At 62.6% G+C, this 203520-nt stretch carries 183 protein-coding genes and 5 tRNA genes; 77 read left to right on the top strand and 111 right to left on the bottom strand.

The features are described 5' to 3' along the window. The 21 genes from ACVDHI_RS12615 to ACVDHI_RS12515 all read right to left on the bottom strand — a co-directional run. Positions 1–749 (bottom strand): elongation factor Tu (locus ACVDHI_RS12615; protein ID WP_447212145.1); only part of this gene is annotated, 749 nt, incomplete at its 3' end. A gap of 54 nt (positions 750–803) precedes the next feature. Further along, positions 804–2909 (bottom strand): elongation factor G, encoded by a 2106-nt coding sequence (fusA, locus tag ACVDHI_RS12610; RefSeq protein WP_010675948.1) that lies wholly within the window; start codon positions 2907–2909, stop codon positions 804–806. A 75-nt stretch (positions 2910–2984) separates the two neighbouring features. Beyond that, entirely contained in the window at positions 2985–3455 is a 471-nt protein-coding gene (gene rpsG / locus ACVDHI_RS12605; RefSeq protein ID WP_010675949.1) for a 30S ribosomal protein S7, read from the bottom strand. Between the two features lie 93 nt (positions 3456–3548). Further along, the gene (rpsL, locus tag ACVDHI_RS12600) at positions 3549–3923 is read right to left on the bottom strand and encodes a 30S ribosomal protein S12 (protein ID WP_005306278.1); all 375 of its coding nucleotides are present in this window, start codon (positions 3921–3923) and stop codon (positions 3549–3551) included. A 181-nt stretch (positions 3924–4104) separates the two neighbouring features. Then, complete coding sequence (tusB, locus tag ACVDHI_RS12595) at positions 4105–4383, bottom strand: sulfurtransferase complex subunit TusB (protein ID WP_128273695.1); 279 nt, start codon at positions 4381–4383, stop codon at positions 4105–4107. A 7-nt stretch (positions 4384–4390) separates the two neighbouring features. Beyond that, complete coding sequence (gene tusC / locus ACVDHI_RS12590) at positions 4391–4747, bottom strand: sulfurtransferase complex subunit TusC (RefSeq protein ID WP_029314860.1); 357 nt, start codon at positions 4745–4747, stop codon at positions 4391–4393. A gap of 9 nt (positions 4748–4756) precedes the next feature. Next, on the bottom strand, positions 4757–5149 hold the full coding sequence (tusD, locus tag ACVDHI_RS12585) for a sulfurtransferase complex subunit TusD (protein WP_010675952.1): 393 nt from the start codon (positions 5147–5149) through the stop codon (positions 4757–4759). A gap of 86 nt (positions 5150–5235) precedes the next feature. Next, positions 5236–5616, bottom strand: a complete 381-nt coding sequence (locus ACVDHI_RS12580; protein WP_010675953.1) for a RidA family protein — start codon at positions 5614–5616, stop codon at positions 5236–5238. A gap of 26 nt (positions 5617–5642) precedes the next feature. Next, positions 5643–6359: a helix-turn-helix transcriptional regulator gene (locus ACVDHI_RS12575; RefSeq protein WP_010675954.1), complete on the bottom strand. Its 717-nt coding sequence runs from the start codon at positions 6357–6359 to the stop codon at positions 5643–5645. Positions 6360–6556: 197 nt separating this feature from the next. Further along, positions 6557–10861 (bottom strand): DNA-directed RNA polymerase subunit beta', encoded by a 4305-nt coding sequence (rpoC, locus tag ACVDHI_RS12570; protein ID WP_324051872.1) that lies wholly within the window; start codon positions 10859–10861, stop codon positions 6557–6559. Between the two features lie 91 nt (positions 10862–10952). After that, positions 10953–14981 carry a DNA-directed RNA polymerase subunit beta gene (gene rpoB / locus ACVDHI_RS12565; protein WP_010675956.1) on the bottom strand — a complete coding sequence of 1343 codons (4029 nt, stop codon included), beginning with the start codon at positions 14979–14981 and terminating at the stop codon, positions 10953–10955. Positions 14982–15204: 223 nt separating this feature from the next. Next, a complete protein-coding gene (rplL, locus tag ACVDHI_RS12560) occupies positions 15205–15570 on the bottom strand; it encodes a 50S ribosomal protein L7/L12 (protein WP_010675957.1) in 366 nt (121 codons plus the stop codon). 51 nt (positions 15571–15621) lie between these two features. Then, the gene (gene rplJ / locus ACVDHI_RS12555; RefSeq protein WP_005339895.1) at positions 15622–16122 is read right to left on the bottom strand and encodes a 50S ribosomal protein L10; all 501 of its coding nucleotides are present in this window, start codon (positions 16120–16122) and stop codon (positions 15622–15624) included. Between the two features lie 256 nt (positions 16123–16378). Continuing rightward, a complete protein-coding gene (gene rplA, locus ACVDHI_RS12550) occupies positions 16379–17080 on the bottom strand; it encodes a 50S ribosomal protein L1 (protein WP_010675958.1) in 702 nt (233 codons plus the stop codon). A 4-nt stretch (positions 17081–17084) separates the two neighbouring features. Next, positions 17085–17513: a 50S ribosomal protein L11 gene (gene rplK, locus ACVDHI_RS12545; protein ID WP_005306313.1), complete on the bottom strand. Its 429-nt coding sequence runs from the start codon at positions 17511–17513 to the stop codon at positions 17085–17087. Positions 17514–17647: 134 nt separating this feature from the next. Further along, positions 17648–18199: a transcription termination/antitermination protein NusG gene (nusG, locus tag ACVDHI_RS12540; protein WP_010675959.1), complete on the bottom strand. Its 552-nt coding sequence runs from the start codon at positions 18197–18199 to the stop codon at positions 17648–17650. Positions 18200–18208: 9 nt separating this feature from the next. Next, positions 18209–18580: a preprotein translocase subunit SecE gene (gene secE, locus ACVDHI_RS12535; protein ID WP_010675960.1), complete on the bottom strand. Its 372-nt coding sequence runs from the start codon at positions 18578–18580 to the stop codon at positions 18209–18211. Between the two features lie 60 nt (positions 18581–18640). After that, positions 18641–18717, bottom strand: a tRNA-Trp gene (locus tag ACVDHI_RS12530). Between the two features lie 52 nt (positions 18718–18769). Further along, a complete protein-coding gene (gene tuf, locus ACVDHI_RS12525) occupies positions 18770–19954 on the bottom strand; it encodes an elongation factor Tu (RefSeq protein ID WP_005306325.1) in 1185 nt (394 codons plus the stop codon). A 172-nt stretch (positions 19955–20126) separates the two neighbouring features. Beyond that, positions 20127–20201 (bottom strand) — tRNA-Gly (locus ACVDHI_RS12520). Between the two features lie 38 nt (positions 20202–20239). Next, positions 20240–20324: transfer RNA gene (locus ACVDHI_RS12515), tRNA-Tyr, on the bottom strand. Between the two features lie 263 nt (positions 20325–20587). On the opposite strand from ACVDHI_RS12515, the gene coaA reads away from it, so the two are divergent. After that, positions 20588–21526, top strand: coding sequence for a type I pantothenate kinase (coaA, locus tag ACVDHI_RS12510; protein WP_029314861.1), 939 nt, complete (start codon positions 20588–20590; stop codon positions 21524–21526). A 75-nt stretch (positions 21527–21601) separates the two neighbouring features. Here the strand turns inward: coaA and birA are convergent, their stop codons facing one another. Both birA and murB read right to left on the bottom strand, forming a co-directional pair. Beyond that, positions 21602–22567 carry a bifunctional biotin--[acetyl-CoA-carboxylase] ligase/biotin operon repressor BirA gene (gene birA, locus ACVDHI_RS12505; protein ID WP_069784983.1) on the bottom strand — a complete coding sequence of 322 codons (966 nt, stop codon included), beginning with the start codon at positions 22565–22567 and terminating at the stop codon, positions 21602–21604. After that, the gene (gene murB / locus ACVDHI_RS12500; RefSeq protein WP_143236953.1) at positions 22564–23601 is read right to left on the bottom strand and encodes a UDP-N-acetylmuramate dehydrogenase; all 1038 of its coding nucleotides are present in this window, start codon (positions 23599–23601) and stop codon (positions 22564–22566) included. The genes birA and murB overlap by 4 nt, the downstream gene beginning before the upstream one ends. Positions 23602–23726: 125 nt before the next feature. Here murB and ACVDHI_RS12495 point away from each other — a divergent pair, with 125 nt between their 5' ends. Both ACVDHI_RS12495 and ACVDHI_RS12490 read left to right on the top strand, forming a co-directional pair. Further along, positions 23727–24380, top strand: a complete 654-nt coding sequence (locus ACVDHI_RS12495) for a potassium channel family protein (RefSeq protein ID WP_010675965.1) — start codon at positions 23727–23729, stop codon at positions 24378–24380. After that, positions 24377–25732: a TrkH family potassium uptake protein gene (locus ACVDHI_RS12490; protein ID WP_447212144.1), complete on the top strand. Its 1356-nt coding sequence runs from the start codon at positions 24377–24379 to the stop codon at positions 25730–25732. Before ACVDHI_RS12495 ends, ACVDHI_RS12490 begins: the two co-directional genes overlap by 4 nt. Before the next feature lie 73 nt (positions 25733–25805). On the opposite strand, the gene ACVDHI_RS12485 is transcribed toward ACVDHI_RS12490, so the two are convergent. Further along, the gene (locus tag ACVDHI_RS12485; protein ID WP_447212143.1) at positions 25806–27815 is read right to left on the bottom strand and encodes a DNA topoisomerase III; all 2010 of its coding nucleotides are present in this window, start codon (positions 27813–27815) and stop codon (positions 25806–25808) included. Positions 27816–28113: 298 nt separating this feature from the next. On the opposite strand from ACVDHI_RS12485, the gene ACVDHI_RS12480 reads away from it, so the two are divergent. After that, a complete protein-coding gene (locus ACVDHI_RS12480) occupies positions 28114–29244 on the top strand; it encodes a NapC/NirT family cytochrome c (protein ID WP_010675968.1) in 1131 nt (376 codons plus the stop codon). Positions 29245–29266: 22 nt separating this feature from the next. Then, positions 29267–31747, top strand: a complete 2481-nt coding sequence (gene torA, locus ACVDHI_RS12475) for a trimethylamine-N-oxide reductase TorA (protein WP_447212142.1) — start codon at positions 29267–29269, stop codon at positions 31745–31747. A gap of 148 nt (positions 31748–31895) precedes the next feature. Here torA and ACVDHI_RS12470 read toward each other — a convergent pair whose 3' ends face one another. The 4 genes from ACVDHI_RS12470 to ACVDHI_RS12455 all read right to left on the bottom strand — a co-directional run bounded on the left by ACVDHI_RS12470 (position 31896) and on the right by ACVDHI_RS12455 (position 34901). After that, positions 31896–32357, bottom strand: coding sequence for a hypothetical protein (locus ACVDHI_RS12470; protein ID WP_010675970.1), 462 nt, complete (start codon positions 32355–32357; stop codon positions 31896–31898). A gap of 89 nt (positions 32358–32446) precedes the next feature. After that, complete coding sequence (locus ACVDHI_RS12465) at positions 32447–33793, bottom strand: sensor histidine kinase (protein WP_010675971.1); 1347 nt, start codon at positions 33791–33793, stop codon at positions 32447–32449. A 31-nt stretch (positions 33794–33824) separates the two neighbouring features. Next, positions 33825–34481: a response regulator transcription factor gene (locus tag ACVDHI_RS12460; protein ID WP_005332666.1), complete on the bottom strand. Its 657-nt coding sequence runs from the start codon at positions 34479–34481 to the stop codon at positions 33825–33827. A gap of 87 nt (positions 34482–34568) precedes the next feature. Further along, the gene (locus tag ACVDHI_RS12455) at positions 34569–34901 is read right to left on the bottom strand and encodes a PepSY domain-containing protein (RefSeq protein ID WP_010675972.1); all 333 of its coding nucleotides are present in this window, start codon (positions 34899–34901) and stop codon (positions 34569–34571) included. Between the two features lie 63 nt (positions 34902–34964). On the opposite strand from ACVDHI_RS12455, the gene ACVDHI_RS12450 reads away from it, so the two are divergent. Beyond that, a complete protein-coding gene (locus ACVDHI_RS12450; protein WP_010675973.1) occupies positions 34965–35213 on the top strand; it encodes a PepSY domain-containing protein in 249 nt (82 codons plus the stop codon). 10 nt (positions 35214–35223) lie between these two features. Here the strand turns inward: ACVDHI_RS12450 and ACVDHI_RS12445 are convergent, their stop codons facing one another. Continuing rightward, positions 35224–35877 carry a protein-methionine-sulfoxide reductase heme-binding subunit MsrQ gene (locus ACVDHI_RS12445; protein ID WP_324062713.1) on the bottom strand — a complete coding sequence of 218 codons (654 nt, stop codon included), beginning with the start codon at positions 35875–35877 and terminating at the stop codon, positions 35224–35226. A gap of 91 nt (positions 35878–35968) precedes the next feature. After that, a complete protein-coding gene (msrP, locus tag ACVDHI_RS12440) occupies positions 35969–36979 on the bottom strand; it encodes a protein-methionine-sulfoxide reductase catalytic subunit MsrP (RefSeq protein WP_183149037.1) in 1011 nt (336 codons plus the stop codon). A gap of 371 nt (positions 36980–37350) precedes the next feature. On the opposite strand from msrP, the gene ACVDHI_RS12435 reads away from it, so the two are divergent. Then, entirely contained in the window at positions 37351–37824 is a 474-nt protein-coding gene (locus ACVDHI_RS12435; RefSeq protein WP_042014355.1) for a DUF1097 domain-containing protein, read from the top strand. A gap of 84 nt (positions 37825–37908) precedes the next feature. Here ACVDHI_RS12435 and ACVDHI_RS12430 read toward each other — a convergent pair whose 3' ends face one another. From ACVDHI_RS12430 to cydH, 4 genes are all read right to left on the bottom strand, one after another. Continuing rightward, positions 37909–39189 (bottom strand): sigma 54-interacting transcriptional regulator, encoded by a 1281-nt coding sequence (locus ACVDHI_RS12430; protein WP_447212141.1) that lies wholly within the window; start codon positions 39187–39189, stop codon positions 37909–37911. 54 nt (positions 39190–39243) lie between these two features. Beyond that, a complete protein-coding gene (locus ACVDHI_RS12425) occupies positions 39244–39753 on the bottom strand; it encodes a hypothetical protein (protein ID WP_039039694.1) in 510 nt (169 codons plus the stop codon). 105 nt (positions 39754–39858) lie between these two features. Beyond that, positions 39859–41271, bottom strand: a complete 1413-nt coding sequence (locus ACVDHI_RS12420) for a sensor histidine kinase (RefSeq protein WP_042014357.1) — start codon at positions 41269–41271, stop codon at positions 39859–39861. A 102-nt stretch (positions 41272–41373) separates the two neighbouring features. Further along, positions 41374–41466, bottom strand: coding sequence for a cytochrome bd-I oxidase subunit CydH (cydH, locus tag ACVDHI_RS12415; protein WP_010675981.1), 93 nt, complete (start codon positions 41464–41466; stop codon positions 41374–41376). Between the two features lie 125 nt (positions 41467–41591). Between cydH and folK the strand changes: the two genes are divergently transcribed. Beyond that, positions 41592–42137: a 2-amino-4-hydroxy-6-hydroxymethyldihydropteridine diphosphokinase gene (folK, locus tag ACVDHI_RS12410; protein WP_042014359.1), complete on the top strand. Its 546-nt coding sequence runs from the start codon at positions 41592–41594 to the stop codon at positions 42135–42137. Positions 42138–42195: 58 nt separating this feature from the next. Here folK and ACVDHI_RS12405 read toward each other — a convergent pair whose 3' ends face one another. Next, positions 42196–42900 (bottom strand): SDR family oxidoreductase, encoded by a 705-nt coding sequence (locus ACVDHI_RS12405; RefSeq protein ID WP_039039618.1) that lies wholly within the window; start codon positions 42898–42900, stop codon positions 42196–42198. A gap of 159 nt (positions 42901–43059) precedes the next feature. Here ACVDHI_RS12405 and ACVDHI_RS12400 point away from each other — a divergent pair, with 159 nt between their 5' ends. Together ACVDHI_RS12400 and ACVDHI_RS12395 are read left to right on the top strand one after the other, a co-directional pair. Then, positions 43060–43464: a CBS domain-containing protein gene (locus tag ACVDHI_RS12400; protein WP_042014362.1), complete on the top strand. Its 405-nt coding sequence runs from the start codon at positions 43060–43062 to the stop codon at positions 43462–43464. A 257-nt stretch (positions 43465–43721) separates the two neighbouring features. Further along, the gene (locus ACVDHI_RS12395) at positions 43722–44477 is read left to right on the top strand and encodes a substrate-binding periplasmic protein (RefSeq protein ID WP_447212146.1); all 756 of its coding nucleotides are present in this window, start codon (positions 43722–43724) and stop codon (positions 44475–44477) included. A gap of 100 nt (positions 44478–44577) precedes the next feature. On the opposite strand, the gene asnC is transcribed toward ACVDHI_RS12395, so the two are convergent. Further along, positions 44578–45039, bottom strand: coding sequence for a transcriptional regulator AsnC (gene asnC, locus ACVDHI_RS12390; protein WP_041214272.1), 462 nt, complete (start codon positions 45037–45039; stop codon positions 44578–44580). A 154-nt stretch (positions 45040–45193) separates the two neighbouring features. Between asnC and asnA the strand changes: the two genes are divergently transcribed. Then, positions 45194–46186 carry an aspartate--ammonia ligase gene (gene asnA / locus ACVDHI_RS12385; RefSeq protein WP_324062711.1) on the top strand — a complete coding sequence of 331 codons (993 nt, stop codon included), beginning with the start codon at positions 45194–45196 and terminating at the stop codon, positions 46184–46186. Positions 46187–46402: 216 nt separating this feature from the next. Here the strand turns inward: asnA and ACVDHI_RS12380 are convergent, their stop codons facing one another. The 4 genes from ACVDHI_RS12380 to rluD form a co-directional block, all read right to left on the bottom strand. After that, the gene (locus ACVDHI_RS12380) at positions 46403–47227 is read right to left on the bottom strand and encodes an MBL fold metallo-hydrolase (protein WP_324062709.1); all 825 of its coding nucleotides are present in this window, start codon (positions 47225–47227) and stop codon (positions 46403–46405) included. A gap of 60 nt (positions 47228–47287) precedes the next feature. Continuing rightward, positions 47288–49861 (bottom strand): ATP-dependent chaperone ClpB, encoded by a 2574-nt coding sequence (gene clpB / locus ACVDHI_RS12375; RefSeq protein WP_447212140.1) that lies wholly within the window; start codon positions 49859–49861, stop codon positions 47288–47290. Positions 49862–50111: 250 nt separating this feature from the next. Continuing rightward, positions 50112–50849: a peptidoglycan editing factor PgeF gene (gene pgeF / locus ACVDHI_RS12370; RefSeq protein ID WP_447212139.1), complete on the bottom strand. Its 738-nt coding sequence runs from the start codon at positions 50847–50849 to the stop codon at positions 50112–50114. A 119-nt stretch (positions 50850–50968) separates the two neighbouring features. Further along, complete coding sequence (rluD, locus tag ACVDHI_RS12365) at positions 50969–51949, bottom strand: 23S rRNA pseudouridine(1911/1915/1917) synthase RluD (protein ID WP_447212138.1); 981 nt, start codon at positions 51947–51949, stop codon at positions 50969–50971. A 116-nt stretch (positions 51950–52065) separates the two neighbouring features. Here rluD and ACVDHI_RS12360 point away from each other — a divergent pair, with 116 nt between their 5' ends. After that, entirely contained in the window at positions 52066–52821 is a 756-nt protein-coding gene (locus ACVDHI_RS12360; protein ID WP_029314864.1) for an outer membrane protein assembly factor BamD, read from the top strand. Positions 52822–52893: 72 nt separating this feature from the next. On the opposite strand, the gene ACVDHI_RS12355 is transcribed toward ACVDHI_RS12360, so the two are convergent. The 5 genes from ACVDHI_RS12355 to yqhD all read right to left on the bottom strand — a co-directional run bounded on the left by ACVDHI_RS12355 (position 52894) and on the right by yqhD (position 59916). Next, positions 52894–54201 carry an L-cysteine desulfidase family protein gene (locus tag ACVDHI_RS12355; RefSeq protein ID WP_447212137.1) on the bottom strand — a complete coding sequence of 436 codons (1308 nt, stop codon included), beginning with the start codon at positions 54199–54201 and terminating at the stop codon, positions 52894–52896. Between the two features lie 26 nt (positions 54202–54227). Further along, the gene (locus ACVDHI_RS12350; protein ID WP_043153940.1) at positions 54228–54899 is read right to left on the bottom strand and encodes a helix-turn-helix transcriptional regulator; all 672 of its coding nucleotides are present in this window, start codon (positions 54897–54899) and stop codon (positions 54228–54230) included. Between the two features lie 327 nt (positions 54900–55226). Further along, on the bottom strand, positions 55227–56711 hold the full coding sequence (pntB, locus tag ACVDHI_RS12345) for a Re/Si-specific NAD(P)(+) transhydrogenase subunit beta (protein ID WP_010675995.1): 1485 nt from the start codon (positions 56709–56711) through the stop codon (positions 55227–55229). 11 nt (positions 56712–56722) lie between these two features. Beyond that, positions 56723–58249 (bottom strand): Re/Si-specific NAD(P)(+) transhydrogenase subunit alpha, encoded by a 1527-nt coding sequence (locus ACVDHI_RS12340; protein WP_010675996.1) that lies wholly within the window; start codon positions 58247–58249, stop codon positions 56723–56725. A gap of 506 nt (positions 58250–58755) precedes the next feature. Then, the gene (yqhD, locus tag ACVDHI_RS12335) at positions 58756–59916 is read right to left on the bottom strand and encodes an alcohol dehydrogenase (RefSeq protein ID WP_010675997.1); all 1161 of its coding nucleotides are present in this window, start codon (positions 59914–59916) and stop codon (positions 58756–58758) included. A 118-nt stretch (positions 59917–60034) separates the two neighbouring features. Between yqhD and ACVDHI_RS12330 the strand changes: the two genes are divergently transcribed. From ACVDHI_RS12330 to ACVDHI_RS12320, 3 genes are read left to right on the top strand one after another with little or no spacing between them, the layout of a single operon-like run. Next, on the top strand, positions 60035–60958 hold the full coding sequence (locus tag ACVDHI_RS12330) for an AraC family transcriptional regulator (RefSeq protein ID WP_244053399.1): 924 nt from the start codon (positions 60035–60037) through the stop codon (positions 60956–60958). Between the two features lies 1 nt (position 60959). After that, on the top strand, positions 60960–61481 hold the full coding sequence (locus ACVDHI_RS12325; protein ID WP_041211937.1) for a lipocalin family protein: 522 nt from the start codon (positions 60960–60962) through the stop codon (positions 61479–61481). Next, a complete protein-coding gene (locus ACVDHI_RS12320) occupies positions 61478–61921 on the top strand; it encodes a GNAT family N-acetyltransferase (protein WP_103857757.1) in 444 nt (147 codons plus the stop codon). The genes ACVDHI_RS12325 and ACVDHI_RS12320 overlap by 4 nt, the downstream gene beginning before the upstream one ends. A 128-nt stretch (positions 61922–62049) precedes the next feature. On the opposite strand, the gene ACVDHI_RS12315 is transcribed toward ACVDHI_RS12320, so the two are convergent. Both ACVDHI_RS12315 and ACVDHI_RS12310 read right to left on the bottom strand, forming a co-directional pair. Then, positions 62050–63939, bottom strand: coding sequence for a methyl-accepting chemotaxis protein (locus ACVDHI_RS12315; RefSeq protein ID WP_103260927.1), 1890 nt, complete (start codon positions 63937–63939; stop codon positions 62050–62052). 200 nt (positions 63940–64139) lie between these two features. After that, a complete protein-coding gene (locus tag ACVDHI_RS12310) occupies positions 64140–64637 on the bottom strand; it encodes a lactoylglutathione lyase family protein (RefSeq protein ID WP_041209527.1) in 498 nt (165 codons plus the stop codon). Between the two features lie 100 nt (positions 64638–64737). On the opposite strand from ACVDHI_RS12310, the gene ACVDHI_RS12305 reads away from it, so the two are divergent. Then, complete coding sequence (locus ACVDHI_RS12305; protein ID WP_113069150.1) at positions 64738–65610, top strand: LysR family transcriptional regulator; 873 nt, start codon at positions 64738–64740, stop codon at positions 65608–65610. A 54-nt stretch (positions 65611–65664) separates the two neighbouring features. On the opposite strand, the gene ACVDHI_RS12300 is transcribed toward ACVDHI_RS12305, so the two are convergent. Next, positions 65665–67035: a phophatidylserine decarboxylase associated domain-containing protein gene (locus tag ACVDHI_RS12300; protein WP_447212136.1), complete on the bottom strand. Its 1371-nt coding sequence runs from the start codon at positions 67033–67035 to the stop codon at positions 65665–65667. 209 nt (positions 67036–67244) lie between these two features. Further along, positions 67245–67321: transfer RNA gene (locus ACVDHI_RS12295), tRNA-Trp, on the bottom strand. Between the two features lie 202 nt (positions 67322–67523). Here ACVDHI_RS12295 and ACVDHI_RS12290 point away from each other — a divergent pair. From ACVDHI_RS12290 to ACVDHI_RS12275, 4 genes are all read left to right on the top strand, one after another. Beyond that, positions 67524–68066: a hypothetical protein gene (locus tag ACVDHI_RS12290; protein ID WP_039039632.1), complete on the top strand. Its 543-nt coding sequence runs from the start codon at positions 67524–67526 to the stop codon at positions 68064–68066. A 274-nt stretch (positions 68067–68340) separates the two neighbouring features. Further along, positions 68341–69261, top strand: a complete 921-nt coding sequence (pyrB, locus tag ACVDHI_RS12285; RefSeq protein WP_182935095.1) for an aspartate carbamoyltransferase — start codon at positions 68341–68343, stop codon at positions 69259–69261. Positions 69262–69277: 16 nt separating this feature from the next. Beyond that, on the top strand, positions 69278–69742 hold the full coding sequence (pyrI, locus tag ACVDHI_RS12280; protein ID WP_010676006.1) for an aspartate carbamoyltransferase regulatory subunit: 465 nt from the start codon (positions 69278–69280) through the stop codon (positions 69740–69742). 218 nt (positions 69743–69960) lie between these two features. Next, positions 69961–70452, top strand: coding sequence for an arginine repressor (locus ACVDHI_RS12275; RefSeq protein ID WP_039039633.1), 492 nt, complete (start codon positions 69961–69963; stop codon positions 70450–70452). A 154-nt stretch (positions 70453–70606) separates the two neighbouring features. Here the strand turns inward: ACVDHI_RS12275 and ACVDHI_RS12270 are convergent, their stop codons facing one another. The 4 genes from ACVDHI_RS12270 to arcA all read right to left on the bottom strand — a co-directional run bounded on the left by ACVDHI_RS12270 (position 70607) and on the right by arcA (position 75450). Beyond that, a complete protein-coding gene (locus ACVDHI_RS12270; RefSeq protein WP_010676008.1) occupies positions 70607–72013 on the bottom strand; it encodes a YfcC family protein in 1407 nt (468 codons plus the stop codon). A 121-nt stretch (positions 72014–72134) separates the two neighbouring features. Next, on the bottom strand, positions 72135–73139 hold the full coding sequence (argF, locus tag ACVDHI_RS12265) for an ornithine carbamoyltransferase (protein WP_041211943.1): 1005 nt from the start codon (positions 73137–73139) through the stop codon (positions 72135–72137). Positions 73140–73240: 101 nt separating this feature from the next. Next, entirely contained in the window at positions 73241–74167 is a 927-nt protein-coding gene (arcC, locus tag ACVDHI_RS12260) for a carbamate kinase (protein WP_288213086.1), read from the bottom strand. Between the two features lie 62 nt (positions 74168–74229). After that, a complete protein-coding gene (gene arcA / locus ACVDHI_RS12255; RefSeq protein WP_010676011.1) occupies positions 74230–75450 on the bottom strand; it encodes an arginine deiminase in 1221 nt (406 codons plus the stop codon). Positions 75451–76196: 746 nt separating this feature from the next. Between arcA and ACVDHI_RS12250 the strand changes: the two genes are divergently transcribed. Then, positions 76197–76373, top strand: a complete 177-nt coding sequence (locus tag ACVDHI_RS12250; protein WP_010676012.1) for a hypothetical protein — start codon at positions 76197–76199, stop codon at positions 76371–76373. 742 nt (positions 76374–77115) lie between these two features. Here the strand turns inward: ACVDHI_RS12250 and ACVDHI_RS12245 are convergent. From ACVDHI_RS12245 to ACVDHI_RS12220, 6 genes are all read right to left on the bottom strand, one after another. Next, positions 77116–78849, bottom strand: a complete 1734-nt coding sequence (locus ACVDHI_RS12245) for a methyl-accepting chemotaxis protein (protein WP_010676013.1) — start codon at positions 78847–78849, stop codon at positions 77116–77118. Between the two features lie 57 nt (positions 78850–78906). After that, a complete protein-coding gene (gene mglC, locus ACVDHI_RS12240) occupies positions 78907–79917 on the bottom strand; it encodes a galactose/methyl galactoside ABC transporter permease MglC (RefSeq protein WP_010676014.1) in 1011 nt (336 codons plus the stop codon). Between the two features lie 15 nt (positions 79918–79932). Then, positions 79933–81453 (bottom strand): galactose/methyl galactoside ABC transporter ATP-binding protein MglA, encoded by a 1521-nt coding sequence (mglA, locus tag ACVDHI_RS12235; RefSeq protein WP_010676015.1) that lies wholly within the window; start codon positions 81451–81453, stop codon positions 79933–79935. Between the two features lie 53 nt (positions 81454–81506). Next, a complete protein-coding gene (gene mglB, locus ACVDHI_RS12230; RefSeq protein ID WP_010676016.1) occupies positions 81507–82493 on the bottom strand; it encodes a galactose/glucose ABC transporter substrate-binding protein MglB in 987 nt (328 codons plus the stop codon). 219 nt (positions 82494–82712) lie between these two features. Further along, positions 82713–85787, bottom strand: coding sequence for a beta-galactosidase (locus ACVDHI_RS12225; RefSeq protein ID WP_447212135.1), 3075 nt, complete (start codon positions 85785–85787; stop codon positions 82713–82715). 622 nt (positions 85788–86409) lie between these two features. Continuing rightward, the gene (locus ACVDHI_RS12220) at positions 86410–87414 is read right to left on the bottom strand and encodes a substrate-binding domain-containing protein (RefSeq protein WP_010676018.1); all 1005 of its coding nucleotides are present in this window, start codon (positions 87412–87414) and stop codon (positions 86410–86412) included. Between the two features lie 216 nt (positions 87415–87630). Between ACVDHI_RS12220 and galE the strand changes: the two genes are divergently transcribed. From galE to bacA, 6 genes are all read left to right on the top strand, one after another. Beyond that, positions 87631–88644, top strand: a complete 1014-nt coding sequence (galE, locus tag ACVDHI_RS12215) for a UDP-glucose 4-epimerase GalE (RefSeq protein ID WP_069784959.1) — start codon at positions 87631–87633, stop codon at positions 88642–88644. A 49-nt stretch (positions 88645–88693) separates the two neighbouring features. After that, complete coding sequence (locus ACVDHI_RS12210; RefSeq protein WP_210557835.1) at positions 88694–89752, top strand: UDP-glucose--hexose-1-phosphate uridylyltransferase; 1059 nt, start codon at positions 88694–88696, stop codon at positions 89750–89752. Then, positions 89749–90897 (top strand): galactokinase, encoded by a 1149-nt coding sequence (galK, locus tag ACVDHI_RS12205; protein WP_447212134.1) that lies wholly within the window; start codon positions 89749–89751, stop codon positions 90895–90897. Before ACVDHI_RS12210 ends, galK begins: the two co-directional genes overlap by 4 nt. Positions 90898–90924: 27 nt before the next feature. Further along, positions 90925–91992 carry a galactose-1-epimerase gene (locus tag ACVDHI_RS12200; RefSeq protein ID WP_438380647.1) on the top strand — a complete coding sequence of 356 codons (1068 nt, stop codon included), beginning with the start codon at positions 90925–90927 and terminating at the stop codon, positions 91990–91992. A gap of 149 nt (positions 91993–92141) precedes the next feature. Then, positions 92142–93137 carry an aldo/keto reductase gene (locus ACVDHI_RS12195; protein WP_447212133.1) on the top strand — a complete coding sequence of 332 codons (996 nt, stop codon included), beginning with the start codon at positions 92142–92144 and terminating at the stop codon, positions 93135–93137. Between the two features lie 254 nt (positions 93138–93391). After that, positions 93392–94207: an undecaprenyl-diphosphate phosphatase gene (bacA, locus tag ACVDHI_RS12190; RefSeq protein ID WP_010676024.1), complete on the top strand. Its 816-nt coding sequence runs from the start codon at positions 93392–93394 to the stop codon at positions 94205–94207. A 112-nt stretch (positions 94208–94319) separates the two neighbouring features. On the opposite strand, the gene ACVDHI_RS12185 is transcribed toward bacA, so the two are convergent. The 3 genes from ACVDHI_RS12185 to ACVDHI_RS12175 all read right to left on the bottom strand — a co-directional run bounded on the left by ACVDHI_RS12185 (position 94320) and on the right by ACVDHI_RS12175 (position 96238). Then, the gene (locus ACVDHI_RS12185; protein ID WP_447212132.1) at positions 94320–94985 is read right to left on the bottom strand and encodes a ChrR family anti-sigma-E factor; all 666 of its coding nucleotides are present in this window, start codon (positions 94983–94985) and stop codon (positions 94320–94322) included. Continuing rightward, positions 94978–95547, bottom strand: a complete 570-nt coding sequence (locus tag ACVDHI_RS12180; RefSeq protein WP_447212131.1) for a sigma-70 family RNA polymerase sigma factor — start codon at positions 95545–95547, stop codon at positions 94978–94980. The genes ACVDHI_RS12185 and ACVDHI_RS12180 overlap by 8 nt, the downstream gene beginning before the upstream one ends. 124 nt (positions 95548–95671) lie before the next feature. Beyond that, positions 95672–96238 (bottom strand): LON peptidase substrate-binding domain-containing protein, encoded by a 567-nt coding sequence (locus tag ACVDHI_RS12175; RefSeq protein WP_041211950.1) that lies wholly within the window; start codon positions 96236–96238, stop codon positions 95672–95674. 314 nt (positions 96239–96552) lie between these two features. On the opposite strand from ACVDHI_RS12175, the gene argS reads away from it, so the two are divergent. From argS to hslU, 4 genes are all read left to right on the top strand, one after another. Beyond that, on the top strand, positions 96553–98298 hold the full coding sequence (gene argS, locus ACVDHI_RS12170) for an arginine--tRNA ligase (protein WP_010676028.1): 1746 nt from the start codon (positions 96553–96555) through the stop codon (positions 98296–98298). 3 nt (positions 98299–98301) lie between these two features. After that, complete coding sequence (locus ACVDHI_RS12165; RefSeq protein ID WP_201902005.1) at positions 98302–99150, top strand: SPOR domain-containing protein; 849 nt, start codon at positions 98302–98304, stop codon at positions 99148–99150. 186 nt (positions 99151–99336) lie between these two features. Next, complete coding sequence (hslV, locus tag ACVDHI_RS12160; RefSeq protein WP_005340772.1) at positions 99337–99870, top strand: ATP-dependent protease subunit HslV; 534 nt, start codon at positions 99337–99339, stop codon at positions 99868–99870. 95 nt (positions 99871–99965) lie between these two features. Beyond that, on the top strand, positions 99966–101294 hold the full coding sequence (gene hslU / locus ACVDHI_RS12155) for an HslU--HslV peptidase ATPase subunit (RefSeq protein ID WP_010676031.1): 1329 nt from the start codon (positions 99966–99968) through the stop codon (positions 101292–101294). A gap of 88 nt (positions 101295–101382) precedes the next feature. Here hslU and ACVDHI_RS12150 read toward each other — a convergent pair whose 3' ends face one another. Next, positions 101383–102807, bottom strand: coding sequence for an MFS transporter (locus tag ACVDHI_RS12150; RefSeq protein WP_447212130.1), 1425 nt, complete (start codon positions 102805–102807; stop codon positions 101383–101385). 168 nt (positions 102808–102975) lie between these two features. Between ACVDHI_RS12150 and ACVDHI_RS12145 the strand changes: the two genes are divergently transcribed. The 12 genes from ACVDHI_RS12145 to rraA all read left to right on the top strand — a co-directional run bounded on the left by ACVDHI_RS12145 (position 102976) and on the right by rraA (position 117744). Further along, positions 102976–103896 carry a LysR family transcriptional regulator gene (locus ACVDHI_RS12145; RefSeq protein ID WP_073352141.1) on the top strand — a complete coding sequence of 307 codons (921 nt, stop codon included), beginning with the start codon at positions 102976–102978 and terminating at the stop codon, positions 103894–103896. Positions 103897–104168: 272 nt separating this feature from the next. After that, positions 104169–104810, top strand: coding sequence for a TetR/AcrR family transcriptional regulator (locus tag ACVDHI_RS12140; protein WP_447212129.1), 642 nt, complete (start codon positions 104169–104171; stop codon positions 104808–104810). A gap of 85 nt (positions 104811–104895) precedes the next feature. Continuing rightward, positions 104896–105864, top strand: coding sequence for a secretion protein HlyD (hlyD, locus tag ACVDHI_RS12135; protein WP_324035720.1), 969 nt, complete (start codon positions 104896–104898; stop codon positions 105862–105864). Then, positions 105861–107630, top strand: a complete 1770-nt coding sequence (locus tag ACVDHI_RS12130; RefSeq protein ID WP_447212128.1) for an ATP-binding cassette domain-containing protein — start codon at positions 105861–105863, stop codon at positions 107628–107630. The genes hlyD and ACVDHI_RS12130 overlap by 4 nt, the downstream gene beginning before the upstream one ends. Then, positions 107627–108736 carry an ABC transporter permease gene (locus tag ACVDHI_RS12125; protein ID WP_447212127.1) on the top strand — a complete coding sequence of 370 codons (1110 nt, stop codon included), beginning with the start codon at positions 107627–107629 and terminating at the stop codon, positions 108734–108736. Before ACVDHI_RS12130 ends, ACVDHI_RS12125 begins: the two co-directional genes overlap by 4 nt. 3 nt (positions 108737–108739) lie before the next feature. Continuing rightward, entirely contained in the window at positions 108740–109828 is a 1089-nt protein-coding gene (locus ACVDHI_RS12120) for an ABC transporter permease (protein ID WP_447212126.1), read from the top strand. A gap of 305 nt (positions 109829–110133) precedes the next feature. After that, positions 110134–112680, top strand: coding sequence for a nitrite reductase large subunit NirB (nirB, locus tag ACVDHI_RS12115; protein ID WP_447212125.1), 2547 nt, complete (start codon positions 110134–110136; stop codon positions 112678–112680). Positions 112681–112780: 100 nt separating this feature from the next. Continuing rightward, positions 112781–113098, top strand: a complete 318-nt coding sequence (gene nirD / locus ACVDHI_RS12110; RefSeq protein ID WP_041202829.1) for a nitrite reductase small subunit NirD — start codon at positions 112781–112783, stop codon at positions 113096–113098. 217 nt (positions 113099–113315) lie between these two features. Next, positions 113316–114128, top strand: coding sequence for a nitrite transporter NirC (gene nirC / locus ACVDHI_RS12105; protein ID WP_447212124.1), 813 nt, complete (start codon positions 113316–113318; stop codon positions 114126–114128). 12 nt (positions 114129–114140) lie between these two features. Next, positions 114141–115547: a siroheme synthase CysG gene (gene cysG / locus ACVDHI_RS12100; protein WP_447212123.1), complete on the top strand. Its 1407-nt coding sequence runs from the start codon at positions 114141–114143 to the stop codon at positions 115545–115547. Positions 115548–115679: 132 nt separating this feature from the next. Further along, entirely contained in the window at positions 115680–117104 is a 1425-nt protein-coding gene (gene mgtE, locus ACVDHI_RS12095) for a magnesium transporter (RefSeq protein ID WP_324062674.1), read from the top strand. A gap of 154 nt (positions 117105–117258) precedes the next feature. After that, complete coding sequence (gene rraA, locus ACVDHI_RS12090; protein WP_010676045.1) at positions 117259–117744, top strand: ribonuclease E activity regulator RraA; 486 nt, start codon at positions 117259–117261, stop codon at positions 117742–117744. A gap of 270 nt (positions 117745–118014) precedes the next feature. On the opposite strand, the gene ACVDHI_RS12085 is transcribed toward rraA, so the two are convergent. The 3 genes from ACVDHI_RS12085 to ACVDHI_RS12075 all read right to left on the bottom strand — a co-directional run bounded on the left by ACVDHI_RS12085 (position 118015) and on the right by ACVDHI_RS12075 (position 120559). Beyond that, positions 118015–118689, bottom strand: coding sequence for a 7-cyano-7-deazaguanine/7-aminomethyl-7-deazaguanine transporter (locus ACVDHI_RS12085; protein ID WP_010676046.1), 675 nt, complete (start codon positions 118687–118689; stop codon positions 118015–118017). Positions 118690–118833: 144 nt separating this feature from the next. Further along, on the bottom strand, positions 118834–119121 hold the full coding sequence (locus ACVDHI_RS12080) for a DUF3630 family protein (protein ID WP_447212122.1): 288 nt from the start codon (positions 119119–119121) through the stop codon (positions 118834–118836). Positions 119122–119131: 10 nt separating this feature from the next. Next, entirely contained in the window at positions 119132–120559 is a 1428-nt protein-coding gene (locus tag ACVDHI_RS12075) for a protein adenylyltransferase SelO (protein WP_447212121.1), read from the bottom strand. 104 nt (positions 120560–120663) lie between these two features. On the opposite strand from ACVDHI_RS12075, the gene ACVDHI_RS12070 reads away from it, so the two are divergent. After that, positions 120664–120966 carry a c-type cytochrome gene (locus ACVDHI_RS12070; protein ID WP_103260955.1) on the top strand — a complete coding sequence of 101 codons (303 nt, stop codon included), beginning with the start codon at positions 120664–120666 and terminating at the stop codon, positions 120964–120966. Positions 120967–121014: 48 nt separating this feature from the next. Here the strand turns inward: ACVDHI_RS12070 and recQ are convergent, their stop codons facing one another. Then, positions 121015–122850 (bottom strand): ATP-dependent DNA helicase RecQ, encoded by a 1836-nt coding sequence (recQ, locus tag ACVDHI_RS12065; RefSeq protein ID WP_039039660.1) that lies wholly within the window; start codon positions 122848–122850, stop codon positions 121015–121017. 131 nt (positions 122851–122981) lie between these two features. Here recQ and ACVDHI_RS12060 point away from each other — a divergent pair, with 131 nt between their 5' ends. Continuing rightward, complete coding sequence (locus tag ACVDHI_RS12060; protein ID WP_042864757.1) at positions 122982–123446, top strand: thioesterase family protein; 465 nt, start codon at positions 122982–122984, stop codon at positions 123444–123446. A gap of 123 nt (positions 123447–123569) precedes the next feature. Continuing rightward, entirely contained in the window at positions 123570–124097 is a 528-nt protein-coding gene (locus ACVDHI_RS12055; protein WP_010676052.1) for an AbiTii domain-containing protein, read from the top strand. Positions 124098–124332: 235 nt separating this feature from the next. On the opposite strand, the gene ACVDHI_RS12050 is transcribed toward ACVDHI_RS12055, so the two are convergent. From ACVDHI_RS12050 to ACVDHI_RS12010, 9 genes are all read right to left on the bottom strand, one after another. After that, positions 124333–124409: transfer RNA gene (locus tag ACVDHI_RS12050), tRNA-Pro, on the bottom strand. A 140-nt stretch (positions 124410–124549) separates the two neighbouring features. Continuing rightward, positions 124550–125275 (bottom strand): MOSC domain-containing protein, encoded by a 726-nt coding sequence (locus ACVDHI_RS12045; protein WP_104452120.1) that lies wholly within the window; start codon positions 125273–125275, stop codon positions 124550–124552. Between the two features lie 48 nt (positions 125276–125323). Further along, on the bottom strand, positions 125324–126166 hold the full coding sequence (locus ACVDHI_RS12040) for an ABC transporter permease subunit (protein WP_010676054.1): 843 nt from the start codon (positions 126164–126166) through the stop codon (positions 125324–125326). Then, positions 126163–127068 carry an ABC transporter permease subunit gene (locus ACVDHI_RS12035; RefSeq protein WP_010676055.1) on the bottom strand — a complete coding sequence of 302 codons (906 nt, stop codon included), beginning with the start codon at positions 127066–127068 and terminating at the stop codon, positions 126163–126165. The genes ACVDHI_RS12040 and ACVDHI_RS12035 overlap by 4 nt, the downstream gene beginning before the upstream one ends. Then, positions 127065–128219, bottom strand: coding sequence for a polyamine ABC transporter ATP-binding protein (gene potA / locus ACVDHI_RS12030; RefSeq protein ID WP_010676056.1), 1155 nt, complete (start codon positions 128217–128219; stop codon positions 127065–127067). The genes ACVDHI_RS12035 and potA overlap by 4 nt, the downstream gene beginning before the upstream one ends. Positions 128220–128295: 76 nt before the next feature. Beyond that, entirely contained in the window at positions 128296–129375 is a 1080-nt protein-coding gene (locus ACVDHI_RS12025) for a polyamine ABC transporter substrate-binding protein (protein WP_205760354.1), read from the bottom strand. A 123-nt stretch (positions 129376–129498) separates the two neighbouring features. Continuing rightward, positions 129499–130596, bottom strand: coding sequence for a polyamine ABC transporter substrate-binding protein (locus ACVDHI_RS12020; protein ID WP_041214238.1), 1098 nt, complete (start codon positions 130594–130596; stop codon positions 129499–129501). A 54-nt stretch (positions 130597–130650) separates the two neighbouring features. Beyond that, the gene (locus ACVDHI_RS12015; protein ID WP_447212120.1) at positions 130651–132012 is read right to left on the bottom strand and encodes an aspartate aminotransferase family protein; all 1362 of its coding nucleotides are present in this window, start codon (positions 132010–132012) and stop codon (positions 130651–130653) included. 291 nt (positions 132013–132303) lie between these two features. Beyond that, positions 132304–133635, bottom strand: a complete 1332-nt coding sequence (locus ACVDHI_RS12010) for a glutamine synthetase family protein (RefSeq protein WP_010676060.1) — start codon at positions 133633–133635, stop codon at positions 132304–132306. Positions 133636–134097: 462 nt separating this feature from the next. Between ACVDHI_RS12010 and ACVDHI_RS12005 the strand changes: the two genes are divergently transcribed. From ACVDHI_RS12005 to malZ, 9 genes are all read left to right on the top strand, one after another. Beyond that, positions 134098–134484: a TraR/DksA family transcriptional regulator gene (locus ACVDHI_RS12005; protein ID WP_010676061.1), complete on the top strand. Its 387-nt coding sequence runs from the start codon at positions 134098–134100 to the stop codon at positions 134482–134484. Between the two features lie 156 nt (positions 134485–134640). Further along, positions 134641–135501: a hypothetical protein gene (locus ACVDHI_RS12000; protein ID WP_010676062.1), complete on the top strand. Its 861-nt coding sequence runs from the start codon at positions 134641–134643 to the stop codon at positions 135499–135501. Between the two features lie 190 nt (positions 135502–135691). Next, a complete protein-coding gene (locus tag ACVDHI_RS11995; RefSeq protein ID WP_041214237.1) occupies positions 135692–136138 on the top strand; it encodes an Mpo1 family 2-hydroxy fatty acid dioxygenase in 447 nt (148 codons plus the stop codon). A 21-nt stretch (positions 136139–136159) separates the two neighbouring features. After that, positions 136160–136639 (top strand): CreA family protein, encoded by a 480-nt coding sequence (locus ACVDHI_RS11990; RefSeq protein ID WP_041214236.1) that lies wholly within the window; start codon positions 136160–136162, stop codon positions 136637–136639. Between the two features lie 77 nt (positions 136640–136716). Beyond that, on the top strand, positions 136717–137706 hold the full coding sequence (locus tag ACVDHI_RS11985) for a 2-hydroxyacid dehydrogenase (RefSeq protein WP_042864752.1): 990 nt from the start codon (positions 136717–136719) through the stop codon (positions 137704–137706). Between the two features lie 104 nt (positions 137707–137810). Further along, the gene (yegD, locus tag ACVDHI_RS11980; RefSeq protein WP_048209589.1) at positions 137811–139172 is read left to right on the top strand and encodes a molecular chaperone; all 1362 of its coding nucleotides are present in this window, start codon (positions 137811–137813) and stop codon (positions 139170–139172) included. A 178-nt stretch (positions 139173–139350) separates the two neighbouring features. Further along, positions 139351–139770: an META domain-containing protein gene (locus ACVDHI_RS11975; protein ID WP_010676067.1), complete on the top strand. Its 420-nt coding sequence runs from the start codon at positions 139351–139353 to the stop codon at positions 139768–139770. A 69-nt stretch (positions 139771–139839) separates the two neighbouring features. Next, positions 139840–140688 carry an HDOD domain-containing protein gene (locus tag ACVDHI_RS11970; RefSeq protein WP_039039670.1) on the top strand — a complete coding sequence of 283 codons (849 nt, stop codon included), beginning with the start codon at positions 139840–139842 and terminating at the stop codon, positions 140686–140688. Between the two features lie 245 nt (positions 140689–140933). Next, the gene (malZ, locus tag ACVDHI_RS11965) at positions 140934–142763 is read left to right on the top strand and encodes a maltodextrin glucosidase (protein ID WP_029314873.1); all 1830 of its coding nucleotides are present in this window, start codon (positions 140934–140936) and stop codon (positions 142761–142763) included. Between the two features lie 154 nt (positions 142764–142917). Here the strand turns inward: malZ and ACVDHI_RS11960 are convergent, their stop codons facing one another. Beyond that, the gene (locus tag ACVDHI_RS11960; protein ID WP_042016441.1) at positions 142918–143451 is read right to left on the bottom strand and encodes an ATP--cob(I)alamin adenosyltransferase; all 534 of its coding nucleotides are present in this window, start codon (positions 143449–143451) and stop codon (positions 142918–142920) included. A 94-nt stretch (positions 143452–143545) separates the two neighbouring features. Further along, positions 143546–144667, bottom strand: coding sequence for a DUF5610 domain-containing protein (locus ACVDHI_RS11955; RefSeq protein ID WP_041215803.1), 1122 nt, complete (start codon positions 144665–144667; stop codon positions 143546–143548). A gap of 169 nt (positions 144668–144836) precedes the next feature. Here ACVDHI_RS11955 and trmA point away from each other — a divergent pair, with 169 nt between their 5' ends. The 4 genes from trmA (at position 144837) to ACVDHI_RS11935 (ending at position 148736) form a co-directional block, all read left to right on the top strand. Continuing rightward, positions 144837–145970 (top strand): tRNA (uridine(54)-C5)-methyltransferase TrmA, encoded by a 1134-nt coding sequence (gene trmA / locus ACVDHI_RS11950; protein ID WP_041214233.1) that lies wholly within the window; start codon positions 144837–144839, stop codon positions 145968–145970. A 265-nt stretch (positions 145971–146235) separates the two neighbouring features. After that, positions 146236–146943: a two-component system response regulator RstA gene (rstA, locus tag ACVDHI_RS11945; RefSeq protein ID WP_010676073.1), complete on the top strand. Its 708-nt coding sequence runs from the start codon at positions 146236–146238 to the stop codon at positions 146941–146943. Positions 146944–147173: 230 nt separating this feature from the next. Beyond that, positions 147174–148499: a two-component system sensor histidine kinase RstB gene (rstB, locus tag ACVDHI_RS11940; RefSeq protein ID WP_447212119.1), complete on the top strand. Its 1326-nt coding sequence runs from the start codon at positions 147174–147176 to the stop codon at positions 148497–148499. Between the two features lie 54 nt (positions 148500–148553). After that, the gene (locus tag ACVDHI_RS11935; protein WP_301479738.1) at positions 148554–148736 is read left to right on the top strand and encodes a hypothetical protein; all 183 of its coding nucleotides are present in this window, start codon (positions 148554–148556) and stop codon (positions 148734–148736) included. A gap of 72 nt (positions 148737–148808) precedes the next feature. Here ACVDHI_RS11935 and ACVDHI_RS11930 read toward each other — a convergent pair whose 3' ends face one another. From ACVDHI_RS11930 to rpmE, 3 genes are all read right to left on the bottom strand, one after another. Then, complete coding sequence (locus ACVDHI_RS11930; RefSeq protein ID WP_103260964.1) at positions 148809–150065, bottom strand: malic enzyme-like NAD(P)-binding protein; 1257 nt, start codon at positions 150063–150065, stop codon at positions 148809–148811. Between the two features lie 179 nt (positions 150066–150244). Then, positions 150245–151678 (bottom strand): DUF2867 domain-containing protein, encoded by a 1434-nt coding sequence (locus tag ACVDHI_RS11925; RefSeq protein ID WP_447212118.1) that lies wholly within the window; start codon positions 151676–151678, stop codon positions 150245–150247. 116 nt (positions 151679–151794) lie between these two features. After that, positions 151795–152010, bottom strand: a complete 216-nt coding sequence (rpmE, locus tag ACVDHI_RS11920) for a 50S ribosomal protein L31 (RefSeq protein WP_010676078.1) — start codon at positions 152008–152010, stop codon at positions 151795–151797. Between the two features lie 147 nt (positions 152011–152157). Here rpmE and priA point away from each other — a divergent pair, with 147 nt between their 5' ends. Next, the gene (priA, locus tag ACVDHI_RS11915; protein ID WP_447212117.1) at positions 152158–154365 is read left to right on the top strand and encodes a primosomal protein N'; all 2208 of its coding nucleotides are present in this window, start codon (positions 152158–152160) and stop codon (positions 154363–154365) included. Here priA and ACVDHI_RS11910 read toward each other — a convergent pair. Beyond that, positions 154362–154901 (bottom strand): TetR/AcrR family transcriptional regulator, encoded by a 540-nt coding sequence (locus ACVDHI_RS11910; protein WP_042016434.1) that lies wholly within the window; start codon positions 154899–154901, stop codon positions 154362–154364. The genes priA and ACVDHI_RS11910 overlap by 4 nt on opposite strands. Before the next feature lie 87 nt (positions 154902–154988). Between ACVDHI_RS11910 and ACVDHI_RS11905 the strand changes: the two genes are divergently transcribed. After that, entirely contained in the window at positions 154989–155447 is a 459-nt protein-coding gene (locus ACVDHI_RS11905) for an HPP family protein (protein ID WP_419188813.1), read from the top strand. A gap of 52 nt (positions 155448–155499) precedes the next feature. Here the strand turns inward: ACVDHI_RS11905 and ompA are convergent, their stop codons facing one another. The 6 genes from ompA to ilvG all read right to left on the bottom strand — a co-directional run bounded on the left by ompA (position 155500) and on the right by ilvG (position 163321). Further along, complete coding sequence (gene ompA / locus ACVDHI_RS11900; protein WP_324021799.1) at positions 155500–156630, bottom strand: porin OmpA; 1131 nt, start codon at positions 156628–156630, stop codon at positions 155500–155502. A gap of 248 nt (positions 156631–156878) precedes the next feature. Next, entirely contained in the window at positions 156879–158411 is a 1533-nt protein-coding gene (gene ilvA, locus ACVDHI_RS11895; protein WP_041211987.1) for a threonine ammonia-lyase, biosynthetic, read from the bottom strand. A 64-nt stretch (positions 158412–158475) separates the two neighbouring features. Then, positions 158476–160317, bottom strand: coding sequence for a dihydroxy-acid dehydratase (gene ilvD, locus ACVDHI_RS11890; RefSeq protein WP_041214229.1), 1842 nt, complete (start codon positions 160315–160317; stop codon positions 158476–158478). A 146-nt stretch (positions 160318–160463) separates the two neighbouring features. After that, positions 160464–161408: a branched-chain amino acid transaminase gene (locus ACVDHI_RS11885; protein WP_039039680.1), complete on the bottom strand. Its 945-nt coding sequence runs from the start codon at positions 161406–161408 to the stop codon at positions 160464–160466. A 12-nt stretch (positions 161409–161420) separates the two neighbouring features. Beyond that, positions 161421–161678, bottom strand: coding sequence for an acetolactate synthase 2 small subunit (gene ilvM / locus ACVDHI_RS11880; protein WP_010676086.1), 258 nt, complete (start codon positions 161676–161678; stop codon positions 161421–161423). Next, on the bottom strand, positions 161675–163321 hold the full coding sequence (ilvG, locus tag ACVDHI_RS11875) for an acetolactate synthase 2 catalytic subunit (RefSeq protein WP_447212116.1): 1647 nt from the start codon (positions 163319–163321) through the stop codon (positions 161675–161677). Before ilvG ends, ilvM begins: the two co-directional genes overlap by 4 nt. 384 nt (positions 163322–163705) lie before the next feature. Here ilvG and ACVDHI_RS11870 point away from each other — a divergent pair, with 384 nt between their 5' ends. From ACVDHI_RS11870 to ACVDHI_RS11860, 3 genes are all read left to right on the top strand, one after another. Continuing rightward, entirely contained in the window at positions 163706–165223 is a 1518-nt protein-coding gene (locus tag ACVDHI_RS11870) for a YifB family Mg chelatase-like AAA ATPase (RefSeq protein ID WP_052815775.1), read from the top strand. Positions 165224–165355: 132 nt separating this feature from the next. Beyond that, positions 165356–166255, top strand: a complete 900-nt coding sequence (locus tag ACVDHI_RS11865) for an acyltransferase (RefSeq protein WP_039039683.1) — start codon at positions 165356–165358, stop codon at positions 166253–166255. A gap of 7 nt (positions 166256–166262) precedes the next feature. Further along, positions 166263–167219, top strand: a complete 957-nt coding sequence (locus ACVDHI_RS11860; protein ID WP_202043281.1) for an acyltransferase — start codon at positions 166263–166265, stop codon at positions 167217–167219. On the opposite strand, the gene ACVDHI_RS11855 is transcribed toward ACVDHI_RS11860, so the two are convergent. Beyond that, positions 167165–167650, bottom strand: a complete 486-nt coding sequence (locus ACVDHI_RS11855; protein ID WP_029314879.1) for a DUF523 domain-containing protein — start codon at positions 167648–167650, stop codon at positions 167165–167167. The genes ACVDHI_RS11860 and ACVDHI_RS11855 overlap by 55 nt on opposite strands. Positions 167651–167726: 76 nt before the next feature. Further along, positions 167727–168377 carry an NUDIX hydrolase gene (locus tag ACVDHI_RS11850; protein ID WP_029314880.1) on the bottom strand — a complete coding sequence of 217 codons (651 nt, stop codon included), beginning with the start codon at positions 168375–168377 and terminating at the stop codon, positions 167727–167729. A 74-nt stretch (positions 168378–168451) separates the two neighbouring features. Here ACVDHI_RS11850 and ACVDHI_RS11845 point away from each other — a divergent pair, with 74 nt between their 5' ends. Both ACVDHI_RS11845 and pncB read left to right on the top strand, forming a co-directional pair. Further along, entirely contained in the window at positions 168452–169087 is a 636-nt protein-coding gene (locus tag ACVDHI_RS11845) for a nicotinamidase (RefSeq protein ID WP_323891929.1), read from the top strand. A gap of 101 nt (positions 169088–169188) precedes the next feature. Further along, the gene (gene pncB, locus ACVDHI_RS11840; RefSeq protein WP_010676094.1) at positions 169189–170367 is read left to right on the top strand and encodes a nicotinate phosphoribosyltransferase; all 1179 of its coding nucleotides are present in this window, start codon (positions 169189–169191) and stop codon (positions 170365–170367) included. A 74-nt stretch (positions 170368–170441) separates the two neighbouring features. Here pncB and ACVDHI_RS11835 read toward each other — a convergent pair whose 3' ends face one another. The 9 genes from ACVDHI_RS11835 to rph form a co-directional block, all read right to left on the bottom strand. Continuing rightward, on the bottom strand, positions 170442–171050 hold the full coding sequence (locus ACVDHI_RS11835; protein ID WP_010676095.1) for a thiol:disulfide interchange protein DsbA/DsbL: 609 nt from the start codon (positions 171048–171050) through the stop codon (positions 170442–170444). 209 nt (positions 171051–171259) lie between these two features. Next, positions 171260–172249 carry a serine/threonine protein kinase gene (locus ACVDHI_RS11830; RefSeq protein ID WP_039039688.1) on the bottom strand — a complete coding sequence of 330 codons (990 nt, stop codon included), beginning with the start codon at positions 172247–172249 and terminating at the stop codon, positions 171260–171262. A gap of 74 nt (positions 172250–172323) precedes the next feature. Beyond that, on the bottom strand, positions 172324–173772 hold the full coding sequence (gene ccoG / locus ACVDHI_RS11825) for a cytochrome c oxidase accessory protein CcoG (protein ID WP_323907238.1): 1449 nt from the start codon (positions 173770–173772) through the stop codon (positions 172324–172326). 197 nt (positions 173773–173969) lie between these two features. Continuing rightward, on the bottom strand, positions 173970–174233 hold the full coding sequence (locus ACVDHI_RS11820) for a YihD family protein (RefSeq protein WP_201927158.1): 264 nt from the start codon (positions 174231–174233) through the stop codon (positions 173970–173972). A 30-nt stretch (positions 174234–174263) separates the two neighbouring features. Next, positions 174264–175418 carry a GGDEF domain-containing protein gene (locus ACVDHI_RS11815; RefSeq protein WP_039039690.1) on the bottom strand — a complete coding sequence of 385 codons (1155 nt, stop codon included), beginning with the start codon at positions 175416–175418 and terminating at the stop codon, positions 174264–174266. 153 nt (positions 175419–175571) lie between these two features. After that, complete coding sequence (gene cueR, locus ACVDHI_RS11810; protein WP_010676100.1) at positions 175572–175961, bottom strand: Cu(I)-responsive transcriptional regulator; 390 nt, start codon at positions 175959–175961, stop codon at positions 175572–175574. After that, a complete protein-coding gene (locus ACVDHI_RS11805) occupies positions 175958–178387 on the bottom strand; it encodes a heavy metal translocating P-type ATPase (protein WP_447212115.1) in 2430 nt (809 codons plus the stop codon). The genes cueR and ACVDHI_RS11805 overlap by 4 nt, the downstream gene beginning before the upstream one ends. A gap of 179 nt (positions 178388–178566) precedes the next feature. Next, entirely contained in the window at positions 178567–179220 is a 654-nt protein-coding gene (gene pyrE / locus ACVDHI_RS11800) for an orotate phosphoribosyltransferase (protein ID WP_010676102.1), read from the bottom strand. An 83-nt stretch (positions 179221–179303) separates the two neighbouring features. Next, positions 179304–180020, bottom strand: coding sequence for a ribonuclease PH (gene rph / locus ACVDHI_RS11795; RefSeq protein WP_447212114.1), 717 nt, complete (start codon positions 180018–180020; stop codon positions 179304–179306). Positions 180021–180166: 146 nt separating this feature from the next. On the opposite strand from rph, the gene ACVDHI_RS11790 reads away from it, so the two are divergent. Continuing rightward, entirely contained in the window at positions 180167–181030 is an 864-nt protein-coding gene (locus ACVDHI_RS11790) for a YicC/YloC family endoribonuclease (protein ID WP_010676104.1), read from the top strand. 183 nt (positions 181031–181213) lie between these two features. Here the strand turns inward: ACVDHI_RS11790 and ACVDHI_RS11785 are convergent, their stop codons facing one another. From ACVDHI_RS11785 to waaF, 3 genes are all read right to left on the bottom strand, one after another. Beyond that, positions 181214–182092 carry a DMT family transporter gene (locus ACVDHI_RS11785; protein ID WP_226044851.1) on the bottom strand — a complete coding sequence of 293 codons (879 nt, stop codon included), beginning with the start codon at positions 182090–182092 and terminating at the stop codon, positions 181214–181216. Between the two features lie 111 nt (positions 182093–182203). Continuing rightward, on the bottom strand, positions 182204–183472 hold the full coding sequence (gene waaA, locus ACVDHI_RS11780) for a lipid IV(A) 3-deoxy-D-manno-octulosonic acid transferase (protein ID WP_139736541.1): 1269 nt from the start codon (positions 183470–183472) through the stop codon (positions 182204–182206). 1 nt (position 183473) lies between these two features. Beyond that, positions 183474–184571 (bottom strand): lipopolysaccharide heptosyltransferase II, encoded by a 1098-nt coding sequence (waaF, locus tag ACVDHI_RS11775; protein WP_039040986.1) that lies wholly within the window; start codon positions 184569–184571, stop codon positions 183474–183476. Positions 184572–184909: 338 nt separating this feature from the next. Between waaF and ACVDHI_RS11770 the strand changes: the two genes are divergently transcribed. Then, positions 184910–185686: a glycosyltransferase family 2 protein gene (locus tag ACVDHI_RS11770; RefSeq protein WP_010676108.1), complete on the top strand. Its 777-nt coding sequence runs from the start codon at positions 184910–184912 to the stop codon at positions 185684–185686. A 341-nt stretch (positions 185687–186027) separates the two neighbouring features. On the opposite strand, the gene ACVDHI_RS11765 is transcribed toward ACVDHI_RS11770, so the two are convergent. Then, entirely contained in the window at positions 186028–187071 is a 1044-nt protein-coding gene (locus ACVDHI_RS11765; protein ID WP_041214218.1) for a glycosyltransferase family 9 protein, read from the bottom strand. Positions 187072–187292: 221 nt separating this feature from the next. Here ACVDHI_RS11765 and coaD point away from each other — a divergent pair, with 221 nt between their 5' ends. Then, the gene (gene coaD / locus ACVDHI_RS11760; RefSeq protein WP_010676110.1) at positions 187293–187775 is read left to right on the top strand and encodes a pantetheine-phosphate adenylyltransferase; all 483 of its coding nucleotides are present in this window, start codon (positions 187293–187295) and stop codon (positions 187773–187775) included. Positions 187776–187849: 74 nt separating this feature from the next. Here the strand turns inward: coaD and ACVDHI_RS11755 are convergent, their stop codons facing one another. From ACVDHI_RS11755 to radC, 6 genes are all read right to left on the bottom strand, one after another. Then, on the bottom strand, positions 187850–188722 hold the full coding sequence (locus tag ACVDHI_RS11755; protein WP_042879078.1) for a VirK/YbjX family protein: 873 nt from the start codon (positions 188720–188722) through the stop codon (positions 187850–187852). 176 nt (positions 188723–188898) lie between these two features. Further along, entirely contained in the window at positions 188899–189711 is an 813-nt protein-coding gene (gene mutM / locus ACVDHI_RS11750) for a bifunctional DNA-formamidopyrimidine glycosylase/DNA-(apurinic or apyrimidinic site) lyase (protein WP_010676112.1), read from the bottom strand. A gap of 20 nt (positions 189712–189731) precedes the next feature. Next, entirely contained in the window at positions 189732–190187 is a 456-nt protein-coding gene (locus ACVDHI_RS11745; protein WP_042016396.1) for a hypothetical protein, read from the bottom strand. Between the two features lie 90 nt (positions 190188–190277). Further along, positions 190278–190445, bottom strand: coding sequence for a 50S ribosomal protein L33 (gene rpmG / locus ACVDHI_RS11740; RefSeq protein ID WP_005323752.1), 168 nt, complete (start codon positions 190443–190445; stop codon positions 190278–190280). An 11-nt stretch (positions 190446–190456) separates the two neighbouring features. After that, a complete protein-coding gene (gene rpmB, locus ACVDHI_RS11735) occupies positions 190457–190693 on the bottom strand; it encodes a 50S ribosomal protein L28 (protein ID WP_005307492.1) in 237 nt (78 codons plus the stop codon). A 136-nt stretch (positions 190694–190829) separates the two neighbouring features. Next, the gene (radC, locus tag ACVDHI_RS11730) at positions 190830–191504 is read right to left on the bottom strand and encodes a RadC family protein (protein WP_039040991.1); all 675 of its coding nucleotides are present in this window, start codon (positions 191502–191504) and stop codon (positions 190830–190832) included. 147 nt (positions 191505–191651) lie between these two features. Between radC and coaBC the strand changes: the two genes are divergently transcribed. The 4 genes from coaBC to ACVDHI_RS11710 all read left to right on the top strand — a co-directional run bounded on the left by coaBC (position 191652) and on the right by ACVDHI_RS11710 (position 195288). Then, the gene (gene coaBC / locus ACVDHI_RS11725; protein ID WP_324062649.1) at positions 191652–192854 is read left to right on the top strand and encodes a bifunctional phosphopantothenoylcysteine decarboxylase/phosphopantothenate--cysteine ligase CoaBC; all 1203 of its coding nucleotides are present in this window, start codon (positions 191652–191654) and stop codon (positions 192852–192854) included. Positions 192855–192930: 76 nt separating this feature from the next. Then, on the top strand, positions 192931–193389 hold the full coding sequence (gene dut, locus ACVDHI_RS11720; protein WP_010676116.1) for a dUTP diphosphatase: 459 nt from the start codon (positions 192931–192933) through the stop codon (positions 193387–193389). Between the two features lie 70 nt (positions 193390–193459). Next, positions 193460–194056: a nucleoid occlusion factor SlmA gene (gene slmA / locus ACVDHI_RS11715; protein ID WP_010676117.1), complete on the top strand. Its 597-nt coding sequence runs from the start codon at positions 193460–193462 to the stop codon at positions 194054–194056. Between the two features lie 395 nt (positions 194057–194451). Then, on the top strand, positions 194452–195288 hold the full coding sequence (locus ACVDHI_RS11710; RefSeq protein WP_039040993.1) for a mechanosensitive ion channel domain-containing protein: 837 nt from the start codon (positions 194452–194454) through the stop codon (positions 195286–195288). A gap of 106 nt (positions 195289–195394) precedes the next feature. Here ACVDHI_RS11710 and ACVDHI_RS11705 read toward each other — a convergent pair whose 3' ends face one another. Beyond that, complete coding sequence (locus ACVDHI_RS11705) at positions 195395–195583, bottom strand: holin (RefSeq protein WP_447212113.1); 189 nt, start codon at positions 195581–195583, stop codon at positions 195395–195397. Positions 195584–196004: 421 nt separating this feature from the next. Between ACVDHI_RS11705 and pgi the strand changes: the two genes are divergently transcribed. After that, on the top strand, positions 196005–197654 hold the full coding sequence (pgi, locus tag ACVDHI_RS11700) for a glucose-6-phosphate isomerase (RefSeq protein ID WP_039040994.1): 1650 nt from the start codon (positions 196005–196007) through the stop codon (positions 197652–197654). Positions 197655–197817: 163 nt separating this feature from the next. Here pgi and ilvC read toward each other — a convergent pair whose 3' ends face one another. Next, the gene (ilvC, locus tag ACVDHI_RS11695) at positions 197818–199299 is read right to left on the bottom strand and encodes a ketol-acid reductoisomerase (RefSeq protein WP_039041087.1); all 1482 of its coding nucleotides are present in this window, start codon (positions 199297–199299) and stop codon (positions 197818–197820) included. Positions 199300–199492: 193 nt separating this feature from the next. Between ilvC and ilvY the strand changes: the two genes are divergently transcribed. The 3 genes from ilvY to ACVDHI_RS11680 all read left to right on the top strand — a co-directional run bounded on the left by ilvY (position 199493) and on the right by ACVDHI_RS11680 (position 203349). After that, positions 199493–200386, top strand: coding sequence for an HTH-type transcriptional activator IlvY (gene ilvY / locus ACVDHI_RS11690; protein ID WP_010676123.1), 894 nt, complete (start codon positions 199493–199495; stop codon positions 200384–200386). A gap of 107 nt (positions 200387–200493) precedes the next feature. Continuing rightward, complete coding sequence (locus ACVDHI_RS11685) at positions 200494–200685, top strand: hypothetical protein (RefSeq protein WP_010676124.1); 192 nt, start codon at positions 200494–200496, stop codon at positions 200683–200685. A gap of 90 nt (positions 200686–200775) precedes the next feature. Beyond that, positions 200776–203349 carry a bifunctional acetate--CoA ligase family protein/GNAT family N-acetyltransferase gene (locus tag ACVDHI_RS11680; RefSeq protein ID WP_324063691.1) on the top strand — a complete coding sequence of 858 codons (2574 nt, stop codon included), beginning with the start codon at positions 200776–200778 and terminating at the stop codon, positions 203347–203349. Positions 203350–203520: the final 171 nt, after the last annotated feature.

The raw sequence follows: 203520 nt of genomic DNA, 5'->3' as shown, positions 1-203520 counted from the left end.
TCTTTGATACCAACGATTTCCACTTCTTCACCAACCTTGACGATACCGCGCTCTACACGACCGGTAACTACGGTACCACGGCCTGCGATGGAGAAGACGTCTTCGATAGGCATCAGGAACGGCTGGTCAATGGCACGCTCCGGCTCCGGAATGTAGGTGTCCAGGTGGCCAGCCAGTTCCAGGATCTTCTCTTCCCACTGAGCTTCGCCTTCCAGCGCTTTCAGTGCGGAACCACGTACTACCGGCAGGTCATCACCCGGGAAGTCGTACTCAGACAGCAGTTCGCGAACTTCCATCTCGACCAGTTCCAGCAGCTCTTCGTCATCTACCATGTCGCACTTGTTCATGAACACGATGATGTACGGAACGCCTACCTGACGACCCAGCAGGATGTGCTCACGAGTCTGCGGCATCGGGCCGTCAGTCGCTGCTACTACCAGGATTGCGCCGTCCATCTGGGCAGCACCGGTGATCATGTTTTTAACGTAGTCGGCGTGACCCGGGCAATCTACGTGAGCGTAGTGGCGGGTAGCAGTGTCGTATTCTACGTGGGAGGTGTTGATGGTGATACCACGCTCACGCTCTTCCGGTGCCTTGTCGATCTGGTCGAAGGCGAAAGCTTTACCACCGAAGTGCTTGGCCAGCACGTTGGTGATGGCGGCGGTCAGGGTGGTTTTACCGTGGTCAACGTGGCCGATGGTGCCGACGTTTACGTGCGGTTTATTACGCTCAAATTTTTCTTTAGACACGACGTAGTCCTTCTAGGTTAAACCCGCCTACCGTCGTAGGCGGGGAATCTTAAATTACTTGGATTTGCGCTCTTCGATCACGGCCTGGGCGACGTTGGTCGGGGCATCGTGATACTTGGCGAATTCCATGGCGTAGGAAGCACGACCCTGGGTAGCAGAACGCAGGGAGGTGGCGTAACCGAACATTTCGGCCAGCGGCACCAGCGCACGTACGATCTTGCCGGACGGGCCATCTTCCATGCCTTCGATCAGGCCGCGACGACGGTTCAGGTCACCGATCACGTCGCCCATGTAGTCTTCCGGAGTCTCGACTTCGACCTTCATGATCGGTTCGAGCAGTACCGGGTTGGCCTTCATGAAGCCAGCCTTGAACGCCAGAGAAGCAGCGATCTTGAACGCCAGTTCGGAAGAGTCGACATCGTGGTAGGAACCGAAGTGCAGACGCACACCCAGATCCATTACCGGATAGCCTGCCAGCGGGCCGGACTTCAGCTGCTCGCGGATACCCTTGTCAACACCCGGGATGAATTCGCCCGGAATCACGCCACCCTTGATGTCGTTGACGAATTCGTAGGCTTTGCCTTCTTCCAGCGGGTACATGTCGATAACGACGTGACCGTACTGACCACGACCACCGGACTGCTTGGCATGCTTGCCTTCGATGTCCTTGACGGTGTTGCGGATGGTTTCACGGTAGGCAACCTGCGGCTTACCTACGTTGGCTTCTACCTTGAACTCGCGACGCATACGGTCAACGATGATGTCCAGGTGCAGCTCACCCATACCGGCGATGATGGTTTGACCAGATTCTTCGTCGGTCCATACGCGGAAGGACGGATCTTCCTGAGCCAGACGGCCCAGAGCCAGACCCATCTTCTCCTGGTCAGCCTTGGATTTCGGCTCAACGGCGATGGAGATTACCGGCTCCGGGAATTCCATACGCTCCAGGATGATCGGTGCGCTTTCGTCACACAGGGTATCACCGGTGGTGACGTCCTTCAGGCCGATGGCAGCAGCGATGTCGCCTGCGCGAACTTCTTTGATCTCTTCACGCTTGTTGGCATGCATCTGAACGATACGGCCGAAACGCTCGCGCTTCTCTTTAACGGAGTTCAGCACGGAGTCACCGGAGTTGACCACACCGGAGTAAACACGGAAGAAGGTCAGGTTGCCCACGAACGGGTCGGTAGCAATCTTGAATGCCAGAGCAGAGAACGGCTCGTCATCGGAAGCGTGACGCTCGTCCTTGGTCTCGCCATCCAGCTTCAGACCGTCGATAGCAGCAACGTCGGTCGGAGCCGGCAGGTACTCGACCACGGCATCCAGCATGGCCTGTACACCCTTGTTCTTGAACGCGGAGCCACAGGTAACCAGGATGATTTCGTTGTTCAGAACACGCTGACGCAGAGCTTTCTTGATCTCTTCTTCAGTCAGTTCTTCACCACCCAGGTATTTTTCCATCAGGTCTTCAGACGCTTCAGCAGCGGCTTCAACCAGGTTCATGCGCATTTCTTGCGCTTGTTCCAGCAGCTCAGCCGGGACGTCTTCGTAGTCGAAGGATACGCCCTGGTCAGCTTCGCTCCAGTTGATGGCTTTCATCTTGACCAGGTCGATAACGCCCTTGAAGTTCTCTTCGGAACCGATGTTCAGTTGCAGAGGAACCGGGTTACCTTTCAGACGGGTCTTGATGTGCTCAACGCAGCGCAGGAAGTTGGCACCGGTACGGTCCATCTTGTTGACGAACGCGATACGGGGAACCTTGTACTTGTTAGCCTGACGCCATACGGTTTCAGACTGGGGCTGTACGCCACCTACGGCACAGTACACCATCACGGCGCCATCCAGAACACGCATGGAACGCTCTACTTCGATAGTAAAGTCAACGTGGCCCGGGGTATCGATGATGTTGATACGGTGCGGTTGGAACTGTTTACCCATACCGGACCAGAAAGCGGTGGTCGCGGCGGAGGTGATGGTGATACCACGCTCTTGTTCCTGTTCCATCCAGTCCATGGTGGCGGCGCCATCGTGAACTTCACCGATCTTGTGACTTACACCGGTGTAAAACAGAACGCGCTCGGTAGTAGTAGTCTTACCGGCGTCGATGTGAGCGGAGATACCGATATTACGATAACGCTCAATGGGGGTTGTACGAGCCATTGTCATCCTCTTACTAGGGCGCTTGTCCCCAGATAATTAAAGGTGCGCAGAGTCATAAGACCCTGCGCAAGCGGATTACCAGCGGAAGTGAGCGAAGGCCTTGTTCGCTTCAGCCATACGGTGAACGTCTTCACGTTTCTTGACAGACGAACCCTTATTGTCAGCGGCATCCAGCAGCTCGCCAGCCAAACGCTGAGCCATTGATTTTTCACCACGTTTACGAGCGGCATCAACCAACCAGCGCATTGCCAGAGCATTGCGACGTACCGGACGAACTTCTACCGGCACCTGATAGGTTGCACCACCGACGCGACGAGATTTAACCTCGACCGCCGGACGAATGTTGTCCAGAGCGACTTCGAACAGGGCCAGGTGCTCTTTGCCAGATTTGGTGGCAATGATGTCCAGGGCGCCATAAACGATGGCTTCTGCAACAGATTTCTTACCGTCAACCATTACTACGTTGACAAATTTAGCCAGCAGCTCAGATCCGAACTTGGGATCCGGCAGGATTTTACGCTGACCAACAACACGACGTCTTGGCATTTCAAATTCTCCGTAACTTCAGGGGTTACCCAAAACTAGAAAGTTATCTAACTAGAAACGAATTAACGTTTGGCCTTACTTAACGGAGAACCATTAAGCTTTCGGACGCTTCACGCCGTACTTGGAGCGAGCCTGCTTACGGTCTTTAACACCGGCACAGTCCAACGCACCACGAACGGTGTGATAACGAACACCTGGCAAGTCTTTTACACGACCGCCACGGATCAGAACAACAGAGTGCTCTTGCAGGTTGTGACCTTCACCACCGATGTAGGAGGTGACTTCGAAGCCGTTGGTCAGACGTACACGGCATACTTTACGCAGTGCAGAGTTAGGCTTCTTCGGGGTGGTGGTGTATACACGGGTGCATACGCCACGCTTCTGAGGGCACGCTTCCAGCGCCGGCACGTTGCTTTTCACAACGAGCTTGATGCGTGGCTTGCGAACCAACTGGTTAATAGTTGCCATCAAAAGGCTCCTGATAATGACTTCATAAACGTGTGAAAAATCCTCCCCGCAGATACGGGGACGCGAAATTTTATGCCCTGTTGTCTGGGGAGTCAAGATTTATACAATTTGCACACCGAAATGGCAAATGACAGTCGAATGACATTATGCTAAGCAACTGAGATAAAAAGGAAAACCAAGTCTAACCGCCCCAGGTCTGCGGTGATCCGTGCTCGGCGATCAACCTGATCAAACCCGGCATATCGAGTTCCATCCCGATCCCGGATGACAAGCCTCTCGCTTGCAAGTCTTCCTTCATGACGTACAGGGGGACCTCTGCCAAGCGCTCGCACCACCCGGGGGCAGCCGCCGCCATCACGGCATCCTGCATCAACACCACCAGATCCCCTTCCATGCGGTAACGCAACGCCAACTCGAGATCCTGGCTCATGAAGGGAGAGTTCAATATCAGCTGTATCACGGACACCTCAGAAGCAGATGTGGGTGGTGAAACCCGCCCAGCTACGGCGAATTTCCGCAGGAGAGAGCGGAATCACTGGGATTAGCAGATCCGCCGCCGTCAGTCCTCGCTCAGCCAGTGACACCGCACAGACATAGATCTCTTCGATGTCATACAGTTCCAGCATCTTGAAGGTCGGGGCGTAGTGACGCTGCAATATAGCGTGTGGTGATTGCTCCCTCACCAGTTGCATCACGCCATCACCCACCAGAAAGAGTGCCAGGGACTCCGTCAATGCAGAGGTGGCCAGCAGAGCATCCAGCCCCTCCCGACCACTCGCCGAACCATGGGGACCACGCCGTGAGATAAACGCTATTCTGGTCATTTTGTCCCCCTAGAACTGAACGAAGCGATCAGCGGTCAGTGCGGCTTCCGCCAACTGACCGAGCCCGCTCAGGCAGAATGGCGCTTCCAGATTGAAATGCTCCCGTCCCATTCCCTTGGCCTCCTGCTCATCCAGCACGCCACGGCGCATGGCCGCAGCCACACACACATCGATGCGGATACCCTGCTGGATGGCCAACTCGCGCCACAATGCCACCAGGTCGGTCTCATCGCTGGCTGGCGCATGGAGGCCATTGGCATTGCACACCCCCTCCTGATAGAAGAAGAGGTGGGACAAGCGGTGTCCCTGCTCGACCAGACTCAGGGCAAAACGATAGGCCGTGCTGGCCGTCTGGGTGCCATAGGCGGGCCCGGTGACCAGCAGAGCAAAATTCAGACTCATGATCGCACTCCTGCACAGCGGTGTATCCATTCTACCTCACAGACGCAAAAGCCCCTCCTGGGAGGGGCTTTTCCAATGAAACAGGCTCAGACGTAAGCGATGGCTTCGACTTCGACCAGTACATCCTTGGGCAGACGAGCAACTTCCACGCAGGAACGTGCCGGGGCGGACTCGCCAAAGTAGCGGGCATACACCTGGTTGAAGGCCACAAAGTTGTTCATGTCACTCAGGAAGCAAGTGGTCTTCAGCACCTTGCTGGTATCGGCCCCTGCGGCTTTCAAGACGGCAACCAGATTCTTCATCACCTGCTCTGCCTGAGCCTCGATGCCACCGGCAACGATGTCCATGGTGGCCGGATCGAGCGGGATCTGCCCGGAGGTAAAGACCAGCTCACCCAGCTTGGTAGCCTGGACATAAGGGCCAATTGCGGCAGGCGCCTTGTCGGTTGCAATCACTTCTTTAGCCATTGTTATCTATCCCCTATCTATGGCGCTTACTCGCTCTCTTCTTCACCCTGCTTGCGCTGTCGGATGTAGAGATACACGGTATGTTTGGAAATATTCAGCTTGTCGGCGACCAGGTTGATCGAGTCCTTGATATCAAATATGCCCTTCTCGAACAACTGGGTCACGATAAAACGGTTCTTGGCATTGTTGGCCACGGAGGGATCACGATTGATCTCGTCGATGGTGTTGTCCACCGTCTGGGCAACCAGCTCTTCGACGCTGTTGGCGAAGGTCTCCGGCGATTGCCGCTCCACCTGCTGTGGTGTCGGGAAGAATTCGGCCACGAACTCGTGGAAAGGCGCATTGATGTGCAAATTGATGCAGATAAGGCCGATCACCTGCTTGTCGCGGTTACGGATGGCGATGGTGCTCGACTTCATCAAGGCACCGGTCCGACTGCGGGCAAAATAACTCTGGGTGTGATCCTGACCCGTGCTCTCGATGTCCTTGAGCATCCGCAGGGCGAGATCGGTGATCGGCGCCCCCAGAGTTCGACCCGTATTGAAACCATTCGCGATTTGGATCACGGACTCATGCAGATTTTCCAGGGAGTGGAGCACCACCTCGCAGTGCTTACCGAACAGATCGGCCAGGCCTTCGATAAGGCCCCCATATGAACGCAACAGCTCCCTGTCTTCGTCTGTAAAAGCGCGACCGCTCAGTTGCTCTTCGGGAAGCAGTACTTCCTCGATACCGACAGCCATGTTCTACCCCTGTAATACCCATTCAACTTTCCCGAGTTTTCAGTTGCGACGGGGCAATGTCAACTTTTTTTGATTTTTTGCTCTATAACCTTGCACTGGATCATCCCCCTGCCCCAGCCCAGTGCATGCTGGGCGCCGGATGGGAAATAAAAAAAGGGCCCCTAGAAGGGGCCCTTTTCGATCACTGCAGCGGAAGATTACTCTTCGTCAAAACTGCCGGCTGCGTTGAGCAGATCCGCCAGGTTTTGCTGAGCTTCATCGGCAGTCACCTGCGGCACACCGACAGCACGGGCTGCGGCGGCACGCTGGTTGATGCGGCTGTGGTGGTAGGCAAAGCCGGTACCAGCCGGGATCAGACGACCCACGATCACGTTCTCTTTCAGGCCGCGCAGTTCATCACGCTTGCCACCAACGGCTGCTTCGGTCAGCACGCGGGTGGTCTCCTGGAAGGAAGCCGCGGAGATGAAGGACTCGGTGCTCAGAGATGCCTTGGTAATACCCATCAGGATATGACGGTAGGTAGCCGGGGTCTTCCCTTCGGCAACCAGTTTACGGTTGGCAATCTTCACACGGGCCACTTCAACCTGTTCACCTTCGATCAGGTCGGTGTCGCCAGCGCTCAGGATCTCGCACTTGCGAAGCATCTGACGCACGATGACTTCGATGTGCTTGTCGTTGATCTTAACGCCTTGCAGACGGTAAACGTCCTGCACTTCGTTGGCGATGTAGTTGGCGACCGGGCTGATACCGCGCAGACGCAGGATGTCATGAGCAGATTCGGGACCGTCCGCCAGCACTTCACCCTTCTCAACTTTTTCACCTTCGAACACGTTGAGGTGACGCCATTTCGGAATCATCTCTTCATAGATCTCGCCACCATCGGTCGGGGTGATGACCAGACGACGTTTGCCCTTGGTCTCTTTCCCGAAGGAGATGGTACCGGAGATCTCGGCCAGGATGGCCGGCTCTTTCGGCTGACGTGCTTCGAACAGGTCCGCAACGCGCGGCAGACCACCGGTGATGTCCTTGGTACCACTGGACTCTTGCGGGATACGCGCAACCGCGTCACCCACGCCCACGTTGGCACCATCTTCCAGGTTCACGATCGCCTTGCCCGGCAGGAAGTACTGGGCGGGAACGTCGGTGCCCGGGATCATCACATCCTTGCCATTCAGATCGACCAGTTTCACGGTCGGACGCATCTCTTTACCGGCGCTCGGACGCTCGTTGACATCCAGTACGACGATGGAAGAGAGGCCGGTCAGCTCGTCAGTCTGACGAGTAATGGTCACACCGTCGATCATGTGTTCGAAGTGCAGACGACCCGCCACTTCGGTGATGATCGGGTGGGTGTGCGGGTCCCAGTTCGCGACGGTATCACCGGCGTTCACCGCTTCGCCATCCTTCACTTCCAGCACGGAACCGTAAGGCAGCTTGTGGCTTTCCTTGGTACGGCCCATCTCGTCCATGATGGTCAGCTCGGTAGAACGGGAGGTGATAACCAGCTTGTCAGAGCTGTTCAGAACGAACTTGGCGTTCTGCAACTTGATGCTACCGGTGTTCTTCACCTGGATGCTGCTCTCGGCAGCCGCTCGGGATGCGGCACCACCGATGTGGAAGGTACGCATCGTCAGCTGGGTGCCCGGTTCACCGATGGACTGAGCGGCGATAACACCGACAGCCTCACCCTTGTTAACCAGGTGACCACGGGCCAGATCACGGCCGTAGCAGTGAGCACAGTTACCGAAGTCGGTCTCACAGGTGATGGCAGAACGTACCTTCACGCGGTCGACGGAGTTGCGCTCCAGCAGGTCACACAGCTGCTCGTCGAGCAGGGTGTTGCGCGCTACCAGCACTTCATCCTCGGTACCCGGCTTGATCACGTCTTCGGCCACCACACGACCCAACACGCGCTCACGCAGCGGCTCGACCACGTCGCCACCCTCGATCAGCGGAGTCATCCACAGACCGTCGGTAGTGCCGCAATCGTCCTCGGTGATCACCATGTCCTGGGCCACGTCAACCAGACGACGGGTCAGGTAACCGGAGTTCGCTGTCTTCAGTGCGGTATCCGCCAGACCTTTACGAGCACCGTGAGTGGAGATGAAGTACTGCAGTACGTTCAGACCTTCACGGAAGTTCGCCACGATCGGCGTTTCGATGATGGAGCCATCCGGCTTCGCCATCAGGCCACGCATACCGGCCAGCTGACGGATCTGGGCGGCGGAGCCCCGCGCACCAGAGTCGGCCATCATGAAGATGCTGTTGAAGGAGGCTTGCTCTTCCTCATCGCCCAGGGAGTTGACGTTACGCTCCTTGGAAAGGTTGTCCATCATGGCCTTGGAGACGCGATCGTTCGCGCTGGCCCAGATATCGATAACCTTGTTGTAACGTTCGCCCGCGGTCACCAGACCGGACAAGAACTGGTCCTGGATCTCGGCAACTTCGGCTTCTGCAGCAGCGATGATGTCTTTCTTGGCATCCGGGATGACCATGTCATCGATACCAACAGAGGCACCGGACAGGGCCGCGTAGTGGAAACCGGTATACATCAGCTGGTCAGCGAAGATGACGGTATCCTTCAGGCCCTGCTTGCGATAGCAGGTGTTCAGCAGACGGGAGATGAGCTTTTTGCCCAGCGCCTTGTTGGAGACGCACTTGATCCAGTTCTGCGGGTTGGCGTCCAGGTCAGCCTGCTCTGCAGCAGTCAGTACCTTGGGCTCGTCAATCAGCGCGTACTCCATGCCTTTGGGCAGGATCAGGCTCAGGATCGCACGACCAACGGTAGTGTTCTTCATCTCGGTCTTGGCAACCAGCTCACCGGCTTCGTTCTTCACGTACTCGGTGATGCGGCACTTGACGCGAGCATGCAGGTCGGCCAGACCGGCACGGTACACCTTCTCGGCCTCTTTAGGACCGGACAGCACCATACCTTCGCCTTTGGCGTTGATACGGGCACGGGTCATGTAGTACAGACCCAAGACCACGTCCTGAGAAGGAACGATGATCGGCTCACCGGAGGCAGGCGACAGGATGTTGTTGGTGGACATCATCAGGGCGCGCGCTTCCAGCTGGGCTTCCAGGGTCAGCGGTACGTGGACCGCCATCTGGTCACCGTCGAAGTCCGCGTTATACGCAGCACAAACGAGCGGGTGCAGCTGGATGGCCTTCCCTTCGATCAGGGTCGGTTCAAACGCCTGAATACCCAGACGGTGCAGGGTCGGTGCACGGTTCAGCAGAACCGGGTGTTCGCGGATCACTTCGTCCAAGATGTCCCAAACGACGGCTTCTTCGCGCTCCACCATCTTCTTGGCGGCCTTGATCGTGGTCGCCAGACCGCGGGATTCCAGCTTGCCGTAGATGAAGGGCTTGAACAGCTCAAGTGCCATCTTCTTCGGCAGACCGCACTGATGCAGACGCAGGGTCGGACCTACGGTGATAACGGAACGACCTGAGTAGTCGACACGCTTACCCAGCAGGTTCTGACGGAAACGACCTTGCTTACCCTTGATCATGTCGGCCAGGGATTTCAGCGGGCGCTTGTTGGAACCGGTGATGGCACGACCACGACGGCCGTTGTCCAGCAGGGCATCCACGGACTCTTGCAGCATGCGCTTTTCGTTGCGCACGATGATGTCCGGCGCAGCCAGGTCCAGCAGGCGCTTCAAGCGGTTGTTACGGTTGATCACGCGACGGTACAGATCGTTCAGATCGGAGGTCGCGAAACGACCGCCGTCCAGCGGTACCAGCGGACGCAGGTCCGGCGGCAGCACGGGCAGCACTGTCATGATCATCCACTCCGGCTTGTTGCCGGATTGCAGGAAGGCTTCCATCAGCTTCAGACGCTTGGTGGTCTTCTTGCGCTTGGTCTCGGAGTTGGTCTGATCCAGCTCCTCACGCATGGCTTTGACTTCGCCTTCCAGATCGATGGCGCGCAGCAGAGCCAGAATGGCCTCGGCCCCCATCTTGGCGTCGAATTCGTCGCCCCACTCTTCCAATGCGTCCAGATAGTTCTCTTCGGAGAGCATCTGGCTGCGCTCGAGGTTGGTCATGCCGGGTTCGATCACTACATAGGATTCGAAATACAGCACGCGCTCGATGTCACGCAGGGTCATGTCCAGCAGCAGACCGATACGGGACGGCAGGGACTTCAGGAACCAGATGTGGGCAGTCGGGCTGGCCAGCTCGATGTGGCCCATGCGCTCACGACGGACCTTGGTCTGGGTCACTTCTACACCGCACTTCTCGCAGATCACACCACGGTGTTTCAGGCGCTTGTACTTGCCGCACAGACACTCGTAGTCCTTCACCGGTCCGAAGATACGGGCGCAGAACAGACCATCACGCTCCGGCTTGAAAGTCCGGTAGTTGATGGTCTCAGGCTTTTTGACCTCACCGAATGACCAGGAGCGGATCATGTCAGGAGAGGCCAGACCGATCTTGATACTGTCAAACTCTTCGGTCTTGGTCTGAGCCTTCAAAAACTTGAGTAAGTCTTTCACGTGTTTCCCCTGTCAGGAGTCTAACCTCGGCGCCCCGGCTGCCGAAACAGCGGGGCGCCCACGTCAATTCTCGAACAATAAGAGCGAGCTCTTACTCTTCGTCCAGCTCGATGTTGATACCCAGAGAGCGGATTTCCTTCAGCAATACGTTGAAGGATTCGGGCATGCCCGGCTCCATACGGTGGTCGCCATCCACGATGTTCTTGTACATCTTGGTACGGCCGTTCACATCGTCAGACTTGACGGTCAGCATTTCCTGCAGGGTATATGCCGCACCGTAAGCCTCCAGGGCCCACACTTCCATCTCACCGAACCGCTGACCACCGAACTGCGCCTTACCACCCAGCGGCTGCTGGGTAACCAGGCTGTAGGAACCGGTAGAACGCGCGTGCATCTTGTCGTCTACCAGGTGGTTCAGCTTCAGCATGTACATGTAACCCACGGTGACCTTGCGCTCGAAGGCGTTACCGGTACGACCGTCGAACAGGGAGATCTGACCGGATTCCGGCAGATCGGCCAGCTTCAGCAAGGCTTTGATTTCGCGCTCTTTGGCACCATCAAAGACAGGTGTAGCCACCGGCAGACCCTTACGCAGGTTACCCACCAGGGTACGCACGTCGTCGTCAGACAGCTCGGCAATGTTCACTTGCTGGGAGTCCTTCTCGCCCAGGTCATAGACCTGTTGCAGGAACTCGCGCATCTCGTGCAGCTCGCGCTGTTCTTTGATCATGCGGTCGATCTTCTCGCCGATGCCCTTGGCCGCGAGGCCCAGGTGCACTTCGAGGATCTGACCGATGTTCATACGAGACGGTACACCCAGCGGGTTCAGTACGATGTCGACCGGACGGCCGTACTCGTCATGGGGCATATCCTCGACCGGACAGATCTTGGAGATAACACCCTTGTTACCGTGACGGCCCGCCATCTTGTCACCCGGCTGGATGCGACGCTTGACGGCCAGATAGACCTTGACGATCTTCAGTACGCCCGGCGCCAGGTCATCGCCCTGGATGATCTTGCGACGCTTGTTCTCGAATTTCTTGTCGAACTCGGCCTTCAGCTCAACGTGCTGTTCAGCGATCTGCTCCAGCTCGATTTGCTTGGCTTCATCTTCGATGGCCAGCTCAAACCACTTGGAACGATCGAGCTTGTTCAGACGATCTTCGCTGTAACCGGCGGCCAGCAGCAGATTGCGGGAACGGCCGAAAATGCCGTCTTCCAGGATCTTGAACTCTTCGGTCAAGTCCTTCTTCGCTTCCTTCAACTGCATCTCTTCGATTTCTTTGGCGCGCTTGTCTTTTTCCACGCCATCGCGGGTAAAGACCTGCACGTCAACCACGGTACCGTACACACCGTTCGGTACACGCAGGGAGGAGTCCTTCACGTCGGACGCCTTCTCACCGAAGATGGCGCGCAGCAGCTTCTCTTCCGGGGTCAGCTGGGTTTCACCTTTCGGAGTCACCTTGCCGACCAGGATATCGCCGCCCTTCACTTCGGCACCCACGTAGACGATGCCGGACTCGTCCAGCTTGGACAGAGCGGCTTCACCCACGTTCGGGATGTCAGCAGTGATCTCTTCCGGACCCAGCTTGGTGTCACGGGAGATACAGGCCAGTTCCTGGATGTGAATGGTGGTCAGGCGATCTTCCTGAACAACACGTTCGTTCACCAGGATCGAGTCTTCGAAGTTGTAACCGTTCCACGGCATGAACGCGACGCGCAGGTTCTGACCCAGCGCCAGTTCGCCGAGATCGGTGGACGGGCCGTCAGCCAGCACGTCGCCCGCCATCACCGGCTCGCCCAACATCACGCACGGACGCTGGTTGATACAGGTGTTCTGGTTGGAACGGGTGTATTTGGTCAGGCTGTAGATGTCGATGCCGGCTTCGCCAGGCAGCAGCTCATCTTCATTGACCTTGATAACGATACGGGAGGCATCGACATAGTCGATCATGCCGCCACGCTTGGCCACTACGGTCACACCGGAGTCAACGGCCACTGCGCGTTCCATACCGGTACCTACCAACGGCTTGTCAGCGCGCAGGGTCGGTACAGCCTGACGTTGCATGTTTGAACCCATCAATGCGCGGTTCGCGTCATCGTGTTCCAGGAACGGGATCAGGGCCGCTGCCACAGAGACGATCTGTTGCGGGCTCACGTCCATGTACTGGATCTGGTCGGCGTTCATAAAGGTGGATTCACCTTTGTGACGGCACGGGATCAATTCATCTTTCAGACGGCCATCTTCGGTGGTCGCGGCGTTGGCCTGTGCGATCACGTACTTACCTTCTTCAATCGCAGACAAGTAATCCACTTCGTCGGTGATCACACCGTCGATCACCTTGCGGTACGGGGTCTCGAGGAAACCGTACTCGTTGGTGCGGGAATACACGGACAGCGAGTTGATCAGACCGATGTTCGGACCTTCCGGCGTTTCGATGGGGCACAGACGACCGTAGTGGGTCGGGTGTACGTCTCGAACTTCGAAACCGGCACGCTCACGGGTCAGACCGCCCGGGCCCAGCGCGGAGATACGGCGCTTGTGGGTCACTTCGGACAGCGGGTTGTTCTGGTCCATGAACTGGGACAGCTGGCTGGAACCAAAGAACTCTTTGACCGCGGCGGAGATCGGCTTGGCGTTGATCAGATCCTGCGGCATCAAGGTGTCCAGATCGCCCAGAGACAGGCGCTCCTTCACCGCACGCTCGACACGGACCAGACCGACACGGAACTGGTTCTCGGCCATTTCACCGACGGAACGAATACGACGGTTACCAAGGTGGTCGATATCGTCCACTTCGTCGTTACCGTTACGGATGTCGATCAGGCGCTTCATGACCTCGACGATATCGTCCTTGGTCAGCACGCCAACGCCAGTCTCGTCTTCACGACCCAAACGGCGGTTGAACTTCATCCGACCTACGGTAGACAGGTCGTAACGCTCGGAAGAGAAGAACAGGTTCTCGAACAGCTGCTCGGCCGCTTCGCGAGTGGGCGGCTCGCCCGGACGCATCATGCGATAGATCTCGACCAGGGCTTCCAGGCGGCTGGAGCTGGAGTCGATACGCAGGGTCTCGGACATGTAGGCACCGTGATCCAGTTCGTTGGTGAACAGAACCTCGAAGTGCTTGAAGCCGGCTTGGGACAGGTTGGCAACCGCTTCCAGGCTCAGCGCCTGGTTGGCAGTGACAACCATCTCACCAGTCTGCGGGTGCGCGTAGTTCTTGGCTGCAACTTTGCCAACAACATACTCTACCGGCACCTCGATCTGGGTGATGCCGTCTTTTTCCAGCTGACGGATGTGACGGGCAGTGACACGACGACCGGTTTCAACCACCACGGCGCCATTGGCAATGATGTCGAAGGTCGCGGTCTCGCCACGCAGGCGCTCGGGCACCAGATCCATCATCAACTTGCCATCCTTGACCTCGAAACCGATGGTCTCGAAGAAGGTGGCCAGGATTTCTTCGGAACTGAAGTCCAGGGCGCGCAGAATAATGGAGGCCGGCAGTTTGCGACGACGGTCGATACGGACAAACAGGTTGTCTTTCGCATCGAACTCGAAGTCCAGCCAGGAGCCACGGTAGGGGATAACGCGGGCGTTATAAAGCACCTTACCGGATGAATGTGTTTTGCCTTTATCGTGGTCGAAGAAGACGCCCGGGCTGCGGTGCAGCTGGGAGACGATGACCCGTTCGGTACCATTGATGACAAAGGTGCCGTTCTCGGTCATGAGCGGAATTTCGCCCATGTATACTTCTTGTTCCTTGATATCTTTGACGGTGCCGGCAGCTGCTTCACGGTCGTACAGAACCATACGAAGCTTGACACGCAGCGGCGCGGAGTAGGTCACTCCACGGATCTGGCATTCTTTTACGTCAAATACCGGCTCACCCAGGCGATAGCTGACATACTGAAGCTCAGCACTACCGGAGTAACTGGTGATCGGGAAAACGCTACGGAAGGCGGCTTCTAGGCCGTACTCACCTTCCGGGTCAGCCTCGATGAACTGCTTGAAGGAGTCCAGCTGAATGGACAACAGATAAGGCGTGTCCAGTACCTGGTCTCGCTTACCGAAGTCCTTACGTATGCGTTTTTTTTCGGTATAAGAGTAAACCATAGGGTTCCTCAGCTCGCTGATAAGTGACCCACTCTGTCCCCACGGGACAGCTCTGTCTCAACACCGTTTTGTGTTGGCCCGGACGATGAGGCGGTCCGGATTGCTGGTGCACCGAGAGTCGTGAACGGTGTGAAATACTCTCAGTCTACAGCGCAAAAAGGCTGGTGAATAAAGATTCACCAGCCTTAGCCTGTTTTATCAGGCTAATCTACATAAATGCAGATTATTTGATCTCAACAGAAGCACCGGCAGCTTCCAGCTCTTTCTTCAGAGCTTCAGCTTCGTCCTTGGACACGGCTTCTTTCAGATTGGTCGGAGCAGCTTCTACCAGGTCCTTGGCTTCTTTCAGGCCCAGACCGGTAGCGCCACGAACGGCCTTGATGACGGCAACTTTGTTGGCGCCAGCAGCAGTCAGAACTACGTCGAACTCGGTCTTCTCTTCTACTGCTTCAGCAGCAGCCGGGCCAGCCATGACGGCAGCAGCGGCAGAAACACCGAACTTCTCTTCCATAGCTTCGATCAGCTCAACAACTTCCATTACGGACATGGAAGCAACGGCTTCGATGATTTGGTCTTTAGTGATAGACATGACAAAAATTCCTGATGTTGAATAAACTCAAACAGCCTAGATAGGCGAGAATCAAGCAGCAGCTTGTTTCTGGTCGCGAACAGCAGCGATAGTACGAACCAGCTTGCCAGCAGAGGCTTCCTTCATGGTAGCCATCAACTTCGCAATTGCTTCTTCGTAAGTCGGCAGCGTGGCCAGACGATCAATTTGTGCTGCGGCGATAAACTCACCGTTAAAAGCGCCAGCCTTGATTTCGAACTTTTGGTTCGCTTTGGCAAACTCTTTGAACAGACGAGCGGCAGCGCCCGGGTGTTCGTTAGAGAAAGCAATCAAGGTAGGACCGGTAAATGCGTCGTTCAGGCACTCGTATTCGGTACCTTCTACCGCGCGACGCAGCAGGGTGTTACGCACAACGCGCATGTACACACCAGCTTCACGAGCGGTCTTACGCAGGACGGTCATCTTGTCTACAGTGACGCCGCGAGAATCGGCTACAACTGCAGAAAGAGCGCCTTTGGCAGCTTCGTTGACTTCAGCAACAATTGCCTTTTTGTCTTCGAGTCCCAATGCCATTGGCTTAACTCCTGGATTGAATCCGGGTCTGTTGACCCAGTACTGACACATCCCCCCTACCTTTACAACAGAGGGGAACGATGCGGTAGCAGGATTCCAGAAGAGAAAGAATCTTTCTCGCTGGGTTTCCGGCACCGTCTACGCAGGAAAAATTAAGGCTTTGCGGCCTCCTGCGGTCTTGGACGGAGGTCGAAACCCCCAACCAATCAAGGCGCAAAATTATAGATTAAATTTTGCGCCTTGTAAAACCCATCAATTAGGCCTGAGCTTCCAGGGAAGCTTGGTCTACGGCAACACCGGCACCCATGGTGGTGGAGATGCTGACTTTCTTGATGAATACACCCTTGGCGGAGGACGGCTTGGCCTTCTTCAAGGCAACCAGCAGAGCTTCCAGGTTTTCTTTCAGCTGAACTTCGTTGAAAGAGACCTTGCCCAGAGTGGTATGAATGATACCGTTCTTATCGTTACGGTAACGAACCTGACCAGCCTTGGCGTTCTTGACGGCTTCGGCTACGTTCGGAGTGACGGTACCCACTTTCGGGTTCGGCATCAGACCGCGCGGGCCCAGGATTTGACCCAGTTGACCAACAACACGCATGGCATCCGGGGATGCGATGACGACGTCGAAGTTCATCTCGCCTTTCTTGACCAGCTCGGCCAGGTCGTCCATACCAACCAGTTCAGCACCGGCAGCCTTAGCGGCTTCGGCGTTGGCACCCTGGGTGAACACGGCGACACGGATGTCACGACCGGTACCGTGCGGCAGTACAGTTGCACCACGTACGTTCTGGTCGGATTTACGAGCATCGATACCCAGGTTAACGGCAACGTCAACGCTTTCAACGAACTTGGCAGTAGCCAGTTCTTTCAGCAGGGCAATGGCTTCGTTGATGGAGTACTCTTTGGTACCGTCAACTTTTTCGCGAATAACGCGCATACGCTTGGACAGTTTAGCCATTGTCTTACTCCTCCACTACCAGGCCCATGGAACGAGCGGAACCGGCGATGCAACGTACTTTTGCATCCAGATCGGCACCAGTCATATCCGGCTCTTTGGTCTTGGCGATTTCTTGCAGCTGAGCCACAGTCACCTTACCAACCTTGTCTTTGTTCGGCTTGGCGGAACCAGACTGGATACCAGCGGCTTTCTTCAGCAGGAAGGAAGCGGGCGGAGTCTTGGTTTCGAAGGTGAAGGAACGGTCGCTGTAAACGGTGATCACGACCGGTGTCGGAGAACCTTTTTCCAGCTTTTCTGTACGGGCGTTGAATGCCTTACAGAATTCCATGATGTTCACACCGTGCTGACCCAGAGCAGGACCAACGGGAGGGCTGGGGTTAGCACTGCCAGCCTTAACTTGCAGCTTGATATAAGCTGTGACTTTCTTAGCCATTACAAAAATACCTCAAAAATGGGTTCTAACGCCTCGGAGACATGCTCCTGCAAACGGCTCCCCAACAAATAAAGGGGCAGCGAATTATAGAGATAATCGCTGCCCCTGACAACCGTTAAACGTACAGAGATTAATCAGCCTTTTTCGACCTGACCAAAATCCAGTTCTACCGGCGTTGAGCGGCCGAAGATCAGTACGGAGACCTTCACGCGGCTCTTTTCGTAGTCCACCTCTTCAACGGTACCGTTGAAGTCGGCGAACGGACCATCGGCAACCCGGACCATCTCACCCGGTTCAAACAGGGTTTTCGGACGCGGTTTGTCGTGGGCATCTTGCAGACGGTTGAGGATGGCATCCGCTTCTTTATCGGAGATCGGAGCCGGACGGTCGGAAGTACCGCCGATGAAGCCCATGACGCGCGGTACATTGCGTACCAGGTGCCATGTGGTCTCATCCATCACCATCTGGACCAGGACGTATCCCGGAAAAAATTTGCGCTCACTCTTGCGCTTCTGGCCAGCACGCATCTCGACCACTTCTTCGGTCGGGACCAGCACTTCACCAAACAGCTCTTCCATGCCATGCATCTTGATATGTTCACGCAGGGATTTGGCAACACGGCCTTCGTAGCCGGAAAATGCCTGCACGACATACCATCTCATACGCTGTTCACGTTGTTCAGTCATGGCTTATCCTTACACACCGGTAATCAGGTTGACCAACCAGACCAAGGCGCCGTCCAACACGAACAGCAGCAGCCCCATCACGGCAGTCACCGCCAGCACAATCAGGGTTGTCTGAATGGCTTCCTGACGGGTCGGCCATACGACCTTGCGGACTTCCAGGCGAGACTCACGGGCAAACGCCAGCGTTGCCTTGCCCTTGGTGGTTTGCAGGGCCACTGCACCGGCAGCAGCGATGACAACGACCACACCCAGGGCGCGGACGGCAGCAATAACGTCGCTCAGCAGGTAATTGCCCACTACAGCGGCCGCCAGGATGATGAAAACCAGGCCCCAAAGCAGGGTATCCTTGCTTCCGCCCTGACCCTCAGAACTAACACTCATACAACCCACCTGTATCTGACGTAACCAAAGACACAAAAGCCCCGTACGAGACGAGGTATATGGCAGGGGCGGCAGGACTCGAACCCGCAACCATCGGTTTTGGAGACCGCTGTTCTACCAATTCGAACTACGCCCCTGCATAAGAAAGCCCCTATTATAGGGGCTTTGCTTTATTTATGTAAGCCAAGATTAAGCGATAACTTTGGCTACAACACCAGCACCTACGGTACGGCCACCTTCACGGATGGCGAAACGCAGGCCGTCGTCCATCGCGATCGGCGCAATCAGGGTAACAACCATCTTGATGTTGTCGCCCGGCATGACCATCTCTACGCCTTCCGGCAGTTCGATGGTACCGGTCACGTCGGTAGTACGGAAGTAGAACTGCGGACGGTAGCCCTTGAAGAACGGAGTGTGACGACCACCTTCTTCTTTGGACAGCACGTACACTTCGGATTCGAACTTGGTGTGCGGCTTGATGGTGCCCGGCTTGGCCAGTACCTGACCACGCTCTACGTCTTCACGCTTCACGCCACGCAGCAGCGCGCCAACGTTCTCACCTGCACGACCTTCGTCCAGCAGTTTGCGGAACATTTCAACGCCGGTACAGGTGGTCTTGGTGGTATCTTTGATACCAACGATTTCCACTTCTTCACCAACCTTGACGATACCGCGCTCTACACGACCGGTAACTACGGTACCGCGGCCTGCGATGGAGAAGACGTCTTCGATAGGCATCAGGAACGGCTGGTCGATGGCACGCTCCGGCTCCGGAATGTAGGTGTCCAGGTGGCCAGCCAGTTCCAGGATCTTCTCTTCCCACTGAGCTTCGCCTTCCAGCGCTTTCAGTGCGGAACCACGGACTACCGGCAGGTCATCACCCGGGAAGTCGTACTCGGACAGCAGTTCGCGAACTTCCATCTCGACCAGTTCCAGCAGCTCTTCGTCATCTACCATGTCGCACTTGTTCATGAACACGATGATGTACGGAACGCCTACCTGACGACCCAGCAGGATGTGCTCACGAGTCTGCGGCATCGGGCCGTCAGTCGCTGCTACTACCAGGATTGCGCCGTCCATCTGGGCAGCACCGGTGATCATGTTTTTAACGTAGTCGGCGTGACCCGGGCAATCTACGTGAGCGTAGTGGCGGGTAGCAGTGTCGTATTCTACGTGGGAGGTGTTGATGGTGATACCACGCTCACGCTCTTCCGGTGCCTTGTCGATCTGGTCGAAGGCGAAAGCTTTACCACCGAAGTGCTTGGCCAGCACGTTGGTGATGGCGGCGGTCAGGGTGGTTTTACCGTGGTCAACGTGGCCGATGGTACCCACGTTAACGTGCGGTTTATTACGCTCAAATTTTTCTTTAGACATGATCGTCCCTCTAAACTAACGCTGAGTACGCGGTGGCAAGCTAACCACAGAACAGTTTATATGATGGATTTGAATCAAGGGGAGTAGAGAGGTTGGTGCTGACAGGCTGGTTCGATTGCCGAACTCACCCTAAGGTGTGGCTCTCAGAATTACCTGAGCCATATCAGCATCTTGGAGCGGGCAGCGGGAATCGAACCCGCATCATCAGCTTGGAAGGCTGAGGTAATAGCCATTATACGATGCCCGCATTTCTCTAACCCAAAGAACTCAAACCGCAGAGAAATATGGTGGAGGGAGAAGGATTCGAACCTTCGAAGGCAGAGCCGTCAGATTTACAGTCTGATCCCTTTGGCCGCTCGGGAACCCCTCCAGTTGCATAAATGCCACAACGGTAATTCTGCTTGCACCCGTTGTTTTTGTCGCTTTTGCTGGGCAAATAGACGACAGACATCCAAGCGTCGCGCATTTTATGGTAAGGATTTTGGGGATGCAACCATTGCACCTTGCAAAATGTGCATTTATGCCGGGATCCAGGCAAAAAAACGCTCCTTCTCCGTCCCGACCGGACGCGTCCCTTGTCGCTCCCGATCCCTTGGTGTATGGTCGCCCTGCCCAAGAAACAGTGATGACACCATGACGACAGAGCATAACCCCTATTTGCAATTCACCCGCGAACAATGGGCGTTATTGCGCGATGCGGTCCCCCTGACCCTGACCGAGCACGATCTGCAGACCCTGCGCGGGATCAACGAGAAGGTGTCATTGCGGGAAGTGGAAGAGATCTATCTGCCCCTCTCCCGTCTCCTCAATCTCTACGTCAAGGCCAAGCAGCGCCGCAGCCGGGTGCTGGAGCAGTTTCTCGGTCAGTCCCGCGGCAAGGGCACCTATATCATCAGCATCGCCGGCAGCGTGGCGGGGGGAAAGAGCACCACGGCCCGTATCCTTCAGGCATTGCTGGAGCGCTGGCCGGAGCACCCCAGGGTGGAGCTGGTCACCACCGACGGCTTCCTGTTTCCCAACAAGGAGCTGGAAGCCCGTGGCCTGATGCGTCGCAAGGGGTTCCCCGAGTCTTATGACATCCGCCATCTGGTGGAGTTTGTCGCCAATATCCGCGCCGGCCACGAGAAGGTCGAGGCCCCCGTCTACTCCCACCTCATCTATGACATCCTGCCCGACGAGAAGAAGGTGGTGGAGCAGCCGGACATCCTGATCCTGGAGGGGCTCAATGTGCTGCAAAGCGGCATGGACTATCCCCAGGACCCTCATCGCGTGTTCGTGTCGGACTTCGTCGACTTCTCCATCTATGTGGATGCCGACGCCGAGCTGCTGCGCACCTGGTACATCGATCGTTTTCTCAAATTCCGCAGCGGCGCCTTCTCGGATCCCGACTCCTATTTCCACCACTACGCCAAGCTGGCCGAGAGCGAGGCGACCGAGATCGCCAACAACATCTGGCAGGATATCAACTACCTGAATCTGCAAGAGAACATCTTGCCGACCCGGGAGCGGGCCAACCTCATCCTCACCAAGGGCAACGAGCACGCCATCGAGCAGATCAAGCTGCGCAAGTGACCACTGTCGCAGTGCATACATGAAAGAGGGGCCCGCAGGCCCCCTCTTTCATTCAGTCCTCATGAGCGTACGAGGTCAGTCACCCCGCCGCAGGGAGAGTTCCCCTCCCAGATAGAGCTTGAGCCCCTCTTCCGTCTCCAGACGCAGGGCTCCGCGTTCGTCGATCCCCCGGGCAATCCCGCGGATCACCTGCTCTCCCATCAGCAGCTTCACCGGCTGGCCGGCGAAGTGGTCGAGCCGGTTCCAGCTCTCGACAAAACTCGCCAGCCCCGTCTGTTCGAAGGTCTGCATGGCCTGCTGCAGGTGCAGCAGCACACAGGCTGCCAGCTCGTTGCGATCCACCAGCTCGGGCTGGATATGGCGCAGCTCGGACCAGGCCTGATCGATCTTCTCCCCCTCCCGACTCGGCATCGCCAGATTGAGGCCGACCCCGATCACCAGATGGCAGCTGGCACCCGCACTGCCGCTCATCTCCACCAGGATGCCCGCCAGCTTGCGGCCCTGGTAATAGAGGTCGTTCGGCCACTTGAGCTCCACCCCGGGATAACCGAGGGACTCCAGCGCCTCGACCACCGCCACGCCGACCGCAAGACTCAGTCCCATGGCGGCCGCCATGCCCTGCTCAAGCCGCCAGTACATGCTCAGGATCAGCTGGCAACCGAAGGGAGAAACCCAGGGTTTGCCACGACGTCCCCGCCCGGCTGTCTGGCACTCGGCCAGACAGCTTTCGCCGGAGCTCAGGGTGTTGACCCGCTCCAGCAGGTACTGGTTGGTGGAGTCGATGACAGGGAAGCAGTGCACCGGTGCCATCGGTGCCTCTGCCTGCAGCCGCCCCTCGTCATAGAGGGCCATGGGCACCGCCAGCCGATAGCCCTTGCCGGTCAGGCTGAAGAGATCCAGCCCCAGATCCTTGAGCGCGGCCATGTGCTTGCTCACCGCCGCTCGGCTGATGCCAAGGCGCTCGCCCAGCTGCTCGCCGGAATGGAACTGGCCGTCGCTGAGCAGGGTGATCAGGGTCTGTCTGATGGGGGTCAGGGTCATGCCAGTACCTCGTCGAGCCAGGTTTCACCGCTGCGCCCCATGAAGCGCACCTCATGTTCCAGCACCACACCGAACTGGTGTTCCACGCTGTCGCGGACATGGGCCGCCAGCGCGATGAGCTCCATGGCGCTGGCGCCCCCCAGATTGACCAGCACCAGCGCCTGCTCCTGATGGACGGCGGCACGACCGATGGCAAACCCCTTGAGACCGCACTGATCGATGAGCCAGCCAGCCGCCAGCTTGGCCTGCCCTTCTGCCGCAGGGTAGCAGGGCATCTGCGGGTATTGCTGTTTCAGGGTCTCGGCCAGGGCGGCGGGCACCACAGGGTTTTTGAAGAAACTGCCCGCGTTGCCCAGCACCGCCGGATCCGGCAGCTTGGCCATGCGGGTGGCACAGACGGTGTCGAAAATGGCCTGTGGCGAAGGGGCATCCCCCAGCGCCGCCAGCGGGCCATAACCGGCGACCGGGCGCCATGCCTTGGGCAGGCGCAGACCGACGGCGATGATGAAGTGGGAGTCCTGATAGTCGTGCTTGAAGATGCTGTCACGGTAACCGAACCGGCAGTCGGCCGCCGCGATGCGCTCAACCTCGCCACTCTGCCAGTTGAACGCCTCCACGTAGGCACAGACGCTGGCCAGCTCGACCCCGTAGGCACCGATGTTCTGTACCGGGGCCGCCCCGACCGTCCCGGGAATGAGTGCCAGGTTCTCCAGCCCGTGCCAGCCCTGTTGCAGGGCGTGGCATACCAGCTCGTGCCAGTTTTCACCTGCCGCCACGTGTAGCAGCCAATGCTCGGACTCCTCGTGCAGCGTGATCCCTTTCAGGCCGTTGTGGACCACCAGACCGGCAAAGTCATCGCAGAACAGGATGTTGCTTCCTCCTCCCAGCACCAGGCGCGGCAAGGTGGCCAACTCCGGGTTGGTCCGCAGTTGCGCGAGATCATCCGGCCGGGTCACATCGGCCAGCCAGAGGCAGTGTGCGTCCAGGCCCAGAGTATTGAGGGTCGACAGGGAGGCGTGGGGGGTGAGTTTCATCTGTGTGTTCCGACAAGGACAAGGGCGCAGTTTACCCCAGATCCCCCGGGACAAAAAACCCGGACACTTTTCGGACTCAGGGCTCTGGAGTAGAGTAACCCCTTCATCCCGCTGAGGAAGCATGCATGAACAATCAATTCGCCGTCATCGGCCTGGGCCTGTTTGGCAGCGCCTTGTGCGAAGAGTTGCAGCGCCAGAATGCCGAGGTACTGGCCATCGACATCGACGAGAGCAAGACCCGCCAGATAGCCACCCTCTGCAACCACGTCATCGTTGCCGATGCCACCGACGAGGCCACGGTCGCCGAACTGGGCCTGGCGAATTTCGACATCGTCTTTGTCGCCATCGGCGACAACCTGGAGACCAGCATCCTGACCACGCTGGTGCTGAAAGAGGCGGGCGTGAAGAAGGTCTGGGTCAAGGCCCGCGACAAGTTCCACGCCAAGATCTTGCAGAAGGTGGGCGCGGACAAGGTGATCAACCCGGAGTGGGACATGGGCCGCCGGGTAGCCCAGAGCATGCTGGACAACCGGCTGTTCGACTACCTGGAGCTGGGTCACGACATGGTGCTGACCGAGTTCGTGATCGGCCTGCAGCAAAACACCCGCACCCTGGCCGACTTGCGCCTGCTGCAGCAAAGCGATTTCCAGCTGCTGGCCATCAAGCGTGGCGAGGTGCTCCACAACGTCCTGACCGGCAAGATGGAGCTGCAACTCGGTGACATCCTGATCCTGGCCGGCAACAAGCACGCCATTGATCACTGGCTCGACACCCTATGATCAACTGGCGCAGCAACTACGCCTTCACCCTGCATCGGGAAGACAACTCCCGCTGGAGCGAGGCCAAGCTCATCCTGGGCAGTTTCCTCATCATACTGCTGGTTGGCACCCTGTTTCTGGTCCAGCCCTCCAGCCACAAGGGTGAGGTCACCGTCATCAACGCCTTGTTCACCGCCACCTCCGCCATCAGCGTGACCGGCCTCGGGGTGGTGGATACCGGCACCGCCTTCACCCTGCAGGGGCAGATCATCCTGTTGATATTGATGGAGATTGGTGGTCTCGGCCAGATGACCATGACACTGCTGCTCATCGCCATGTTCAGCAAGCGGGTCGGGCTGCGCCAGCAGGTGCTGGCCAAGGAGGCGCTGGGCCAGGAGGGATCCGTCAACATCGTCCAGCTGGTGAAGCGCATCGTCCTGTTCGCCCTGATTGCCCAGCTGATCGGCACCGCCATCATGGCCATTCGCTGGGTGCCCGACATGGGCTGGGGCCACGGCCTCTACGTCAGCTTCTTCCACGCGGTGTCAGCTTTCAACAACGCCGGCTTCTCGCTGTTTGCCAACAACCTCATGGACTACCGGGATGACCCCATCATCAGCCTGACCATACCGGCCCTGCTGATCCTGGGGGGGGTAGGCTTCACCGTCATCGTCGACCTGGTGCGCAACCGCCGCTGGCGCAAGCTGAAACTGCACAGCAAGCTGATGCTGCTGATGACCCCTGCCCTGCTGCTGCTGGGGACCCTGATGTTCTGGCTGCTGGAGCACAACAACCCGGGCACCCTGGGCAACGCCTCCTTCGGGAGCCAGTGGCTGGCAGCCTTCTTCCAGTCGGCCACCGCGCGCACGGCGGGCTTCAACACGGTGGATATCGGCCAGATGGTGCCGGCCTCCTTGCTGTTCATGATGATGCTGATGTTCATCGGTGCCGGGGCAACCTCGACCGGGGGCGGTATCAAGGTCACCACCTTTGCCGTCGTCCTGCTGGCGACCCGGGCGTTTCTGACCAAGCGCCCCCATGTCACCGCCTTCGGCCGCACCCTGTCACCCCAGATAGTGACCCGCTCCCTGGCCATCATCATCGTCAGTACCATGGTGCTGATGATGGCGATGTTCCTGCTGATGCTCACGGAGTCGCAATCATTCGACAAGATCATGTTCGAGACCATCTCGGCCTTTGCCACCGTGGGACTGTCCACCGGCATCACCGCTTCTCTGAGCGAACCGGGCAAACTGATCCTGGTGCTGGTGATGATCTGCGGCCGTCTGGGGCCCCTCACCCTGGCGATCATGCTGGCCCGCCCGGTGGAGACCCGCATCCGTTATCCGGAAGAAAGCGTCTACACGGGGTAAGCCGCTCCATCCATGTAAAGAGGGGCCACTGGCCCCTCTTCTTATTTTTATGTGATCACAGCGCTCGCCGGCCTCAGGCCGCCTTGCCCCTGGTCGTCCCCTTGCCAGTGCTCTTTCCAGGGCTCTTCCCCGCACGAGCACTCTTGCCCGTGCTCGTACGGGGGCGTGCGGCGGTGGACGCAGTCCGCTTGCGGCGGGCAAATCGCTGCTTGCTGTCACCGGGCGCCGCCTTGGGCAGTGCGCTGAAGCTGGCGCCGGAATCCTGCCGGGCCCCCTCGATCAGGCCGTTGAGCTGCTCGGTGAGCGGCCCCATGAACTGCTGGTAGCTACCGTGACGTTCGGCGATCTGACCCAGACTCTGCTCCCACAGTGCCGTCATATCCGGCGTGGTGGCGGTCGCGGGCAGCGCCTGGACCAGGGCTCGCCCGGTCGGGGTGGCCTTGATGCTCTTGCCCTGGCGCACCAGGAAGCGGCGCTTGAACAGCAGATCGATGATCCCGGCCCGGGTCGCCTCGGTGCCGAGGCCATCGGTCTCCCGCAGGGTCTTGCGGATCTCGGGATCCTGCACATAACGGGCGATGCCGGTCATGGCGGCCAGCAGGGTGGCATCGGTAAACGGCTTGGGGGGCTGGGTCATCTTCTCCAGCAGCGCCCCCCGCTCGCACAGCAGTTCCTCCCCCTCTTTCAGGGCAGGCAGGGTTCCCGCCTCCTCCTCGTCATCCTCTTCCACTCCGAGCAGCGCCTTCCAGCCCGCCTTGAGGATGCGGCGCGCCTTGGCCTGGAACAGCCCTCCGGCGATGCGCAGCAACACCTTGCTGTCGTTGTACTCGAACGGCGGGTAGAACTGCAGCAGATACTGGCGGGCAATCAGGCCGTACAGCTTCGCCTCGTCGGCCCCCAAGCTCCCCTCGTTCCCCCTCTTCTCGGTGGGAATGATGGCGTGGTGGGCATCCACCTTGCTGTCGTTCCACGCCTTGCTGCGGATCCTGCCATCCGCTTCGGCGACCGCCCTGGCCAGCGCAGGGGCCGTGCTGGCGATGGCCTCCCGCACTTGGCCGGCCCGGTTGAAGTGCTCGCTCGGCAGATGGCGGCTGTCGGATCTGGGATAGGTGATGAGCTTGTGCCGCTCGTAGAGGCTCTGGCAGATATCCAGCACCCGCTTGGCATCCATGCCAAAGCGCTTGGCCGCGTCGATCTGCAGGCAGGAGAGGTTGTAGGGGAGCGGCGCCGCCTGCCTGCGCGCCTGCTCCTCCACCGCCTCCACCTGGGCGGGTTGCCCCTGGATCCGCTCCACCACCTTGGCGGCCAGCGCCCGGTTGAGCACCCGGCCCTCCTCATCCTGCCAGGGCAGGCAGGCCTCCGATGGCAGCCACCTGGCGGTGAAACGTTCGTTGCCCTGGGTCAGCAGATGGGCCATCACCTCGTAGAACGGCTTGGGAACGAAGGCCTCGATCTCGAGATCCCGGCGCACCACCAGACCGAGCAAGGGGGTCTGTACCCGGCCGACCGACAGCAGTTCGCTGCAGCCCCCCTTGCGGCCAAGCAGGGTATAGGCCCGGGTCATGTTGATGCCATAGAGCCAGTCGGCACGGCTACGGGCCAGCGCCGACACAGCCAGCGGCACGAACTCCTTGTTGTCCCTGAGCTTGTCGAGGGCGCGGCGCACGGCGGGGGGATTGAGATCGCTGATGAGGCAGCGCTGAACCGGTTTGGTCTTGGGATAGCCGAGAAAGTCGATCACCTCGTCCACCAGCAGTTGCCCTTCCCTGTCCGGGTCACCGGCGTTGACCACGCAGTCCGCCTGCTTGATGAGCCCCTTGATGACGGCCAGCTGGGCCTTGGTCTTGGGTTTGGCCACCAGCTGCCACTGGGTCGGGACAATGGGAAGGGATTCCATGCGCCACTGCTTGTAGGCGGCATCGTAGGCATCGGGCTCGGCCTGCTCCAGCAGGTGGCCGATGCACCAGGTCACCACGTCTCCCTGCGCCGTCTCGATGAAACCCTCCCCCTTCTTGTGAGGTTTGGGGAGGACATCGGCGATGGCGCGGCCAAGGCTGGGTTTCTCGGCGATAAAGAGTCGCATGATGGATACACCTGAATACTGTATATGTGAACAGTATACAATCCTCCCGCCACAAACCCCAAGCCCCGGGGTGGTGCGCGGCCTCCCCGCCCCGGCTTGGGCATCGCCCCCATCACAGGACATCCCGCTCCCGTTGAAGGGTAAAAGTGCGATTAAAATTCAAAAAAGCATGTCCAAACAAAAAACAAAACCAAAAACCTCTCATATGTCGAAATAAAAATCATGACCGAGGTCAAGCCATCGAATCTTGGGACTACTACTATATTGGTAATACCCGAATTCGAAGGACACCGTCACCATGCTTGGAAAACTGTTGAGAAAGACCTGGTTCTGGCTTCTGCTGCTCGGGGCCCTGCTGGGGGTCGCTGCACTGGGCGTCACCGTCACCGTGCTGCACAAGACCAGCTCCACCGAGTTCTGCGTCTCCTGCCACTCCATGCAGACCCCCCTCGCCGAATATCAGGGCAGTGTCCACTTCCAGAACGTGAAGGGGATCCGCGCCGAGTGCGCCGACTGCCACATCCCCAGTGAACCCGCCGCCTATCTCTGGACCAAGATCCGCGCCGTGAAAGACATCTATCACGAGGCGATCGGCACCCTCGACACCCCGGAAAAATACGAGGCCCACAAGCTGCGCATGGCCCAGACCGTGTGGGATCAGCTCAAGGCCAATGACTCCGCCACCTGTCGCAGCTGCCACAGCTACGCCGCCATGGACATCCTGGCCCAGCGCCCCAATGCCCGCGCCGAGCACCCGGTCGCCATCAAGGAGGGTCAGACCTGCATCGACTGCCACCGCGGCGTTGCCCACATCATGCCGGACATGAGCGGCCTGGCTGCCGCCGGTGCCAGCGAGCTGGCGCAAGCCGCCGCCCAGACCCCGGCCACCGTCACCACCCGCTATGCCATCGCCACCACCCCGCTCTATCTGGATGCCGGCGCCAAGACTGATGAAGGCACCCTGATGCCCTCCACCCAGGTGGAAGTGCTGGCCAACGACAACGGCCGCGCCCAGGTGCGCATCGACGGCTGGCAGCAGGACGGGGTGAGCGAGGTGTTCTACGCCGCCCCCGGCAAACGGATCCTGAGCGTGCTGGTCGGCGAAGCCGCCAGAAAAGCCCTCGTGACCGGCAAGAGCGAGACCGACAGCGCCACCAACCTCACCTGGCATCAGGTCAGCCTGACCGCCTGGGTCGACCAGAGCCAGCTCATCGGCGACCAGGGCAAGCTGTGGCAATACGCCTCCACCCTGATGTCCAACAACTGCACCGGCTGTCACGGCCTCACCGCGCTGGATCACTTCAACGCCAACCAGTGGATCGGCGTCATCAAGGGGATGGAGTCCCGTACCTCCCTCACCCCGGAGCAGGCGCGCATGCTCACCCAATACGTGCAGAAACACGCCAGCGACATGAGCGCGGCCCATTAAGGCAGGAACAGAGGACTCTCCCATGACTTTTTTCAATGACCAACAGACCAACCTCTCCCGCCGTACTCTGCTCAAGGGGCTGGGGGCCTGTGCCGCCCTGCCCCTGCTGGCTGGTCTCTTCCCGAAAAGCGCCCTGGCCAAGGCCGTCAGCACGGCCCTTGAGCAGTTCCCCACCCTGGTGCCCGCCCAGAAAGGCATCCTGACCGGCGCCCACTGGGGGGCCTTCGAGGCCATCGTCTCCGAGGGCCGCATGGTGCGGGTCCAGCCGGTGGCCGATGACCCAGCGCCGAATGACCTCATCGACATGGCGCCGTTCCAGGTACACGCCAAGAACCGCATCAAGTACCCCATGGTGCGCAAGAGCTGGCTGGAGCACGGCCCGGGTGCCAGACCGGAGCTGCGCGGAGCCGACGAGTGGGTACGGGTGAGCTGGGAGAAGGCCACCGAACTGGTGGCCGGCGAGATCCAGCGCGTCCAGTCTGATTTCGGCCCGCAGGCGATCCACGCCGGATCCTACGGCTGGAAGAGCGTGGGCATGTTCCACAACAGCCGCACCCTGCTGCACCGCCTGATGAACCTCTCGGGCGGCTTCACCGGTTATGCCGGTGACTACTCCACCGGCGCGGCCCAGGTGATCATGTCCCACGTGATGGGCTCCATCGAGGTGTACGAGCAGCAGACCGCCTGGCCCAACGTGGTGGAGCACGCCGAACTGGTGGTGCTCTGGGGGGTCAACGCCCAGGTGACCCTGAAGAACAGCTGGAACATGCCGGATCACGAGGGGCAGGCCGGCTTCAAGGCGCTGAAAGAGAAAGGCACCCGGGTCATCAGCATCGACCCCGTCTACAACGAGACCGCCAAGCAGGCCAATGCCGAGTGGATTGCCCCGAACGCCTATACCGACGTGGCCATGATGTTGGGTGTCGCTCACACCCTCTACAGCGAGAAGAAGCACGATCAGGCCTTCCTCGATCGCTACACCGTCGGCTTCGACACCTTCCTCGCCTACCTGCTCGGCAAGGATGACGGTCAGCCCAAGAGCGCCGAGTGGGCGAGCGCCATCTGCGGCGTCGAGGCCAAGGTGATTCGCCAGCTGGCCCTCGACATGGCCGCCAAGCGCACCATGATCATGGCGGGCTGGGGCATGCAGCGTCAGCACCACGGGGAGCAGCCCAACTGGATGCTGGTCACTCTGGCCTCCATGCTGGGCCAGATCGGCCTGCCGGGGGGCGGCTACGGCTTCAGTTACCACTACTCCTCCGGTGGCAGCCCCACCGCCAAGGGCGGCATTCTGGCGGGCATCTCCGCTGGCAGCGCACCGAAGAACAGCCCGGCCCCCATCCCGGTGGCCCGCATCGCCGACTGCCTCGCCAACCCGGGCAAGACCATCGACTTCAACGGCCGCAAGGTGACCTATCCGGACATCAAGCTGGTCTACGTGGCGGGCGGCAACCCCTTCCACCACCATCAGGACACCAACAACCTGCTGCAGGCCTGGCGCAAACCCCAGACCGTGATCGTCAACGAGCCCTACTGGACGGCGACTGCCAAGCACGCCGACATCGTCCTGCCGGCCACCACCAGCTACGAGCGCAACGACCTGGAGATGGGGGGCGACTACTCCCAGCGCTATGTCTTCCCCATGCACCAGTGCGTCCCCCCCCAGCATGAGTCCCGCAACGACTTCGACATCTTCAGCGCCATCGCCGCCAAGCTGGGCGTGCAGGAGCAGTACACCGAAGGGAAGGACGAGATGCTTTGGCTCAAGCAGATGTACGACGGCATGGCGGCCCAGGCTCGCGGTGCCCGGGTGGCGCTGCCGCCGTTCAACATGTTCTGGGAGGCCAACAACTACATCCGCTTCCCGATCCCGGAGGCCAGCCGCCAGTGGATCCGTCACGCCGACTTTCGCGAGAACCCGCTGCTCAACCCGCTCGGTACTCCGTCCGGCAAGATCGAGATCTTCTCCAACACGGTGGCGGGGATGGGTTATGCCGACTGCGCCGGTCATCCCAAGTGGTATGAGCCCAAGGAGTGGGTGAAGAGCGAGACGGCAGCGCGCTATCCGCTGTCGCTCAACACCTCCCACCCGACCCAGCGGCTGCACTCCCAGCTCGACAACACCCCGCTGCGGGACAAGTTCGCCATCGCCGACCGCGAAGCGATCCTGATCCATCCGGACGACGCCAAGGCCCGTGGCATCCAGGATGGCGATCTGGTGCGGGCCTTCAACGAGCGCGGCCAGATCCTGGTGGGGGCCCTGATCTCCGCCGATATCCGGCCCGGGGTAGTGCGGGTGTGTGAAGGGGCCTGGTATGACCCGGCCAAGCCGGGCGAAGCGGGCAGCATCTGCAAGAACGGCAACGTCAACTGCCTCACCTTCGACGAGGGCTCGTCCAGTCTGGCCCAGGGCAACTGCGGCCACATGGCCCAATTGCAGATAGAGAAGTATATCGGGCCAGTGCTCGCCAACACGGCGCACGAGGTACCGGCCAACGGCTGAGTAGAGGACTGAGCAACAAAAACGGCGCCATCAAGGCGCCGTTTTCTTATCGCAGTTTGTGGTGTGGCTCAGAATCACAAGTCACCCTCAACCATATACTCTTCCGCATACTCCACCCGCCTTGCAGCCAGAGTGGGGACAAGGTGGCTCAGAAGTCTCCTTCCACCATGTACTCTTCGGCACACTCCACCAGCTGGGGCCAGAGATCTTCCGGCACCCAGGCCTCGGGGTCATCCTCGTCACCGTCATACTGGCTCCAGAAGAAGGCACGCAGCCCGCTTGCGAAGTCGTCGCTCAACTCCGCCAGTTCGGAGAGGGGCCCCAGCCAGGCAATGCGGCGCAGGCCGGAGGCGAGATCGTTGATGGCATCCATCAGGGTGCGATCATCCAGGCTCTGCTCCACCAGCAGGGTGAAGCGCTCGCGGGCGCTCTCGGTCTGATCCTCGTCCAGCTCGCCCACGTCGGCCAGCAGGTCGACAAAGTCCTCCAGCAGGAACTGGATCAGGGCATCCCTGTCCTCGAACCACTGGATCTGGGCCCCCTTGGTGCCCAGCACCGAGGCATCGAACGAATCATCGAGATGGCACAAAGCCCAAGGATCGTCAGTCATTGCTACCCTTCCTACACCTGAAACAAGAGACGTATCTTATGCCGGGTGCCGCACCCTTGCCAGCACGGCGGCACAAAAGGGGCGCCCCGTCACTCGACCCTGGCCACCTTGGGCAGGGAGAGGGAAGCGGCGAGCCCCCCCAGCTCGGCCCGTCCCATGATGAGGCTGCCGCGATAGGCTTCCGCGAGATCCGAAACGATGTTGAGGCCAAGGCCCGAGCCCGGCACCTTCTCGTCGAGGCGCACCCCCCGCAGCACCGCCTTGGCGATCTGATCTTCACTCATGCCGGGACCGTCGTCCTCGATGCGCAGGGTGATCCAGCCCCCCAGCTCGGCGCTGGAGATGCGCAGCTCGCTGGCGGACCACTTGAAGGCGTTCTCCAGCAGGTTGCCCACCATCTCGTCGAAGTCCTGCTCCTCCACCCCGACCGCCAGATTGACCGGCACCTGCAAGTCCACCGTCTTGCCGGGATAGAGGCGGGAGAAGGCGCGGCAGATGTACTCCACCCGGGCCCGCACCGGGGTCGACACCCCGAGGATCTTGGCGGCGCCGGTCACCCGCGCCTTGCCGAGGTGGTAGTCGATGTGGCGCTGGATCTGGTCGAGCTGCTCGCCGAGGGCGGCCTGATCCTCAGGCGGCAACTGGGTCACCTGGTTGCGCATGATGCTGAGCGGCGTCTTGAGGGCGTGGGCCAGGTTGCCGGTGTGGGAACGGGCTCGTTGCAGCAGCTCGCCATAGTGGTGCAGCAGGCGGTTGATGTCCTCCACCAGCGGCTGGATCTCCAGGGGGTAGCGCAGCCGGAACCCCTCCTGATGACCCTGATGGACGCGGCTCAGCTCGCGACGCAGCAGGTGCAGCGGGCGCAGGCCGTAGAGGATCTGGAACATGAAGCCGAGCACCAGGCCGGTGGCGGCGAAGCCGAGGCCGAGGAACAGGCTGATGCGGGTCTTCTTCAGGGTCTGGGTCAGGGCGCTGCTGTCCTTGGCCATCACCAGGGTGAAGACCCGATCAGACCCCGGCAGCAGCACGGTACGGGTCATGATGAGCAGAGGCTCCTTGTTGGGCCCCTTGCCGACGAAGAGATCCGGATCGCCGAAGGCCGACTTCAGGCCGTGGGCGCTCAGATGGGCATCCCACAGGGAGCGGGAGCGACTGACCACCGTCTCCCCCAGCTCCAGCTGCCAGTAGTAGCCGGAGTAAGGCTGGCGATAACGGGGGTCGGCCATGGGCTCGGTGACCACCGGCATGCCGTCCGGCTGGATCTCGAGGCGGGAGAGCAGATCGTAGAGCTGCAGGCGCAAGCCATCGGCCTCCGCCTCCTGCCAGTAGTTGCGCATCATGGTCTGCAGGCTGAAGCCGGTGGCGAACAGGAAGAGACCGCACCAGACCATGGCGATCACCACCAGCCGACCTCGCAGGGTGCGAACCAGCCTCATTCAACCCACCCCGCCATCGGTTGCGGTCGCGTCATTCGTTGATCCGGTAGCCGAGGCCGCGCACCGTCTCGATGAGATCGGCGTGGGTTTTCTTGCGAATGCGGCCGATGAACACCTCCACGGTGTTGGAGTCGCGATCGAAATCCTGGGCATAGATGTGGTCGATCAGCTCGCTGCGGGACACCACCTTGCCCCTGTGCTGCATCAGGTAGCCCAGCACCCGGAACTCGTGGGCGGTGAGCTTGATGGGGGTTCCTTCGTACCATACCTGGGAAGCCGCCATGTCGAGACGCACGCCACCGATCTCGAGGATGGAGCTGGCGTTCCCCGCCGCCCGGCGCACCAGCGCCTGCACCCTCGCCACCAGCTCCGCCACCTGGAAGGGCTTGGTGAGGTAGTCGTCCGCCCCGGCGTTGAGCCCTTCAATCTTCTCGTGCAACTGGCCACGGGCGGTCAGCACCAGCACCGGGGTGTCCATCCCCTTGCTGCGCCACTCCTTCAGTACGCTCAGGCCGTCGCGACCGGGCAGGCCGAGATCCAAGATGATGGCGTCATAGGGTTCGGTCTCGCCGAGAAAGCCCGCCTCGTTGCCATCGTGGCAGAGATCGGTGACGAAACCGGACAAACGCAGCTGTTCCGCCAGCTGGCCCGCGAGGATCTTTTCATCTTCAACTATCAGAATGCGCATACATGGGTATCCAAAACAGGGTTGTGCCGGCACCGGCAACGGTTGGGGGGACGAACCGGATGACGGTAGGTTCGCGGACTCACGCCGTTACTCCTCTTCCGGGGGCGGGCGCGGAGCGAACAGGCGCTCCAGATGGTGACCCTTGAGCCACACCATCTCCAGATTGTCAGCCCGATAGCCCACCTTGATGACGCTGTTCTCCTCGTCGATGAGCCTGAGCTCGTAGAGCCAGACGCCATCCTCCTCACCCAGATCGACGCGCAGCACGCGCACCGGCAGGCGGGAGGCCACCTCCATCAACTCATGAAAAGGGCGGACCCGCCCCTCGCTGACCGCCTGTTGCAGCAAGGCCTCGTTCGGCTGGGCCGCCTGAACCAGCATCGGCAGCAGCAATCCAAGCAGGGGCAGCGCGCTATTCATGGGTGATTCATCTCTCAAAACCTAACATAATGCCGTTTATAGTGTGCCAGCCATGAATCCGGAATGAATATGATCCCACGCAGTATCCTGCTGATCTTGTGCCTCTTTTCCACCTTTGGCTGGGCGGCGCAGACACGTCTCGACATGGCCGGACTGGTCAAGTTGTTGCTGGCACAAGGGTATCACGACATTCGGGAAGTGGAGCTGGAAGGGGACAAATTCGAGGTCGATACCCTGAATGCCGACGATCAGCGCGTCCAGTTGCAGGTCGATGCCAACACCGGCGAGATCACCAAAAAAGAGGCCGAATAGGCCTCTTTTGCTATGGGCGTGACGGCTGTTGCGCCGCCCCCCTCCCGGCCACTTGTGCTCGCCTGCGCCAGGGGCGCAGCAGCTTTTCCTGACGGGGCCACAGCAGGGCGCAGGCCAGCACCAGATAGATGAGGGGCTCCTGCCACCCGCTCTTGACCGACCACCAGTAGTGTACCGGCACCAGCAGAGCCACCCCGTAGATCCAGTTGTGCAGCTTCTGCCAGGCAGGCCCCATGCGCCGCAACAGGGCCGGGATCGAGGTGATACTCAGCGCCAGCAGCAGCAGCAGCGCCACCATGCCCACCACTATGTAGCTGCGCTTCACCAGCTCGCCGCCAATCAGTCCCCAGTCGAACTGCAGATCCAGCCCCAGCCAGACCATGAAGTGCAGGGACGCCCAGGCGGCGCACCAGAGCCCGAGGGGGCGGCGCAACTTGATGAGCTGCCCCTGGCGCCAGCGCTTGGCGAGCGGCGACACCAGCAGGGTCAGCAACAGCAGGTGAAGGGCCCCCTTGCCAAGGTAATGGGTCAGCCCCTGGACCGGATCCCCCCCCAGCAGCCCGGCTGGCACGGCATAGCCCAGCCAGAGTAGAAAGCCGAGCGAACCAAGGTGCACCAGCGCCCGCAAGCCGTTGACATGGGCTGTTTTCAGTCTCGGCATCATATTGCAGTTCCCGTCATGTTTTTCCCGCTTCTCATCCCCTCTCCCACCAGGGGAGAAGGGGGCAAGAGATCAGTCGGGCAGAGCGTCAGTCTCAATACCATTTACGCAGATCCATCCCCTGATAGAGGGACGCCACCTCGTCGCCGTAGCCATTGAACATCAGGGTCGGCTGGCGCTTGGCCCCGAAGATGCCCCCCTCGCCGATGAAACGCTCGCTCGCCTGGCTCCAGCGCGGGTGATCCACGCTCGGGTTGACGTTGGCGTAGAAGCCATATTCGTTGGGGGCCAGCAGGTTCCAGGTGGTGGGGGGCATCTCCTCCACCAGGCGGATGGAGACGATGCTCTTGATGCTCTTGAAGCCGTACTTCCAGGGCACCACCAGCCGGATGGGAGCCCCGTTCTGGGCGGGCAGGGTTTTGCCATAGAGCCCCATGGCAAGGAAGGAGAGGGGGTGCATGGCCTCGTCGAGGCGCAAGCCCTCCACATAGGGATAATCGATGCCGCCCCCCAGAGCACGGGAGGCCTGCCCCGGCAACTGTTCCGGATCATAGAGCGTCTCGAAGGCCACAAACTTGGCGCGACTGGTGGGCTCGGCACGGCGGATCAGATCCGCCAGCGCAATGCCGCTCCAGGGCAGCACCATGGACCAGGCCTCCACGCAGCGCAGCCGATAGATGCGCTCCTCCAGCGTGCTCTTGTTGATGAGATCCCACACATCCAGGGTGAAGGGTTTGGCTACCTCCCCTTCCACCTTCAGGGTCCAGGGCTCAGGCTTGAGGTAATGGCCGTTGCGGGCCGGATCCCCCTTGTCGGTCCCCAGCTCGTAGAAATTGTTGTGGGTGGTGGCCTTCTCCTCCGGGGTGAGGATCAATCCCTCTGGCCGGGTCGCGGCACGGATGTCGAGGGGTCTGGTGGGGACCACGGGGGCCGGCTTGTCCGATGCGAAGAGATCCAGCAGGCTGGCCTTCACCGGAAACGCCAGGGTGGCGGCACCGACGCCCAGGCCCAGCCCTTTCAGGATGCGGCGACGATCCTGATAGACGGTTTCCGGCGTGACATCCTGCTCGGTGGGGTGATGAGAAGTACGGCGCTTGATCAACATGAAAAAACTCCCGGGACGATGAGGTTGACAACCATAAGACCCGCCCCGGCCGAGTTTTATTTCACACAGAATTACATGAGTTGGTTAAGGGGCAGTGCCTTGGCCATGGTACCAGCCAGGAAGAGCACTACGAACACCAGCAAAGGAACGATCACGTTTGGCACCATCAGACTCACTCCATGAGCAGGACAGGGCCTCTAACTATGGAACAAGGTCTGCGGCGCCTCCAATGAATTTTTTTCGCGAGCGCAAGCGTATTCCAGAGTTGCAAAAAGTGATCGGGATCACACACAATCCGGCCCCCGCTTGCTGCCGCTCTACCGCGGAGTAGGCTGCCTCCTTTTCCGGATTCAACCACTGAGAGTCACGCCATGAGCCCACTGTTCGCCATCGCCATCACGACCGGGATCCTCTCCGCCGTCTGGGGTGGACTGGCCGCCGCACTCGGTCTCATCTCCTGGGTCGGCTTCCTCGGCTGCACCAGCTACTTCGCCTCGAGTGGCGGTTACAAGGCGCTGTTGCAGACCCTGCTGTGCAACACCACCGGCATGCTGTGGGCACTCCTGCTGATCCACGGGGAGACCTGGTGGGGGGCCGGCATGGCGGGTTATCTGATGACAGGGGTGGTGGCCACCCTGATGTGCGTGCAGGCCAGGCAGCAGTGGCTCGCCTACATTCCCGGCACCTTCGCCGGGTGCTGTGCCACCTTCGGCGCCGCAGGCGAGTGGCGGCTCATTCTGCCCTCCCTCATCATCGGCGCCCTGTTTGGCTATCTGATGAAGGCGAGCGGCCTCTGGCTCTCCCAGAAGACCCTCTCCACCGGCGGCGTCAGCGACCCGGCATAAGCCTGAGCCTGAGCCTGGCAAGGTAACCGATTCGGTCGGAAACCAGAGGGGCGGCCCGTCATCGACGGGCCGCCCCTCTGTCATTTATCCCTTCGACTTGAAATTTGCCGCCTCGATGCCGTGCCGATTCAATAGCTTGTAGAAGTCGGTGCGGTTTCTCCCCGCCATGTTGGCCGCCAGGGTCACGTTCCCCTCCGTGGTGCGCAGCAGCCGGATCAGATACTCCTTCTCGAACTCGGCCCGCGCCTCGTTGAACGAGGGAATGCCGCCACCGCCGCCACTCAGGGCCGACTCCACCATCGCCGCGCCTATCACCGGGCTGCAGCAGAGGCTGGCGAGCTGCTCCACCACCCCGCAGAGCTGGCGCACGTTGCCCGGCCAGGCCGCGGCGGCCAGCAGGGCCAGCGCCTCCGGCGAGAAGCCGAGGGCGGCGCAATCGGGGTGACGGTTGCGGTAATCGTCCAGCGCCTGACGGGCCAGCAGGGGGATGTCCTCGCTGCGGGCGCTCAGAGGCGGCAGAGTGATGTTGGCCACGTTGAGGCGGTAGAAGAGATCCTCGCGAAAACGCCCCTTTTCCATGGCGGTCACCAGATCCTGATGGCTGGAGCTGATGACCCGCACCTCGGGGGTGCCCTGACCATACTCCGCCAGCACCTGGAGCAACTTGGCTTGGAGTGACTCCGACAGATCCCCTATCTCGTCGAGGAAGAGGGTGCCGCCTTTGGCCTCGGCAAACAGGCCGGACTGGCCATCCTCGCCAAACAGCTGCAAGTCCAGCGCGGGCCAGGGCAGAGCCGCACAGTTGATGGTATGCAGCGGCTTGTCACGGCGGTGGCTGGCCTGGTGCAGCGCCTGGGTCATCACCCCCTTGCCGGCGCCGGAGGGGCCCAGGATCAGCACGGGCACGTCCATGGTGGCGATGCTGCTCGCCTGGATCAGCAACTGCTCCATCTGCGGGTTGCGGGTCTGGATGAGGGACTGCCACTCCTGCTGCTGTTTCGGACGGGTCAGGCTGAGAGCATGTTCTATGGTGACCAGCAGCTCGTCCTTGTCGATGGGCTTGGTGAGGAAGCTGAATACCCCGGAGCGGGTCGCCTGGATGGCGTCGGGAATGGTGCCGTGGGCGGTCATGATGATCACCGGCATGCCGAGCCACTGGGACTGGATCCGCTCGAACAGCGCCAGCCCATCCATGCCCCCCATGCGCAGATCGCTCAGCACCAGGTCGGCCCGCTGCTGGCGCAGCCTGTCCAGCGCTCCTTCGGCGCTGTCGGCGGTATCCACCTCGTAACCCTGGCTGCGCAGGCGCATGCTCATCAGCTTGAGCAGGCTGGCATCATCGTCCACCAGCAGAATACGGCTCATGCTCTCACCTCCTCTTGGCGAAAAACGCGATCATTGCGGCGCTGTCCGGAGCTGTCATGGCTGACCTCCCCCATTGAGCTTACGCTGGTTGAGCTGCTCGTCGATGGCGGAGAGCTGCTCTATCTGCTGGCGCAGACGCTTCACCTCCTGACTCTGATCGTCGCGGCGGCTGTCTCGCACCAGCAGCTCCTCCCCGAGGGCGATCCAGCTGCGCAGGAAGGCCTGGGCATCGAGACCGAGCTCCGGCAACAGAGCCTTCAGCTGATCCAGCCCGGCCCGGCGGCTGGCCACCGATTCGGACGGGTGGGTGTTGACCATGGCCAGGCTGACCCGGCTCTCGAGGTCGGTGGCGCCGGCCAGTCGCTGGCGCTCCTGCATCCGCTGCTGGGGATGGCTGGCCAGCAGCCAGTCCGAGTATTGCAGGCGCACCTGCATCTCCTTGTTGGCAAACTCCATCCGCCTGGCGATCGCCTCCTGGGAAGGCTCGGTGAGGCTGGTAGAAGGCAGCAGGGAACAGCCAGCGAGCAGGCCTATCATCAATACGGGAATCACAAATCGTTTCATCTTGAATGTCACTTCAGATCCTGGTGGGGAACAGGCACCTGCCCGCTCCTCTCAATATTCGGTGTCAAGGCGCCACCCGCACCTGCGGGGTCGCCGCCACGCCCGTCAGCTCGGGCGCACGTTCAAATCCAGCCGGAAACAGACATCCGCCTGGGCATCCTCGATCAGCCTGAGCTCGCCGCCCAGGCTCATGGCAGACTCACGGGCAATGGAGAGGCCCATGCCGGAGCCTTTCAGCAATCCCTGGCGCACTATGCTGCCCTGTTCAAAGGGCTCGAAGATGCGCTCCCGCTCGTCTGGCGGGATGACAGGCCCTTCGTTAGCCACCTCCAGCCAGCCGCCGCCCGCTCCCGCCCCGGCGCGGATCCAGATCTGTCCGCCCCTGGCGCCATAGCTGACCGCGTTGGAAAAGAGATTGTCGAGGATGAGTCGCAGGCGGTAGGGCTCTGCCCGCAGGCTGATGGGCTCGGGCGGCAAGTGTACACTGATTTGCTTGGATTCCAGCGCGAGCCGGTACTCTTCGGACAAGTCTGACAACAAGGGCGCCAGGGGCACCTCGGACAGGGTGAACACCTCCTGCTGGCTGAGGCGATTGAAGTCGAGCAGCCGCTCGATCAGGGTCTGCAGACGGCGGCTGTTCTCCTCCAGCATCTGGCAGATCTCCTGCTGATCCCCGTTGAGGGGCCCCACCAGCTGCTCCGAGAGCAGATCAGCCCCCTCCCGCAGCACGGCAAGGGGGGTTTTCAGCTCGTGGGATACGTGGCGCAGGAACTGGTATTTCTGCTGTTCCAGCTCCTTGAGCTTGTCGTGCAGCCAGCTGATTCGCTCCCCCAGCAGCACCAGTTCGGCCGGGCCATCCACCGGGCGCTGATCCGGCTCGACACCTGCGCCCAGACTCAGGATCCGCGACTCAATCTGACGTACCGGGTGGATGATGAGGTAGGTAAAGAGCAACACCAGCAGCAGGCTGAGCCCGACCACGAAGCCGCTGACCCACCAGATCTGCTGTTTCAGCTCCACGATGGCGCCCCGCATGCGGGTCACGTGATCATCCACCTGGCTGCGGGTGACCACTTCCAGTTGCTGGTTCAGTTCGTTGAAGTCGGTGAAACGGGGGCTGGTCGCCTCCTGCCTGGCCTTGCGCAGATCCTGCAGGCCGTCGAGCCAGACCAGCGTCGCCTCGAGATCTCCGTAGACCTCGGCATCCGGAATGGAGTCCTGATGGGTCGCGAGCAGTTCCCGGTAGCGCACCAGCTGCTGCCGATAACTGGCCAGGATGCGGTCATCACCCAGGACCGCATAGCGGCGCAGGGCGCGCTCCAGATCGATGGCCTGGGTGGATAGCAGCGTCGCCCGGCGAGTGTCCCGCACCGCACGTTCCATCTCGTCGCTGGTGAGCTGGCCCAGGTGGGAGAGAGCCTGACTGTCGTGCCAGATCATGCCCCCCAGGGGCATCAGCACCAGCACGAAGCCCATCAGTACTACCTGGAGCAGGGAGCGGGGCCGAACCTTGGTCATCTTCTGCGGTCTCGATTCGTCATGGGGGAGCCAGCATATCCGCACTGCCCCAAAAAGCAAAACCGGCCATAAAGCCGGTTTGATTGCTCACCGAGGCCGGATTCACGCCAGGCCGACGGACGCCACACAGATGACAATGATCATGGCAAGGGCCCCTGACGCGGCCAACAGTGCCCATTTCATTTCTACGCTCATGCAAACCTCCTTTCTGCCAATCAGCGTTGGATCACAACAGATAACGACATGTTAATTCATAGTGAATCCCATAACCGTGAGCTGCGTATATATTTCAGACGAGCCCAACCCAAGGAATGGAAAGCATGTTTTACCTCTGTAGCATTGGATCCAATCTCGACCCCTCCCTGCACGTCAGTCAGGCCGTCGCCGAATTGCTGGCCCGCTTTGGTCGCCTTCACCTGAGTTCCGTCATCCAGACCAAGCCCGTGGGCATGCATTCACGCCACGACTTCCTCAACTGCCTGTTCGTCGTCCAGAGCGACCTCTCCCCCGTCCAGCTCAAGGCCGAGTTTGTCACCATGGAGCTGGCTCATGGCCGGGATCGCAGCCACCCCCTGTGCAAGGTGGCGGACAGGCCACTGGACATCGACATACTGGCCTGCGGCGAACGGGATGACTTCGCCGAGGCCGGGGTGGATGCCTACCTGGGGGATCTGCTGGCGGAGATGTATCAGGGCGGCAGTGTGGACTCCGGCAAGGTGACCCTCGGCCTGCCGGGCAGCAAGGTGTTTGCGAAGCAGCGCATCGGCCAGGCCCCCATCCATCTCTGCCAGCAAGACGAGGCCCTGCTTCCCGGCAACGGCCACCCCGGCCCCCCTTCCCGGCACGCCGCCATCCGGCACCCTTGAGCCGTTCACACACATGAGGCACCCAAAGGCGCCTCATGTCATGGCGGCCCGCCTTGCCCTAGATGACGGCGAGGGCGCGCCCCCCGTCCACCCGGATGCTGGCCCCGGTCATGTAGTCGTTCTTCATCAGCATCTGTACCGCCTGCCAGATGGGCTCCAGACCCCCTTCCCGCGCCAGCGGCGTCTTCGCCAGCACCTGCTGGCGCCAGTCATCCCCGTGCTCGTCGAGAAACAGGATGGGGCCAGGCTCTATGGTGTTGACCCGCACGGCGGGTGCCAGTTCGCGGGCAAAGCTCATGGCCAGGGAATGGGCTCCCGCCTTGGTGGCCACGTAGGCGGCAAACTGGGGCGCCGGGGCATGGATGTAGATATCGGTGATGTGGATGATGCCCCCGTTGGGCTGGCGGGCAAGGGCGGGGGCCAGCGCCCGGTTGAGCTGGAAGGGAGCCGCCATGTGTACCCGGTAGAACTGATCAAACTGGGCCAGCTGCACCGCAGGATCCGCCGCCTGGGGCTCGAAGGCGGAGGCATTGTGGATGATCAGGGCAAGATCCTCATGGGCCGCCAGCGCCGTCACCACGGCGCCCACCTCCTCTTCCCGGGTGAAGTCCGCCTGTACCAGCTCGACGCCCACGTCTCGCAGACGATCCAGCTCGGGCCGTTCGCTGCGATAGCTGCCCGTCACCTGCCAGCCAGCGGCCACCAGCTGCTCGCACAGATAGAATCCCAGGCGACGGCCACAGCCCGTTACCAATGCACGCATACCCTCTCCTTGTGGTTGTCGCCCTCCCCGATCCATGCAGGATCGCACGGAGGGCCCATTCATCGGCCATGACCTATCGATGTCCGAGGCAAAACCCATTGGCCCCCTGTCACGGTCACCGGGCATAGTGGCCCCATCGACCCCCATGGAGCCACCATCATGCTACAAATTCGCGATCATATGCAGCCATTGACCCACTCACTGCACCCCGGCCTCGGTCTGGCCGAGGCGCTGGACAGACTCCATCGGGCAAACCTGGGGGGCCTGCCGGTACTGGATGACCATCAGCACCTCGTCGGATTTCTCTCCGAGCAGGATTGCATTCCCGCCCTGCTCACGGGCAGCTATCACTGCGACACCCGTACTCTGGTCGAAGATATGATGAGCCGGGCCCCGCTGTTCGTCTCTCCCGATGACAACATCGTGGATCTCGCCCGCCAGATGGCCGGGGCCAGACCCAAGGTCTATCCAGTGATGGAGGGAGGCAAGGTGACGGGCATCATCAGCCGTCGTCAGGTGATGCAGGCCCTCAACACCCAGATGAAACAGTGTCAGGCAACCTGAGGCAGGCCACCTCGCACACGTGTCATGCCGACCCCCCTCCCGTCCACAGCCGGCGAGTGGCTGGTCCACCCCACCCGACTCTGCCACGGGGCGGCCTGTCGAGGCAGCCCGCCCCCCTCCCACCGGCACCGTTCGTTTGTCCCCTCCCCATTTCAGGGTTTGCCATCCGTGGTCGTCTCTAGTTAGATAGGTGCCGGTCACAGTCCCTGCCGGATGCGACCCCGTCCCGAGTGCTCAGGAGATGTAACGTGCGACGCTTGCTCGTATTCTGCTTGCTGCTGCCCTGCTGGCTGTCAGCCAGGGAGCTGGTCATTGGTGGCATCCTGGAGCCCCCTCTCAAGTGGCTGGATGCACAGGGACACCCTCGCGGGCTGGACGTTGATCTCGTCACCGCCATCTTCGGCACGCTCCATACCCCCATCAGGATTGAGCTCATCGATTCGGGGGCCAGGCTCACCCGCAATGCCGAAAGCGGCTTCTATGACCTGCTGCTGACCCACTCCTACAAACCGGAGCGGGAGGCCTATCTGCTCTACCCCAAACAGGCCCATATGCTCCATAGCTGGCACTTCTTCATACGCAAGGAGTCCGCGGGCCGGATCCATTATGACCATCTGACGAATCTCAAACCCTGGCGTATCGGTGTCACCCGGGACTTCTCCTATACCCCCGAGCTCGCGGCAGCCATGACAGACCCGAGCTATCACTTCCAGGAGATCCCCATCAACCAGCTGCAACTGCGCAAACTCATCGCCGGTCGCATCGACGTGGTGCCCATGTCCCTGGTCACCGCCTTCACCCAAATAAGAGAAGAGGGACTGGAAGGCAAGCTCGACTACCTGCCAAAACCCCTCAAGACCAGCCCCTACTTCAATGTCTGGACCCGTTCCCGGGCCGATGCCGACACCCCGGCCCTGATGGCCGCCTATGATGCCGAACTGCTGCACATGAAGCGGGACGGCCGGCTCAAAGCCCTCTACGACAAATACGGCATCCCCTATATCGAACCCTGATCCACCGTTCAGGGTGTCATCTCCCGCAGGGTCGAATTCTGCTGCGCGAACAGGGTCTATCACGGGAGAGGGGTCTCTACGCCCCCTCAGACCACCCGACTCAAGGCTTCACATCCCGCAGGATCGGGTTTTGCAGCGAAATCAGCGTCTCGGTGGACTGGATCTCGTCGATGGTCTGGATCTTGTGGATCAGTACCGTCTGCAACTCGTCGATGGAGCGGGTCATCACCTTCATGAAGATGCTGTAGTGGCCGGTGGTGTAGTAGGCCTCCACCACCTCGTCCAGCGCCTGCAGCTTGGCCAGGGCCGACGGGTAATCCTTGGCGCTCTTGAGGTTGATCCCGATGAAGCAGCAGACGTCGTAGCCCAGCTTCTTGGGGTTCACCTGCACCCGCGTTCCCTCGATGATGCCCGCCTGCTTCATCTTCTCTACCCGCACGTGGATGGTGCCCGGGCTCACCAGCAGTTGTTTGGCCAGCTCGGCGTAAGGCAGGCGCGCATTCTCCATCAGGGCGGAGAGGATGGCCTGATCGAGATTATCGATCCGATAATTTTCTGACACTTTTTTGCTCTCCTTTTAATGATTCATCATTAATTGATGGCTTATTTTGAAGAAAAAAATACACAAAGCCTATTTCAATTATCGAATATTGAATTTAGTTGGCATTCTATTGAAGAATCACCGCATTCAACGGATTCACGACAGGTAATTCAGCATGAAACAGCACTACATCCGCAGCCAACAGCAGATCAGCTTCGTCAAAGAGATGTTCTCCCGCCAACTCGCACTGCAACTCGGCCTGATGGAGGTACAAGCCCCCATTCTGAGCCGGGTCGGTGACGGCACCCAGGACAACCTCTCCGGCTGCGAGCATGCAGTGCAGGTCAAGGTGAAAACCCTGCCGGAGCACAGCTATGAAGTGGTCCACTCCCTGGCCAAGTGGAAGCGCCAGACTCTGGGTCGCTTCGGTTTCGGCCCGGGTGAAGGCATCTACACCCACATGAAGGCACTGCGTCCGGACGAGGAACGTCTCAGCCCCATTCACTCCGTCTACGTCGACCAGTGGGACTGGGAGAAGGTGATGCCGGGCGAGCGCCGGGATCTGGCCTATCTGCAGGAGACGGTGCGCGGCATCTGGGCCGCCATCAAGGCCACCGAGCGCGCGGTCTGTGCCGAGCACGACCTGACCCCCTTCCTGCCGGCGGATATTCAGTTCCTGCACAGTGAAGAGCTGCTGACCCGCTACCCGGACCTTGATGCCAAGGGACGCGAGCGCGCCATCGCCAAAGAGCTGGGGGCGGTCTTCCTCATCGGCATCGGTGGCGCCCTCTCCCACGGCGAACGCCACGACGTCCGTGCTCCGGACTACGACGACTGGAGCAGCGAGAGCGAGCTCGGGCTGGCGGGTCTGAACGGTGACATCCTGGTGTGGAACCCGGTGCTGGAAGACAGCTTCGAGATCTCCTCCATGGGGATCCGGGTGGACGCAGAAGCCCTGCGCCGCCAGCTCGCCACCACGGGGGACGAGGATCGCCTGCAATGTGACTGGCACCAGGCGCTGCTGGCGGGCGAGATGCCCCAGACCATCGGTGGCGGCATCGGCCAATCCCGCCTCGCCATGCTGCTGCTGCAAAAAGAGCACATCGGTCAGGTCCAGGTCGGCGTCTGGCCGGCGGAGATGAAAGCCAGCATCCCAGGTATGCTGTAAGAGATTGATTTGATTGCATCTGGTCTCGCGGCGCGAGAGTAGATGCAAGAGAGAAGCTGGTCAGCCGGGGTGGAGAGCGTATCCCGACTGACTGTAAGGCGGGCATGGTCGCTGACTGTGCCTGCCGACCCTGGGGCTTACCCCTGCGATCCGCTCAACCCACGTCAGATCGCATCGAATACATTCCTCCCGGCAATCTTCGGATTGCCGTTTTTTTTACGCCGAAAAACTGTGCTCAAAACCCGCCCCGATCTGGTGCTGGCGCGGCAACCCCGCCTTTCTGCTGCCGGTGCAGTGGCAGGCAAACAACCGATCCACCGCCTCTTCCTGCAGATAGGCTCCGAGCGCCACCGCCCGCTCTGTGCCGGAAAACTTCAGGTGCAGGCCGCCGATGACGGCGTGGATCCGCTCGTCGCCACACACCTCCTTGGCCCACTCGATGATGTTCTCGACCCCGGCGTGACCGCAGCCGATAAAGACGATGAGCCCCTGCTCGCTCTTGTAGGCCAGCGCCGAGTCGTCGCTGATGAGGTCTTTCTCCACCCGCCCACCCCGCACTATGTAGCCGAGCAGCGAAGGCGCAGCCCGGTCGCGCCGCACAATGCTGCCGAGGAACACCAGACGATCCGAGAGCCACATCGGCTCGGACGAGCAGTGGGGAAGCAAGCCTCTGGCCGGCAGCGACTCCCAAGCCAGCGCCCCCGACAGGCGATAGAGGTTGCGCCGCCAGAAGGGCAGCGACAAGAAGTAGCCCCGCTCGCAGAACACGTCCGGACAGGCGATGAGCGGGATGGGTCTTGGATAGGCGGGCAGCGAGCCGACCCCGCCCACATGGTCGTAATGACCGTGAGAGAGCACCACATGGGTGAGAGAGGCGAGATCGATCCCCATCACGGCGGCGTTGTGGCACAACGCCCGGCCACGGCCGCTGTCGAACAGCACCCTGAGGCCGTCACACTCCAGCAGCAGCGCCAACCCTCGCTCGGGCACACAAGCCGGGCGATGAACGTCGTCATCCACCAGCACGGAAAACTTCAGCATCTCAATCCCTCAGAAAACAAAACGCAGGCACGAGGCCTGCGTTTTTCATCGACAATCCCATTACTGGGTCATGGTGAGGCCGTTGCTGTCGGCCCCCAGCCGCAGTGTCTTGCCCGGGATGACCCGACCGCTGAGCAGGGCCTGGGCCAGCGGGTTCTCCACCTTCTGCTGGATCGCCCGCTTGAGGGGGCGCGCCCCGTAGACGGGATCGAACCCGGCATGAACCAGCTTGGTCAGCAGCTCCTCGCTCACCTCCACCTCGAAGCCCTGGGACTCCAGACGGCTCATCAGGCTCTTGAGCTGGATGCGGGCGATGGACTTGATGTGCTCCTCACCGAGCGGGTGGAACACCACGGTCTCGTCGATCCGGTTGATGAACTCCGGCCGGAAGCTACGGGTCAGCACCTCCATCAGCAGGGACTTCATCTCCTCATAGTCCTTCTCGGCATAGTGCTCCTGGATGAGATCCGAACCGAGGTTGGAGGTCATGATGACGACCGTATTGCGGAAGTCCACGGTACGCCCCTGACCGTCGGTCAGGCGGCCATCGTCCAGCACCTGCAACAGGATGTTGAACACGTCCGGGTGGGCCTTCTCCACCTCGTCCAGCAGGATCACCGAGTAGGGGCGACGGCGCACCGCCTCGGTGAGATACCCCCCTTCCTCGTAACCCACGTATCCCGGAGGCGCCCCCACCAGACGGGCCACGCTGTGTTTCTCCATGAACTCGGACATGTCGATCCGCACCATGGCGTCCTGGGTATCGAACAGGAACTCCGCCAGCGCCTTGCACAGCTCGGTCTTGCCCACCCCGGTGGGGCCGAGGAAGAGGAAGGAGCCGATGGGGCGGTTCGGGTCGGACAGCCCGGCACGAGAGCGGCGAATGGCGTTGGAGACGGCGTCCACCGCCTCTTCCTGGCCGATCACCCGGCTGTGCAGCTGATCCTCCATCCGCAGCAACTTCTCCCGTTCCCCTTCCAGCATGCGGGCCACCGGAATGCCGGTCCAGCGGGCCAGGACGTCGGCGATCTCCACGTCGGTGACCCGGTTGCGCAGCAGGCTGGTCTCCTGCATCTCGGCCTGGGTGGCGAGATCCAGCTGTTTCTCCAGCTCGGGGATGCGGCCGTACTGCAACTCGGACATGCGGCCCAAGTCCCCTGCGCGGCGCGCCACCTCGAGATCCTGACGGGCCTGCTCCAGTGCTGCCTTGATGTGCTGGGTCCCGGCGAGGGCAGCCTTCTCGGCCTTCCACACCTCTTCCAGCTCGTTGTATTCCCGCTCTTTTTCCGTCAGCTCCTGATTGAGCAGATCGAGGCGCTTGCGGCTGGCGTCATCGTCCTCCTTCATCAGCGCCTGCTGCTCCAGCTTGAGCTGGATGATGCGCCGCTCGAGCCGGTCCAGGGATTCCGGCTTGGAGTCGATCTGGAGCCGGATGCTGGCCGCCGCCTCGTCGATAAGGTCGATGGCCTTGTCAGGCAGCTGGCGATCCGCGATGTAGCGGTGGGAGAGCTGGGCCGCCGCGACGATGGCGGGGTCGGTGATCTGCACATGGTGGTGCAGCTCGTAGCGCTCCTTCAGGCCACGCAGGATGGCGATGGTGTCCTCCACCGAGGGCTCCTCCACCAGCACCTTCTGGAAACGGCGCTCCAGCGCGGCATCCTTCTCCACGTACTGCCTGTACTCATCGAGGGTGGTGGCCCCGACGCAGTGCAGCTCGCCGCGGGCCAGGGCGGGCTTGAGCATGTTGCCCGCATCCATGGCACCCTCGCCCTTGCCGGCACCGACCATGGTGTGCAGCTCGTCCACGAAGAGGATGACGCTGCCCTCCTCCTTGGCCAGATCGTTCAGAACCGCCTTGAGCCGCTCCTCGAACTCGCCGCGATACTTGGCTCCGGCCACCAGGGCCCCCATGTCGAGCGACAGCACCCGCTTGTTCTTGAGCCCTTCCGGCACTTCGCCATTGATGATGCGCTGGGCCAACCCCTCGACGATGGCGGTCTTGCCGACGCCGGGTGCGCCGATCAGCACCGGGTTGTTCTTGGTGCGGCGTTGCAGCACCTGGATGGTGCGGCGAATCTCGTCATCCCGGCCGATCACCGGGTCGAGCTTGCCGAGTTCGGCCCGCTCGGTGAGATCGATGGTGTACTTCTCCAGCGCCTGGCGATTCTCCTCGGCGTTGGCATCCTCCACCTTCTTGCCGCCACGGACCTTGTCGATGGCTGCCTCGAGTTTTTCCTTGGTCAGCCCCTGGGCACGCAGCAGCTCGCCCAGCGTCCCCTTTTCATCCAGGGCCGCCAGCACGAACAGCTCGGACGAGATGAACTGATCCTTGCGCTGCTGGGCCAGCTTGTCGCAGACGTTGAGCAGGCGGCCGAGGCCGTTGGAGAGCTGTACGTCCCCTTCCACCCCGCTGACGCGGGGCAGGCGATCCAGCTCCTCGCCGAGGCGCGAGCGCAGGGTATTGATGTCGAGCCCGGTCAAGGTGAGCAGCGGACGAATGGATCCGCCGTCCTGATTGAGCAAGGCGCTCATCAGATGGACGGGTTCGATGAATTGGTGGTCACGACCCAGTGCAAGAGACTGGGCATCGGAAATGGCAATCTGGAATTTGCTGGTCAGGCGATCGAGGCGCATTGCACTCCCCCTTCAAGACAGACGCCGCATGCGCGGCAACAACATCGCTTTCTGACAAGGAAGATGTGGTCTTGAAGGGCAATTTCAAGGGGTGGCTGTTTATTTTTTCCTCAATAGCGGTGACCGAGGGAAAACGACCTCGCAATGGCAGCCTGCACCCTGAGCCTGCTCGGCAGCAAGACATGGTCACCGGAGGGCCATCACCAGAGAGTGAAGAGGCGCTTGCGGCCACTCGCGAGCGCCTCTTCGGCTATTTTTCCAGCCACACAAGGGAGGCCATGCGACCCGTCTGTCCATCGCGGCGATAGGAGTAGAAGCGCTCGCTGTCGCTGAAAGTGCAGTATTCGCCGCCATAGATGGCGGTGACGCCGGCGCGGGCGAGGCGCAGTCGGGCCAGCTGGTAGATATCCGCCAGCCATTTCCCTTCGTTGAGGGATGGCACGAATGCAGTCGCCGCTTCCGCCTGCTCCGCCATAAAGGCCTCACGCACTTCGCCACCCACTTCGAACGCGGCGGGACCGATGGCCGGGCCCAGCCAGGCCAGGATCTCGCCAGGCTCGCAGCCCATGGCGGCGATGCTTGCCTCCAATACCCCCCCCTGCAGTCCGCGCCAACCGGCATGGGCCGCCGCCACTACGGTGCCTGCCCGATCGCAGAACAGCACCGGCAGGCAGTCGGCAGTCATCACGATGCAGGCCTGCCCCGCCTCATGAGCACAGGCGGCATCGGCATCCGGTACGCGCTCATAACGGTCGCTCACCGGATGGACGGCGATGCCATGTACCTGGTTGAGCCAGTTGAGAGTGCCGGGGATCCCCGCCACCTGCTGCAGTCGGGCGCGGTTGGCCTCGACCCTGGCCGGTGCATCGCCCACATGGGCCCCGAGGTTCAGACCGGCAAAGACCCCTTCGCTGATGCCGCCGTCCCGGGTGGTCGAGAGAGCCCTGACATTGCCCGGTGCGGGCCAGTCGGGTGCGATCCAGTTCATCTGTGGCTCCTTTCGTTCATATGAAAACGGGGCCCCTTGGCTGCAACCAGTCAAGGGGCCCCGCATCAGATCATGGAGGGCAGGTTACGGCAGGAATCGTCGCAAGGCCGCCCCCGGGATCAGTTCCAGACCAGATCGTCCGGATTGGCCAGGGTATCCGCCCGCAGCACTTCCATCAGCGCCACCATGTCCTGCGGCGTGGGGGAGTGCCACTCCATCACTTCACCCGTGATGGGGTGCGCCAGCTTCAGCATGGTGGCGTGCAGCGCCTGACGGTGGAAAGCGCGCAGGGCCTCGGTCAGTTCGGGGGTGGCGTTGCGCAGCAGACGCAGACGACCGCCGTAGGCGGGATCCCCCACCAGCGGATGCTTGATGTGGGCCATGTGGACACGGATCTGGTGGGTACGGCCGGTTTCCAGGCGCAACCGCAGACGGGTGTGACCACGGAACTTCTCGTGCACCCGGTAGTGGGTGACGGACTCGCGCCCGTTGGGCACTACGGCCATGTGGGTACGCTGGGTCGGGTGACGACCGATGGGGGCATCGACGGTGCCGCCGGCGGTCATGTGACCGATGGCAATCGCCTCGTACTCACGGGTGATCTGGCGTGCCTGCAGGGCTTCCACCAGGTGGGTCTGGGTGGGAATGGTCTTGGCCACCACCATCAACCCCGTGGTGTCTTTGTCCAGACGGTGCACGATACCGGCACGGGGGACCTCGGCGATGCCGGGGTAGCGGTGCAGCAGGGCGTTGAGCACGGTGCCGTCCGGCGTACCGGCGCCCGGGTGAACCACCAGGCCGGCCGGCTTGTCGATCACCAGGATGTGTTCATCTTCATAAACGATGTTCAGCTCGATGTTCTGGGCATCCCAGCGGGTGTCGTCTGCCAGTTCCACATTCACATGTACCTGCTGCCCGGCCACCACTTTCTCGCGCGGGGTATTGGCAACCTGACCGTCCAGGGTCACTCTGTCCTGTAAAATCCACTCCTTGATGCGGGTCCGGGAGTAGTCGGGAAACAATTCGGCCAGGGCCTGGTCGAGTCGTTGCCCGAATTGGTGATCCTGAAATTCGCCTGTCAGTTCAATATGCTGGCTCATGTATGGTCTCTTGAGCGGGGGTATCAATTCGAAATAATCCGGGTATTCTAGCTTTTCTTTTAGCCAAGCATAACGGATACTTTGCCAATTTCGTGGAAATGGACCGGATGTTGTTGATGGGAAAGAAGTCTCACCTGCTGATGTCGCTCGCCTTGGTCGCTACACTGATCACTGGCTGTTCCAGCACCAAACCCAAGGTTCCCGACGAACCGCCGGAAGTTCTGTATCAGAAAGCCCGCATCAAACTGGATACCGGCAACTACCTCAATGCCATCGAACTGCTGGAAGCGCTGGACTCTCGTTACCCGTTCGGTGCCTACTCCAACCAGGTTCAGCTCGATCTCATCTATGCCTACTACAAGCAGGATGATACCGCCCAGGCGATCGCCAACATCGACCGTTTTATCCGCCTGAACCCGGCGCACAAGAACATCGATTACGTCTTCTACATGCGCGGCCTGACCAACATGGCGGCGGATTACAACTTCTTCCAGGATTTCCTCGGCATCAATCGGGATGACAAGGACCCCTCCTACGCCCGTCAGGCCTTCCAAGACTTCAAGACCCTGCTGCAGAACTACCCCAACAGCAGCTATGCAGCCGATGCCCGTGCCCGCATGATCGGCCTGAAGAACCGTCTTGCCCGCTATGACCTGGGGGTAGCCGAGTACTACGTCAAGCGTGACGCCCTGATCGCCGCAGCCAACCGCGCCAAGCTGATCGTCGAGACCTATCCCGACACAATGGAAACCGAGAAGGCACTGGAAATCATGGTCAACGCCTATGACACCCTGAAGATGCCGACCCTGGCCCAGCATGCCCGCGAAGTGCTGGCCAAGAACTACCCGGACAACCGTCTCGGTCGCGGCTGAGTAGCGAACGGACAATGAAAAACCGGAGCCACTGGCTCCGGTTTTTTTATGGCCGACGGCGGCACTCCGGGGTCACTGGTGCTTACCCTGCTGCTTGGCCCGCATGATGTTGATGATCTCGATGTCGGTATCCAGCATCCCCTCCCTGGAGAGGCGACCCAGGTTGGCGATGGTCTGGTCCACATCGTCCGAGACGATCCCCTCGCTCTGGGGCACGCGCAGGTTGTTGATGGCCATCAGCGAGGATTTCACCGCCGCCGAGGTGGAGGTGGAGACCTTCATGGAGCAGGCGCTGCCGGCGCCGTCGCAGATGATGCCGGAAACATCCCCAATCATGTTGTTGATGCAGTGGCTGATCTGCTCGAACTGGCCTCCCAGCAGCCAGGTGATGGCGGCCCCCGATCCCATGGCGGCGGTACTGGCGGCACACAGGGCGGAGAGCTTGTTCTGGTAGGCCTTGATGTAGATGGCCACCAGGTGGCTCATCACCAGGGCACGGGCCAGCTGCTCGTCATCGGCCTTGAGGAAGCGGGCCGCGGCGACCACCGGCATGGTGGCGGCAATGCCCTGGTTGCCGGAACCGGAGTTGGACATGGCGGGCAGCATGGCGCCATCCATCCGCGCATCGGAGGCGGCAGACGACAAACGCATGGCCAGGGTCATCAGGTCGTCGGAGAGCAGCTTGCGCTCCACCTGATCGGTGAGGATCTTGCCGATGCGCAGGCCATAGCCCTGCAGCCCTTCGTCCGCCAGCGCCTGGTTCATGGTGGCCGCCTCGCGGATGAAGTCGATCTCGACCAGCGGCACCTCCAGGGCGAAGGCCACGATCTCCTTCAGGGTCATGGCGGGCTTGTCGGCCTTGGCTGGCTGGATCTGCACCCCGGGGGCGCTGTCCTGCACCATCAGCACCTCGCCATCCTTCTCCATCAGCACGATGCGGGTATGGTCGGTACAGATCACCACCCGGGCGCTGTGCCCCTCCACTTCGGCCAGCACCTCGGCGTAGAGCACGTCGGGCACATCCTTCACATCCGCCTCTATGGTGGGCAGCAGCCCCTTGGCCGCCTCGACCTGATCCGGCGTGAGGCTCTTGAGCACCTCCAACCCGGCATCCGGGTTGCCACCGGTGATGCCGACGGCGGCGGCCACCGGCAGGCCGATCATGCCGGTGCCGGGCACACCGACCCCCATGCCGTTCTTGAACAGATTGCCGCTGACCCAGACGCGGGTGCGGGTCGGTACCTGCCCCAGCAGCTTGCGGCAGTTGGCCGCCGCCAGGGCGACCGACATGGGCTCGGTGCAGCCGAGGGCCGGCACCACTTCACGCTTGAGCAGGGTAATAAAGTCGGTCCATTGTGCGTTCATTGCGATGTGTCTCATGTTCATGGCGCCCGCGTGCGGGCTCGTCATTGTTGTTCGGCCAGTTCCGCCTTGTGATTGCGGATATGCAGGTAAACGGTATGGCGGGAGATGCCGAGCAGCTCGGCCACCAGTTGGGCGGCATCCTTGATCTCGAAGATCCCCATGTCGTAGAGCCGGTGCACGATCGCCTTGTTGCGCACGTTGCTGCCCAGCCCGGGATCCCTGTCCACCTTGGCGATCACCTGCGCCACCAGATCATCCACCGAGCTGGCGAAGGTCTCGGTGCCGTGGGCAGGGGGCACTGCGGGCGGGGCAAAGGTGTCGAGCAGGCTGCCAAGGGGCGTGTCCAGGCTGAAATTCACGCACAGCATGCCGATGGGTTTGCCCTCGCGGTTGCTGATGGTGATGGACGAGGATTTCAGCAGGGAGCCCTCCCGGGTGCGGGAGAAATAGCTGCTCCACTGGCTGCCGGCGGCACTGTGCAACTTGTCGAGCGCAAAATCGGTGACCGGCGCTCCCTCCTGGCGGCCGGTGATGTGGCCGTTCGCAATCTTGATGACGGAGGCGTGCAGGCTGTCAAAGGCGTGCAGCACCACCTCGCAACCCGGGCCAAACAGGGCGGACAGCGCCGCCACCGCAGGCTCGAAGCTGGCGATCAGATGGCGCTCTTCATCGGTCAGTGTGCTGGCGTCGCGCAAGGGGGCTACCTCGGTCATGGGGTCATCCGGTCAACGTTGGGTAAGGATATTCGAAGCGGACTCAAATAAAATTGAGCAAATCCGCTTTTTGCGCGGGCATTATGCCCGACTGGTGAGACAACACCACAAAATGTGAGCAAAATCACGACTGAAATGACAAAAAGGCCCCATGAGAGGCCTTCAAGGTGGTTTTTTGGTGCTTTTGCTCAACTTTAATTGAGCCAGGGCTCGCCAGTCAGTCCGGACAGGCAGGCACCACCGCCTGTCTGTTCCCTGCCACGGTCACCCACTCTGGTCATAAAAAAAGGAGGCCGAAGCCCCCTTTTTGTCTCATCCGGTCAACGCTTACAGCGCCTTCAGGATGGCCTCGACGCTGGCCTTGGCATCGCCAAACAGCATCTGGGTGTTCTCCTTGAAGAACAGCGGGTTCTGGACACCGGCGTAGCCAGTGTTCATGGAGCGCTTGAAGCCGATGACGTTCTGCGCCTTCCACACTTCCAGCACCGGCATGCCGGCGATGGGGCTGCCCGGATCTTCCATGGCGGCCGGGTTGACGGTGTCGTTGGCACCGATCACCAGCACCACGTCGGTGTCGGCGAAGTCATCGTTGATCTCGTCCATTTCCAGCACGATGTCATAGGGGACTTTCGCTTCCGCCAGCAGCACGTTCATGTGACCAGGCAGACGACCGGCCACCGGGTGGATGCCGAAGCGCACCTTGACGCCGCGATCACGCAGCTTCTGGGTGATCTCGGCCACCGGGTACTGGGCCTGCGCCACCGCCATGCCGTAGCCCGGGGTGATGATGACGGAGCTGGCGTTCTTCAGCATGTCGGCCACGTCTTCGGCGTTGGTCTCGCGGTATTCGCCCAGCTCCTGCTCGGCGGTGGAGGCCACGCCGTCGGAGCCAAAGCCTCCTGCGATCACGGAGATGAAGGAGCGGTTCATCGCCTTGCACATGATGTAGGAGAGGATGGCACCGGAGGAACCCACCAGGGCACCGGTGACGATCAGCAGGTCATTGGAGAGCATGAAGCCCGCCGCCGCCGCTGCCCAACCGGAGTAGGAGTTCAGCATGGAGACCACCACCGGCATGTCCGCACCACCGATGGAGGCGACCAGGTGCCAGCCGAAGGCGAAGGCGATCAGGGTCATCACCAGCAGGGCGAAGGTGGAGCCACCGGCGTTGACGAAGTGGATCATCAGTGCGATGGAGACCACCACGGCCAGCAGGTTCAGCTTGTGGCGGTGCGGCAGCATCAGCGGCTTGGAAGAGATGAGGCCACGCAGCTTGCCGAACGCCACCACGGAACCGGTGAAGGTCACGGCACCGATGAAGACGCCCAGGAACACTTCCACCAGGTGGATGTTCAGCATGGCGCCGGAGAGGTGCTCGACCTGGGCGACGCTTGCCGCCTGCTCGAACGCCGCCCGGGCGGCTGCCAGGGTCGCATCCAGGTTGGAACCGACGGAGACCACCACTTCAGCGGGGGCGGAGGGGTGCAGATCGATGAAGCTGTTGAAGCCCACCAGCACCGCTGCCATGCCCACGAAGCTGTGCAGCACGGCCACCAGTTCGGGCATCTCGGTCATCTCGACCTTGAGGGCCAGACGCACGCCGATGGCGCCACCGATGGCCATGGCCAGGATGATCCAGTGGACGCCACTGGTTTCCGGGTTGAAGACGGTGGCGAGCAGGGCGATAGCCATCCCCGCGATACCGAACAGGTTGCCATGCTTGGCCGTTTCTTGCTTCGACAGTCCCGCGAGACTGAGGATGAAGAGCACGGCGGCAACGATATAGGATGCTGTTACCAGTCCTTGAGACACGTTAAACCCCCTTAATCCTTACGGAACATCTTCAGCATGCGCTGAGTGACGGTGAAGCCACCGAAGATGTTGATACTGGCAATCAGCACGGCGACAAAGGCCAGCACGGTGACCAGGGTCGACCCTTGTCCAATCTGCAACAGCGCACCGACCACGATGATGCCGGAGATGGCATTGGTGACCGACATCAGCGGCGTGTGCAGGGCGTGAGAGACGTTCCACACCACGTAGTAACCGACCACGCAGGCCAGGATGAAGACGGTGAAGTGGGAGAGGAAGGCGGCAGGCGCCACAGCGGCCACCCAACCGAAGGCGGCGATGCCGAGGGCACCGAACACGAACTTCTTGTTGGAGGGCTTGGCCTCTTCCTTCTTGGCGGCCGGTTTGGCGGCAGCGGGTTTCTGCGGGGCGGCAGAGACGGAGATGGCGGGGGGCGGGAAGGTCACTTCACCGGCCTGGACCACCGTCATGTTGCGCTGCACCACGTCTTCGAAGTCGATGGCGACGTTGCCGTCCTTCTCCTTGCACATCAGCTTCATCAGGTTCACCAGGTTGGTGCCGTAGAGCTGGGAGGATTGGGCAGGCAGGCGGCCCGGCAGATCGGTGTAACCGATCACCTTGACGCCGTTGTCGGTGACATGCAGTTCACCCGGTACCGTGTATTCGCAGTTGCCGCCGGCCTGGGCCGCCATGTCCACGATGACGGAGCCCGGCTTCATGCTGTCCACCATTTCCTTGGTGATGAGCTTGGGTGCCGGCTTGCCCGGGATCAGGGCGGTAGTGATGATGATGTCCACTTCCTTGGCCTGCTGGGCGAACAGCTCCATCTCGGCCTTGATGAACTCTTCGCTCATCACCTTGGCGTAACCGTCGCTGGAAGCGCCATCTTCGCCGCCGAAGTCCAGCTTGAGGAATTCCCCCCCCATGGACTCGATCTGCTCGGCCACTTCCAGACGGGTATCGAAGGCACGCACGATGGCACCGAGGGAACCGGCGGTCCCGATGGCGGCCAGACCGGCCACACCGGCACCGATGACCAGCACCTTGGCGGGCGGAACTTTACCGGCGGCGGTGATCTGGCCGGTGAAGAAGCGACCGAACTGGTGCGCGGCTTCCACGACGGCGCGATAGCCACCGATGTTGGCCATGGAAGAGAGGGCGTCGAGGGACTGGGCACGGGAGATCCGCGGCACCATGTCCATCGCCATCACATTGATGTTGCGCTCGGAAAGCTTCTTGACCAGCTCGGGGTTCTGGGCGGGCCAGATGAAGCTCACCAGGGTGGCACCATCCTTAATTTGTGCGATTTCGGCCTCGGTCGGCGCGTTGACCTTGAAGACAAGGTCGGCTTGCCAGACGTTCGGTACCACGCTGGCACCGGCAGCCTCGAAGGCGGCATCATCGAAGCTGGCTCGCAGGCCGGCACCGGCCTCGATGGCAACCTCGAAGCCGAGCTTTTTCAGCTGCTCGACAGTGGCCGGGGTCGCTGCGACCCGGGTCTCACCGGCGAGACTCTCTCTCGGTATTCCAATCTGCATGACTATTCCCTGATGGTTAATAAACAATCATCGCCAAGTCTCTCATGTCTGAGGGGACAAGGCATGATCAAAGTGCAGGTCACGGGCCCTTTGTTATGAAAATCAGCAGGCTTCACCTCGACCTCCTGTCACGGTCAGGCCCCCGCTTTTCAGGCGCGAGGGTGATTAGTATCAAATTTTGGAGTTTTATTACAACCACGGCCCCGGGCGGGCGGGTACAGAATTCAGCCCATCCCGGACCATGATTAAAAAAAACAAACCAAATTAGGGGCTTATACCAGCAAAAAGCGCTAAAAAAAGTGATCCAACCAGTCAAAAAAAATGTTTAACCCGGCCTCTACCTTAGCGTTTTTTGTTCTTACGAAATCTGCCGTTGGCTCATCTGATGAGATGAAAAGGGAAAAAGTAACCATTTTGCAACGATCAGGGGGCCGCGTCCCCGCCTGCTGGCGGGTTCGGGCCCCCTGGTGCAACCGGGCCTGCGGCCCGGTTCAGGCGCGCTCTGCTTACCAGGCCGCCTCATAAATATGCCGGCTCTGGGCCAGGTCGATGTCGCCGTGCTCACCCAGGGCGGTCATGCCGTGCTCTTCGAGCTTGGCCAGCAGGGCGTCGATCCGGGCGTCGGCCACGTAATCCCGCAGCCGGGTCTTGATCCCCATCCGCTCGAAGAAATCGCGGGTGGCGGCGATGGCACCGTCGATACGCGCCTCGTCACTTCCGCTGCGCAGATCCCAGACCCGCTCGGCGTATTGCAGCAGCTTGGCGCGCTTCTGCTCGCGCTTGGCCTGCAGCAAGGCGGGCAGCACCACCGCCAGGGTCTGGGCGTGGTCCAGACCGTGCAGGGCGGTGATCTCGTGGCCCAGCATGTGGGTGGCCCAGTCCTGGGGCACGCCGGCTCCGATCAGGCCGTTCAACGCCAGGGTGGCGCTCCACATGATGTTGGCACGCACGTCGTAGTTTTCCGGCTCCACCAGCGCCTTGGGCCCCTCTTCCGCCAGGGTCAGCAGCAGCCCTTCTGCGAAGCGATCCTGCACCTTGGCATCCACCGGGTAGGTGAGGTACTGCTCCAGGGTGTGGATGAAGGCATCCACTACCCCATTGGCCACCTGACGGGCGGGCAGGGTGTAGGTGAGCACGGGGTCGAGCACGGCGAAGCGCGGCATCACGAAGGGCGAGAAGAAGTGCTGCTTGTCCCCAGTGCTCTTGCGGGTGATGACGGCGCCCATGTTCATCTCGGAACCGGTGGCCGGCAGGGTCAGCACGCTGCCCAGAGGAATGGCGGAGGCCACCTCGCCCCCGACGGTCTCGAGGATGTGCCAGGGATCCCTGGCCGGATCGTAGTGAGCGGCCGCGGCGATGAACTTGGAGCCGTCCAGCACGGAGCCGCCACCCACTGCCAGCAGGAAGTCGATCTTCTCGGCGCGGGCCAGTTCGACGGCACCCATCAGGGTCTCGTAGGTGGGGTTGGGCTCGATGCCGCCAAATTCAAACAGGGTCAGGCCGGCCAGCTCGCTGCGGATCTGGTCCAGCAGGCCGCTGCGCACCACGCTGCCACCGCCGTAGGTGACGAGGATGCGGGCGTCGCTGGGGATCTGGCCGCGCAGCTGGGCCACCTGGCCCTTGCCGAACAGCACCTTGGTGGGGGTGTGCAGGATGAAGTTGTTCATGGGATCTCCCGGGGTGGTCGTAGTCGGTAAGGTATGGGTTGCATTTTTCTCTTATAACCCCCTACCATCAAGGGAGCTTTCTGCCGATTTCTTGCCTATTTCTACTGAGCCTGGATAAATGAGTACAAAGCAGCCCATCGCGGCGACCCACCAGTCCGCCCTCGCCAGCCGACTCGCCGCCCTGGCACCCCACCCGGGGATCACCGCCGCCCCCGTGCCCGGCGTGCACCTCATCTACACCACGGAGCATCACGACCGCATCCCGGTGCTCTACCGCCCGCGCATGATCATCATCCTGCAGGGGCACAAGGTGGGCTATCTCTCGGACTTCACCTTCCGCTACGACCCCGAGCACTACCTGATGATGACCCTGCCGCTGCCCTGCGAGTGCGAGTGCTTCGCCTCCCCCGAATCCCCCCTGGTGGGGCTCTCGGTGGAGATCGACGTGGCGGCGCTGCAGGCCCTGCTGCTGGAGATGGGGGACGCGGCCCCCGCCCCGGCGGAACCGGGTCGCGGCGTGGTCTCCGTGCCCCTCTCCGAGACCATGCTCTGCGCGGTGGAGCGCCTCATCGACGTGATGGACAAGCCGCTCCACGCCCGGGTGCTGGGGCCCCAGATAGTGCGCGAGATCCTGTTCCACGCCCTGCACGAAGGGGGAGCCCCCGCCCTGCTGGCCATGGCCAGCCGTCACAGCCAGGTGAGCCAGATAGCCCGGGTGCTGCGTATCATGGAGCAGCGCTTTACCGAGAACCTGACGGTGGAGGAGCTGGCCCGGGAGGCGAACATGAGCGTCTCGGCCTTCCACCACCATTTCAAGGCGGCCACCGCCACCTCGCCCCTGCAGTACATCAAGACCCTGCGCCTGCACCGGGCGCGGCTGATGATGCTGCACGACGGCCTCAAGGCCGGGGTGGCGGCGGACAAGGTAGGCTACGAGAGCGGCTCCCAGTTCAGTCGCGAATACAAACGCTTCTTTGGCAACACCCCGAGCGAACACGCGGCACGCTTCCGCTCGGGACAACTGCGTATCGTGGAGGGATGACATGCGCACACTGATCCTGCTCGTTCTGACCCTGCTGGCCACCGCCTGCACCGGCATTCCACCGGGGCACCAGGTGGTCAAGCCCTTCCAGCTCGACCGCTACCTGGGCACCTGGTACGAGGTGGCCCGCCTCGATCACGGTTTCGAGCGCGGCCTGAACCGGGTCACCGCCACCTACAGCCTGCGGGATGACGGCGGTGTCAGGGTGATCAACCGGGGGCAGGACGAACAGGGGGAATGGCGCGAGGCCGAGGGGCGCGCCTACTTCGTGGGCGACAGCGACGAGGGGCGCCTCAAGGTGAGCTTCTTCGGCCCCTTCTACGGCAGCTACAACGTGCTGGCGACGGACTATGAGCTCTCCCTGGTGAGCAGTTACAACCTCCAGTACCTCTGGATCCTCTCCCGCACGCCCCATCCCCCCAAAGAGAAGGTAGAGGCCCTGGTCGAGCGGGCCCGGGGGCTCGGCTTTGCCACCGACCGGCTGATCTGGGTCAGCCAGGATCCGGCGGGGAACGCCCCATGAGGATCTTCCAGGCCACCCCCGGGGACATTCCCCGGGTCACCCCCCTGTTCGTGCAATACCGGGCGTTCTACCGGCTGCCTGCCCGGCCCGAGGCCGCCGAAGCCTTCCTGCTGGAGCGCTGCACCGCCGGGGAGTCGGTGCTCTTCGTGGCCCAGAGCGAGACGGGAGAGGTGCTGGGATTTGCCCACCTCTACCCCTTGTTCTGCTCCCTCGCCCTGAAGCCCATCTGGCTGCTGTACGATCTGTTCGTGGCGCCAGCGGCCCGCCAGCAGGGGGTGGCCCAGGCGCTGCTGGCGCGGGCCGATCGCCACGGCCAGGAGACGGGCGCCGCCTTCCTGATGCTGAGCACCGCCACCGACAACCGGCAGGCTCAGGCCCTCTACGAAGGGCACGGCTACCAGCGGGACAACGAATTCTACAGCTACATCAAGCCTCTCTGAGCCTCTGCCTGCGCCCGTTGCAGGGCCAGGACCCGGCATTATTCAGCGGGTGCATGGTGAAATAATATCCATACACAGGATGAATAAAGGCGACCCCGGGGTCGCCTTTGTCACATCCGGGTCGCAGCCTAGAGCCGGAAGCGCCCGATCTCCTGCTCCAGCCGCTCGGTGAGAGACTTGAGCTGGGCCGCCTGGGCGGCCTCTTCGCCGGCCTGGGCCGCCAGCGCCTGGGAGACGTGGCGGATATTCTCGGTGTTGCGGCTGATCTCGCCGGTCACCGAGGTCTGCTCCTCGGCCGCCGCCGCTATCTGGGTCGCCATGTCGCTGATGGCGCCGATGGCTTCGTTGATCCTGCCCAGGCTGAGATTCGCCGCTTCGGCGTCCTCCACGCTGGTGCCCGCCAGCTGGCGACTGGTCTCCATGCCGCCCACCGCCTTGCGGGTGGTCTGCTGCAGCGCCTCGATCATCTGCTGGATCTCGGCGGTGGAGTCGTGGGTGCGGCGCGACAGCACCCGCACCTCGTCCGCCACCACGGCAAAGCCGCGCCCCTGCTCCCCGGCCCGGGCCGCCTCGATGGCGGCGTTCAGGGCCAGCAGGTTGGTCTGCTCGGCGATGCCGCTGATGGTGGCCAGAATGCCGCTGATCTGCTGGGCGTGGCCATCCAGCTCGTGGATGGTCTGGCTGGCGTCGGAGACCTCCCCCGCCAGCCCCGTGATGCTGCGCTGGCTCTGGCCGACCTGGGACTGGCCGGCCACCGCGAGGCGCACCGCATCGCCGGCGGTGTTGGCGGCAAACTCGGCGTTGCCGGCGATCTCCTGGGTGGCGGAGGCCATCTCGGTCACCGCGGTCGCCACCATGACGATCTCGTCCTGCTGCTGGCGCACCCGCTGGCTGCGGGCCTCGGCCCCCGCCGCCTGGGTGCGGGACTGGGCCGCCAGCTCGACGGTGACGTCCCGCAACCGGCTGACGATGCCGTGCAGTCGCGCCACGAACTGGTTGAAGTTCTGGGCCAGCTGCCCCACCTCATCCTGGCTGCGGGTGGCGATCTGCACCGTGAGATCCCCCTCCCCGTGGGCGATGTCGGCGAGCGCCCTGGAGACCCGTCCCAGATCCGCGAACAGGTAGTTGAACATGGCGATGAGCAGGGCACCGAACACCAGCAGCAGCACCAGGGTCAGCCCCACCAGTTGCCACAGCAGGGAGGCGAGCGGCGCCTCCAGCACCTCCTTGTACATCACCATGGCGAGCAGCCAGTCGGTGCCGGGCACGCCTTGCACCGAGAGCAGCACCTCGCGCCCGTTCAGATTGGCGCCGTGCAGTTCGCCGTCGCGGCTCCACGCATCCAGCGCCGCCCCGGTGAGACCGGGATCCAGCTCCGCCACCTGCTTGAGCGCCAGCTCCTTGTTCGGGTGGCCGACGATGAGGCCGGTGCGGTCGAGCAGCATGGCGTAGCCCTCCCCCTGCACCTTCATGGCCAGCACCTCGTCGATGAGGGCGTCGAGGGAGAGATCCGCCCCGGCCACCCCGATCACCCGGCCCTGATGGCTCACCGGCTCGGCCAGGGTCACCACCATCTGCTGCATGGTCACGCTGACATAGGGCGGCGTGACGATGAGCTTGCCCGCCTTGTCGGCGTTCTGGTACCAGGGGCGGGCCCTGGGGTCATAGTTGGCGGTGTTGAGGGCGGGATCGTGGCGGGTCATCTCCCCCTGCGCCGAACCAAAATAGGTGAGGCCGAAACCGCCGGAGGTGCGGGTCTGCAACAGGTGGGGCACCAGGGCCGTGTCGGGGTCGCGCGCAATGACGGCGGCCAGGGCGTCGACCGCGTGCTTGCGATCCGCCAGCCAGTTGCCGATGGCCACCGAGTGGGCGTGGCCGTAGTTGACCGCCTCGCTCTGGATGGCGTCAAGGGTGCGGGATTTGAGGGTGTGGAAGGCGACAATACCGAGCAGGGCTGCCATCAGCAGCACTACCCCCAGGCTGGCTGCGAGCAGCTTGCCGCGCAACGAGAGAGTCATGACAACGAATCCTTGTGGTAGCCGGGGGCCAGGAATACCCCCATCTTGGTAGTTCTATCGGCACAATGATGAACGGTCTTTAGTGAATCCTGATATTTTTTCATCTATCAACAACAGAACGCACTACCAGCAACAGACTGCTCACTATTCCATGCTGACACCCGCAGGCACCACAAGGCCGCCCGAAGGCGGCCTGTCACTTACCCCTGATAGGCACCGGCGGAGTAGGTCAGCTCATAGCTGTGGCTGTAGATCTCGATGATGTTGCCGAAGGGATCTTCCATGTAGACCATGCGGTAGGGCTTCTCGCCCGGATAGTACTCGCGCACCGGCATCCGCTGCTTGCCACCCGCTGCGACGATGCGCGCCGCCAGCCCCTCGACATCCGGATCCTGCACGCTGAAGTGGAACACCCCGGTCTTCCAGAATTCGAAGTTGTTTTCGCGCTGCTCGCTGTTGGGGAACTCGAACAGCTCGATGCCGATCTTGTCGCCGGTGGAGAGATGAGCGATGCGGAAAGAGCCCCAGCCCGGGCCAAATACGTCGTTGCACATCACGCCGATGGCGGAGTCATCCTCGGTGATGGTGGTCGCCGGCATGATGAGATACCAGCCCATCACCTTGGTATAGAACTCGACTGCCTTGTCGAGGTCAGTCACCGTGATGCCGATGTGGGAGAAGTTGCGCGGGTAAGTCATAAGTCACCTTGAAATTGTGTGTGGGAAACAGGTGACATGATAGGAAGAGACGCCATAATGAAAAATAAGGTCAAACTAATGGAATACATAAATTAAATTTATGGTTAATCCACTCTGGCTCCACACCCTGGTGGTGGTGCATGAAACCGGCAGTTTTACCCGTGCCGCCGATCGGCTGGATCTCACTCAGGCCGCCGTCAGTCAGCATATCTCGCGCCTCGAGGCCGAATTCGGCCCCCTGTTGCTGCGCAAGCCCCGTCAGCTGGAGCTCACCCCGCGCGGGCTGGTGCTGCTCGACTTCGCCCGCCAGCAGGCGCAGGCCGCCGAACAGCTGCGAGCCCGTCTCTCTGATGACGACCCTCACCGCGGCGCCATCACCCTCACCACCCCCGGCAGCATTGGCCTGCTGCTCTATCCCCTGCTGCTCGATCAGCAACAGGAGCATCCCGGACTCACCATCCAGCACCGCTTTGCCCCCACCCCCGACATAGTGCAGGCGGTGCTGGCGGGGCGCAGCGATCTGGGTCTGGTGGATCAGCCGCCGGAGCACCCCAGCCTCGCCGCCGAACCCTTCGTCCGCGAGCCCCTCTGCCTGGTGGTGCCCGACGAGGACGCGGATCTGACCTGGCAGCGGCTCTGCGAGCTTGGCTTCATCGACCACCCGGATGGCCGCAGCATGGCTCAGCGCCTGCTGGGACGACGCTATCCCGGCCAGCGCTTCGGCGAGATCCCGCTGCGCGGCTTTACCAACCAGATCGGCCTGATCCTGGAGCCAGTCGCCCGCGGCCTCGGCTTTACCGTGCTGCCCCGCTTCGCCGTCACCGCCTTTGCCCAACAGGAGCAGATCCGGGTGATCCAGAGCAGCATTGAGGTGATCGACACCCTCTGGCTGATCTACCGCGCCGAGTGGCCGCTCCCCGCACGCCACCAGCGGCTGGTGGAAACCCTCAAGACGCAGGTCGGCGCCATCTGATGGACAAACAACAAGGCCGCCTCAAGGGCGGCCTTTTACTGTCCGGCGGCTGGGTTATTTGACCCGTGCCAGCGCCGTGTTGATCCTCAGGTTGGTCGCCTCCAGCCCCGGCTGCTGGCCGTAGAAGTCGAACGCCAGCTCGACCCCGGGGCGAAACAGCAGGCAGTGGGTGGAGCCGCCGAAGTGGAACATGCCGAGCTGCTCCCCCTTCGCGATCCGCTGCCCCGGCTGCACCGTCACCTCGCAGCTCGACACCTCCGCCATGCCCACCGGCACCACGCACATCAGGCCGATTTTGGGGTTGTCCGCCTCGATGAAGATGAGTGCCCGGGTCGCCACCGCGGTGAGGAAGGGCTGGGACTGGTCCGGGGCGCTGGGGTCGGGCCCCGCCGGGCTGTCGAAACCCTGGTGGCGGTTGGCCAGGTAGTAGCTGCCGTTGACCACCTTGACCGAGCGCACCGTGCCGCTCACCGGGCTGTGCCAGCGGTGATAGCTGAGGGCGCTGAGGAAGGCCTGATAGAGGGTGCCCCCCTCGAACGCGGCGGCGCGCGGGTCGAAGTCCAGCAGGTTGTCCAGGGAATAGGGCTGCCCCTTGAGCCAGAAGGCGTCCTGCCGCCTTACCCCGGTCACCACCTGCAGCGGGGCCGACTCGCAGGCGTTGGCGATCACGCTGTCATCGTCCGGGGCCGTCACCGGCCGCACGCCGGGGCAGAAGCGGCGGGTGAAGAAGTCGTCCCAGCTGGCGAAGCCCTCGTATTCCTCTCCCGGCGCGGTGTGGAAGATCCCCTCGAAGCGCTCTGGGGTGGGGTTGTCGCCGGCCCCGAGCGCCCCCTGCGCCACCTTGACCATCTCCCGTTTCGCCACGTCACCCAGCCAGGGGACGATCAGGGTCTGGCGATCCAGGGGGCTCACCGACTCGGTCAGCACATAACGGGACGCGGGACTTTGCAGGAAGTCGGCCCAGTAACCGAGGATCTTGCGTAATTGCTGGTTCACCAGCGCATTGGCGAAGAAGTCGTACCCGGCGGCCGTCGCCATGGGCCAGTTGAGCAGGGCATTGATGGGGAATCCGATCAGCCCGGCGGGCTCCTGGGTCTGCACATCCTGATAGGCTTCCGGGGCCGTGGTCATGATGCCGTTGAGCAGCTGCAGGAACTCATCGAAGCTGCGCACCTGGACCTGACCGAGCGGCGTGCTGTGCTCGTGCTGCCACGCCTCGTCAAACATCCCCTGGGCCTGCTGATGCAGGAGAGGATCCTGCTCCACCAGCGCCTTCAATCCGGCGATCGGGGCCACCAGCGGGCGAGGCTGGCGGGTGACCGCCTGACGCAGCCGCTGCACCCAGCGCGCCACATGGGCCTGATCCCGGGGGACCCAGCCACCGGCATGGGCATGGGGGGGACGCGTATCCACTGCCTTGTTCATCGCTCTCTCCTTGTTGAAGCGCCTTGGGCCCGCCGGATGCGATGCGCCTGAGGGCGCCATCTGGCAGGAAGCAAGGTGTAGCACAGGGGAAAAGCGGCCTCCATTGGCAGAAATGGCAGCGGCGAAGCGGGGAAAAAGAGGCTAACGGAGGCGGTGGCAAACGCCGGAAATGCGAAAGGCCAGCTCAATGAGCTGGCCTTTCTGAAAAATGGCAGGGGCGGCAGGACTCGAACCCGCAACCATCGGTTTTGGAGACCGCTGTTCTACCAATTGGAACTACGCCCCTGCAACAAACGAGGCGTAGTATACAAAGCGGAGGTCAAAGGTAAAGGCTTTTTTTCTCACTTTCGATGCGATCGAACAAATGACGAGCAGATCCCCGCAATTCCAACAAGGAGCGGGGGTAAGCTGCTGTATTTGCAGCCCCGACGGGGTAGGAATGGGACACAAATGGGGGTAGGGTGAAACCAGGCTCAGGGAGGCTGCCCATGCTCAATTACCGACTGCTGCAACAGCTTGCGCCCCTCAACTTCCGGGATGAGCGCAAGACGGAGACCCTGGCCGACTATCTGGACAGAGTCTCTCCCCTGGTGCCCTCCATTCCCTCCAATGTGCTCGCCCAGTGGATTTACCGTCATTGGCGCGGTTTTGAATCCAACTGGAGCTTTATCGATCTCGCCAGCCACCAGTTCGAGTGCGAGCACTGGCCCACCGCGCAGATTATCGAGCAGATAGACTCCCGCCACATGGAGGTGATCGATCGCTGGGGCGAGATGCTGCGCAGCAACCGCTACGTGCGCCGCTCCTGGCTCGGCGATGACATGCTGCGCCGAGGCACCTGGTCCGAGCCTGTCATCGTCCTCGCCACCGCCCCGGGAACCTGCTACCCGGACGGTCACCCCCTGCCCCATCCCTACTGCCTGCTGGAGGGGCACCACAGGCTCGGCTACCTGCGCAGCATGGCCGCCGATGGCGCCCCCTTGCAGGCGCAACACGCACTCTGGATTTGTCGACCCGTTCGCGACACTTAAACGTTTTTCCGGCCAAATCCTGCCTCTGAAATAAATTTTTGACAATTCAAAAACCAGCCCTATAATCGGTGCGGTTTTGAAAAAGGTCGGGACAGGACGATGCCGTTTTTGATGAAAAAAGCAGCCTTGCAGACGGGTGGAGCGCACCAGAGCGGCCCCGTTGTTTCCGGTTCCCGTCCCACAGATCCCCCGTTTTTTTTGAAAAGAGCCCCTGTTTCAGGGGCTTTTTTTTGTGCCGGAAAAACCTTCATTGATGCCAAAGGGAATGCAGACGATGACCAATCCACTCTATAACAAACACGTCATCTCCATCTCGGATCTGACCCGGTCCGACATGGAACTGGTGGTCGCCACCGCACAGCGGTTGAAGGCCGAACCCGACAGCCGCCTGCTGAAAGACAAGCTGGTCGCCAGTTGCTTCTTCGAAGCCTCCACCCGCACCCGTCTCTCCTTCGAGACCGCGGTCCAGCGCCTGGGCGGCAACGTCATCGGCTTCGCCGACGGCGGCAACACCAGCGCCAAGAAGGGTGAGACTCTGGCTGACTCCATCAAGATCATCAGCTCCTACACCGATGCGGTGGTGATGCGCCACCCGAAGGAAGGGGCAGCCCGTCTGGCCTCCGAGTTCTCCCGGGTGCCGGTCATCAACGGCGGTGACGGCTCCAACCAGCATCCCACCCAGACCCTGCTCGACCTCTTCTCCATCCACGAGACCCAAGGCAAGCTGGACGGCCTCAACGTCGCCTTCGTCGGTGACCTGAAGTACGGCCGCACCGTCCACTCCCTGGCCCAGGCCCTGAGCCTGTTCAACTGCCGCTTCTTCTTCATCTCGCCGGAGGCGCTGGCCATGCCGGACTACCTCTGCGAGGAGCTGGAAGAGAAGGGCATCCGCTTCAGCGTGCACGAGACCATGGAAGAGGTGATGCCGGAGCTCGACATCCTCTACATGACCCGCGTCCAGAAGGAGCGCTTCGACGAGACCGAGTACAAGCACATGGCCGCCAAATTCGTGCTGGAGCTGGCGACTCTGGAAGGGGCCAAGCCCACCATGAAGATCCTCCATCCCCTGCCCCGGGTTGACGAGATCGAGGTCGCCGTCGACAAGACCCCCCACGCCTACTACTTCCAGCAGGCGGAGAACGGGGTCTATGCCCGCCAGGCACTGCTGGCACTGGTACTGAACGAAACCGTCTAAGGGAAAGGGGAACATCATGTCCGAGAAGAACCAACTGCAAGTCGAAGCCATCCGTCACGGCTCCGTCATCGACCACGTCCCCGCCGGCCAGGGCATCAAGATCCTCAAGCTGTTCCAGCTGATCGAGACCCAGGAGCGGATCACCGTCGGCTTCAACCTCAAATCCGGCGCCCTCGGCAAGAAGGATCTCATCAAGATCGAGAACACCCGTCTGACCGAGCAGCAGGCCAACCAGCTCGCCCTGTTCGCCCCCAAGGCCACCGTCAACATCATCGAAGACTTCGTGGTGGTGAAGAAGCACCAGCTGGCGCTGCCGGAGTTCATCGAAGGGGTCTTCCACTGCCCCAACTCCAACTGCATCTCCCACAACGAACCGGTGGAGAGCTACTTCCGGGTGCGCGAGGTGAAAGGGGCGGTGCGGATGAAGTGCAAATACTGCGAGAAGTCCTTCACCCAGGACATCGTCAGCGAACGCTACTGATTTCCTGCCGACAAAGGATATCCATGTGGGCCCCATCGGGCCCATTTTTGAACCCTGTCACATCACTTATTCCCCCTTTGGTTATAATTTGCCATCCCGTAATGGATATACCTCGCTCATCCCCTGCTTGAGTGCTCCTCATTAGTGTTTTTCGCTATGAAAAGCCGGAACGACAGACTGGGCGAGACCGCCATCGCTCATCGCCAAAGGAAGTCGCCATGGTCAACACCCTCAGCCGCCCAGCAGAACCAGAGTCCGACCTGGCCCAGCTCGACGCCTGCCGCCAGATCATCGGCCAGCACTGTTACAGCACCCAGGAGGAGATCCGCCGCGAGCTCTCCGCCCGCGGTTTTGCGGACATCAGCCAGTCCACCATCTCCCGCCTGCTGCGCCGTCTCGGGGTCGCCAAGGCCCAGAACGCCAACGGCAAGAAGGTCTACACCCTGGTGGACGAGCAGCTGGAGCCCGCCGGCAGCACCCGCTCCATCCACGACATGGTGCGCGCCGTGGTCCACAACCAGCAGATGGTGCTGGTGCATACCACCCCGGGGGCCGCTACCGTGGTGGCTCGCCTGCTGGATCGCAACGCCAATCCCGAGATCCTGGGGGCCGTGGCCGGCAACGACGTGGTACTGATCGCCCCGCGCCACATCAGCCGCACCCGCCAGGCTCACGCCGCCGTGGTGCGCACCCTGGAAAACGCCCGCTGACCCCTGCTGGATGCCAGAAGGCGACCCCGGGGTCGCCTTTTTGTTGCCCGCGCGGCAAGGAGTCAGACCACGGGAGAGCCCGGGCGCCCCGCCTTGCCAGCCATAAAAAACGGGAGCCCCAGGCTCCCGTTGTTGTCCCTATGTCTGTCGGCATTCATGCCAGCACGGCACCCAGGCTCAGGCAGAGCACGATCAGCACAGTCAGCATGCCGAGCAGCGGGGCCACCCACTTCAGCCAGCGCACATAGGGCACCTTGGCGATGGCCAGCCCCCCCATGACCACGGCGGAGGTCGGGGTCACCAGGTTCACCAGGCCGGAGGCGGACTGGTAGGCGGTGACCACCAGCTCGCGGCCCACGTTGGCGAAGTCGGCAAGCGGCGCCATGATCGGCATGGTCAGCACCGCCAGACCGGAGGAGGACGGCACCAGGAAGGAGAGCACCACTTCCAGCACGAACATCACGTTGATGAAGACGATGGTGGAGAGGCCGGTCACTATCCCCTCTGCACTGTGCAAAATGGTGTGGGTGATCATGCCGTTGTCCATCACCACCACGATACCGCGGGCGATACCGATGATGAGGGCCACGCCGAGCAGATCACGAGCACCGTCGATGAAGTTGGAGGTCAGCTCCTCCTCGCTCATGCGTGAGATGACGCCGACGATGATGGCGGCAGCCAGGAAGACGCCGGAGATCTGCGCCATCCACCAGCCCAGCACGGCCACCCCGTAGATCATCACGGCGAAGGCGGCGACGAAGATGCCCAGCACGATCTTGCGGGTGGTGGTGAACTCCAGCATCTGGTCGCTCTTGTTGCCGAGGAAGTGGGCTCGGTTCTCTTCCCACTTGTCGGCCACCAGGGACTTGCTGGGATCGCTTCGCACCATCTTGGCGTAACGCATCACATAGGCCACGCAGATCAGCCAGCCGGCCACCAGCATGGCGACCCGCAACCAGATGCCGTCGGTGAAGGAGATGCCGGCCGCGTTGGCGGCGATCACGGTGGCGAACGGGTTGATGGTGGAGCCCAGGGTACCGATACCGGCCCCCAGCAGCACGGTCGCGGCAGCGACCACGGGGTCGAAGCGGGCGGCCATCATCACCGGCACCAGCAGGGTGTAGAACGGCAGGGACTCTTCCGCCATGCCGTAGATGGTGCCCCCTGCGGCGAACAGCGCCATCAGGATGGGGATCATCCACTCTTCACGGCCACGCAGGCGATCGGTGACGCGCTCGATACCGGCATCGATGGCACCTGTCTTGGTCACGATGCCAAGGAAGCCACCGATGATCAGGATGAAGAGGGAGACGTCGATGGCGCCAGCCTCGTAGGTGTCGTGGTTGTAGAGACCGTCGATGGGTGCCAGCAGCACGTCGACGATCCCCTGGGGATTGGCATCCACCAGTTTGTAGGTACCGGCCACCGGCACTTCCTTGCCGAGGGCCTCGTTCATGGTCATCTCGTATTTGCCGGCCGGCACTATCCAGCTCAGGGCGGCCACCAGGGCTATCAGCACAAACAGTATCGTGTAGGCTGACGGGAACTTGAATTTGGTCATGGTCCAGCTTCCTTCTGTGGGTGTGGTATCCATGCAGGCTGCGGGTCGTAGGGTTGGAGGTATTATGCCGCTGTCACATGGTTGAAAAGCCGGGGGTCACCCCCCGGCACCACTGACGACGTCAGTCGCCCAGCGTAGCCACCATCACTGCCTTGATGGTGTGCATCCGGTTTTCCGCCTCGTCGAACACGATGCTGTGCTCGGATTCGAACACGTCCTCGGTCACTTCCAGGCCCTTCATGCCATATTTGTCGGCCACTTCCTTGCCCATGGTGGTCTCGTCGTTGTGGAACGCCGGCAGGCAGTGCATGAACTTCACATCCGGGTTCTTGGTCGCGTTGATGACGTCCATGTTGACCTGATACGGGGTCATCAGTTTTACCCGTTGATCCCAGGCTTCCTTCGCTTCACCCATGGAGACCCAGACGTCGGTGTAGAGGAAGTCGGCACCCAGCACACCCTCTTTCACGTCTTCGGTCAGGTGGATGCGCGCACCGGTCTCTTCGGCGATGAGGCGGCAGGTGGCAACCAGCTCCTCTTCCGGCCAGAAGGCTTTCGGCGCGACCAGACGGATGTCCATGCCCATCTTGGCGGCACCCACCATCAGGGAGTTGCCCATGTTGTTGCGGGCGTCACCCAGGTAGGCGAACTTGATCTGATCCAGACGTTTGCCCTTGCCGTGCTCCAGCATGGTCATGAAGTCCGCCAGGATCTGGGTCGGGTGGAATTCGTTGGTCAGGCCGTTCCAGACCGGCACACCGGCGTGGGCCCCCAGCTCTTCGACGATCTCCTGGCCGTAGCCGCGGTATTCGATGCCGTCATACATGCGGCCCAGCACCCGGGCGGTGTCCTTCATGGACTCCTTGTGACCGATTTGGGAACCGCTCGGGCCGAGGTAGGAGACCTGGGCGCCCTGGTCGAAGGCCGCCACTTCGAAGGCACAGCGGGTGCGGGTGGAAGTCTTCTCGAAGATCAGGGCAATGTTTTTGCCGGTCAGGTGTTTGCGCTCATAGCCACCGTATTTGGCTTTCTTCAGGTCGATGGCCAGATCGATCATGTATTGGATTTCGCGAGGGGTGAAGTCCAGCAGTTTCAGGAAGTTACGGTTACGCAGATTAAAAGCCATGATGAGTTCTCTCTATATTTGTTCAGACCAATTTAGGCAGTAGTGTTGACTACGCATTCTTCAGTACAGATTTGTGCAGACCCCGGAGGGCCGAGTTTCAATTACGCATTCACGGTACGGGTGGCGACGATATTGGTGCCGGCTTCCCCCTTGAGGATGGCGAGGCCATCTTCCAGGGAGCCGATGCCGACCATGCCGCCGGTCGCCTTGACGAATTCGCAGGAGGCTTCGACCTTGGGCCCCATGGAGCCGGCATCGAACTTGACGCCAGCCAGCTCGTCCGGGCTGGTGACCCGCAGCGGACGCTGGGTCGGCTTGCCCCAATCCAGATAGACGGCATCGGCGTCGGTCAGGATCAGCAGGGCGTCGGCCTTGATCTGCTTGGCCAGGTAGGCGGCAGACATGTCCTTGTCGATGACGGCCTCGATGCCGGTCAGGCTCTGGCCATCCCAGGTCACCGGGATGCCACCACCACCGGTACAGATGATGAGGTGACCCTGGGCAATCAGGGTTTCGATGGCGTCGCCTTCGACGATGCGCTGGGGCAGCGGGGACGGCACCACGCGGCGGAAGAACTTGCCGTCTGCCTTGACCACCCAGTGCTTCTCGGCAGCCAGGGTGCGGGCTTCCGCCTCTTCGTAGACGGGGCCGATGAACTTGGTCGGATTGGCAAACGCCGGATCCTGGGGATCGACCTGCACCTGGGTCAGCAGCGCGGTGACGTTGCGGCTCGGCATCAGGTTCTTCAACTCCTGGATCAGCATGTAGCCGATCATGCCCTGGGACTCGGCACCCAGCACATCCAGGGGATAGGGGGAGACCTTGGTGTAGGCGCTGTTCTGCAGGGCCAGCAGGCCGACTTGCGGGCCGTTGCCGTGCACCAGCACCACGTTGTAATCCTCGGCGATGCGGGCGATGGTCTTGGCGGCGGTGGCGATGTTCTTGCGCTGGATGTCGGCTTCCAGAGGTTCACCGCGGCGGAGCAGGGCATTGCCCCCCAGGGCGACGACGACAGTTGGTTTTTTCATGGGTGTTACTCTCGAATTCGGGTGTGTGTGGCGCCAGCCTCTGCCGGCGCCACGCCGTCTTGTCAGATGCCGTCACGTTCCATCGGGCAGCTCATGCAGCGGGCGCCGCCGCGGCCACGTCCCAGCTCTTCACCCGGGATGGGCAGCACAGTGATGCCGGCCTTGTCGTACTTCTCGTTGGTGTAGGTGTTGCGCTCGTAACCCACCACCACGCCGGGGCGCACGGTCAGCACGTTGTTGGCGTCGTTCCACTGCTCCCGCTCGGCCTCGAAGCTGTCGCCGCCGGTGGTGATGAGCCTGAGCTGATCCACCCCCAGCGCCTTCTCGATGGCGGTCACGAAGTAACCCTCTTCCTTGATGTTCATCCCGGTGGCACCGCCCGGGGTCAGGCTCCAGCAGTTCACATCCTTGCGGATGACTTCCGGATAGACGGAGAAGGTGTCGACATCCATGTGGGTCATGACGGTGTCGAGGTGCATGCAGCTACGGTGCTTCGGCAGCTCCATGGCGATGACCTGCTTGGCCTGACCGTGCTTGAACAGGCTGCGGGCCAGATGCTCCACCCCTTGCGGCGTGGTGCGCTCGGACATGCCGATGAGCACGGCGCCACGGCCGATGACCAGGACGTCGCCCCCTTCGATGGTGGAGTTGTCGTAGTCGCGCTCCTCGTCACCGAAGTACTTGATGAACTCCTGACCGGCAAACTGCGGGTGCCAGCGGTAGATGGCCTTCACGTGGTTGGTCTCGCGACGACGGGCGGCCTTGGCCATGGGGTTGATGGAGACGCCGCCATAGACCCAGCAGGAGGTGTCGCGGGTGAAGAGGTGGTTGGGCAGCGGTTCGATGATGAAATCGGTCGGGGCATGCATGCCGACCACCATGTTGACGCCGCTGTAGGGCATCTCGGAGTAGGTGAGGCCGCCGGAGAGGATGCGGGCCAGCTCGCGGTGAGGCATGTCCGCCAGGAAACAGCGCACGTCGTTGGCCAGGGCAGTGCCGAGGCGATAGTCGGAGACCTGGTGTTGCAGCAGCCAGGCTTTGGCTTCCGGCACGTCCAGGGTTTCCGCCAGCAGATTGGTCAGGAGGAAGACTTCGACATTCTGATCGCGCAGTACCTGAGCGAATTTGTCGTGCTCCTGACCGGCACGTTCCACGGACAGGACGTCGTCAAACAGCAGATCCTGGCAGTTGGAAGGGGTCAGACGCTTCAGACTGAGGTTGGGGCGGTGCAACATGACACGGCGCAACTGGCCAACTTCAGAACCTACATAAAATTTGCTCATGATGATATTCCGTCTAGCAGTGGTCCCTGCGAGTGATTGAATAGATTCCTTCTATTCAGGCTCGTGGCTAAGGCGGGATATTCTTTATGTAGGGTACTCGGCTTGTGTTCTATCCTGCCCTTGCCTTTCGACGCAGAGATTAGGTCTGGCAACTCCACCAAACTTGGACATTGATCACATTCACCCGAGACTGCATAAATTCAGAAGTTAATTTATGATGGAGTTTACATATCTGACATTTCCCTCACCCTCCATCCGGCATAAATACGCAATAAAGCCCCAATATATTCCACAATGAGCGCAATTTCATTCATCTATGGTATCCAAAAATGGATGGCCACCAATAAAAAACATTAAATAAATCATTGCATTAAAATCAAAATGCTCATTTTTTGAATAAAACTCACCCAACTTTGAATTTATCCTCGCTTATCATCCCGTTTGCTCTCACATAAATAATCACCTGCTCCTTTATCGCTGAATAATCCATCTCTTGTCCCAGATCATGGCGGCCCAACCGGGCCAGATGGCGAGCCTCATCGCCAAGTCGTGTGCACTATCTCTTTTATATGGATATGCATTTTGCACGCATCCTGATGGCGCCTTTTTCATCGACCGGTGTGCAACCGGGATTCAAAGTTTTTTCATTAGTTGAATTTTTTCAGTCACCTTGCGCCGATTTCGGGTTCGCCTTAACTCAAAAAGTGATGCTTGTCACATTCGTTCCCGTCACCAAGGAGATAACCATGAAGATCCCGTCGCTGTTTCTGCTCGTCGCCCTGGTCCTGCCCATGACACCGGCCTTGGTGCATGCCCAGGGAGCCCCCGCCATGCCGCTGGTGGTCTGTCACGTTGACCAGGCACCCCAGATGCTGGTACCCGCCTACCTATGCCAATGGTACGGTGGCAGCCAGCACCCCTGACCCTCTCGCCCAAGGGGAGGCGATCTCCTCTTGGGTCACCCCCGCTTTCCCTCCTTTATCTCCTGAATGGGATCCGGATCACGCCACCTGCATCATGCCCGTTGCCCTCCTCCACCCTCATCTGCGATCGACACTGACCGGCCTCCCCGGATTCTGAACCGCAGTTAAACGCCTTGTGAGACATTCGCCATAGACTGAGTAAGCAAAGTGCCAACAAAATTCTCGCCATAGTCGGAAGATGCGCGTGAAAAAACAGCACAATAGATCATTAAAGCCATGATTTTAAAAAAGATAACTTCATTATCCTTTCGCGGGAAACCAGTTTGAAAAAAACGTTTTTCAGCATGTCATTGTCGCCCTGCGCGAAATCCTTATAGTTACTCCTGCACGGACGCAATGAAGTCGGTCAGGAAGACTGGCTGCCAGGGTTGGGCAAATGGACTCACCACAGGATGTGGTAAAGGACACCTCCCAGGACGGAGAAAGTGCGACGGGAACGGATGACTCGTCAGGCCATGATGGCTAAAGGACACCCCAAAGGATTGGGAAGGGGAAACCTAAAGGAAGAGGTATAGTCAGGGATTGCAGGGAGCAACTTCGTTCAAGGATATGAGCGATAAGACTATCGGGGGCGACGCAAGTCGCCCCCATCTTTTTTGGGTATTTTTCACGTCAGCCCGCTGAGGGGTTACCCCGGCCACGATGTTGCTGGCCAGGATGCCCCGGACTCGCCCAGCCTGCGCTATTCCAGCCGGAAGTGCCCCACTATCTCCCGCAGCCTGTCATAGGTGCGCTGCATGGCATTCGAGCTGTCCACGGTGCGCTCGCCATTCCCCTTGAGCTGGGTGATCACCTCGGCGATGGCACTCATGTTGCGATTGATCTCCTCGGCAACGGCACTCTGCTCCTCCGCGGCCGTGGCGATATGGCTGATGAGATCGTTGATCTCCACCACTTCTCCCGCCATCAGATCCAGCGACGCATTCACCTTGCTGGTGTTTTCCGCCGCATCCTGGCAGCTCTGCCGGGTGTTGCCCATGGCGGCCACCACGGTCTGGGTGCCCCGTTGCAGCCGGGTCAGCATGGTCTGGATCTCGGCAGTGCTCTTCTGGGTGCGTCCCGCCAGAGAGCGCACTTCGTCCGCCACCACCGCAAACCCCCGTCCCTGCTCCCCGGCCCGGGCCGCCTCGATGGCGGCGTTGAGGGCCAGCAGGTTGGTCTGCTCTGCGATGCCACCGATGACCCCGAGAATCGAGCCTATCTGCTGCACATCCTGCTGCATGGCTTCGATGGAGTGTGCCGTGGTCTCCACCTCCGTCACCAGCGCAGTGACGCTGGCCATGGCCTGATCCACCACCTGACGCGACTGGTTGGCCAGTTGCTGGCTCTGGCCGGTCAGCTGGGCAGTATTGGCCGCGCTCTCCGATACCGAGACGGCAGTACGGCTCATCTCGTTGATGGCGGTGACCACCTGTTCGGTCTCCCGCACATGCTCCGCCAGCAGGCCCTGGGCTGACCCCGTCTGCCTCGCCAATGCCGATATCCCTTCATTGAGCTGGCCACTCGCTTGTCTCACCTCCCCCATCATGCCCTGCAACTGCTCGATGAAACGGTTGATGCCCGCCGAGATCTGGCCGAGATCATCCTTGCTGGTTACCGTGAGCCGGCGGGTCAGATCCCCATTGCCCTGGGAGAGCTCCTGCACCAGGTCGCGCAGGGAGAGGATGGGTCTATAGGCCAGGTTGAGGGCCACCATGGAGAGGGCCAGTACCAGCGCCGCCACCCCGAGCAGGGCCAGGGTGATCTTGCCGTTGAGCGCCTGGGTCATGGCCCGGATATAGTCGAGATCCACATAACCGGTCAGGGTCCACTCGCTGCCGCGAATATCCAGCTTGTTGGGGCGGCTCTCGCTCTCTCCCTGGGGCTTGCTGCTGTAGAGCACCTGTCCCTGACTGTCGGTGAGGGAGAAGTAACGCCCTTCCCCGCTTACCTTGGTCAGCAGCGTCTTGAACTCGCTCATGTCGAGGTAGTAGAGGTAGGCGGAGTCGGCACCGCGCGGCACCAGGATGGAGATGACGGGTTTGCCGTCCAGCTGCTCCAGCGGGCTGACGGTGATCTGGTTGTTGGCGGCGGGGATCAGCTTGCGCAGGGCGTCAACCCTGGCCTTGTCGTCGATGACCCCGTTCGCGTCGAATGCCATGTCGCCAATGAGCTTGACGATGTTGTGAAAGCCGGTCTCCTGCAGCGCCTTCTTGACGCTGGTCACCCCGAGGTTGAGGTTGGCGGCCAGCAGCACCTTCTGGTTGATGTCACCCGCCAGCTTCTCCCTGACCAGGGTGATCTGCTCGTTGATGTTCTGGGTGGCCTGGGTGCGGATGTAGCCGCTGATGAAGTGGTTGACGCTGAACCAGGCGGTACCGATGGTGACCAGAATGGCGAGCAGCAACAGCACGTTGATTTTGACTTTGAATGCCATGGTATGGGTCCCTCCAAATAGAAAGGGCCGGGATGACCCGGCCCTCCCTGCCAATGCTTACTTCTTCTTGGCGTACTTCATGGAGTCCAGGGCTACCGCCAGGATGATGATGCCGCCCTTGATGATGAACTGCCAGTAAGGGCTGACACCGATGTAGGTCAAACCATAGTTGATCAGCGTGAAGATAAGTACGCCGGTGATCACACCCGCGACAGTTCCCACACCGCCGGCAAACGAAACGCCCCCCACCACGCAGGCCGCGATGGCATCCAGCTCGTACATGAAGCCGAGGTTGTTGGTGGCACTGCCGATCCGCCCCGCTTCCAGCATGCCGCCGAAGGCGTAGAAGACACCGGCCAGGGCATAGATGACCACCAGGTTGACGGCGACGTTGACGCCGGACACCTTGGCCGCTTCCGGGTTGCCACCGATGGCGAAGATGTTCTTGCCAAAGCGGGTCTTGTTCCACAGCACCCAGACGAAGACGCTGGCGATGGCCGCATAGAAGGTCAGGTACGAGAGCTTGAACCCGCCAATCCGGATGAAGCCCTGCGCAAAGTTGGAGAAGCGAGGGTCAAACCCGGCCACCGGGGAGGCCCCCACGGAGTCAAAATAGAGGGAGTTGATGCCGTAGACGATGATCATGGTGCCCAGGGTGGTGATGAAGGGCGTCACGTTCAGGTAGGCGACAATCAGGCCGTTGACCAGACCAATCAGGGCCCCCACCACGCACACCAGCAGGATCACCGCCGGAATGGGCACCTCCCCCAGGGTGGGGAAGACCTTGTTGACGTTGGTCAGGGCCTGCAACATGGTGGCCGCGATCAGCGCTGCCAGACCGACCTGACGACCGGCGGACAGGTCAGTACCCTGGGTGATGATGATGCCCGCCACCCCGAGGGCGATGATGACCCGTACCGAGGACTGGGTCAGGATGTTGCTGAGGTTGGTGAGGCTGAGGAAGGAGGGCTCCTTGATCACGATGATCATGAGCAACACCAGCAACACCACATAGATGCCGTTCTCTTTGAGCGCCTGCATCAGATTGAAATTTTTAGCCGACTCCATAATGTCTTCCTGTCTTTATAGGTACAGAGATGCCAGGCGCAGGATCTCGCTCTGGTCAGTTTCTTTGGTGTTGACGATCCCCGCGACCCGGCCATTGCTCATGACCATGATGCGGTCCGTGATGCCGAGCAGTTCCGGCATTTCGGAGGAGATGATGACGATGCCCTTGTCCTTCTTCGCCAGCTCCAGGATGAGCTGGTAGATCTCGAACTTGGCGCCGACGTCGATACCCCGGGTCGGTTCATCCAGCATCAGGATCTCGGGCTGGGTCAGCAGCCAGCGACCGATGATCACCTTCTGCTGGTTGCCACCGGAGAGGGAGCCGATCTGGGTCTGCTGGGTCGGTGTCTTGACCCGCATGGAGTCGATGACCCACTGGGTATCACTCTTCATCTTGTTGTCGCTGAGCAGCCCCATGGATCCCTTGTAGTTGTCCATGTTGGCGATCAGGGAGTTGAAGGCGATGTCGAGGCGTGAATAGATCCCGGTGGAGCGGCGCTCCTCGGTCACCAGGGCGAAGCCGTTCTGGATCGCCTCGTGGGCGTTGTGGTTCGCCACCTCTTTGCCGTGCAGCTTGATGGTCCCTTCGCTGCGATCGCGGATGCCGAACAGGGTCTCCACGATGTCGGTGCGCTTGGCCCCCACCAGACCGGCGATGCCGAGGATCTCCCCCTTGTGCAGGTTGAAGGTCACGTCCTTGATGGAAGGCTGGTTCTTGGCCGTCAGGTGCTCGACCTCGAGGATCACCTCTTTGGGCTGGTTGGTTTTTTCCGGGAAGCGCTGGGTGAGCTCGCGGCCGACCATCATGCCGATGATCTGATCCATGGTCATGCCCTTGAGGGGCTGGGTCGCCACCCACTGGCCATCCCGCAATATGGTGATCTCGTCACAGAGCTGGAAGATCTCTTCCATCTTGTGGGAGATGTAGACGATGCCGCACCCCTTCTCCTTGAGCTTGTTGATGATCTTGAAGAGGTGGTTGACCTCTTTCTCGGTCAGGGAGGAGGTGGGTTCATCCATGATGACGATCTTGGCGTCATAGGAGAATGCCTTGGCAATCTCGATCATCTGCATCTGGGAAACCGACAGGGTGCCGACCTTGACCCTGGGGTCGATGTCGATGTCCAGCTCCTCGAAGATATGCTTGGTGTCCTGATACATCTTGCCGTGGTCGACAAACAGTCCCTTGGTGGGATAGCGGCCGAGCCACATGTTGTCCATCACGGTGCGTTGCAGTACCAGGTTCAGCTCCTGGTGCACCATGGAAACGCCATTCTCCAGCGCCTCTTTGGACGAGGTGAAGTTGATCTCCTGTCCCTTGAAGAAGATCTTGCCCTGATCCTTCTCGTAGATGCCGAACAGGCACTTGAGCAGCGTGGACTTCCCTGCGCCATTCTCGCCCATCAACGCATGCACAGAATGAGGACGGACCCGTAAATTGACATTATCGAGTGCCTTGACGCCAGGAAAGCTCTTACTGACGTCAATCATCTCCAACAGCCATTCTGATTGTTGCCGTGTTGTCATATCAGCCATCACATCTGGTTGAAAAGAGGGCAAGGGGATCTCCCTTGCCCTGAGGGGAGGAATTACTCGAATTGGGACAGGTTGTCTTTGTCTACGCCCACGTAGGCAACGCGGACGACCTTGTTGTCGATCTTCCAGTTGGTGCCTTCACCTGCCGGCTTGCCTTCGGCCAGGTTCTTGGTCAGCTCGAAGGTGGCCTTGGCCTGGTTGGCCGCATCGTTCAGCACGGTACCGGCCATGGCACCGCTCTTGACCATGGCCAGGGCTTCCGGCAGGGCGTCAACACCGAACACCGGGATGGCGGTCTTGCCCTGGGCCTTCAGGGATTCCACGGCGCCCATCGCCATGCCGTCGTTGTTGGCGATGACCACTTCGATCTTGTTGGCGTTCGGACCGGAGATCCAGGCGTCCATCTTGTCCTTGGCCATGGCGGTATCCCACATACCGGTATCCATGTGCAGCTGCTCGGTCTTGATGCCGCCATCGTTCAAGGTCTTGACGACGTAGGTGGTGCGGGCTTCCGCATCCGGGTGGCCAGGCTCACCCTTGAGCAGCACGAACTGGATGACGCCATCCTTGTTCAGATCCCACTCGGGGTGCGCTTTCCAGTGCTTGGCGATCAGCTGGCCCTGGATGATGCCGGACTCCTTGGAGTCGGTGCCAACGTAGTAGGCCTTGTCATAGCTGGCCAGGTCGGCCGCGCTCGGTTCCTTGTTGTAGAAGACCACGGGGATCTCGTCCGCACGGGCTTTCTCAATCACGACAGGGGCCGCCGCCGGGTCAACCAGGTTGATGGCCAGGGCCTTCACGCCCTTGGCCAGCAGTACGTCGATCTGGTCGTTCTGCTTGGACTGGTCGTTCTGGGAGTCGTTCATCAGCAGTTCCACACCCGGGGTGGCCGCCGCTTCTTTCTCGATGGCCTTGCGCACCACGGCCATAAAGTTGTCGTCGTACTTGTAGACGGTGACCCCGATACGGGTATCGGCCTGGGCTTGGGCTCCCGCCATCAGTCCCATCAGCAAGGTGGCAACTGTCGTGAGTTTTTTCATTGTTATGCTCCGATCTCTATCTGTTTTTTGTAGGGAATGCTGTACACCGTTTGAGCTGGCGCCAGCCTAATGTAATCAGTTTGTTGTGAGGCGGTCTGTGATCCTGGCAACAAAATGAAAACGTTTACACTCTGTTACATAGCCGTAATATTGTTAAAAATTAAATAGTTACGTGAGAAACTGCCTTTGGGTCTCGCCATCTCGCGACGGCGGGTCCGGCTAGCCCAGACGGCAGTGCCACTGATAACGCCCCGGCAACAGCCAGAACTCGGGCCGCACGCTCTGGCTCCAGGAGTCGTCGCCTCCCACCCCCATGTGGAAGCCATCGAGGCACAGGTGCGTGCCCCCCAGAGCCACCAGATCGGTCTGGTGACGGGCTTCGGCCAGCTGCTGCTGACTGTAGCGGCTGACGCTGAAGTGGAAGCGCCCCTCCACCGCCAGATCCCCCAGTTGCAGTGCGCGGGTATCGCAGCGCAGTCCGTTGTCGGTGGGGAAGACATAAGGGGTGTGCAACGCCTCGATGGGCAATTGCCAGCGACCGAGATCGGCGGCGAGCCGGCGATCCGGGTAATTCTCGTGGGGGCCAAGCCCCAGCCAGCTCACCGGGGCACCTTCGGCCGGTTCATCAGCCAGCCAGAGCCGGGCACCGATGCGCGGCAGGGAGGGCATGTCGGCGGCCACCTCCACCTCGATGGCGAGGTGCATGGCGCCCTCCCCGTCCATCCTGTGATGCCAGCGGGTCAGGATCTTCGGCTCGTCACCCACGAAGTAGCCGTGGTGCGCAGTGATAAGACCCAGCTCCGGACTCGCCTCCAGGCCGAGACAGCGGTGCTGCAGATCATTGAGTCCGGCCTCCTGCCAGCGGGCAATCCAGGCGTTGGGATCGGCGTGATCCGCCTCGCTGGTGCCGATATCGTTGTCGAGCGGCGCCCGATAGAAATGATCGGCGATGGCGTCGCGCAGCCGCTCGCGGCCCTGCTTCTGCCAGCTGACGATGCGACCACTGGCCTTGTCGAGCTGCCACAGGGAATCTGCGGCGCCAAGCACCCAGTGATCGCGCTGCTCGGTCAGGCTGACCGCCGGGCAGGCCGACGGCAGCGCCAGGGGCGCGGGCAACAGGCATTGCTGGCGAGCCACCTCGTGACCCGCTCCGGCCCAGGCCGTGGCGGTGGGCTGCACGATGGCGAGATCCAGCCAGGCGAGCGCCCCCGGCGCAAAGGCCGGCAGTTGCTCCAGCAGGGTCAGCGTCACGCTCCCCCGGGGGGCCAGCTCGAGCGGGCATTCACCTTGGCTCACCACCACGCCGTCTTCACACAGACGCCACTGCAGGCGTTCGTTGTCCGTCTCGCGGAACAGGTATTCGCTGCGGATCTCCACCGTCAGCGGCTGGCGACCCTGCAGGGTCAGAACAAAGGGCTGCTGGGCACGCCGGGCTTCAAACAGGGAGGGATGGGGGGTGCGATCGGGGAACAGCAGGCCGTTGCAGCAGAACTGGCGATCGTTGGGAGTGTCGCCGAAATCGCCACCATAGGCCCAGAAATGGCGGCCATCGTCGGTCTGCTTGTCCAGCCCCTGATCGACCCAATCCCAGACAAACCCACCCTGCAGCCGCGGATGATCGCGAAATGCCTGCCAGTAATGGGCATAGCCCCCCAGGCTGTTGCCCATGGCGTGGGCGTATTCGCACAGGATCAGCGGCCGGGTCTCTTCCGGCAGGCCGATCCACTTGGCCAGCGCCCACTTGGGCACCGCCGGGAAGGGTTGATCCTGGTGGGTACGGGCATACATGGGGCAGATGATGTCGGTGGCCGGGGTGTCGGCCCCGCCCCCTTCGTACTGCACCGGGCGGCTGGGATCCGCCCCCTTCACCCAGCGATACATGGCGTCGTGGGCCGGACCATAACCGGATTCGTTCCCCAGGGACCAGATGATGATGCAGGGGTGGTTGAAGTCCCTGGCCACCATGCGGGTGACCCGCTCCAGGAAGGCGTTGCTCCAGGCGGGATCCCGCGCCAGCCGCCCCATGGGGGTCATGCCGTGGGTCTCCAGGTTCGCCTCGTCCACCACATAGAGGCCGAGCCGGTCGCACAGGCGATAGAGCTCGGGGTGATTGGGATAGTGGGAGCAGCGCACCGCGTTGAAGTTGTGCCGCTTCATCAGCAGCAGATCCTGCTCCATGTCGGCCGGGGTCACCACGTGACCCGTGGCGGGATGGTGTTCATGGCGATTGGCACCACGAATGAGCAGGGGTTGGCCGTTGACCCGCAGCAGGCCGCCACGGATCTCCACCGCCCGAAAGCCCACGTCATGGGCCTCGCTCTCGAGGACGCTTCCCTGCTCGTCCAGCAGGGTCAGGGTGAGGCGATAGAGGTGCGGGGTCTCGGCGCTCCACTTGTGTGGGGCCGTTACCGTCAGCCACAACTCGGCGCGATCGTCATACACCCCTTTCTCGTCGATGGCCTGGGTGCCAATCTGCTGGCGCAGGGTCGCAACCCGCTCGTCGCCATCATAGAGGTTGGCCTCCACCGACAGACCGGCTCCGTTGGCCGCCTGCAATTCAACCTTGAGGCGGGCATCCCGGTAGCAGGCGTCGAGCTCGGGCGTCACCCGGATATCCATCAGATGACGGGCCGGTTTGTGCAGCAGGCTGACGGAGCGGAAGATGCCGCTCATGCGCCACATGTCCTGATCTTCCAGATAGGAGCCGTCAGACCAGCGCAGCACCAGGACGGCGAGGCGGTTGGCCCCGGCCTGAAGGAAGGGGGTCAGATCGAATTCCGCCGGCAGCCGGCTGTCCTGGGAGTAACCGACCCAGCGGCCGTTGCAGAAGAGGTGAAACGCGCTGTCCACTCCGTCGAAGATGATCCGGGTCTGCCCCTCGGCCAGCCAGTCCGCAGCAACGGTGAACTCGCGGGAGTAGCAACCGGTGGGATTCTCGGCAGGCACCCGGGGCGGGTCGCAGGGAAAGGGGTACTTGATGTTGGTGTAGATGGGCACATCCGTGACGGGTCGCGCCCCCGGATAGGCCGCAGCCAGTTGCCAGTTGCCCGGCACCTTGATGGGGCAGGCATCCGGCAGATCCTCCACCAGCCACTGCTCCGGCACCCGCTCCGGGGCCTCGAACCAGGAGAACTGCCACTCGCCGTCCAGCAGCAGGCGGGAAGGTGACAACCCCCCTATCCTGGCTTCCCCTTCACTGCGCCAACTGGACAAGGGGGTATGGGCTGGCAACCGGTTCACGGCGGTGATCCCCTGGGTCTGCCAATCCTGACGGGCCACTATCTCCCTGAGCATGCTTCACTTCTCCCTGCATTCACGCTGAAAACCACTGCAGTGTAGGAGAGTTTTGCCCGGTGATCGGCGATCCCGCTCACACAGATGTAAACGATTACACTCATTTTGTTAAGTAAAACGGAGTAAAAATCGGATAAATCCGGGTAAATGACCCCATGGGGGAAAAAGCGGACCTTCGGAAGGGCAGAAGATGCCCGGGAGTGTGAAACCGGGAGGCAATGGCCGAACCAGCGGAGCAAGCCATGGCAAAGACCCGACATCGCGCCCCCTCGCCTCAACCCGGTTCCGGGCACACAGCCCGGCCTCTCGAAGGAGTGTGCAGAGACCACGATCGCCCCTGCCCGGCGCAGAGAAAGCCATGGCAGGCGTCTGGCAGGATCTGGCCGGAAGTGAGGCTCGGCAGACCGGGGGAGAGGGGCTCGTGACAGACGAGCGGGAAGAACTGGCGAGTTCGGCAGGCAGGGAGCGTGAGGGGACGGTTCTCACTCCTCAGACAGTCCTTTATGGTCTGCGCTAGCCATGCTCTGAGCTACCTATCGTCTGAGCTATGGGGGCGCTTTATATGCTGCAGTACGGGTTCGCCAGGTGCAGCGCTTGCGCCGACGGGGCGCAAGCGCTGCGATCAGGACCTGACGGGAGCGACCGAATGGCGGTTGATCAGGGTGGGGGTATAGATGCGGCTCTGCACCGATTCGCTCTCCCCTGCGGCGAGTTGCAGCGCCAGCTTGGCCGCCTGGGCCGCCATCAGCTCGATGGGATAGCGCATGGTGGAGAGCTTGGGCCTCAGGTATCTGGCGTAGATGATGTCATCGAAGCCCACCACAGACACCTCTTCCGGCACCTTGAGGCCGTTGTCCGCCAGCACAGAGATGGCCCCTGCCGCCATGGCGTCGTTGTAGGCCACCACCGCCGTGATGGGCAACCCCTTGGCCAGCAGGTTGAGCATGGCGCGCTCGCCCCCCTCTTCATTGGGCATGCCGCTCTCCACCAGCTCGGGATCGGCGAAGACCTCCGCCTCCGCCAGGGCATCCTGATAGCCCTGGTGGCGCAACAGCGCATCCTCGATGGCGTGATCCGAGCTCAGGAAGGCGATATGGCGGTGGCCGAGATCCAGCAGATGACGGGTGGCGGTCGCCGCACCCTGGCGGTTGTTGAGGGCGATGCAGCGCCCCCTCAGACTCGGAATGTCGCGGTTGATCAGCACCATGCCGGGGGCGCGCAGGGCGTAGTCGACCAGCTCCTCGTCGCCGAGCGCCTTGCTGTGCACCACCAGTGCCTCGCAGCGTTTACCGATGAGCAGCTCGATGGCCTCCCGCTCCTGCTGGGCGCGGTGAAAACCATTACCCATCAACAGATGCAAGCCCTGCTCCACCGCCACCGCCGCGACCCCTTTGACCAGGGCGCCGAAGAAAGGATCCGCCACGTCCCCCACCACCACTCCCATGGTGTCACAGGTCTGGCTGACCAGGGCCCGCGCGTTGGCGTTGGGGGTATAGCCCAGCTCGGCCATGGCCTTCAGCACCACCTCGCGGGAGGCGGCACTGGCCTTGGGTGAGTTGTTCATCACCCGTGAAACCGTTGCCACTGACACATTGGCCAAACGGGCGACATCCTTGATGGTGCTCATTCTGTTTTCACTTATTTCACGCTGCAACTGGCCGCATTATACCGTTCAATGTCACTGATAACAGGGGGAAAAATCAGAACTTGCCACATTGGTCGATGAAAACAAGTGTAATCGTTTACACATATTTGTTAAGCAGCTCACAGTTTGCCCGTCAGCCCCTCGGCTAGACTCCTGCTCAGGCTTTCCTGATGCGAGGAGTTGAGGGTGGAACAACGGATGAAAGTACTGGTCACCGGCGGTTGCGGCTACATCGGCAGCCACACCTGTCTGGCCTTGCAGGCCGCAGGCATGGAGCCCGTGGTGGTGGACAACCTCTGCAACAGCAAGGCGGGCGTCCTGACCCGTGTCGCCGCCATCAGCGGGCGCGAGCCCCGCTTCTACGAAGGGGACATCCGTGACCCGGCCCTGCTGGATCGCATCTTCAGGGAGCAGCACATCGACGCCGTGATCCACTTCGCCGCCCTCAAGGCGGTCGGCGAGTCGACCCGCATCCCGCTGGACTACTACGAGAACAACCTGAGCGGCACCCTGGTATTGCTGCAGGCGATGAAACGGGCCGGGGTACGCAATCTGGTGTTCAGCTCGTCGGCCACCGTCTACGGCGATCCCGCCAGCACCCCGATCCGGGAGGATTTCCCCCGCAGCGCCACCAACCCATACGGCCGATCCAAGCTGATCATCGAGGAGATCCTCGAGGATCTGCAGCGGGCCGAGCCCCACTGGAGCATGACCCTGCTGCGCTATTTCAATCCCGTCGGCGCCCACGAGTCCGGCACCCTGGGGGAGGATCCCCAGGGCATCCCCAACAATCTGATGCCGTTTTTGACCCAGGTCGCCATCGGCCGGCGCGACTGCCTCTCGGTCTTTGGTAACGATTACCCAACCATCGACGGCACCGGGGTGCGCGACTACATCCATGTGATGGATCTCGCCGAAGGGCACGTCAAGGCTCTGGAACACTGCGCCGGACGGGGCGGTGTCCACGCCTACAACCTGGGCACGGGCCAGGGCCAGAGCGTGTTGCAGATGGTCGCGGCGTTCGAGGCCGCCTGCGGCCGGCCCCTTCCCTACCGGATCGAGCCACGGCGCCCCGGCGACATCGCCGAGTGCTGGGCCGATCCCGCCAAGGCCGCTCGGGAACTGGACTGGCACGCCAGCCGGGATCTCGCCGCCATGTGCGCCGACAGCTGGCGCTGGCAGTCCGCCAACCCCAATGGTTACGAGGCGTAGGCCCTGGCCTGCGCCTTCGGATGTATTCAACTCACAGACTGGAGTGATGATGTTCAACCCCGTTGATCACCCCCACCGCCGCTTCAACCCGCTCACCGGCCAGTACGTGCTGGTCTCCCCTCACAGGGCCAAGCGCCCCTGGCAAGGCCAGGTCGAGAAGGTGAGCCAGGCGCCGAGCCAGGCCCATGATCCCGACTGCTTCCTCTGTGCGGGCAACACCCGGGTGACCGGCGATATCAACCCCGACTATCAGGGCACCTTCGTCTTTACCAACGACTTCGCCGCCCTGATGCAGGACACCCCGGCCGCTGACGCGGCGCCGGATCCCCTGCTGAAGCTGGAAGCCGCCCGGGGCACCAGCCGGGTCATCTGCTTCTCGCCGGATCACGGCAAGACCCTGCCCGAGCTGCCCCTGCCTGCCATCGAGCAGGTGATCACCACCTGGATGGACCAGGTGGCCGAGCTCTCTGACCAGTGGGAATGGGTGCAAGTCTTTGAAAACAAGGGCGCCGTCATGGGCTGCTCCAACCCGCACCCTCACGGCCAGCTCTGGGGCAGCGACTTCCTGCCCAACGAGATTGCCCGGGAAGAGGCGCACCAGCGCGCCTGGCTGGCCGAACACGGCCGCCCCCTGCTGCTGGACTATGTGGAGCGGGAGCTGGCGGATCGCTCCCGCATCGTGGTGGAGACCGCCCACTGGCTGGCGGTGGTGCCCTTCTGGGCGGCCTGGCCGTTCGAGACCCTGCTGCTGCCCAAGGCCCATGTCCCCTCCATGCTGGATCTCACCGGGGAGCAGCAACAGGATCTGGCCATCGCGCTCAAGGAGCTCACCAGCCGCTACGACAACCTGTTCCAGTGCAGCTTCCCCTACTCCATGGGCTGGCACTTCGCCCCGCCCCGTTCCGACTGCCCCGAGGCGTGGCAACTGCACGCCCACTTCTATCCGCCCCTGCTGCGCTCCGCCACGGTGCGCAAATTCATGGTGGGCTTCGAGATGCTGGCCGAAACCCAGCGCGATCTCACCCCGGAACAGGCGGCGGAACGGCTGCGCGCCCTCAGTCCCATCCACTACAACGACCAGAACCAGTCCAACGAGGAGGCCCTATGACCCCGAGCCAGCGCGTCAGCGCCGTGTTTGCCGAGCAGTTTGAGCAACAACCCGACCTGCTGGTACGGGCTCCAGGCCGCGTCAACCTCATCGGCGAGCACACCGACTACAACGACGGCTTCGTGCTGCCCTGCGCCATCGACTACGAGACCTGCGTCGCCATCGGCCTGCGCGGCGACAACCTGGTCGAAGTGATCGCCGCCGACTACGACAACCAGCGCGACCGGTTCAGTCTCGATCAACCCATCGAGCACCACCCCAGCCAGCGCTGGAGCGACTACATCCGCGGCGTGGTGAAACACCTGCAGGCACGGGGCCACGCCCTGCGCGGCCTCAATCTGGTGGTCTCCGGCAACGTGCCCCAGGGGACGGGTCTCTCCTCCTCCGCTTCCCTGGAGGTGGCCATCGGCCAGGCCTTCAAGGAGGCCCAGGGGCTGGCCATCAGCCAGGCGGAAATCGCCCTCAACGGCCAGCAGGCAGAGAACCAGTTCGTCGGCTGCAACTGCGGCATCATGGATCAGATGATCTCCGCGAGCGGCAGGCAGGATCACGCCCTGCTGCTCGATTGCCGTTCCCTGGAGACCCGGCTCATCCCCATGCCCACCGATCTAGCGGTGCTCATCGTCAACTCCAACGTGCGCCGCGGCCTGGTGGACAGCGAATACAACACCCGTCGCCAGCAGTGCGAAACCGCCGCCCGTCACTACGGGGTCAAGGCCCTGCGGGATCTTGACCTGGCCACGCTGGAAGCGGGCAAGGCCGGGCTGGACGAGGCCTGCTATCGCCGTGCCCGCCACGTGGTCGGCGAGAACGCCCGCACTCTGGCGGCGGCCGATGCGCTGGCACAGGGCGATCTGGTGCGCCTCGGCGAGCTGATGGGCCAGTCCCACGCCGCCATGCGCGATGACTTCGAGATCACCGTGCCTCCCATCGACGGCCTGGTGGAGATCATCAAGGCCCGGATCGGCAGCGAAGGCGGTGTGCGCATGACCGGCGGCGGTTTTGGCGGCTGCGTGGTCGCCCTGCTGCGCCCCGAGAAGGTGGCCAAGGTGATCGCCGTGGTGGAGGCGGAATACCCGGCCCGTTTCGGCCTCAAGGCGGACTGCTACGTCTGCCGTGCCAGCGCAGGGGCCGGCAGACTGTAACGCACGCCTGACAACGGGTGACGCCCCCTGCCCGGCACTCGCGACGCCGGCAGGGGGCGACGGGATCACGACGGGGAACCGCAAACCATGATGAGATTCGAGCTGGAAAACGAGGAGGGACTGCGGCTGCGCGGTCTCGCATACGGGGCCACCCTCACCTCCCTCACCCTGCCGGTGGCGGGAGAGCGGCGGGAGGTGCTGCTGGGCTGCGCCGACGAGGCCTACCTCACCCAGCAGGTATGGCTGGGTGCCGTGGCGGGGCGCTTTGCCAACCGCATCGGCGGCGCCCGCCTTGAGCGGGAAGGCCAGTGCTGGACGCTGGACGCCAACCAGGGGGCCAACTGCCTGCACGGCGGGCGCGACGGGTTCCATCGCCGCACCTGGCAGATCAAGGAGCAGGAGGCGGACAGGGTCAAGCTGGCGCTCCTCTCCCGGGCGGGGGATCAGGGCTTTCCCGGCAATCTGAGGGTGAGCCTGGAGTATCGGCTGGAGCAGTGCGATCTGGTGGTCGACTTCTGCGCCAGCACGGACGCCCCCAGCCCGGTCAGCCTCACCAGCCACGCCTACTTCAACCTGGATGGCGGTGGCGACATCCGCCACCACACCATCAGCCTCGACGCCGACCGCTACCTGCCCACGGATGACCAGAGCCTGCCGCTGGCCATCGCCCCGGTGGAAGGCCCCTTCGATCTGCGCGCCCCCCGCCCCATCGGCCAGGCGTGGCTGGACCACCCCCAGCAGCAGTTGGCCAAGGGGTACGATCACGCATTTCTGCTCAACAACAGCGATTTTGAGCCTGCTGATGAGCCGTTTGGTGGGTCCAATCAGCCATGGGCCGCCCGGGTGATCTCGGGGGATGGCAAGCTGGCGATGGCGGTCTACACCAACCAGCCCTCCCTGCAGTTCTACAGCGGCAACTGGCTGACCGGCACACCGGATCGTCAGGGCCGACCCTACCGGGATTACGACGGCTTCTGCCTGGAGGCCCAGCAATTGCCCGACAGCCCGAACCGGCCCGCCCTCGGCGATCCCTGGTTGCTACCGGGGCAGCGTTATCGCCACCAGACCCGCTATCGCTTTATTCCTGCCCCCTGACAGCCCTGCTCGGGCAGACGAAGGGGCCCGGGCGCGCCACCACGTCATGGCGGCCCCGGCCCCGATGGCAACGCCGAATCAGCCGGAGTGAGGCCCGCCGCAGGGCCCGTCGCTCCTCATTGCACACCAGCCCAAGGAACCGCACCGTGATGGATGACAACTACCTCGCCGCCCCCGACCGCTACCAGCGCCAGCCCTACCGACCGGCGGGCCGCCACGGCCTGCGCCTGCCCGGCATCGGTCTGGGCCTTTGGCACAACTTCGGCACCGGGAGCGATCCCGCCACCGCGAAGGCCATGGTGCACCAGGCGTTCGATCTGGGGATCACCCACTTCGATCTCGCCAACAACTACGGGCCGCCGCCGGGATCTGCCGAACTGACCTTCGGCACGCTGCTCAAGAGGAGTCTGGCTCCCTATCGGGACGAGCTCATCATCGCCAGCAAGGCGGGCTACGTGATGTGGGACGGACCCTACGGCGATGGCGGCAGCGCCAAGTACCTCTTCGCCAGCCTGCACCAGAGCCTGCGCCGTCTGGGCCTCGACTACGTGGACATCTTCTATCACCACAGGCCGGATCCCCGCACCCCGCTCGAGGAGACCTGCCAGGCCCTGGCACTGATGGTGCGACAGGGCAAGGCGCTCTACATCGGCCTCTCCAACTACCCGGCCCCGCTCGCGGCCAAGGCTGCCGCCCGGCTGGCAGAGCTCGGCACCCCCTGCCTGGTCAACCAGCTCAAATACTCCCTGTTCCAGCGCGATGTTGAGCCCGACACCCTGCCGGCCTGCCGGGAGCACGGCATGGGGGTGGTCGCCTTCTCGCCCCTGGCGGGGGGGCTGCTGAGCGATCGCTACCTGGCGGGCATTCCCGCGGATTCCCGCGCCGCCAGTGCCAGCCCCTTCCTCACGGCGGACCAGATCACCGAGGAGAAGCTCGCCACCGTCCGCGCCCTGCATGCACTGGCCCTGCAACGGGGTCAGTCCCTGTCGCAACTCGCACTGCAATGGGTGCTGCGCGACCCCGTGGTGAGCTGCGCCCTGATCGGCGCCAGCCATCCCCAACAGATAACGAGCGCCGTCGACGCCCTGGGGCAGCCCCCCCTGGACGATGATCTTCAACAGAAAATCCTGTCCATACTGGCCTGACAGCACAAATAGATCATAAAACAGAGGTCAACAGGCGTGACTGGTCTGTCAGAACGTGACGGGGCAGTCATGGCTTCTGACAGCATGCGGCAAGCCGCGCCCTGCATGGTCCGCCAGCGCCCTTTCCCGGCCGGAACAGGGCGCTGAAATCCCCAATATTCACTGGTTGCCCGCGCGATTTTCCGCCATCATTGGCCGCCCCGACCCGTTCGGGGTTGATTTTATCCAGACCCCATAACCAAGAGATCTGCACCATGACCGAATCCTACGCCCTGTTCGTCGCCTTTGTGCTGGGCATAGTGGAAGGCCTGACCGAGTTCCTCCCCGTCTCCTCCACCGGCCACATGATCATCGTCGGCCACCTCCTCGGGTTTGAAGGACCCAAGGCCGCCACCTTCGAGGTGGTGATCCAGCTCGGCTCCATCCTGGCAGTGGTCGTCATGTTCTGGCGCCGCCTGTTCGGACTCATCGGCATTCACTTCGGTCAGAAACCGACCCCGGGCCACGCGACCCTCTCCCTGGTGCACGTCATCCTCGGCATGCTGCCCGCCGTGGTCGTCGGGCTGGCTATCCACAGCTGGATCAAGGCCAATCTGTTCGGGCCGGAAACCGTGATGTATGCCCTGGTGGCCGGTGGCATCCTGCTCATCATCGCCGAAAAGTTCCGCCCCGCCGTGACCGCGGAGACCCTGGACGACATCAGCTACAAGCAGGCCTTCGGCATCGGCCTGTTCCAGTGCCTGGCACTCTGGCCCGGTTTCTCCCGCTCCGGCGCCACCATCAGCGGCGGCATGCTGATGGGCATCAGCCGCCACGCGGCAGCGGAATTCTCCTTCATCATGGCGGTACCCATGATGATCGCGGCCAGCGGCCTGGATCTCTACAAGAGCCGCGATTTCCTCTCCATGGCGGACTTCCCCATGTTTGCGGTGGGCTTCGTCACCGCCTTCGTGGTGGCCATGGTCGCCATCAAGACCTTCCTGGCGCTGATCCGTCGTCTCGACTTCATCCCGTTCGCCATCTACCGCTTCCTGCTGGCCTTCGTCGTCTACCTGGTCTTCGTGGCCTGATGGGCTTCGCCGCCAAGCAACAAAAAAGGGACCCGAGGGTCCCTTTTTTCATGCCGTGATACCGCCTCAGTCGCGCGGCAGCCCGCGATCACCGGGCAGCCGTGAGCCCAACTCAATAGAGGTGCTGACTGATGCCGTTGAGCAGTCGTGACAGCCCCTTGGTGAACTGCACGGGGGCATCCTGCACCGTGTAGCAGAGGCAGCCGTCCGGGGTACGGGGGCTGTGGGCGTGGCTGGCGTCGCGCCAGATGAAATCCCCCGCCTGATAGCGGGTGTCGCCATCTTCGATGGTGCCCGCCAGCAGCAGGGTCAGCTCATATCCCTTGTGGGTGTGCTCGGGGATCCGCCCCCCCGCCTCGATGTGGAGCAGGTTGGCCCGCGCCCCCATCTCGTCCAGGGGCAGGCTGACCTGACGGATGGCCCCGAGATGACGCCACCTGGGGGCATGATGCCGAGCCAATGCCCGCGGCAGCCGGTAACTGTGACCCGCCACCCTGAGCTCTGGCCTCGGGCTCTCGGGAAGGGCGAGCGCCGCCTCCGTCGCCACCGGCTGTTGCAGTATGCCCGCCAGCATGGCATCGAATCCGGCGGACAGCGCCTCGTCCGGCGCGTCAGGGGCGAGATGCTGGCACGCCAGCGCCTCTTCAAATTCCTTCACCCGGGCGGCGCACTCGGGGCAGAACTCGCAATGGGCGGAGACACCGACGGCCAGCGGCAGGGGCAGCTCGTCGGCGGCGAAGGCGCGCAGCATGGGTTCAGTCGGATGGGTCTTAATCATGGCCTTGCTCCACTTGTTCCTTCAGTTTCTGTAGTGCCAGCCGCAGCCGGGACTTGATGGTGCCAAGGGGCACGCCGAGCCGGTCGGCCAGCTCCTGCTGGGAGAGCTCCTGCAGGTAGATGCCGCGCACCACCTGCTGCTGCGGCTCCGGCAGCGTGGCGACATAGTGGGCCATCTGGCGGGTCAGCACCGCGTCTTCACCGCCGCTCAGGTGCTCCTCTTCGGCCCGGAACTCCAGCAGCGGCCAGATCTCCTCGGCGCAGAGCTCCTCCTTGCTGGCGCGGCGGCGGCGCAGCATGTCAAAGCTCTGGTTGCGCATCACTGTGTAGATCCAGGTGGGGGCGGCGCCCTTGTCGGGGTGATAGAGCCGTGCCTTCTGCCAGACCAGCAGCATGGTCTCCTGCACCAGTTCCATGGCGTTGGCTTCACTGCCGAGGTGGCGCAGCCCGTAGCTGCGGATGCGCGGCGCGAAGTGGTGGAACAGGGTGGCGAAGGCAGCCTTGTCGGCACGCTCGGCCACCCGGACCAGCAAAGATGTGAGGTCGCCGTCTGGGTTGTCCATGGGGGGCGATGTCCTGCGTGGAGCCGATTGTGGTTGGCCAGTATATGCCATTGCGCCATCCCTCGCGTGTGGTGTTCACCCCCAATACGGTGAGCGAGGAAAAAGGATCACCGGGAAGGGGAATTCAATGGCTCGCGACCAGCAGACCGCTCAGCAGGGAGAGGGTGGGCTGGTTGTCCTTGGCCGCCACCAGCCACTGTTTTTGCTCCACCGGGATGGGCAGCACCTCCAGCCAGCGCTGGGCGACCCAGCTCGCATCCTCCCAGTCCGGCTCCGGATAGAGGGCCGCGTACTCCGGATAGTCGTTGAACACATCCTGCAACGCCTTGGCCAGGGAGTGCTGATCCGCCTGGAGCCTGCCGCTCTGCCAGGGGGGCAGGGGATCCACCTCGCCGACCCGCAGACCGTCCTCTTCCTGCCAGAGATCCGTGATGCGCACCCGCTCCACCCCGAGCACCGTGATGCCGAGCAGACCATCGGGCAGCAGATCGAAATCGATGATGCGCACCCGAGTGGCGATGGGGTACATGTTGCGCAGCGCGTCGGGCTGGCGGGGGTCCAGCATGCAGAGCGCGAACTCCCGCTCCCGGGACTCGGCGATCATGCGCTGGTATCTGGGCTCGAAGATGCGCAGCGGCATGATGCCGCCCGGCAGCAGGTGAGCGGAGAGTGGAAACAGTACCAGTGTCATGGGAATCATCCTCCAACGGCGTCCTCAAAGGATACGACCGCCACGGGAAGCGGGATCATTCAGATCGAATCGGTATAAATAACCCTGTCATAATCAGGGGAAAATAGCCTGGACAAGCCGTTTCGTTATGCAGTAGAAATGGATAACCACCACTTATCCAAATCAATATCCTGCAATGTGGTGGAAAACGCAGTGAAATATCCGCCACACCCACGGGTGCGGGCCGTTCCTATAGTTTTCTCGGCCCGATGCGGGTAAAATTCACGCCCTTATCCAGTCAGTCACTTTTCGACGCGCAACCTCGGTGGTCAGTTATGAAAGAGCATATTCATCATCTACTTGAACAAACGGTAGCCAATCTCAAGTCCGCAGGCGTCCTGCCCGCCGACCTGGAAGCCCGGGTGCAAGTAGACCGATGCAAGGAGAAGGCTCACGGCGACCTGGCCACCAACCTGGCCATGCTGCTGGCCAAACCGGCCCGCAAGAATCCCCGCGAGCTGGCCGCTGCCATCATCGAGCACCTGCCCGCCTCCGATCTGATCGCCAAGGTCGAGATCGCCGGCCCCGGCTTCATCAACTTCTTCTTCGACCCGAGCTGGCTGGCCGGTCAGGTGGAAGCCATGGTGACCTCCGACAACGCCAACGTGAAACTGCCGGCGCCGCAGACCGTGGTGGTGGACTACTCCGCCCCCAACGTGGCCAAGGAGATGGCGGTGCACCACATCCGCTCCACCGTGCTCGGTGACGTGGCCGCCCGCGCCCTCGAATTCCTGGGCCACAAGGTGGTGCGTGCCAACCACATCGGCGACTGGGGCACCCAGTTCGGCATGCTGATCGCCTATCTGGAGAAGATGGCCAACGAGCACGCCTCCGACATGGAGCTCAAGGACCTGGAAGCCTTCTACACCCAGGCCAAGCGTCACTACGACGAAGACGAAGCCTTCGCCGAGCGCGCCCGCAACTACGTGGTGAAACTGCAAGGTGGCGATGAGTACTGCCGCACCATGTGGAAGAAGCTGGTCGACATGACCATGGAGCAGAACCAGCGCAACTACGACCGTCTGAACATCTCCCTGTCCAACAAGGACATCATGGGCGAGTCCATGTACAACGACATGCTGCCGCAAATCGTTGCCGACCTGAAAGCCAAGGGGCTGGCAGTCGAGAGCGAAGGGGCCACCGTGGTCTTCCTGGACGAGTTCAAGAACAAGGATGGCGAGCCCATGGGCGTCATCATCCAGAAGAGCGACGGCGGTTTCCTCTACACCACCACCGACATCGCCTGCGCCAAATACCGTTACGAGAACCTGGGCGCCGACCGGGTCATGTACTTCATCGACTCCCGTCAGCACCAGCACCTGATGCAGGCCTGGACTATCACCCGCAAGGCGGGCTATGTGCCGGAATCCGTGCCCCTCGAGCACCACGCCTTCGGCATGATGCTGGGCAAGGACGGCCGTCCCTACAAGACCCGCTCCGGCGGCACCGTCAAGCTGGTCGACCTGCTGAACGAAGCGGAAGAGCGCGCCAGCGCCCTGCTGGAGAGCCGCAACAGCGACCTCTCTGCCGAAGAGAAGGCCCAGGTGGTGCACGCCATCGCCATGGGCGCGGTCAAGTATGCGGATCTCTCCAAGAACCGCACCACCGACTACATCTTCGACTGGGATCTGATGCTGTCGTTTGAAGGCAACACCGCCCCCTACCTGCAATACGCCTACACCCGTATCCAGTCCATCTTCCGCAAGGCCGGCGTCGATGCCGATACCCTGAGCGGCAAGGTGGTCCTGAGCGAAGATGCCGAAGAGACCCTGGCCCAGAAGCTGATCCAGTTCTCCGACGCGGTCAACGGCGTGGCGGACAAGGGGATGCCGCACCTGCTCTGTACCTATCTGTACGAGCTCTCCGGCAACTTCATGACCTTCTACGAAGCCTGCCCGATCAACAAGGACGGCGTGGACGAGGCGACCCGCCAGAGCCGTCTGCTGCTGTGCGCCGCCACCGCCAAGGTGCTCAAGCTGGGCCTGGGCGTGCTGGGCATCCACACCCTGGAGCGCATGTAATAGATGGCGACCCGGGATTACGTCGGCAACAGCCCGAGACGACGGGCGGGTGGCCGTAACATCAAGAAAGCGGCCCCTCGCCGCTTTCCTGTTATCCCGGCACTGCTGGCCGGGGCCCTGGTCGTCGGTTTTGGCGCCTTCCTCTACCTCATCAACGGCAAGGGCGCCGATGCCCCCACCATCGAAGAGCAGGTGAAGGCCAACAAACCCAAGGCACAGGGCAATACCCTGCCCCAGGAGAAGTGGAGCTACATCGAGCGGCTGGAGAACAAGCAGGTGGACATCATAGAGCCGCCGCCCCAGCCGGGCGTGCTGCCGCCCCCGCCCGCCGAGACCATGACCCTGCAACCGGAGAAGCTGCCCAAGCCGGTCGCGACCGATATTCCCCAGCCGGGGACCCCCATCGGTCAGGTGAAGCCCTATCAGCCGCAACCGGTGCAGCCGACCAAGCCGGCCACCGGCGCCCCGGTCGCCAGCGCCCGGGAGCAGGTGATCGACCAGAAGGCCGAGCGTGAGCGGATGGAGCGGGAGATCCGCGCCGAACTGGAGCGGGAGCGTGCCGAGGCCGCCAGGGCCAAGGCGGCGACCCAGACTACCCAGACCGCAGCCGCCGACGGCGGTCGCTACATGATGCAGTGTGCCGCCCTGCGCTCCCAGGATTCCGCAGAATCCCTCAAGGCGCGCATCGCCTTCACCGCCGGGCTCTCTTCCAGCCTGCAGGTGGTGAACGGGGCCGGTGGCGCCGTCTACAAGGTGATGGTGGGCCCCTTCAACGGCAAGGCGGCGGCCGACGCGGCCAACCGCAAGCTGCAGGGCTCGGGCATCAGCGGCTGCATCCCCAAGAAGGGGTGATCGCTGCGTCCATGCACAGGGCCGGGTGGCAACATCCGGCCCTGTTTCTTTTGGCGCCATCCCGCGCCCACCCGATCCCTCCTCCGCGATCCGTGCTCGGCACAGGCTTGAAAAGCCGTTTTGCCATCCCCATCTTTTCCTCCATGCACAGTCAGGCCGTCATTCGGCTCAAGCGAGGTAAGTAAAGTGACTACCATAGTTTCAGTTCGCCGCAACGGTCAGGTCGTCATCGGTGGCGATGGCCAGGTTTCTCTTGGCAACACCGTCATGAAGGGCAACGCCCGCAAGGTTCATCGCCTCTACAACGGCAAGGTACTGGCTGGTTTCGCCGGCGGCACCGCCGACGCCTTCACCCTGCTCGAGCGCTTCGAAGCCAAACTGCAGGCCCATCAGGGTAACCTGGAGCGCGCCGCCGTGGCGCTGGCCAAGGACTGGCGCACCGATCGCGCCCTGCGCCGCCTCGAAGCACTGCTGGCCGTCGCCGACGAGCACAAATCCTTCATCATCACCGGCAACGGTGACGTGGTGCAGCCGGAGCACGATCTCATCGCCATCGGCAGCGGCGGCAACTTCGCCCAGTCCGCCGCCATCGCCCTGCTGGAGAACACCGAGCTGGATGCCAGGACCATCGTCGAGAAGTCCCTCAAGATTGCGGGCGACATCTGCGTCTTCACCAACGGCAACCACACCATCGAAGTGCTGGATTATTCAGCTAAATAAGTCGGCGAAATAGGGCCGCCAAATAAGGCCGCCTTGCCAGACGCCACATTTTCCAAGGGGTGGGCCCTGCCCGCCCCGGATACAGGAACGCCATCATGTCCGAGATGACCCCGAGAGAAATCGTCCACGAGCTGGACAGACACATCATTGGTCAGGCCGACGCCAAGCGCGCGGTCGCCGTCGCCCTGCGCAACCGCTGGCGCCGGATGCAGCTCTCCGAGGAGATGCGCCACGAGGTGACCCCGAAGAACATTCTGATGATCGGCCCGACCGGCGTCGGCAAGACCGAGATCGCCCGTCGCCTGGCCAAGCTGGCCAACGCCCCCTTCATCAAGGTGGAAGCGACCAAGTTCACCGAAGTGGGCTATGTGGGCAAGGAAGTGGACAGCATCATCCGCGATCTGACCGATGTCGCCATCAAGCTGGTGCGCGAGACCGAGATGGAGAAGATGAAATACCGCGCCGAGGAAGCCGCCGAAGAGCGCATCCTCGACGCCCTGCTGCCCAACCCGCGCAACAGCTGGGGTGAGGAAGAGAAAGCCGACAACTCCAACACCCGCCAGATCTTCCGCAAGAAACTGCGGGAAGGTCAGCTGGATGACAAGGAGATCGAGCTGGATCTGGCCGCCTCCCCCATGGGTGTCGAAATCATGACCCCGCCGGGCATGGAAGAGATGGCCAACCAGTTGCAGGGGCTGTTCCAGAACCTGGGCCAGAACCAGAAGAAGAAGCGCAAGATCAAGGTCAAGGAGGCCATGAAGGCGCTGATCGAAGAGGAAGCGGCCCGCCTGGTCAACCCGGAAGAGCTGAAGCAGAAGGCCATCGCCTCCGTCGAGAACAATGGCATCGTCTTCCTCGACGAGATCGACAAGATCTGCAAGCGCGGCGAGAGCTCAGGCCCGGACGTTTCCCGTGAAGGGGTTCAGCGCGACCTGCTGCCGCTGGTCGAGGGCTGCACCGTCAACACCAAGCACGGCATGGTCAAGACCGATCACATCCTGTTTGTCGCCTCCGGTGCCTTCCAGATCGCCAAGCCGTCCGACCTCATCCCCGAGCTGCAGGGCCGTCTGCCGATCCGGGTCGAGCTGACCGCCCTGACCACCGAAGACTTCGAGCGCATCCTGACCGAGCCGAACGCCTCCCTGACCGATCAGTACAAGGCGCTGATGGCCACCGAAGGGGTCAACATCGAGTTCACCCAGGATGGCATCCGCCGTCTGGCCGAAGCGGCCTGGCAGGTCAACGAGCGCACCGAGAACATCGGCGCCCGCCGTCTGCACACCGTGATGGAACGCCTGATGGAAGACATCTCCTACGACGCCTCCGAGAAGTCAGGCGAGACCTTCGTCATCAACACCGACTACGTCAACGCCCACCTCGGCAAGCTGATTGAAGACGAGGATCTGAGCCGCTTCATTCTGTAACAGGTTGATCGATAACGAGGAGCTGAGCGGTTTACTATCCTGCTCAATCCCATAGCAAGACGCCTCCCCTGTGGAGGCGTCTTCGTTTTCAGCGTTCTCCCGACTCGCAGCCGTCCCGGGCCACATCACCCTGCACGGCACGCTCCTCCCTTCCCGCCAGCCAGAGCGCACTCATCAGCAGCAAGGCCGTCAGGGCGAAGGTGACCCGGGTGGCAAACGCCAGCTCGTCCGCCGTCGCGAGGGCGAGATCGGGCCGCCCCGCCAGGGCGGCGAACAGGCCCCCCAGCCCCGCCGCCCCCGTCAGCTGGCCCAGGTTGCGCGACAGGGTCAGCAGCCCGGCCACGGCGCCATGGCTCGCCCCCTCCGCCTCCCCTACCACGGCGCTGTTGTTGGCGGTCTGGAACAGGGCATAACCGGCGGTGAGCAGCAGGATGGGCAGCAGGTAGCCGAGGGGCCCGAGCGCCCTGTCCAGGAGGGCCAGCAAGACGGCGGCCACCACCATGAGTCCCAGGCCGAGGCGCACCACAGGGGTCGCCCCCACCCTGTCCACCAGCCAGCCGGCGGGCATGCCGGACAGCGCCGCCAGCAGGGGGCCCATGGAGATCATCAGCCCCACCGTCCCCATGTCGAGGGCAAAGGCACCGTGCAGGTAGAAAGGACCGATCAGCAGCGTCGCCACCATGACGCTGGCCACCAGCGCACTGGCGATGATCCCGCCTCTTCGCCTGGACGCTCCCAGCAGCGCCAGGGGCAGCAGGGGGCGACGGGCGCCCGAGTCGGCACGCACGAAGAGCACCATGGCGACGAGCGCCCCTATCCCCGGCCAGACCCCGAGTGGGCTGCCCCGGGTCAGTGCCAGCCCGTAGCAGAGCAGCGCCGTCACCAGCAGCAACAGACTGGTGAGCGGGAGGCCTCCCTCGGCAGAGCCCGCCTCATCCCGGGGCAGATCCCGCCAGGCACACCCCAGCGCCAGCAACGCCAGGGGGAGCAGCAGCAGGAAGGGTGCCTGCCAGCCAAATCCGCCGATCAACAGGCCGCCGAAGGAGGGGCCGAGCGCCGTGCCGCAGGCCGACAGGGTGCCGAGCAATCCCATGCTCCAGCCCCGTCGGGCTGGCGGCACCAGCTCTCCTACCATGGCCAGCGAGAGCACCAGCATGCAGGCCGCACCCGCCCCTTGCAGGGTGCGAGCGGCAATGAGCCAGCCGATGGAAGGGGCCAGGGCGCACAGCAGGGAAGCCAGCGCAAAGACCCCGGTCCCCCAGAGCAGCAGGCGACGCCGCCCCAGACGATCGCCGAGCCGACCCGCCACCACCGTCAGACTGGTGATCCCAAGCAGGTAGGCCACCAGCACCCATTGCAGGCTGGCGAAGGGCACGCCGAAGTCCTGCCCCAGGGCAGGCAGCACCAGGTTGGCCATGCTGCCCGCCAGCATGGGCAGCAGGGTGGCGAGCCCGAGCCCCGCGAGACCGAGACGGCGCGTCACGGGAGGGGAAACAAGAAGTGGTGTGGACATGGCAGTCTCTCCGGCAAGTGATGATGCACTCAGGCTAGCGGGGGGGATGACAAGGCGGAAGACGCACGGATTGCAGCTTATAGTTGCATCAGACGCCATATGAAGAGACGGCAACTCGCGTATCATGAAGGGGTCGGCCCGTCAGGCGCCGCCTGCGAGGAGACGACCATGACCCCGGATTTCAACCTGCTGATCACCCTGGATGCCCTGCTGGAAGAGGGCAGTGTGGCGGGCGCCGCCAGACGGCTAGGCCTGAGTGCTTCCGCCATGAGCCGGGCCCTGGCAAGGCTGCGGGAGACCACGGGGGATCCGCTGCTGGTGCGGGCGGGACGCGGCCTGATCCCCACCCCCCGGGCGCAGATCCTGCGGGATGAGGTTGCCCGCCTGGTTCAGGAGACCCGGGCCGTGCTGCGCCCCCAGCAGGAAGTAGACCCGGCGAGCCTGGAGCGCACCTTCCGCCTGCGATCCAGTGACGGCTTCGTGGAGGCGGTGGGCCCCGCCCTGCTGGCGCGCCTCGCCGTCGAGGCCCCCGGGGTGCGGCTGCACTTTCTGGCCAAACCCGACAAGGAGAGCGGCCCCCTGCGCCGTGGCGAGCTGGACTTCGAGACCGGGGTGATCGGCACCACCACGGCCCCCGAGCTGCGCACCCAGGCCCTGTTCCAGGACCACTTCGTCGCCGTGGTGCACCCGGACCACCCCCTCTGCGACGGCACCCTGACCGTGGCGCGCTATGCCGCCGCCCGCCACGTACTGGTCTCCCGCCGGGGCCAGCCTCACAGCCCCATCGATGAGATCCTCGCAGGCCAGGGGAGGCGGCGCACCATCACCACCCTGGTTCCCGGGTTTGCGACGGCGCTGGCCCTGGTCAGGGAGAGCAATCTGGTGGCGACGGTGCCGCACCTGCACTGCGCCAGCCTGCTCGGCGATCTGGTCACCCTGCCCCTGCCCTTCGCTCTGCCAGGGATCCGGGTCGCCCTGCTCTGGCACCCCAGTCAGGATGCCGATCCGGGCCACCGCTGGCTGCGCGCCCTGATACGGGACACCTGTGCCCGGCCCCCCTATCACACCGAGGCCACCGACACCCCCTGATCCGGGTCAGGCAGCTCCCGGCTCCATCACCAGCCTCTTGTGGCCCGGGCACCCGCACCCGGGGCCTGAAGCGCCTGTCACCACCCCGTCACACCGACATGCCTGTGGCTTGGGCACAAGTGGTGGATCCTTCCCCCTGCCGGACGGGGATCACGGCCCCTCAGAGCGGGGCGGATCACATTGCGGGCAAAAAGATCCTGCCGCCCGCTTCCGCATTTTTTATACGGTCGTATAATTGCGTACAAAATGCATACACCAGGAGCGCCAGCCAGATGCACCCCACCCGTCAGAAACTGCTCGATACCGGCCTCGCCATCGCCACCGACAAGGGGCTGCGCGGCCTGACGGTGCGCGAGCTGGCGGCGGCGGCCGAGGTGAACCTCGGCTCCTTCGTCTACCACTTCGGCAACCGCGACGCTTTTATCGACGAGCTGGTGGAGCTCTGGTACGCCCCCCTCTATGAGGAGCTCAAGGCGGTGGCAGCCAAAGGCTCCTACTCCTCTGCCATCGCCATGTTCGAGGCGACCATGGAGGCGCTGATCGGGCTGGTGGCGCGCCAGCGCGGCTTCATCAACCACCTGTTTGGCGATGCCCTGGCGGGGGAAGGGGCGGCCCAGCGCTTTCTGCTCAGTCTGCCGCGCCGTCACCCCCTGCTGCTGATCGAACAGGTACGGATGGCACAGGCGGAAGGGTCGCTGGTCGCGGGTCACCCGCTCCAGCTGATGATCTTCATCATGGGATCGGTCGGCCTGCCGCTGGTGATCGCCGGCAGCGGTCGCCAGCTCGGCTGGCTGCCCGAACAGGCCGCCCCCTTTCTCGCCCAGATAGACAACCCCGAGGCCGCCAGACAGCGGCTGGTATGGGCACTGCGCGGCCTGCGCCCCACCGACATGAAAGAAGGAGAAGCGGCATGAAACAACGCATCGCGATGGTAGCTCTGCTGCTGGCCGTTCTCGGTGGTGACCTCTGGCTGCAGAGCCATCCTCAAGGAGAAGCAGCATGAAACAACGCATTGCAATCGTGGCCCTGCTGCTAACCGTTATCGGCGGCTACCTCTGGTGGCAGGGGCGCCCAGCCGACGGCTCCATCCTCTACGGCAATGTCGACATTCGCGACGTCAATCTGGCCTTTCGGGTCGGCGGCCGCGTCGATCAGGTGCTGGTCGATGAGGGGGATAGGGTAAAAGCCGGTCAACTGCTGGCACGCCTCGATCCGGTTCCCCTCACCCACAGCCGCGACAGCGCCTTGGCCAATCTGGCTGCGCTCACTGCCGCCAACGCCTTGATCCACAAAGGCTATCGCAGCGAAGAGACCGACCGCGCCCGGGCCGCACTGGCCGCCGCCGAAGCCGCTGCACTGGAGGCCAACCAGCAGTGGCGCCGCCAGAGCGCATTGGCCGCCACCGGCGCTATCTCCCGCGGTCAGCTCGATACTGCCCGCTCCCAGCGGGATCAGACCCAGGCGCAGGTGCGCTCGGCCCGCGAACAGCTCGCCCAGCTCGAAACCGGCTACCGCCCGGAGGAAATCGCCCAGTCCGATGCCCAGCTGGAAGGGGCCAAAGCGGCGCTCGCCAGTGCCGAACTGGCGCTGGCAGATGCCAGCCTGACCGCCCCCAGCGATGGCATCATCATCAGCCGCGCCGTCGAGAACGGCAGCATGGTGCAGAGCGGAGCGACCGCCTTCAACCTCTCCCTGACTGCGCCAGTCTGGGTGCGCGCCTATGTGGAGGAGCCCTGGCTCGGCCACTTCCCGAGCGGCGCCAAGGTAACCCTCACCACCGACTCGCGGCCGGATCAGCCCTATCACGGAGTAGTGGGATTTGTCTCGCCCACCGCCGAGTTCACTCCGAAATCGGTGGAAACGCCGGATCTTCGCACCCACCTCGTCTACCGGCTGCGCATCGTGGTGCAGGATCCCGACCCGGCCCTGCGCCAAGGGATGCCGGTCACTGTCAGGCTGGCGCCATGAACAGCGCTATCTCCCTTGAAGGGCTCACCAAACGCTTTGGCGAGCGGGTCGCCCTCAACGCCATCTCGGCCACCATTCCGGCTGGCGGCATCACCGGGCTGGTGGGCCCCGACGGCGCGGGCAAGAGCACTTTGCTGCGCCTGCTGGCCGGTCTGCTGATCCCCGAAGCGGGCACCATCCGGGTGCTGGGGCTGGACCCGGTGAGCGAGGGGGATCTGCTGCGTCAGCGCCTCGGCTACATGCCCCAGCAGTTCGGCCTCTACGAGGATCTCAGCGTGCTGGAGAACCTCACCCTCTACGCTGACTTGCGCGGCGTACTGGAGCCCGAACGCACGCCCACCTTCGCGCGGCTGCTCGCTTTCACCGATCTCGCCCGCTTCACCGCAAGGCCGGCGGGCAAGCTCTCTGGCGGGATGAAGCAGAAACTCGGGCTGGCCTGCGCGCTGCTCGGCACCCCGGATGTGCTGCTGCTCGACGAACCGGGGGTCGGAGTCGATCCCATCTCCCGCCGCGCCCTCTGGCAGATGGTGCGCGAGCTGGCAAAAGGGGGGATGACGGTGCTCTGGAGTACCGCCTATCTCGATGAGGCGGAGCTGTGCGACCACGTGCTGCTGATGGCGGATGGCGAGGTGCGCACCAGCGGCACGCCAGCCGATCTGATGGGGGCCATGGCCAGCCGCTGCTGGCTGCTGGAGGCGGGGCAACTGGATGGCCGCGAGCGGCGCGCCCTGCTACGCCGGGCACTGGCTCACCCGGCGGTGATGGATGGCGCGGTGGCGGGGGAGCGGGTTCGCCTGCTGCTGCACCCGGGCATGACGCCCCCGCCGCTCCCGGAGCTGCAGCTCGCCAATGGCGCCTTTCGACCGGCCCAGCCCCGGCTGGAGGATGCCTTTATCGACCTGCTCGGCGGCGGCCCCGGCGGGGAGTCGAGTCTGGCGGCGGGGATGCGGGAAGCCGAACTGCCGCAGGGGGTCTCCCCCGAGGCGGTGATCGAGGCGCGCCACCTCACCAAACGCTTCGGCGATTTTGCCGCCACCGATGATGTCAGCTTTGCGGTGCGCCGCGGCGAGATCTTCGGCCTGCTCGGCCCCAACGGGGCGGGCAAGTCCACCACCTTCAAGATGGAGTGCGGCCTGCTGCGTCCGAGCGAGGGGCAGGCGCTGGTGACCGGCATCGATCTGGCTCACAGCCCCTCGGCGGCACGCCAGCGCCTCGGCTACATGGCGCAGAAGTTCTCCCTCTACAAGCAGCTCACCGTGGCGCAGAACCTCTCCTTCTTCGCCGGTATCTACGGCCTGTTCGGCCGCCACCAGCAGACGCGGATCGACGCCATGGTGACTGCCTTTGCACTCGCCCCCTGGCTCGATCAGAAGGCGGAATCCCTGCCGCTCGGCCTGCGCCAGCGCTTATCGCTGGCCTGCGCCCTGCTGCACGAGCCGCCGCTGCTGTTTCTCGACGAGCCCACCTCCGGGGTCGATCCGGTGACCCGGCGCGAGTTCTGGTCGCACATCAACGCGCTGGCCGACCACGGCGTCACCGTGCTGGTCACCACCCACTTTATGGATGAGGCGGAGTATTGCGACCGCATTGCCCTCATCTATCGCGGCAAGCTGCTGGCGCTCGGCACTCCGGACGATCTCAAGGGGCTGGCCGCCAAAGAGGCGGCGACCTCTTTGCCAACCGGCTCCTTGCCGACCTGTTCTTTGCCAACAATGGAAGAGGCCTTTATCACCCTGGTCGAGCGGGCCAGCGAGGAGGACGCATGAGCATCAACCGTCGGCGACTGCTGGCCCTCTGCCGCAAGGAGACGCTGCAAATCGTCCGTGACCCGAGCAGCATCCTCATCGCCTTCATCATGCCGGTGGTGCTGCTGGTGGTGATGGGTTACGCCATCAATCTGGATGTGGACCACCTGCGCCTCGGCATCTGGCGTACCGACAGCGGCGCCCCGGCGGTGCGGCTGGAGCAGGCCCTGCGCGGCTCTACCGCGCTGGAGATCCACAGCGGCCCGAGCAAGGAGTCCCTGCTCGCCAGTCTGGCCCGTGGCGAGATCCGCGGCCTGCTGGTGATCGATGACGGCTTCTCCCGCGCCATGGCCGGTCAGGGCAATGGCACGCCGCAGGCGCTGCTGCTGACCGACGGCTCCGAGCCCAACACGGCGAATTTCGTCACCAACTATGTGCAGGGGATCTGGCAGGGGTGGCTCGCTGGCGAGGGGGTCGCCATGCCGGTGTCGATAGAGAGCCGCGCCTGGTTCAACCCGGCGCTGGTGAGCCGCAACTTTCTGGTGCCGGGCTCCATTGCGGTGGTGATGACCATCATAGGCGCCCTGCTCACCTCGCTGGTGGTGGCGCGGGAGTGGGAGCGCGGCACCATGGAGGCGCTGCTCGCCACCCCGGTCACCAAGGGAGAGCTGCTGCTCTCCAAGCTGCTGCCCTACTATGGCCTCGGCATCATCGCCATGCTGCTCTGCCTGCTCTTCTCGGTGGCGGTGATGGACGTGCCGTGGCGTGGCTCCCTGCTGCTGCTCTTTCTGGTCACCAGCGTCTTTCTCGGCAGCGCCCTCGGGCTCGGGCTGTTCCTCTCCACCGTGATGCGCAGCCAGTTCAACGCCGCGCAGGCGGCGCTGATCGCCGCCTTTCTGCCCGCGGTGATGCTGTCGGGCTTCGTGTTCGAGATCGCCAGCATGCCGCCTTGGCTTCGGGCCATCACCCACCTCATTCCGGCCCGCTACTTCGCGAGCTCCCTGCAGACCCTCTATCAGGCGGGCAGCGTCTTCTCGATCCTGCTGGTCAACGGTTTCTGTCTGCTGCTGCTGGCCGGTTTCTGGCTGGCCCTGACCGCCCGCAAGACGCGGCGCACTCTGGAGTAACCCATGCTGACCCGACTCTGGTGGCTGATCCGAAAAGAGCTGCAGGCCCTGATGGGCAATACCCAGGGGCGCTTTCTGCTCATCATGCCGGTGCTGCTGCAAACCGCCCTCTTCCCGTTCGCCGCCACTCTGGAGGTGACCGGCAACACGCTGGCCATCTACAACCAGGATGGCGGTGCCCAGAGCCGCGAGCTGCTGGAGCGCCTCACCCATATGCCCGCCTTCACCACCATCATCCCGGTGCAAGGGGAAGCGGGCATGACCGAGGCCATCACCGGGCAGCGGGCGCTGCTCGGGCTGATTATTCCGGGGGATTTTTCGCGCCGGCTGGCGCGGGGCGAACCGGCCAGGGTGCAGCTGATCATCGACGGACGCCGCTCCAACGGCGGTCAGGTGGCGGCGGGCTACATCAGTCAGGTGATCGCCCGCTGGCAAAGTGAGGGCAAGGGGCAACCCGAGCTGGCGGTACGCAACCTCTACAACCCCAACGTCGAGTTCCACTGGCATATCCTGCCGGCGCTGGTAGCTATCATCACCACCACCGGCTGCCTGATCGTCACCGCCCTCTCGGTCGCGCGGGAGCGGGAAGAGGGCACCTTCGATCAGCTGCTGGTCTCCCCCCTCACCGCGGGCTGGATCATGGCGGGCAAGGCGGTGCCCGGCATCATGGTGGCGGTGGGACAAGGGTGCATAGTCGCGCTGGCCGCCCGTTTTGTCTTTCACCTTCCCTTTGCCGGCAGCCTCAGCCTGCTGATGGCGGGAATGGTCTGCTACGGGCTGGCACTGGCCGGGATCGGGCTCTTCATCTCGTCGTTCTGCTCGACCCAGCAGCAGGCGTTTCTCGGGGTCTTCTCCTTCACCGTCCCGGCGGTAATCCTCTCGGGCTACATCTCGCCGGTGGAGAATATGCCGCAGGTGTTCCAGTGGCTGGCGGCCATCGACCCCCTCACCCACTTCATCGTGCTGCTCAAGGGGGTCTTTTTGAAGGGGCTCGGCTGGTCGGCGGCCTGGCCCCTGATCTGGCCCCTGCTCGCCATCGCCGGCGTCACCCTGTCGCTGGCGCTCGCCATGTTCCGCCGCCATATCGTCTGACGTGCCACCTTGCTCAGCTGATGCCCATTGATACCGGTCTCGCCAGTGCGAGACCGGTCTTTTTCCGACAGAAGTTTTCACTCCCCGGCAGTGGGTAAACCGGGCTTTCCCTCCACCATTCCTCACCCCGAGCCAGCCCAGAAATCGTCAACTGGTATACCTATTTTTGTATAGTATTGAATTTTCTCGAATTACCCCTGAGGAGATATATAAATAGACACTTGATTTGCATCAATCGCCCACCCCTGCCGACTGGGTAGCCTAGCCCCAGAATGATGTTTTATTACTCCAAACTTGAGGCAACTATGAGCAAAGTCAGACTGGTCGTTGTGGGCAACGGCATGGTGGGGCACCGCTTCATCGAAGAGCTGATCGAGCGGGCCGATCCGGGCCGCTACGAGATCACCGTCTTCGGTGCAGAACCCCGTCCCGCCTACGATCGCGTCCATCTCTCCTCCTACTTCTCCCATCACACCAGCGAAGATCTCTCCCTCGTCAAACCCGGCTTCTACGACAAGCACGGCATCCGCCTGCTGCTCGGCGAAGCGGTGAAAAAAATCGACAGGGCCAACCGCGAAGTGCACTCCAACAAGGGCACTGTGGTCGAGTACGACAAGCTGGTGCTGGCCACCGGTTCCTACCCCTGGGTGCCGCCCATCCAGGGCAGCCAGCACCACGAGTGCTTCGTCTATCGCACCATCGAGGATCTGAAAGCCATCCGCAGCGCCGCCAGGAGCGGCAAGAGCGGAGTGGTGATCGGGGGCGGTCTGCTTGGCCTCGAAGCCGCCGGCGCCCTCAAGGCGCTGGGTCTCGAGACCCACGTGGTGGAGTTTGCTCCTGTGCTGATGGCCGAGCAGCTCGATGGTCAGGGCGGCCAGCTGCTGCGCCGCAAGATTGAATCCATGGGCGTGCAGGTGCACACCAGCAAGAGCACCAGCGAGATCCTGATGCATGGCGGTGAACAGGCGAAACACCGCCTCGCCTTCGCCGACGGCAGCCAGCTTGAAGTGGACGTGGTGGTCTTCTCCACCGGCATTCGCCCGCAAGATACCCTCGGCCGCTACGGCGATCTGGCCATCGCCGAGCGTGGCGGCATCGTCATCGACGATCACTGCCTCACCTCCGACCCCGATATCTACGCCATCGGCGAGTGCGCCGCCTGGCAGGGCCGCTTCTTCGGGCTGGTGGCGCCGGGCTACAAGATGGCCCAGATCACCGTCGACCATCTGCTCGGTGGCGACAGCCGCTTCGAAGGGGCGGACATGAGCGCCAAGCTCAAGCTGCTCGGCGTCTCCGTCGGCTCCATCGGTGATGCCCACGGCCGCACCCCGGGCAGCCACAGCTATGTGTTTCAGGACGATCAGGCCGGCGTCTACAAGAAGATCGTGGTGAGCGAGGACAACAGCCGATTGCTCGGCGCCGTGCTGGTGGGTGACGTGGAAGATTACGGCAACCTGCTGCAGATGATGCTCAATGCCCTGCCGCTGCCGAGCCACCCGGACACCCTGATCCTGCCTGCCTACGCCGGTGCCAAGCCGACGCTGGGGGTGGATGCCCTGCCGGAAAGCGCCCAGATCTGTTCCTGCTTCGACGTCTCCAAGGGCGACATCGCCAAGGCGGTGGCCGAGGGTCACACCACCCTTGCCGCCATCAAGCAGCACACCAAGGCCGGTACCGGCTGCGGCGGCTGTGTGCCGCTCATCAGTCAGGTGCTCAACGCCGAACTGGTGAAGCAGGGCATCGAGGTCAACAACCACCTCTGCGCCCACTTCCCCCACTCCCGTCAGGAGCTGTTCCATCTGGTCAAGGTGGAGGGGATCAAGAGCTTCGACGAGCTGCTGGCCAAGCACGGTCAGGGCTATGGCTGCGAGGTGTGCAAACCGACCGTCGGCTCCATCCTCGCCTCCTGCTGGAACGAGCATGTGCTGAGCCCGCGCAACGTCCCGCTGCAGGACACCAACGACATCTTCCTCGGCAACATGCAGAAGGACGGCAGCTACTCCGTCATCCCGCGCATGGCCGGCGGTGAAGTGACCCCGGAAGGCTTGCTGGCGGTGGCCGAAGTGGCCCGCGACTACAAGCTCTACACCAAGATCACCGGCGCCCAGCGCATCGGTCTGTTCGGGGCCCAGAAGGATGATCTGCCCGCCATCTGGCGCAAGCTGCTGGCGGCCGGATTCGAGACCGGTCAGGCCTACGCCAAGGCACTGCGCATGGCCAAGACCTGCGTCGGCAGCACCTGGTGCCGCTTCGGCGTACAGGACAGCGTCGGCCTCGGGGTCTTCCTCGAGAACCGCTACAAGGGCATTCGCACCCCCCACAAGATGAAGTTCGGCGTCTCCGGCTGCACCCGCGAGTGTGCGGAAGCGCAGGGCAAGGATGTCGGCATCATCGCCACCGATGCTGGCTGGAACCTCTATGTGGGTGGCAACGGCGGCATGAAGCCGCGCCACGCCGACCTGCTGGCGTCTGACCTTGACCGCGAGACCCTCATCAAGCTGATCGACCGCTTCATGATGTTCTACGTCACCAGCGCCGACAAACTGCAGCGCACCTCGGTCTGGCTCGGCAATCTGGAAGGGGGCGTCGACTACCTGCGCGAGGTGATCGTCGACGACAAGCTGGGGCTGGCCGAGACGCTGGAGCGCGATATCCAGACCCTCATCGACAGCTACGAGTGCGAATGGTCGCGCACCCTCAACGAAGAGGAGGCGCTCAAGCGCTTCAGCCACTTCATCAACAGCGACAAGCGCGATCCGGACGTCCAGTTCGTCGCCGAGCGCGACCAGCACAGACCCGCCACTCCGGCCGAGCGCATCCCCGTCTACCAGATCGAGGTGGAAACCAAATGATGAAACTTGCCTGCCAACTCAACGGCATCCTGATGGGCTGCATGGACGTTTGCGCCCTGCTCGAGAGCCAGTCCATCCAACTCGAGGTGGAGATTAAGCGATGAAACTTGCCTGCCAACTCAACGACATCCTGCCGGGAACCGGTGTCTGCGCACTCATTGAAGGTCGCCAGATCGCCCTATTCCGCCCGAGCGCGGCCGCCGAGGTGTTCGCCATCGACAACCGGGACCCCTTCTTCGCCGCCAACGTGCTGTCGCGGGGCCTGATCTGCGAACACGACGGCGAGCTCTGGGTCGCCAGCCCGCTCAAGAAGCAGCGCTTTCGCCTGAGCGATGGCCACTGTTTCGACAACCCCGCCATGTCGGTGCAGAGCTATCCCGTTGAAGTACGCGACCAGCAGGTCTGGGTCGCCGTCTGATGTCGACAACCCCCAGATCTATGTCGGTACGGGGATACCCCGTTGAAGTGCGCGACCAGCAGGTCTGGGTCGCCGTCTAACACCAGACCCCACCCCGGCCCTCCCCTTCACAGGTGAGGGAGCAAAAAGCCCCTCCCCCTGAACAAGGGGGAGGCTGGGAGGGGGTTGAAGAAACAGTCAGGGTTGCCCGCGGGCGGCCCTCTTGAAGGAAACAAAGATGTATACCGAAACCATCAACAAGTGCGCCGCCAACGCGGCCCGCATCAATCGCTTCGAGCGCAGCGACAAGCTCGGCTTCTGGCTCAGCTCGGCCATGGCGGGGGCCTATGTGGGCCTTGGCATCATCCTCATCTTCACTCTGGGCAACCTGGTGGATCCCGCCATCCGTCCGCTGGTGATGGGGGCCACCTTCGGCATCGCCCTGACCCTGGTGATCATCGCCGGCTCCGAGCTGTTCACCGGCCACACCATGTTCCTCACCTTCGGGGTGAAGACGGGCAAGATCACCATGGCCGACCTGCTGCGTATCCTGCCGCAGACCTGGGCCGGCAACCTGATTGGCTCCATTGTGGTGGCGCTCATCTACTCCTACGGCGGCAGCCTGCTACCGGACGCAGGCAGTCTGGCCCACAAGGTGGCGCTGGCCAAGACCCAGGCACCTGCCTTGACCCTGTTCATGAAGGGCGTGCTGTGCAACTGGCTGGTCTGCCTCGCCATCTGGATGGCGCTGCGCACCGAAGGGGTCGCCAAGTTCATCGCCATCTGGTGGTGCCTGCTGGCCTTCATCGCCTCCGGCTACGAGCACTCCATCGCCAACATGACCCTGTTCGCCCTCTCCTGGTTCGGTGCCCATTCCGAGGCCTACACCCTGGGCGGCATCGGCCACAACCTGCTGTGGGTGACCCTGGGCAACACCGTCTCCGGCGCCCTCTTCATGGGCCTCGGCTACTGGTATGCCACCCCCAAGGCTGAGCGCCCGGTCGCGGTGAGCGACGCCACCACCACTGCCAGCCAGACCCAAACCGCCTGATCCGGAGGCCCCATGGACTACTTGCCCATCTTTTGCCGACTCGACAACAAACCCGTGCTGCTGGTCGGCGGCGGCGAAGTGGCGGAGCGCAAGGCACGCCTGCTGCTGGATGCCGGTGCCCAGCTCACAGTGGTCGCCCCCGAGCTCGACCCCGAGCTGGCGGAACTGGCTGCCAACGGCAGCATCGAGTGGCTGGCCAGCGAATTCGCATCGGAACAACTGGCGGGCAAGTGGCTGGTGGTGGCCGCCACCGATCGGCGCGAGGTGAATGCGCTGGTCTACCAGAGCGCCAATCAAGCGCGGATCTTTGCCAACGTGGTGGATGACCCGAAACGCTCCAGCTTCATCATGCCATCGATCATCGATCGCTCACCGCTGATGGTGGCCATCTCCTCCGGCGGCAAGGCCCCGGTGCTGGCCCGCTTGCTGCGGGAAAAACTCGAGGCCCTGCTGCCCCAGCATCTGGGTGCCGTCGCGGCCTTCGCCGGCAGCCTGCGGGAGCGGGTCAAGGCCCGCTTCGCCAGCATGGGAGAACGGCGCCGCTTCTGGGAACGGTTGCACGGGGCGGATCGGCTCGGGCAGGCGCTGGCCCGCGGTGATAGTGCCTCTGCCAATCAGCTGGCCGACAATCTGTTTGCCGACGAAAGCCAGACCGCTGGCGAAGTGGTGCTGGTCGGTGCCGGCCCCGGCGATCCGGGTCTGCTCACCCTGCACGCCCTGCGCCAGATGCAGCAGGCGGACGTGGTGGTCTATGACCGGCTGGTCTCGGACGAGGTGATGGCGCTGGTGCGCCGCGACGCCAAACGCATCTTCGTCGGCAAGCAGGCGGGCAACCACTGCGTGCCCCAGGAGGGGATCAACCAGCTGTTGCTGGAGGAGGCTAAAAAAGGCCAGCGGGTGGTGCGGCTGAAGGGGGGTGACCCCTTCATCTTCGGCCGGGGCGGCGAGGAGCTGGAGAGGCTGGTCGGCAGCGGCGTGGGCTTTCAGGTGGTGCCGGGGATCACCGCGGCCAGCGGCTGCGCCGCCTACGCCGGCATTCCGCTCACTCACCGCGACCACGCCCAGAGCGTGCGCTTCGTCACCGCCCACGGCAAGGGGGGTGCCCGGGATCTCGACTGGCCGCTGCTGGCCAAAGATCGGCAAACGCTGGTCTTCTATATGGGGCTCTCCTCCTGCGCCACCATCCGTGAGCAGCTGCTGGCCCACGGCAAGGCAGGCGACACCCCGGTGGCGCTGATCGAGCGCGGCACCCAGCCCTGCCAGCGGGTCATTCGCGGTACCCTCGATGAGCTGCCCGCGCTGGCGGTGGGGGTCGAGAGCCCGGCCCTCATCATGGTGGGATCTGTGGTGACCCTGGCGGACCAGCTTGCCTGGTTCGGGCAAGGAGGCGCCACAGACGCGACCCTGGCTTCGGCCTGATCGCTGCATCCATTCCAACGCCACCCTCGGGTGGCGTTTCTTTTTCTGCATTTACTGTCATAACCTCTTGTTTTGAGTCTGGTATCCTATGGGGACTGTCCGCCGGATCACCGAATTCAGGAATTCTGCTTCATGTCCCTCCCCCCCAAGAACAGCGCCAAACAGCGTGAACACGACAGAGCTCGCATCCTCACGCTGCTGCTGGCTGATGATGCCCTCACCGAGAGCCTGCTCGACCCGCAAGGGGAGCAGGACGCAGCGCTTCGGGATCAGACCAGCGAGCTGACCCGGCTGGTCAACAGCCTGCCCGCCGCCGATATCGCCGATGCGCTGGAGTCCCTGCCGCCGGACGAGCGCCACGTGCTGTGGCAGCAAGTGGATGCAGACAAGCACGGCCAGATCCTGGTGGAAGCGTCGGAGACGGTGTGGGACAGCCTCATCAGCGGCATGAGCGACAAGGAGCTGCTGCACGCCCTGAGCACCCTCGACATCGACGACCAGATCTACCTGGGCCAGCACCTGCCCCGCAACCTGATGGGGCGGCTGCTCACCTCCATGGCGCCGGTGGACAGGGACAAGGTGAGGGAGGTGATCCGCTACGGCAAGCACACGGTCGGCGCCATGATGGACTTCGAGCTCATCACGGTGCGGCCCGACGTGACCCTGGCCACCGTCCAGCGCTATCTGCGCCTGCGCGGCCAGATCCCCGAGAACACCGACAAGCTGTTTGTCACCGATCGGCGCAACCGGCTGCAGGGGGAGCTACCCCTCACCGCCGTGCTGCTGCACAAGCCCGAGACCCTGGTGAGCGACGCGATGGAGAAGGATCCGGTCACCTTCGATCCGGAAGACAACGACGAGGCCGCCGCCCGCACCTTCGAGCGGGACGACCTGGTCTCCGCCGCCGTGGTGGATGCCAGGGGCAAGCTGATGGGCCGGCTCACCGTCGCCGAGGTGGTGGATCTGGTCTATGAAGAGAGCGACACCGACCTGCGCCGCATGGGGGGGATCAGCGAGGAAGAAGACGTGTTCGCCCCCGTCTCCAAGGCGGTCAAGACCCGCTGGGCCTGGCTCGCCATCAACCTCTGCACCGCCTTCGTGGCATCAAGGGTGATCGGCCTGTTCGAGCACACCATCTCCCAGCTGGTGGCGCTGGCGGCCCTGATGCCCATCGTCGCCGGCATCGGCGGCAACACCGGCAACCAGACCATCACCATGATAGTGCGGGCGCTGGCGCTGCAGCATATCCAGACCGGCAACGTCTCCTTCCTGCTGTGGCGCGAGCTGGGGGTGGCCCTGATCAACGGCCTGGTGTGGGGCGGCACCATGGGGGTGGCCACCTACATCCTCTATCAGGATGCGGCGCTGGGCGCGGTGATGACGCTCGCCATGATGCTCAACCTGCTGGTGGCGGCACTGATGGGGGTCATCATCCCCATGACCATGAGCCGGCTGGGGCGCGACCCGGCGGTGGGGGCCAGCGTGATGATCACCGCCATCACCGACACCGGCGGCTTCTTCATCTTCCTGGGGCTGGCGACCCTGTTCCTGCTCTAGGGCCCGAGGCTGACCGTCTGCGGCTCCTGCCATGACGCGGGGCCGCTTTCGCGCAAAAACGGCATTTCCCGCCACTGGGCAAGGAATAGTCGTTGAAATGCCAACCCCACTCCTTATACTGGATCCACCTGTTTCCAGCGGTGGATCTGACACAATGGAATACAACACTTCAGAACTGTGCGACATCTATCAGGACATGGTGGATGTACTCGAACCCATGCTCTGCTCCTTCGGCGGCCGCGCCTCTTTCGGCGGCGTCATCACCACAGTCAAATGCTTCGAATCAAACGGCCTAATCCGTGAACTCGTCAAAGAGAACGGCGTTGGTCGCGTGCTGTTGATCGACGGTGGCGGCTCCATGCGGCGTGCCCTGATCGATAGCGAGATCGCCACCACGGCGGCGGAAAATGAGTGGGAAGGGATCGTCTGCTACGGTTGCGTCCGTGAGGTCGATATCCTGGAAGATCTCGACATCGGCATTCAGGCCCTGGCGGCCATTCCGGTGGGCGCCGACAGCAAGGATATCGGGGAAACCGATCTGCCGGTCAACTTCGGCGGCGTCACCTTCCTGCCGGATGACCACCTCTATGCCGATACCACAGGGGTGATCCTCTCCCCCGATGCCCTCGACATCGAGTAAACAGCGCTGAGTGAAAATGGGAGCCCTGGCTCCCATTTTTTATGCCCGCTGATGGCGGAAAAGACGCAAAAAAGAGGGCCAGTAAACTACTGGCCCCTTAACTGGAAGCAATGTGAGCAATGTCGTGCCTTCACAAGAAGTCCATCACGTTGGAACGAATGAAGTCTTTCCCGGAAAACAAGGTAACAATAATCATTCTCATTTAACTGTGCAAGCCTTATTTGCGAAGATCGCAAAAAAATTGACCACCCCTGGGGGTGGTCAATCTCGTCAGGCTTGTCGCGTAGCAGCTTGCAGGCCAGCCAATCCGGCCTCCCCCACCAGCTTGCGGCTGAGATAGCGCAGCAGCACACCGTAAAGCGGCACAAACAACCCCAGACTTATCAGCAACTTGAATACGTAATCTACGGTCGCGATCTCGACCCAGTGCTCGGCCATGAAGGGATCTGTGCTGCGCCAGAAGGCGATGCTGAAGAAGGCGATGGTATCCACCAGATTGCCGAACAGGGTGGAGGCCGCCGGTGCCACCCACCAGGCTTTCAGCAGGCGCAGGCGGTTGAACACCACCACATCCATGAACTGGCCCACCAGATAGGCCATAAAGCTGGCTAACGCGATCCGGGCAACAAAGAGATTGAACTCTGCCAGATTGCCCACCCCCTGGAAGCTCCCTTCGAAGAAGAGCACCGAGAGCACGTAGGACACGGTCAATGCCGGCAGCATCACGGTCTGGATGATCTTGCGCGCCAGGCCTGCGCCGAAGATCCGCACCGTCAGATCGGTGGCCAGGAAAATGAACGGGAAGCTGAAGGCACCCCAGGTGGTGTGGAAGCCAAAGATGGTGATCGGCAGCTGCACCAGGTAGTTGCTGCTGGCAATGATCAGGATGTGGAACAATGAGAGACGCATCAGTGCCGTCTGGTACTGAGCCGGAGTCAGGTTCATATTGTGACCTTTTTGGTTAATGGGGTTAGGGAACCCATATCGCCACCATGGCGATAATCAAGGGGCGAGATTATACGCCCCCAAATTGATAGTTCAATCTTTATGCGGTTATCTCAAGGGATTGACTCGCATCGCACGCCAAGCTCACTCCCGGGACTGCCGAGCCAGCCAGAGCAGCGCCTCCGCGTCGTCCGGCTGTACCGCCGCCAGCCAGCAGCCGCTGTAATGTTCGTACTCGAGCCGAAAGCGGCTGCCTTCAAACTCCAGCAGCCAGCTGTGGCGATCCGCCCCCCACTCCCGCTCGAGAGCCGCCAGCTCCCACTCCTGCAACAGGGCCTCGACCAGAGTCGGGAAGCTGTCCCAGTCAAGGCCCGGGCAGGTCAGCATCACCACCCCGGCTTCCCTGTCTGTCTGCGTGATACGCCAGTTCATCCGTTGCTCCTCAACTGCTGCACGAGAGCTCGCCCCCGCAATACCAACCCGGATGCGGAGTGGCGAGATCCTCGTATTCCGGTTGCTCATCATAGGGGTGCTGCAGGGCCGCAAACAGCCGCTCGAACGGCGCCATGTCGCCCTGTTCTGCCGCCTCGATCACCTGCTGGGCCAGGGCGTTGCGGAGCACATACTTGGGATTGACAGCGTCCATCTGCCCCTTGCGCACGCCATCCACGCTCCCTTCCCGGGCGAGGCGCGCCCGATAGGCCTCAAACCACCCCTGCCAGACGGCAGGATCGGGCAGCAGGGCCAGCAGGCGGGCGGGCCACGCTCCCTCTCGCGTCACCTCACCGAGACGTCGCAGGAAGAGGTGGTAATCCACCTTGTGCGCCGCCAGCAGCCGGAACAACTCGCGGAACAGCGCCGGATCCTCCTCTTCCCACACCGCCAGCCCCAGCTTGGCGCGCATCAGCTCGGAGTAGTGCAACATCAGCTGGTGCTCGTACTGGGCCAGGGCCGACGCGAGCGCGTCGCCATCCACATGGCCGGCCAGCGCTTGGGCCAGCTTCTGCAGGTTCCAGTATCCGACCGCAGGCTGCTGATCCAGCGCATAGCGACCGTCCGGATCCGAGTGGTTGCAGACGAAGTCCGGCACATAGGCGTCGATGAAACCGTAGGGGCCGTAATCCAGGGTCAGCCCGAGCAGGGACATGTTATCGGTGTTCATCACCCCGTGACAGAACCCCGCCGCCTGCCACTTGGCGATGAGCCGCGCGGTGCGGCGCACTACTTCGGCAAACAGCTCGGCGCCATCGGTCAGCTCGGGGAAGTGGTAACGCCGCGCATAGTCGATGAGGGCGGGGATCTTCTCCCCCTGCCCGCTCCAGGCGAAATACTCGAAGTGACCGAAGCGCAGATGGCTCGGCGCGGTGCGCAGCACGGTCGCCCCGCTCTCCACCAGCTCCCGGTAGACAGGCTCGTCACTGCCCAGCAGCACCAGAGCCCGGGTGGTGGGAATGCCGAGGGCATGCAGCGCCTCGGAAGCCAGGTACTCGCGAATGCTGGAGCGCAGCACGGCACGGCCGTCGCCGAAGCGGGAGAATGGCGTCTTGCCTGCCCCTTTCAGGTGCAGGTCCCAGCGGCTGCCATCCGGCGCCAGCTGCTCCCCCAGCAGCAGGGCGCGGCCATCCCCGAGGCGCGGGCTGTAACCACCGAACTGGTGGCCCGCATAGACCTGGGCCACCGGCTGCATGCCCGGCAGGGGCTGCCCCTGGCCGCAACAGGCGAGCCACTGCGCCTCGCTCACCTCCCCGAGCCCCAGCTCCCCAAGCAGCGCACGGTTCAGATGCAGCAATCTGGGGCCATGCAGCGGCTGCGGGGCAACAGGCTCGCAAGCCCAGGGGAGTTCGGTGGCAAAAGTGTTGATCAACTTCATGGTGATGGGGGTTGTCCCTGCGTATGCTCGTGTCACTCTTTATACCGCCGTCGGCTCGTCGAGGCTAACAGGCGATCACGATTATTCATTTCAAGGAGAAGACGATGCAAAAGTGGGTCTATACCCTGCCCCTGCTGGCGCTTGCCTGGGGCCATCAGGCCAAGGCGGCCGACATAGACGCAGGCAAGGCCAAATCCGTGGTCTGTGCCGCCTGTCATGGCGCGGATGGCAAGGCGAGCGTCCCGAACTACCCCCACCTCGCGGGCCAGAACCAGGCCTATTTGCTCAAGCAGATGAAGGCGTTCAAGGGGGGTTCCCGTACCGAGCCGCTGATGGTTCCCTTCATGGCGATGCTGACCGAGGCGGACATGGAGAATCTGGCGGCCTATTACGCCAGCCTCAAATAATGCATGGCGCCGACCAACGGGCGCCTTTCCACTGTTTGTTGTGCCAGCCTACCGGCGGCAGTAGTCGATGATCAGGTCCATAAAGGCCTCACCGAAGCGCTCCAGCTTGCGGTGACCGACACCGTTGACCGCCAGCATTTCCTCCTCGGTCATCGGCATGAGCTGTGCCATCTCCACCAGGGTGGCGTCGTTGAACACCACATAGGGCGGCACCTCTTCATCCTCGGCGATCTGCTTGCGCAGGGCGCGCAGCTCCTTGAACAGCCGCTTGTCGTAGTTGGCGTTGTCGAGCAGCCCGTTGCGCTTCTCCTTGCGGCTGGAGATGGGCTGCAGGCGGGGGACTGCCAGTTCCAGCTTCATCTCGCCACGCAGCACGGGTCGGGCCGCTTCGGTCAGCTGCAACACCAGATTGCGGGTGATGTTCTGGGTCAGCAACCCCTTGTGGATCAGCTGGCGGATGACGCTCATCCAGTATTCGTGGCTCTGATCCTTGCCGATGCCGTAGGTCGACAGCTTGTCGTGACCGTGATCCTTGATGCGCTGGTTCAGCGATCCGCGCAGCACCTCCACCACATAACCCACCCCGAAATTCTGTCCCACCCGCCAGACACAGGAGAGCGCCTTCTGGGCGTCTTCGGTGCCGTCATAACTCTGGGGCGGATCGAGGCAGATGTCGCAGTTGCCGCACGGCTTGTCGTTGTACTCGCCGAAGTAGTTGAGCAGCACCTGACGGCGGCAGGTCTGCGCCTCGGCGAAGGCCGCCATCACGTTGAGCTTGTACTGCTCCACCTGCAACTGCTGGGGGTTTTCGATGTTGTCGAGCAGCCGGCGCACCCTACCGATGTCGGCGGGATCGTAGAGCAGCAGCGCCTCAGCGGGAGTGCCGTCACGCCCGGCGCGGCCGGTTTCCTGATAGTAGGATTCGATGTTCTTCGGGATGTCGTAGTGCACCACGAAGCGCACGTTGGGCTTGTCGATGCCCATGCCAAACGCCACCGTCGCCACCACGATCTCGATGTCATCCTTGAGGAAGGCTTCCTGGGTCTGCTGGCGCAGCTCCAGCGGCAGCCCTGCATGATAGGGTGCCGCCTTGCAGCCGTGGCGGGAGAGCCGCTCGGCCACCTCCTCCACCCGGTTGCGGCTGGAGCAGTAGACGATACCGCAGTTGCCCTTCTGGCTCTGCACGTAGCGCAGCAGCTGCTCGGCCGCCTTGAACTTTTCCACCAGGCTGTAGCGGATATTGGGCCGATCGAAGCTGGCGGTGTGGATGAAGGGATCGTTCAGTTCCAGCCGGTGCAGCATGTCGCTGCGGGTCGCCTCGTCGGCGGTGGCGGTGAGCGCCACCACGGGCACCTGGGGGAACCACTGCTTGAGCCGTCCCAGCGCCGCATATTCCGGCCGAAAATCGTGCCCCCACTGGGAGACGCAGTGCGCCTCGTCGATGGCGAACAGGCCGAGCGGCAGCTCCGCCAACCGGTCCATGAACTCGTGCTGCAGCAAACGCTCGGGGGAAACATAAACCAGCTTGATCTCGCCTCGGCGCATGGCGGCAAAGTTCTGGATCATCTCCTCCCGGCTCAGGGCCGAGTTGATGTAGACCGCCGCCACGCCGTTGGCACGCAGGGTGTCGACCTGATCCTTCATCAGCGAGATGAGGGGGGAGACCACCACCCCGAGCCCGGGTCGCAGCAGCGCCGGGATCTGGTAGCAAAGCGACTTGCCGCCGCCGGTGGGTTTGAGCACCAGGGCATCGCGCCCCGCCACTATCTGCTCGATGATCTCGAGCTGGCCCGGCCGAAACTGCTGATAGCCAAACACCGCCTGCAACAAGGCAAGGGGATTCTCTGGCTGAGGGTCAGGCAGGGTTTCGGCAATGACGGTCATGGGCTCTCCTTTGGGGTCGCCATTCTAAAGCAGCCGCCGCCCACAATAAACCTGCCATTGCGAGTGTTAAAGAAGTGTTGCAGACTGGCTGGAGTTTTTACTCGGCTTTGATGACAGGGCGGACTCAAGGAATGAAACAGATGCTCAAGAAGATGGCGCTCAGTGGCATAGCCAACCTGTTCGCCGAAAAGATGCCCTTCAACAAACTGATCGGCATGCAAGTCACCCACTACGACTTCGATAAAGTGGAGCTGCGCATCAAGATGGAGGAGAAGCTCATCGGCAACCCTTTTCACAACATACTGCACGGCGGGGTCACCGCCAGCCTGCTCGACGTGGCGGGCGGCATGATAGTCGCAGCCTCCTGCATCGACGAGTTGGAGGACTTCTCCCCCAGCTATATCAAGGAGCGCTTCTCGCGACTTGGCACCATCGATCTGCGGGTGGACTATCTTCGTCCCGGTCGCGGCAACGAGTTCATCGCCACCGCCCACATCATCCGGGCAGGCAGCAAGGTCGCAGTCGCCCGCATGGAGCTGCACAACGAAGAGGGCACCCACATCGCCTTCGGCACGGGCACCTACCTCGTCGGCTAATGGTTTTTATTGCATAAAAAGTGCGCTTCTAAGCTGATTTTAATCATTAGAATTCTTACCCCCTCCTCCGCTCAGGGTCCATACTGAAAGTCGGGATTCTGTGCAGAGGGAGGATTGCAGACGATGAGCGCGATACTGGCTACCCAACCATCCAGAGCCTTGCTGACACGACTTGAGGCCATGCGTGAAGAAGTGCAGACCCCAGAGTGCCGTCACTGGTTGGAGCAGGAGCTGGAGGGGTATTCTCTCTGTTCACCCCTGCCCTGGTATCGCATCATTGCCTGTCGGCAACGCGGTCACTTCCTGAATCTGAAGACGGGGAAATATCTGACTTGCCATATCGGCAGCCAAACGCTAAGCCAACGCGACCTGGCCCAAGTTCAGTTCATCTATGCCCGTGAACCCGCCGCCCACTATTTACTGCGTCACGATTCCCATATCGAGCCCTGGCCGGAATCACTGCTGGAAGCGTATCGAGAGCAGCTGATCCCTGGTCATCTCTGCCTGCAAGCCTGGCATGAGCCCGTGTCTTCGCTGCGTTCACAACTGATGGAGGGAATAGCACATTTCATTAGTGAGTACCCCAAGCATGCGGCCCTGCAAACCCAACACGGTTTCAAGGCATTGCGGCATCAACACTGGCATATCTGAATGAGCGCCTGGGGCGCAAGGAGGGCACCATCGACAAGACCCACAACGAGATTGTCACAATCTAGAGTGCCGGAGTCAGGATCAGACTCCACCAGTGGGGCCACCGAGCGGTGGCCCTTTTAGTTGGGCAAATGAGGGGGATCGGAGCAGGAGCAGCAATCGGCAATGGAAATGTCAGCTTTGCTTCAACAGACCAAATGCGAAAAGGCCGCTCATTGAGCGGCCTTTTCAAATGTGGTCGGTGTGAGAGGATTCGAACCTCCGACCCCTTCGTCCCGAACGAAGTGCGCTACCAAGCTGCGCTACACACCGATGTCTGCGGGGCGAGAATTTACCGAAAGCCCCGACCCGACACAAGCCTTTTTTTGCATTCACTCTAAAAAAATGGCTTTACGCTCAATAATTCAGCGAGTCGCAGCAAAAATCGCCACAAGGCATCTTTCCGCCTGCCTTCAGTCCTGTCGAGGCAACCTGAACTCGGTCGGCCCCAGCAAACGCCGGCTCCAATCCGCCACCACTCCATGTTCCAGCCAATGGGCCGCATGCTGGCGCCAGTTGGGAGAGAGCGCCGGGTTCTCCAGCAGCAGTTGCAGCTCTTCCTCGTTGCGGGCCTGGTTGAACAGGATGTCGGCGGTGCGCTTCACCGTCAGCTCAGGGTAGGGTCTGTCCACCAGTGTCAGCTCCCCCTGCGGATCCACCCTTCCCTCTTCCAGCACCCGCAGCAGCCAGCCACAGCGGCCACTCAGCTGCATCACCTGGGAGAGCTGGCCATAGCCAAAGCGCTGGTTGAGCTTGAAACAGGGGGATCTGGGCTGGCTTATCTGGATCAGCGCCTCCCCAAGTCGATAGACATCGCCGATGCAGGCCTGCGCCTCCGTCAGCCCCGAACCAGAGAGATTCTCGCCAAAGGCGGCAGGCTGCCAGGGTGTGCGTGGTACAGGCAGTCCCAGCGCGGTTTGCCAGGTTTTCCACCAGGCGTAGTGCTCCGCAGGGTAATGGTGCAGGGCTCGATCCGGGCCGCCATGATGGCGTCTGTCGCTCTGCTCATCCCCGCGAAGGCCGAGGAAATCGCACCACAGAGGGGCGTCGGCAGGCTGCTTGTGGATGGCACTGATGAGGCCGGGGGCCTGCTCTGGGTTCAGTTCGGCGCTCTGGCCGATGAAGAGGGAGATCCGCATTCCATTCTCCTGACGGATGGGGGAATGCGGATCTTATCACGGGGCAGGTCAGGCAACTGCCTGCATCTGGGTGGTCATGGCGATCTCGGCGCGACGGCGTTTCTCCGCCCGGGCCATCAGATACCAGCTACCGAAGGTGAACAGAGATACCGACAGCAGGATCAGACTCGCGATGGCGTTGATCTCGGGCTTCACGCCGAGGCGCACCGCCGAGAACACTTCCATCGGCAGGGTGGTCGAGCCCGGGCCGGAGACGAAGCTCGCCAGCACCAGATCATCCAGCGACAGGGCAAACGACATCATGCCACCCGCCGCCAGCGACGGGGCGATCATCGGGATGGTGATCAGGAAGAACACCTTCCAGGGCTTGGCTCCCAGGTCCATGGCCGCCTCCTCGATGGAGAGATCCAGCTCCCGCAGCCGCGCCGACACCACGATCGCCACATAGGCGGTACAGAAGGTGGTATGTGCTATCCAGATGGTCAGCATGCCCCGCTCTGCGGGCCAACCCACCAGCTGGGCCATGGCCACGAACAGCAGCAGCAGGGAAAGACCGGTGATCACCTCGGGCATCACCAGCGGCGCCGTCACCATGCCGCCGAACAGGGTCCGGCCACGGAAGTGAGGGATCCGGGTCAGCACGAAGGCCGCCACCGTCCCCAGCGCCACCGCCGCGATGGCGGTGTAGAAGGCGATCTCCAGGGAGCGGAACACGGACCCGATCAACTGTTTGTTGTCGAGCAGGCCGAAGTACCACTTGAGCGACCAGCCTCCCCACACCGTCACCAGCTTGGAGGCGTTGAAGGAGTAGATGACCATGATGATCATGGGCAGGTAGATGAACAGCAGACCCAGCCACAGCATCAGCTTGGCAAAACCGAAACGTCTCATGCCTTGCCCTCCAGCTCTTTGGCCTGGTTGCGGTTGAACAGGATGATGGGAATGATCAGCACCGCCAGCATCACCACCGCCAGGGCGGAGGCCACCGGCCAGTCACGGTTGTTGAAGAACTCCTGCCACAACACCTTGCCGATCATCAGGGTCTCCGGACCACCCAGCATCTCGGGGATGACGAACTCGCCCACCACCGGGATGAAGACCAGCATGCAACCGGCGATGATGCCGTTCTTGGAGAGTGGCACCGTGATCTGCCAGAACCGGGTCAGGTTGCGGGCACCCAGATCGGAGGCTGCCTCCAGCAGGCTCTGGTCGTGCTTGACCAGGTTGGCATAGAGCGGCAGCACCATGAACGGCAGGTAGGAGTATACGATGCCGATATAGACCGCCAGGTTGGTATTGAGGATCTGCAGCGGTTCGTCGATCACCCCGATGCCCAGCAGGACGCTGTTGAGCAGGCCGTTGTTGCTGAGGATCCCCATCCAGGCGTATACCCGGATCAGGATCGCCGTCCAGGTCGGCATCATGATGAGCAGCAGCAGAACGGTCTGGGTCTCCTTGTTGGCCCGCGAAATGGCGTAAGCCATGGGATAACCGATCAACAGGCAGAGCAGGGTACTGACCAGGGCTATCTTGAGGGACCCCAGATAAGCCGCGATGTAGAGCTCATCCTCCTGCAGCAGCAGGTAGTTGCCCAGGTTGAGCAGTATGGTGAGCTGATTGTCTGCCCAGCTCACCACGTCCGTATAGGGGGGGATGGCCACGTCCGCTTCGGCGAAGCTGATCTTCACGACGATGATGAAGGGCAGCAGGAAGAAGAGGAACAGCCAGAAGAAGGGGATGCCGATGACCAACTGCCGCCCTCCCACCTGTTTGAGTCGTCTCAATGCCTTCATGATTGCAGCACCACGCCGCTGTCATCTTCCCAGTAGAGGAACACCTGGTCATCCCAGGTCGGCCGTTTGCCGTGGCGTTCGGCATTGGCGATGAAAGCCTGAACGATTTTGCCCGAGGGCAACTGGATGTGATACACGGAATGGCCGCCCAGATAGGCGATGTCATAAACCTCGCCCTTGGTCCAGTTGAAGTCCGGATGCTCGATCTCTTCCGGCTTTTGCAGGCTCATCAGCAGTTTTTCCGGACGCAGGGCATAGGTGACCTTCTTGTTCTCCGCCCGGGAGCTGATGCCGTGACCCACATAGATGGGCTGCTCCAGATCCGCACAGGCGATGATGGCGTGGTCCTGCTCATCCTCCACCAGCAGGCCGTCAAACAGGTTGACGTTGCCGATGAACTCGCACACCAGCCGGCTGGCCGGGGTTTCGTAGATGTCCATCGGGCTGCCGATCTGCTCGATGCAACCGAGGTGCATGATGGCGATCCGCTCGGCCATGGTCATGGCTTCTTCCTGATCGTGGGTCACCATGACGCAGGTCACGCCGACCCGCTCGATGATCTCGACCAGCTCGAGCTGCATGGTGGAGCGCAGCTTCTTGTCGAGCGCCCCCATGGGCTCGTCCAGCAGCAGCAGTTTCGGACGCTTGGCTAGGGAACGGGCCAGGGCCACCCGCTGACGCTGACCACCGGAGAGCTGGTGCGGCTTGCGGCGGGCGTACTGGGTCATCTGCACCAGCTTGAGCATCTCTTCCACCCGGGCATCAATCTCCGCCTTGGGCAGGCCATCCTGCTTGAGGCCGAAGGCGATGTTCTGGGCCACCGTCATGTGGGGGAACAGGGCGTAGGACTGGAACATCATGTTGATGGGGCGTTCATAGGGCGGCATGTCGGTAATGTCGACGCCGTCGAGGAACAGCCGTCCTTCCGTGGGTCGCTCGAACCCGGCCAGCATCCGCAACAAGGTGGACTTGCCGGAGCCGGACCCACCCAGCAGGGCGAAGATCTCGCCCTTGTGGATGTTGAGAGACACGTTGTCGACCGCCAGCGTTTCGTCGAACTGCTTGCTTACCCTGTCTATTTTGACCAGCACTTCTTTACGCTGCTGGCTGCCCTCGAGGGCTTTCTTGTAGGCACTGGAGGCTATCGCCATTACCAAACTCCCAAAGGTGATTCCGGCCTGGGCCGATCCATCAATACAATCTGGCGCCCCGGGATGGGCGCCAAGGTTAGGTTCCGGATTTGATCTTGGTCCAACTCCGGGTGATCAGGCGCTGCACCGAGCGGGGATGTGCTTCCTGCACATACAGACGCTCAAGCACCGCCTGGGGGGGATAGACAGACTCGTCCTCGCGAACGGCCTTGTCCATGAACTCTCCCGCCTTGATGTTCGGGTTCGCGTAACCCACATAGTCGCTCACCTTGGCGATGACCTGCGGTTCGAGAATGTAGTTGATCAGGGCGTGAGCCTCTTTCACGTTGGTGGCATCGGCCGGGATCGCCATCATGTCGAACCAGAGATTGCCACCCTCCTTGGGGATGCTGTAGGCAATCTTGATCCCCTTGCCCGCCTCCTCGGCCCGGGATGCCGCCTGCAGGATGTCGCCGGAGAAACCCGCCGCCACGCAGATGTTGCCGTTGGCGAGGTCACCGATGTATTTGGAGGAGTGGAAGTAGGCCACATAGGGGCGCACCTTGAGCAGCTGCTCTTCGGCCCGCTTGATGTCCGCCGGCTCATGGCTGTTGGGGTTGAGCCCCAGGTAGTTGAGGGCAGCCGGGATCATCTCGTCCGCCGAATCGAGGAAGGCTACGCCGCACTGGGAGAGCTTCTTCATGTTTTCCGGCTCGAAAATGGTCGCCCAGGAGTCAATCTTGTCGACACCCAGCACTTCCTTGATTTTCTCGACGTTGTAACCGATACCGTTGGTGCCCCAGAGGTAGGGCACGGCGTACTGATGGCCCGGATCCACCTTCTCGAGCTGCTTGAGCAGCAAGGGGTCCAGGTTGCTCAGGTTTGGCAGCAGGGTGAGGTCCAGCTTCTGGAAAGCCCCCGCCTTGATCTGCTTGGCCAGGAAATTGTTGGAGGGCACGACCAGATCGTAGCCGGTGCGTCCGGTCAGCAGCTTGCCTTCCAGCGTCTCGTTGGAGTCAAACACGTCGTAGACGGTCTTGATCCCGGTCTTCTGCTGAAAGTCACTGAGGGTGGTCTCGCCGATATAATCGGACCAGTTGTAAAAATGAACCACAGGGGCTGCCTGGGTCAGATTTGCAAACCCCAGGGTCAGGGCCAGCGTTGCCATCTTGGTCATGTGCACTTATCAGTCCTCATTTGTGTGATTTTGCCAGTCGCGCATCCATACGCGCCGTCCAACCTGTCGGGTGGTCACCACCCTCCCGGCCGAACTGCGGACCGGGAGGGGTACTCGTCACTCTTACTTGCCTGACTTGATCTTGGTCCAGCTGCGGGTCATCAGACGCTGCACCTTGGCCGGCAGATCCGGGAAGGTGTAGATCTTCTTGAGGGTATCCGGCGTCGGGTAGATACCCGGGTCGGTACGGATCGCCTCGTCCACCAGCGGCGTGGCCGCCTTGTTGCCGTTCGGGAACTGCACCACGTTGGTGATGTTCGCGATCACGTCCGGCTTCATCAGGTAATTGATGAAGGTGTGGGCCGCCTCGACGTTCTTGGCATCCGCCGGGATGGCGATCATGTCGAAGAAGCTGCCTGCCCCCTCTTTCGGAATGGTGTAAGTCAGGCTGACACCGTTCTTGGCCTCGGCGGCACGCGCCTTGGACTGCTGCAGGTCACCGGAGTAACCCACTGCCACGCACAGGTTGCCGTTGGCCAGATCCGAAATGTACTTGGAGGAGTGGAAATAGGCGGTATAGGGACGGATGGAGAGGAACAGCTCCTCTGCCTTCTTCAGTTCATCCGGCTTCTGGCTGTCCGGCTTGAAGCCCAGGTATTGCAGGGCGGCCGGTAGCATTTCGGTCGGCGAGTCGAGGAAGGAGACACCGCACTCCTTCAGCTTGGCCATGTTCTCCGGCTTGAACACCAGATCCCAGGAGTTGACCGGCGCATCGGCCCCCAGCACGGCCTTCACCTTCTCGGCGTTGTAGGCATAGCCGATGGTGCCCCACAGGTAAGGGATGGAGTACTGGTTGCCCGGATCGCTCGGTTCGAGCGCCTTGAGCAGGTCGACGTCCAGGTTCTGCCAGTTGGAGAGTTTGGACTTGTCCAGTTTCTGGAAGACACCTGCCTTGATCTGCTTGGCCAGGAAGGGGTTGGACGGTACGACGATGTCATAGCCCGACTTGCCTGCCAGCAACTTGGCTTCCAACACTTCGTTGCTGTCGAACACGTCGTAGACCACCTTGATGCCCGTCTCCTTCTGGAAGTTTTCCAGCGTATCCGGCGCGATATAGTCGCTCCAGTTGTAGACGTGCAGCACCTTCTCGTCGGCCATCGCCCCGGTACTCATCATGACCAGCGCCACGGAAGCAGCCATCATTCCCTTTTTAAAAGACATAGTCCTTGTCTCCTAAGCAAATTGTATGCGTAAGCCAACCTGCCCGGTTCCCGCCTATTCCCGCAGCTTTGCAGCCGTCAGGTCCAGACTGAGCCTGGCCAGTTTGACCAATTCATCCACCTGTTCCTCGGTGATCACCAAGGGGGGCGATATGATCATGGTATCGCCGACAGCCCTCATCACCAAGCCATTGTTAAAACAGAACTCCCGACAGGTCATCCCGGCATGGAGCTCGGCCGGGAAGCGACGTTTCGTCTGCTTGTCCTGCACTATTTCCAGCGCGGCGACCAGGCCTTTTCCACGGATTTCCCCCACCAGCGGATGGTCCGCCAGCTCAGCCCAGCGGCGCTGCAAATAGGGGCCGATACTATCATGAACTCGCTTAACTATGCTCTCCCTTTGCATAAGCTGGATGTTGGCAATGGCCACGGCGCAGGCGACCGGATGGCCGGAATAGGTGAAGCCATGGTTGAACTCGCCCCCCTCTTCCACCAGCACCCTGGCAACCCTGTCCCCCACCATCACGGCGCCCATCGGCAGATAGCCGGAGGTAATGCCCTTGGCCAGGCACATGAGGTCAGGTTTGATGCCAAAACCTTCACTGGCAAACCAGTGGCCGGTGCGGCCAAAGCCGCAGATCACCTCGTCGGCGATGAGCAGGATGCCGTACTGGTCGCAGATGCGCTGGATCTCCGGCCAGTAGCTCTCGGGGGGAATGATGACCCCCCCCGCACCCTGGATAGGCTCACCGATGAAGGCGGCTACCTTGTCCACCCCCAGTGCCAGGATCTTCTCTTCCAGCTGGCGGGCCCGGGCCAGACCGAACTCGTGGGCGCTCATGCCCTCTCCCTCACCGAAGTGATAGGGCTGGTCGATGTGGACTATGCCCGGAATGGGTAAGCCGCCCTGGGCGTGCATCCCCTTCATGCCGCCCAGACTGGCCCCCGCCACGGTGGAGCCGTGATAGGCATTGTGGCGGCTGATGATCACCTGCTTGTCAGGTTGTCCCTTGCTGGCCCAGTAGTGGCGCACCATGCGCAGCACGGTGTCGTTGCACTCGGAACCCGAGCCGGTGAAGAAGACGTGGTTGAGGTGGGAAGGGGTGATCTCGGCCAGCAGGGTGGCCAGCTCGGCAGCAGGGGGGTGGCTGGTCTGGAAGAAAAGGTTGTAGTAGGGCAACTGCTGCATCTGGCGAGTGGCGGCATCCACCAGCTCCTGACGGCCATAGCCCATGTTGACGCACCACAGACCCGCCATCCCGTCCAGAATGCGCTTACCTTCGGAGTCTTCCAGATAGACGCCTTCGGCCTTGGTGATGATGCGACTGCCCTTCTTGTTCAGGGCCTGAAAATCGGTAAACGGATGCAGATGATGGCTGGCTTCCAGTTGCTGCCACTCACGGGTGGTGTGCTGCATTGCTTGCTCCTCGGTTCCTTCGATTCGGCGAATCTTGTCGCCATTCATGAGGGCACGGGTGGCCTGCCCGATCACTGCCATTCACGGGGCTGGCACTCTCTTGCCTGCTCGATGCCTTTCCATGGGGCGAACATCGTCGCCAGTTGATTGCAGGTGACGCCCCTCTCCATTGCGGGAGCGGGCCTCACCTTTACTCGGTGCCTTCCGGGTCGCGGGCGCCGCCGCGAGGCGGGCCTTCGGCCCCTTGCTTGCGATATGACGGGGAGAGGCCTCGCCTCCCCCGGGGACAGATCAGACGTTCAGCAGCAGGAATTCCCGTTCCCAGCGGCTGATCACGCCGAAGTAGGTCTCGTACTCCTTGCGTTTGACGGCCACGAAGGCACGGATGAAGCGCTCCCCCAGCATGTCCTTGATGGGTTCACACTGCTCCAGGTGGCTCAGCGATTCCTCCAGCGAGCGGGGCAGGCTGTAGGGCAGGTCATAGGCACTCGCCTTCATCTCCTGCATGGGTTCCAGCTTCTCCAGCATGCCGAGGTAGCCGCAGGCCAGGGTGGCGGCCAGGGCCAGATACGGGTTGGCATCGGCCCCGGCGAAGCGGTTCTCGACCCGGCGTGCGCTCGGTTCGGAGAAGGGGACCCGCAGGCCGCAGGTGCGGTTTTCCACCCCCCACTGCACGTTGCGCGGCGCACTCTCGCCAAAGGTGAGGCGGCGGTAGGAGTTGACGTTCGGCGCCAGCAGGGCGGTCACTGCCGGGGTGTATTTCTGCAGGCCGGCGATGAAATGCATGAACAGATCGGAGTTGCCCCCTTCGCTGGTACCAAACAGGTTGTTGCCATCCATGTCTTCCAGGCTCTGGTGGATGTGCATGGCGGAACCCGGTTCGTTGCTCATGGGCTTGGCCATGAAGGTGGCATAGATGCCGTGGCGATGGGCGGCCTCGCGCATGGTGCGCTTGAACAGAAACACCTGGTCGGCGAGATCGATGGCATCCCCGTGCAGGAAGTTGATCTCCATCTGGGCGGCGCCGGATTCGTGGATCAGGGTGTCCACCTCCAGCTCCTGGGCCTCGCAATAGTCGTACATGTCCTCGAAGATGGGGTCGAATTCGTTCACCGCATCGATGCTGAACGACTGGCGGGCCGTTTCCGGGCGGCCGTTGCGGCCCACCGGCGGCACCAGCGGATAGTCGGGATCTTCGTTGCGGGTCACCAGGTAGAACTCCAGCTCCGGCGCCACCACCGGCTTCCAGCCCTGCTTCTCGTAGAATGACAGAACCCGGCGCAGCACGGAGCGGGGAGCGATGTCGATGAGCTTGCCGTTGACGTCAAAGCAGTCGTGGATCACCTGGGCGGTGGGCTCCAGCGCCCAGGGTACGAAACGAATGGTGTTGGGATCGGGATAGAGCTGCATGTCCCGCTCCAGCGGGTCTATCATGCTGTCGTCATCCGGGTACTCGCCAGTCACCGTCTGGGTGAAGATGACCTCGGGCAGCCGCATGCCCCCCTCGCGCAGAAACTTGTTGGCTGGAATGATCTTGCCTCGGGCATTGCCGGTGAAATCCGGAAACAGGCACTCCACTTCCGTGATGCGATTGCTCTCCATCCAGCCCTTGATACTGTCCATGTTAAACCCCGACTTTACGGTTGCCATTGTCAAGGGTGTCTAATATAAGGAACACCCTTGTTAAGAAAATGTAATCGACAACACCATAAAAGCCCGTGATAAAGGCCTTTGTCAAGCAGCGGTGTTTAAAAAACTATAAACAACGGCCTGTATAATGACCAGCGCGGCACCAAATACTAAACACTTTGTGTCACGATCAGCCCACTGCAAGCTCGATGCCAACGGCGGCGGGATCTCGTTCGATACTCAGTCAGACCCTGTCGGAGAAGGCCCATTTCTTTGCAAGGGCGCACACTCCTTATCCAATTTCCTTTGCATGTCTGCGTTTTTTTGGTACAAGGCCCGCCCTGATTTGCACTCTCCTGCATGGATTTGGTGCAAAACGGGATACAAGGGCTTGGTCTGACGACAGACAGCCCCCATCAATGGGTAACATTGGGAAACTGACTGGTAGCAAACCGTATGTGTGATTTCATGACAGAAGACCAACTGACCTTCTACAAAGGCCAGATCGAGCGACAAATCCTTGAGCTCGAAGAACGTCTCAACTCCCAGGCCAGCCAGGCTATCGCCACCGATACCAACGAGATGGCGGATGAAATTGACCGTGCCAGTGTCGAGGAGGCCCGTCGCCTGGAGCTGAACCGCATCGAGCACGACAAGTTGCACCTGCGCAAGCTGAAAGGGGCGTTGAAGCGGATCAATGAAGGGGATTTCGGCTATTGCGAATCCTGTGGCGACGAGATCTCTCTCAAGCGGCTGCAGGCCCGTCCCGAGTCCCGCTTCTGTGTTGAATGCCAGAGCACCAAGGAATTCAACGACACTCACGTGTTCCGTCGCGTCGCCTGATGCGGCGAACAAGCCCGGCCTCGGTACGAGCCGGGCACAGGGCAGGCCATGCCCGAAGATGACGCGGCCGGGTGATCCCCGGCCCCTTTCACAGCAAGAGCGTGACAACTTCTGTTAGACTCCGGGCAAGTCCCGGATCCTACAGGAGATCAAAGCGTGAAATGGCTCATCAGGCTGTGCTTGTGCCTGCCATTGCTGGCACAAGCACAGACGCTCACCGTCAAGGTCCCCAGCCGACCGATCAACGATCTCGACAACGAATACCAGCTCAAGCTGCTGGAACTGGCGCTCAACCACGCCGGGCAGCCCTACAAGCTGGAGCGGGTCGACCTCAATCTCAACCAGTACAGCCTCCAGCAGGCGCTTGCCAAGGGCAAGGTCATCAATGTGTTCTGGATGGGTACCTCCAGCGCGCTGGAATCCTCCCTCACCGCAGTACCAATCCCGCTGTTTCGTGGCCTGGAAGGGCTGCGCCTCTCCTTCATCCACGCTGATGCCCAGGAGCGGTTCAACCAGATCAACACCCTGGCAGACCTCAAGAAACTGAAAGCCGCACAGGGGGTGGGCTGGGCCGACAACAAGATCCTGGAACTGGCAGGCATTCCCACCTATGCCGGGCGCTACAGCAACCTGTTTCGCCTGATGAATGACGGCGACAAGCTGGATTTCTTCCCCCGTGGTCTGGTGGAAATCTTCGCCGAACGCAGCGAGCTGGCGGCACAATATCCCAACCTGGTGATCGATCAGCACCTGCTGATCCGCTACCCCTTCGCCGAGTTCTTCTTCGTCAGCCCGGAGTCGCCGAAGCTGGCCAAGGCGATCCAGACCGGCCTCGAGCGTGCCTATGCCGACGGCAGCTTCATGGCGTTCTTTCGGGAGAACCCCAAGATCCGCGAGGCCCTGGCCAGCGCCAATCTGGAGCAGAGAGTCACCATCGCCCTGCCCAATCCCGACATGACCCCCTTGCTCAAAAGCATTCCGGCCCAATATTGGGAATATCCACCGTCGCAGGAGTAAACGGATACGATATCCGGCGTTGAGAATATCCACCGCTGCGAGCATGAACGGACAGGGTCTCCGGCGTTGGGAATATCCGCCGCCGGGAGCGTGATCAGCCGCGGGTCATCCCATCCGGTGGGCGCAGCCCGCCGCAGACGCACAGGAACGCGAGGTCGCCCGGCCTCAATACGCGCACCAGGGAGGTGCCATGAAACGACTGGATGACTGGTTTCGCGACTACGGCCAGAGCCATCAACACCCCGTCAATGTGGCCATCCACAAGGTGGCGGTGCCAGGCATCTACCTCTGCATCCTGGCACTGCTCTGGTGCCTGCCCGCCGGTCCCCTGCCAGCGTCCTTCAACTGGGCGGGGCTGGTGGCCATCCCGGTGCTGGTCTTCTACCTGCGGCTGTCGTTGACGATCTTTACGGGGATGACGGCCCTGACCGCCCTGGGACTGGCCTTCTGCCACGTCTGGCAGGGGCCGCTGCTGTGGCCTGCCCTTATCGGGTTCGTGCTGTTCTGGATAGCCCAGTTCGTCGGTCACCATATCGAGGGGAAACGCCCCTCCTTTCTCACCGACCTGCAATTTCTGCTGGTAGGCCCCGCCTGGGTGCTGGCCAGCCTCTATCGTCGTTTGGGCATCCCTTTCTGAGGGAGGCCAACAGGAGAGACCATGAGACATCTTCAGACCCTTGCTCGCACCCTGCCCCTGCTGCTGGGGGCACTGATGGCCGGCCCGGTGCTGGCCGACAAGGCCGATCCCGTCGGCGAGGTGAGCACCGCTTTCAAGCTGCTCGGACCCAACCACAAGATCCTGGTGGAGGCGTTCGACGACCCTAAAATCGCCGGTGTCGCCTGCTATCTGGCCCGCCCCAAGACCGGCGGCGTCAAGGGTGGCCTTGGGCTGGCGGAAGATCCCTCCCACGCCTCCCTCTCCTGCCACCAGATCGGCCCCATCACCCTGCCCGCCAAGCTGAAGGCGGGGGAAGAGGTGTTCGACGTCAGCACCTCGCTGGTGTTCAAGGAGCAGAAGGTGGTGCGTTTTTACGACGAGAAGCGCAATGCCCTTGTCTATCTGACTTACAGCACCAAGTTGGTGGATGGTTCGTACAAGAGTGCAGTGAGTGCCGTCCCCATCATGCCCTGGGGTTGAAACAGCACCACTTATCCCGTGATGACGGTCACTATTTGTTGTAATTTAACCACATCATTATCTACGGAGAGCGCACCATGAGAGTCGCCGTTTTCAGTACCAAGAGCTACGACAAGGAACATTTCCACCAGGCCAACGCCCAGTACGGTTTCGATCTGGAGTTCTTCGACGTGCGGCTGGAGGCCAAGACGGCCCGTCTCGCCCACGGCTTCCCCGTGGTCTGCCTGTTCGTCAACGATGATGCCGACCGCGAAGTGCTGACCGAGCTGGCGCAGTACGGCACCAGGGTCATCGCCCTGCGCTGCGCCGGTTACAACAACGTGGATCTGGCCGCCGCCAAGGAGCTGGGACTCAAGGTGGTGCGGGTGCCTGCCTACTCCCCCGAGGCCGTTGCCGAACATGCGGTGGGCCTGATGATGACCCTCAACCGTCGCATCCATAAGGCGTATCAGCGCACCCGGGACGCCAACTTCTCCCTGGAGGGGCTGGTGGGCTTCAACATGCATGGCCGCACCGCCGGCATCATAGGCACCGGCAAGATCGGCATCGCCACCTTGCGCATCCTCAAGGGGTTCGGCATGCGCCTGCTGGTGAGCGATCCCTATCCGAACCAGGCGGCCATCGATCTGGGCGCCGAGTACGTGGATCTCGACACCCTATTCCGTCAGTCCGATGTCATCAGCCTGCACTGCCCCCTGTTCAAGGAGAACTATCACCTGCTGAACAAGGAGGCCTTCGCCAAGATGAAGGACGGGGTGATGATCATCAACACCAGCCGGGGCGGCCTGCTCGACTCCAACGCCGCCATCGAGGCCCTCAAGACTGCCCGCATCGGCGCCCTGGGGCTGGACGTCTATGAGGAGGAGGAAGACCTCTTCTTCGAGGACAAGTCCAACGAGGTGATCACCGACGACGTCTTCCGCCGCCTGTCTGCCTGTCACAACGTGCTGTTCACCGGTCACCAGGCCTTCCTGACCCGGGAGGCGCTGCACGCCATCGCCGACACCACCCTCAGCAACATCCAGGCCATCGAGAGCCAGGGCCGCTCTGACAACGAAGTGGAGTGATCCCTGAGGCGTTGTCGCCACGCCATTGATCCCGCCGCCGGGTTGTGAGACCCGGCGGCATCGGGTAGGCTACCAGCCCTTTTTTGTACAGGAGTCTGGCCAGCATGTTCATCGGATTTGATTACGGTACCTCCAACTGTGCCGTCGCCGTGATGGAACAGGGCAGCCCCAGGCTGCTGACCCTCTCCGGTTCCCATTACCTTCCCTCCACCCTGCACGCCCCCCACCGGGACGCCATCGCCGGCCTCCTGGCCGAAGGGCTGGCCCCCGTCCAGCAGAGCGAATACCTCAAGCTGCGCGGTCCCGTGGTGACCCGGGCCCAGGCGGTGCGCCGCCAGATGCGCGAAGAGGGACTCATCGACGAGCTGAGCTTCGGCGGTGCGGCGCTGGCGCGCTATCTGGAAGAGCCGGACGAGGGCTACTACATCAAGTCCCCCAAATCCTTTCTCGGGGCCTATGGCCTCAAGGCTCCCCAAATCGCCCTGTTCGAGGACATCGTCTGCGCCATGATGCTGCACGTGCGCCGGGAGGCGGAGCAGCAGACGGGCAGCACCATCCGCCAGGCGGTGATCGGCCGACCGGTCAACTTCCAGGGACTGGCGGGGGAAGAGAGCAACCGCCAGGCCATCGCCATCCTGAGGGAGGCGGCCCGCCTCGCCGGGTTCGAGCGGGTGGAGTTCCTCTATGAGCCGGTGGCCGCCGGCTTCGAGTTCGAGGCGCGCCTCACCGAGGATGCGGTGGTGCTGGTGGTGGACATCGGGGGCGGGACCACCGACTGCTCCGTGCTGCGCATGGGCCCGAGCCACCGTGACCAGCTGGATCGCAGCGGCGATCTGCTCGGTCACAGCGGCCAGCGCATCGGGGGCAACGACTTCGACATCCGCCTGACCGTGGAGGGCATGATGCCGCTGCTCGGCATGCACGAGACCCTCAAGACCGGCAAGCCGCTGCCCCATCCCCTGTTCTGGGACGCCGCCGCCATCAATGACGTCAGTGCCCAGAGCCGTTTCTACAGCCTGGATACCGCCCGCCAGTTGCAGGATCTCCAGCTCGACAGCCAGCCGGGCAGCAAGCTCCCGCGCCTCGCCAGCCTGCGGGCCCACAAGCTGAGCCATCAACTGGTGTGGCGCGCCGAGCAGGGCAAGATCGCCCTCTCCGACCACGAGCACAATCACCAGACCCTGAACGAGTTGGAAAAAGGGCTGGAGGCGGCACTCACCCGCCCCCAGCTGGCCAGTGCTTCCGCCCCCTTGCTGGAGAAGATTGGCGAGCTGATGGACGAGGCGATCCAGGCGGCAGGCGTGCAGCCTGACCGGGTCTTCGTCACCGGCGGCAGTGCCCGCTCCCCCCTCATCAAGGCCTTCATCCAGCAGAAACTGCCCAAGGTACCGCTGGAGGGGGGTGATGACTTCGGTTCGGTGGCCTCGGGCCTCGCCCGCTATGCCGAGCGCCTGTTTGCGGACTGAAACGGCCAGGGGAGCCATGGGCAACCGGTAGACAGGTTCGCTCGGGGCGGGTGTTGCCATTTGCCGACACCCCCTCTTCCCCCGGGGCGACAGAAGCGGTCGGGCTCCTCCCCCCTCGCCCTGCCGCCCGGGCCTGGGGACGGGTATGCTTGTCATACCCACCACCGGAGCCCCTTCAATGCCCAGATACCTGCTACTGCTGCTCGCCCTGCTTCTGCTCAGCGCCTGCAGCAGTGCTCCCCGCTTTGCCTCGCAAGATCTGCAACACCATCACTGGGTGCTCGATCGGCTGGATGGCCAGGCCATCGCCAGCCGCCGCAGCAATCCCCCCGACATCGAGATCGGTGAACACTTCACCGTCAACGGCATCGCCGGTTGCAACCGCTACTTCGGCCAGGGTCACCTCAAGGGGAACAAGCTCTGGGTCACCAGCCTCGGCAGCACCGCCATGGCCTGTCCCCCCGAGCTCGATCTGATAGAACAGGCCGTCCTCGCCACCCTGACGGAGGGGGCCACACTGAGCGGATCCACCCAGACCCTGATCCTCCAGGGAAAACGGCACCGTTTGGAATACAGACTGCAAGACTGGGTGTACTAGGGCTCACAAAACCGCTCGCCAGCAGGAACAACTGGCCAGGCTGTGGCACAATATGAGGCATTGTTAGCAATGGAGGCTGCCTCAGCCATGTCGATGGATCGCCTGTTTGGCAAGATCAAGCAACTGCCCACAATTCCGAAACTGCTGCACGAGCTGATGCAGAGTTTCAACGACGAGAATGCCCGCATCGACGAGATCGCGGCCAAGATCGCCATGGACCAGGTGATCAGCGTCAAGGTACTGCGGATGGCCAACTCCGCCGCCCTGCGCCGTGGCAATGAAATCACCTCCATCGAACAGGCGGTCATCCGCCTCGGTTTCAACCGCCTGCGCTCCGTGGTGGTCGCCTCCGGCATCATCAGTAGCTTCAAGGCCCCCCCCGGCTTTGACAAGCTCCACTTCTGGACCCAGACCTTCCAGGTCGCCACCATTGCCCGCACCCTGGCACAGCAGACCACCTCGGTGGATCCCGAGACCGCCTTCACCTGCGCCCTCATTCACAACATTGGCGAGCTGCTGATCCAGAGCACCCTGCCGGAAGAGGCGGGGCTCATCAATCTGGCCATCGAGAAAGGCAGCAGCCGGGTCGATGCCCAGCGGGAGATGCTGGGTTACGACTATGCCCAGCTCGGCGCAGAGCTGGCGCGGCGTTGGAACCTGTCGCCCGCCTTCGTGGATGCCATCGCCCAGCAGCTCGACCCCCTCTCCCACGATCCGGTCAGCAAGGAGGCCGTGCTCATCCGGCTCGCCGTCTTCGTCTCCTTCGCCTGGCAGGCCGGCGTACCGGCCCAGGCCATCATCGCCCGTTTCCCCAGAACCCTGGCTGACCAGCTGGGGCTGGATCCCGCCAGCCTGGCGGATCAGCTGGAGCAGCTGCACGAACAGGGCAACGCCCTGGCCGATTTGCTGACCCAGTAGATGTACAACGGCCGATCAGCAGGAGCCGGATCCCCGTCTCATTCTGGCGGATCAGCTCGAACAGCTGCACGAGCAGGGCAACGCCCTTGCCGATTTGCTGACCCAATAGCGTCACGGCAGACCGCCCAACCAAGCCGGAAGCACCGTCTCATTCTGGCCGGTCGTCACATACACACGCCCATGGACGGGATAAGATGGCCTGCGCCCATCCCCCATTCCTGAGCCTCTCTGACACAGTAGATACCATGACCCATCCCTTCCTGTTTCACCCCCAGGCGGCACCCTGGTTCAAAGAGAGTGCCGACACCCTGCAGCTCACCCTGTTCAGCGAGCTGGACGCCCCCATCCGCGAGGTGTGGCTGCGCCACGAGCCGGACAACGAGGAGTATCTGGTCGCCATGACGCCGGTCGCCACCCGGGACAGGCTTCAGGTCTGGCAGGTCGAACTGCCGCTGGCCAGGGGGCAGGAGATCCACCTCTACTGCTTCAAGTGCCTCACCGACGAGGAGCAGTGGTGGCTGCACGGGGCAGGCGTCAGCGCCGCCATGCCGCCGCGGGAGCAGCATTTCCGCTTCAACAGCCATCACCAGCCCCCGGCCTGGGTGCAGGATCAGGTGTTCTACCAGATCTTCCCCGACCGCTTCTGCAACGGCGACCCGTCGCTGAGCGTCAAGCATCACGAGTACGAGTACAGGGGCAAGGCGGTCATCAGCAAGGCCTGGGGCGAGCCGGTCAGCCGCCACGAAGAGGGGCACGGCGCCTGTGAATTCTACGGCGGGGATCTGGCGGGCATCGACGCCAAGCTGCATTACCTGCAATCCCTGGGGGTGACGGCGCTCTACCTCAACCCCATCTTCGATTCGCCGAGCAACCACAAGTACGACACTCAGGACTACTTCAAGGTGGATGCGCACCTCGGTACCAATGCCCAGTTTGCCGAGCTGACCCGCAACCTGCACCAGCGCGGCATGAGGATCATCCTGGATGCGGTGGTCAACCACACCTCCACCGAGCACCCCTGGTTCTGCCCGCCGCTGGGCGCCCAGAGCAACCCGGATTCCCCCTGGCGCAGCTTCTACACCTTCGATCAGGAAGGGGATTACGTCAGCTGGAAAGGGATCCGCAGCCTTCCCAAGCTGGATTTCTCAAGTGAACAGGTGCAGGACGCCGTTTATCGGGCAGACAACGCCATTCTGCGCTACTGGATGCGCGCCCCCTACCAGATCGATGGCTGGCGCTTCGACGTCATCCACATGCTGGGGGAGCGAGGCACTGCCGAGGGCAATCGCGGCCATGTGCGCGCCATTCGCGGCGCGGTGAAGCAGGAGAATCCGGACGCCTACGTCCTCGGCGAGCACTTCTTCGAGGCGAGCCAGTGGCTGCAGGGGGATCAGGAGGATGGCGCGATGAACTACTACGGCTTCGCCCACCCCATCCGCGCCTTCCTGGCGGGGCAGGACATCGCCTATCACCCCATCAAGATCAGCGCCACCGAGCTGGATCACTGGCTCAAGCTGGCGCGGGCCCATATTCCGTTCAAGAACCAGCTGGCCCAGTTCAACCTGCTGGACAGCCACGACACCGCCCGCTTCCTGCACCTGCTGGGGGAAGACAAGCAGCGGATGCGACTCGCCGCCACCCTGCTCATAACCTACATCGGCGTGCCCTCCATCTACTACGGCGACGAGGTGGGGCTCTCCGGCGGCAACGACCCGGACTGCCGCCGCTGCTTCCCCTGGGATACCACCGACTGGGATCACGTGCTGCACGACCACTATCGCCGCCTGATCCAGCTGCGCCGCCAGCGCCCGGCCCTGCGTCGGGGAGACATCCAGACCCTCTACGCCGGCCCTCACAGCTATGTGTTCGCCCGTACCCTGCAAAGCGATCAGGTGGTGGTCGCCTGCAACCGCCACCCCACGGAGCCGCGCACCATCAGCCTGCCCCTGTGGCAGACCGCCAGCCCCGCCAGCCGCTTCACCGACGCCTTCAACGGCGACAAGTTCGAGGTGGTGCAGGGGGAGGTGCAGCTCACCATCCCGGCCAACTCGGCCAGGGTACTGCTGTCGAGCTAGGGATCGCGGCAATAGAAAACCGGCGCTCGGGGCGCCGGTTTTTTTATGCCTGCATCCCCCGAAGTGACGGATGCTGCCTCATCGCTGTTTTTCGATCCAATAACCCTACGCCGCCATGTGTGATGCGACGAATGCATCAAACATCGTCTCTTCATCAGTAGTTGATGCTGACATAGGGGACTTCGGTCACATCCCACGCCTGCTTGAGGTAGACGGTGAGCACGAAGAAGAAGTTGGCCAGCAGGTTGGCGAAGCGATAGAGGATGGGATCGAAGCGCACGCCGCTCTCTTCCAGGCGTACCAGCAGACGCACCACCTTCTTGCTGCCACAGCGGCACAGGTGCAGGGTGGGAATGGGCTGGGGCCCCTGGGGCAGCACGAAGCCGGTCACCCGACCGCGACTCGCCTCGTTGTAGTGATCGTACCGCCCCTTCAGCCAGTCCAGATCCTCCTCGAAGATGCCGAGCCGTCCCCGCACCGAGCCGTTGAGGTTGTAGATGAGCCGCTGCAGGGTCGCCAGATCCGCCATCACGGGCCGGGTATCCTCATCCGGCATCAGATGAGAGAGCACGGCCCCCACCTGGCAGCAGAGCTCGTCGGTGGCGATCTCGTAGTCGCACTGGAACTGGGTTTCGAAGATGAAGGGGTAGCAGAGCTCGCGCTTGTCTCTTGGCTTCTTGGGGTTCATGGCATCGCCGGGCTGGGGAAAAGGGCAGTGTGCCAGCCCGGGGACGGGCTGGCAAACACCCCGCCCCCGCCAGCATCACGGGGGCGTCGCCAGACTAGCCGGTCGCCATCTGCTGGCCAAGCAGCCTCATGGCCTCCAGCATCCGCTGGTTGAAGCCCATGAAGCCTGCCCCCTGGGTCGCCCCGTCCTGACCCCGCGCCGCCAGCACGGTGGGTGTCAGCGCCTCCTGCTGGGAAGGGGCCAGCAGGGCATCGGCCTGCTGCTGCAACCGGCTGAGCCTCGGCAGGTAGTCCGCCAGGGGCTTGAGGCTCTCCTGCAGGGAACTGGCCCCCTGGTAGGTCTGACTCAACTTGGCCGATTGCTTGAGCTTGAGGGAGTAGGAGACCAGCTGGCTGTCATCCAGTTGCAGCCCGTTCAGCCCGTCCGCCAGGGTCTTGCCGTCGCCCCCCTTGAAGAACTGCCCGGCCAGCTCGTCCAGCCCCTTGACCAGGGTGCCGATGGCATCCATCTCGGCACTGTCGAGATCCCCCTCCAGGGAGAAGTCGAAGCTCTGGCTCGACTTGAGGCTGAACTGGCTGCCGCCCCCGTCGCTCTGGGACTTGAACTGCCAGCTGTCGCTGAAGCGCAGCATCACCTTGTCCCCGTCCCGGGTCTCGATCTCGAGGAGGGCCTGCTGGCGGCTGGCCATCCTGGCATCCCCCAGATCCGTGGTCGACACCTTGCCGAAGAACTCCTTCTCGAACTCGTCGAGCCCCTTCTGGATCAGCTTGTAGCTCTGATCCATGCCGGTCTTGATGTCCTCGTTGTCCGCCCAGTCACCGAGCAGCTTCCTGGCGTCACCGAAGCCCTTGTCCACCCCCTTGCGGGCCTGCTCCATCATCTTGGTCAGGTCGTCGTCGGACTTGCCGTCGGCACGGGCCGCGCCTATCCGCCCGGTGACGAACTGCAACACGTTGTCCGCCACCGACTGGAAATCGAACAGGGTCTCCGGGGTGACCTCCTGGGGTTCCTGCACCTTGGGTGCCTTGTAGCCCTGGCCGTTGATCTCCAGCGCAAATTGCAGCGCCTGCTGGATCAGCACCTGGGCCCATTTCGGGGGCTTGTTCAGGGAGACCTCATCCCCCTTGTCCGCCGTCTTCGACTCCGTCTGTTGAGGCGATTTGGGAGCAATGCCCACTCCCTTGGGTTGGGCTGCGCCCATGCCATCAATTTGCATCATTACTCTCCCGCCTATAGTGGTGGATCGGTTATCGGCCCGACTGGCCACTTCTTGACCACAAAAAACTTGGACAATCCGCAACGGCCTTTTAAAATCCCCACCCTTTGGTTGGCTGCGGCCTTCCCCCGGTCTTTCCCCGGCTCAGCCCGGTGCATGCGAGGTATCCATGACTCAATCCCAGCCCTCTTCCGCCGACGCCCAGGGCAGACGGACTCCTGCCGACTACCAGGCCCAGCTCGACGAGAAGCGCGATCGCCTCACCCAGCTGTTCGCCCCCTTCAATCCGCCCGCGCTGGAGCTGCACGCCTCTCCCGCCCAGCACTACCGGATGCGCGCCGAGTTCCGCATCTGGCACGAGGGGGATGACCTCTTCCACTGCATGTATGCACCGGCCACCAAGGAGATTATCCGGGTCGACAGCTTCCCCACCGCCAGCCTGCTCATCAACCGGCTGATGCCGGTGCTGCTGGCCGGGCTGCGCCCGCACCCCGTGCTGCGCAAGAAGCTGTTCCAGATCGACTATCTCTCCACCCAGTCCGGCCAGATCTGCGTCAGCCTGCTCTACCACCGCAAGCTGGAAGCCGAGTGGCAGCAGGCCGCCGAGGCGCTGCAGGCCGACCTGCGTGCCAAGGGGTTCGAGCTGCAACTGATTGGCCGCGCCCACAAGCAGAAGATCTGTCTCGGGGATGACTTCGTCATCGAACGCCTGACCGTGCAGGGGCGCGAGCTGGTCTACAAGCAGGTGGAAAACAGCTTCACCCAGCCCAACGCCGCCATCAACGAACAGATGCTGGGCTGGGCCCTGGACGTGACCAAGGGGAGCGAGGGGGACCTGCTGGAGCTCTACTGCGGCAACGGCAACTTCTCCATCGCCCTGGCGCAGAACTTTCGCAAAGTGCTGGCCACCGAGATCGCCAAGCCGAGCGTGGACTCCGCCCAGTTCAACATCGCCGCCAACGGTGTCGACAACCTGATCATCCTGCGCATGTCGGCGGAGGAGTTCACCATGGCGATGCGCGGCGAGCGGGAGTTCAACCGCCTCAAGGGGGTCGATCTCGGCGCCTACCAGTGCAACACCATCTTCGTCGACCCGCCCCGGGCCGGTCTGGACGACGCCACCGTCAAGCTGGTGCAGGATTACGACAACATCCTCTACATCTCCTGCAACCCCGAGACCCTGCAGGCCAACATGGCCGTGCTCGGTGAAACCCACGAGATCGCCCGCTTCGCCCTGTTCGACCAGTTCCCCTGGACCCACCACATGGAAGCCGGGGTGTATCTGAAGCGCAAGGGCGGCTGATCCGGGCGGTTCCCCGGCTGCTCCATGGCAGCCGGAGCCGCTATGGCCACTGAAGGGCACGGATCCTGCCTCATCGCGCCGCCCCGACCCGCCACGGGACAAGTGGGGGCGGCCCGATACCAACCGATTCATCCTGCCCCCCCTTCTCCCCCGGGAGAAGGGGCAAAAACCCCCGCATTGATTAGTTATCCCGGTGCAGAGCGCGGACGCAGCCGTTATGCTGGCGACACGCCCACTCACGCCATGACCGGGGAATCACGCCACCATGCCACGCGTTCTGTTTGTTGAAGACGATCCCGAGATTGGCCAGCTCATCAGCAGCTGGCTCGGTCGCCACGACATCGAGGTGCTGCTGGAGACCCGGGGTGACCGGGCACTCGACAGGGCCCTGGCCGAGCAGCCGGATCTGGTGCTGCTCGACATCATGCTGCCGGGGCAGGATGGCCTCTCCCTGTGCCGGGATCTGCGCCCGCGCTTTGCCGGCCCCATCGTCATGCTCACTTCGCTCGACAGCGACATGAACCAGATCCTGAGCCTGGAGCTGGGGGCCAACGACTACATCCTCAAGACCACGCCCCCCCCGGTGCTGCTGGCCCGGCTGCGAGTCCAGTTTCGCCAGCAGGGGCAGAGCCAGCAGGCCGTGGTCCCCGCCGCCCCGCCCCAGCGCCTGCAGTTCGGCCGCCTCCAGATAGACGGCCCGGGTCGGGACGTGCGCCTCGATGGGGAGAGCATCCCCCTCTCCACCGCCGATTTCGACCTCCTGTGGGAGCTGGCCTGCCACGCCGGCCAGATCCTGGGGCGGGAGGCGCTGTTTCGCAGCCTGCGGGGGCGCGACTACGACGGCCAGGATCGCAGCATGGACGTGGCCATCTCCCGTCTGCGCCGCCGGCTCGGGGATGACAGCAACAACCCGACCCGCATCAAGACGGTGCGCCAAAAGGGTTATCTACTCGTACCCCAGGCCTGGGAATGAGCTGGTGTCTCACACGCCTGCACACCAGAAGCCAGGGATGACAGCAACAACTCGATCTGGATCAAGACGGTGCGCCAGAAAGGTTACCTGCTGGTGCCCCAGGCCTGGGAATAAGCCCCGCCGAATGACCTTGATGCTCTCAGCGCCCTTCTCCCCTTGCGGGAGAAGGGTTGGGGATGAGGGGCAACAAGGCAATGCCCAGACGCAATCCAGGCAAGAGGAGAGCCCCGATGCGACGCCTGTTTATCCAGTTCTATCTGCTGCTGATAGGCTGCTTCACCCTCGCCATTCTGCTCATCGGGCTGGTCTATCAGGTCAGTGCAGAGCGGGCGGGGGACCGTTATCTGGAGCGGATGATGCAAGGCTCCCTCGGCCTGCTCACTGGCGAGCTGGCCCGGCTGCCGCCGGAACACTGGGCCACCCGCACCGGCGAGCAGAGCCGCCAGCTCAATCTGCCGCTGCAGATCGGCGTCCTCGCCAACCAGCCCCTGGCCAGCGAGGATCAGGCCTTCCTCGAGGCGGGCAACATCGTCATCGTCGAAGAGGATGACACCTTCCTGCAGCGCATCCCGAACACCGACAAGGTGCTGATCGTCGGTCCCGTCCCCTACCTCTCCTACCTGCACGAGCTGCACTGGGTGGACGTGGGGCTGTTGCTGCTCATCGGCCTTTCCCTCGGCCTGCCCATCCTGCTCTGGCTGCGCCCCCACTGGCGCGGCCTGCAACAGCTCGAACAGACCGCCCGCCGGGTCGGCGACGGGGATCTCTCCTGTCGCACCGGTTTGCCGCCCGGCAGCAGCCTGGGCCGGGTCAGCCGCACCTTCGACCAGATGGCGGAGCAGTTGCAGGCCATGCTGGCCAGTCGCAAGCAGTTGACCGACGCCATCGCCCACGAGCTGCGCTCCCCCCTGGTGCGGCTGCGCTATCGCCTCGCCATGCTGGCCGAGCCTCCCTCACCCGAGGAGCAGCAGGGGCTGGAGCGGGACCTCGGCACCCTCGATGCCCTCATCGAGGAGATGCTCACCTATGCCAGGCTCGATCGCCCCGAACTGCCGCTGCAATGCAGCGATCTGGAGCTCGGCAGCTGGGCCGGCAGCCGCCTGGCCGACTGGCAGGCCCTGCGACCGGACAAGCGGCTCGACTTCGTGCGCCCGGCCATGGCTCTGCCCTGGCGCGGCGACCCCCGATTGCTGGACCGGGCGCTGGAAAACCTCATCGGCAACGCCCTGCGCCATGCCACCAGCCAGGCAAGCCTCTGCATAGCGCGACAGGGGGACGACTATCTGCTGGAGGTGGCCGACGATGGCCCCGGCATCGATCCCGCGCTGGCCCCGCAAATCTTCGAGCCCTTCGTGCGCCTGGATCAGAGCCGGGACAGACGCACCGGCGGCGCCGGGCTGGGGCTGGCCATCGTGCGCAGCATCGCCCGCCACCACGGCGGCGAGGTGCAACTGCTGCCAAGCAGCAGCGGTGCCCGTTTCTGCCTGACCCTGCCCGTACATTTGGATACAAACCGTCACCAGTCGCTCACTGAACCGCAGGTCGAACAACCCTAGGATGAAGTCATGGAGAAACGCTCCATGTCATCAAACCGAACGAGGAACTGGAATATGAACAAGCTGATCCCCCTGACTCTGGCCGCTGTCTTCGCCCTGACCTCCGGCTTCACCATGGCCGCCACCCCGTCCAAGGCCGCCGCTCCCCACGCCACCCAGACCAAGGTCGTGAAAAAGCATCACAAGGCTGCCCACGCCAAGGCGCCGGCCGTCAAGGTTGCCCCCAAGACCAAGTAAGCTGCCCGCTTCCGCCATGAAAAAGGGGCCCCCGACAGGGGGCCCCTTCTGTTTTTGCGCGCTTGCCGTGACTCAACCCAGCATGTAATCCGCCGGCAGTTCGATGCGGGCCACCCCGGAGGCAACCGCCGCCAGTGCCACGGCACGGGCAACCCGCGGCAGCAGGCGGGCGTCCATGGGCTTGGGAATGACGTAATCCTTGCCGAAGGCGAGTTCACTCACGCCAGCGGCGGTCAGCACCTCGGCGGGCACCGGCTCCTTGGCCAGAGCGCGGATCGCCTCCACTGCCGCGATCTTCATGGCATCGTTGATGCGGCTGGCACGGGCGTCGAGGGCGCCGCGGAAGATGAAGGGGAAGCAGAGCACGTTGTTGATCTGGTTCGGGTAGTCCGAGCGGCCGGTTCCCATGATGAGGTCACCGCGCACTCCGTGAGCCAGGGCAGGCTTGATCTCGGGGTCCGGGTTGGAGCAGGCGAAGATCACCGGGTTGGGGGCCATCAGGGCCACCGCCTCGGCGGGCAGTACGTCCGGGCCGGAGACGCCGACGAAGACGTCAGCCCCGTCGATGACATCCGTCAGGGTACGCAGGGGGGTGTCGTTGGCGAAACGCTGCTTGTACTGGTTGAGATCGGTGCGGCCGCTGTGGATCACACCCTGGCGGTCCAGCATGAAGATGTTGTGCGGCGCAGCCCCACACTTGATCAGCAGATCCATGCAGGCGGTGGCGGCGGCACCGGCGCCCATGCAGACGATGCGGCTGGTGCCAATCTCCTTGCCCTGCACTTCCAGCGCGTTGAGCAGGCCGGCGGCGGTGACGATGGCGGTACCGTGCTGGTCATCGTGGAACACCGGGATGTCGCAGCGGGCGATCAGCGCCTCTTCAATCTCGAAGCACTCGGGGGCCTTGATGTCTTCCAGGTTGATGCCGCCGAAGGTGTCGGCGATGGCGGCCACCGTATCGATGAACTGGGCGCTGGTCTCGTGCTTCACCTCGATGTCGATGGCGTCGATGCCGGCAAAGCGCTTGAACAGCAGGGCCTTGCCCTCCATCACCGGCTTGGAGGCCAGCGGGCCCAGATTGCCCAGCCCCAGGATGGCGGTGCCGTTGGAGATGACGGCCACCAGGTTGCCCTTGCCGGTGTAACGGTAGGCATCGGCCGGATTGGCGGCGATCTCGCGTACCGGTTCGGCTACGCCCGGGCTGTAGGCCAGCGCCAGATCGCGAGCGGTCTCGGCGGGCTTGGTGAGGGCGATGGCGATTTTGCCCGGAACGGGTTGGGCGTGGTAGTCGAGTGCCTGTTGGCGGAGATCGTGCTGCTGATCGGACATGGGGGACCCCGATACGGAAATGAATGAGTGATGCGTTGGCTCGCCAGCGGGCGAGGGCTGAGGATCATAAAGAAATCCCCCGCCCTTTCACAGCATAAAATATCGCTGGATAGCAATGACACGCTAGTCAGTAGCATGTCATGCCACCCATAATTACCCAATTAGTTATAGATTCGATTTCAATCCATGACTGGAATGCCGGCTTTTGCCTCTGCCTGCCGGGCGATGGCCTCCGTCATCCCCTGGAAGATGAAGAGGTGAAACGGCAGCATGGCAAGCCAGTAGGCCAGCCCCCAGGCCCCCTGCGGATGCCAGTGGGCCGTCACCCGCAGCCGGGTCAGGCCGGACTCCAAGGGCTGGATGTTGAACTCTAGCCGACCGACGCCGGGGGCCTTCATGTTGAACAGCAGATCCAGCCTGCGTCCTTCATCCACCCCGAGGATCTGCCAGGAGTCCAGCATGTCCCCCTTCACGAAGCGATCCGGGTTGGTACGTCCCCGGGTCCGGGCCGGGCCGCCGATCAGATGATCCATCCATTCGCGCACCACCCACAGCTCGTTCATGTAGAAGTAGCGCTGCTCACCCCCCAGCTGCTGCAACACCTGCCACACCACCTCGGGGGCGGCGAGGCAATCCGCCTCCCCGCTGGCGGTGCGGTCGTAGAAGCCATATTCGGGATGGCGCCAGCGCAGACCAAGGGGCGTCTCCTCCCCGTGCTGCTCGGCACCGAGCCTCTGCTCCAGCGCCAGGCTCTCCGCCAGCGCCTCGTCGAAGCTGAGCAGATGCTGGGGCAACAGGGCGCGCAAGGGGCCATCATCCGCCGGGATGTCGTGCTTGAGCCCCCCCACCAGCGCCTTGGCGATGGGTTGGGGAACCGAGGTGGCGAACTGCAGCCACCAGGCGGAGAGCCGGGGGCTCAAAAAGGGGATCGGAATGATGGGGCAGCGTTTGCCGATATGGGCGGCGAATTTCTGGAGCTGCTGCTGGTAGCTGAGCAGCTCGGGGCCCGCCGCGTTGAAGATCTGGCCTTCCACCCCGTCGGCTTCCACCAGCCCGCCCAGATAGTGCAAGAGGTTGGAGAGGGCAATGGGGGGCGTGCGGGAACGCACCCACTTGGGCGTCACCATCATGGGCAGGTTGTACACCAGATCCCGCATCACCTCGAACGCCGCCGAGCCGGGGCCTATGATGATGCCGGCACGCAGCTCTACCGTGGGCACCCCTGCGCTGCGAAACAGCTCGCCACAGTAGCGCCGGGAGTTGAGGTGGCGACTGTTGCAGGGCTCGGGCTGGATGGCGCCGAGATAGATGATGCGGCGCACCCCGGCGGCACGGGCGGCAGCGGCGAAGTTCTTCACTCCCTGCTGCTCCAGCCGGTGAAAACCGGCCCCCGCCCCCATGGCGTGTACCAGATAGAAGACGGTGTCGACCCCCGCCAGCGCAGGGGGCAGGGTGGCAGGCTTGAGGCTGTCGGCGAGGCAAAACGCCACCCCCTCCGGCAGACGGCAGGGACGACGGGCCCCGGCGATGACCCTGTACCCCAGACCCTGCAGATGAGGCACCAGGTAGGATCCTATGTACCCGGCAGCTCCCATCACCAGACATGTGCGCATCGGCTCTTCTCCCTTGGTTGAGCCAACACCATAGGGCAAAGCGGGGAATTACAGAATGGCGGCCAATAAAAAAGGCACCCGATGGGCGCCTTTTTCAGAATTCTTCAGAAGCAAGATTACTTCTTGGAGGTCAAGCCACCGAAACGCTTGTTGAACTTGTCTACGCGGCCGCCGCTAGAAACTTCTTTCTGCTTGCCGGTGTAGAACGGGTGGCACTCGGAGCACACGTCCAGATTCAGATCTTTACCGATGGTAGAGAAGGTGTTGATGACGTTACCGCAAGAGCACTTGGCGGTGATGGCTACGTAGTCAGGATGGATACCAGCTTTCATGGACAACCTCAATTATCAGGCCGTGTCGCCATCCGATCTCTTGTCGGACACCACACGATTGTTGAACACAGTTTCAAAGGCTGCGAATAATATAGGAAACGCCTGAGATCAGGCAAGTGGCTTCGCAGAAAAAATAGGCAACCCCTGGTGAATTCTTCCCAAACGCTGGATCTGGTTCGTGTGGCTGTGCCGGTGCCGTTACGCCGTCATTTCGACTATCTCTCTCCCCTGCCCTTGCCTGCCCCCGGTTGCCGGGTCGAGATCCCGTTCGGCCCGCAGACCCTGGTTGGTCTGGTGGTGGATCACCCGACCGAGAGCCAGGTCCCCCGCAACAAATTAAAGCCCTTGAAGAGGGTGCTCGACAGCGCCCCCGTGCTGGGGCCCGACATTCTGGCGCTGATGGCCTGGAGCGCCGGTTACTACCAGCACCCGCTGGGGGAGGTACTGCCCCACGCCCTGCCGGTGCTGGTGCGCAAGGGGGAGCCCGCCGCCTATCGGGAGCTGGAGTTCTGGTTTGCCACCGAGGCCGGCATGGCCATCGACCTCAACGAGCTCAAGCGGGCGGCCAAGCAGCAGCAGGCCCTCGCCCTGCTGCGCAAGGGGCCGCAGACCCCCTCCGCCCTCAAACAGGAGGAGATCCAGAGCGCAGCCCTCACCGCGCTGGAGAAGAAGGGACTGCTGGAGAAGCGCTCGCTGGAGCCTAGCCATGATGGCGACTGGGCCACCCGCTTCGAGCCGGGTGAGGGGCTGCGCCTCAACGGCGAGCAGGCGCTGGCGGTGGCCGCCGTCACCAGCCAGAGCAACAAGTTCGGTGCCTTCCTGCTGGACGGCATCACGGGCTCCGGCAAGACCGAGGTTTACCTCAGCATCCTCGAGCCCCTGCTCAAGGCGGGCAAGCAGGCGCTGGTGATGGTGCCGGAAATCGGCCTCACCCCCCAGACCATCAACCGCTTTCGCCGCCGCTTCAACGTGCCCGTGGTGGCAATGAACTCCGCCATGAACGACAGGGAGCGGCTCGATGCCTGGCTCGCCTGCCGCGACGGCGGTGCCGCCATCCTGATCGGCACCCGATCCGCGGTGTTCACGCCGTTCAAGGACCTCGGCATCATCATCATCGACGAGGAGCACGACGGCTCCTTCAAGCAACAGGACGGCTTTCGCTACCACGCGCGGGATCTGGCGGTGATGCGGGCCCATCGCGCCGGCATTCCCATCCTGCTTGGATCTGCCACCCCGTCGCTGGAGACATTGCACAACGCCCGCAGCGGCAAGTATCACCACCTCAGCCTGACCCGGCGCGCCGGCAACGCCCAGACCGCTCGCCAGGTGATCCTGGATATCAAGAACGTGCGGCTGCAGGCCGGGCTCTCCCCCCAGCTGGAGCAGCTGATGGCCGAGCACCTGGCGGCGGGCAACCAGGTGATGCTGTTTCTCAACCGCCGGGGCTATGCGCCGGCACTCATCTGCCACCAGTGCGGCTGGAGTGCCGCCTGCGAGCGCTGTGACGCCTGGTACACCTGGCACCAGGCCGGTCGGCGGCTGCACTGCCACCACTGCGACAGCGTGCGCCCGCTGCCCCACCACTGTCCCGAGTGTGGCAGCAACGAGCTCATCGGCTCCGGGGTCGGCACCGAGCAGCTGGAGCAGCTGCTCGGCACCGTGTTCCCCCAATATCCGGTAGTGCGCATCGACCGGGACAACACCCGCCGCAAGGGAGAGCTCGAAACCCACCTCGGCGACATCAAGGCGGGCAAGTACAAGATTCTGATCGGCACCCAGATGCTGGCCAAGGGCCACCACTTCCCGGACGTGACGCTAGTGGGCCTGCTGGATGTGGATGGCGCCCTGTTCAGCGCCGATTTTCGCGCCGCCGAGAAGCTGGCCCAGCTCTACACCCAGGTGGCGGGCCGGGCTGGTCGCGCCAGCAAACCGGGGCTGGTGGTGCTGCAGAGCCACCATCCCGAGCATGCCCTGCTGCAGGATCTGACCCAGAACGGCTATGGCCACTTCGCCGACACGGCGCTGAAAGAGCGCCGCCTGCTGGGGCTGCCACCGTTCAGCTATCAGGGGCTGTTCCGGGCCGAGGCCAACGGCCGCGACGAGGTACAGCTGTTCCTCAGTCGTCTCGCCGATACCCTGCGCAGCGCCCGCTATCCCCAGGTGCAGGTGCTAGGGCCCATCAGCGGCTTCATGGAGCGCAAGGCGGGCAAGTTTCGCATGCAGTTGCTGGTGCAGGGGCCCAACCGAGCACTGCTGGCCCAGTTGCTCGACTGGGCGGTGAAGGAGCTGGAGGGGTGGCCCGAGAGCAAGCGGGTGCGCTGGAGCCTGGATATCGACCCCACGGAACTGAACTAGCGCGGCTCTGCCAGCACGGCCTCCGCCAACACCCTGGCCTGTTCCAGAGCCAGAGGCTGCTGATAGCTGTGGGCCATCACCACGGCCCCTTCCAGCAGCAGGCATAACCCGGTGGCCTGCACCTCGGTGCATTCGAGGGCCTCCCTGACCCAGTTCAGCAACGCACGCTTGTGGGCCACCACCAGCTTGCGCACCGGGTGGCGAGGATCGGAGAACTCGGCGCTCGCGTTGATGAAGTTGCAGCCGTAGAAGTCGCTGCGGCCAAACCAGTCCGCAAAGCCATCGAGCAGCGCCAGCAACCTGGCCTCCCGCCCCGACACCCCATCCATCCTGGCATCGAGCAGGGTAAAGAACTCCGCATCCCGTGCCATCAGCACGGCTTCGATCAAGGCATCCTTGGTGGGGAAATGGCGATAGAGGGTACGTTTGGTACTGCCCGCCTCGGCCCAGATGCGATCGATGCCGGTGGCGTGAAAGCCGTGACGATTGAACAGCCGATAGGCTGTCGTCATCAGCTGTTGCCGTTTGTCGCTCATGGTGACTTTCCTCTTGAAGTACACCGATCTGTCTACCTAATGTCGCAGGCTGGATCAAGTGATCCGGCACAGACAAGGAGACAGGAGATGGAAACAAGACGATGGCGAAGTGCCTGGCTGGCAGGGCTCGGTGCCTGCCTGGCCATAATGTTGCTCGGCTGGCTGGACATGAGCTGGCAGTCGACCCTGTTGATGGCACCGTTCGGGGCAAGCTGTGTGCTGCTCTTCTCACTGCCGGACAGTCCGCTGGCCCGTCCGCAGAACGTGCTGGGAGGCCACCTGTTATCGGCCACCGTGGGGTTGGTGGTGCAATTGCTCCCGCTACCGATGGAACTCAAGCTGGCGCTGGGTGTGGGCCTGTCCATTGCACTCATGCAGGGACTGGGGCTGATCCACCCACCCGCCGGAGCCAATCCACTGTTGATCCTGCTCACCACCCAGTCCTGGCCTTTCCTCTGGCAAACAGTGCTGCCCGGCGCCTTGCTGCTGATCATGGTGAGTCATTGCGCCAAGCGGCTGCAAACGTCACGGCTCACACCCACATAAACAACGAGGGGGCCAAGGCCCCCTCGTTGTTTAATAGCAAGGCAAAGATGGCTTATTCGGCAACCTGGGAGACCCCGGTCAGGCGTACCTCGACCCGGCGATCCGGGGCCAGACAGGCGATCATCTGCGCCTTGGCGCCATCCGGGCAGCTGCCCCCGGTCACGGGCGAAGACTCTCCCCGCCCTTCGGCACGCACCTTGTCGGCAAACAATCCCTTGGCGATGAGATAATCCGCCACCGTGCGGGCACGCTGTTCGGAGAGGGACTGGTTGTAGGCCTCCGAGCCGATGCGGTCGGTATGACCGATCACCGTCGCCACCCCGTCTTTCGGATTGGCCGCCAGGATCTGGGCAAACAGGTTGTCGAGGGCCTGACTGGCGGCTGGCTTCAGGGTCGCCTTGTTGAACTCGAACAGCACATCGGAATCCAGGCTGAACTGCTTCTCCACCAGCACGGGGGCCGGGGCGGACGCAGGTTCGGGCGCAGGCGTTGGTGCCACCGGCTCGTCGCCGATCTGGCCGAAGCGATAGAGCATGCCGACCGACAGCAGGCCGTTGTCCATCTCGATGCCTGACTCGTCGAGGGAAGTCTTGCCAAGGGGGGTGGTGTACTGGTATTCGAGGCGGGCGGCCCAATCCTTGTCGATGGCGTATTCGACCCCCAGCGCCCCGACAAAGGCGGCACCATGATATTTGTTGCCCTCATGGGATTCGGAGAGGCTGCTGGTGCCATCGCTGGCCCTGACGTTGAGTGAGCTTTCGGTCCAGGCATAGGCCCCCCCGAGACGGCCGTAGATATCCAGTGCCGAGGTTGCAGGCAGGATGATCTTCATGGTGGCCTGCACCATCTGGGCCTTGGCCTCGCCATCGAGTGCGAAATCAACCCCGTTGCCCGAGTAGTGCTTGTCCACCTGATACTTGCCGAGCCAGTCATAGCCGAGCTCAACCGCCACGTTTCTGTTCACCTGATAACCGGCAAACAGCCCCAGACCGAGATCATCGCTGTTCTCGTTCACCTTGGTCGCATCAAACAGCTCTTCGACCTGAGCGTTGTAATCCACCCCGTAATAATTTGACCAGCCGGCCTTGCCGCCGACATACCAGGTGTTGTCCTGGGCGGCAGCCTGCACCGTCCCTGTTGCCATCAAAGCGCCGATCAGGACGGCGAGCATAGATCTGTTCATGGATGAGCCCCTGCAATGAATTGTTATGACGCGGCTGCGTCTCTCTTCCCTGACGGGGCCCTGAACCCAAGCCCCGCATTCAGATTATCCCATCTGCAACCAGCCTCAAACGACCAGGGACTCAGGAGTGTGATATTGGCGACATTATCGGCCACCGTGCCCCCAATCATGGGGGCCGGCGCGTTGCCCATAAAAAAACGAAGAGCCGGGCTCTTCGTTTTTCATCTGGCAAGGGGATGGCTCCCCGCTCACTGACTGCCCTGGCTCGCCAGGAACAGGCGGTAGGCGGGATCCTCGCTCACCTCTTTCCAGCCGTAGCCAATCTCGTGCAGGTAGTCGTGGAAAGCGGCCACGTCCTCGTCCGGCAGCTCGAAGGCACAGAGCACCCGTCCATAGTCGGCGCCGTGGTTGCGGTAGTGGAACAGGCTGATGTTCCAGCGACAGCCCAGGGTCTCCAGGAAGCGCATCAGGGCCCCCGGCTGCTCCGGAAACTTGAAGCTGTAGAGGCGTTCACCGAGGGGCCGGGCCGGGCGGCCGCCAATCATGTAACGCACGTGGTTCTTGGCCAGCTCGCTCTCGGTCATGTTGACCACCGGATAGCCGTTGCCGCCGAGCTGATCGATGATCTGGCCCAGCTCCTCGTCACCGCCGGTGAGACGCACCGAAACGAACAGTGACGCCTGCTCCGCGTCCGCATAGCGATAGTTGAACTCGGTCACCATGCGCGGCCCCAGCTGACGGCAGAAGTCGAGGAAGGCCCCCTTGCGCTCGGGGATGGTCACCGCCAGCATGCCCTCGCGCTTCTCGCCGATCTCGCAGCGCTCCGACACGTAGCGCAGGCTGTGGAAGTTGACGTTGGCGCCGGACAAAATGGCCGCCATCCGCCCCCCTTTCACCTGCTCTCGCTCGCTGTAGGCCTTGAGGCCCGCCAGGGACAAGGCCCCTGACGGCTCGGCGATGGCGCGGCAGTCGTCGAAGATGTCTTTGAGCGCGGCGCAGATCTGGTCATTGGAGACGGTCACCACCTCGTCCAGATACTGGTTGCACAGCCGGAAGGTCTCCTCACCGATGCGCTTGACCGCCACCCCGTCCGCAAACAGGGAGACCCGCTCCAGATTGACCGGCTCGCCGGCCGCCAGCGCCGCCTTGAGGCAGGCGGACCCCTCCGCCTCCACCCCGATCACCTTCACATCCGGCAGCAGCTGCTTGATGTAGACCGCCACCCCGGCGGCCAGGCCGCCGCCGCCCACCGGCACGAAGACGTGGGTGAGGTGGGTATCCTGCTCCAGCAGCTCCTTGCCGATGGTGCCCTGCCCGGCGATCACCTCGACGTCGTCAAACGGCGGGATCAGGGTGTAGCCCTCCAACTCGGCGAGGCGGCGGCTCTCGCCGTAGGCCTCATCGAAGCTGTTGCCAAACAGCATGACGTTGCCGCCCTGACGGCGCACCGCGTCGATCTTGATGTCCGGCGTGGTCTTGGGCATCACGATGATCGCCTTGATGCCGAGCTTGGCGGCCGACAGGGCGACCCCCTGGGCGTGGTTGCCGGCAGAGGCGGCGATGACGCCGCGTTCTTTCTGCTCCTGGGTCAGGGTGGCGATCTTGTGGTAGGCGCCGCGCAGCTTGAAGGAGTGAACCGGTTGCAGATCCTCCCGCTTCAGGCTGACGTGATTGCCGAGCCGCTCGGAGAGTTTCTTCAGGGTTTGCAAGGGGGTGACCCGCGCCGCCTCGTAGACGGGGGAGAGCAGCACCTTTCGTAGATAATCCGCCGCAGAGACCATGGTTTATACCCCCGTCTCGTGGCGAAGGGCGCGCAATGCGCCCATATCATGACAGTTCATTCTCTCACTCCCCCAGCAGGGTGCGATCGCGCACCGCGCCCTTGTCGGCGCTGGTGGCGAACATGGCGTAGGCGCGCAGGGCAAAGGAGACCTCGCGCTGACGATCGACCGGCTTCCAGCCACGGGCAGAGACGGCGGCGCGACGGGTGGCCAGCACGCTGTCGGCCACCTCCAGCACCATGCTGCGGGCCGGGATGTCGATGTTGATGATGTCGCCATCCTCTACCAGACCGATAGTGCCGCCAGAGGCCGCCTCCGGGGAGACATGACCGATGGAGAGACCCGAGGTACCGCCGGAGAAGCGACCGTCGGTGATGAGGGCGCATGCCTTGCCGAGTCCCATGGACTTAAGATAGGTGGTGGGATAGAGCATCTCCTGCATGCCGGGGCCCCCTTTCGGGCCCTCGTAGCGGATCACCACCACTTCACCGGCTTTCACCGTGCCGTCCAGAATGCCGCTCACCGCGCTCTCCTGGCTCTCGAATACCCGGGCCGGGCCGCGGAAGGTGAGGTTCTCCTCGTCCACCCCGGCGGTCTTGACGATGGCCCCGTTGAGGGCGAGGTTGCCAGCGAGGACCGCCAGGCCACCTTCCTGGCTGTAGGCGTGATCGAAGGAGCGGATGCACCCCTCGGCGCGGTCCAGATCCAGCTCGGGCCAGCGGCAATCCTGACTGAACGCCTTGGTGGTACGGATGCCGGCAGGGCCTGCACGGTAGAAGTCGTGAACCCCCTTGTCATGGCTGCGGCTGACGTCATATTCGGCCAGCAGCTCCACCAAGGAGGTGCCCAGCACATTGCGGGTATCCCCGTGCACCAGGCCCGCTTTTTCCAGCTGACCCAGGATAGCGACCACGCCGCCGGCGCGGTGCACGTCTTCCATGTGGTACTTCTGGGTGGAGGGCGCCACCTTGCAGAGCTGGGGCACCTTGCGGGACATGCGGTCGATGTCGGCCATGGTGAAGTCGACACCCGCCTCCTGGGCTGCCGCCAGCAGGTGCAGCACGGTGTTGGTGGAGCCGCCCATGGCGATGTCGAGCGCCATGGCGTTCTCGAACGCCGCCTTGGTGGCGATGTTGCGCGGCAGTGCCGAGGCATCGTCCTGCTCATACCAGCGCTTGGCCAGAGTGACGATACGCTGGCCCGCCAGCTTGAACAGCTGCTCGCGGTCGCTGTGGGTTGCCAGCAGGGAGCCGTTGCCCGGCTGGGAGAGACCCAGTGCCTCGGTCAGGCAGTTCATGGAGTTGGCGGTGAACATGCCGGAGCAGGAGCCGCAGGTGGGGCAGGCGCTGCGCTCGATCTGATCGCTCTGTGCATCGGAGACCTTGGGGTCGGCACCCTGGATCATGGCGTCCACCAGATCCAACTTGATGATCTGGTCGGAGAGCTTGGTCTTGCCCGCTTCCATGGGGCCGCCGGAGACAAAAATGACCGGGATATTGATGCGCAGGGCAGCCATCAGCATCCCCGGGGTGATCTTGTCGCAGTTGGAGATGCAGACCATGGCGTCGGCGCAGTGGGCGTTGACCATGTACTCCACCGAGTCGGCGATGAGTTCGCGGGACGGCAGGGAATAGAGCATGCCACCGTGGCCCATGGCGATGCCGTCATCCACGGCGATGGTGTTGAACTCCTTCGCGACCCCGCCAGCCGCCTCGATTTCGCGGGCGACCAGCTGGCCCAGATCCTTGAGGTGGACGTGGCCCGGCACGAACTGGGTGAAAGAGTTGACCACGGCGATGATGGGCTTGCCGAAATCCTGATCGGTCATGCCGGTGGCACGCCAGAGGGCGCGGGCCCCGGCCATGTTACGTCCGTGGGTGGTGGTGGCGGATCTCAACTTCGGCATTGTCTCTACTCCCTGAATGCCCCTGGGGCGCATTGTCTTTCAACATGAATGTGTGATTCGCGGATCGGGAATCGATCCTGGTGAAGGCACCTCGGGGAGCCTTCACCGGAAGCGACTCGGGGAGGCGTGACGCCTCCCCGCTATCATCAGTCGTTGACCGGCGTCAGCCAGCCCCACTTGTCTTCGGTCTTGCCGTTGAACAGGCCGAAGAAGGCGTTCTGCAACTGCTCGGTCACCGGGCCACGGCAACCGGCGCCCACCTTCATCCGATCCACCGAGCGCACCGGGGTCACCTCGGCGGCGGTGCCGGTCATGAAGATTTCGTCTGCGACGTACAGCGCTTCACGGGGCAGCGCCTGCTCGCGTACCTCGTAACCCAAGTCGCGCGCCAGCGTCATGATGGTGTCGCGGGTGATGCCGGGCAGGATGGCGGCGGTGGCGGGCGGGGTGAACAGCACGCCGTTCTTCACCAGAAACAGGTTCTCCCCCGCCCCTTCGCTCAGATAGCCGTTCACATCCAGCGCCAGCCCCTCGGCGAAGCCGTTGCGCTTGGCCTCGCGGCTGATGAGCTGGGAAGAGAGATAGTTGCCCCCCGCCTTGGCACCGGTCGGGATGGTGTTGGGAGCGAGCCGGTTCCAGGAGGTGACGCACACATCCACCCCGTTTTTCAGCCCCTCTTCTCCGAGGTAGGCGCCCCAGGGCAGGGCCGCGACCATGAGGTCGGCCTTGGCATCCAGCGGCGGATGCAGCCCCAGCCCCACGTTGCCGACAAAGGCCAGCGGGCGCAGGTAGCCGCTTTTCAGGCCGTTCTCGCGCACCACGGTGCGGCAGGCTTCATTCACTTCGGACTCGCTGTAGGGGACGTCCATCCAGTAGATCTTGGCGGAGTCGAACAGGCGGCGGGTGTGCTCCTGCAGGCGGAAGATGCAGGTCCCCTTGGGAGTGTCATAGGCCCGCACCCCCTCGAACACCGAGGATCCGTAGTGCAGGGCATGGCTCATGACATGCACCTGGGCATCCTGCCAGGGGACCAGCTTGCCGTTGAACCAGATGTATTGGGGGTGTGCGGCGGATTGGGAAGGCTGTGACATCGGCTTGGCTCCTTAAGCTCTGATCCGGGGTTGCTGTTCCAGTGCATCGACCCGGGAGACATCCACCAGCTTCACCAGCTGGCTCCACAACTGCTGGATGGGACGTACCGATTCGACAGTAACCGTGATCCGCAGCTGTTGGCAATCCTGCTCCATGTTGAGGGCGCAGAGATTGAAACCGCGGTGACGGACCACCCGCAGCACCCGTTCCATCACTTCGGGTCTGGGTTGGGCATGGATTTCCAGGGTGCTGGTATTGAGCTGGTTCATGGGCGTTGCTCCATCATCTTGTGGTTGGCGACTCCTGGCGGCACCAGGGGCCAGACATTTTCTTCCTCTGAAATAGCCACATGCAGCAGATAGGCACTCTCGCTCGCCAGCAGGCGATCCAGTGCCGGACCTATCTCTTCCTTGCATGTGATGGTCTCGCCGGGGATGCCGAAGGCGGCAGCCAGGGCGACGAAATCGGGGTTGTCGGACAGATTGGTCTCGCTGTAGCGACCGTCGAAGAACAGCTCCTGCCATTGGCGCACCATGCCGAGGCGCTGGTTGTCCAGCAGCACCATCTTCACCTTGAGCTGGGCCCGGCGGATGGTGCCGAGCTCCTGCACGTTCATCATGAAGGAGCCGTCACCGCTCACCAGCACCACCTCGTCATCGGGGCGCGACATCTTGGCGCCGATGGCGGCGGGCAGGCCGAAGCCCATGGTGCCGAGACCGGCACTGGACAGGTGGTTGCGCGGGCTGGTGAAGCGCATGTGCTGGGCCACCCACATCTGGTGCTGACCCACGTCGCAGGCGACCACGCTGGTCTCCGGCAGCCGGCTTGAAAGCTCTTTGAGCAGGGCCGGGGCGTAGATGGCCTGACCCGGATGGTCGTAACGGAAGGCGTACTCGCGGGCCATGGTGGTGCAGTGCTCGCGCCAGGGCTCGATGGCCAGGGTCATGGCCAGGGCCGGCAGCACCCGCTTGAGATCCGTGGTGATGCCCACCTCGGCGGCGCGGCGCTTGCCAAACTCGGCGGCGTCCACGTCCAGATGGATCACCTTCGCCTCGGGGGCAAACTCCTCCAGCTTGCCGGTCACCCGATCATCGAAACGAGCGCCCACCACCACCAGCAGGTCGCACTGCTGCACCGCCAGGTTGGCGGCCTTGGTGCCGTGCATGCCGAGCATGCCGAGGTAGACGGGGCTGTCGGGGTCGAGTGCACCTATCCCCTTGAGGGTGGTGACCGCCGGCATGCCGGTCGCGGCGGCAAAGTCGCGCAGCTGCTGCTCGGCATTGGCCATGCCCACCCCGCCACCGACGTAGAGCACCGGACGCTCGGCAGCGGCCAGCAGGGTACGGGCGACCATCAGCTCGGCCGGGTTGAGGGGCTCGGGATCCTCCACCGCAAACAGCGGGCTCTGGGCCGGCACCGCGGCCAGCTGCACATCCTTGGGCAGATCGATCAGCACGGGGCCGGGGCGCCCTTCGCTGGCAATGGCGAAGGCTTCGGCAATCACCCGTCCCAGATCCGCCGGGTCCGTCACCATGAAGGAGTGCTTGGTGCAGGAAAGGGACATGCCGAGCACGTCCACTTCCTGAAAGGCATCGGTACCGACGGCGGCGCAGGGCACCTGGCCGCTGATGGCCACCAGCGGTACAGAGTCGAGCAGTGCCTCCGCGAGGCCGGTGACCAGATTGGTGGCGCCGGGGCCAGAGGTGGCGATGCAGACCCCCACCTGACCGGAAGCGCGGGCATAACCCACCGCGGCCATGGCGGCCCCCTGCTCGTGGCGGCAGAGCTGATGGGCCAGGCCACCGTCATACAGGGCGTCGTAGACCGGCATGATGGCCCCGCCCGGGTAACCAAACACCTGGGTCACACCCTGTTTCTTGAGAGCCTGTACCAAAAACTGCGCGCCGTTCATGTGGAAAATCCTGTCCTTTGGTCGAAAAAAAACCCCCGGGCCGTGAGGCTCGGGGGTCGCTTGTTTCGTTCTGTCCGGTGGTGGGTCTATCCCTTGTTCCGTGCAGCCAAACGAGCCCCGAGCGGTGAGATAATAATCACCACTAGGACCACAATAATGCTGACGAAACGGGAGGCCATGTTCATAGTTACAACCGGAAATCCTGTGAAATGGGAGCGGAGCTTGCCGCGAATGGCTATTAGAACTAGCACGGTGATTTTTATTGGGCAAGCACTTTTTACCTGACAAGACTCTGATTTTGACTGCTCTGAAACCTGACGACTGGAACAAAAAACTAATAAAAAACGGTTAACCAGCATATACATCAAACCAAGGACGGTATTTATGTCATTAGCTGTTGTTTATAGCCGTGCCAGCCTGGGGATAGCGGCGCCGCAAGTCACGGTGGAGGTGCACCTCTCCAACGGCCTGCCCGCCTTCAACATGGTGGGGTTGCCGGAAACCTCGGTGAAAGAGTCGCGGGATCGGGTGCGCAGCGCCCTGCTCAACGGCAATTTCGAATTTCCGGCCAAGCACATCACGGTCAACCTGGCCCCTGCGGATCTGCCCAAAGAGGGGGGCCGCTTCGACCTGGCAATCGCCATCGGAATTCTCGCCGCATCCAAGCAGATACCCGCAAAATACCTGCTCGATCACGAATTTTTAGGGGAATTGGCCCTGACGGGCGAGATCCGCCCCGTGCTTGGGGTGCTCCCCTCGGTGCTCGCCTGCCGCGACGCAGGGCGCACCCTGCTGGTCCCACGGGAGAACGGTCCGGAGGCTTCCCTCATACAGGATGCCGAGGTGCGCACCGCCCACCAGCTGCTGGCGGTCACCGCCTGGCTGGCGGGCCAGTACGAACTGCCGCTGCCGGAACCCCAGAGCGCGGAGACCCTGCCCGACGTGCCGGATCTGCAGGATGTGATCGGTCAGTCCCAGGCGAAGCGGGCGCTGGAGATCGCCGCAGCTGGCAGCCACAACCTGCTGTTCATCGGCCCCCCCGGCACCGGCAAGAGCATGTTGGCCAGCCGTCTGCCCGGCATTCTGCCACCGCTGAGCGAACAGGAGGCGCAGCAGACCGCCGCCATCCACTCCATCGGCGGCCTCACCCCCCGCGCCGGCCACTGGCACCACAGGCCGTATCGTACGCCCCATCACAGCGCCTCGGCAGTGGCGCTGGTGGGCGGGGGTACCCATCCCAGGCCTGGCGAAATTTCCCTCGCCCACAACGGGGTCCTGTTTCTGGATGAACTGCCGGAGTTCGAGCGCAAGGTGCTCGACTCCCTTCGCGAGCCGCTGGAGACCGGGCACATCACCATCAGTCGTGCCGCCCGCCAGGTGGATTTTCCCGCCCGCTTCCAGCTGGTGGGTGCCATGAATCCCAGCCCCTGCGGCCATTATGGCGACGGCCAGACCCGCTCCAGCCCGGATCAGATCCTGCGCTATCTGGGCAAGCTCTCCGGCCCCTTTCTCGACCGGTTCGATCTGACGGTAGAGGTCCCGCTCTTGCCCAGGGGGAGCCTGACCGGCAAGGCGGAGCGGGGGGAATCGAGCCAGCAGATACGCGAACGGGTGCTGGGGGCGCGAGAGCGCATGCTGAGTCGCAGCGGAAAACTCAATAACCTGCTGGATAGTCGTGAAATCGAAGATGTTTGCAGATTATCGCCACAGGATGCCGAGTTTCTGGAAGGTGCCATCCAGAAGCTGGGGCTCAGCATCCGGGCCTGGCACCGCATCCTGCGGGTATCGCGCACCATCGCCGATCTGGCGGGGCACGCCACCATCGAGAGAGCGCATCTGATCGAAGCCCTGGGCTATCGTGCCATGGATAGGCTGTTGTCGCGGCTGCGCGGGGGCCAGTGAGCGGGGGAACGACAGCAGCCACCACCCGACTCGGAAAGGGCGCCACCATGGTCTAGTCGTGGGCCGGCTGATATTATGGCAACAGATCTGACCACTTGGTTGCCATCCACCGATACGAAGACGGATTCCACCATGCCCAACAAGCTGATAGAGCGACTGCGCGGCAGCCTCTCGACCCTGCTCTATTTCATCAACACCCTGTTCTGGTTTGTCCCCGTCCTGCTGCTTGGCCTCATCAAGCTGCTGCTGCCCTTCAAGGGGGCGCGACGTCTCTGCAACACACTCCTGGACGGCTGCGCCACCCACTGGATAGGTTTTAACAATCTGATCCAGAAAACCATCATCAACACCCCTTTCGATGTGGTCGGAGTGGACAAAGGGCGCCGGAATGAGTGGTATATGGTGATTGCCAACCACCAATCCTGGGTCGACATACTGGTATTGCAGCGGATTTTTAATCAAAAAATCCCCTTCCTGAAGTTTTTCCTCAAGAAAGAACTGATTTGGGTACCTTTTCTCGGTCTGGCCTGGTGGGCGCTGGATTTCCCATTCATGCGGCGTTATTCCAGAAAATTTCTGGAAAAGCACCCGCATCTGAGGGGAAAAGACATAGAAACCACGCGCAAGGCGTGTGCCCGTTTCCGCCATATGCCGGTGAGTGTGATGAACTTCGTGGAAGGGACCCGCTTCACCGTCGGCAAGCACGACAGGCAAGGGGCACCCTATCGTCATCTGCTGCACCCGAGAGCAGGGGGCATCGCCTTCACCCTGGCGGCCATGGGGGATCAACTGCACAAGCTGGTGGATGTGACCATCGCCTATCCCGGCGGCGTCCCCAGCTACTGGGACTTCATGTGCGGTCGGGTCAAGGAGATCAAGGTTCGGGTCCGCTTTCTGCCGATCGAACGCAATCTGGTGGGGGATTACTTCAATGACCCCGAGTTCCAACAAGAGTTTCAACAGTGGTTGAACGGGATCTGGCACGAGAAGGACCAGACCCTGGATAAGCTGCTGGCGGACAAGACGCAGTAAGACACTCATGCCAAACCTGCTCCCGGGCCCCCTGGTGCTGTTCATCAGCGCCGGCCTGACCATACTGTTTACCGCCCTGTGCGCCAGCCTGATCCTGCTGGTGTCACTGGCCAAACTGCTGCTGCCCGTGCCGGCCTTTGGTCGCGCCTGCAGCCGGCTCAACAACCGCTTCATGGGCCTGTGGCTCGGTTGCAACGCCCTGGTGATCCGCCTCACTACCCGCATCGACTGGCAGATTGAGGACAATACCCGGCTGCGCAAGGATGGCTGGTATCTCATCATCAGCAACCACATGAGCTGGACCGATATCGTGGTGCTCGGCCACCTGTTTCGCAATCGGCTACCGGTGCCCAAGTTCTTCATGAAGCACGAGCTCATTTACATACCGCTGCTGGGGCTCGCGTGCTGGGGGCTGGACATGCCCTTTATGCGCCGCTATTCGAGAGAGTTTCTGTTAAGAAATCCACATCTGCGGGGCAAGGATATCGAGACCACCCGCAACGCCTGCGAGAAGTTTCGCCACATTCCCACCACCGTCATCAACTTCGTGGAGGGGACCCGCTTCACCGATCAGAAGCGCGAGGCCGCCCGCTCCCGCTATCGCCATCTCATGCCCCCCAAGGCGGCAGGACTCGCCTTCACCCTGGCAGCCATGGGCGATCAGTTCGACAGCCTGATCAACGTCACCATCAGCTACCCGGACAACCCCGACACCCCCTTCAAGGATTTCCTGATGGGGAAGATGAAGCGCATCCGGGTGCGGATCGAGGAGCTGCCGGTGGACGAGCAACTGGTGGGGGATTACTTCAACGACAAGCAGTTCAAACGCGGTTTCCAGGAGTGGCTGAACGCACGCTGGAAGGAAAAAGACGACGTGCTGGCGCAGTGGAAGGCGGCCGATGCGGCGGCTCAGACCGATCCGCAGGCAGCCAAGGCGAGCGCCGAGGCCAGCTCGGGCAGCTGATCCTCGCTGAACACCGCGATGCCATGGCGGCGCAGCAAAGCCGTGGTCTTGCCCTCTCCCGCCAGTGAAACCCCTTCGAAGCGGCCATTGTAGATGCGACCGCTGCCGCAGGAGGGGCTCCCCTCCTTCAGAAGGGCGAAGCGAATGTCCTGCTGCTGACAGAGGGCCAGCGCAAGGGCGGCGCCCCGATCGAACTCGGCCGTCACATCCAGCCCGCTTTCGGTGACCACCCGCTCCCCCTGGCGCTCGGCAGGGGGGCGTGGCGTCGGCAGGCCACCCGCCACCTCGGGGCAGAAGGCCAGCGCCCGCCCCTCGGCTCCCAGCGCCTGCAGCCAGTCGCTGACAATCCCCTTGCTCTGGCCGTCGTAACGCACTGGCTGCCCCAGCAGACAGGCGCTCACCAGCACCTTGTGCATTCCCGTCTCTCCCATGCTGTCACTTCCTGTGTGAGGTGCCAGTGCACCAGACCCGCTATGGGGCGACAATCCGGCTTTCGCAGACATCGGCTTATGCTTCCGCACCGTGCATCACCTGATCGAACATGACGCAACAGGGGGTCTCTAGCCGATAGAGGATGGCGGGACGTTGCTTGCCGGTGCGCTTGCGCCCTGTATCCACTAGGATGTCGGCACGGTGGAGCCGCTTGCGAAATGCGGCCGTGTTCATGGGGGTCTGCAGGACGATCTCGAACGCCCGTTGCACCTCGGAGAGGGTGAATTCTGCCCCCAGCAGATGCAGCGGCAGGGTGCTGTAACGGCTCTTGATGCGCAGCCGCTCCAGCCCCATGGCGACCAGCTTGCCGTGATCGAAGGCGAGTTGCAGGCCGGGCAGATCGTCCAGAGGATGCCAGCGACCGCGCACCGCCCCCCCATCGGGATCCGCCAGACAGAGATAGACCAGGGTGGTGGACCAGCCGCGGGGATCCCGCTCCAGGTTGCCGAGGGTACAGACCTGTTCGCTGTAGCAGTGCTCCAGCCCCCACTCTGCCAGCAGGCGATGGCGAGCCGCGTCCAGATCCCGATCCCGGGTCTCGTCGATGCGCAGGGCCGGCAACTGCCAGCAGTGGGCAAAGGGGGGGCGATCCCGGGTCTCGAGAAGCAGCTCGAGCCGCTCCTCGCGCAACCGCAGCACCACCATATCCAGACTCATTCTCGGCATCCTGGTCGACCTGCTCGCCTTCTAATAATGTTTGGTAGATAATATCACAAGAATATTATGTGAAGGAGCCATCCATGGGAATCATCGCCAGCCTGGATATTGATGCGCAGAAGGGATTCACCCCCCTCTGCCCGAACGAGCTGCCCGTCGCTGGCGGGGATACCATAGTGGCGGCGCTCAATGCCCAGGCTGCCCTCGCCACCCTGCGAGTCGGCAGCAAGGATGCCCACCCTGCGAACGCCCCCTGGGTGGTGACCGAACCCGGTGCCATGTTGCAACCCCTTGCACTGGCGAATGCCGATCTCACCTGGCCGGCCCACTGCGTGCCCGGCACACCTGGGTTCGAGCTGCTCGACGGCCTGCCCGCCCCCATCGACTACGACTTCTTCGTCTGGAAGGGGGTCGAGCCGGACCTGCATCCCTATGGTGCCTGCTATCACGACCTGGCAGAGCGGCGCAGCACCGGGCTTATCGAGTTTCTGCACGCCCGCGGCGTCACTACCGTGCTGGTCGGCGGCCTCGCCACCGACTACTGCGTCAAAACCAGCGTGCTGCAACTGCGTCACGCCGGTTTCCGGGTCATCGTCCACCTCGACGCCTGCCGCGGCATCGCCCCCGAGACAATCGACCAGGCCCGCACCCGGATGATCGAGGCCGGCGCCGAGCTGGCCCAGACCTTGGCCGACATTCAACGCCTGCTGGATGCCTGACATGCCTTCCATTTTCCACTGCCCACCCGACACCGGCGCCCACCCGTCACAGATGCAGCCAGAGTGCGTTGCCCGCGCAGCACTCATCACAGGAGCCTGATATGCCTCCCATCCTCCACAGCCTGCTCGACACCGATGCCTACAAGCTGCACATGCAGCAGGCGGTGTTCCATCGCTATCCGGATGCCGACGTCGTCGCCGAGTTCCACAGCCGCAACGAAGAAGACCTGCTGCCCATGATGGGCCAGATCGAGGAACAACTGCGCCTCGCTGGCTCCCTGCGCCTGACCCGGTCCGAACTCGACTTTCTGGCCGAACGCCCCTTCTTCACGCCCGACTACCTGGACCACCTGCGCCGCAAGCCGCTGGACGCCTCCCTGCTCAAGGTGTTCGAACAGGATGGCCGCATCAATGTGCGGGTCGAAGGCCCCTGGCAGGACGTGATCCTGTGGGAGATCCCGGTGCTCGCCATCATCAGCGAGATGCGTAACCGCTTCCGTTATCCCCAGTTCGGTGTCAGCCAGGCACTGGAGCGGCTCGATCAGAAGATCGACAAGCTGGAGCGGGAGCTGAGCCGGGAGGAGATGAGCGAGTTCAACCTCATCGACTTCGGCACCCGTCGCCGCTTCTCCCTCGCGGTACAAGACGCCGTGGTGGGTCGCCTCAAGGAGCGGCTGCCGGCGTTTCGCGGCACCAGCAACTACCTGCTGGCCCAGAAGTACCGGTTGCCCGCGGTGGGCACCCAAGCCCACGAGTGGTTCCAGGCCCACCAGCAGCTCGGCTTCCCGCTGGAGCTCAGCCAGCGCGCCGCCCTCACTAGCTGGCTGGACGAATTCACCAACCACCTCGGTATCGCGCTCACCGACTGCATCACCATGGATGCTTTCCTGCGTGACTTCGACTTCGAGCTGGCGAGCCGCTACCAGGGGCTGCGCCACGACTCCGGCGATCCCGTGGTATGGGGCGAGAAGGCCATCAGCCACTATCAGCGGCTCGGCATCGACCCTGCCGAGAAGACGTTGGTCTTCTCCGACGGGCTCAACCTCGACAAGGCCGTCGAGCTGCTGCGCCACTTCCGCGGCCGCATCAACACCAGCTTCGGCATCGGCACCAAGCTCACCTGCGATCTGCCCGGCGTCAGCCCGATGAACATCGTGTTCAAGCTGATGGAGTGCAACGGCGGCCCGGTCGCCAAGATTTCCGACAGCCCGGGCAAGACCCTCTGCCGGGATGCGGACTTCATTCGCAACCTCAAGCAGGCCTTCCACGTCGGGGTCTGAGTCAGGCCCGCGAGATGCCAAACAAAAAGCCCGCCGGTTTGCACCGGCGGGCTTTTGTATCGACTCAGGAATGATCAGTCCTTCTTGGCCAGCAGGAATTTCACCAGCTGGTTGAACTGCTCCTGGGAAGTGATGGATTCAATCTTCACCATGTATTTGCCGTTGACCAGGAAGGCCGGCACACCGCGCACATTGTAGCTCTCGGTGTTGCGATCGAACTGGGAGACCATGCCGGAGACGGCGAAGCTGTCGACGGCACCGTCGAACTCCTCGGCCGGCACGCCATTGTCCACGAAGACCTGCTTCACGTCGGCGCGGCTCTGGGGGATCTGGCGCTGGGTGTGGATCTTGTCGAAGATGGCCGGGGTCAGCTTGCCTTCCACGTTCAGCAGATTGGCGACGGCGTAGGCACGCTGCATCTCGGGACCCATTTCACGGCCCAGGAAGGCCACCGGGTTCTTCTTCATCGGCACGCCTTCCGGCAGGCTCTTCTTCAGATCCTCGGCAATCGGCTCGAACTTGGCACAGTGCGGGCAGAAATAGGAGAAGAACTCCATCACTTCCGGCTGGGCGCTGCCGGTCTGGCTGACCACGTCATAGTTGACACCTTCCTTGAATTGCGGGGCGGCGTGAACCATGGGGATCATCAGCATGGCAGCGAGGAAAAATAGTACTTTTTTCATGACGTTTCCTGTTAAGGGATCACTGTGAGGCACGCCCGGCGAACCGAAGCAGTCCAAGCCTATTGCCTCACCCTCGTGCCGTCAATGGCAAAGGCAGACAGGCGGGACCGCCATCCCGCCTCCCACGGGCACCTTGCCGCTGTGGCAATGGTGCGGGCGACACCACCAGCGGACGCCCCGTGGCGTGGCGATCTGCCGGGTTCACGCCCCTACCACTGCGGCATCAGGCTGAGCGGCGGGGCCTTCAATGCCTCGAGCTGATCATGCAGGGTCGCAATCTGCTGGCGCCAGTAGTGTTCGGTGTTGAACCAGGAGAAGTGGCGGGGGAAGGCGGGATCTTCCCAGCGTCTTGCCAGCCAGGCCATGTAGTGGACGATGCGCATGGCACGCAGCGGCTCGATGAGCGCCAGCTCCCGCGGGTCGAACTCCATGAACTCCTCATACCCCGCCAGCAGGGTATCGAGCTGGATCTGCTGCTCATGACGCTCCCCGTTCAGCATCATCCAGAGATCCTGGATGGCGGGGCCGGTGCGGCAATCGTCGAGGTCGACAAACAGGGGGCCGTCACGCCACAGGATGTTGCCCGGGTGGCAGTCCCCATGCAGGGAGATGCGCGCCACGTCCAGGGTCATGGCGTCGCATACGTGCCGGATCAGCTCGTCCAGCACCCCGAAGAAGGACTTGGCCAGCCCGCTCGGCAACCACTCGCCTGCCGCCAGCAACTGACGCGGCTCGTGCAGCATGCTCTCCACATCCAGCGGAACCCGGTGATGAAAGGCATGGCTGGCACCGACGCTGTGAATGCGACCGAGGTAACGCCCCACCCACTCCAGCTGGTCCAGGTTGTCCACCTCGAACTGACGCCCCCCGACGCTCTGCCAGATGGCAAACGGGTAGCCCTGATGCTCCAGCAGGGTCTCGCCGGCAAAGGCAATGGGAGCGGCGACCGGGATCTCAGCTTCACAGAGGCGAGCGGCAAACGCGTGCTCTTCCAGGATCTGGGCCCGGCTCCAGCGACCGGGGCGGTAGAACTTCACCACGTAGCGACGGCGATCCTCATCCTGGAACTGATAGACGCGGTTCTCGTAACTGTTGAGCTCGATAAGGCCGGAGTCGATGCGCAAGCCGCTGAGATCGATGGCATCCATGATGAGATCGGGATTGAGGTCGGAATAGTTGAAACGCATGTCATCCACCATAGAAAAGGGGCGCTGTTGCGCCCCATTCTATCACCACTGTCTGCCGTTGCCGTGCATGGCGGTGCGCTTTGCCGTCACAACCTGCTGATAAACTTGCTCGGTTGGCGCAAGGTCCCCTTGCTGTCGTCCGGCGCCGCGCCTTCCCGCTTGAGCACGAACTGGACGTCCAGAGTGGGGCGCTTCAGGTTGAAGGGATCCACCGCCAGACTCACCGGCAGGGTATAGATCTCGCCCGCCTTCAGGGTCACCTCGCGAGGACCGAACCACTGGTACTCCGGCAGCCCTTCCACGTCCAGCCGGTAGGTCTGGGAGTTCAGGGTCTTGTTGAGGATCTTCAGGGTATAGGTGTTCTCGATGAGCCCTTCACTGTTTTCCCGGAACAGCTGGTTGCGATCCCGCAGGATATCGAGCCCCATGGGCATGATGGACATGGCGTTATAGACGAAGACCCCCAGCATGACGACCATCACCAGGCCATAGCCAATCAGCTTGGGCCGCGCCACCTGGGTTTCACTGTGGGCCAGCTTGTGCTCGGTGGTGTAACTGATGAGCCCCTTCGGATACCCCATCCGCTCCATGGTCTGATCACAGGCGTCGACACAGGCGCCGCAGTTGATGCACTCGTACTGCAGGCCGTCACGGATGTCGATGCCGGTCGGGCAGACCTGCACGCAGAGGTCGCAGTCGATGCAGTCCCCCAGCCCCAGGGCCTTGGGATCGGCCTTGCGACCACGGGCGCCGCGAGTCTCGCCACGCTGGCTGTCATAGCCGACGATGTAGGTGTCCTTGTCGAACATGGCGGACTGGAAGCGGGCATAGGGGCACATGTGGATACACATGATGGCGCGCATCCAGCCGGCGTTGCCATAGGTGCAGGCGGCAAAGAACAGCACCCAGAAGATGACCCAGCCTCCCGCCTGCAGGGTGAAGAAATCGGGCACCAGGTGGAAGACATCCTGGAAGTAGGCGACGAAGGTCAGCCCCGTGCCCAGCGACAGCATGATCCAGGCCAGGTGCTTGGCGCCCTTCCGGGCCAGCTTCTCACCGCTCCAGGGCGCCGCATCCAGCTTACGACGCTTGTTGGCGGCCCCTTCCAGCTTCTCCTCGAACCAGATGAACAGGAAGGTCCACACCGTCTGGGGACAGAGATAGCCGCACCAGACCCGGCCCAGGAAGGTGGTCACGAAGAAGAGGGCGAAGGCCGCGATCATGAAGACCCAGGCCAGCAGGGTGAGATCCTGCGGCCAGATGGTGGCACCGAAGATGTGGAACTGCTGGTGCTCCAGATCGAACAGCACCGCCTGACGGCCGTCATAACGCAGCCAGGGCAGGAGGACAAAGAGCGCGACGAAGAACCAGCCCATGGCCTTGCGCACCCGCTGCCAGTAGCCGGTCTGGGAGCGGACATAGATGCGGTTGCCGGGGTTGAACCTGTCATCTCCCGCCTTGAAGGTGTTGGGATTGAAGGTCCCGGTGACGTCACCGGTCACATCCTTGATGTCGATCTTGTCCTTGTCGGCCATTGCAACACATCGCTCCACTCATATTGTTATGAAAGCGATTATATCTTAAACAACCTGCTAATTGTGTGGGTTAAATGTATCTATAGTTCGAGTCCCGTCGCAATTTCAGGCAACAAAAAAGGCCCATAGCCAGTTGACTATGCGCCTTTTCACAGATTCTCTTGAAACCTTTCTCTGATGGCGATGTGACGGCCGGATTACTTGATGCCGCGGGCCTTGAGCAGGGCCTCCTTGAAGTCGGGCACGTGATCCTTGGCCAGCCCCGGGATCATCGCCTTCTTGTCGGATTCCCGCATCTTGAGGTGGTAGATCAGCATGTCGTCGGTCAGTGCGGACAGGGGACCGTCAAATCCCGCCTCCTCGGCCAGTTTGGCAACAAACTGCACCAGGCTGAGATCCTGCTCCTTGATCCAGGCAGGCTGCAGCAGTTCCAGCAGCTCTTCGATACGATGACATTGCATAGACGACCTCTTTAATCTGTCTTGTGAAACTCAGGCAACCTTACCCATCAAGGCTACTTCGATACGATCCCGGCCATTATGCTTGGCCTGATAGAGCGCCGCATCCGCTTTCTGGATAAGCTCGGCAATGGAGTGATGCTGATCCGGCACCAGGGTCGCCACCCCGAAGCTGCAACTGACCCGCCCCGAGACCCGGGATTTGTGGTGGGGAATGCCGAGAGCTCGCAACGAGGTACGCACCTGCTCGGCGATCTGCATGGCCCCCTGCAAGGTGGTGCAGGGCAGCAGCAGGGCGAACTCCTCTCCGCCGTAACGGGCAGCGAGATCGTCTTCCCGCCGCAGCACTTCGGCCAGCAGGCTCGCCACCTGTTGCAGGCACTGGTCCCCCACCTGGTGACCATAGTGATCATTGAACTGCTTGAAGTAGTCCACATCCACCAGCACCAGAGAAAGAGGCGCCCTGGCACGGTGGCAGCGACGCCAGGCGCGCGCCAGGGAGTCGTCGAGATGGGCCCGGTTGGCGATGCCGGTCAGACCGTCGAGGCGGGACGTGAGCTTGAGGTGCTCGGAGACCGCCTTCAGCTCGGCCACCAGATCCGCATTGGAAAAACTGTGGTAGAGAGAGGCCACCTGATCCCGCCGCAGGCGCCGCAGCAGGGTCGGCAGAAAGACGAACAGATACCCCGCCAGCATGCAGGAGACGATACGCTCCTGGGTGTTGCCGCCACTGAGCTCGAACAACATGGCAAACCCGAGGGGCAGCACGGCCCCATAGAGGGTACGACGGCTGCCGAACAGCATGATGGCGCTGCCGGTCAGGATCAGGCTGGAGAGCATCATCATGGCGGCACGATAGGTGTCGGGCAGCTTGTCCATATAGAGCAGCACGCCCAGTGCCCAGACGATGGAGGTGATGGTCACCCCGACAAAGAGTTCGCGCTCGAGCACCGGCAGCGGAAGCTCCGCTAGCCTGGGCTGGCGCCAGCGCAAATGCCACCAGCGCCCCAGCAACAGCAGCAGGACCAGACCGAGCCAGCCCAGCGACTCGCTGGCCGGCAGGTAATCGTGGAACAGCAGGCTCCAGCTGATCGCCAGCAGCCCCAGGCAAGGCAGGCTGAAGGAGGCATGGGTATAGAGCTGGACCATGATGGCCCGCCGCACCTGATATTTCACACTCTGTGTCAACTGGGTACTCCCTGTACAAGAGCCGCACAGTTTAACACTCCCCTTTCCTGCTCAACAATCAATCGACCGCTATTAAGCTGCCACTCAGCGCGTCCTCTCCCGCACAGGCCCCGACAGACCCTTTTCTGCAGGGTCGAATGGCGCAGCCCTCCCTCACCCTTTCTCCAGCTCGTCGAGGATGGGGCACTGGGGATTCGCATCTCCGTGACAGCAGCTCACCACCTCCTCGAGGGCGCTGAGCATGGCTTGCAAACCGGCGATGCGGGAGCGCAGATCGACGATTTTCTCCTGGGCCAGCTTCTTCACCTGGGCACTGGTTCTGTGCTCGTCCCGATAGAGCGCCAGCAGCTCCTGACACTCCTCCAGATTGAAGCCGGTCTCCCGCGCCCGCTTGACGAAGCGCAGCTCCCGCAGGGAGGCATCCGTATAACTGCGATACCCGTTGTCGCTGCGGACTGGCGACGAGATGAGGCCGATGCTCTCGTAGTAGCGGATGGTCTTGGCGGTCAGGCCGGTGGCCTTGGCGACCTTGCTGATGTTCATGAATGACTCCTTTGGGATTCAGATGCACGCAGTCTGCCCGCCCGGGGCTGCCAGCGCTTCAATAACAGGGAATTGCTCAAGACGGTGATACTGCTCAAGGCCATGGCCGCCCCCGCCAGCTCGGGGCTGAGGTAACCCAGTGCCGCCAGCGGAATGCCGATGATGTTGAACACGAAGGCCCAGAACAGGTTCTGCTGGATGGTGCGCCAGGTGGCCGCCGAGATGTCGATGGCATCGGCCACCAGCCGCGGATCAGACCGCATGAGGGTGATGGAGGCGGTCTCCATCGCCACGTCGGAGCCGGAGCCCATGGCGATCCCCACATCCGCCGCCGCCAGCGCAGGAGCGTCGTTCACCCCGTCCCCCACCATGGCCACCAGCCCGCTGGTTTGCGCCCGCAGCGCCTCGACTTTTTCCACCTTGCCGGCTGGCAGCACGGAGTCAAAGGCCCCGTCCAACCCCAGCTTGGCGGCGATATGGGCCACCGGCGCCGGCGCATCACCGCTCACCAGCCAGCTGGCGATGCCGCGCTGGCGCAGGGTGGCGATGGCATCCGGACTCTCGGGGCGCAGGGTATCGGCCAGGGCCGCAATGCCAGCTACCACGCCGTCGATGGCCACCCAGACCCGGGTCGCGCCGTCGGCAGGCTGTTTATCCTGCGCGGGTACCTCAATGCCGAGCTGAGCCAGCAAAGAGCCATTGCCGATGGCGACCGTATGACCGGCGACCTGACCGACAATACCGGCACCGACCCGCACCTCCACCGCCTCCGGCTGGGGCAGCGTAGTCTCCTTGCCGACCGCCTCGCGCATGGCCAGCGCCAGCGGGTGTTCGCTCGCCTGCTGCAGGGCGGCGGCAAGACGCAGCTGCTCGGCTGTGCCGCTCCAGCTCGCCAGCACGGGCCTGCCCTGAGTGAGCGTACCTGTCTTGTCGAAGATAAGCGCCTTGATGGCGTGGGCCTTCTGCAGGGTATCCACGTCTTTTATCAGAATGCCATGGCGCGCCGCCACCCCGGTACCGGTGACGATGGCCGCCGGCGTCGCCAGCCCCAGCGCACAGGGACAGGCGATCACCAGCACGGCCACCGCCGCCAGCAGCGCCTGACCGAAGTCGCTGGTGATGGCGTACCACACCAGCAGGGTGAACAGGGCAATGGCCATCACCACCGGCACGAACACGGCAGAGACCTTGTCCACCAGCTGTTGCAGCGGCGCCTTGCCCATCTGGGCACTCTCCACCAGGGCGATGATCTTGCTGAGGCTGGAATCCTCCCCCACCGTAGTGGCTTCAATTTCCAGCACGCCGGAGCGGTTGATGGCACCGCCCAGCACCTTGTCGCCCTCACCGCGCGGCACCGGCAGGCTCTCGCCGGTGAGGATCGACTCGTCCAGCTCGCTCTCGCCGCTCACGATTCTGCCATCCACCGGCACCCGTTCCCCCACCAGCACCCGCAGCCGATCGCCGCGCAGCACCTCGTCGATGGCCACGCTCTGCCAGCGCTCGCCGCGCCAGACGGTGGCGGTTTCCGGCCGCAGCGCCATCAACTCGCGAATGGCGGACTGGGTGCTGCGTCTGGCTCGCGCTTCCAGCAGTTTTCCCAACGAAATCAGGGTAATGATGATGGCGCTCGCCTCGAAATAGAGCTGGCCACTGGCGGCCATCCCCAGATTAAGCAGCAGATAGAGGCTGTAGAAGTAGGCCGCACTGGTGCCGGTGGCCACCAGCACATCCATATTGGCGGAGCGGTTCTTGATGGCGAGCCAGGCGCCGCGATAGAAGCGGGCCCCGATCCAGAACTGCACCGGGGTGGCGAGCAGCAGCTCCAGCCAGGCGGGCAGATGCCAGGGGAACAACCCGGCCATGGCCAGCATCCCCACCAGCAGCGGCAACGTCAGCAAAGCCGAGACGATGACCCGGGTTTGCGCCTGACGGGCGCTGGCGGCCTCCTGCGCTTCCCGCTCCAGCAACTGCTGGCGGCGGCCGCTGGCCGAGCCCTGTGCCAGTTGGGCGCCAAAGCCGAGGGCCTCGATCTGCTCGCGCAGGGCCGCTGGCGTCTGCATCCCGGGTACCAGCACGATACGAGCCTGCTCGATGGAGAAGTTGACGTCGGCGGAGATGACGCCGGGCAGCGCCGCCAGCATCTTGTTCAGGCGGGCCGAGCAACCGGCACAGGTCATGCCGGTGATTTGAAACAATATGGTCTCACTGCCGTAGTCATAACCCTGCGCCTTGATGCTCTCCAGTACCGCCGGCAGACGGTCGGGGCTGGTCAGCTCGATGGCCGCCTGCTCCAGCGCGAAGTTGACGGTGGCCGATACCCCGTCGAGCTTGTTGAGGGCGGTCGTGATGCGGCCGGCGCAGTTGGCGCAGCTCATGCCCGTGAGGGGCAACTGCAGATGAATGGGTGATTGAAGATGAGTGCTCATGTTGTTCCTCCCCGGAACCCGTCGGCACCACAAAACGCCGACTGGCAAACCCTAACCTTTACTGTAAGGGTAAGCTCAAGCCACATGATCCACTTTTTGCAGATGAAAAAACGGCGCCCGTTTGCTGCCAGAGAACAAACGGGCGCCGCCTTCAACTATTGCGCGGTATACGCGGCGACTCAGATACCGTACTGGGCGCGGTAAGCCTTCATGGCGGCCAGTTGCGCCGCCAGCTCCGGCTGTTCGGCCTGCTTCTCTTCCAGATACTGGATCAAGTCGCTCATCTGGATGATGGCGATGATGTGAGCGCCGTAGTCACGCTCCACTTCCTGAATGGCGGAGAGCTCGCCCTTGCCCTTCTCCTGACGGTCCAGCGCGATCAGCACGCCAGCCAGGGAGGCGCCGTTGGCCTGGATCAGATCCATGGATTCGCGGATGGCGGTGCCGGCAGTGATGACATCGTCCACCAGCATGATGCGCCCCTTGAGCGGGCTGCCCACCAGATTGCCGCCCTCGCCGTGATCCTTGGCCTCCTTGCGGTTGAAGCACCAGGGCACGTCCACGTCGTGCTGCTCCACCAGCTGCACGGCGGTGGCGGAGGCAATGGGGATCCCCTTGTAGGCCGGGCCAAACAGCACGTCGAACTCGATGCCGGCATCCATCAGGGCGGCGGCATAGAAGCGGCCGAGACGGGCCAGATCGCGGCCGCTGTTGAACAGACCGGCGTTGAAGAAGTAGGGGCTTTTACGACCGGATTTCAGGGTAAATTCACCGAATTTGAGGACCTGTTTCTCCAGGGCGAACTCGATAAATTGACGCTGGTAGGCTTTCATTCTGGCTCCTTGCTTGGCTTGTCGTTGTCTTGTGTGGGGGTATAAAAAAACGCGGTCAATGCCGCGTTTTTCAAATCAGAAATTCAGGAGAGCGCCTGCTTCTGCAGCGCTATGATGTCGTCGATGCCGCCCTTGGCCAGCGCCAGCATGGCCAGCAGCTCCTCGTGGGTGAAGGGTTCGGCCTCCGCGGTGCCCTGCACCTCGATGATGCGACCATCTTCGGTCATCACCACGTTCATGTCGGTCTCGGCGGCGGAGTCTTCGATGTACTCCAGATCGCAGATGGCTTCGCCCTGATACATGCCGACGGAGACGGCCGCGATCATCTGCTTGAGCGGGCTCTGTTTGATCAGCCCCTTCTCCACCATCCAGTTCAGCGCATCCACCAGCGCCACGCAGGCCCCGGTGATGGCGGCGGTGCGGGTACCACCGTCGGCTTGCAACACGTCGCAGTCAACGGTAATGGTGTGCTCGCCCAGGGCACTCAAGTCCACCGCCGCGCGCAGGGAGCGGGCGATCAGACGGGAGATCTCCAGGGTACGGCCGCTCTGCTTGCCGGAGGCCGCTTCGCGGTTCATCCGGGAGTGGGTGGAGCGCGGCAGCATGCCGTACTCGGCAGTGACCCACCCCTGCCCCTTGCCTTTGAGGAAGCGCGGCACGCTGGTGTCGACGCTGGCGGTGCAGAGCACGTGGGTGTGGCCGAATTCCACCAGCACGGACCCTTCAGCATGCTTGGTGAAGTGGCGGGTGATGGTTACCGGACGCACCTGGGCGGCGCTGCGATCGCTGGGACGGGACATGGGACTGACCTCTGGGCTGGCTGAATTGGCGCAGGAGTATAAGCGATCGCTACTCAAATATCAGCCGCTAAAACCACCTCGTCGGCTGACGGAGCAGGCCTGGCTGAGTATACTGGCCGCACACTTCATCAAGCCCGGAACAATCAATGATTCACAGCATGACCGCCTACGCCCGCAAGGAACTCAAGGGCGACTGGGGCACAGCCGTTTGGGAAATTCGTTCGGTCAACCAGCGCTATCTGGAGACCTACATTCGCCTGCCGGAACAACTGCGCAGCCTGGAGCCGGTTCTGCGTGAGCGCTTCCGCGCCAAGCTGCAGCGCGGCAAGGTGGAGTGCAACCTGCGCTTCGAGGCCGCCCAGGCCGCTGCCAGCCAGCTCCACATCAATGAAGAGCTGGCCAAACTCATCATCGAGAGCGCCAACTGGGTGATGAAAGAGGCGGGCCAGGGTCAGCTCAACCCGGTGGACGTGCTGCGCTGGCCGGGCGTCATGGCTGCCGCCGAGCAGGACATGGACGTGGTCGCCACCGAGCTGATGGCCGGCTTCGACCTGACCATGGAAGACTTCCTCGCCTCCCGCGCCAGCGAAGGGGCCAACCTCAAGGCGCTGATCGAACAGCGTCTGGCCGGCATCCAGGTAGAAGTGAAGAAGGTGCGCGAGCACCTGCCGCAGATCATCGAGTGGCAGCGCCAGAAGCTCACCGACCGGCTGGCCGAAGCCAAGGTGGAGCTGGACCCGGCCCGCATCGAGCAGGAGATCGTGCTGCTGGCCCAGAAGATCGACGTGGCCGAAGAGCTGGATCGCCTGGAGATGCACATCAGCGAGACCAACAAGATCATGAAGAAGGGCGGCGCCTGCGGCCGTCGTCTCGACTTCATGATGCAAGAGTTCAACCGCGAGTCGAACACGCTGGGCTCCAAGTCGATCAACGCCGAGGTGACCCAGTCCGCCGTCGAGCTGAAGGTGCTCATCGAGCAGATGCGCGAGCAGATCCAGAACATCGAGTGATCTCCCTCATCGATGCACCAGCCCCCGCCACCCGGGGGCTTTTTTATGCTCGTTTCCCGCAGCGCTCAGCCGCCTGACTGATGGCAGCCTCGAGCAAAGGGAGCCCGACATGTACCATCACGCAAAGAGGGTCTGCCATGCAGACCCTCTCCTTCTTTTCTATGCATCCCCCACCCGCGCAGGCTAGACCGGTGACTTCAGCCTTCGGCTGCGCAGCAGCAGGGGGAGCTGGTAGAGCACCAGAGCGCCCAGCACCAGGCCGGCGCCTGCCAGCTTGGCGGGGCCCAGGGGTTCGTCATAGAAGAGGGTGCTTAATATCAGGGTCCAGACCGGTTCGAGCAGCATCAGCAGGGCGGCGTGGGCCGTGGTCATCCGGCTCAGGGCGTGGGTGAGCAGCCAGTAACGCAATGTGGTGGCGATCAGGACGCTGGCCGCAAACCAGCCCCAGATACCAGTGCCGATGCTGGCGGGCCACGGCTCGGTCAGCAGGGAGAGCAGGGTGCCGAGCAGTCCGGTCACCGCCAACTGGATGCAGGTGAGCCAGGTAGGAGGGATGGACTGGGCGAAGTGGCGGTGCACCGCGAGCTGGACCCCCAGAGTGGCGGCCGCCGCCAGAAACCAGAACAGGGAGAGCGACACGCCCCAGTGGGTGCTGCTGGAGAGCAGCAGCAGACCCGCGACGGCCACGGGCAGAGTCAGCCAGTAGTGACGGCCGGGTCTGGCCTTGAAGGCGGCCCAGGCGGCGAGCGGCGCCATCAGGGTGGCCACGCTCATGATGAAGGCGCCACTGCCGAGCGCATCGCTCTGGCTGATGGCGGTAACCCAGAACAGCAGGCTGGCCCCGAGCAAAGTGCCGCACCCGGCGGCGCGCAGCAGTTGTGAGCCACTGGGGGGCGGCTCGCGCAACCAGGCGAGCGGCAACAGCAGCAGGGCGGCCAGCAGGAAGCGGCTGCCGATAAAGGCGGCGGTGGGCAGTTCACGAATCGCCTCTTTCGAGAAGAGCCAGCCAGCGGCGGCCAGCAGGGTGACCAGTATCATCAACAGCAGGGGAGCGCGGTTCATCGGAGCATCACAGGGTCAGGGGCAAAGGGCAGAGCATAAAGGAAAGAGGCGCGGATTGTCTCCCGGGGTTTGGCAGACATGCTGGCGGGGCGGCCACCACGCCACCCCGCCTCAGTCGTCACTTTCCAGGCTGGCGAGGCAATGGGAGAGGGTGCGCGCCAGCGCCCCCTGGTTGCGCAGCACCACGGCGCGGGCCTGCTCCCCCATCTCGCGGCGAGCAGGGGCATCGCCGAGCAGGGTGCTCACCCGATGGCCGAGCGCCTCGGCGTCCGCCACCACGGCCGCGCCCCCCTGGGCCACCAGCTGGCGGGTGATGTCGCTGAAGTTGAAATAGACGGGGCCAGTCAAGCAGGGTTTGCCCAGCGCCGCCGGTTCCAGCAGGTTGTGACCGCCCACGGGCACCAGGCTGCCACCGACAAAGGCGAGATCCGCCGCCGCCAGCATCAGCGGCAGCTCGCCCATGGTGTCACCCAGGTAGATCTTGTCCCTCTCGCCGACCGCTCTGCCCGCCGTACGCCGCACGCAACCGTAGGGGGCGCACAGCTCGGCCACCCGATCGAAACGCTCGGGATGGCGCGGCACCAGGATCAGCAGGGCGGAGGGATGGGCCTTGAGCACCCGATCGAAGGCGGCCAGCACCTGCTCGTCTTCCCCCTGGTGGGTACTGGCGGCGATCCAGACAGGTCGTGCCTCCCCCAGTTGCTGGCGCAGGGCACGGCCCCTGGCCTGCACCTCGTCGCCAAACTGGATGTCGAACTTGATGGATCCGGTCACCGCCAGCCGGTTGCGCGCTATGCCCAGCCGATGGAAGCGATCCGCATCGTCCTGATGCTGGCACAGCAGGTGGGTCAGCGGGCGGCTCAAGGCATCGAAGGCCCCCTGGAAGCGACCATAGCGCTGACAGGATCGCTCCGAGAGGCGGGCATTGAGGATGGTCACTGGCAGGTGCCGTGCCTCGCAGGCCGCCAGCCAGTTCGGCCACAGTTCGGTCTCCATCACCCAGAGGGCACGGGGCTTGACGGTGCTCAGAAACGCCGAGATGGCCCAGGGATAGTCGAGAGGCGCATAGCGGTGCACCACCAGATCCCCGAGCTTAGCCGCCTGTTCAGCGCCGGTGCGGGTGGTGGTGGTGAGCAGGATGGGCAGCTCGGGGCGCTCGGCCTTGAGGGCGCGGATGAAGGGGGTGATGGCCAGGGTCTCCCCCACGCTCACCGCATGGATCCAGAGGGGAGCCTCCTGTCCGGTCGGCGGCAATCGTCCCAGATGCTCGGCCCAGCGTGCCCCGAAGCCGGGCTTGCCTTTTTTGGGCTTGTAGAGCGCCAGCAGCGCCAGGGGCAACCCCAAGTGGATCAGCAGGTTGTAGAGCAACCGGTAGATCATGCTAGCTATTACCTGGTACAGCAGCGGAGGATTCCACCGGCTGCCGCACTATGGTCAGATCTGCCGTTTCCCCACGCTCCAGCCGATTTCCCGCCTCGATGACCTGTTCCGGCATCAGTTCGATCAGGCACTTGAGGTGGCCGAACTTGCAGGTGCGCTTGAAGCAGGGGCGGCACTCGATGTCGGTGTGGACGATCTCGACCCTGTCCGCCAACGGTGGGGTATAGAGGGGCGAGGTGGAACCGTAGACGCCGATCAGCGGCCGGTTGAGGGCGGCCGCCACGTGCATCAGGCCCGAGTCGTTGGCGATGACCCGACCGGCCAGCGCCATCAGGTCGATCGCCTCGTGCAGGCTGGTCTTGCCCGCCAGCACGTGGCAGTTGGGGCGCGACAGGGGGTTGATCCGATCGCGGATGGTGTTGGCCACGTCCACGTCCTTGCCCGAGCCGAAGATCCATACCTGCCATCCCTCGTCGAGGTGCTTTTGCGCCACCACGGCGTAGTGCCCTTCCGGCCAGCGTTTGGCCGGGCCGAACTCGGCCCCCGGACAGAGTACCAGCACAGGGCGGGCACGATTCAGGCCGAGCCGCTCCAGCGCCTTGCCCTGGTTGATGAGATCCACGTGCAGGGAGGGATGGGGAATAGCGGGAATGTCGTCCCGACTCTTCATCTGCCCCTTGGGGTAGGCCAGAGCCACATAGCCTTCCACCATCAGCGGGAAGGCCTGCTTGTTGCTGCGCATGTCGTTGAGCAGACCGAAGCGGTGCTCCCCCTTCCAGCCGGTGCGCACCGGGATCCTGGCAAACCAGGGGATGAGGGCCGACTTCATGGAGTTGGGCTGGATGATGGCCTGATCGTACTGCTCCGTGGCCAGCTGCTTGCCAAGGCGGCGGCGTGCCCCCAGCTTGAAGTCACCGTGGCCAAGCGGCATGGGGATGGCCTTGTCCACCTCGGGCATGCGCTCCAGCAGCGCAACGCACCAGGCTGGCGCCATCACATGGAGCTCGCTGCCCGGGTGGTTGCTCTTGAGCGCCTTGTAGAGGCTCTGGGACATCACCATGTCGCCGACCCAGGAGGGGCCGATCACCAATATCTTCATCGCGCGTCTTCTCTCGGGACTGGCCCGGCTGTTGATCATTACTGGGCGAGATTATGCCCCAAGAAAGGCCGAAGAAATAACAGAAGATACCCGTCTGCTCCCGCAAAACGCCTCCCTGGCAGGATCTGCTCCCCCGCGCATCCCTCCTGAGGCCCTCTTCGACCCGGACACGGCGTGCCCTGGGCCACCGACTGCCGGGTAGCAGATATCCCCTTCCCCCGCATTCAAAAGCGGGCCCACCGGGCCCTCGGGTCATGCCCCGCGCGGGGTTTTAGGCTAGAATGGGCGCCAATCCGAGCATGACCCGCCCGCCGGGCACCAACAAGAGTCCCTTGCCTGTGAAAAAACCGACCCTGGCGGCCGTCCTGATCGTCAAGAACGAAGCCGACAACCTCCGTGCCTGCCTCGCCTCCCTCGAAGGCCTGGCGGATGAAATCGTCATTCTCGACTCCGGCAGTCAGGATGACACCCCGGCCATCGCCGCCGAATTTGGCGCCCGCTTCTTCGTCAACACCACCTGGCCCGGTTTCGGCCGTCAGCGCCGCCTCGCCCAGTCCCATGTCCAGTCGGAGTGGGTGCTGTGGCTGGACGCGGACGAGCGGCTCACCCCGGAACTCAGGGAAGCCATCCAGGGGGTCATGGCCAACCCGGCCAGCGACACCATCTACTCCATCCCGCGCCTCTCCTGGGTGTTCGGCCGCTTCATCCGCCACAGCGGCTGGTACCCGGATCGGGTGCTGCGCCTCTACCCCAAGGCGCTGACCGGCTACAACGAGGCGCTGGTACACGAGAAGGTGGAGGTGCGCGCCAACATGAAGATCGTCAACCTGCAGGGCGACCTCCTCCACTACACCTACCGGGATCTGGAACACTACCTGGTCAAATCCGCCGGCTATGCCCGCGCATGGGCCGATCAGCGCACCGCCCGCGGCAAGAAGGGATCCCTCGGCCAGGGGCTGGTCCACGCCGTCGGCTGCTTCCTCAAGATGTACCTGCTCAAGGCCGGTTTCCTCGACGGCAAGCAGGGCCTGCTGCTGGCCATCCTCTCCGCCCACTCCACCTTCGTCAAATACGCCGATCTCTGGGTTCGCCAGCAGCCCCAGCAGCCGAAATAGGGCATCGCGCCTCAAACATCCCATTAATCACTCACCCCTTGTTCCAGCGGGACAAGGGGCAAACCCTATTGCCGTGGAGCGGGCGCAGCCCTCGCGGGGCCGCTCACGGCGCAAACCCGGGCGCCACGGACGAAAACTGGCCGCTATAAGCCGAATGCATGGATATTGGCAACATGACCCGACTCCGGCTTATACCGACAGGTTTCCCCTGCCCGGGGCCCGGGCAGGCCCGTCAAGGGGGCTGTCGGGGACCACGCCCGGTAGGCCGGTCTACCAGCGGGGCGCATCCCCATACAAGACAGGGCCCCGCGGGGCCCTGTCTGTATGTTCTGTGTGCGCTCTCAGCGCTCGGCGCGCCAGAAGGGCGGCGCCCAGCGGGCGATCTCTGCCGCCATGGCCTTGGGATCGAGCTGGCTCATGTCCTCCGGGTGGTCGCTGTCTTCCGGCGGGCTGAAGGGCAGATGGCGCCCCTCGCCATTGAGCGGCCGCCAGCGCAGCGGCGTCGCCGAACGGTGTGCCGGGAAGAAGCCGACGGTCGGCACGTCCATGGCCGCGGCGATGTGCAGGGGCCCAGTGCTGCCCGCCACGAACAGGGCGGCGTTGGCCATCACCTGGCAGAACTTCGGCAGCCCCTCGTCGGAGCGATAGATCCAGCCGTTGCCCCCATGGGCCAGCAGTTCGGCCGCCAACTGCTCCGCCTTCCCCTCCTCCCCCGGGCCTGCCGTCAGCACGCACTGCAACTCGGGACAGGCCTGGTTGAGCTTGATGATGAGGCGCGAGTACTGCTCGATGGAGAGGTTGTTGGCCGAGCCACCGCTGCCCGCATGCACCATCAGCCAGGGGCGGCTGGCGTCGAGCCTGAGACGGGCGGCGACCTGCTCGCGCACCTGCAGCAGGCTCTCGGGGTCGAAGTCGAGGTAGGGGCCCTGTGGCTCCACCACGGTCTGATGCTGATCGGCGAGGAAGCGGCGCACCAGATCCAGGTTGTATTCGTACTCCGGCTTCTGGGAGCGGGAGCGGCGCTGCACCAGGCGCTGGTTGTAGAGTACCTGGGCCAGCTTGGTGGCGGGGGCCAGCCGGTAGGGAATGTGCGCCTTCCACACCAGCTTGGCATTGCGGGTGTTGGAGAAGAGGCAGATGGAGGCATCGAAGGCGGCCGCCTTGATGCGCGCCAGCAGGGCGCGTTGCTGCTCCTTGTCGGCCCGGGCACCCGGATCCAGGATGATCTCGTCGATCCAGGGGCAGAGGCGGGCCAGGGGCGCCGTGTAGGCGGGAACCAGGGCAGTCACATGACACTCCATGGAGCGCTTGAGCATGGCAAAGCTCGGCCACGCCAGCATGAAGTCACCAATCTTGTCATTGCGGACTACCAGAATACGTTTCATAAAAAATCCCTATGCTCCCTGTCACCAGCGAAGGAGGCTTGATGCGCGATGCGGGTATTCTTGCCTGATGCAGGGCGATTCTCAAGCGAAGACGCCACGGGGCTCCGATTTGTGCGACCCCGGCCGCCGATCAGCGCCAGAAATCCGCGCCATCCCGGTCGCGACAAACCGGCAACAGCCCCTATAATGCGACCAGTTTTCCGGTTTCAGGAATCAGCAGCATGACCAACAAGGTAATCTATCCCGGCACCTTCGATCCCATCACCAACGGCCATACCGATCTCATTGGCCGCGCCGCCAGACTGTTCGACGAGGTGGTGGTCGGGGTGGCCAACAGCCCGAGCAAACGGCCGCTGTTCGATCTCGAGGAGCGCGTTCAGCTGGCTAGGCAGGTGACGGCTCACCTGCCCAACGTCAAGGTGGTGGGCTTCTCCGGCCTGCTGGTGGATTTTGCCAGGGAGCAGCAGGCCAACGTGCTGATCCGCGGCCTGCGCGCCGTCTCCGACTTCGAATACGAGTTCCAGCTCGCCAACATGAACCGTCGCCTGATGCCTACCCTGGAGAGCGTCTTCCTTACCCCGGCGGAGGAGAACTCCTTCATCTCCTCCACCCTGGTGAAGGAGGTGGCGCTGCACGGAGGTGACATCCACCAGTTCGTCGACCCCCTGGTGGCCCAGGCCATTGCCGCCAGACAGCAGCGCTAATCCCCTCCCCTGATGGGCAGAAACGAACAAGGGCTACCCGCGGGTAGCCCTTGTTGCATCAACGCACTGCACGCCTAGCTGCGGGCAAACTGCTGGCGGATCGCCAGCTCCAGCTGATCGAGCCACTCGTAACGGCGCCGGTACATGGCCCGCTTCTTGGCGGCCACCTCCTCCAGCGGCTTGCGCACCACGGGTTGCAGCCGCACGAAGTTGGCGTCCTGATCGAGGGCGCCAAACTCCTGCCACAGCTCGTCGTAGTCCGCCTGCAGGCAGGCTTTCTTCTTCTTGCTATACCGTCTTGCCTGGAAGATGTGGGCCTTCATGCGCACCGCACAGACCCGGTGGGCCCCCATGGCCCCGGCCAGCGCCATCACCAGCATCACCACCAGCGACTTGGGTCTCAGACCCTGACCCGCCCGGGTCAATGCCCGCACCTGCTCCTGGGGCTGCTCGACACAGGGCTCTGGCCCCTGCACCGACCCGATCACCAGGGCCAGCTCCTGTTCGTTGCCCGCCAGGGAGAAGGCACAGCTGTAGAGTCGCTCCCCCCGCGCGTTGACGATGGAGAGGGCCAGCTCCGCCTCCCTGCGGAAGGTGCCGTCGTGACGCAGCACGATGCGCCAGCCGCCATCGGGATAATGGCCCAGCACTATCCCCTCCCCCAGATAGAGCGGGTCGATGAGCTCGGGGTACAGGCCCAGCAGCAGGCGGTAGTGATCCTCCACCATCTTGACCCGCTGGTTCACCGTCGAGCAGGCGAAGCGATAGGGGCGCATCGGCTTGTCGAGCAGCTCGGGGTGGCGGGCGGGAAGCGCCCGCAGGGGGGCGCTCTGGAACAGCTCGAACACCCGGTTCAACTGCGCACGGTAGAGCAGACTGCGCAGCAAAAACTTGCCGCGATTGAAGGTCTTGCGGGCGCTGTCTTCGGGATAGAGGAAGCGGGCCATATCGTGGGCACAATAGTGCCCCTGCCGGGATAAATGTTCCCAGTCTATTGATTTAGCTGTCATTTTATTACCTCGCAGCCTGAACTGGCGAGATAGTAGTCATGGGCTGACGCCGCTTCAACAGACCGGAAATACTCTCTTACAACTTGGCCGGTTCCGGCTCAAAAATCCCGCTTTCAGCGTTGGCAGTGGGAGCAGAACACCGTGGTTCGCTGGCCCATCTTCACCTCGGTGAGCAGGGTGTGGCAGTGGAAACAGGGCTGGCCGCCACGGCCGTAAACCTGCAGCTGCTGGACGAAATAGCCCGGCTTGCCGTCGGCGCTGGTGAAATCCTTGAGGGTGGTGCCCCCCTGGCGAATGGCCTCGGCCAACACCCGCTTGATCTCGCTCACCAGGGTGCCCAGCCGCTCGGCGCTGATGTTGCCCGCCGCCCGCCTGGGATGAATGCCGGCGGCATAGAGCGCCTCGTTGGCGTAGATGTTGCCTACCCCGACCACCACGTGGTTGTCCATCAGGAACTGCTTGATGGCGGTGCTGCGCCCCTTCGCCCGCTCCCGCAGGTAATCGGCATGGAAGGCGTCGGTGAGGGGTTCCGGCCCCAGCTTGGCGAGCAGGGCATGGGCCTCGGCCGGTTCGCGGGTCCACAGCAGGGCGCCAAAACGGCGCGGATCGTTGAGCCGCAGCAGCTTGCCGTTGGCCAGCTCGATATCCACATGATCGTGCTTCTCGGCCGGGGTGCCGATGTCCAGCACCCGCAGGCTGCCGGACATCCCGAGATGCAGGATGGCGGTGCCGAAGTCGGTCTCCAGCAACAGGTATTTGGCGCGGCGGCTGACGCGGTGGATGACGAGATCCACCAGCTCCTGGATCTCGCCGGGCACGGGCCAACGCAGGCGGCCGTCCCGCACCACCACGCGGGTCACCTTGATGCCGGTAAGCCAGGGGGAGATGCCCTGGCGGCTGACTTCGACTTCCGGTAATTCAGGCATGGGCGATCTCTCGTTCTCGTTCAGGGAATGGGACGCATCAGGTCACGGTATTGCGCCTGACTCAAGCTGAGCCAGGTCGAGGAGGGCAGCAGAGCGGCAAACTTGCCGTCGTCCTGATAGAGCCCGACTTCCACCGGATCACTCTGTCCGGCGATCCAGATCTTGAGGGTCACCGGGGTGCCGCGCACGGGCTCGCCGGGGGGCAGCAGCCAGCCTTGCCACATCTCGATGCGGGCCGCCAGCTGGGCGCTGCCAAGCCCCAGATCCGGCGCGCTGCGCCAGCCCTGGCCGATACGCTCTATCTGCCAGCTCGGCCCCTGCCAGGTCAGCACCACGGCGCTCTCCGGCAACAGCGGACGCGCGCGTTTGGCACTGTTCTCCTGCTGGGCCTGCTCCAGTCGGTGCAACAGGGTAATGACGATCAACACGACCACGATGATCACGTTGTTCCAGCCTTTGCGGCTCAGTTTGAACATGGCTAGCCTCCCTTCGAATCGGCAGTGTACTGAATTCCAGCCATAAAAAAACCCGGCACGAGGCCGGGTTTTTGCAGCGAAACCAAGTAATTACTTGATTTTGCCTTCTTTGTAGATCACATGCTGACGAATCACGGGATCAAATTTCTTGATCTCCATTTTTTCGGGCATGGTGCGCTTGTTCTTGGTAGTGGTATAGAAGTGACCAGTACCGGCGCTGGAGTTCAGGCGAATCTTATCGCGAATACCTTTAGCCATGATCTAATTCCTTATACCTTAACGCCGCTGGCACGCAGTTCAGCCAGAACCACTTCAACGCCGCGCTTGTCGATGATACGCATGCCTTTTGCGGATACGCGCAGGCTCACGAAGCGTTTTTCACTCTCAACCCAGAAACGGTGAGTGTGCAGGTTCGGCAGGAAACGACGCTTGGTAGCGTTGTTAGCGTGCGAACGGTTGTTACCAACTGCCGGGCGCTTGCCGGTTACTTGGCATACTCTAGACATGTCAGTCTCTCCAAATCTTACTTCATTGCTCGAGCAAATATCTGCCCCGCTGGCCTTCGATTGCGGGGCAAACAGAAGGCGGCATTTTATACAGCATCCGTGATCAAAGATCAACTAATACAGTGCCAGAGCCCAGTCACAACCAACCACGCTCTGCGAAAGAAACCGTGATGCCATCACCGATCACCAGGTGATCAAGCACTCTGATATCGACCAGGGCCAGGGCGGCCAGGATCCGATCCGTGATCTGGCGGTCCGCCCGACTGGGCTCGGCCACGCCGGACGGGTGATTATGCGCCAGAATCACGGCGGCTGCATTATGTTTGAGCGCGATCTGCACGATTTCTCTGGGCCAGACGCTCGCCGAGTCGAGGGTGCCGTAAAAAAGTTCGACAAACCGGATGACCCTGTGCTGGTTGTCGAGCAGCAGCAGGGCGAACACCTCCCGCCCCCGATCCCGCAACTGGGCTTGCAGAAAGTCACGGGTAAGCCCGGGCGAGGTGAGCGCCTCTCCCCGTTGCAACTGTTCGGCCAGATGGCGCCGCCCCATCTCCAGCACCGCCTGCAACTGGGCATACTTGGCAGGTCCCAGCCCGTGAGCGCCACAAAAATCCTGCTGCTCGGCTCCCAGCAGTGCCCGCAGGGAACCAAACTGCTGCAACAACTGGCGAGAGAGATCCACCGCACTCAACCCACTGACCCCGGTGCGCAAGAAGATGGCCAGCAGTTCGGCATCGGAGAGCGTCGCCGCCCCTCGGCGCAGCAGCTTTTCCCTCGGGCGCTCCTCTTCCGGCCACTCCTTGATGCTCATTTGTCTCTCCCTGATGGCTATTGAGAGAAAACATAGCAAAGAATCCCGCGAGCCCGACCACAACTCCCCCATGTCAGCCTCTGTCGCCACCCATTGCCTGTGCTATCTTAGCCGACCAGTCAGAGTGAGCCGGAAGAGAAGCAGCAGATGAGATTGGCCGATAAACGCATCCTGTTGGGTGTCAGTGGCGGGATCGCCGCCTACAAGAGTGCCGAACTGGTACGTCGCCTAAAAGATCAGGGGGCCGAGGTGCGAGTGGTGATGACCCGCTCCGCCAAGGAGTTCATCACCCCGCTGACCCTGCAAGCCGTCTCAGGCCACCCGGTGGCCGACAGTCTGCTCGACCCGGCTGCCGAGGCGGGCATGGGCCACATCGAGCTGGCCAAGTGGGCCGATCTGGTGCTGATCGCCCCCGCCAGCGCCAATCTGATGGCCCGCATGGCCGCCGGCATGGCGGACGAGCTGCTCACCACCCTCTGCCTTGCCACCCCGGCGACTGTCGCCCTGGCGCCAGCCATGAACCAGCAGATGTATCGCAACGCCGCCACCCAGGCCAACCTTCAGACCCTAGCCGAGCGCGGCATTCAGCTGTGGGGGCCAGACTCCGGCAGCCAGGCCTGCGGCGACGTGGGCCCGGGCCGGATGCTGGATCCCCTGGAACTGGTGGAACGCTGCTGCCAGCAGCTCGCCGCCGAACCGCTCCTGGCAGGCATCAGGCTGCTGCTCACCGCCGGGCCGACCCGCGAGGCGCTGGATCCGGTGCGCTATATCAGCAACCACAGCTCCGGCAAGATGGGCTACGCCATCGCCCGCGCCGCGCGCGAAGCGGGCGCGGAGGTGACCCTGGTGAGCGGCCCGGTGGCACTGGCCACCCCGGCCGGCGTTACCCGCATCGATGTGGAGAGTGCCCTGCAGATGCACGAAGCAGTGATGAGCCGGGTCGGTGAGTGCGACCTCTTTATCGGCTGCGCTGCCGTCGCCGACTACCGTCCCGCCCAGGTGGCCGAGCAAAAGATCAAGAAGACCGGCGACAACGACCAGATGCAGCTGACCCTGGTCAAAAACCCCGACATCATCGCCGATGTGGGGGCGTTGTCAGACAAACCCTTCACCGTCGGATTTGCCGCCGAAACCGTGGATGTGGAACAATACGCCCTCGACAAACTTCGACGTAAGCGGCTGGACATGATCGCCGCCAACGATGTGTCCCGTGCAGGCCAGGGTTTCAATGCCGATGACAACGCCCTGACCGTCTTCTGGCAAGGGGGTCAAGCCGCCCTGCCCCTGGCCGATAAGCTGACGCTCGCCCGTCATCTTGTCGCCCTGATTGCACGCCATTATCGACCCTGAGCCCATTGAACATGCCGGGAGCCCCAGGCTCCTGCTGTACCACCCGATCGCCAGGCGATCCAATTGAAAAAGATTCATGACGACACAAATTGAACTGAAAATCCTGGATGCCCGCATCGGCACCGACTTCCCGCTGCCCGCTTACGCCACACCGGGCTCCGCTGGCATGGACTTGCGCGCCCTGCTGGATGCCCCGCTGACCCTGGCCCCTGGCGACACCACGCTGGTGCCGACCGGGCTGGCCATTCACATCCAGGATCCGGGTCTGTGCGCCACCATCCTGCCCCGCTCCGGCCTCGGCCATAAGCACGGCATCGTACTGGGCAACCTGGTCGGCCTCATCGACTCCGACTACCAGGGTCAGTTGATGGTCTCGGTCTGGAACCGTGGCAACGACAGCTTCACCATGCAGCCTGGCGAGCGCATCGCCCAGCTGGTGATCCTGCCAGTGGTACAGGCCAGCTTCCAGTTGGTCGACGAATTCAATCAGAGTGAACGGGGTGAAGGCGGGTTTGGTTCTTCTGGTCGCCAATAACAAGACCACACGGCCCCCTGGGGCACGTGCCAAATAATAGAATCAAGCCATTGTTTTTTTAGGGGAATCCATGGCAAGCAGTAACCAGAAACAGAGTCGGCGCGATCAGATCCTGCAGGCACTCGCCCACATGCTGGAAACCAGCCCGGGCCAGCGCATCACCACGGCACGCCTCGCGGCCGAGGTGGGCGTGTCCGAGGCGGCCCTCTACCGGCATTTTCCCAGCAAGGCGAGGATGTTCGAGGGGCTGATCGACTTTATCGAGGATTCCCTGCTGTCACGGGTCAACCTGATCATGGCCGAAGAGAAGGACACCATGGCCCGCTGCCATCACATACTGCAGCTGCTGCTGGTGTTCGCCGAGCGCAACCCCGGCATCACCCGCATTCTCAATGGCGATGCCCTGCTGGGCGAACACGATCGGCTGCGGGATCGCATCAGCATTCTGTTCGACAAGCTGGAGACCCAGATCAAGCAGGTACTGCGCGAGAAACGGCTGCGGGAAGGCCAGGGCTTCCAGCTCGACGAGACCATGCTGGCCAACCTGCTGCTGGCCTATACCGAGGGCCGCATCAGCCAGTTCGTCCGCTCGGAGTTCAAAATCAAGCCCACTGCCGGCTTTGAAGATCAGTGGCAGTTTATCCGCAGCCAGCTGCTGCAAAGCTGAGCCAGCAGACCGCATCAACCAATGCACGTCCGCTCGGAGTTCACAATCAAGCCCACCGCCGGGTTTGAAGATCAGTGGCAGTTTATCCGCAGCCAGCTGCTGCAAAGCTGAGCCAGCAGACCGCATCAACCAATGCACGTCTGCTCCGAGCTCATAATCAAACCCACCGCCGGGTTTGAAGATCAGTGGCAGTTTATCCGCAGCCAGCAGCTGCAAAGCTGAGTGCGCACATGCCCAGCGTCCCTGCGCCAGCAGGGTTGTGACAAAACGGGAGGCCTTGGCCTCCCTTGCTTTTTGTGGCACAAAAGAAGAGACAAGCACCAGATGCGACCCAGCTTGTCGCGCTCAAGTGTTAGATTCATCTGCCATAAATCTTCACACCAACAGGACATCCTATGGAACCCGAGATCATTACCGAAGCACAGACCTGGCTGACCAACAACCAGGGGCTGATCATCGAGTATGCGGTCAACATCGCCGCCGCCCTGATCACCCTGCTGGTCGGTTACATTGCAGCCAACCTTCTCAGCGGTGGCGTGGTCAAGGTGATGCAGACCCGCAAGCTGGACACCACCGTCACCCACTTCGTCGGCAGCATCCTCAAATACACCATCCTGGTGTTCGTGGTGATCGCCGCCCTGGGCCGGGTCGGGGTGCAGACCGCCTCCTTCGTCGCCATTATCGGTGCCGCCGGTCTGGCCATCGGTCTGGCGCTGCAGGGCTCTCTCTCCAACTTTGCCGCCGGTTTCCTGCTCATCATCTTCCGCCCCATCAAGGCAGGGGAATTTATCGAGGTGGCAGGTACCAATGGCGTTGTGCAATCGGTCCAGCTCTTCACCACCACCCTCACCTCCGGTGACAACAAGATGGTGGTAGTGCCGAACTCCGCCATCCTCAACGGCACCATCGTCAACTACTCGCGCATGGATACCCGCCGCGTCGACATGACCTTCGGCATCGGCTACGGCTCGGATCTCCGCAAGGCCAAACAGATCCTGGAGCGGCTGGTGAGCGAAGAGCCCCGCATCCTGAAGGAGCCGGCAGCCACCATTGCCGTTGCCGCGCTGGCCGACTCCTCAGTCAACATCGTGGTGCGTCCCTGGGTCAAGACCGGTGATTACTGGGGTGTCTGGTTCGACTTCCACGAGAAGGTGAAGCTCACCTTCGACGCTGAGGGCATCGAGATCCCCTTCCCCCAGCGTGTGGTCCACATGCAGAAGACGGCGGATTGATCCTCGGTGTGCGTTCTCCAGTGCCAGCCTTCGGGCTGGCACTGTCGTTTCTGCCTTCTGCGACATGAAAAAAAACGGCCACAGGCCGGTCTTACGCACCGTGTTCTCACCCCAGCCGGCGTGCAACCCGGTTGAGCAGGGGCTGCATCAGCACATAGCCCCCCAGCACGGCTCCGATCACCGCCAACACGCGGATCTCCAGCGTCGGCGCCGCATTGGCCAGCGTCAGGGTCAGCAAACCGATGAGGCCGGTGGCGATCAGGCTCAGGACAAACAGGGATAACAGGGCTTTCATCTCGATCTCCTCATTCCACACCATTGATTCCATACCTTGGCCATCCCTGGGAGATCTCGTCCATTCGGCTCATATGGTAGCCAGCGTCTGTTGCCCGCCATTTGCGCCTGCTCAAAAAACCGTCCGATGAGCGTCTGTTGAATACCCTTTTATCTGTCACGCCAGCTTTCCAGCGCCACGGCCGTGCTCCCCTTGAAATGAAAGCCTTTTCAACCCGAACAAGCATGCGCGAACGCAAGATCCCGGGGTACTGGGTGACTCATAATCGCACTGTTTTGGTTGTACACTCCCTCGTTGCAGACAATTGGTAATGCTCTGTTACACGGGGCGCACGGAGTGCCCGGTATAATGCTCGCATAATAAGGTTTGGCGGGAGCCTTGCCTGCAAGGTTCAAACACAACTTGGAAGACTGATAATCCTATGAAAAATATCAATCCAACCCGGACCCAGGCCTGGCAGGCACTGGAAGCCCATTTTGCAGCCAACAAGGAGATGCGTCTCAAGGATCTGTTCGCACAGGATCCCAAGCGTTTTGACAAGTTCTCCCTCACCTTCGGTGGCGACATCCTGGTCGACTACTCCAAGAACCTGATCACCGAAGAGACCCTCAAGCTGCTGGTGAACCTAGCTGGCGAGACCGATCTGCGCAGCGCCATCGACGCCATGTTCAACGGCGACAAGATCAACATGACCGAAGGGCGCGCCGTACTGCACACCGCCCTGCGCAACCGCTCCGACCGTCCCATCGAGGTTGACGGCAAGGACGTGATGCCGGAAGTGAACGCCGTACTGGCCAAGATGAAGGGCTTCTGCGAGAAGGTCATCGGTGGCGAGTGGAAGGGCTATACCGGCAAGGCCATCCAGCACGTGGTCAACATCGGCATTGGTGGCTCCGATCTGGGCCCCGTCATGATCACCGAGGCCCTGCGCCCCTACAAGAATCACCTGGAGATGCACTTCGTCTCCAACGTTGACGGCACCCACATCGCCGAGACGCTCAAGAAGATCGATCCGGAAACCACCCTGTTCCTGGTGGCCTCAAAGACCTTCACCACCCAAGAGACCATGACCAACGCCCTGACCGCCCGCGACTGGTTCCTCGGTCATGCCGGTGACAAGGCCCACGTTGCCAAGCACTTCGCCGCCCTCTCGACCAACGGCAAGGCCGTGGCCGAGTTCGGCATCGACACCGACAACATGTTCGAGTTCTGGGACTGGGTCGGCGGCCGCTACTCCTCCTGGTCCGCCATCGGCATGCCCATCGCCCTCTCCCTCGGCTTCGAGCACTTCGAGGCCCTGCTGCAAGGCGCCTTCGAGATGGACATGCACTTCGCCACTGCCGCCTATGAACAGAACGTGCCCGTACTGCTGGCCCTGATCGGCCTGTGGTACAACAACTTCCATGGTGCCGAGTCCGAAGCTATCCTGCCGTACGATCAGTACATGCATCGCTTCCCTGCCTACTTCCAGCAAGGCAACATGGAGTCCAACGGCAAGTACGTGGACCGCGACGGCAATCCGGTGGACTACCAGACCGGCCCCATCATCTGGGGTGAGCCGGGTACCAACGGCCAGCACGCCTTCTACCAGTTGATCCATCAGGGCACCAAGCTGATCCCCTGCGACTTCCTGGCGCCGGCCATCAGCCATAACCCCATCGGTGACCACCATCCGAAGCTCCTGGCCAACTTCTTCGCCCAGACCGAGGCCCTGGCCTTCGGCAAGAGCAAGGAAGCGGTGGAGGCCGAGTTCCTGGCCGCCGGCAAGACCCTGGAGCAGGTCAAGGATCTGGTGCCGTTCAAGGTGTTCGAAGGCAACCGCCCGACCAACTCCATCCTGTTCAAGCAGCTGACCCCGAAAACCCTCGGCTCCCTGATCGCCATGTACGAGCACAAGATCTTCGTACAGGGCGCAATCTGGAACATCTTCTCCTTCGACCAGTGGGGTGTGGAGCTGGGCAAACAGCTGGCCAACAAGATCCTGCCGGAGCTGGGCACCGATGAGGCCGTCACCAGCCACGACGGCTCCACCAACGGCCTGATCAACACCTGGAAAGCCTGGAAGGCCTGATTGCTCCCGCCCTCCAGAATGCAAAAGCCCCGCTCGATGAGCGGGGCTTTTTTATAGGCTTCAATCTGTCTGTTTGCATCATCCGGACGACAGGCCAGGTGTCTAAGCCAGCCAGTAACGGGGATCGTCATCCCCGCCCCTTCCGATGCCGCTCAGCGAAGGCTTAACCGCCGACGGCAATACGCTTCATGTCCTTCATGTAACCACGCAGGGTCTGGCCGATCTTCTCGATCGGGTGGTTGCGGGTCGCTTCGTTGGCAGCCAGCAGGGCCAGGTTGTCCACCGCCTTGCTCTCGGCACGGGCACTGCCCAGGTCCCCTGCTTGCAGGGTCGGCATGAAGTGCTCACGCAGCAGCGGCACGGCGGCGTTGGCGAACAGGTAGTTGCCGTACTCCGCGGTATCGGAGATGACCACGTTCATTTCGTACAGACGCTTGCGGGCGACGGTGTTGGCGATCAGCGGCAGCTCGTGCAGAGACTCGTAGTAGGCGGACTCTTCATAGATGCCGGAGGCCACCATGGTTTCGAACGCCAGCTCGACACCCGCCTTGACCATGGCCACCATGACCACGCCATTGTCGAAGTACTCCTGCTCGGCGATCTTGCCGGCATAGGCAGGGGCATTCTCGAAGGCGGACTTGCCGGTCTCTTCGCGCCAGCCGAACAGCTTGGCATCGTCTTCGGCCCAGTCAGCCATCATGCCGCGGGAGAACTCGCCGGCGATGATGTCATCCATGTGCTTCTCGAACAGCGGACGCATCAGGGTGCGCAGTTGCTCGGAGAGCTCGAAGGCACGCAGCTTGGCCGGGTTGGAGAGACGGTCCATCATCAGGCTGATGCCGCCCTGCTTCAGGGCCTCGGTGATGGTCTCCCAGCCGAACTGGATCAGCTTGCCGGCATAGGCCGGGTCGGTGCCCTCGGCAACCAGCTTGTCGTAGCAGAGCAGGGAACCGGCCTGCAGCATGCCGCACAGAATGGTCTGCTCGCCCATCAGGTCGGATTTCACTTCCGCGACGAAGGAAGATTCCAGCACGCCGGCACGGTCGCCACCGGTAGCAGAGGCCCACGCCTTGGCGATGGCCATGCCCTCACCCTGGGGATCGTTCTCCGGGTGGACGGCGATCAGGGTCGGTACGCCGAAACCACGCTTGTACTCTTCACGCACTTCGGTGCCCGGGCATTTGGGTGCAACCATCACGACGGTGATGTCGGAACGGATCTGCTGACCCTCTTCCACCACGTTGAAGCCGTGGGAGTAGCCCAGAGCGGCGCCCTGCTTCATCAGCGGCATCACGGTTTTGACGACGTCGGAGTGCTGCTTGTCCGGAGTCAGGTTCAGCACCAGATCGGCGGTCGGGATCAGCTCTTCATAGGTGCCGACCACGAAGCCGTTGTCGGTAGCCTTCTGCCAGGAGGCGCGCTTCTCGGTGATGGCGGCCTTGCGCAGGGCGTAGGAGATGTCCAGCCCGGAGTCGCGCATGTTCAGACCCTGGTTCAGGCCCTGGGCGCCACAGCCCACAATCACCACCTTCTTGCCCTTCAGCACGTTGCAGCCGTCCGCGAACTCTTCGCGCTGCATGAAACGACACTTGCCCAGCTGGGCCAACTGCTGACGCAGGTTCAAGGTGTTGAAATAGTTAGCCATGGTGATTGCTCCGTTCGATTGATTCCATGCCGGATAGCGGCGTTGTCGAAACCACTATAGCGCGGGACACTTATTGCCTGAACTGATATATTCGAAACAGTACGTTGCAGGAATTGAAATGTGATTTCCCGTAATCTCCCGCCGCCGAGCCATCGTGCTACAGGGAGCCTGACAACGCCGCAGGAATAAAAAGATGGACCTTCGCAATCTCGAACTGTTTCTCCACCTCGCCGACTCCCTCCACTTCGGCAAAAGCGCCGATGCCATGGCGGTCAGCCCCTCCACCCTGAGCCGCGCCATCCAGCGACTGGAGCAGGAGACCGGCTGCGTGCTCTTCGAGCGGGACAACCGCTCGGTGCGGCTCACCCCTGCTGGTGACAAGCTACGGGAGTTTGGCGGTGCCTTGCTGCAGGAGTGGCGCCAACTCAAACAGGAGCTCAAGCGCAGCGACGAGCCGCTGCAAGGGCGGCTGCGGGTGTTCTGCTCGGTCACCGCCAGCTACTTTCTGCTGCCCGAGGTACTGGAACGCTTTCGTCGCCGTTATCCCCAGCTGGAGATCAAGCTGGAGACCGGCGACCCGGCACTGGCAGTGGATAAGATCCTGGCTGACGAAGCCGATCTCGCCATCGCAGCGAGGCCGGATGCGCTCTCGTCCAAGCTGGAATTCGCCAGCCTGCAACAAGTCCCTCTGGTGTTCATCGCCCCCCGCAATGCCCCCCAGCAGGGTCAGTGGTTCCCCCAGGGCGAACCTGACTGGGAGCGCCTGCCGCTGATCCTCTCCGAACAGGGGCTGGCCCGAAAGCGCTGTGATCAATGGTTTCGCAACAAGGGGATAGCTCCCAACATCTATGCAGAAGTGGCGGGCAACGAGGGCATCGTCGCCATGGTGGCCCTCGGCTTCGGTGTAGGTGTCGTGCCTGCCGCCGTCATCGATCACAGCCCCATGGGGGACAAGGTGCGTGTGGTCGAGCCCAAACCGGCGCTCAAGGCGTTCGACGTCGGCATCGCCGTGCTCAAGAAGCGGCTGGAAGAGCCGTTGATCCGCGCCTTCTGGGACACTGCACGCGGCCAGGGAGGCCTTCGCTGATCCGGCAGGCGTCAGAGCCACAGTGAGTGTCAAATGTATCAGTATGAAAGTGGGGGAGAAGAGGGGACACTGGCCGGCACCATCCAGCCACCATCAAGGAATAGAGCGTGAGCCAGCATCTTGTCGAAATCCGCAGTGCCATCCTGTTCGCAGAATATCTGCAAAGCCTCGGGGTCCAGCGCCATGAACTCGATCGGGAGCAGGAGATCTATCTCCAGGACAGGCACCTCGCCACGGTGCAATGCATTCAGGGGGAGCTGCGCTTTTATCTGCGCGCCAGCGCACTGGCCAGATCGTGATCCGCAATCGGTCACAGAACCCGCACGCAAAGCGTATTAGACTGGCACCATCCGTCCCCCTCGCCCCGGGGGCCACCACGAGGAGTGCCCATGAAACAAAGCGGCCTGGATCGGCTCTTCAAACCTCACTCGATCGCCGTCATCGGCGCCTCCAGTGATCCGCAGAAAGCAGGCCATGTGGTCATCCGGCACCTGCTGGCGGGTCAGTTCCAGGGCCCTATACTACCCGTAGCCCCCCGCAGCCAGGCCATCGCTGGCGTGCTCGCCTATCCGGACATAGAGAGCCTTCCCCTCTCCCCCGATCTCGCCATCGTCTGTACCCGGCGCGAACGGGTACTGCCGCTCATCGAGGAGCTCGGCAAGAAAGGAACCGGAGCCGCCATCATACTGGCCGCCCAGTTCTCCACTGACGAGCGCCTGCGGCTCAAGCATCTGTGCCAGCAATACGGCATCCGGCTGCTCGGCCCCAACAGCATGGGCATGCTGCTCCCCGGGCAGGGTATCAACGCCAGCTTTTCCCCCATTGCAGCGACTCCGGGACAGGTCGCGTTTCTCTCCCAGTCGGCAGCGGTCAGCACCACCATCCTGGATTGGGCCAAGCAGCGCGAAATCGGCTTCTCGGCCTTCATCTCCCTGGGCGATCATTGCGACATCGACTTTGGCCAACTGCTGGATCAGCTCTCCCGGGACGGGACGACCCGCGCCATCCTGATCTACATGGACAAGCTGCACGATGCCAGGCACTTTCTCTCCGCCGCCCGTGCCGCCTCGCGCAACAAACCCATCCTGATCCTCAAGAGCGGTCGGCATGACCCGGCCAACGGTCTCGACAATGTCTATGATGCCGCCATCCGCCGGGCTGGCATGCTGCGCGTCCGGGATACCCACGAACTGTTTGCCACTGTCGAGACCCTGAGCCACTCCCTGACCCTCAAGGGGGAGCGGCTCGCCATCCTCTCCAATGGGCGCGGCCTCGCCAACATGGCCGCAGACGTACTGCTGTCTCGGGGAGGCAAGCTGGCGATGCCACCCCTCGACATCGGCAGCGATGCAGATATCGAGGCCTACAAGAGTGCACTCGAGACGCTGCTCCAAGGGGACGGTGCCGATGCCATCCTGCTGATCCATGCACCGTCCCTCACCGCCCGAGGTGTCACCCTCGCCAGCAGCCTGATCGACTTCATCAAGCAGCATCCCAGGGCCAGACGATTCAACATCCTGACCAACTGGGCAGGCGAATACTCCGCCCAGGAGGGGAGACGCCTGTTCAATGATGCGGGCATCCCGACCTATCGCACCCCGGAAAGCGCCGTCACGGCCTTCATGCACATGGTGGAATATCGCCGCAACCAGAAGCAGTTGATGGAAACACCGGCCTCCCTGCAGGGTGACAGGCTCGATGTCGAGCGCTGCCAGCAGCTCCTTGGGCAAGCGCTGGAGCGCCAGCAGCGGGTGCTGGACACCCACCTGGCCCATCCCATCTTGCAGGCAGCCGGGCTATCAACCCTCGCGACCTGGATCGTTTCCGATGCCATCGAGGCCGCACTGACTGCAGAACAGATCGGCTACCCCGTAGCGGTGAAGCTGCGATCTCCCGACATCGCCCACAAATCCGATGTACACGGTGTCATGCTGAACCTGCGCACCTCGGCGGAAGTCGCCCAGGCGGCGGATGCCATTCTGGACAGGGTACGTCAGCACGATCCTGGCGCCCGCATAGAAGGGCTTCTGGTACAACGCATGGCACGCCGCAGCGGGGGTCTGGAGCTACGGATCCGCTTGCAGCAGGATCCGGTCTTCGGCCCCGTCATCCTGCTCGGGGAATCCGGCGCCGAGCCCCGTGAGATGGTCGCGGCCCTTCCTCCCCTCAACCAGGCACTGGCTCGCTACCAGATCATTGGTGCCCTCAAGGATGGCAAGATCCGCGAGCAGGCCAGTCCGGTACGGCTCGATATCGACGCCCTCGGCCAGGTGCTGTGCCAGCTCTCCGAGCTGCTGCTGGCCTTCCCCGAGATACAAGAACTGGATCTGCACCCGCTGCAGGCCTGTGGCGAAGAGATGGTGATCCTGGATGCCCGGCTCGTCCTGGCAGAGCGAGGACAACAAGTGCTGCCACTGGCCATTCGCCCCTATCCCACCGAACTGGAAGAGGGTGCCTGGCTGAAAGATCAGAGTCATGTGCTGCTGCGCCCCATCCGCCCCGAAGACGAGCCGGCCCACAAGCAGTTCGTGCGGCAGGTGTCTGATGAAGACAGGTACAAACGCTTTTTCGCCGACGTGGGGGAGCTGGGGCATGAGGAGCTGGCCCGCATGACCCAGATCGATTATGACCGGGAAATGGCCTTCGTCGCCGTGGGTCAGGACGGCCCTTTCAGCCAGCAGATCCTGGGAGTGGTGCGAGCCATTGCCAGCCCGGATCAATCGGATGCGGAGTTTGCCATCCTGGTCCGCTCAGACTTGAAAGGGCTCGGGCTCGGCAAGTTGATGATGGAAAAGATCGTGCGCTATGCCAGAGAGCGTGGCATAGGCCAGCTCTCTGGCATGACCATGCCCAGCAATCGCGGCATGATCAATCTGGCCAAACGGCTCGGTTTCAAGATCGATATTCAGCTGGAAGATGGGATAGTCAACATGGAGCTGCCCTGTGCTGATCAGGTTGTATAACGATACAATCGTGGTGGTAAATCAACCAGATATGGATGGATAACGTGAATTTCAGGCAATAAAAAACCCCGCTCGAGTGAGCGGGGTTTCTTGTATTGGGTGCCTGGCAGTGTCCTACTCTCGCATGGCGAATGCCACACTACCATCGGCGCTACAGCGTTTCACTTCTGA

The sequence above is a fragment of the Aeromonas sp. 25-248 genome (assembly GCF_053005425.1).
The sequence above is the reverse complement of the archived record's forward strand: the minus strand, read 5'-3'. Positions and strand labels throughout refer to the sequence as shown.

Coding starts and splice junctions, on each gene's coding strand:
- fusA (WP_010675948.1), bottom strand. CDS start 2,909: ATGGCTCGTACAACCCCCATTGAGCGTTATCGTAATATCGGTATCTCC.
- rpsG (WP_010675949.1), bottom strand. CDS start 3,455: ATGCCAAGACGTCGTGTTGTTGGTCAGCGTAAAATCCTGCCGGATCCC.
- rpsL (WP_005306278.1), bottom strand. CDS start 3,923: ATGGCAACTATTAACCAGTTGGTTCGCAAGCCACGCATCAAGCTCGTT.
- tusC (WP_029314860.1), bottom strand. CDS start 4,747: ATGACCAGAATAGCGTTTATCTCACGGCGTGGTCCCCATGGTTCGGCG.
- tusD (WP_010675952.1), bottom strand. CDS start 5,149: ATGAGTCTGAATTTTGCTCTGCTGGTCACCGGGCCCGCCTATGGCACC.
- ACVDHI_RS12580 (WP_010675953.1), bottom strand. CDS start 5,616: ATGGCTAAAGAAGTGATTGCAACCGACAAGGCGCCTGCCGCAATTGGC.
- ACVDHI_RS12575 (WP_010675954.1), bottom strand. CDS start 6,359: ATGGCTGTCGGTATCGAGGAAGTACTGCTTCCCGAAGAGCAACTGAGC.
- rpoB (WP_010675956.1), bottom strand. CDS start 14,981: ATGGTTTACTCTTATACCGAAAAAAAACGCATACGTAAGGACTTCGGT.
- rplL (WP_010675957.1), bottom strand. CDS start 15,570: ATGTCTATCACTAAAGACCAAATCATCGAAGCCGTTGCTTCCATGTCC.
- rplJ (WP_005339895.1), bottom strand. CDS start 16,122: ATGGCATTGGGACTCGAAGACAAAAAGGCAATTGTTGCTGAAGTCAAC.
- rplA (WP_010675958.1), bottom strand. CDS start 17,080: ATGGCTAAACTGTCCAAGCGTATGCGCGTTATTCGCGAAAAAGTTGAC.
- rplK (WP_005306313.1), bottom strand. CDS start 17,513: ATGGCTAAGAAAGTCACAGCTTATATCAAGCTGCAAGTTAAGGCTGGC.
- nusG (WP_010675959.1), bottom strand. CDS start 18,199: ATGACTGAACAACGTGAACAGCGTATGAGATGGTATGTCGTGCAGGCA.
- secE (WP_010675960.1), bottom strand. CDS start 18,580: ATGAGTGTTAGTTCTGAGGGTCAGGGCGGAAGCAAGGATACCCTGCTT.
- tuf (WP_005306325.1), bottom strand. CDS start 19,954: ATGTCTAAAGAAAAATTTGAGCGTAATAAACCGCACGTTAACGTGGGT.
- coaA (WP_029314861.1), top strand. CDS start 20,588: ATGACGACAGAGCATAACCCCTATTTGCAATTCACCCGCGAACAATGG.
- birA (WP_069784983.1), bottom strand. CDS start 22,567: ATGACCCTGACCCCCATCAGACAGACCCTGATCACCCTGCTCAGCGAC.
- murB (WP_143236953.1), bottom strand. CDS start 23,601: ATGAAACTCACCCCCCACGCCTCCCTGTCGACCCTCAATACTCTGGGC.
- ACVDHI_RS12495 (WP_010675965.1), top strand. CDS start 23,727: ATGAACAATCAATTCGCCGTCATCGGCCTGGGCCTGTTTGGCAGCGCC.
- ACVDHI_RS12490 (WP_447212144.1), top strand. CDS start 24,377: ATGATCAACTGGCGCAGCAACTACGCCTTCACCCTGCATCGGGAAGAC.
- ACVDHI_RS12485 (WP_447212143.1), bottom strand. CDS start 27,815: ATGCGACTCTTTATCGCCGAGAAACCCAGCCTTGGCCGCGCCATCGCC.
- ACVDHI_RS12480 (WP_010675968.1), top strand. CDS start 28,114: ATGCTTGGAAAACTGTTGAGAAAGACCTGGTTCTGGCTTCTGCTGCTC.
- torA (WP_447212142.1), top strand. CDS start 29,267: ATGACTTTTTTCAATGACCAACAGACCAACCTCTCCCGCCGTACTCTG.
- ACVDHI_RS12470 (WP_010675970.1), bottom strand. CDS start 32,357: ATGACTGACGATCCTTGGGCTTTGTGCCATCTCGATGATTCGTTCGAT.
- ACVDHI_RS12465 (WP_010675971.1), bottom strand. CDS start 33,793: ATGAGGCTGGTTCGCACCCTGCGAGGTCGGCTGGTGGTGATCGCCATG.
- ACVDHI_RS12460 (WP_005332666.1), bottom strand. CDS start 34,481: ATGCGCATTCTGATAGTTGAAGATGAAAAGATCCTCGCGGGCCAGCTG.
- ACVDHI_RS12455 (WP_010675972.1), bottom strand. CDS start 34,901: ATGAATAGCGCGCTGCCCCTGCTTGGATTGCTGCTGCCGATGCTGGTT.
- ACVDHI_RS12450 (WP_010675973.1), top strand. CDS start 34,965: ATGAATATGATCCCACGCAGTATCCTGCTGATCTTGTGCCTCTTTTCC.
- ACVDHI_RS12445 (WP_324062713.1), bottom strand. CDS start 35,877: ATGATGCCGAGACTGAAAACAGCCCATGTCAACGGCTTGCGGGCGCTG.
- msrP (WP_183149037.1), bottom strand. CDS start 36,979: ATGTTGATCAAGCGCCGTACTTCTCATCACCCCACCGAGCAGGATGTC.
- ACVDHI_RS12435 (WP_042014355.1), top strand. CDS start 37,351: ATGAGCCCACTGTTCGCCATCGCCATCACGACCGGGATCCTCTCCGCC.
- ACVDHI_RS12430 (WP_447212141.1), bottom strand. CDS start 39,189: ATGAGCCGTATTCTGCTGGTGGACGATGATGCCAGCCTGCTCAAGCTG.
- ACVDHI_RS12425 (WP_039039694.1), bottom strand. CDS start 39,753: ATGAAACGATTTGTGATTCCCGTATTGATGATAGGCCTGCTCGCTGGC.
- ACVDHI_RS12420 (WP_042014357.1), bottom strand. CDS start 41,271: ATGACCAAGGTTCGGCCCCGCTCCCTGCTCCAGGTAGTACTGATGGGC.
- cydH (WP_010675981.1), bottom strand. CDS start 41,466: ATGAGCGTAGAAATGAAATGGGCACTGTTGGCCGCGTCAGGGGCCCTT.
- folK (WP_042014359.1), top strand. CDS start 41,592: ATGTTTTACCTCTGTAGCATTGGATCCAATCTCGACCCCTCCCTGCAC.
- ACVDHI_RS12405 (WP_039039618.1), bottom strand. CDS start 42,900: ATGCGTGCATTGGTAACGGGCTGTGGCCGTCGCCTGGGATTCTATCTG.
- ACVDHI_RS12400 (WP_042014362.1), top strand. CDS start 43,060: ATGCTACAAATTCGCGATCATATGCAGCCATTGACCCACTCACTGCAC.
- asnA (WP_324062711.1), top strand. CDS start 45,194: ATGAAACAGCACTACATCCGCAGCCAACAGCAGATCAGCTTCGTCAAA.
- ACVDHI_RS12380 (WP_324062709.1), bottom strand. CDS start 47,227: ATGCTGAAGTTTTCCGTGCTGGTGGATGACGACGTTCATCGCCCGGCT.
- clpB (WP_447212140.1), bottom strand. CDS start 49,861: ATGCGCCTCGATCGCCTGACCAGCAAATTCCAGATTGCCATTTCCGAT.
- pgeF (WP_447212139.1), bottom strand. CDS start 50,849: ATGAACTGGATCGCACCCGACTGGCCCGCACCGGGCAATGTCAGGGCT.
- rluD (WP_447212138.1), bottom strand. CDS start 51,949: ATGAGCCAGCATATTGAACTGACAGGCGAATTTCAGGATCACCAATTC.
- ACVDHI_RS12360 (WP_029314864.1), top strand. CDS start 52,066: ATGGGAAAGAAGTCTCACCTGCTGATGTCGCTCGCCTTGGTCGCTACA.
- ACVDHI_RS12355 (WP_447212137.1), bottom strand. CDS start 54,201: ATGAGACACATCGCAATGAACGCACAATGGACCGACTTTATTACCCTG.
- ACVDHI_RS12350 (WP_043153940.1), bottom strand. CDS start 54,899: ATGACCGAGGTAGCCCCCTTGCGCGACGCCAGCACACTGACCGATGAA.
- ACVDHI_RS12340 (WP_010675996.1), bottom strand. CDS start 58,249: ATGCAGATTGGAATACCGAGAGAGAGTCTCGCCGGTGAGACCCGGGTC.
- yqhD (WP_010675997.1), bottom strand. CDS start 59,916: ATGAACAACTTCATCCTGCACACCCCCACCAAGGTGCTGTTCGGCAAG.
- ACVDHI_RS12330 (WP_244053399.1), top strand. CDS start 60,035: ATGAGTACAAAGCAGCCCATCGCGGCGACCCACCAGTCCGCCCTCGCC.
- ACVDHI_RS12325 (WP_041211937.1), top strand. CDS start 60,960: ATGCGCACACTGATCCTGCTCGTTCTGACCCTGCTGGCCACCGCCTGC.
- ACVDHI_RS12320 (WP_103857757.1), top strand. CDS start 61,478: ATGAGGATCTTCCAGGCCACCCCCGGGGACATTCCCCGGGTCACCCCC.
- ACVDHI_RS12315 (WP_103260927.1), bottom strand. CDS start 63,939: ATGACTCTCTCGTTGCGCGGCAAGCTGCTCGCAGCCAGCCTGGGGGTA.
- ACVDHI_RS12310 (WP_041209527.1), bottom strand. CDS start 64,637: ATGACTTACCCGCGCAACTTCTCCCACATCGGCATCACGGTGACTGAC.
- ACVDHI_RS12305 (WP_113069150.1), top strand. CDS start 64,738: ATGGTTAATCCACTCTGGCTCCACACCCTGGTGGTGGTGCATGAAACC.
- ACVDHI_RS12300 (WP_447212136.1), bottom strand. CDS start 67,035: ATGAACAAGGCAGTGGATACGCGTCCCCCCCATGCCCATGCCGGTGGC.
- ACVDHI_RS12290 (WP_039039632.1), top strand. CDS start 67,524: ATGCTCAATTACCGACTGCTGCAACAGCTTGCGCCCCTCAACTTCCGG.
- pyrB (WP_182935095.1), top strand. CDS start 68,341: ATGACCAATCCACTCTATAACAAACACGTCATCTCCATCTCGGATCTG.
- pyrI (WP_010676006.1), top strand. CDS start 69,278: ATGTCCGAGAAGAACCAACTGCAAGTCGAAGCCATCCGTCACGGCTCC.
- ACVDHI_RS12275 (WP_039039633.1), top strand. CDS start 69,961: ATGGTCAACACCCTCAGCCGCCCAGCAGAACCAGAGTCCGACCTGGCC.
- ACVDHI_RS12270 (WP_010676008.1), bottom strand. CDS start 72,013: ATGACCAAATTCAAGTTCCCGTCAGCCTACACGATACTGTTTGTGCTG.
- argF (WP_041211943.1), bottom strand. CDS start 73,139: ATGGCTTTTAATCTGCGTAACCGTAACTTCCTGAAACTGCTGGACTTC.
- arcC (WP_288213086.1), bottom strand. CDS start 74,167: ATGAAAAAACCAACTGTCGTCGTCGCCCTGGGGGGCAATGCCCTGCTC.
- arcA (WP_010676011.1), bottom strand. CDS start 75,450: ATGAGCAAATTTTATGTAGGTTCTGAAGTTGGCCAGTTGCGCCGTGTC.
- ACVDHI_RS12250 (WP_010676012.1), top strand. CDS start 76,197: ATGAAGATCCCGTCGCTGTTTCTGCTCGTCGCCCTGGTCCTGCCCATG.
- ACVDHI_RS12245 (WP_010676013.1), bottom strand. CDS start 78,849: ATGGCATTCAAAGTCAAAATCAACGTGCTGTTGCTGCTCGCCATTCTG.
- mglC (WP_010676014.1), bottom strand. CDS start 79,917: ATGGAGTCGGCTAAAAATTTCAATCTGATGCAGGCGCTCAAAGAGAAC.
- mglA (WP_010676015.1), bottom strand. CDS start 81,453: ATGGCTGATATGACAACACGGCAACAATCAGAATGGCTGTTGGAGATG.
- mglB (WP_010676016.1), bottom strand. CDS start 82,493: ATGAAAAAACTCACGACAGTTGCCACCTTGCTGATGGGACTGATGGCG.
- ACVDHI_RS12225 (WP_447212135.1), bottom strand. CDS start 85,787: ATGCTCAGGGAGATAGTGGCCCGTCAGGATTGGCAGACCCAGGGGATC.
- ACVDHI_RS12220 (WP_010676018.1), bottom strand. CDS start 87,414: ATGAGCACCATCAAGGATGTCGCCCGTTTGGCCAATGTGTCAGTGGCA.
- galE (WP_069784959.1), top strand. CDS start 87,631: ATGAAAGTACTGGTCACCGGCGGTTGCGGCTACATCGGCAGCCACACC.
- ACVDHI_RS12210 (WP_210557835.1), top strand. CDS start 88,694: ATGTTCAACCCCGTTGATCACCCCCACCGCCGCTTCAACCCGCTCACC.
- galK (WP_447212134.1), top strand. CDS start 89,749: ATGACCCCGAGCCAGCGCGTCAGCGCCGTGTTTGCCGAGCAGTTTGAG.
- ACVDHI_RS12195 (WP_447212133.1), top strand. CDS start 92,142: ATGGATGACAACTACCTCGCCGCCCCCGACCGCTACCAGCGCCAGCCC.
- bacA (WP_010676024.1), top strand. CDS start 93,392: ATGACCGAATCCTACGCCCTGTTCGTCGCCTTTGTGCTGGGCATAGTG.
- ACVDHI_RS12185 (WP_447212132.1), bottom strand. CDS start 94,985: ATGATTAAGACCCATCCGACTGAACCCATGCTGCGCGCCTTCGCCGCC.
- ACVDHI_RS12180 (WP_447212131.1), bottom strand. CDS start 95,547: ATGGACAACCCAGACGGCGACCTCACATCTTTGCTGGTCCGGGTGGCC.
- ACVDHI_RS12175 (WP_041211950.1), bottom strand. CDS start 96,238: ATGACACTGGTACTGTTTCCACTCTCCGCTCACCTGCTGCCGGGCGGC.
- argS (WP_010676028.1), top strand. CDS start 96,553: ATGAAAGAGCATATTCATCATCTACTTGAACAAACGGTAGCCAATCTC.
- ACVDHI_RS12165 (WP_201902005.1), top strand. CDS start 98,302: ATGGCGACCCGGGATTACGTCGGCAACAGCCCGAGACGACGGGCGGGT.
- hslU (WP_010676031.1), top strand. CDS start 99,966: ATGTCCGAGATGACCCCGAGAGAAATCGTCCACGAGCTGGACAGACAC.
- ACVDHI_RS12150 (WP_447212130.1), bottom strand. CDS start 102,807: ATGTCCACACCACTTCTTGTTTCCCCTCCCGTGACGCGCCGTCTCGGT.
- ACVDHI_RS12145 (WP_073352141.1), top strand. CDS start 102,976: ATGACCCCGGATTTCAACCTGCTGATCACCCTGGATGCCCTGCTGGAA.
- ACVDHI_RS12140 (WP_447212129.1), top strand. CDS start 104,169: ATGCACCCCACCCGTCAGAAACTGCTCGATACCGGCCTCGCCATCGCC.
- hlyD (WP_324035720.1), top strand. CDS start 104,896: ATGAAACAACGCATTGCAATCGTGGCCCTGCTGCTAACCGTTATCGGC.
- ACVDHI_RS12130 (WP_447212128.1), top strand. CDS start 105,861: ATGAACAGCGCTATCTCCCTTGAAGGGCTCACCAAACGCTTTGGCGAG.
- ACVDHI_RS12125 (WP_447212127.1), top strand. CDS start 107,627: ATGAGCATCAACCGTCGGCGACTGCTGGCCCTCTGCCGCAAGGAGACG.
- ACVDHI_RS12120 (WP_447212126.1), top strand. CDS start 108,740: ATGCTGACCCGACTCTGGTGGCTGATCCGAAAAGAGCTGCAGGCCCTG.
- nirB (WP_447212125.1), top strand. CDS start 110,134: ATGAGCAAAGTCAGACTGGTCGTTGTGGGCAACGGCATGGTGGGGCAC.
- nirD (WP_041202829.1), top strand. CDS start 112,781: ATGAAACTTGCCTGCCAACTCAACGACATCCTGCCGGGAACCGGTGTC.
- nirC (WP_447212124.1), top strand. CDS start 113,316: ATGTATACCGAAACCATCAACAAGTGCGCCGCCAACGCGGCCCGCATC.
- cysG (WP_447212123.1), top strand. CDS start 114,141: ATGGACTACTTGCCCATCTTTTGCCGACTCGACAACAAACCCGTGCTG.
- mgtE (WP_324062674.1), top strand. CDS start 115,680: ATGTCCCTCCCCCCCAAGAACAGCGCCAAACAGCGTGAACACGACAGA.
- rraA (WP_010676045.1), top strand. CDS start 117,259: ATGGAATACAACACTTCAGAACTGTGCGACATCTATCAGGACATGGTG.
- ACVDHI_RS12085 (WP_010676046.1), bottom strand. CDS start 118,689: ATGAACCTGACTCCGGCTCAGTACCAGACGGCACTGATGCGTCTCTCA.
- ACVDHI_RS12080 (WP_447212122.1), bottom strand. CDS start 119,121: ATGAACTGGCGTATCACGCAGACAGACAGGGAAGCCGGGGTGGTGATG.
- ACVDHI_RS12075 (WP_447212121.1), bottom strand. CDS start 120,559: ATGAAGTTGATCAACACTTTTGCCACCGAACTCCCCTGGGCTTGCGAG.
- ACVDHI_RS12070 (WP_103260955.1), top strand. CDS start 120,664: ATGCAAAAGTGGGTCTATACCCTGCCCCTGCTGGCGCTTGCCTGGGGC.
- recQ (WP_039039660.1), bottom strand. CDS start 122,850: ATGACCGTCATTGCCGAAACCCTGCCTGACCCTCAGCCAGAGAATCCC.
- ACVDHI_RS12060 (WP_042864757.1), top strand. CDS start 122,982: ATGAAACAGATGCTCAAGAAGATGGCGCTCAGTGGCATAGCCAACCTG.
- ACVDHI_RS12055 (WP_010676052.1), top strand. CDS start 123,570: ATGAGCGCGATACTGGCTACCCAACCATCCAGAGCCTTGCTGACACGA.
- ACVDHI_RS12045 (WP_104452120.1), bottom strand. CDS start 125,275: ATGCGGATCTCCCTCTTCATCGGCCAGAGCGCCGAACTGAACCCAGAG.
- ACVDHI_RS12040 (WP_010676054.1), bottom strand. CDS start 126,166: ATGAGACGTTTCGGTTTTGCCAAGCTGATGCTGTGGCTGGGTCTGCTG.
- ACVDHI_RS12035 (WP_010676055.1), bottom strand. CDS start 127,068: ATGAAGGCATTGAGACGACTCAAACAGGTGGGAGGGCGGCAGTTGGTC.
- potA (WP_010676056.1), bottom strand. CDS start 128,219: ATGGCGATAGCCTCCAGTGCCTACAAGAAAGCCCTCGAGGGCAGCCAG.
- ACVDHI_RS12025 (WP_205760354.1), bottom strand. CDS start 129,375: ATGACCAAGATGGCAACGCTGGCCCTGACCCTGGGGTTTGCAAATCTG.
- ACVDHI_RS12020 (WP_041214238.1), bottom strand. CDS start 130,596: ATGTCTTTTAAAAAGGGAATGATGGCTGCTTCCGTGGCGCTGGTCATG.
- ACVDHI_RS12015 (WP_447212120.1), bottom strand. CDS start 132,012: ATGCAGCACACCACCCGTGAGTGGCAGCAACTGGAAGCCAGCCATCAT.
- ACVDHI_RS12010 (WP_010676060.1), bottom strand. CDS start 133,635: ATGGACAGTATCAAGGGCTGGATGGAGAGCAATCGCATCACGGAAGTG.
- ACVDHI_RS12005 (WP_010676061.1), top strand. CDS start 134,098: ATGTGTGATTTCATGACAGAAGACCAACTGACCTTCTACAAAGGCCAG.
- ACVDHI_RS11995 (WP_041214237.1), top strand. CDS start 135,692: ATGAAACGACTGGATGACTGGTTTCGCGACTACGGCCAGAGCCATCAA.
- ACVDHI_RS11990 (WP_041214236.1), top strand. CDS start 136,160: ATGAGACATCTTCAGACCCTTGCTCGCACCCTGCCCCTGCTGCTGGGG.
- ACVDHI_RS11985 (WP_042864752.1), top strand. CDS start 136,717: ATGAGAGTCGCCGTTTTCAGTACCAAGAGCTACGACAAGGAACATTTC.
- yegD (WP_048209589.1), top strand. CDS start 137,811: ATGTTCATCGGATTTGATTACGGTACCTCCAACTGTGCCGTCGCCGTG.
- ACVDHI_RS11975 (WP_010676067.1), top strand. CDS start 139,351: ATGCCCAGATACCTGCTACTGCTGCTCGCCCTGCTTCTGCTCAGCGCC.
- ACVDHI_RS11970 (WP_039039670.1), top strand. CDS start 139,840: ATGGAGGCTGCCTCAGCCATGTCGATGGATCGCCTGTTTGGCAAGATC.
- malZ (WP_029314873.1), top strand. CDS start 140,934: ATGACCCATCCCTTCCTGTTTCACCCCCAGGCGGCACCCTGGTTCAAA.
- ACVDHI_RS11960 (WP_042016441.1), bottom strand. CDS start 143,451: ATGAACCCCAAGAAGCCAAGAGACAAGCGCGAGCTCTGCTACCCCTTC.
- ACVDHI_RS11955 (WP_041215803.1), bottom strand. CDS start 144,667: ATGCAAATTGATGGCATGGGCGCAGCCCAACCCAAGGGAGTGGGCATT.
- trmA (WP_041214233.1), top strand. CDS start 144,837: ATGACTCAATCCCAGCCCTCTTCCGCCGACGCCCAGGGCAGACGGACT.
- rstA (WP_010676073.1), top strand. CDS start 146,236: ATGCCACGCGTTCTGTTTGTTGAAGACGATCCCGAGATTGGCCAGCTC.
- rstB (WP_447212119.1), top strand. CDS start 147,174: ATGCGACGCCTGTTTATCCAGTTCTATCTGCTGCTGATAGGCTGCTTC.
- ACVDHI_RS11935 (WP_301479738.1), top strand. CDS start 148,554: ATGAACAAGCTGATCCCCCTGACTCTGGCCGCTGTCTTCGCCCTGACC.
- ACVDHI_RS11930 (WP_103260964.1), bottom strand. CDS start 150,065: ATGTCCGATCAGCAGCACGATCTCCGCCAACAGGCACTCGACTACCAC.
- ACVDHI_RS11925 (WP_447212118.1), bottom strand. CDS start 151,678: ATGCGCACATGTCTGGTGATGGGAGCTGCCGGGTACATAGGATCCTAC.
- rpmE (WP_010676078.1), bottom strand. CDS start 152,010: ATGAAAGCTGGTATCCATCCTGACTACGTAGCCATCACCGCCAAGTGC.
- ACVDHI_RS11910 (WP_042016434.1), bottom strand. CDS start 154,901: ATGAGCGACAAACGGCAACAGCTGATGACGACAGCCTATCGGCTGTTC.
- ACVDHI_RS11905 (WP_419188813.1), top strand. CDS start 154,989: ATGGAAACAAGACGATGGCGAAGTGCCTGGCTGGCAGGGCTCGGTGCC.
- ompA (WP_324021799.1), bottom strand. CDS start 156,630: ATGAACAGATCTATGCTCGCCGTCCTGATCGGCGCTTTGATGGCAACA.
- ilvA (WP_041211987.1), bottom strand. CDS start 158,411: ATGGTCTCTGCGGCGGATTATCTACGAAAGGTGCTGCTCTCCCCCGTC.
- ilvD (WP_041214229.1), bottom strand. CDS start 160,317: ATGCCGAAGTTGAGATCCGCCACCACCACCCACGGACGTAACATGGCC.
- ACVDHI_RS11885 (WP_039039680.1), bottom strand. CDS start 161,408: ATGTCACAGCCTTCCCAATCCGCCGCACACCCCCAATACATCTGGTTC.
- ilvM (WP_010676086.1), bottom strand. CDS start 161,678: ATGAACCAGCTCAATACCAGCACCCTGGAAATCCATGCCCAACCCAGA.
- ilvG (WP_447212116.1), bottom strand. CDS start 163,321: ATGAACGGCGCGCAGTTTTTGGTACAGGCTCTCAAGAAACAGGGTGTG.
- ACVDHI_RS11870 (WP_052815775.1), top strand. CDS start 163,706: ATGTCATTAGCTGTTGTTTATAGCCGTGCCAGCCTGGGGATAGCGGCG.
- ACVDHI_RS11865 (WP_039039683.1), top strand. CDS start 165,356: ATGCCCAACAAGCTGATAGAGCGACTGCGCGGCAGCCTCTCGACCCTG.
- ACVDHI_RS11860 (WP_202043281.1), top strand. CDS start 166,263: ATGCCAAACCTGCTCCCGGGCCCCCTGGTGCTGTTCATCAGCGCCGGC.
- ACVDHI_RS11855 (WP_029314879.1), bottom strand. CDS start 167,650: ATGGGAGAGACGGGAATGCACAAGGTGCTGGTGAGCGCCTGTCTGCTG.
- ACVDHI_RS11850 (WP_029314880.1), bottom strand. CDS start 168,377: ATGCCGAGAATGAGTCTGGATATGGTGGTGCTGCGGTTGCGCGAGGAG.
- ACVDHI_RS11845 (WP_323891929.1), top strand. CDS start 168,452: ATGGGAATCATCGCCAGCCTGGATATTGATGCGCAGAAGGGATTCACC.
- pncB (WP_010676094.1), top strand. CDS start 169,189: ATGCCTCCCATCCTCCACAGCCTGCTCGACACCGATGCCTACAAGCTG.
- ACVDHI_RS11835 (WP_010676095.1), bottom strand. CDS start 171,050: ATGAAAAAAGTACTATTTTTCCTCGCTGCCATGCTGATGATCCCCATG.
- ACVDHI_RS11830 (WP_039039688.1), bottom strand. CDS start 172,249: ATGGTGGATGACATGCGTTTCAACTATTCCGACCTCAATCCCGATCTC.
- ccoG (WP_323907238.1), bottom strand. CDS start 173,772: ATGGCCGACAAGGACAAGATCGACATCAAGGATGTGACCGGTGACGTC.
- ACVDHI_RS11820 (WP_201927158.1), bottom strand. CDS start 174,233: ATGCAATGTCATCGTATCGAAGAGCTGCTGGAACTGCTGCAGCCTGCC.
- cueR (WP_010676100.1), bottom strand. CDS start 175,961: ATGAACATCAGCAAGGTCGCCAAGGCCACCGGCCTGACCGCCAAGACC.
- ACVDHI_RS11805 (WP_447212115.1), bottom strand. CDS start 178,387: ATGAGCACTCATCTTCAATCACCCATTCATCTGCAGTTGCCCCTCACG.
- pyrE (WP_010676102.1), bottom strand. CDS start 179,220: ATGAAAGCCTACCAGCGTCAATTTATCGAGTTCGCCCTGGAGAAACAG.
- rph (WP_447212114.1), bottom strand. CDS start 180,020: ATGTCCCGTCCCAGCGATCGCAGCGCCGCCCAGGTGCGTCCGGTAACC.
- ACVDHI_RS11790 (WP_010676104.1), top strand. CDS start 180,167: ATGATTCACAGCATGACCGCCTACGCCCGCAAGGAACTCAAGGGCGAC.
- ACVDHI_RS11785 (WP_226044851.1), bottom strand. CDS start 182,092: ATGAACCGCGCTCCCCTGCTGTTGATGATACTGGTCACCCTGCTGGCC.
- waaA (WP_139736541.1), bottom strand. CDS start 183,472: ATGATCTACCGGTTGCTCTACAACCTGCTGATCCACTTGGGGTTGCCC.
- waaF (WP_039040986.1), bottom strand. CDS start 184,571: ATGAAGATATTGGTGATCGGCCCCTCCTGGGTCGGCGACATGGTGATG.
- ACVDHI_RS11765 (WP_041214218.1), bottom strand. CDS start 187,071: ATGAAACGTATTCTGGTAGTCCGCAATGACAAGATTGGTGACTTCATG.
- coaD (WP_010676110.1), top strand. CDS start 187,293: ATGACCAACAAGGTAATCTATCCCGGCACCTTCGATCCCATCACCAAC.
- ACVDHI_RS11755 (WP_042879078.1), bottom strand. CDS start 188,722: ATGGCCCGCTTCCTCTATCCCGAAGACAGCGCCCGCAAGACCTTCAAT.
- mutM (WP_010676112.1), bottom strand. CDS start 189,711: ATGCCTGAATTACCGGAAGTCGAAGTCAGCCGCCAGGGCATCTCCCCC.
- ACVDHI_RS11745 (WP_042016396.1), bottom strand. CDS start 190,187: ATGTTCAAACTGAGCCGCAAAGGCTGGAACAACGTGATCATCGTGGTC.
- rpmG (WP_005323752.1), bottom strand. CDS start 190,445: ATGGCTAAAGGTATTCGCGATAAGATTCGCCTGAACTCCAGCGCCGGT.
- rpmB (WP_005307492.1), bottom strand. CDS start 190,693: ATGTCTAGAGTATGCCAAGTAACCGGCAAGCGCCCGGCAGTTGGTAAC.
- radC (WP_039040991.1), bottom strand. CDS start 191,504: ATGAGCATCAAGGAGTGGCCGGAAGAGGAGCGCCCGAGGGAAAAGCTG.
- coaBC (WP_324062649.1), top strand. CDS start 191,652: ATGAGATTGGCCGATAAACGCATCCTGTTGGGTGTCAGTGGCGGGATC.
- dut (WP_010676116.1), top strand. CDS start 192,931: ATGACGACACAAATTGAACTGAAAATCCTGGATGCCCGCATCGGCACC.
- slmA (WP_010676117.1), top strand. CDS start 193,460: ATGGCAAGCAGTAACCAGAAACAGAGTCGGCGCGATCAGATCCTGCAG.
- ACVDHI_RS11710 (WP_039040993.1), top strand. CDS start 194,452: ATGGAACCCGAGATCATTACCGAAGCACAGACCTGGCTGACCAACAAC.
- ACVDHI_RS11705 (WP_447212113.1), bottom strand. CDS start 195,583: ATGAAAGCCCTGTTATCCCTGTTTGTCCTGAGCCTGATCGCCACCGGC.
- pgi (WP_039040994.1), top strand. CDS start 196,005: ATGAAAAATATCAATCCAACCCGGACCCAGGCCTGGCAGGCACTGGAA.
- ilvC (WP_039041087.1), bottom strand. CDS start 199,299: ATGGCTAACTATTTCAACACCTTGAACCTGCGTCAGCAGTTGGCCCAG.
- ilvY (WP_010676123.1), top strand. CDS start 199,493: ATGGACCTTCGCAATCTCGAACTGTTTCTCCACCTCGCCGACTCCCTC.
- ACVDHI_RS11680 (WP_324063691.1), top strand. CDS start 200,776: ATGAAACAAAGCGGCCTGGATCGGCTCTTCAAACCTCACTCGATCGCC.